The organism is Xanthomonas sp. WHRI 8932A (assembly GCF_035012785.1).
In the GTDB taxonomy this organism is placed as follows: Bacteria; Pseudomonadota; Gammaproteobacteria; order Xanthomonadales; family Xanthomonadaceae; genus Xanthomonas.
Window position 1 is genome coordinate 1 of the sequence record NZ_JAYGQQ010000001.1, and the last position, 230,686, is coordinate 230,686.

189 protein-coding genes, 2 tRNA genes, 8 other RNA genes and 5 pseudogenes (1 of these 204 cut by a window edge) are annotated in these 230,686 nt (G+C 63.1%); 100 read left to right on the forward strand and 104 right to left on the reverse strand.

Features of this window, described 5'->3' with window-relative positions:
- Positions 1-504: 504 nt before the first annotated feature.
- Positions 505-1,278, reverse strand: coding sequence for an SDR family oxidoreductase (locus VC212_RS00005; RefSeq protein WP_323513997.1), 774 nt, complete (start codon positions 1,276-1,278; stop codon positions 505-507).
- 198 nt (positions 1,279-1,476) lie between these two features.
- Here VC212_RS00005 and gcvA point away from each other — a divergent pair, with 198 nt between their 5' ends.
- Both gcvA and VC212_RS00015 read left to right on the forward strand, forming a co-directional pair.
- Positions 1,477-2,406 (forward strand): transcriptional regulator GcvA, encoded by a 930-nt coding sequence (gene gcvA / locus VC212_RS00010; RefSeq protein ID WP_323513999.1) that lies wholly within the window; start codon positions 1,477-1,479, stop codon positions 2,404-2,406.
- A 429-nt stretch (positions 2,407-2,835) separates the two neighbouring features.
- Positions 2,836-4,947 (forward strand): methyl-accepting chemotaxis protein, encoded by a 2,112-nt coding sequence (locus VC212_RS00015; RefSeq protein ID WP_323514001.1) that lies wholly within the window; start codon positions 2,836-2,838, stop codon positions 4,945-4,947.
- Between the two features lie 351 nt (positions 4,948-5,298).
- Here VC212_RS00015 and VC212_RS00020 read toward each other — a convergent pair whose 3' ends face one another.
- From VC212_RS00020 to VC212_RS00045, 6 genes are all read right to left on the reverse strand, one after another.
- Entirely contained in the window at positions 5,299-9,072 is a 3,774-nt protein-coding gene (locus VC212_RS00020; protein WP_323514002.1) for a zeta toxin family protein, read from the reverse strand.
- Positions 9,069-9,422, reverse strand: a complete 354-nt coding sequence (locus VC212_RS00025; protein WP_153066758.1) for a hypothetical protein — start codon at positions 9,420-9,422, stop codon at positions 9,069-9,071. The genes VC212_RS00020 and VC212_RS00025 overlap by 4 nt, the downstream gene beginning before the upstream one ends.
- 508 nt (positions 9,423-9,930) lie before the next feature.
- The gene (locus tag VC212_RS00030) at positions 9,931-10,392 is read right to left on the reverse strand and encodes a hypothetical protein (protein WP_323514003.1); all 462 of its coding nucleotides are present in this window, start codon (positions 10,390-10,392) and stop codon (positions 9,931-9,933) included.
- A 26-nt stretch (positions 10,393-10,418) separates the two neighbouring features.
- Entirely contained in the window at positions 10,419-10,886 is a 468-nt protein-coding gene (locus tag VC212_RS00035) for a hypothetical protein (protein ID WP_323514257.1), read from the reverse strand.
- 38 nt (positions 10,887-10,924) lie between these two features.
- Complete coding sequence (locus VC212_RS00040) at positions 10,925-12,628, reverse strand: type IV secretory system conjugative DNA transfer family protein (protein ID WP_323514004.1); 1,704 nt, start codon at positions 12,626-12,628, stop codon at positions 10,925-10,927.
- Between the two features lie 399 nt (positions 12,629-13,027).
- Positions 13,028-13,252: a hypothetical protein gene (locus tag VC212_RS00045; RefSeq protein WP_115553536.1), complete on the reverse strand. Its 225-nt coding sequence runs from the start codon at positions 13,250-13,252 to the stop codon at positions 13,028-13,030.
- A gap of 524 nt (positions 13,253-13,776) precedes the next feature.
- Here VC212_RS00045 and VC212_RS00050 point away from each other — a divergent pair.
- The 8 genes from VC212_RS00050 to VC212_RS00085 all read left to right on the forward strand — a co-directional run bounded on the left by VC212_RS00050 (position 13,777) and on the right by VC212_RS00085 (position 25,114).
- On the forward strand, positions 13,777-16,128 hold the full coding sequence (locus VC212_RS00050; protein WP_323514006.1) for a ferritin-like domain-containing protein: 2,352 nt from the start codon (positions 13,777-13,779) through the stop codon (positions 16,126-16,128).
- Positions 16,129-16,143: 15 nt separating this feature from the next.
- Complete coding sequence (locus tag VC212_RS00055) at positions 16,144-17,112, forward strand: DUF692 domain-containing protein (protein ID WP_323514007.1); 969 nt, start codon at positions 16,144-16,146, stop codon at positions 17,110-17,112.
- Positions 17,105-17,974 (forward strand): DNA-binding domain-containing protein, encoded by an 870-nt coding sequence (locus VC212_RS00060; RefSeq protein ID WP_323514008.1) that lies wholly within the window; start codon positions 17,105-17,107, stop codon positions 17,972-17,974. Before VC212_RS00055 ends, VC212_RS00060 begins: the two co-directional genes overlap by 8 nt.
- A gap of 53 nt (positions 17,975-18,027) precedes the next feature.
- Positions 18,028-19,302 carry a phophatidylserine decarboxylase associated domain-containing protein gene (locus VC212_RS00065; protein WP_323514009.1) on the forward strand — a complete coding sequence of 425 codons (1,275 nt, stop codon included), beginning with the start codon at positions 18,028-18,030 and terminating at the stop codon, positions 19,300-19,302.
- Between the two features lie 324 nt (positions 19,303-19,626).
- Complete coding sequence (locus VC212_RS00070; protein WP_323514010.1) at positions 19,627-20,727, forward strand: hypothetical protein; 1,101 nt, start codon at positions 19,627-19,629, stop codon at positions 20,725-20,727.
- 46 nt (positions 20,728-20,773) lie between these two features.
- Positions 20,774-22,750 carry a choline BCCT transporter BetT gene (gene betT / locus VC212_RS00075; RefSeq protein WP_323514011.1) on the forward strand — a complete coding sequence of 659 codons (1,977 nt, stop codon included), beginning with the start codon at positions 20,774-20,776 and terminating at the stop codon, positions 22,748-22,750.
- Between the two features lie 995 nt (positions 22,751-23,745).
- On the forward strand, positions 23,746-24,543 hold the full coding sequence (locus VC212_RS00080) for an NYN domain-containing protein (RefSeq protein ID WP_184577938.1): 798 nt from the start codon (positions 23,746-23,748) through the stop codon (positions 24,541-24,543).
- Between the two features lie 208 nt (positions 24,544-24,751).
- A complete protein-coding gene (locus VC212_RS00085) occupies positions 24,752-25,114 on the forward strand; it encodes a hypothetical protein (RefSeq protein ID WP_229015290.1) in 363 nt (120 codons plus the stop codon).
- A gap of 46 nt (positions 25,115-25,160) precedes the next feature.
- On the opposite strand, the gene VC212_RS00090 is transcribed toward VC212_RS00085, so the two are convergent.
- The gene (locus VC212_RS00090) at positions 25,161-26,753 is read right to left on the reverse strand and encodes a MobA/MobL family protein (protein ID WP_323514012.1); all 1,593 of its coding nucleotides are present in this window, start codon (positions 26,751-26,753) and stop codon (positions 25,161-25,163) included.
- Positions 26,754-26,853: 100 nt separating this feature from the next.
- Here VC212_RS00090 and VC212_RS00095 point away from each other — a divergent pair, with 100 nt between their 5' ends.
- Positions 26,854-27,318, forward strand: coding sequence for a hypothetical protein (locus VC212_RS00095; RefSeq protein ID WP_235452845.1), 465 nt, complete (start codon positions 26,854-26,856; stop codon positions 27,316-27,318).
- 95 nt (positions 27,319-27,413) lie between these two features.
- Here VC212_RS00095 and VC212_RS00100 read toward each other — a convergent pair whose 3' ends face one another.
- Together VC212_RS00100 and VC212_RS00105 are read right to left on the reverse strand one after the other, a co-directional pair.
- The gene (locus tag VC212_RS00100; protein ID WP_055828826.1) at positions 27,414-28,406 is read right to left on the reverse strand and encodes a beta-propeller fold lactonase family protein; all 993 of its coding nucleotides are present in this window, start codon (positions 28,404-28,406) and stop codon (positions 27,414-27,416) included.
- A gap of 121 nt (positions 28,407-28,527) precedes the next feature.
- The gene (locus VC212_RS00105) at positions 28,528-29,445 is read right to left on the reverse strand and encodes a LysR family transcriptional regulator (protein WP_055828830.1); all 918 of its coding nucleotides are present in this window, start codon (positions 29,443-29,445) and stop codon (positions 28,528-28,530) included.
- A gap of 107 nt (positions 29,446-29,552) precedes the next feature.
- Here VC212_RS00105 and VC212_RS00110 point away from each other — a divergent pair, with 107 nt between their 5' ends.
- The gene (locus tag VC212_RS00110) at positions 29,553-30,716 is read left to right on the forward strand and encodes a TDT family transporter (protein ID WP_075287973.1); all 1,164 of its coding nucleotides are present in this window, start codon (positions 29,553-29,555) and stop codon (positions 30,714-30,716) included.
- A gap of 1 nt (position 30,717) precedes the next feature.
- Here the strand turns inward: VC212_RS00110 and VC212_RS00115 are convergent, their stop codons facing one another.
- The 5 genes from VC212_RS00115 to radC form a co-directional block, all read right to left on the reverse strand.
- Positions 30,718-31,320 (reverse strand): uracil-DNA glycosylase, encoded by a 603-nt coding sequence (locus VC212_RS00115; RefSeq protein WP_055828832.1) that lies wholly within the window; start codon positions 31,318-31,320, stop codon positions 30,718-30,720.
- Positions 31,321-31,415: 95 nt separating this feature from the next.
- The gene (locus VC212_RS00120) at positions 31,416-34,010 is read right to left on the reverse strand and encodes an XVIPCD domain-containing protein (protein WP_323514013.1); all 2,595 of its coding nucleotides are present in this window, start codon (positions 34,008-34,010) and stop codon (positions 31,416-31,418) included.
- Positions 34,011-34,045: 35 nt separating this feature from the next.
- A complete protein-coding gene (locus VC212_RS00125; RefSeq protein WP_274497646.1) occupies positions 34,046-34,687 on the reverse strand; it encodes a DUF1629 domain-containing protein in 642 nt (213 codons plus the stop codon).
- An 828-nt stretch (positions 34,688-35,515) separates the two neighbouring features.
- On the reverse strand, positions 35,516-35,716 hold the full coding sequence (locus VC212_RS00130; protein WP_068574169.1) for a hypothetical protein: 201 nt from the start codon (positions 35,714-35,716) through the stop codon (positions 35,516-35,518).
- 68 nt (positions 35,717-35,784) lie between these two features.
- A complete protein-coding gene (gene radC / locus VC212_RS00135; protein ID WP_274497647.1) occupies positions 35,785-36,264 on the reverse strand; it encodes a DNA repair protein RadC in 480 nt (159 codons plus the stop codon).
- 498 nt (positions 36,265-36,762) lie between these two features.
- Here radC and VC212_RS00140 point away from each other — a divergent pair, with 498 nt between their 5' ends.
- Both VC212_RS00140 and VC212_RS00145 read left to right on the forward strand, forming a co-directional pair.
- Positions 36,763-37,041 carry a hypothetical protein gene (locus VC212_RS00140; RefSeq protein ID WP_076037883.1) on the forward strand — a complete coding sequence of 93 codons (279 nt, stop codon included), beginning with the start codon at positions 36,763-36,765 and terminating at the stop codon, positions 37,039-37,041.
- Entirely contained in the window at positions 37,038-37,454 is a 417-nt protein-coding gene (locus tag VC212_RS00145) for a hypothetical protein (protein WP_274497649.1), read from the forward strand. The genes VC212_RS00140 and VC212_RS00145 overlap by 4 nt, the downstream gene beginning before the upstream one ends.
- Before the next feature lie 41 nt (positions 37,455-37,495).
- On the opposite strand, the gene VC212_RS00150 is transcribed toward VC212_RS00145, so the two are convergent.
- From VC212_RS00150 to VC212_RS00165, 4 genes are all read right to left on the reverse strand, one after another.
- Positions 37,496-37,720, reverse strand: coding sequence for a hypothetical protein (locus VC212_RS00150; RefSeq protein WP_323514014.1), 225 nt, complete (start codon positions 37,718-37,720; stop codon positions 37,496-37,498).
- An 830-nt stretch (positions 37,721-38,550) separates the two neighbouring features.
- The gene (locus VC212_RS00155; RefSeq protein ID WP_323514015.1) at positions 38,551-41,559 is read right to left on the reverse strand and encodes an NACHT domain-containing protein; all 3,009 of its coding nucleotides are present in this window, start codon (positions 41,557-41,559) and stop codon (positions 38,551-38,553) included.
- Between the two features lie 865 nt (positions 41,560-42,424).
- A complete protein-coding gene (locus tag VC212_RS00160) occupies positions 42,425-42,892 on the reverse strand; it encodes a hypothetical protein (protein WP_323514016.1) in 468 nt (155 codons plus the stop codon).
- Positions 42,889-43,347 (reverse strand): hypothetical protein, encoded by a 459-nt coding sequence (locus VC212_RS00165; RefSeq protein ID WP_323514017.1) that lies wholly within the window; start codon positions 43,345-43,347, stop codon positions 42,889-42,891. The genes VC212_RS00160 and VC212_RS00165 overlap by 4 nt, the downstream gene beginning before the upstream one ends.
- 360 nt (positions 43,348-43,707) lie before the next feature.
- On the opposite strand from VC212_RS00165, the gene VC212_RS00170 reads away from it, so the two are divergent.
- The 4 genes from VC212_RS00170 (at position 43,708) to VC212_RS00185 (ending at position 47,320) form a co-directional block, all read left to right on the forward strand.
- On the forward strand, positions 43,708-45,099 hold the full coding sequence (locus VC212_RS00170) for a site-specific integrase (protein WP_323514018.1): 1,392 nt from the start codon (positions 43,708-43,710) through the stop codon (positions 45,097-45,099).
- 181 nt (positions 45,100-45,280) lie between these two features.
- Entirely contained in the window at positions 45,281-46,120 is an 840-nt protein-coding gene (locus VC212_RS00175) for a site-specific integrase (protein WP_323514019.1), read from the forward strand.
- Positions 46,121-46,246: 126 nt separating this feature from the next.
- On the forward strand, positions 46,247-46,855 hold the full coding sequence (locus VC212_RS00180; protein WP_323514020.1) for a hypothetical protein: 609 nt from the start codon (positions 46,247-46,249) through the stop codon (positions 46,853-46,855).
- 54 nt (positions 46,856-46,909) lie between these two features.
- Positions 46,910-47,320: a hypothetical protein gene (locus VC212_RS00185; RefSeq protein WP_323514021.1), complete on the forward strand. Its 411-nt coding sequence runs from the start codon at positions 46,910-46,912 to the stop codon at positions 47,318-47,320.
- A gap of 16 nt (positions 47,321-47,336) precedes the next feature.
- On the opposite strand, the gene VC212_RS00190 is transcribed toward VC212_RS00185, so the two are convergent.
- From VC212_RS00190 to VC212_RS00200, 3 genes are all read right to left on the reverse strand, one after another.
- Positions 47,337-47,837, reverse strand: a complete 501-nt coding sequence (locus tag VC212_RS00190) for a hypothetical protein (protein WP_323514022.1) — start codon at positions 47,835-47,837, stop codon at positions 47,337-47,339.
- Positions 47,838-47,907: 70 nt separating this feature from the next.
- Complete coding sequence (locus tag VC212_RS00195) at positions 47,908-48,297, reverse strand: hypothetical protein (protein WP_323514023.1); 390 nt, start codon at positions 48,295-48,297, stop codon at positions 47,908-47,910.
- Complete coding sequence (locus VC212_RS00200) at positions 48,297-49,157, reverse strand: hypothetical protein (protein ID WP_323514024.1); 861 nt, start codon at positions 49,155-49,157, stop codon at positions 48,297-48,299. Before VC212_RS00200 ends, VC212_RS00195 begins: the two co-directional genes overlap by 1 nt.
- 144 nt (positions 49,158-49,301) lie before the next feature.
- Here VC212_RS00200 and VC212_RS00205 point away from each other — a divergent pair, with 144 nt between their 5' ends.
- From VC212_RS00205 to VC212_RS00215, 3 genes and pseudogenes are all read left to right on the forward strand, one after another.
- Positions 49,302-49,655 (forward strand): helix-turn-helix transcriptional regulator, encoded by a 354-nt coding sequence (locus VC212_RS00205; RefSeq protein ID WP_323514258.1) that lies wholly within the window; start codon positions 49,302-49,304, stop codon positions 49,653-49,655.
- Between the two features lie 89 nt (positions 49,656-49,744).
- Positions 49,745-49,891: pseudogene (locus VC212_RS00210) on the forward strand (DUF4236 domain-containing protein); the annotation flags it as partial.
- A gap of 144 nt (positions 49,892-50,035) precedes the next feature.
- The gene (locus tag VC212_RS00215; protein ID WP_323514259.1) at positions 50,036-50,878 is read left to right on the forward strand and encodes a hypothetical protein; all 843 of its coding nucleotides are present in this window, start codon (positions 50,036-50,038) and stop codon (positions 50,876-50,878) included.
- 25 nt (positions 50,879-50,903) lie between these two features.
- Here VC212_RS00215 and VC212_RS00220 read toward each other — a convergent pair whose 3' ends face one another.
- Genes VC212_RS00220 through VC212_RS00230 form a run of 3 tightly spaced genes read right to left on the reverse strand, consistent with a single transcriptional unit; the run spans position 50,904 to position 54,322 of the window.
- The gene (locus VC212_RS00220) at positions 50,904-52,838 is read right to left on the reverse strand and encodes a hypothetical protein (protein ID WP_323514025.1); all 1,935 of its coding nucleotides are present in this window, start codon (positions 52,836-52,838) and stop codon (positions 50,904-50,906) included.
- Positions 52,839-53,648, reverse strand: coding sequence for a PP2C family serine/threonine-protein phosphatase (locus VC212_RS00225; RefSeq protein ID WP_323514026.1), 810 nt, complete (start codon positions 53,646-53,648; stop codon positions 52,839-52,841).
- Positions 53,648-54,322 carry a VWA domain-containing protein gene (locus VC212_RS00230; protein WP_311238487.1) on the reverse strand — a complete coding sequence of 225 codons (675 nt, stop codon included), beginning with the start codon at positions 54,320-54,322 and terminating at the stop codon, positions 53,648-53,650. The genes VC212_RS00225 and VC212_RS00230 overlap by 1 nt, the downstream gene beginning before the upstream one ends.
- Positions 54,323-54,582: 260 nt before the next feature.
- Here VC212_RS00230 and VC212_RS00235 point away from each other — a divergent pair, with 260 nt between their 5' ends.
- Entirely contained in the window at positions 54,583-55,071 is a 489-nt protein-coding gene (locus VC212_RS00235) for a hypothetical protein (protein WP_323514027.1), read from the forward strand.
- A gap of 574 nt (positions 55,072-55,645) precedes the next feature.
- Here the strand turns inward: VC212_RS00235 and VC212_RS00240 are convergent.
- From VC212_RS00240 to VC212_RS00255, 4 genes are all read right to left on the reverse strand, one after another.
- Positions 55,646-56,578, reverse strand: coding sequence for a hypothetical protein (locus VC212_RS00240; protein WP_323514028.1), 933 nt, complete (start codon positions 56,576-56,578; stop codon positions 55,646-55,648).
- A 69-nt stretch (positions 56,579-56,647) separates the two neighbouring features.
- Entirely contained in the window at positions 56,648-58,111 is a 1,464-nt protein-coding gene (locus VC212_RS00245; RefSeq protein ID WP_323514029.1) for a site-specific integrase, read from the reverse strand.
- Between the two features lie 83 nt (positions 58,112-58,194).
- Positions 58,195-58,284, reverse strand: a tRNA-Ser gene (locus VC212_RS00250).
- A gap of 284 nt (positions 58,285-58,568) precedes the next feature.
- Complete coding sequence (locus VC212_RS00255) at positions 58,569-59,588, reverse strand: LysR family transcriptional regulator (protein ID WP_115512009.1); 1,020 nt, start codon at positions 59,586-59,588, stop codon at positions 58,569-58,571.
- 100 nt (positions 59,589-59,688) lie between these two features.
- Here VC212_RS00255 and VC212_RS00260 point away from each other — a divergent pair, with 100 nt between their 5' ends.
- Positions 59,689-60,267 carry an NAD(P)H-dependent oxidoreductase gene (locus VC212_RS00260; RefSeq protein ID WP_323514030.1) on the forward strand — a complete coding sequence of 193 codons (579 nt, stop codon included), beginning with the start codon at positions 59,689-59,691 and terminating at the stop codon, positions 60,265-60,267.
- Positions 60,268-60,711: 444 nt separating this feature from the next.
- Here the strand turns inward: VC212_RS00260 and serS are convergent, their stop codons facing one another.
- Positions 60,712-61,992, reverse strand: a complete 1,281-nt coding sequence (gene serS, locus VC212_RS00265) for a serine--tRNA ligase (protein ID WP_323514031.1) — start codon at positions 61,990-61,992, stop codon at positions 60,712-60,714.
- Between the two features lie 111 nt (positions 61,993-62,103).
- On the opposite strand from serS, the gene VC212_RS00270 reads away from it, so the two are divergent.
- From VC212_RS00270 to VC212_RS00280, 3 genes are all read left to right on the forward strand, one after another.
- Complete coding sequence (locus VC212_RS00270) at positions 62,104-62,769, forward strand: TonB family protein (protein ID WP_323514032.1); 666 nt, start codon at positions 62,104-62,106, stop codon at positions 62,767-62,769.
- Positions 62,770-63,124: 355 nt separating this feature from the next.
- Positions 63,125-63,592 (forward strand): energy transducer TonB, encoded by a 468-nt coding sequence (locus tag VC212_RS00275; RefSeq protein ID WP_323514260.1) that lies wholly within the window; start codon positions 63,125-63,127, stop codon positions 63,590-63,592.
- A 62-nt stretch (positions 63,593-63,654) separates the two neighbouring features.
- Positions 63,655-63,730: non-coding RNA, sX9 sRNA (locus VC212_RS00280), on the forward strand.
- Positions 63,731-63,753: 23 nt separating this feature from the next.
- Here the strand turns inward: VC212_RS00280 and aroA are convergent.
- From aroA to serC, 3 genes and pseudogenes are all read right to left on the reverse strand, one after another.
- Positions 63,754-65,037 (reverse strand): annotated as a pseudogene (aroA, locus tag VC212_RS00285) (3-phosphoshikimate 1-carboxyvinyltransferase); the annotation flags it as partial.
- A gap of 113 nt (positions 65,038-65,150) precedes the next feature.
- Positions 65,151-66,374, reverse strand: coding sequence for a prephenate dehydratase (gene pheA, locus VC212_RS00290; protein WP_323514033.1), 1,224 nt, complete (start codon positions 66,372-66,374; stop codon positions 65,151-65,153).
- A gap of 66 nt (positions 66,375-66,440) precedes the next feature.
- Positions 66,441-67,526 carry a 3-phosphoserine/phosphohydroxythreonine transaminase gene (gene serC, locus VC212_RS00295; protein WP_115527553.1) on the reverse strand — a complete coding sequence of 362 codons (1,086 nt, stop codon included), beginning with the start codon at positions 67,524-67,526 and terminating at the stop codon, positions 66,441-66,443.
- Positions 67,527-67,702: 176 nt separating this feature from the next.
- Here serC and msrP point away from each other — a divergent pair, with 176 nt between their 5' ends.
- Both msrP and msrQ read left to right on the forward strand, forming a co-directional pair.
- Positions 67,703-68,671 (forward strand): protein-methionine-sulfoxide reductase catalytic subunit MsrP, encoded by a 969-nt coding sequence (gene msrP / locus VC212_RS00300; RefSeq protein WP_055844587.1) that lies wholly within the window; start codon positions 67,703-67,705, stop codon positions 68,669-68,671.
- 131 nt (positions 68,672-68,802) lie between these two features.
- Entirely contained in the window at positions 68,803-69,459 is a 657-nt protein-coding gene (msrQ, locus tag VC212_RS00305; protein ID WP_115527551.1) for a protein-methionine-sulfoxide reductase heme-binding subunit MsrQ, read from the forward strand.
- Here msrQ and VC212_RS00310 read toward each other — a convergent pair.
- Positions 69,401-70,210 (reverse strand): FHA domain-containing protein, encoded by an 810-nt coding sequence (locus VC212_RS00310; protein ID WP_055844591.1) that lies wholly within the window; start codon positions 70,208-70,210, stop codon positions 69,401-69,403. The two genes, msrQ and VC212_RS00310, sit on opposite strands and share 59 nt — an antisense overlap.
- Positions 70,211-70,473: 263 nt before the next feature.
- On the opposite strand from VC212_RS00310, the gene VC212_RS00315 reads away from it, so the two are divergent.
- From VC212_RS00315 to VC212_RS00325, 3 genes are all read left to right on the forward strand, one after another.
- Complete coding sequence (locus tag VC212_RS00315; protein WP_055844595.1) at positions 70,474-70,749, forward strand: polyhydroxyalkanoic acid system family protein; 276 nt, start codon at positions 70,474-70,476, stop codon at positions 70,747-70,749.
- A gap of 161 nt (positions 70,750-70,910) precedes the next feature.
- Positions 70,911-71,471, forward strand: a complete 561-nt coding sequence (locus tag VC212_RS00320) for a phasin family protein (protein WP_323514034.1) — start codon at positions 70,911-70,913, stop codon at positions 71,469-71,471.
- A 503-nt stretch (positions 71,472-71,974) separates the two neighbouring features.
- The gene (locus VC212_RS00325) at positions 71,975-72,982 is read left to right on the forward strand and encodes a restriction endonuclease (protein WP_323514035.1); all 1,008 of its coding nucleotides are present in this window, start codon (positions 71,975-71,977) and stop codon (positions 72,980-72,982) included.
- Between the two features lie 502 nt (positions 72,983-73,484).
- On the opposite strand, the gene hutC is transcribed toward VC212_RS00325, so the two are convergent.
- Together hutC and VC212_RS00335 are read right to left on the reverse strand one after the other, a co-directional pair.
- Complete coding sequence (hutC, locus tag VC212_RS00330; RefSeq protein WP_055844604.1) at positions 73,485-74,222, reverse strand: histidine utilization repressor; 738 nt, start codon at positions 74,220-74,222, stop codon at positions 73,485-73,487.
- Between the two features lie 42 nt (positions 74,223-74,264).
- Positions 74,265-75,635, reverse strand: coding sequence for a formimidoylglutamate deiminase (locus VC212_RS00335; RefSeq protein ID WP_323514036.1), 1,371 nt, complete (start codon positions 75,633-75,635; stop codon positions 74,265-74,267).
- Positions 75,636-75,695: 60 nt separating this feature from the next.
- On the opposite strand from VC212_RS00335, the gene hutI reads away from it, so the two are divergent.
- From hutI to hutU, 4 genes are all read left to right on the forward strand, one after another.
- Positions 75,696-76,901 (forward strand): imidazolonepropionase, encoded by a 1,206-nt coding sequence (gene hutI / locus VC212_RS00340; protein WP_323514037.1) that lies wholly within the window; start codon positions 75,696-75,698, stop codon positions 76,899-76,901.
- Between the two features lie 17 nt (positions 76,902-76,918).
- A complete protein-coding gene (hutH, locus tag VC212_RS00345; protein WP_323514038.1) occupies positions 76,919-78,460 on the forward strand; it encodes a histidine ammonia-lyase in 1,542 nt (513 codons plus the stop codon).
- Positions 78,461-78,626: 166 nt separating this feature from the next.
- Positions 78,627-79,484 (forward strand): N-formylglutamate deformylase, encoded by an 858-nt coding sequence (gene hutG, locus VC212_RS00350; protein ID WP_323514039.1) that lies wholly within the window; start codon positions 78,627-78,629, stop codon positions 79,482-79,484.
- A 16-nt stretch (positions 79,485-79,500) separates the two neighbouring features.
- Positions 79,501-81,168: a urocanate hydratase gene (gene hutU, locus VC212_RS00355; RefSeq protein ID WP_323514040.1), complete on the forward strand. Its 1,668-nt coding sequence runs from the start codon at positions 79,501-79,503 to the stop codon at positions 81,166-81,168.
- 233 nt (positions 81,169-81,401) lie between these two features.
- Here the strand turns inward: hutU and VC212_RS00360 are convergent, their stop codons facing one another.
- Positions 81,402-82,493, reverse strand: a complete 1,092-nt coding sequence (locus VC212_RS00360) for a hypothetical protein (protein ID WP_323514041.1) — start codon at positions 82,491-82,493, stop codon at positions 81,402-81,404.
- Positions 82,494-82,721: 228 nt separating this feature from the next.
- Between VC212_RS00360 and VC212_RS00365 the strand changes: the two genes are divergently transcribed.
- Positions 82,722-83,456, forward strand: a complete 735-nt coding sequence (locus VC212_RS00365) for a hypothetical protein (protein WP_323514042.1) — start codon at positions 82,722-82,724, stop codon at positions 83,454-83,456.
- Positions 83,457-83,627: 171 nt separating this feature from the next.
- On the opposite strand, the gene VC212_RS00370 is transcribed toward VC212_RS00365, so the two are convergent.
- The 7 genes from VC212_RS00370 to ligA form a co-directional block, all read right to left on the reverse strand.
- A complete protein-coding gene (locus VC212_RS00370; protein ID WP_323514043.1) occupies positions 83,628-86,099 on the reverse strand; it encodes a membrane-bound PQQ-dependent dehydrogenase, glucose/quinate/shikimate family in 2,472 nt (823 codons plus the stop codon).
- A gap of 223 nt (positions 86,100-86,322) precedes the next feature.
- Positions 86,323-89,031 carry a DNA gyrase subunit A gene (gyrA, locus tag VC212_RS00375; RefSeq protein ID WP_311238760.1) on the reverse strand — a complete coding sequence of 903 codons (2,709 nt, stop codon included), beginning with the start codon at positions 89,029-89,031 and terminating at the stop codon, positions 86,323-86,325.
- 210 nt (positions 89,032-89,241) lie between these two features.
- Positions 89,242-90,306 carry an S-methyl-5-thioribose-1-phosphate isomerase gene (gene mtnA / locus VC212_RS00380; RefSeq protein WP_115527537.1) on the reverse strand — a complete coding sequence of 355 codons (1,065 nt, stop codon included), beginning with the start codon at positions 90,304-90,306 and terminating at the stop codon, positions 89,242-89,244.
- 597 nt (positions 90,307-90,903) lie between these two features.
- On the reverse strand, positions 90,904-91,587 hold the full coding sequence (locus tag VC212_RS00385) for a DUF3011 domain-containing protein (protein ID WP_055844638.1): 684 nt from the start codon (positions 91,585-91,587) through the stop codon (positions 90,904-90,906).
- A gap of 263 nt (positions 91,588-91,850) precedes the next feature.
- A non-coding RNA gene (locus VC212_RS00390) (sX9 sRNA) lies at positions 91,851-91,927 on the reverse strand.
- A 100-nt stretch (positions 91,928-92,027) separates the two neighbouring features.
- A complete protein-coding gene (gene epmA / locus VC212_RS00395; RefSeq protein ID WP_115527536.1) occupies positions 92,028-92,990 on the reverse strand; it encodes an EF-P lysine aminoacylase EpmA in 963 nt (320 codons plus the stop codon).
- A complete protein-coding gene (gene ligA / locus VC212_RS00400) occupies positions 92,987-95,488 on the reverse strand; it encodes an NAD-dependent DNA ligase LigA (protein ID WP_323514044.1) in 2,502 nt (833 codons plus the stop codon). Before ligA ends, epmA begins: the two co-directional genes overlap by 4 nt.
- A 345-nt stretch (positions 95,489-95,833) precedes the next feature.
- Between ligA and VC212_RS00405 the strand changes: the two genes are divergently transcribed.
- On the forward strand, positions 95,834-96,958 hold the full coding sequence (locus VC212_RS00405) for a pyridoxal phosphate-dependent aminotransferase (RefSeq protein ID WP_323514045.1): 1,125 nt from the start codon (positions 95,834-95,836) through the stop codon (positions 96,956-96,958).
- A 39-nt stretch (positions 96,959-96,997) separates the two neighbouring features.
- Here VC212_RS00405 and VC212_RS00410 read toward each other — a convergent pair whose 3' ends face one another.
- From VC212_RS00410 to VC212_RS00440, 7 genes are all read right to left on the reverse strand, one after another.
- Complete coding sequence (locus VC212_RS00410) at positions 96,998-97,381, reverse strand: hypothetical protein (protein WP_323514046.1); 384 nt, start codon at positions 97,379-97,381, stop codon at positions 96,998-97,000.
- 8 nt (positions 97,382-97,389) lie between these two features.
- Positions 97,390-98,124: a cell division protein ZipA gene (gene zipA, locus VC212_RS00415; protein WP_323514047.1), complete on the reverse strand. Its 735-nt coding sequence runs from the start codon at positions 98,122-98,124 to the stop codon at positions 97,390-97,392.
- Between the two features lie 56 nt (positions 98,125-98,180).
- A complete protein-coding gene (gene smc, locus VC212_RS00420) occupies positions 98,181-101,684 on the reverse strand; it encodes a chromosome segregation protein SMC (RefSeq protein ID WP_055844657.1) in 3,504 nt (1,167 codons plus the stop codon).
- Positions 101,685-101,894: 210 nt separating this feature from the next.
- Positions 101,895-102,344: a 50S ribosomal protein L9 gene (gene rplI, locus VC212_RS00425; RefSeq protein ID WP_055844660.1), complete on the reverse strand. Its 450-nt coding sequence runs from the start codon at positions 102,342-102,344 to the stop codon at positions 101,895-101,897.
- A gap of 263 nt (positions 102,345-102,607) precedes the next feature.
- Positions 102,608-102,838, reverse strand: a complete 231-nt coding sequence (rpsR, locus tag VC212_RS00430; RefSeq protein ID WP_005991243.1) for a 30S ribosomal protein S18 — start codon at positions 102,836-102,838, stop codon at positions 102,608-102,610.
- Positions 102,839-102,849: 11 nt separating this feature from the next.
- Complete coding sequence (rpsF, locus tag VC212_RS00435; RefSeq protein ID WP_055844662.1) at positions 102,850-103,284, reverse strand: 30S ribosomal protein S6; 435 nt, start codon at positions 103,282-103,284, stop codon at positions 102,850-102,852.
- Between the two features lie 333 nt (positions 103,285-103,617).
- Positions 103,618-103,956 carry an iron-sulfur cluster assembly accessory protein gene (locus VC212_RS00440; RefSeq protein WP_055844665.1) on the reverse strand — a complete coding sequence of 113 codons (339 nt, stop codon included), beginning with the start codon at positions 103,954-103,956 and terminating at the stop codon, positions 103,618-103,620.
- 187 nt (positions 103,957-104,143) lie between these two features.
- Between VC212_RS00440 and asnS the strand changes: the two genes are divergently transcribed.
- The 15 genes from asnS (at position 104,144) to VC212_RS00515 (ending at position 116,928) form a co-directional block, all read left to right on the forward strand.
- Positions 104,144-105,538 (forward strand): asparagine--tRNA ligase, encoded by a 1,395-nt coding sequence (asnS, locus tag VC212_RS00445; RefSeq protein ID WP_323514048.1) that lies wholly within the window; start codon positions 104,144-104,146, stop codon positions 105,536-105,538.
- A 27-nt stretch (positions 105,539-105,565) separates the two neighbouring features.
- The gene (locus VC212_RS00450; RefSeq protein ID WP_323514261.1) at positions 105,566-105,916 is read left to right on the forward strand and encodes a hypothetical protein; all 351 of its coding nucleotides are present in this window, start codon (positions 105,566-105,568) and stop codon (positions 105,914-105,916) included.
- Entirely contained in the window at positions 105,913-106,218 is a 306-nt protein-coding gene (locus VC212_RS00455; RefSeq protein ID WP_323514049.1) for a hypothetical protein, read from the forward strand. Before VC212_RS00450 ends, VC212_RS00455 begins: the two co-directional genes overlap by 4 nt.
- On the forward strand, positions 106,215-106,550 hold the full coding sequence (locus VC212_RS00460; RefSeq protein WP_323514050.1) for a hypothetical protein: 336 nt from the start codon (positions 106,215-106,217) through the stop codon (positions 106,548-106,550). Before VC212_RS00455 ends, VC212_RS00460 begins: the two co-directional genes overlap by 4 nt.
- A 1-nt stretch (position 106,551) precedes the next feature.
- Positions 106,552-107,184 (forward strand): FMN-binding negative transcriptional regulator, encoded by a 633-nt coding sequence (locus VC212_RS00465; RefSeq protein ID WP_323514051.1) that lies wholly within the window; start codon positions 106,552-106,554, stop codon positions 107,182-107,184.
- A gap of 93 nt (positions 107,185-107,277) precedes the next feature.
- Positions 107,278-107,940: a carbonate dehydratase gene (can, locus tag VC212_RS00470; RefSeq protein ID WP_055844683.1), complete on the forward strand. Its 663-nt coding sequence runs from the start codon at positions 107,278-107,280 to the stop codon at positions 107,938-107,940.
- Positions 107,941-108,025: 85 nt separating this feature from the next.
- The gene (locus VC212_RS00475; protein ID WP_323514052.1) at positions 108,026-108,556 is read left to right on the forward strand and encodes a 3-hydroxyanthranilate 3,4-dioxygenase; all 531 of its coding nucleotides are present in this window, start codon (positions 108,026-108,028) and stop codon (positions 108,554-108,556) included.
- A gap of 60 nt (positions 108,557-108,616) precedes the next feature.
- Complete coding sequence (locus VC212_RS00480; RefSeq protein WP_323514053.1) at positions 108,617-110,746, forward strand: FUSC family protein; 2,130 nt, start codon at positions 108,617-108,619, stop codon at positions 110,744-110,746.
- A gap of 32 nt (positions 110,747-110,778) precedes the next feature.
- Complete coding sequence (gene kynU, locus VC212_RS00485; RefSeq protein WP_323514054.1) at positions 110,779-112,053, forward strand: kynureninase; 1,275 nt, start codon at positions 110,779-110,781, stop codon at positions 112,051-112,053.
- A 169-nt stretch (positions 112,054-112,222) separates the two neighbouring features.
- Positions 112,223-113,590 (forward strand): NAD(P)/FAD-dependent oxidoreductase, encoded by a 1,368-nt coding sequence (locus tag VC212_RS00490; protein WP_323514055.1) that lies wholly within the window; start codon positions 112,223-112,225, stop codon positions 113,588-113,590.
- Between the two features lie 65 nt (positions 113,591-113,655).
- Positions 113,656-113,728: non-coding RNA, sX9 sRNA (locus VC212_RS00495), on the forward strand.
- 202 nt (positions 113,729-113,930) lie between these two features.
- Positions 113,931-115,376, forward strand: a complete 1,446-nt coding sequence (gene sbcB, locus VC212_RS00500; protein WP_323514056.1) for an exodeoxyribonuclease I — start codon at positions 113,931-113,933, stop codon at positions 115,374-115,376.
- Positions 115,373-116,059 (forward strand): DUF2461 domain-containing protein, encoded by a 687-nt coding sequence (locus VC212_RS00505; protein ID WP_323514057.1) that lies wholly within the window; start codon positions 115,373-115,375, stop codon positions 116,057-116,059. The genes sbcB and VC212_RS00505 overlap by 4 nt, the downstream gene beginning before the upstream one ends.
- 121 nt (positions 116,060-116,180) lie before the next feature.
- Positions 116,181-116,747: a DUF2939 domain-containing protein gene (locus tag VC212_RS00510; RefSeq protein ID WP_323514058.1), complete on the forward strand. Its 567-nt coding sequence runs from the start codon at positions 116,181-116,183 to the stop codon at positions 116,745-116,747.
- 104 nt (positions 116,748-116,851) lie between these two features.
- Positions 116,852-116,928, forward strand: a non-coding RNA gene (locus tag VC212_RS00515) — sX9 sRNA.
- A 31-nt stretch (positions 116,929-116,959) separates the two neighbouring features.
- Here the strand turns inward: VC212_RS00515 and VC212_RS00520 are convergent.
- From VC212_RS00520 to VC212_RS00565, 10 genes are all read right to left on the reverse strand, one after another.
- Entirely contained in the window at positions 116,960-117,703 is a 744-nt protein-coding gene (locus VC212_RS00520) for a transferase (protein WP_323514059.1), read from the reverse strand.
- A complete protein-coding gene (locus VC212_RS00525) occupies positions 117,700-118,665 on the reverse strand; it encodes a 5'-nucleotidase (RefSeq protein ID WP_115512039.1) in 966 nt (321 codons plus the stop codon). Before VC212_RS00525 ends, VC212_RS00520 begins: the two co-directional genes overlap by 4 nt.
- A gap of 156 nt (positions 118,666-118,821) precedes the next feature.
- A complete protein-coding gene (locus VC212_RS00530; protein ID WP_115527524.1) occupies positions 118,822-119,598 on the reverse strand; it encodes an NAD kinase in 777 nt (258 codons plus the stop codon).
- Between the two features lie 157 nt (positions 119,599-119,755).
- Positions 119,756-121,891 (reverse strand): bifunctional 23S rRNA (guanine(2069)-N(7))-methyltransferase RlmK/23S rRNA (guanine(2445)-N(2))-methyltransferase RlmL, encoded by a 2,136-nt coding sequence (rlmKL, locus tag VC212_RS00535; protein ID WP_323514262.1) that lies wholly within the window; start codon positions 121,889-121,891, stop codon positions 119,756-119,758.
- Positions 121,892-122,056: 165 nt separating this feature from the next.
- Positions 122,057-123,670, reverse strand: coding sequence for an ABC-F family ATP-binding cassette domain-containing protein (locus VC212_RS00540; protein ID WP_323514263.1), 1,614 nt, complete (start codon positions 123,668-123,670; stop codon positions 122,057-122,059).
- 255 nt (positions 123,671-123,925) lie between these two features.
- Positions 123,926-124,002, reverse strand: a non-coding RNA gene (locus VC212_RS00545) — sX9 sRNA.
- A gap of 180 nt (positions 124,003-124,182) precedes the next feature.
- Positions 124,183-125,142, reverse strand: a complete 960-nt coding sequence (locus VC212_RS00550) for a class I SAM-dependent methyltransferase (RefSeq protein ID WP_323514060.1) — start codon at positions 125,140-125,142, stop codon at positions 124,183-124,185.
- 167 nt (positions 125,143-125,309) lie between these two features.
- Positions 125,310-125,816, reverse strand: coding sequence for an N-acetyltransferase (locus tag VC212_RS00555; protein WP_323514264.1), 507 nt, complete (start codon positions 125,814-125,816; stop codon positions 125,310-125,312).
- A gap of 44 nt (positions 125,817-125,860) precedes the next feature.
- Positions 125,861-126,388, reverse strand: a complete 528-nt coding sequence (locus VC212_RS00560) for an alpha/beta fold hydrolase (protein ID WP_055844717.1) — start codon at positions 126,386-126,388, stop codon at positions 125,861-125,863.
- The gene (locus VC212_RS00565; RefSeq protein WP_055844720.1) at positions 126,385-126,876 is read right to left on the reverse strand and encodes an MOSC domain-containing protein; all 492 of its coding nucleotides are present in this window, start codon (positions 126,874-126,876) and stop codon (positions 126,385-126,387) included. Before VC212_RS00565 ends, VC212_RS00560 begins: the two co-directional genes overlap by 4 nt.
- A 23-nt stretch (positions 126,877-126,899) precedes the next feature.
- On the opposite strand from VC212_RS00565, the gene VC212_RS00570 reads away from it, so the two are divergent.
- The gene (locus VC212_RS00570) at positions 126,900-127,475 is read left to right on the forward strand and encodes an N-acetylmuramoyl-L-alanine amidase (protein ID WP_055844723.1); all 576 of its coding nucleotides are present in this window, start codon (positions 126,900-126,902) and stop codon (positions 127,473-127,475) included.
- A 43-nt stretch (positions 127,476-127,518) separates the two neighbouring features.
- Here the strand turns inward: VC212_RS00570 and VC212_RS00575 are convergent, their stop codons facing one another.
- From VC212_RS00575 to VC212_RS00590, 4 genes are all read right to left on the reverse strand, one after another.
- Positions 127,519-128,469, reverse strand: coding sequence for a DUF1684 domain-containing protein (locus VC212_RS00575; protein WP_323514062.1), 951 nt, complete (start codon positions 128,467-128,469; stop codon positions 127,519-127,521).
- A gap of 88 nt (positions 128,470-128,557) precedes the next feature.
- Complete coding sequence (locus VC212_RS00580; protein WP_323514063.1) at positions 128,558-129,430, reverse strand: sulfurtransferase; 873 nt, start codon at positions 129,428-129,430, stop codon at positions 128,558-128,560.
- Positions 129,427-130,224 carry a CoA pyrophosphatase gene (locus VC212_RS00585; RefSeq protein WP_055844732.1) on the reverse strand — a complete coding sequence of 266 codons (798 nt, stop codon included), beginning with the start codon at positions 130,222-130,224 and terminating at the stop codon, positions 129,427-129,429. Before VC212_RS00585 ends, VC212_RS00580 begins: the two co-directional genes overlap by 4 nt.
- Before the next feature lie 116 nt (positions 130,225-130,340).
- Entirely contained in the window at positions 130,341-131,039 is a 699-nt protein-coding gene (locus VC212_RS00590; protein ID WP_104613852.1) for an FKBP-type peptidyl-prolyl cis-trans isomerase, read from the reverse strand.
- A 164-nt stretch (positions 131,040-131,203) separates the two neighbouring features.
- On the opposite strand from VC212_RS00590, the gene VC212_RS00595 reads away from it, so the two are divergent.
- The 4 genes from VC212_RS00595 (at position 131,204) to VC212_RS00610 (ending at position 133,221) form a co-directional block, all read left to right on the forward strand.
- A complete protein-coding gene (locus tag VC212_RS00595) occupies positions 131,204-131,986 on the forward strand; it encodes an enoyl-CoA hydratase-related protein (protein WP_323514064.1) in 783 nt (260 codons plus the stop codon).
- Positions 131,987-131,994: 8 nt separating this feature from the next.
- Positions 131,995-132,366, forward strand: coding sequence for a hypothetical protein (locus VC212_RS00600; RefSeq protein WP_323514065.1), 372 nt, complete (start codon positions 131,995-131,997; stop codon positions 132,364-132,366).
- Positions 132,367-132,407: 41 nt separating this feature from the next.
- Positions 132,408-133,073, forward strand: a complete 666-nt coding sequence (nth, locus tag VC212_RS00605) for an endonuclease III (protein WP_311238739.1) — start codon at positions 132,408-132,410, stop codon at positions 133,071-133,073.
- Between the two features lie 71 nt (positions 133,074-133,144).
- A non-coding RNA gene (locus VC212_RS00610) (sX9 sRNA) lies at positions 133,145-133,221 on the forward strand.
- Positions 133,222-133,525: 304 nt separating this feature from the next.
- On the opposite strand, the gene VC212_RS00615 is transcribed toward VC212_RS00610, so the two are convergent.
- The 3 genes from VC212_RS00615 to VC212_RS00625 form a co-directional block, all read right to left on the reverse strand.
- Positions 133,526-135,085, reverse strand: a complete 1,560-nt coding sequence (locus VC212_RS00615; RefSeq protein WP_323514066.1) for a SulP family inorganic anion transporter — start codon at positions 135,083-135,085, stop codon at positions 133,526-133,528.
- A gap of 11 nt (positions 135,086-135,096) precedes the next feature.
- Entirely contained in the window at positions 135,097-135,777 is a 681-nt protein-coding gene (locus VC212_RS00620) for a carbonic anhydrase (RefSeq protein WP_055844743.1), read from the reverse strand.
- Between the two features lie 115 nt (positions 135,778-135,892).
- On the reverse strand, positions 135,893-136,213 hold the full coding sequence (locus VC212_RS00625) for a hypothetical protein (RefSeq protein WP_193552544.1): 321 nt from the start codon (positions 136,211-136,213) through the stop codon (positions 135,893-135,895).
- Between the two features lie 337 nt (positions 136,214-136,550).
- On the opposite strand from VC212_RS00625, the gene VC212_RS00630 reads away from it, so the two are divergent.
- The 9 genes from VC212_RS00630 to rnt all read left to right on the forward strand — a co-directional run bounded on the left by VC212_RS00630 (position 136,551) and on the right by rnt (position 145,787).
- Positions 136,551-137,801, forward strand: coding sequence for an OprO/OprP family phosphate-selective porin (locus VC212_RS00630; RefSeq protein WP_323514067.1), 1,251 nt, complete (start codon positions 136,551-136,553; stop codon positions 137,799-137,801).
- A 203-nt stretch (positions 137,802-138,004) separates the two neighbouring features.
- A complete protein-coding gene (gene pstS / locus VC212_RS00635) occupies positions 138,005-139,024 on the forward strand; it encodes a phosphate ABC transporter substrate-binding protein PstS (RefSeq protein WP_323514069.1) in 1,020 nt (339 codons plus the stop codon).
- A 336-nt stretch (positions 139,025-139,360) separates the two neighbouring features.
- A complete protein-coding gene (gene pstS / locus VC212_RS00640) occupies positions 139,361-140,452 on the forward strand; it encodes a phosphate ABC transporter substrate-binding protein PstS (RefSeq protein ID WP_055844755.1) in 1,092 nt (363 codons plus the stop codon).
- Between the two features lie 112 nt (positions 140,453-140,564).
- Positions 140,565-141,539, forward strand: a complete 975-nt coding sequence (gene pstC, locus VC212_RS00645; RefSeq protein ID WP_039420811.1) for a phosphate ABC transporter permease subunit PstC — start codon at positions 140,565-140,567, stop codon at positions 141,537-141,539.
- Entirely contained in the window at positions 141,539-142,408 is an 870-nt protein-coding gene (gene pstA / locus VC212_RS00650) for a phosphate ABC transporter permease PstA (RefSeq protein WP_115512051.1), read from the forward strand. The genes pstC and pstA overlap by 1 nt, the downstream gene beginning before the upstream one ends.
- 22 nt (positions 142,409-142,430) lie before the next feature.
- On the forward strand, positions 142,431-143,261 hold the full coding sequence (gene pstB, locus VC212_RS00655) for a phosphate ABC transporter ATP-binding protein PstB (RefSeq protein ID WP_039420807.1): 831 nt from the start codon (positions 142,431-142,433) through the stop codon (positions 143,259-143,261).
- Between the two features lie 110 nt (positions 143,262-143,371).
- Positions 143,372-144,082: a phosphate signaling complex protein PhoU gene (phoU, locus tag VC212_RS00660; RefSeq protein WP_055844762.1), complete on the forward strand. Its 711-nt coding sequence runs from the start codon at positions 143,372-143,374 to the stop codon at positions 144,080-144,082.
- Positions 144,083-144,207: 125 nt separating this feature from the next.
- Positions 144,208-144,603, forward strand: a complete 396-nt coding sequence (locus VC212_RS00665; protein WP_323514070.1) for an RcnB family protein — start codon at positions 144,208-144,210, stop codon at positions 144,601-144,603.
- A 542-nt stretch (positions 144,604-145,145) separates the two neighbouring features.
- Positions 145,146-145,787 (forward strand): ribonuclease T, encoded by a 642-nt coding sequence (gene rnt, locus VC212_RS00670; RefSeq protein ID WP_115559786.1) that lies wholly within the window; start codon positions 145,146-145,148, stop codon positions 145,785-145,787.
- Between the two features lie 227 nt (positions 145,788-146,014).
- Here rnt and VC212_RS00675 read toward each other — a convergent pair whose 3' ends face one another.
- The 4 genes from VC212_RS00675 to rnr all read right to left on the reverse strand — a co-directional run bounded on the left by VC212_RS00675 (position 146,015) and on the right by rnr (position 153,502).
- Entirely contained in the window at positions 146,015-149,047 is a 3,033-nt protein-coding gene (locus VC212_RS00675) for a diguanylate cyclase (protein ID WP_323514265.1), read from the reverse strand.
- Positions 149,048-149,285: 238 nt separating this feature from the next.
- The gene (gene rlmB, locus VC212_RS00680) at positions 149,286-150,035 is read right to left on the reverse strand and encodes a 23S rRNA (guanosine(2251)-2'-O)-methyltransferase RlmB (RefSeq protein WP_055844774.1); all 750 of its coding nucleotides are present in this window, start codon (positions 150,033-150,035) and stop codon (positions 149,286-149,288) included.
- Between the two features lie 315 nt (positions 150,036-150,350).
- Positions 150,351-150,824, reverse strand: coding sequence for a GFA family protein (locus VC212_RS00685; protein WP_323514071.1), 474 nt, complete (start codon positions 150,822-150,824; stop codon positions 150,351-150,353).
- 134 nt (positions 150,825-150,958) lie between these two features.
- On the reverse strand, positions 150,959-153,502 hold the full coding sequence (gene rnr / locus VC212_RS00690; protein WP_115561767.1) for a ribonuclease R: 2,544 nt from the start codon (positions 153,500-153,502) through the stop codon (positions 150,959-150,961).
- Between the two features lie 121 nt (positions 153,503-153,623).
- Here rnr and VC212_RS00695 point away from each other — a divergent pair.
- Positions 153,624-153,710, forward strand: a tRNA-Leu gene (locus VC212_RS00695).
- 464 nt (positions 153,711-154,174) lie between these two features.
- Here VC212_RS00695 and VC212_RS00700 read toward each other — a convergent pair.
- A complete protein-coding gene (locus tag VC212_RS00700; RefSeq protein ID WP_323514266.1) occupies positions 154,175-155,629 on the reverse strand; it encodes a platelet-activating factor acetylhydrolase IB subunit in 1,455 nt (484 codons plus the stop codon).
- 559 nt (positions 155,630-156,188) lie between these two features.
- A complete protein-coding gene (locus VC212_RS00705) occupies positions 156,189-157,337 on the reverse strand; it encodes an acyl-CoA dehydrogenase family protein (RefSeq protein ID WP_115553455.1) in 1,149 nt (382 codons plus the stop codon).
- Positions 157,338-157,460: 123 nt separating this feature from the next.
- On the opposite strand from VC212_RS00705, the gene VC212_RS00710 reads away from it, so the two are divergent.
- Both VC212_RS00710 and VC212_RS00715 read left to right on the forward strand, forming a co-directional pair.
- Complete coding sequence (locus VC212_RS00710) at positions 157,461-158,453, forward strand: metalloregulator ArsR/SmtB family transcription factor (RefSeq protein WP_311238731.1); 993 nt, start codon at positions 157,461-157,463, stop codon at positions 158,451-158,453.
- Positions 158,453-159,592, forward strand: a complete 1,140-nt coding sequence (locus tag VC212_RS00715) for a homocysteine S-methyltransferase family protein (RefSeq protein WP_055844791.1) — start codon at positions 158,453-158,455, stop codon at positions 159,590-159,592. The genes VC212_RS00710 and VC212_RS00715 overlap by 1 nt, the downstream gene beginning before the upstream one ends.
- Before the next feature lie 16 nt (positions 159,593-159,608).
- On the opposite strand, the gene VC212_RS00720 is transcribed toward VC212_RS00715, so the two are convergent.
- Positions 159,609-160,019, reverse strand: coding sequence for a hypothetical protein (locus tag VC212_RS00720; RefSeq protein WP_323514284.1), 411 nt, complete (start codon positions 160,017-160,019; stop codon positions 159,609-159,611).
- Between VC212_RS00720 and metH the strand changes: the two genes are divergently transcribed.
- The gene (gene metH, locus VC212_RS00725; protein WP_323514072.1) at positions 159,957-162,854 is read left to right on the forward strand and encodes a methionine synthase; all 2,898 of its coding nucleotides are present in this window, start codon (positions 159,957-159,959) and stop codon (positions 162,852-162,854) included. The genes VC212_RS00720 and metH overlap by 63 nt on opposite strands.
- Before the next feature lie 373 nt (positions 162,855-163,227).
- Here metH and VC212_RS00730 read toward each other — a convergent pair whose 3' ends face one another.
- From VC212_RS00730 to VC212_RS00780, 11 genes and pseudogenes are all read right to left on the reverse strand, one after another.
- The gene (locus VC212_RS00730; RefSeq protein WP_115561764.1) at positions 163,228-164,433 is read right to left on the reverse strand and encodes an AGE family epimerase/isomerase; all 1,206 of its coding nucleotides are present in this window, start codon (positions 164,431-164,433) and stop codon (positions 163,228-163,230) included.
- Positions 164,430-165,416, reverse strand: coding sequence for a carbohydrate kinase (locus VC212_RS00735; RefSeq protein WP_323514073.1), 987 nt, complete (start codon positions 165,414-165,416; stop codon positions 164,430-164,432). The genes VC212_RS00730 and VC212_RS00735 overlap by 4 nt, the downstream gene beginning before the upstream one ends.
- On the reverse strand, positions 165,413-166,723 hold the full coding sequence (fucP, locus tag VC212_RS00740; protein ID WP_323514074.1) for an L-fucose:H+ symporter permease: 1,311 nt from the start codon (positions 166,721-166,723) through the stop codon (positions 165,413-165,415). The genes VC212_RS00735 and fucP overlap by 4 nt, the downstream gene beginning before the upstream one ends.
- Positions 166,724-166,736: 13 nt before the next feature.
- A pseudogene (locus tag VC212_RS00745) lies at positions 166,737-167,822 on the reverse strand (LacI family DNA-binding transcriptional regulator); the annotation flags it as partial.
- 503 nt (positions 167,823-168,325) lie between these two features.
- The gene (locus VC212_RS00750) at positions 168,326-169,177 is read right to left on the reverse strand and encodes a transporter (RefSeq protein WP_323514267.1); all 852 of its coding nucleotides are present in this window, start codon (positions 169,175-169,177) and stop codon (positions 168,326-168,328) included.
- Between the two features lie 114 nt (positions 169,178-169,291).
- A complete protein-coding gene (locus tag VC212_RS00755) occupies positions 169,292-171,382 on the reverse strand; it encodes an acyltransferase family protein (protein ID WP_323514075.1) in 2,091 nt (696 codons plus the stop codon).
- 240 nt (positions 171,383-171,622) lie between these two features.
- A complete protein-coding gene (locus VC212_RS00760; RefSeq protein ID WP_323514076.1) occupies positions 171,623-172,360 on the reverse strand; it encodes a DUF2058 family protein in 738 nt (245 codons plus the stop codon).
- An 18-nt stretch (positions 172,361-172,378) separates the two neighbouring features.
- Positions 172,379-172,615 (reverse strand): SlyX family protein, encoded by a 237-nt coding sequence (locus VC212_RS00765; RefSeq protein WP_024939344.1) that lies wholly within the window; start codon positions 172,613-172,615, stop codon positions 172,379-172,381.
- A complete protein-coding gene (locus VC212_RS00770; RefSeq protein ID WP_323514077.1) occupies positions 172,608-173,954 on the reverse strand; it encodes a UDP-glucose/GDP-mannose dehydrogenase family protein in 1,347 nt (448 codons plus the stop codon). Before VC212_RS00770 ends, VC212_RS00765 begins: the two co-directional genes overlap by 8 nt.
- A 24-nt stretch (positions 173,955-173,978) precedes the next feature.
- Positions 173,979-174,950 (reverse strand): FKBP-type peptidyl-prolyl cis-trans isomerase, encoded by a 972-nt coding sequence (locus tag VC212_RS00775; RefSeq protein WP_323514078.1) that lies wholly within the window; start codon positions 174,948-174,950, stop codon positions 173,979-173,981.
- Between the two features lie 90 nt (positions 174,951-175,040).
- Entirely contained in the window at positions 175,041-175,598 is a 558-nt protein-coding gene (locus VC212_RS00780; RefSeq protein ID WP_115512068.1) for a glutathione peroxidase, read from the reverse strand.
- Between the two features lie 135 nt (positions 175,599-175,733).
- Here VC212_RS00780 and VC212_RS00785 point away from each other — a divergent pair, with 135 nt between their 5' ends.
- The 7 genes from VC212_RS00785 (at position 175,734) to VC212_RS00815 (ending at position 180,232) form a co-directional block, all read left to right on the forward strand.
- Positions 175,734-175,982 (forward strand): hypothetical protein, encoded by a 249-nt coding sequence (locus VC212_RS00785; protein ID WP_055844822.1) that lies wholly within the window; start codon positions 175,734-175,736, stop codon positions 175,980-175,982.
- A gap of 2 nt (positions 175,983-175,984) precedes the next feature.
- Positions 175,985-176,347 carry a GntR family transcriptional regulator gene (locus VC212_RS00790; RefSeq protein WP_005988451.1) on the forward strand — a complete coding sequence of 121 codons (363 nt, stop codon included), beginning with the start codon at positions 175,985-175,987 and terminating at the stop codon, positions 176,345-176,347.
- Positions 176,344-177,219, forward strand: coding sequence for an ABC transporter ATP-binding protein (locus VC212_RS00795; protein WP_115527501.1), 876 nt, complete (start codon positions 176,344-176,346; stop codon positions 177,217-177,219). The genes VC212_RS00790 and VC212_RS00795 overlap by 4 nt, the downstream gene beginning before the upstream one ends.
- Positions 177,216-178,202 carry an ABC transporter permease gene (locus VC212_RS00800; RefSeq protein WP_055844829.1) on the forward strand — a complete coding sequence of 329 codons (987 nt, stop codon included), beginning with the start codon at positions 177,216-177,218 and terminating at the stop codon, positions 178,200-178,202. Before VC212_RS00795 ends, VC212_RS00800 begins: the two co-directional genes overlap by 4 nt.
- A gap of 10 nt (positions 178,203-178,212) precedes the next feature.
- Complete coding sequence (locus VC212_RS00805; protein WP_323514079.1) at positions 178,213-179,037, forward strand: hypothetical protein; 825 nt, start codon at positions 178,213-178,215, stop codon at positions 179,035-179,037.
- A 32-nt stretch (positions 179,038-179,069) separates the two neighbouring features.
- Positions 179,070-179,603 (forward strand): DUF2884 family protein, encoded by a 534-nt coding sequence (locus VC212_RS00810; RefSeq protein WP_115553444.1) that lies wholly within the window; start codon positions 179,070-179,072, stop codon positions 179,601-179,603.
- A gap of 206 nt (positions 179,604-179,809) precedes the next feature.
- Positions 179,810-180,232 (forward strand): hypothetical protein, encoded by a 423-nt coding sequence (locus VC212_RS00815; protein WP_055844838.1) that lies wholly within the window; start codon positions 179,810-179,812, stop codon positions 180,230-180,232.
- Positions 180,233-180,379: 147 nt separating this feature from the next.
- On the opposite strand, the gene VC212_RS00820 is transcribed toward VC212_RS00815, so the two are convergent.
- Positions 180,380-181,786: a class II fumarate hydratase gene (locus tag VC212_RS00820; RefSeq protein WP_323514080.1), complete on the reverse strand. Its 1,407-nt coding sequence runs from the start codon at positions 181,784-181,786 to the stop codon at positions 180,380-180,382.
- Positions 181,787-182,073: 287 nt separating this feature from the next.
- Between VC212_RS00820 and VC212_RS00825 the strand changes: the two genes are divergently transcribed.
- The 16 genes and pseudogenes from VC212_RS00825 (at position 182,074) to VC212_RS00900 (ending at position 203,905) form a co-directional block, all read left to right on the forward strand.
- Complete coding sequence (locus tag VC212_RS00825; protein ID WP_323514081.1) at positions 182,074-183,396, forward strand: hemolysin family protein; 1,323 nt, start codon at positions 182,074-182,076, stop codon at positions 183,394-183,396.
- A gap of 35 nt (positions 183,397-183,431) precedes the next feature.
- The gene (gene purB, locus VC212_RS00830; protein ID WP_323514082.1) at positions 183,432-184,799 is read left to right on the forward strand and encodes an adenylosuccinate lyase; all 1,368 of its coding nucleotides are present in this window, start codon (positions 183,432-183,434) and stop codon (positions 184,797-184,799) included.
- Positions 184,800-185,171: 372 nt separating this feature from the next.
- Positions 185,172-185,672 (forward strand): DUF3060 domain-containing protein, encoded by a 501-nt coding sequence (locus VC212_RS00835; RefSeq protein ID WP_055844852.1) that lies wholly within the window; start codon positions 185,172-185,174, stop codon positions 185,670-185,672.
- 712 nt (positions 185,673-186,384) lie between these two features.
- A pseudogene (locus tag VC212_RS00840) lies at positions 186,385-187,749 on the forward strand (cupin domain-containing protein); the annotation flags it as partial.
- A 92-nt stretch (positions 187,750-187,841) separates the two neighbouring features.
- A complete protein-coding gene (locus VC212_RS00845) occupies positions 187,842-188,774 on the forward strand; it encodes a GNAT family N-acetyltransferase (RefSeq protein WP_323514083.1) in 933 nt (310 codons plus the stop codon).
- A gap of 105 nt (positions 188,775-188,879) precedes the next feature.
- The gene (locus VC212_RS00850; protein ID WP_193552568.1) at positions 188,880-191,783 is read left to right on the forward strand and encodes a 2-oxoglutarate dehydrogenase E1 component; all 2,904 of its coding nucleotides are present in this window, start codon (positions 188,880-188,882) and stop codon (positions 191,781-191,783) included.
- A 42-nt stretch (positions 191,784-191,825) separates the two neighbouring features.
- Positions 191,826-193,037: a dihydrolipoyllysine-residue succinyltransferase gene (gene sucB, locus VC212_RS00855; RefSeq protein ID WP_055844863.1), complete on the forward strand. Its 1,212-nt coding sequence runs from the start codon at positions 191,826-191,828 to the stop codon at positions 193,035-193,037.
- Between the two features lie 144 nt (positions 193,038-193,181).
- Positions 193,182-194,618 carry a dihydrolipoyl dehydrogenase gene (gene lpdA, locus VC212_RS00860; RefSeq protein WP_323514084.1) on the forward strand — a complete coding sequence of 479 codons (1,437 nt, stop codon included), beginning with the start codon at positions 193,182-193,184 and terminating at the stop codon, positions 194,616-194,618.
- Positions 194,619-194,776: 158 nt separating this feature from the next.
- Positions 194,777-195,370, forward strand: a complete 594-nt coding sequence (locus tag VC212_RS00865) for a TIGR00730 family Rossman fold protein (RefSeq protein WP_055844869.1) — start codon at positions 194,777-194,779, stop codon at positions 195,368-195,370.
- 275 nt (positions 195,371-195,645) lie between these two features.
- Positions 195,646-196,248 carry a YigZ family protein gene (locus VC212_RS00870; RefSeq protein WP_323514085.1) on the forward strand — a complete coding sequence of 201 codons (603 nt, stop codon included), beginning with the start codon at positions 195,646-195,648 and terminating at the stop codon, positions 196,246-196,248.
- Positions 196,245-198,014 carry an ABC transporter transmembrane domain-containing protein gene (locus tag VC212_RS00875; protein WP_323514087.1) on the forward strand — a complete coding sequence of 590 codons (1,770 nt, stop codon included), beginning with the start codon at positions 196,245-196,247 and terminating at the stop codon, positions 198,012-198,014. The genes VC212_RS00870 and VC212_RS00875 overlap by 4 nt, the downstream gene beginning before the upstream one ends.
- Positions 198,015-198,104: 90 nt before the next feature.
- Positions 198,105-199,004, forward strand: a complete 900-nt coding sequence (locus VC212_RS00880; protein ID WP_115584409.1) for a hydrogen peroxide-inducible genes activator — start codon at positions 198,105-198,107, stop codon at positions 199,002-199,004.
- 88 nt (positions 199,005-199,092) lie between these two features.
- Positions 199,093-200,781: an ABC transporter ATP-binding protein gene (locus VC212_RS00885; protein WP_323514088.1), complete on the forward strand. Its 1,689-nt coding sequence runs from the start codon at positions 199,093-199,095 to the stop codon at positions 200,779-200,781.
- Positions 200,765-201,850 carry an HlyD family efflux transporter periplasmic adaptor subunit gene (locus tag VC212_RS00890; protein ID WP_115527489.1) on the forward strand — a complete coding sequence of 362 codons (1,086 nt, stop codon included), beginning with the start codon at positions 200,765-200,767 and terminating at the stop codon, positions 201,848-201,850. The genes VC212_RS00885 and VC212_RS00890 overlap by 17 nt, the downstream gene beginning before the upstream one ends.
- Entirely contained in the window at positions 201,847-203,250 is a 1,404-nt protein-coding gene (locus VC212_RS00895; protein ID WP_323514090.1) for a TolC family protein, read from the forward strand. The genes VC212_RS00890 and VC212_RS00895 overlap by 4 nt, the downstream gene beginning before the upstream one ends.
- A gap of 460 nt (positions 203,251-203,710) precedes the next feature.
- The gene (locus tag VC212_RS00900; RefSeq protein WP_323514268.1) at positions 203,711-203,905 is read left to right on the forward strand and encodes a hypothetical protein; all 195 of its coding nucleotides are present in this window, start codon (positions 203,711-203,713) and stop codon (positions 203,903-203,905) included.
- A gap of 309 nt (positions 203,906-204,214) precedes the next feature.
- Here VC212_RS00900 and VC212_RS00905 read toward each other — a convergent pair whose 3' ends face one another.
- From VC212_RS00905 to hrcA, 8 genes are all read right to left on the reverse strand, one after another.
- Positions 204,215-204,613, reverse strand: coding sequence for an Imm10 family immunity protein (locus VC212_RS00905; RefSeq protein WP_323514091.1), 399 nt, complete (start codon positions 204,611-204,613; stop codon positions 204,215-204,217).
- A 148-nt stretch (positions 204,614-204,761) separates the two neighbouring features.
- A complete protein-coding gene (locus VC212_RS00910; protein WP_323514092.1) occupies positions 204,762-205,013 on the reverse strand; it encodes a hypothetical protein in 252 nt (83 codons plus the stop codon).
- 413 nt (positions 205,014-205,426) lie between these two features.
- On the reverse strand, positions 205,427-206,554 hold the full coding sequence (locus tag VC212_RS00915) for a prephenate dehydrogenase (protein WP_323514093.1): 1,128 nt from the start codon (positions 206,552-206,554) through the stop codon (positions 205,427-205,429).
- The gene (gene pdxY, locus VC212_RS00920; protein WP_323514094.1) at positions 206,551-207,459 is read right to left on the reverse strand and encodes a pyridoxal kinase; all 909 of its coding nucleotides are present in this window, start codon (positions 207,457-207,459) and stop codon (positions 206,551-206,553) included. The genes VC212_RS00915 and pdxY overlap by 4 nt, the downstream gene beginning before the upstream one ends.
- 815 nt (positions 207,460-208,274) lie before the next feature.
- A complete protein-coding gene (gene dnaJ / locus VC212_RS00925) occupies positions 208,275-209,408 on the reverse strand; it encodes a molecular chaperone DnaJ (protein ID WP_055844906.1) in 1,134 nt (377 codons plus the stop codon).
- A 162-nt stretch (positions 209,409-209,570) separates the two neighbouring features.
- Positions 209,571-211,496: a molecular chaperone DnaK gene (dnaK, locus tag VC212_RS00930; RefSeq protein ID WP_055844909.1), complete on the reverse strand. Its 1,926-nt coding sequence runs from the start codon at positions 211,494-211,496 to the stop codon at positions 209,571-209,573.
- Positions 211,497-211,638: 142 nt separating this feature from the next.
- The gene (gene grpE / locus VC212_RS00935) at positions 211,639-212,157 is read right to left on the reverse strand and encodes a nucleotide exchange factor GrpE (protein ID WP_055844911.1); all 519 of its coding nucleotides are present in this window, start codon (positions 212,155-212,157) and stop codon (positions 211,639-211,641) included.
- A 99-nt stretch (positions 212,158-212,256) separates the two neighbouring features.
- Positions 212,257-213,288: a heat-inducible transcriptional repressor HrcA gene (hrcA, locus tag VC212_RS00940; protein WP_161961808.1), complete on the reverse strand. Its 1,032-nt coding sequence runs from the start codon at positions 213,286-213,288 to the stop codon at positions 212,257-212,259.
- A gap of 139 nt (positions 213,289-213,427) precedes the next feature.
- On the opposite strand from hrcA, the gene recN reads away from it, so the two are divergent.
- Positions 213,428-215,092 (forward strand): DNA repair protein RecN, encoded by a 1,665-nt coding sequence (gene recN, locus VC212_RS00945; RefSeq protein WP_323514095.1) that lies wholly within the window; start codon positions 213,428-213,430, stop codon positions 215,090-215,092.
- 200 nt (positions 215,093-215,292) lie between these two features.
- A non-coding RNA gene (locus VC212_RS00950) (sX9 sRNA) lies at positions 215,293-215,360 on the forward strand.
- 197 nt (positions 215,361-215,557) lie between these two features.
- Here the strand turns inward: VC212_RS00950 and fur are convergent.
- A complete protein-coding gene (fur, locus tag VC212_RS00955; RefSeq protein WP_055844918.1) occupies positions 215,558-215,968 on the reverse strand; it encodes a ferric iron uptake transcriptional regulator in 411 nt (136 codons plus the stop codon).
- A gap of 104 nt (positions 215,969-216,072) precedes the next feature.
- Here fur and bamE point away from each other — a divergent pair, with 104 nt between their 5' ends.
- On the forward strand, positions 216,073-216,468 hold the full coding sequence (bamE, locus tag VC212_RS00960; protein ID WP_055844921.1) for an outer membrane protein assembly factor BamE: 396 nt from the start codon (positions 216,073-216,075) through the stop codon (positions 216,466-216,468).
- Between the two features lie 456 nt (positions 216,469-216,924).
- On the opposite strand, the gene VC212_RS00965 is transcribed toward bamE, so the two are convergent.
- Positions 216,925-217,200 (reverse strand): RnfH family protein, encoded by a 276-nt coding sequence (locus VC212_RS00965; RefSeq protein WP_323514271.1) that lies wholly within the window; start codon positions 217,198-217,200, stop codon positions 216,925-216,927.
- Between the two features lie 2 nt (positions 217,201-217,202).
- Positions 217,203-217,634 (reverse strand): type II toxin-antitoxin system RatA family toxin, encoded by a 432-nt coding sequence (locus VC212_RS00970; protein WP_055844927.1) that lies wholly within the window; start codon positions 217,632-217,634, stop codon positions 217,203-217,205.
- Positions 217,635-217,694: 60 nt separating this feature from the next.
- Here VC212_RS00970 and smpB point away from each other — a divergent pair, with 60 nt between their 5' ends.
- Positions 217,695-218,198 carry an SsrA-binding protein SmpB gene (gene smpB, locus VC212_RS00975; RefSeq protein WP_055844930.1) on the forward strand — a complete coding sequence of 168 codons (504 nt, stop codon included), beginning with the start codon at positions 217,695-217,697 and terminating at the stop codon, positions 218,196-218,198.
- Between the two features lie 127 nt (positions 218,199-218,325).
- On the opposite strand, the gene VC212_RS00980 is transcribed toward smpB, so the two are convergent.
- Positions 218,326-220,773, reverse strand: coding sequence for a S8 family serine peptidase (locus VC212_RS00980; RefSeq protein WP_323514096.1), 2,448 nt, complete (start codon positions 220,771-220,773; stop codon positions 218,326-218,328).
- Positions 220,774-220,905: 132 nt separating this feature from the next.
- Between VC212_RS00980 and ssrA the strand changes: the two genes are divergently transcribed.
- Positions 220,906-221,302: a transfer-messenger RNA gene (gene ssrA, locus VC212_RS00985) on the forward strand.
- A 485-nt stretch (positions 221,303-221,787) separates the two neighbouring features.
- Here the strand turns inward: ssrA and VC212_RS00990 are convergent.
- Positions 221,788-222,069 carry a hypothetical protein gene (locus VC212_RS00990; protein WP_323514272.1) on the reverse strand — a complete coding sequence of 94 codons (282 nt, stop codon included), beginning with the start codon at positions 222,067-222,069 and terminating at the stop codon, positions 221,788-221,790.
- A gap of 143 nt (positions 222,070-222,212) precedes the next feature.
- Here VC212_RS00990 and VC212_RS00995 point away from each other — a divergent pair, with 143 nt between their 5' ends.
- On the forward strand, positions 222,213-223,928 hold the full coding sequence (locus VC212_RS00995; RefSeq protein ID WP_323514097.1) for a diguanylate cyclase: 1,716 nt from the start codon (positions 222,213-222,215) through the stop codon (positions 223,926-223,928).
- Positions 223,929-224,191: 263 nt separating this feature from the next.
- On the opposite strand, the pseudogene VC212_RS01000 reads toward VC212_RS00995, so the two are convergent.
- Positions 224,192-224,495, reverse strand: a pseudogene (locus tag VC212_RS01000) (hypothetical protein).
- A gap of 94 nt (positions 224,496-224,589) precedes the next feature.
- Between VC212_RS01000 and VC212_RS01005 the strand changes: the two are divergent.
- Complete coding sequence (locus VC212_RS01005) at positions 224,590-225,564, forward strand: GGDEF domain-containing protein (protein ID WP_323514273.1); 975 nt, start codon at positions 224,590-224,592, stop codon at positions 225,562-225,564.
- 94 nt (positions 225,565-225,658) lie between these two features.
- On the opposite strand, the gene VC212_RS01010 is transcribed toward VC212_RS01005, so the two are convergent.
- The 3 genes in view from VC212_RS01010 to VC212_RS01020 are tightly spaced (at most 36 nt apart) and all read right to left on the reverse strand, a layout consistent with a single transcriptional unit that may run on beyond the window.
- A complete protein-coding gene (locus VC212_RS01010) occupies positions 225,659-227,083 on the reverse strand; it encodes an efflux transporter outer membrane subunit (RefSeq protein WP_055844938.1) in 1,425 nt (474 codons plus the stop codon).
- Positions 227,077-227,808 carry an SDR family oxidoreductase gene (locus tag VC212_RS01015; RefSeq protein WP_323514098.1) on the reverse strand — a complete coding sequence of 244 codons (732 nt, stop codon included), beginning with the start codon at positions 227,806-227,808 and terminating at the stop codon, positions 227,077-227,079. The genes VC212_RS01010 and VC212_RS01015 overlap by 7 nt, the downstream gene beginning before the upstream one ends.
- Before the next feature lie 36 nt (positions 227,809-227,844).
- Positions 227,845-230,686, reverse strand: partial view of an efflux RND transporter permease subunit gene (locus VC212_RS01020; RefSeq protein WP_115553422.1) — the 3' portion only. 329 nt of this gene lie beyond the right edge of the window; 2,842 of the gene's 3,171 nt are visible here — the last part of the coding sequence; the start codon falls outside the window, past its right edge — the gene reads right to left on this strand; the stop codon is at positions 227,845-227,847.

Consider the following 230,686-nt stretch of genomic DNA (forward strand, 5'->3'; position numbering starts at 1 on the left):
GCTGAGATCCAGGCTCTGACGGCAGCCCACGCCGGCTCTCGACACCTAAACTGCCAGATTCCGAACAGATAAGGCTCTCATTCGGTTGTTTTCGGTGTGTTTGGCTGCTTTGCATTTGCTAGTGGAGAGCCGCAGATCTGCGCGCCGGCTGCATGGCCCTTGCCCGCCTACCGCCGCGGGACACGCCGTGAATCCGTGTATGGAGGCTCTTATGCGGCATCCATGCCACATAAGGTCCCGCGGCGGTAGGCGGGCAAGGACCAGTCGTGATGGTCGGTGGGCGCGGTTTTCAAGCAAGCCGCTTACAAACCCATGTGGTGCGGTGGACTGGCCACGCGGCATACCGACGTTCTCAGCTCAACGCGCACACGGAACATCGCTGTCACGCGGTTGGCGCCATCGAACAAGGCACCGGACCCACTGCGCAAGGATTGGCAGCTGACGCCACGCATGGCCGCGATGCAGCAGCGTGCGGGCGACGCCGATTGCAAGGCGTTGTCGATGTCAGTTGCGGCCAGCCATCACACCGCCATCGACGTCCCACACGGCACCGGTGACCCAAGCGGCCTTGTCCGACAGCAGGAATGCGATCACCTCGGCCACGTCCTGCGCAGTGCCGACACGACCGATGGGGTGGAACCCATTGAAGCCTTGCAGTGCTGCGGGCACGTCCGACTTCGGAATGAATCCCTCGTAGATCGGCGTGTCCACCACCGCCGGGGAGACGGCGTTGACGCGGATGCCCTTCGGCGCCAGTTCCATCGCCAGATGCTGGGTCAACGCATGCAGACCGGCCTTGGCCATCGAGTAGGCCGATGACGGCGTGGCCGCAATCGCCTGCTTGCCCCACATCGAACCGATATTGACGATCGCACCGCTGCGGCCGTGCGCGACCAGATTGGCGGCGACCTTCTGCGTGATGAAGAAAAACGCCTTGTTGAGCGCCATGTAGCGGTCATAGTCGTCCTGCTGGTGCTCCAGAAACGGCTTGGGGAAAAACACGCCCGCTGCATTGACCAGCAGATCGATCTGCTGATGCGACTGATCGATCGCCGCCAGCAACTCGGCAATGCCTTGCTGGCTGGTCAGATCGGCATTCAATGCCTCGACCGATCCGAGTGCGGCCAGCGCCTGGCGGGCTGCTTCGGTCTTCTCGGCGCGCTGGCCAACGATCACCGCATGCCCGCCACCAAGCAGGATGTGCCGGGCCACTGCATACCCCATGCCGCTGGTGCCACCGACGACCAATAGCTTCTTACCGTTGAATTGCGTGTCCATGATCAAACCTCGACGTGCCTGCCTTCAGGCAGGTCAGAAAGACAGCCGGCGAACTGGTCGCCGGGATGAGCCAACACCACCCGCTGCATCGCCAACGAAGGCGCGGCGGGCAGGCCGTGGGGTGGCGGCCATTGTTCGACTGGGGCGGCATGGCCACAAACCAGTTAATGTGTCCCGACCTGAAAGAAAATCTTTATCGTGAAAAAGTCGCCCGTCCATCTCAATGCACTGCGTGCCTTCGAAGCCAGCGCTCGCCATCAGAGTTTTTCGGCGGCTGCGGCCGAACTGCATGTCACACCGGCGGCGGTCGGCCAGCTGGTACGAACACTGGAAGACTGGGTGGGCACCCCTTTGTTTCATCGCAGCCAGGCTGGCCGTGCCCGTTTGCTGCCCACGTCCGCCGCCGAGCAGGCGCTGCCCGATGTGCGTGCAGGGCTGGATCGCCTGACCCTTGGGCTGGAACGGCTGAAGGAACAGTCCGGCGGCACCATGCTGACCATGACCGTCAGCCCGGCCTTTGCAGCCAAGTGGCTGCTCCCGCGCATCGATCGCTTCCAGACAGCGCACCCCGACATCGACATCCGGCTTGAGACCAGCCTCAAACCTGTGGATTTCCTGACGCAACGGATCGACATCGGCGTGCGCTATGGCGCTGGCCAGTGGCCGGGCCTGGTGGCCCTCAAGCTGATGGACGAGGAGGTCTATCCGGTCTGCTCGCCAGCGTTGATCGGCCGGCTACGCGCGCCGGCGCAGCTGACAGGCGAGACGCTGATCCACGACCTTTCGATGGAGACGCATCCCAACTTCCCTTCATGGACCGCGTGGCTCGATAAGGCAGGCGTCGTCGGCGTGGATGCGATCCGGGGCCTGAAGATCAACAATGCGGCCGCCGTACTGCAGGCCGCCATCGAGGGACACGGCATCGCGCTGGCGCGCAGCGTGATGGCGCATGACGACATCGCCACAGGCCGGCTGATCCGTTTGTTCCCGGAGCTGCAGTTCCTCTCGCCCCTGGCCTATTACCTCGTCAACCGCCAAGAGAGCTCTCACCTGCCGCGGATTGCCGCTTTCCGGCAGTGGATCTGCGAAGAAGCCAGCGCAAACAGCGCACTCGCGGCTACGCGCTAGACCCGCGACGATCGCACCACCGTATCGGTGCGTGCCGACCAACGCACACCACGTCGCTGCATCGGAAAATCAAAGTACGCATATCAAATATGCGCGCGCCGCATGCAGCAGCTACTCGCGCAAGCACTGCCTGCGTCGCTGACCACACCGCATCGGCACTCTGCAGCAAGCCCATCGCCATCTCGCGGCTGCGCGGAATCCAACATCGCCGGTTCGATCGTCCGCATCGCCGATGCAGCGCGATCCAACCGCGCCTGAATATCGGATGCGCGATGCGTACAGTTCCAATAGTTGAGGTCGCTAACGAACGAGGCGAGACACGATCGGGGTAGCAACGCCGCCCTCTCGAGGATCTGCTCCTGCCCCCGCATCCCTGCCCATGCCGGGATTCCCCAGCGCTCCGTTTCTCCGGATCACCGATCTCCCCCTATGCACACCCTCTCCGATCTCCGCATTGGTCAACGCCTGTCCCTCGGCTTTCTCGCGATCATCGTCCTGATGGTGATCCTCACCGTGGTGGGCATCCAGCGCGTACGCAGCATCGATCGGCAATTGACTGCGATCAATGAAGTCAACAGCGTCAAGCAACGGTATGCGATCAACTTCCGCGGCAGTGTGCATGACCGCGCAATCGCCTTGCGCGATGTCGTGCTGATGGACGCGCCGGCCGACCGCCACGCTGCGGAGCAATTGATCGACAAACTCACCGCCGACTATGCGCGCTCCGCGCAGCCGCTCGACACCATGATTGCCGCCTCGACCGACGCGCGGGAAAAAACGATTCTGCAGCAGATCAAATCCATCGAGCAGCGCACCCTGCCATTGATCGCACAGGTGCGCGCGTTCCGCGACGCATCGGACCGGTCGCATGCCGAGCAACGCCTGCTGCAGGAAGCACGCCCGGCCTTCATCGATTGGCTGGCCAGCATCAATGCCTTCATCGATCTGCAAGAGCAGAAGAACCGCCAAGCCGCCCAGCAGGCCGTCGCCACCGCACGTGGCTTTGCCATGCTGATGGTGATCTCCACCGTGATCGCGCTACTGCTGGGCGCAACGATTGCTTTGCTGCTCACTCGCAGCGTGGTGCTGCCCCTGCGTCTGTCGCTGCAACTGGCCGAGCGCATCAGCGCAGGCGACCTCGGCACCCCCGATACCGCGGCAAGCAAGGACGAATCCGGCCAGCTCCTGCGAGCCATGCAGCAGATGCAACGCCGCCTGCGCGATGTCATCTCGGCGCAGCGCACCATGGCAGCGCGTCACGACGCCGGCCAGATCAGCTATCGCACCGACGCGCAGCAGTTTCCTGGCGAATACGCGCACATGGTGCAGGACACCAACGCGTTGGTGCACGCACACGTACAGACCCAGTTGCGTATGACCGAGGTCATGGGACGCTATGCAATCGGCGACCTCGCCCCTGAAATCGAGCACTACCCCGGCGAAAAAGCCGCCATCACCACCACCATGCAGCAGGTCAAGCAAAACCTGCGCGCCATCAACGCACAGATCCACGCACTGACCCAGGCCGCCTGCGCGGGCGACTTCGCGCTGCGCGGCCAACCGGAAAAGTTCGAGCACGACTTCCGCCTGATGGTGGAAAACCTCAACACCATGATGGCCACCGCAGACAGCAACCTGGCCAAGTTCTCGCAGCTGCTACGCGCCATCGCCGACGGCGACCTGACCGTGCGCATGTCGGGTAACTTCCACGGTGTGTTCGCTGCCATGCGCGACGATGCCAACAGCACCGTGCATCGCCTCACCGACATCGTCAGCCAGATACAAACAACCTCCAACAGTATTGGTTTTGCCGCCGAAGACATCGCCAGCGGTAATCAGGAACTGGCACGCCGCAGCGAACAACAAGCCGCCAATCTCGAAGAAACCGCAGCCTCGATGGAAGAGCTGACCTCCACCGTCAAGCAAAACGCCGAGCACGCCGGCCGCGCCAACCAGCTCGCACGCGGCGCCGCCACTATCGCCTCGGAAGGACGCGATGTGGTCGGCCAGGTGATCGACACCATGTCCGGCATCGAAGCGTCATCAAGGCGCATCGCCGACATCATTTCGGTCATCGACGGCATCGCCTTCCAGACCAATATTCTTGCGCTCAATGCTGCCGTCGAAGCCGCACGCGCAGGCGAGCAAGGCCGCGGCTTTGCCGTCGTCGCCTCGGAGGTACGTACGCTCTCGCACCGCTCATCCGATGCCGCCAAGGAAATCAAACGCCTGATCGACGACTCGGTACAGCGCGTGGCCGATGGCTCGGCCTTGGTGCACAAGGCCGGCACCACCATGGGCGAAGTCGTTACCAGCGTGCAGCACGTCACCGACATCATGGGCCACATCTCCGCCGCCTCGCAGGAACAGGCTGGCGGCATCGAACAGGTCAATCACACCATCGCCCAGATGGACGAAACCACCCAGCAGAACGTCCGCCTGGTCGAAGCCGCCAGCACCGCCGCGCGTGCGCTGGAGGACCATTCCGTGCAGCTGATCCGTGCTGTGGAAGTGTTTAAGGTCAAGGCTGCGGTGATCTGAGCCTTTGATGTGCCGTGATGGTCAGCTATTTTTTGGCGGCGCTATCGCTCGCAGAAAGACTGCTTGCTGCCCTGACCTACTCGACAACAAAAACGCCAGCGTTGTTTCGGCAGGTAGATGAGGCCGCGCCCATCGCAGACGCTTACAACGGCGTCTGAGGTAATTTTGCCGATGCACTGCCAAGAATGCGGCAACCGGCGACTGCGAGGCGGTGGCAGACCGCAATGAGCAATGGCTGGCTTCGCGATCTTCTTTGTATGAGGCTGGGTTTGCGGGGCGTAACTTTTCTGCAAGCACGTAACAAACTACCTACTGCACCCTTAGCGAAAAAAGCGTTTTAAACCTTGAACTTCAACCGCCTCCGTCGCCACCGGACGCGTCCGACATCACGTGCTGCTGAGAGCGCGCAGCAAGCGTCATCACTGGGCCCGTTGGGTTCTTGTCGATCTCTTCGCGCTCGCGCTGGAATTGCACCATTTCCTGCACCCGCTGTTGATCCAATGTCTCTGTTTTCTGCAAAGTCTCATTGATGCCAGGCGATGGCGTGTTGAGTGCGACTTCCGAATGGAACCCCGGCGTTTTGCCAAAGACAAAAGCAACATCTTCGTGGATGGTCACTTTCCGCAGTTCATCCGCGCGCTCAATCCCTGACTCTTTGACGGCATGCAGCACTTCGACCGTTTTTTCATCAGACGTGCCCTTTGGGAGCTGCGCCTGGATGGCAGAGAACAGCGCGTAATCCCGATGATTAAAAGGAACCGCCTGTTGAGCGACATCTTGCGAGGGCCTCGCTTGCTCGACGCGACCCTCTTCTTGTTCACCTGCGCTTGAACGCGCGGTTGTCCCACCAAAGCCAGGCGATGACGCATAGGAGGAGGACGTGCGCTCAGGCAAGACGGTCTGTGCCGGCACTTCGCTCTGGGTTGGGATTGCCGGCGACGAGGTTCGCATGGCCTCTTGCTGATCCGCCTGCAATGGAACAGCCGATGGCGCATCGTTCTGTGTCGTGGCTACTCGGGCTTGCTGCTCACCGCCCTGCTCCACCGCCGCATTCACCGATGTTGGCTCTGTGGGCTTCAAAGCTTCTCGGCGCGTGTGTTGTGCCTGGGACAACGCTGCATCCATGTCTTGGCCGGCAATGCCCGTTGCCGGCAAACCTTGGTCTTGCTGGAACTGCCTTACCGCGTGTTCGGTCTCCGGACCGTAGTGCCCGTCTTGCGGCACGGCCTGACCATTGGGACCGCGCGCATCAACTTGCTGCAATCGATACTGCAAGAACTCGACCTCTTGCCCCCGATCGCCGAGGCGAAGCCCTTCCACGTCACTTGATGCCGGCTGCGTCGGTGCATTGGCCTGAGTAGACGTTTGAACGGGAGAGGTCGAAGCGAATGATGCTGATCCCACGCTCGGCGCAGACGCGCTCGCCATCGTTGGAGCCAATGCCTCCGCCTTAGGCTGGACCGGGAATGGCGTAGAGGGTGCAGCAACAACAGGTGTGTGGGTCTCTTGGGGTTCGCGTTGTGGGACAGGTTCGGGCTTCGGCTCAGCAGGCTTGGCGACCGGGCGCGGCTCTTCCTGCGCTTGCGCATTGACGGGTGCAGTCATCACGGCCGGGGCCGGCGTTGCCGTCTCCGCAACAGCAGGCTGCTCAGCAGCGCGTGCAACGTCTCGATCCCGCTGCGCATCAATGGCTGCCTGAGGCGCTTGGGTTTCATCCACACGGGGAGCGGTAACGGTCGTAGCCGCAAAGCTTGCGACCTGTTGCGCTTCTTGCGTGGACACACCTTGCCGATTGGCATCGCGTTCTTGGGGCGATTGCGCATCAATGCGCAGCTCTGGTGCACTGGCCGAAGGCGGTTGTTCCTGCCGAAGCGACTGCACCTGGCCAAGCGCCTGATGGATATCGGCGGCGCTGGTGGTTGCTGCAACGCGCACCACACCGTCAGCGCCACGGCTCAGATGCTGGATGGGGCTGTCCACCGAGTATTGCCCGGTCGCATCATGCTCCAATGCCAGAGAACTGGTCGCTGCATCAATCCCGTTTGCCTCGCGCGTCTTCTGCACCGCGAGCTGGATCGCCCCTGCGGTCTGGGCATTCGGCGCAACGCCATAGGCAGCATAGGTCGCCTCGGTATTGGCCTGATCTTGCTGCTGCGCCGTTGGCGTTTGCCTTGCGGGCATCTGTGCCATTGCCTGCGTGTGCTGCTCCAATGTCGGCTGCAGGCGTTCGCGCGTCGCGTTGAGTTCCAACGAAACATTGCCTTCGGCAGCAACGCCGTCATGCCGCCACTGGCCCTGCGTATCGCGCTGATACTGCTTGCCGTCCGATGCTTGCAGCGAATCCGGATTCAAGGCTGCTTGCACCGAAGCTGGCACGGGACCGAAATCGTCCCAGCCATTGCGCTGATGGGCAGCTTGATAGGTTGCCGCAATTGCAGCTGGGCCACGGCCGATGTTGGCGTCTACCACCTGAGCTGCCTGCTGATCCAACGCAGCATTGCGCTCAGGACTTGCTGGATCAACCGTCCAGACAGGCCCATCGTTCCGATCGATATCGTCGGCGATCATCCGTGACCACTGGCCACTTGCCGGATCATGCCGCCAATCCCGTGCGTAAAGATGCGCAGCATCTGCCTCAATGGATGGCTGCTCATAGGGATTACTGGGTTGCACCTTGCCCAGCGCCTGCTCGGTCGCTTCGCCACTGGCGTGATAGTTCAGCTCGCGCGCTTTTTCTGGCAGTGCGAACATGGCCTCCTTCTGCGGCGCATCGACGCCATCGTTGGGCAGATCGGCTTTTTCTTGGCGAAGCCACTGGTTGCCGTTGAACTCCCAGCTCACACCCTGCTTGTCGGTCTGTGCATAGATCTGACGGTTGTCCCACAGGGTCGCGGCCTTGTCAGCAGCGGCACCGAACAGATAACCATCGGCCACCACCAGCGCGACCGGACCGGCGCCGGTCGTGCCAACAACGGCAGCGGCAGCAGCACCTCCGGCCCAGCCGCCAGCGCCTCGGGCAGCAAAATGCAACGCTTCTGAGCGCGCAGCGGTGAAGTTGTCTTGTGCCAACAGCGTACTCACGCGCTCGCCGGTCTGCACCGCATCGAAGGCACCTGCCGCAACTCCCACACCCGCCAGGCCGGCCGTCATGCCGGCACGACGCAGCCCCGGAATCTCCGGCTCCGGCACGGGTGCGCGCGCAGGCGGAGCACCTGGACGCACCAGTTCGTCGATGGTGGCGATGCCTTCCAGACGACTAGCGACTCCATCGCTTACCTTGAGCTCGGCGTGCTCTGCGAGCAATTGCTCCTGAATCGCAGCGTTGGAATTCGGGATTTCTCGCGCATGCTCCGGCAAATCACGGTGCCAATTAGCTTGTTGCTGCCAGCGCTCGCGTAGCTGCTGTGTAAAAGCAGGATCCTTGAACCACGCATTACGTGCCTGCTCCAGGACCTGTCCTGGTGGTCGTGCATCGGTGCGGCTGTCGTAGAGCTCTGCACCCTGGCGGTTGAAGATGCGGATTGGCGCGCTGGTCTGCGCGTGCACGGTGTCCAGACTGACCGGTAGCTTGGTGTAAATGTCCTCACGCGTACCTTCAGGCACATAGCGGCCGTAACCTTCTTGATCCAGTTGCCGAGAAAATCTGGCGTCAACACCATGCTCGCTTTCCAGCTTGTGCGCGGCCATGACGCGCACCTCGACGTCGTAGCCTCTGGATTGCAAATCTTTGATCAGGCTCGCGCTTGAGTCGCCCTTGCTGAGCGTGGTGTCGAAGATCAGGTTCTTCTTGCCTTCGATAGTGGTCTGCAGCAGTTCCTTGGCCCAGCGACTGGCATCGGGGTGGGTATAGTCGGACCAGGTATAAGGGTGGGCGTTGCGAAGGATTTCTACCTGGGGATGTGATTTACGCAATTCATCGGCATCAATCGAAACGGCATCCCTGCCCAGCTCATTATCTGCGATTCTTGCAAGGCCTCCCTTCCCAGAGCCAGGCTGACCCGCGAGGATGATTGCCTTTGGTTTTTCAAAAGATGACTTTGTCTCCAGCGCCGCATCATCGAGAATTTTCTGCTCAAATACTTTGCGATGCTCGGCGTCACTGAGGCGAGATTCCTCTTCATTCATATCAGAGACTCCTTATGGGCTTCCATGTAGTCCCAGATCTCATTTAAGTCTGACATGCCGCGATTTTTTGAACTCGCATGACGCGTAGCGCGCTCTTTTTCTTCCGCGTATCTTATCGCGTCAGGATCACCACTAGCTTGTGCTTTCTCGAGCTCCTCGCGGGTCTCGGATATAAAAGATTCCAACCTACCCTCAAGAGCCCAAATAGCGCCCTCAAACGGCATTAAATTATATGGCTTCTCGACATAAGCATCCAATACTTCCTGAACGCGCTCAATTAGATCCGGATAGTCCTTTAGTATTTCGCGCATCCTCTGCGGCACCGGAGGAGGAGGCAGGGAAATTTTCATGGATGGATTTTTGATTTTTACCATGTCAGCGGTTTCCCTATTAGAAGCGGATTACTGAGACGCAATAGGCACATCAGTATCCAGCGTAAGCGCATCCTGCACAGGTTGCTCCCACGGCGTACGCCTAGGCTTATGCTTGACCTGCCGGGAAGCCCATTGCCTGACGGGATTCGGGAGCATCGCTCATCTACGGATCGTCCCATCATCCATGAGAATGATAGTGATTGAATATAGCGACACGCATTGTTCCATCTTCGCTGCGCCTGGTGAGTGATGCCAAGCTTAAGGCAGCAGTTGATGATTCTAACGTCTTCGCATATCTCAACCATCGCGGCGATGACATCCGTTGACCAGCTTCCCTTCGCCGCCGGACCGCTATAAAGAACCGTCACACGGCCTCGTGCATCTGCATCTACCTGTGCTGCAAGTGTGCGCAGATCCTCGCCTGAACGATACGCATCGGGTCGCTCCTTCAGTAAAGTAATAGCTTCTTCCGCACTCAATGAATTTACCATATCGCACAGCCTTCCGATATCTCAATTTCGGCGTTGTAATCGATATAATTTGAGTGAACTCCTCCAAATCCTTTATGTGCCGTCAGCGCCACGCCTAAGTCTTCAATAATTTGTGATGCTTCTGACTTGAGATGAGCCGGGAGGCCTTTCCCGCCATTGATCCAAATTAACATCCAACGAGACCAACCAGCCCCTTTTCTTTCTCCTCCACTTTCAAGCATATCAAGTCGCAGCGTCAGCAATTCGCCGCGCCAATAAAATGTCCAGTGCGTTTGATTACAAATTTCAGGCTCACTCCCCCCGCCATGCGCCACGTTTCGCAAATAGATTTCACGCTCACGATCAATGACCCAATCCCTGGCGTTGGTTCCTCCAATCAGAAATTTACGATCAATCGATAAAATATCGTATCTAGCGACATCATCTGGGGAAATAAACTCGCTTACGAATACCATGGTGACACCCTACTTTATGACAAGAATTATATCTTGGAAAATAAGTTATCATTGACTTCAAGAACGATGTGATAGTCCGTGTTCCTGGAATGGACGCCAAAATCCTTGTATGTGAGCAAGGCCTCTTTGAGGCCAGCTATGAATTGGTCTTTGTCAGCCTTGAGATGCTCAGGCAGCCCATCCCCACCATTGATCCACATCAGTCTCCAATGAGACCAACCAGGCTGACCTCGCGCACCTCCACCGTCGACCAAATCCAGTCTCAGCGTCAGGAGCTCGCCATGCCAATAAAATGAAAACTTCGTCTTGTTTCTGACTTCAATTTCGGTGCCGCCACCGTTTGCGACATTGCGCAAATACATGTCGCGATCACGATCAATTGTCCAGTCTCTTGCGTTGGTGCCACCGACTACGAAGTCTCTATCGATTACCTCTAAGTCGTATTTCACAACATCCAGCTCAGGAATGAATTCATTTATAAATGGTATATCAATTTCCCAGCAATATTTCGAAATTTTTTCAGGTGCTAATTTCATGAGCCCGAGACGGCAGCAACTAGCCTCTTCACTTCGGCTTTGGGTAGTAGTCGTTTGATGAAGTAGGCATCTTCGTAATACTTGATCTTCTCGCAGAGCACCGGGCTTGGGATGCCTTCATAGAGGAAGACTTCCTTGTCAAAGCCCATCGCCTTCAACTCTTGCGGCAGCATCAATGCGCGGCGTTGCTCGGCCTCAGAGTAGGACACACTGCTTTGCTTGCCGCTGGTGTGCGATTTGTTCTTCTTGCGCACCGTGGTGTAGCCGAGCATGTCCGAGTAGTCGTTGGCGTCTTGCTGCTCCCGTGGGGCGTAGACGATTTGCAAGGCATGGTTGGTGATGATGGTGCGCGAGACATCCTTGCCATAAGTCGCGTCGAGCTGCGCCATGCTCTGGATGATCGGTAGCAGGCGGATGTTGTAGCCGGCCATGTAGCTCACTGCACTTGCAATGATGTCTACCCGGCCGATGGACGTGAACTCGTCCATCAGTAGCAAGCACTGGTGTTTGAGCGCCGGGTTGTTCTGCGGCAGCTCTTTGGTGTTAAGGTTGATGAGCTGGCTAAACAGCAGATTGATCAACAGGCGGCTTTCGGCCAGCTTGTTCGGCTGGATGCCGATGTAGATACTCATCTTCTTCTTGCGCACATCGGTCAGCAAAAAATCGTTGTCGCTGGTTGATGCATCCAGGATCGGGTTAATGAACTGGTTGAGCGGCTCTTTGAACGTGCCCATGATCGACGCAAAGGTTTCTTCGGCTTGCGAGAGCAAATTGTCGAACGCCGTCTTGGCGTCGCGGCCCAGGAAGTCCCGCTGCGAAAGCTTCTTGAGGTAGCCCTTTAAGTCGCTTCCATCGCCCGATGACACGCGATAGAGCATCCCAAGGGTTGGGAACATCCAGGTCTCTTTCGGATGCTTGCGCTTGATCTGATCGTCCAGGCTATCGAACAGATAGAGCGTAAACGCCATGAAGGCGTTGCGGGCCTGGCTCACCCAGAACTTCTGCGCGTCGGAGCCATCCGGGTAGAGCATCGCCGCCACACTCATCAGGTCAGAGACGCGAAACGCGGGATCCGGTGAAATGTAGCTGAGCGGGTTCCAGCGGTGGGTCCGCCCATCTTCGGCAAAGGGATTGAACAAGAAAACCTCTTGGCCCTGACTCTTGCGCCAGCCGGACGTAAGGTCGAAATTCTCCTGCTTGATATCCAGGACCACTACGGAGGCTTGGTAGTCGAGCAAATTGGGAATGACGATACCCACCCCCTTGCCCGAGCGCGTCGGCGCGGCCAGGATCACAAACTGCTGACCAGACAGACGCACCAACTTGCCACCGTGCTTGCCAACCACAATGCCGATTGGCGACGGTTTGAGCATGTCCTTCTTGGCCAGATCACTGCCGGAAGCAAAGCGTGCGTCGCCATGCAAGGCAGCGGCTTTCGGTTTGAATAGCGGGATCAGCAGTGCGATCCAGGCCAGGAGCGGCACCCCGAAGCCGAGGAAGCCAGCCAGCTTGATCTTGCTGGCATAGGGCGCGAACTGCGGGAGGTCGAGCGCTTTGAAATATGACCAGTAGGTGCCGACGTTAAGCGGCCCAGCCACCTTCAACAGCATCAAAATCAACTGACCGGAAAGGTAGACCCCTGCGATAAGGGCAAGGAGCAAGAGCGCGATGGCGACGCTAAGCTTGATCTTGCCGGTCATGACGCGCTGCCTTCCATCTGTGATCCCTGGCTTGTTTGAGACGACCGTCCGCTCGCAAGATTACAGGATCAGGCCAACTGCTCAGATCGGATGGGCATTGGCATCTGTGTAGGAATTGTCTGATCTGCAGGCACGCTAAGAATGAGATCTCCGACTCTCCTTGCCTGTTACTTTATCAGCAACATGGTTCCGCTCGCCAATCAACCGGGATTGCTGACCCACCCCCACAAAGCTTGCGGACTAAACAGCGTTCGGGTGGAAGGGACAGAGGTATGTCTGCTGCGATTGCTGGGCTCTGTGACCTGTAATGCGGCGTTTTCGGACAAGTGCTTGCCTAACGCTCGCGTGGAAAGCACACAGCCATCGGGATGGCTGAGCTATGACAACACATTGCTCGACTCAGGTCTGGCCTTCGGCTTCTTTCAATCCGTGCCAAGCCAAAATCTCGTCGATGCGCCGTGCAACGAACTCAGCGTCCTTTGATGTGAGTGCTCTCGCTTCAATGAGCTGCGCCATACCCGCGAACGCGCGCAAGAAATGGCTTCGATCAGGACTCGATGCTCGCAGTGCTGGCACTGCATCGTCCAGATGATTGAGGTGGATGCGCAACTCGGCTCTGTCCATTGCATTGAGTATCGACAGCACTGTCGCATCGCATGAGACGTCCCTCACCGGACGGGTGAAGAAGCTCCATGTTGGCGGGCCAATAACACAAGGAGCTAGATGCCTGTCGAGTCGCGACTGCGGCTGGACTCACCTGCAACATTCGGCACAGCGACCGCCAGCCGTCGAGACGCAGGCACCTGTCGTATCCAAGGTGTGTGCCGGTAAGACGCTGCTCACGCCTCCCGCAGAGTGAGCAACCTTCGGTCTTGCGTCCAGCAGAGTCGGATTAGGCCTCAGCAGACTCAAACGCCGTAAGCATCACGTCTCCCGTGCTGTCAGGAGGTGATGAAACAGCCGTTATCCGAGCCGAGGGAAACTGTCCTGCACCCTTGTTCGACAAGCGCATGGAACCTGATTTCCCTGTGCTGAGCTAGCCCTTCATGAGCGCTTAGGCCTAAGTCGGCGCGACCCATCGTGCAAACAGCCGGCCGCAGGCTTAGTGCCACACTCGGCATGCTCAACGAAGCCCAATGGTGCCACTGATGCGCTGGGTCACGGAATCCCAGTCGGCTTGGTCACGCATTGCCATTCCCGGGCGCACTGAGCAATTGACTCGCCTCAGGGCCAGGCATATACGTCGATGCTATCGCCTACATCTTCAAAGGGTCTCAGGAAACCAAAAGAGCGCCCTTGATCTCCAGGTGTGCCTAGACGCAAGGACTGCGCGAACGGCTGCGGTTCTCGTCGCCACTGGGACGGATGGATGCGCTTCACACGCATGCAATCTCGCCACCCAGCCGAATGCTAGGACATCCATGGAGAAGGTTTGTATGAGCGCGACCGAAACGCACGCCGTCTTAGGCAGCATCCCCAGAGCACCCCGTCAGATCGTCAATCAGCCGATCGCCAATCTCGCCGCCGACAAGGCCGCGTTGCAGGCGTTAGTCCAAGCGGCGGTCAATGTAGAGCTGTTCACCGTCCCGCTCTATATGTGCACGATGAAGTCGATACAAGGTACGCATGCGATCAATGCCAATGGCATTTCCTACTACAAGGGCCGCCGCTGGCCGGGCATGGCCACCGGGACACTGCCACTGGGCGCTCCACCGGAGAAGACCGCACCGCAACGCGCCTACAACCTGCTGTTCTCGGTCTTCATCGACGAGATGCTGCATCTTCAAATGGCTGCCAACCTGTGTGGCGCAGTCGGTGTCACCCCGAGCTTCAACAGCCCGCTGCTGCAGGACGCCAACTACAACTGGATCTGCTACGGCCCTACACAAACCGTCATTCCGCACATCATCGATCTGCAAGACCTGGAAGAAGGCACGGTGGGCAGCGGGTTGACGGTCGACCTTGCAGGACTGACAGACGCGCAAGTGGCGCTGTTCACGGTGATCGAGGAAAACCACGACACCGCACGTGCCAAGATCAAGCCATCGGTGCTAGAAACAGCCTACTTCCCGACCGTGCCGTTCAACGGCTGGACTGCGACAGATACGGAAGTGGATCTGCCAAAATTCGGAACCATTGGCTGGATGTATTTTTGCATCTTCCAATACATCACGCTCAAATACGAAGACAACCAGACCTTGTGGGAAAAGGTGTTTGCCGGCCCCACAGGTCAACGCGATTTGTTCAATGGCGTCACCGACAAGATCCAAAAAGAATACCCGCAGCTCAACACCCAGATCACCGAAACCCATCCCCTGGCTGCGGCAGCGCAGGCCATCTACATGATGTATGCCATCTGCGATCAAGGCGAAGGCGGGATCGACTGGCAGACCACCAGCGCGTTCCTGGGCATGATCCATGAGCGCGCACTGGAAACGGGAGCCACGCTTGTGACCCTCAACGGCGTGATCGTGCAGTTCCAGCCCGACGAGGCGGCGTTGGCCAACAACTATCCGTCCTACACCGACGCGGGCGACCCCGCGCCCTCGGCAGATGCAGCCGCGCGATCGAGCAATGGCGGACAGGATCATTACGAACGCTTCGAGCAGCTGCTTGGTCTGGTCGATCAGGTGGAGACGTGGAGTGAATGGCACGCAGTCTCCGGCAACGTCTGGACAGAGGCGTTGCTCACCAGTGCCGATTTCGACCCTGCCACGGCACCGACCAGCATTCCCAAGCCGTCCGAAGTAGCGACTGCGCTCAACAACTTGAAGCTGGTCGATCCGGTCGGATTGGACAACGTCGCACAAGGCTCACTGGCCGGCATCACCACCGTGCTGACCAAATCCTGGGGCGATCTATCCGTGCAGTTCCCGTTCCCCTCCATGGTTGGCTCGGGTGATCGCATGGGGTTGTATTGGGCGGTCTACGGCAGCGCCCCGACCTTGCGGCAAGGAGTTGCGCCAGAACCCACGAGCGCCTTGCAACACGCCTGCCAGGGTCTGGCACTGGATGCATCCGGCGGCAACTGTGCGGCACCCGCCATCTATCACAGCTGCAAAGGCTCCAACACCTGCGCCACCCAAGGAGGCTGCGGCTTTGCTCATGGGGTGAGTGGAGGCGGCAATTGTTCGCAGTCGCTCGGAGGACGCGGCGGGTGTGGCCAATCTGCGCCGCGTGCTTCGGCGGTAGGTGGCACCTGCGGCCTGCCGGACTTCTTCAGCGCGCCCGCAGACAACAAATGCGGAGGATTGGGTGGATGCGCCGTGCCCATTTCCGCCTCGCAGTTGTATCCCACCGCCGGCACGATGGAGCTGTTCGATTTCACCGGTTCGGACAACACGCCCACGCCGATAGCGAAACTGCCCTTCGCTGTGGGCGACTCGGTCTACGACATCGCATGGCAAGCGTTCGAACAAGTGATGGCGAACCGCAAATTGCCGCCTGGCACCAAGCCCAATCCAACCGATCTGCGTATCGCCCTGCCTCCGTCCACCTGACGGGCTGCCAAGGTGATGCACTCAGGCCTTACCCAAGCACGACCTGCCCACGACGCAGCGGAAGAAGGTGCTCCGCTGCCACGCCTGGGGCTGCCCAATCTTGGATTCGGTGTCGGGCTCCGTCCGCAGCATCTCCCGGCCATCCTGGCCGGGGGAGCGCTGGTGGATTGGTTCGAAATCATTTCCGAGAACTATCTCGATGACGCCGGCTACCAGCGCGCCATGTTGAGCAAGCTGGCGGCCGAGATTCCCATCGTCATGCATGGTGTCAGCTTGTCGATCGGCTCGGACACACCGCCCGACACCGCTTACCTGCACAAGCTCAAACGGTTGGCGGAAGACATCAACGCCGTCTGGGTGTCCGATCATCTGTGCTGGACCGGACTCGGTTCGCACAACTCGCACGACCTCCTCCCCCTGCCCTTCAATGCAGAGTCGCTCGCTCACGTGCGCGATCGCGTCCTGCGTGTGCAGGACGTGCTGGGCAGAGCGCTGGTGCTGGAAAATCCGTCTAGCTACCTGCAGTTTCAGACATCGACGATGCCGGAGTGGGAATTCCTGGCGCGCCTGGCCGAAAGCACCGGCTGCGGCATCTTGCTGGACGTCAACAACGTCTATGTGAGTGCACACAACCACCGTTTTGACCCCGAAGTGTATTTGCGAGCCTTGCCGCATCGGCAAGTGGTGCAGCTCCATCTGGCAGGGCCGACGCAATATGGCGACTGTCTGGTCGACACGCATGACCAACCCGTGCCTGGCCGCGTCTGGGAGTTGTATGCACTGGCGCAACAATTGACCGGTGGCGTGTCGACGTTGCTGGAATGGGATGCCAATCTCCCTGACTACGCCGACCTCCTGGACGAATTGAACAAGGCGCGCCAAGTGATGGCGGGCAACATGCCTGCCACGTCGCCTCTCGTCGTGGCAGAGCATGCGCTTTCCACGCCCCTCCACCATCCGCAGGCGGAACCTCTGGATGTTTAGCTCCTCAACAGGCGCTCCCGTCGAGACACCACTTGGCGACGTGCAGCGCTGGATGCTGACGGCAACCACGCATCCAGCGGGGCTAAGAGAAGGCCTCAGGGCTGCGCATGCCGGTCAGGGCCTGGATATCCACACACTCGTTGCCTCGCCCGCTGGTGTCGACCCACACGCGCGCCTGGCGATTTATGCCAACGGGTATTGGCTCAGGCTGATCGAATGCCTGCAGGCCGAGTATCCAGCACTGTCACGTCTGCTCGGCCCGGACCTGTTTGCATTCTTTGCCCGTGCGTATCTGAGTGAGCACCCGTCAAGGTCGCCCACCTTGCATGCACTGGGCGCACGCTTCCCCCGCTTTCTCCGCATCTCGCAACGGGCTCGCCTTGGACAACACCGCCAGCGCTTCCCTCTCGAGCTGGCGTGGGTCGAGCGCGCACTGTCCGAGGCCAGTCGCGCAAAGGGCCTGGAAGAGGCAGTCATCGATCCACGAATGGATGCAGCCGCGCTGGCGCTTGGGTGGCCCTGCATCGTGCAACTTCCCGCAACCACCAGGTTGTCCATTGGGTCGCACACCTCGGAGAGTTTTCGCGACTGGCTGTCGGGCGCAAGCCCGAGTGAGCCCCCGACTGCTGGCCGGACGTTCCTGGTAGTTCGGCGACACCGCTACCGGGTGAGGATTGAGCCGTTAGCCGACTGGCAATTCTTCGCCTTGCGCCACGCCGCGCGTCGACCACGCACGCTTCTCTCATGCGCGCAGGCGGCGGCACGTCGCACCGGACGAGCAGCAGGCGAGCTGCAGGCGCTCCTCACCTTGTGGCTACCCACCGCCCAGGCATCAAGCATGGCCTTGCTGGCGTCTCCATAGCCACCCGCGCCTCCACAGAAACGCACGCCCACCAACCGACCAGGATCACCACCGTGACTGACATCACCACACCAGTGTTGGACGCGCACTACCGACGCAGCTTTGGCACGATGGCCGGATACCTTCCGCAGGACCGCAGTGGGCTGGCCACATGGCATGCCGCCATTCGGGAGAAAGCCGCAACCTTGAGCAACGCGCAGGGGCCTGGCTACGCCAACCAGGCGGTGCAGGATCTGGCCAACCTGATCGACACCAACGGCATCGTGCGCATGTATGTCACCGAGGCCATCGACCAAACTAGCGCTTTTACAAAAAACATTGCCTCCATCCAGGACATGCTGGCCCAGCTCGATGTCATCTGCACCACGGCGCCCGAATACAACGTCGACAAGAACGCTCGGGTGCTGTTCCCGATGTCCGCGCTGTTTGTCGACATGATGGCAACGCCGGCGGGCAAGGCCCTTTTCCGCCTCGATGCGTTCAATGAGGCGCTCAGGGCCATTTTGAAAACATGGTCCAACTATCTCGACAGCCCGGCCAGCTGCTGGGTGCTGAACCGGGACGCCGACAAAGGCTGGCTAGGCACCGCCGCCATCCACGAATTCAAACTCGCCGACTTTGTTATCGACTGGGACGCCGAACACGGCGGCTTCCAGTCCTACAACGCATTCTTTCATCGCGAAATTCAGGCCAGCTGTCGCCCACTTGCAGGAGAAGGCGACGCCAACATCATCACCTCGCCCAATGATGGCACGGTCTATCGCATCGCCACCAATGTGCAGCAAAGCGCGGTGTTCTGGATCAAGGAGCAGAACTACTCGCTGCAAGACATGCTCGCCAACCCAGGCCAAGACGTGTTGCAGCGTTTTGTGGGAGGCACGGTGGTGCAAATCTTCCTGAGCGGCGCGGACTATCACCGCTGGCACGCGCCCGTGGACGGCGTGGTCACCTATGAGGATGTCGACGGACTGCTTTTCAGCGAGAACGAAGACAACAGCTTCGATCCCGATGCAGGTGTGACATCGCAGGTCTATGGAGCGGCGGTCAACAACCGCGGCATCGTCTCCATTGCTGCCGACGATGCGCGCCTTGGCACCGTATTCGTGATGCCGATCGGCATCACGGAAATTTCTTCGCTGACACAGACCGCGGCTAATGGCCAACACGTCAGCAAAGGCGATGAGCTGGGCTATTTCAACTACGGCGGATCAACGCTGTGCTTAGTGTTCGAGAAAGATGTGCAGCTGGATTTCGGCACCCTGCAAAGCGGTCAAACCATTGAGGTCAACGCGCAGCTTGCCAAATTGAACACGCCTGGCGGACGGTGAATTTAAGAGCCCAGTGCATGCCGACGCCCGCCTCACGCAACCACATTCCGTTTCCGTCGCGGTCGTAAAACCGCGCTCGATTAGGCACATTCTTCTCATTCAATTGGCCGCACAGGCAACGTCTCACTGCTTCCGACAGTCGCCCGCCACGCCCTTCCGTCGTTTGCACGGACATCATGGCTCTATACCGCCCCAATGCGTCCCAGTTGCGGCTTAATCACGCCCCGCAGACCTTGCGAAAGGTTCCCCTCGCTTGGGTGGCCCATGCTAACGCGCTAGACTTGGACGCTTTCATTCGCAATATGGAGGCCACGAGACACTATCGTGAAGGTATTCCCCCTGATTCTTTTCTGTGGTGCGGCAACGGCCACAGACACAATCCATGCTCAAAAAGCACCTAACACCCAGGTTGAACCGTTTGTCGATGTGGGTGGCGCCGTCCGGTTCAACTATGGCTGGCTGGACTACGGCCCCACAAGCCGCTTGCAACTTGAACTGCTCCGCGCAGATGTCAAAGCCGGAGCTGGACCCCTGTTCTTCTCGGCCCAGTATCGTTGGTATGACGGTTTCGATGCTGTCCACCATGCCTATGCCGGATGGAATTTCAACGACGCAACGCAGCTTAAAGCAGGCATCCAGCAGGTCCCTTTCGGACTCTTGCCTACCGTCTCTCAGAGCTTTTGGTTTGGCTCAGGCTACTACCTTGGCATTGAAGACGATTACGATCCGGGTGTGACGTTTAGCCATAAAAGTGGCGACCATCACTGGATAGCCGGCTGGTTCTCAGGGGATGAATACGGAAGCGGATCTCGCTACGACCGCTACTCCTTTGATGTGGCACAGACCGCTGATTTGCCATACAAGGAACGGGAGCGTGTTCATTTCCGATACGAACATACGAGCTTCTTGAATGCCGGTGAGCTGCTGCTCGGGGCCTCTGCATTCAGCGGTCAGGTTCAGAACACCACCACCCGCCGTCACTATGGTCACCAGGGTGCGGCGCTGCATGCCCAGTGGAAACGGGATGGCTGGACGACTCAGCTGCAATGGGCTCGCTACCGTTACAGCGTGCCGGGCGAACGAATTGCGATGTCAGCGTTCCTTGCCCCGTTCGAGATTGCGTCAGAAGCCGATGTGCCCAGTGTCAACGTGGCTTACTCCTTCGGCGAAAAGCATTGGCTCGATGACATCACCTGCTACAACAACCTCAGCATGACCCTCCCGGCCGGGCGCAGTCAGGGCGTGAGGGAGTCATGGCAAAACGTCACCGGATGCAGCCTACAAAAGGGGATCATGTTGACCTACGTGGACTGGATTGCCGGCAAGAACATGTGGTTTGCAGGCGGCGACGGCATCGGAATCAACGACGGTGGTCCATCCCGCTGGCATAGCCGGCTGAACCTCAACATCGGGTTCTATTTCTAAGCGCAAGCCGCATTTTCGCTTCAACGATCATCAACCGGAGGAACTTATGCAGAGCTCAGCTCCGCCATCCACTCCTGTTCGCCAGCGCATCTTGCCGCAGGTGTTCATTCCTACTGCGGCCATCGTGCTTTTACTGTTGGCGCTATCCATCTTCGTTCCAGAAAAAGCAACGACTTGGTTCACAGCAGCCAAAAACTGGACCGCCAATGACGCAGGCTGGTTCACCATCCTATCGGTCGCAGGCTTTCTGGTCTTTGTCGTCGGTGTCGCAATCAGTGGTTACGGGCGGATCAAGCTCGGCCCAGACCACAGCCGCCCTGATTACAGCTATGCCTCGTGGTTTGCCATGCTCTTTGCCGCAGGCATGGGCATTGGCCTGATGTTCTTCGGCGTAGCTGAGCCAATCATGCACTACGCCACCCCGCCGACAGGCACGCCCGAGTCTGCCGAGGCGGCTCGTCAGGCGATGCGCATCACCTTCTTCCATTGGGGCGTGCACGCCTGGGCCATCTACGCGGTTGTTGCGTTGGCGCTGGCCTACTTTGCCTATCGCCACAACCTGCCCCTGCGGGTGCGATCGGCTCTCTATCCGCTCATTGGAGAACGCATCCACGGACCTATCGGTCACGCGGTCGATACGTTTGCTGCCCTTGGCACCATCTTTGGCCTGGCCACCTCGCTTGGCCTCGGGGTCATGCAGATCAACTCCGGACTGAATTACCTGTTCGGCCTGGAAGTGAGCACCCTCGTGCAGGTGTCGTTGATCGGCATCATCATCCTGGTGGCGACAGGGTCTGTGGTCGCGGGGCTCGACAGCGGTGTCCGTCGCCTGTCTGAGATCAACATGATCATGGCCGTCGCACTCCTTGCATTCGTGCTTGTTTGTGGCCCCACCGTCCACTTGATGCAGGCATTTGTGCAGAACACCGGCATGTATGCCTCTCAGCTTTTCTCAATGACATTCAACTTGTATGCCTATGAGCCAAGCGGCTGGCTTGGCGGCTGGACCTTGTTCTATTGGGGCTGGTGGATTGCGTGGTCGCCCTTCGTTGGCATGTTCATCGCCCGTATTTCGCGAGGCCGCACGGTGCGTGAATTTGTGGTTGGCGTCTTGCTCGTGCCGATCGGGTTTACGTTTCTTTGGATGACGATCTATGGCAACTCCGCCTTGTTCATGGTGCGCTCCGAAGGTGTTCAAGAGCTCGTGAAGGCAGTTTCGGATGACAGCTCGATGGCGTTGTTTGAGTTCCTGCGCCACCTCCCGCTGACGATGTTCACCTCCTCGCTTGCGGTTGTGCTCGTCGCGCTGTTCTTTGTCACATCCGCTGACTCCGGCGCGTTGGTGATCGACATGCTGACTTCCAAGGGTGAGGAGGAATCGCCGGTCTGGCAACGCATTTTCTGGGCGCTTCTGGTCGGCGGCATTGCCGTTGCCCTGCTCATTGCAGGCGGCCTTGAATCACTCCAAGCTGCGACCATCGCTAGCGCCCTTCCCTTCACGATCGTCATGATCTTGATGTGTTGGGGACTACTCAAAGCCATGCATCTGGACGCAACGAAGCGCTCAATCTCTCGTGATGCACGATTGCTTCCAGGCACCAGCGAAGACTGGCGCGCCAGGCTCAAGCTGCTCGCGCACAACCCCGTCAAGATAGAGGTGGTTGCCTTTATCAAAGATCAGGTGCTGCCCGCACTCCAAGAGGTTGCGGTGGAGCTGCGCAAGCAGGATCTTCCGGTTGAAGTCACCGAGGGAGAAGATGGGCGCGCTTGGCTTCGCGTAGGCCATGGCGAAGAAATGGACTTCTTCTACTCCGTGCGTCCTCAGCCTTACGAACCGCCCACCTTCGCGCTGCAAGATCCACGCCGCCCAGTGAGCGAGGGCACCCGTCACTATCGGGCTGAAGTCTACCTGCGCGAGGGCGGACAGGACTACGACGTCATGGGTTGGCCCAAAGTGCAAGTGATCCATGATGTGCTCGACCAATACGAGCGCCACCGCCAGTTCCTGGATCACGTTCGCTGATTAATGTCCCGGCCAACCGAAACCGGTTGGTCGGGACTTCGGCCAAAATGCCTTGCACCCAGCCAAGCAGCCTGCTTTAGGTTCTGGACGCCAACTTCAATACGACCGCTTCCAGCCACGCAGGAAGTAGCGATCCCGGCAAGATGCCGACCTTGGCATTCTCAACGAGCACAGGATCCAAAGGGAACGCGAGCGAGCTGATGAAAAAGCGCATCTTGAAGCAAATGCCGCAGAGCAAACTCACGTCGTAGATTTGCAGCCACGATGCGCCGGACGTCGTCTCCGCGGTCGATCTGCCAGCGCTCGGTGATCATGCCGCCTGCCGCCTGCGTCCGAGGAAGACGTGAGATGGCGCCGACCTGCACGCTGCTTAGGCGATCAACGAGCGCTTCCAGATCCTTCTTGCTAAACCGATCTACCCATCGATCCCTTAACACGTCATACGCGTGAGCCTAGCCTGATGCCAAGACAAACGCTCGCAACCTGGCTGAGACGACGTTCGCAGTCAGACGTGTTTGTTTGATGATCTTGCAGCCGATGATGACCTGCAAATCGCTGGGCACACACTCGCTCGCAACCTGGCTGAGGCGACGTTCGCAGTCCGACGTGTTTATTTGATGACCTTGCGGCCGATGATGACCTGCAAGTCGCTGGTCACACACCTACGAAAAGCGTAGTTGCCGGCGAGGGTGCGAACAAGATGATGGGGCATGCGCACTCGGGAGATGTTTCCCGATCTACATTTCGCTGGCAGACTCAGCTATCCACAATAAGTTCAACCAAATAAATGACTTAGATGGATATTGGCGGAGAGAGTGGGATCGGATCACCTTCGACCTAAGCCCTTCTAACCGTTGCAGAAAGCCTGCCAAGCAGGTTTCCTTTCAATGTTTCCTCGATCATAGCCCCGGTCTTGGCTCGATTGCTAGCGCCCGCTTGCCATCGGCAAGTTGCTGACGCCATTGTCCGTCTGCATAAACTCGGACCTCACAGACATGAGCAACTCAAACAGCCCGCTTGAAGCAGGTGTCGCCGTGTTGGTCGATTGCGACAACGTCCCGACCGACATCGTCGAGCACGCGTTGCTCATGGTGGCCCAGTTCGGCCGGGTCGTGCTGCGCCGTGGGTATGGCAACCACAACACCCTCGCCAACAAATGGCAGGAAGTCCTGGTCCGCCAGGCGTTCACTCCGTGCCTTCAATACCAATACGCCTCCGGCAAGAACACGGCCGACATCGCTTTGGCGCTCGACGCCTTGGAGGCGTTGTTCGATCACCGAGCCGATACCTTTTGCCTAGTGACGAGCGACTCGGACTTTTCTTACCTTTGCCGCAAGCTCCGGGAGCGTGGAGCGACGGTCTTCATCGTGGGCGAGCCCAAGACCCCGGATGCTTTGCGCAACGCCTGCGACCAGTTCTTCGAATGGGACCGGAAGGCCAAGGAAGCGGCAGCACCCGAAGTCCAGGGCAATGAACTTCCTGTCCTGAAATCGGAGGCGGCGAAAGAAGAAGCGCCCCGCGCTGAAGCCAAGCCGCTACCCAAGCGCCGCCCTCGGTTCTTGGTTGAAGCCGTAACCCTGCTGACGGGAGACACCTCTGAAGGCAAGGTTGGACTGGGAGCACTGGGCCAATACCTCAAACGCACTGACCCGTCCTTCTCACCCAACCTCTATGGCCATTCGGGGTTGCTCAATATGGTCAAAACCTACGACCTGCTGACCACGCAACGGGAGGAGACCGGCGGCTGGTCGGTCAGCATCGCGCACAAGCCAGAACCCCCCGATACGGCGTGATTGCTCCCATTGCCTCAGCGGTCCATGTGCTTCTACAAACGACGAATCGGGGATGCCGACCTAGTTGAAATCTTTTCTATTCGTCAAATGGCATAACTGCCATCGAATTTCTTCGCGTATTCAAATTTGTGAAATGCAGCCACAAGCGAGCTCTTGCGTAAGCACCGTTTCTTGGTTGGATGAGGGCTTACCCAACACAGGAGCACCCATGCACCAACAAACACAGATTCACATCGCTAGCCGCCTGCTCGGCCACCTCCTCCAGCAGCGCACGACCCGTCTTCCCCCTCACGAAGTGGAAGACATCCAATACGCCCTCGACTTGGCAGCCGAGCTATTGAGGCTCGGCGGGCCGGGGCCGGCCGGTCAAACCCAGGCGTCGGCCATGGCGCCTGCTCAACCCATCCTCGTCAAACGAGCGGTCGTGGATCGCAACGTCGTGCCGACCATGCCTACCTCCATTGAGGAGTGGCGAGAGGCACGCAAGAAGAAGAACAAGGACAATGTCCCCCGTCCCAAGGAGTCCACTGGAGTCGAGCACATAGATTTGCGTCCTCGGCCCCGGCACTGAGGGCCAAGAAAAAAAAGCCCCGCAGATGCGGGGCTTTTGACATTCATTATGGCCGCGGGCGCCGACTTGTTGGCCGTGGCGCTGGCGTCGGCAATGGGGAGGGCTTGGGCAAAGCAGGAGCAGCGTCAATAGATCCAACAGAGCCATGGACGATTTCAGGCTCTGGACTTGCGAGCATCGCTTCGCTCCACTGTTCCACTTGAGCCGCGCGGGTCTCAATCTCGTTCTCGCAATCGTTCCACTGCTGCTCTGAGACGGCCGCCTGGGTTGCGCCCAGTTCAGCTGTGCGCTTCTCCAAGACGGCCAACCGCCTTCCCCGCCGCTTTTCCCATTCTTGAGAGGCCCACTCGCCATCGGGACGAGGGTGGTCGCCGTTGAACTGCTCCCACGCCTGTTCGGCCAAGTGGAAGAGCTTCTCGGCACGCCCCAAGGAGCTGGTCCGCTGGGCGAACTTGAGCACGCTCCGTTTCAGACGGCCGAGTCGTTCAACCAGCCCGTTAAGCCACTTGCGCAAATCGACACTATCGACAAGGGCAGCTGCACGCGCGGTCCACTGCTCCACCACGCGCTGCGTAGCGCTCAACGCCAGGTCTGGCCGGGTCGAGAATATCTCCGCCAGGTCCCGAGCTGCCTCTGCTACCAGCTCAGTGATAGAGCGCAGCGGTCGCACTCGCGCATCTTCCGCAGGCCGACCCAGGGCATCCGAGAGGCGCATGCCGCGGAACCCGTGGATTTCCAACCCGGGCACAGAGGCTTGAAGGTCGTTCGTGGAGCCAGCTCGGCGTCGACGGTCACGCTGCGCCTGGTTATGGCTATGACCACTGGAGCCTGGAACTGCCCTGCCCTCCTGCTCGGCTTGAGCAAGCAATTGTTCAAAGGCTTCCTCGTTCTCTCGAACGATGCGCGCGTTCTCAGCCGCACGGTCGGTCATCACCCCCTTACTAGCCAATGCCGTGACTGTCTTGCCCACGTGTTTCGTGGGCTGCCGAGACAGCACCATGGCTTCGGCCCAGTCCCCGCGAGCCAGAGCCTCCTCTGCTTGGACCTCCAGGCGGCGGTGGTCCACCCGAGCATCGATGCCGGCAGCGGCCAAGTGCTCGTTGATCGTGGAAGCCATGGTGTGGCGAACCCATTCGATCTCGATCTTCCCAGACGCGCCGCCATCCAACTCCCGCGTCTTCTCGGCAAAGCCGTCGCTGGTCAACCGCCGCGTGGTGGCGAGGAGGTGGACGTGATGGTTCAGGCCGTCACGGGAGCCCGGCGAGTGGATGCTGGCTTGCACAGCAAACCCGTAGCGGGCGACCAGCGCTTGGCCAATGGCCGTGGCGAGCACGGACCGCTGCTCGTCGTTGAGCTCGTGGGGCAAGGCGACCTCGAACTCGCGGGCCACCACCGAGTTCTTGCGGTTCTCCGCCGCCTCGGCTTTCGGCCAGAGCTCCCCAGGGATCAACGCCCAGTCGGGCGCGTCCTGGGGGACCAGGCAGATGGTCTCCACGACACCGCCGCGACGGCGGTAATCGTGACGCTGACCGGTGAGGTGATCGATGAGAAGTAGACCAGCCCGGTAGGCAGCGGCTGCGACAGCGGAATCGCCTCGGGAACGACTAAAAACTTTGACGCGAGAGTGGTAGATGGCCATGCAGAGCTCCAGATAAGGTTGCTCTCTTTATGCCGTGGCTTTTGATTTGCGCAAGCGCGGAGCGCTTGGGGGTCCGGGGGCGTAGCACCTGGCGCGCGCTATGTCGAAGACATTGCATCAGTGCGCTCTTGCTTCTTTCTTTTACGCACTGTTTTTCAGCATCGAACAACTTTTGAGTGCTGGAAATTTTCGAACCCGCATAAACTTGACTAGGTGCTTTTCCGTGATTGACTCAAAGACGGGATCATTGGAGAAACGCATGACTGCCACAAGCCACTACCACGACCGCATTGCCCGAGCCACAAAGCAGTTAGCCCAACTGCAAGCGAAGGAGCTTTTAGCCAACCAGCGCATTGAGTTGAAGGCCAGGCAAACCGCGAGGCGAGAAAAAGCGAAGCGGCGGCAGAATGTGGCCGACTTGGTCTTCTCAGTTGACGCCCATGTGCTGGACGACGACGAGTTAGCAGGAGCGTTGCTTCAACACTTGGACGCCCGCAAAGAACTCAGCGTCAGGCAAGCCGCTCGTTTGCGAGGCGCCGCGCGAGCCGCATTACCAAGCACTTAAAGGGCTCACGATCTGGCAATTCAAGAAGCGGGAGACGACGTTTGGAAAAAGGAGGACGGCACAGCGCCGCCCTCTTCCCGCAAACGCTGTGCTCCTCAATCGGCTATCAGTGTTTTGCTCACCTTGTTCGTTGCCAAGTCGACGGCCGAAAGGCTCAGATCCTCGTTAAGGACATACGCCTTCTTGAGGTCCTTGCTGAAGACAATGGCCTGCCTTGGGGCTTTGAAGCCCGAAATCGTTCCAGTCACTTTCAGCGTCTGCGTGTCGATGACCGACAAGGTATTGTCCGCCATGTTCCCCGAATACACGTGCTTGCCATCGGGCGTGAGCGCTGCGCCGTAAGGGTCCTTCCCCACGGCAATAGTGGTGGTGATCGAACGCTTGGCCGTGTCGACCACAGCCACGGTGTTGCTGCCGCTGTTGGCGGCATACAGCGTTTTGCCGTCCGACGAGATGGAAATCGCCCGCAGTTTGTTGAAGCCGGTGATTTCGCCTTGAATCGTATTGGTCTTTGTGTCCAGCAAGCTGATCTTGTCGCCCTTGAAATTGGTGACGTAAGCCGTCGCACCATCTGGGCTGATACGGATGCCCTGGCGAGGCTGCGAGAAGCCAGTCACTACCGCCACCGGGCGATCGCTGTTCAAGTCGAACACCGAGACCGTGCTGGCCGCTTCGTTGTTGACATACAAAAAGCGTCCGTCCTTGCTGAGCGTAGTGCCGAAGGCCCCGGCACCCAACGGAAGGTCGGCAACCGTTTTGAGCGTCTGACTATCGATTTTGCGCACCACGCCCAAGCTGCTATCGGAGACGTAAAAGAACGCGCCGTTCGGTGAGAACACGATATTTCGGGGCGTGACGTAACCCGATAAAACCCGCTTGGACTTGCCCGCCTTGAGGTCATAGACCACGATTTCCGGGCGCCGACTGTCGGACACCACGGCCGTCGCCTCATCCGGGCTGACAGCAAGCGAGTTGTTGCGGATATCGCCGTCAAAGGTCCACCGTTCCTCGGCCGCTTGAGTGCCCAGCGATACAGCCATCGCGCCGCCGAAAACCAAGCCGGCAATCGTTTTTTGTAACAGGTTCATCGCATCCTCCGGTTCTGCGCGACTGCGCGGGTGATCGTTCTCATCGCAGCAATCTGCTGGACCTCACTACTCTGGCCCATGGCAACGAAGAAGGAAAACAAATTATCCCTGTTTCACCGACCTATTTTTTAGGTATCTTCTTTTTGGGGTCTCGCCCCATTTCCAGGCACTGTTCCCAAGCCCCGGCCAACCCCTGAGAGATGAACTTGTCGCGGTGCTTGACCAAGTAGAACTGACGGGCCAACGGGGGAAGCACGCGCTCAAGGGCCACCAGTCGCCCGGAAGACAGCAAGTCGCTCACCACCCAACGGGAGAGGCAACTGACGCCGATTCCCTGGACTAGCGTGTTTTTGATGGCCTCGGAACTGCCGATCTGCTGCGTGTTGGCTAGGTCGCTTAGATGGCGCAACAGAAGCGCCTCGACTTCTTCCCGGGTGCCAGACCCTTGCTCTCGGAGCAGCCAGTCGGCCCGGCGCAGGTCCGCCTTGGTGACTTTCGAGGCCTTGGCCAGCGGATGTTGGCCCCCCACGACGATCAGCAGTTCGTCCGTCAACCAGGGCTCGGCATGAAGTTCCGGAAGATGAGAAGGGCCTTCCAGGAGCCCCATGTCGAGTTGGAAGTCAGCGACCTTTCGCGCAATCGCGGCGTTGTTGGCCACGTCGGCGTCCACGTGAATGTGGGGGGACGACTTGCGCAAGTCGGCAAGCAAACGGGGCAAGACGTAGTTGCCGATGGTCGTGCTGCAGCCGATCCGCAGGCGAACCGGACGATCGGAAGCGCCGGGGCGGTAGCTGGTTTCAATCTGGCGTGCGCCGTCGAGCAGTTGCCGTGCCTGCGGCAGCAGGCGTTCGCCTTCGGCGTTGAGCAGCAACCGCTTGCCGACTCGGTCGAACAACCGCGTTTCCAGCACGCTCTCCAACTCGTTGAGCGCAGCGCTCGTGGCCGATTGCGAAAGCGCCACCGCGGCGCCGCCGCCAGTGGTGCTGCCATGCTCGGCCACGGCGCAAAAGATTTGGAGCTGACGGAGGCTGACCTTCATTTCAATCCACCAAACAGGTAACTCTTACCAAGATTACCCGTTTTACAGATATTAGAAGCCGCCCTAGACTCTGCTCGTTCCCAACGCCCCGCTGCGAGGCTGCTGCAATGAGCGAAAGCAAACTGATGGCCATCATGGGCGGGCACCGGCCCCTGGCCGCTCTTTCCAACCCTCGCGAGGCCATTCGGCAGTTCACGCCGAACTGGTTTGCCGCGACCATGGGCACCGGCATCCTGGCGCTGGCCTTGGGCCAACTTCCCTTCCCGTCCCCGTGGGCCAAGGCCCTTGGCGAAGCATTGTGGTGCTTCAACATCGGGCTCTTCATTTTGTTCAGCACGCTCTACGCCAGCCGTTGGCTGCTGTTTTTCAACGAGGCCAAGCAGATCTTTGGCCATTCCACCGTTTCCATGTTCTTTGGGACCATTCCCATGGGGCTGGCCACCATCATCAATGGCTTGCTTCTTTACGGCCTGCCTAGGTGGGGAGCGGATGTGCTTCCGTTGGCGGAGACGCTCTGGTGGGTCGATGTGGCCATGTCGTTGGCCTGCGGGGTGCTGATCCCCTTCATGATGTTCACGCGCCAACAGCACAGCATCGACCAGATGACCGCCGTTTGGCTGTTGCCGGTGGTGGCGGCCGAGGTCGCGGCCGCAAGTGGTGGGCTGCTGGCTCCCCACCTCACGGACGCCGCAAGCCAATACCATGTGCTGATCACCAGCTACGTGCTGTGGGCATATTCGGTGCCGGTGGCCTTGAGCATCTTGGTCATCTTGCTGCTGCGCATGGCGTTGCATAAGTTGCCGCACGAAAGCATGGCGGCGTCCAGTTGGTTGTCGCTGGGCCCCATCGGAACCGGCGCGCTGGGGATGCTGGTGCTGGGCACGGATGCCCCTGCCATCCTGGCTGCCCAAGGCCTCGAGTCGGCAGGAAGCATGGCGGCGGGATTTGGCCTCATCAGCGGGTTGTTGTTTTGGGGATTGGGATTGTGGTGGATGGTGCTGGCCATGCTCATCACCGTGCGCTACCTCCGAAACGGCATCCCGTTCAACCTCGGCTGGTGGGGGTTCACCTTCCCGCTGGGCGTGTATGCGGTGACGACATTGCGCCTCGGGGCCACGCTTCACCTGAGCTTCTTCGAAGTTCTGGGCACGGCGCTGGTCGTGTTGTTGGCCGTCATGTGGGCCATCGTCTTTGCCAAGACACTGGCCGGCGCTTACCGGGGAAACCTGTTCGTTTCTCCCTGCATCGCTTCGCTCAATAAGGGGAGTTGATTCACCCTTCGCGTGGGGCAGCGGGAGCGGTCTGAAGCGAGCGCTTGGCTTCGCTCAGGACGGACAAGATGCGCTTGGTAACCTCGGGGCTGGTGCAGACCGACAGCGGGCTTGGGTGAGGCATGCCGAAGAGGGCCAACAGAGGGAAGCTCTCCCTGACACTGGGCATGCACTGCTGGGCGATTCGCCCCGCAAAAACAATGGTGTGAAGCCTGGGAAGGCGGGAAAGCACGTCCAGGAGCATCACCACCCCTTCCTGTAGATCTGCCTTCCTAAGTGGTTTCTTGGTCTCACCTGCCGATGGCAGCCATGGCACCGCGTTCCAAAGGATGGTCTCGTTGCGCGGCAATGCCACCTGTTCGAGGAAGTGTTTCAAGTTTTTCTGCGCAGGAACCGGGTTGTCTCGCGACACAAAGCGCGGCGTGGCGGCATGGCGAGCGGGGCTTTCCAGCAACACCATCACCCGAGCCCTTTCACCCCCATCCAGCGGGTCGAAAAACGGCAGCGCTAGACCACGCTGGCATTGGCCTCGGACCCACTGGTTGAGGCTTCGGACGTGAGCACTGTCGACCAGCGTGGCACGGTATGAGGTGGAATCAGGCATACAAAAGTGGAGTGACCGATTTCATAGCGCCGTTTTGGTATCGCTCAAATGCACTTCTACATTTTCCATCGGACATGCCATGCCGAAAAATGACATCAAGGCCCACCCATGGTCATTCGTGGCCCCTGTTCCTGCTGAGCCGTCTGTTGCTGCGTTTGTTCCATCTGCTGCTGACGCACTTGGTCCTGCTTGATAACCTCTGCTTGCTGGAGGTTTTGCTGGGCCGGCTCCTGGGACGCATCGCGTCCATCGACATGGGCATGAAACACGGGCGCGACTCCCATCCCATGCGGCGCGTAGACCGCAAAGACATTGTGTGCCCCATCTCGGCCTAGCCCCCCGGTGACCTGGTCCACTCGCTTAAGCAACGGGTCTTCGGTCTGCTGCTTGTAGAGCGAAGCTGTGACGTTCTTGCTTTCTTCTTCGTTCCAGTTGCCCGTGCCCCGCACCCAGGAATGGATCTGCTGGTAAGTGGAGTGGTCTGGGTGCGCGGGGTTGTCCGCCAATAGCGGACCAGCCGCCGCCTTCTCCAGCGCCGGTTCGGCCTCTTGCTCCTTGCTGCGCCCTGGCCCGGTCACCGACACCGCGCCCAGCGTCGGCACGTGCGCCATGGCCGGCTGGCCCAGCTCGGCCTTGGCCTGGCGTAGCTCCTCAGCGGTCGTCAACGCGACCTGGTGGGCAACCCCGTCTTGGCCAACTTGGTAATGGGCAATGGGACTGTCGTAGCCGTATTGCCCGTGCTCGTTCGGCTTCAGCTGCTGCATCGTCGGGCCAGCAAGGCCTTCGGTCTGCTTGGTGCGCTGGGTGGCCAGCTCCACCGCTTGAAGATTGTTCTCTTGGGCGTTGAGGTCGACGCCGGCGGCCCGGTAGCGATGCAGGAGCTCGTTGTGCTCCATCTGCGCGGGCGTGGGCGCTGGCCGCGATTGGATGGCCGCCAAGTGCTCCTGAGCACGCTCCAGGGACGGCTGGCGCATCTGGTTGGTGAGCTCCAGTTCCACTGCCAGGTTGCCGGTGGCAACCCCGTCCCTGCTGGTCCACTGCCCAGCCTCATTGCGCTGGTAGGTCTGACCATCGTGGCCTTGCACCCGGCCCTGCTGGGCACGAGCACTTTCCACTGCCGCCGGCACCACCACCCCGTAATCCTGTGACCGCTGAGCGGCATGGTTTTCAAGGTAGGCCTGGGCGATGGCCTCACGACCATTAGCGATGTTGCTCTCGATCCGCGACAGGGCTTCTTGGTTCAAGCGCTGCGCCTGCGCCGGGGTAGCGGCCTGAGGCTCGTAAACACCCTGGTCGCTTGCACCCGTCACGCCGGTCTTGACCTGGCGCTCCCAGGACTCGGTGGCCGGATTGCGCTGCCAATTCTGGTTGTCCAGACCCGTCCGATCGCCAGGCTGGGCCGGGAGGTTGAATGGGTCCTGCGGCGGCGGTGCTTTGCCCAGCGCGAACTCGGCAGCTCTGGCATTCGCCACCGCACCCAGTTCCTGGGACTTGGCGTAGCTGGCCCCCACTGGGGCCTGACTAGGAGTGTCTCGTCCATCGGCCCCGCGCTCGAAAGCGCCTTGGCGCTGCCAATCCCGGCCGTTGAATTGCCAATCCACACCGGCTTTGTCGGTCTGGTGGTAGATGGCGCGGTTGTCCAGCAAATCGGCGCCTTTGTCGAAGGCCTTGCTCATCAGGACCGCGTCGCCAACCACCAAGGCCGCAGGCACAAAGCCTCCGCTGCTGCCCAGCGCCGCTGCCGTGGACGCACCACCAGCCCAACCGCCCGCGTTGCGGGCAATGGCGTGCTGAACCTCCGACTGTGCCGCCGTGGTGTTTCCCTGCTCCATCAGCGCGGACGCCGTGCGCGCGGTCATGACCGCATCCGCGCCAGTGGTCAAAAGTCCGCCAGCACGGGTCAGGCCCCGAGCAGAGGCCTCGCCCATCAACAGCTGCATGGCGACATCACCGCGCTGCCCGCGCGGGACACGGAGGTTCTGGGCGGCTTCCTCTCCCAGGGTTTGCTCGACCACCAGGATGCCCCGCTCGGACATCACCACGCGTCCATCTTGGTGCGCATTAGCGATCGCTTGCGACAGACCGTGCCGCTGAAGGTCCATATTGCCGCCGCGCGTCAGCGCTTGCGTGGACCCTTGGAGGTGTTGGAGAGTTGCAAGCACACGCGGCTCACTCTGCGTCACCACACCCCATTGGCGGTTTAGCGGACTGACTTGGCCATGGGCATCTACCTGCCCAGCGTGCAGCTTGTCGTAGCCGTTTGGGTCTTGGAAAAACGCCTGGGTCTGGGCCCGCGCCTGATCGATCGTCTGCCCCAACCCGGCGTTGGTGCGAAGGTCACCATTGATAAGAGCCACCTGCACGCTGTCGCCGAGCCGATGGACCTTCGCCGCTACCCTATCCAGCGCTTCGGGATCGCCGGCCAACGCAGCACGTCCGTCCTTGGATCGTTCCAACCGGGTGAGGCTGTCCTCCAGGCCCTGGCGGTAGTCACGGATAGGGCCGCCGCTGTGAGGAGAAACACCAAGGGCATGAGCCAGCGCCTTGTCGTTCGGCATGTTGATCAGATTCGAACCCGCGTCCATCTCAAAGCGCCCAGTGTCCGCCAGCGCTTTCAACAGGCGGCTATGCCCCAGGGTTTGTTGCTCGATGCCGTGGTGCCCTTGGAAAAGGGGACTGTTGTTGGGCATGGTGCAGATTCCTTCCTTGTCGCGCCTGAGGGCAGTCAGATGTCCGATGCGTCGATGAAAGAGATGCCACTCGCCGCAGGGTCTTCAGGTATTCCAGCGCTGTGAACAGCTTCCTTGAAAGATCGGTCGCAAACGACAAAGGAATTGAACGGCGTCAGAAACACGTGCGCACCACTCAAGACCTCTCGTCTGAAAGCCAAGCTGGCTCCTCCACCGAGGGAATAGAACTTCCCGTTGACGAAGTCCTCATCAATCTCAATCTTCAACCTTGAGGCTTCTTCGTCCAAAGCATCTACCTCGCGAACAACGTCGCAGAGGAAGTGTCTCGGCCCTCTAGTGCCGTCCGCAAGACGGGTCTCGCACTCAACGAATGCGAAGGCGCCAGGGTCAACCGCGGCCATGACTTGTTGGAGCCGTTCCGAGACCAGCCAATACCCGCTGAAGCCTCCTTCCAAGTCCCTTGGCGTGGGTCCCTGGGCAGGATCAAACAAGAGCCGTGGTGCTTCACTCAACGGAGGGAATCCGCCGTCCTCAGGGCGCAGGATGAGACGTGGTGGAGTGAGCAACGCTTGTACATTTTCGAAGACTGCGCCACGGAACGGCCTGTCGCTTTCAAGGTCGGGCTCAAATAAAAAAAACTCTCCAGCTTTTGGCTGATTGACCATCGTCGACTCCACGCGTTGCGCTCCATCTTTTTTACAAGTATTGGCAGGCTGGCGGCTTCTTACTACTGCCTCAACGTTCGCAGCAACACTTCCAAGTCGGCTCCTTCGGGAGACGCGAGAAGTGAGTCCTTCTCCTGGGCACTGATTGCAAAATAAGTCATACGACCAGTAGGGGATTTCTTAAAGAGATAGAACCCTGCAAGCTTGGACTGGTTAGTGATCTCATACACACCGTCATCCTCGATGACTAAGTGAATTTGTTTTGGCTTAGCTCTCTCATCAGGCTTACTTTTCGTATGCCACATCTTCACGTCGCCTCGAACCAACGCATTACCTCCTCTTGGGTGGAGACGAAACACCTGAGACACAGCATCTGATTTATTACACTGCAGGAAGATACCTCGCTTCCCACCGATGGTCTCGAATGTTAGGACGTTTCTGTAATCAGCCACTTGACTTCCCTTTTCCTTGCCGTATTAAGAGGAACCTTCTTTGTAGCAGATCGTCCATGTATTGGTTAGAAGTGTTCAATCACGACGAACTATTCCGCCGTATCGAAAACTTAAACACCGAGCAGCTCCAGTCATTGACCTGCCTATTCTTGTCCACCGAGCTTGCCTGGCAATATGGCAGGATGAGCGATGAGCACATTCTAGGCGGCTGCTTGCTAAAAAGCCGAGAGATAGACGACGGGCACATTTTAGCATTGGACCACCTAGATCCTGGGTCAGCCTCCACACTGTTGAACTGATTGAAGAACATGATGAACTAAGCCATACGACTGCCATTCCTTACTAGCCCGGCCCGTCATTGCTCTCACATCTGAATCACTCGCTCCCATCAGCTCTGCCCCGATTCATCGAGATCGCTGGCCTGACGCTCCTCTACGACAACGAAAGTGCTCATTAGCCAGCCATATTTATCGCTGAGCACATTGGCAATATCGCCTTCGCTCTCGCATTCGACGGTGGCTTCAGCGGGCAATACGGGACGCTTGCCGTCGGTCTCCCACACAATACCCCGCACGCGAAACGCTTTCATTCCTGCTCCCTGGAGTGCATCTACCGTAGCAGTCTAGCTTCGATAGACCACATAGGTGAAGAGGCGGGCTATGCCCACCCCCTTGCCGCCAAGCTGACGCTCTTCTGGCCACCGATGACCAAGTGGTCCAGCACTCGGATGTCCAGGAGGCCCAAGGCTTCCTGCAGGCGCTGGGTGACCTTGCGGTCCGCTTCGCTCGGCTCTGGATTGCCGCTCGGATGGTTGTGGAAAAGGATGACAGCCACCGCGTTGAGCTCAAGAGCACGCTGTGCCACGACTCGGGGATGAATCTCGCAGCCGTCGACCGTGCCGAAGAAGAGATGTTCGGTTGCCAGGATGTGATGCTTGGTGTCGAGGAAGACGACCCCGAAGACTTCGTGCGGCAGGTGGGCGCAGCGGGCGACCAGGTAGTCACCGGCTTGGTCAGGGCTGTGGATGCGGCCTTGGCGTTGAAGGCGTTGCTCCAGGATGGTGGCTGCTGCGAGCAAGATGCCCTCCTCGTCCATCTGGAGTTGGTATTGAGCCTTCAGGTCTTGGGTGCGCTTCATCGGTTCTTCTCCACCAGCGCGTTGTGCGCCTCGTGGGAACCGACAGGCGAAGCGTTCGGCCCTACCGCACCCGGGAGTGAGCACCGCGCAAGCGGCGCACAGCGAAGGGCCGCAACAAAGCGCCAGCGACGAGAAGGAGGCCTGTCCTTGCGGTCGGGACAGCGAAGCTAAGGTCCCTTTCAGAGGCCCAGCGCTGGTGGAAAGTGGTGATGCGCGACTCCCATGCCGGTGGTTGAACAGCCAAGGGTGGACTCCATGCTGCTCGCGTGCCATTGCCATCTGCTGCACTCGCCCTGTCGCCGCCTGCCCGAACCACGCCGCTTGCAATCAGCTGCCAGCTGCCAGCTGCCAGCTGCCAGCGCCAGCAGCCTTGGGCGTCGACCCACGAAAAACACTCATGCTCAACGCATTTCGGGCGCAGTAGGCTGAGGCACCCATCTCAGCGAAATGCCGCCTAGCTGTGGGACACTCGATGCATATTCGGACTGGCACCGAGCCATGGGAAATGAACGACTAAAGGCCGCCCTGGACCCGTGGATGCGCGTGGAAACGTGGCACACCTTTCATCCGCTTGACGAACAGCGCTTCCATCTAGCCCTAGCTGCCGCCTTCGAGGTGGTTGGCCTGCCCGCTGAAGCCTTGGAGTTTGAGACTGCGATGCTGGCGCTCGCGCGCAAGCACCACGGTGAAGTGATGCTCCATCACATTGACGCGATCGAGGCCTATGCGCAGCTCGCCGAGAACATCAGCTTCTATCTTCACAACACAAGAGCATGACCGCCGCCATAAAGCGTTTCCGCCACTTGCGCAGCCTGGTGCTTGCAATGCTTTGGGTCGTCTCACTTGTCGGGTGCGCAGCGACTGGCCACGTCACTAGCCCGCCCATCGAAGGCCCCGTGCGTCTGGGCGAGATTGCGGCGGTCGACGGGCCCAAGGTGCGTCCCGACAACGTGATTGAGGACAGCCGTTGCCCGGCCGACGTTCAATGCGTCGTGGCAGGCCGGTTGATCGTCAGGACGACCGTGATGGGCGGCGGCTGGTCTAAGCAGATCGATCTCACGTTGGGTATGCCGGTCCCTGTTGCCGATGGCATGTTGACGCTGGTGGACGCCACACCCGTGCCCCTCAGTGGGGAGGCCGTCCCAGCATCTGCCGCTCGTTTCACGTTCAAGTTTCAGGGCGGGCGGTAGCCAAGCCTGTTCAACACGCAGCGCCTTGGCCATTTGCGCTTTTAGCTTGGTTCGTCAGTGCTGGAGAGCCCGTGCCAGGACAAAATTTCCTGGGCCCGACGGCCAACGAATTGGGCGTCCTCGCTCGTCGCTGCCTTGCTCTCGATGGCGGCGGCCATGACTGTAAAAGCTCGCCAGAAGTGGCGACGATCGGGACTTGAGGCCCGCAGTGTGGGCACCGCTGCATCCAAGCGTTCGAGGTGGAGGCGCAATTCAGCTCGGTCCATGCCTCAAGTATCGGCAGCGCTGTCGCATCGCCTGAGACCGTGGCCACGCCCCTCTGAAGGCAAAAGTTGAAGTAGGTGACAGCTTTGCACACCGCCGTGCCCAGGCCAAATCCGGATGGAGCTATGCCGCTGGCATGTGCGGACTCGATCTCCACCACGGAGGCTATTTGTGCCGGCAAGACGCTGCTCAAGCGGCGCGCGGGGTGAGCGACCATCGGTCCCGCGTCCGGCAAAGTCAGGTTGCGCCGCAGGCGTTCCGTAGCCTATAGGTCTCACACCCCTTGGACTGTCAGGAAGTTCTGAGGCGGGCGTCCCTGTCGCCTTACGAAATTGAAACCAGGCTTAGCCAAGGCCGAGCGACTCATTAGTTCCGCCGGATCTTCGTAAGCCCCACGATTCCAAGACCGGTTGCGCCAAGGCACCACGTCCTCCAAGAATGTGATTCGCGGACTCGGTAGTGTGCCTAGCGATGCCAAGTTGCTCTTCAGCCGCTCTGTGTGCGCCTGCGGCACGAACAGCCAGGGCCTGATGGACCATCGTCGTTGAGCTGTATGTAGCACTAGCTGCTGACGAACAGCGCGTGGGCGGCGCGGAGATAGTCCAATACCACGCCTACGAAGCGATCCATGTTAGTCAATTCCCTTAATCACCCTCAGCATCTCAAAATAATACTGACAAATATTTACGGGAGTTTAAGAATGGTACATATTAAAAGCTAACAGACCAGAACCTCTGGCTCGCCCATAAAAATTAAACATTATGATCGCTGGGATTGGTTGGAATTCCTGCAAGGCACGGCTGGCATATCATGCCTGCCGTGCCGGCAGGTCTCAGCCGCCCCCCCCGTACCGCGCCCAGAACTGAGTCGCTTCTGAGCTCAGCGGAGTGTCAAATAGAGCCGTTAGCGGCTTATTGTAGGCGAGACGCACTTTTGCTGGTCCGGAAGCCGGCATTGCCTCTAGTCGGGCCATTCCTGAGTGCTCCAGCGCATCTACGAACTTCACCCACTCCCCTTGATCTGCATGGCCGATCCAAGAGAGCCGCTGGTCTTCAGCGCTGTAGTCATCTCGATCTAATACAACCGGCATCTCAGATCGACGTGTTAGACGACCGATAAAGTTGCTTGCCTGTTCGCGCGACGCATCGTTCTGCAATACCTTTGACCTACTGACCAAGCCCAGATCTTCGAGAGCAGCACGAATATCAGTCAGATTGTCCGCAAACCGATCTCCGACGTAAAGACTTCGGATATCTGAAGACTCTACGCCTGTCAACGCCCGCGACAGTAGGTCTGGAGACTTTGCATTAAGGAACTCTATCGTTGAATTTGTCACGTTGACTACGGCTGTCAGTCCCGGAGGAATAGAAAGCTCCCCAACATTACTTCGGCTAATGTCTAGAGAACTCCATCCAGACTTCGCTAGCTGGATTTTCTCCAGCTGTAGTCCGATCGCGCGCAATGTAGGTGGGACGCCTTGATTTGCGCCTAGCATCTCTTCCCATAGGGCGCCGAGGTTCGAGGCCAGTACAGTTCCCTCATTTCCCGCCGGCACCATGAACTCAACACTCTGCGCCAGAATTTTCGAAGCAGCAGGCATCTTTTCCACGAGCCACTCAAAGGCGACGGGGTTAATCTTACTCGCGCTGAATAGCCTCAGAATCGACGCCGTGCTCACGACCCCGGTGAGCTTGCGTTGCAGAGCAAGAGATAGGAAACAGTCAAATAGGACTTCATGCGAAAATCCGAACTGGCTATGTCCTGAAGCATCAAAAGCGACGCCAAGTCCACAGAGTGATGATAGTCTTCGAGTCAAACCAGGACGGGCTCGATCAAGCGCATCGGTGCCTACGACAGCCTCCGCGCAAGCTACAAGATCGCTCTGTTCAATCTCACGACTCGTAGTGGACTGCATGATTTCAGCGATGTCCGAAAAAAGCTCACGTAATTCATCTGAGCTGAGAAGCTCGCCAGCGTTCGGATCGCGTAGCTTTAGCGCTTCTCGCTCGAGGTACTGTTCAATAACAATTTCGTAAACCGAAGGAATAGCCTGCGCCGAGTCACTCTGGAGCTCAAGCCAAGCTGCGAAGGCCTTGGCAAAGAATGGCACACTCAGAACGGGCCACTCGCGTTCCTTCACCGATCTCAACACGCTTTCATCAGCGCCCATTGCAGTCAAGTACTTCTTGGAATCAGCCTTGGTCCATGCTTGCAATTCCAGCAATGTGTGGTCAACATTGAGATGCGTGGCGAGCGCTAGGGATTTTCGATATTGTGTTAGATAGTATGATGAGCGAGCGGAAGCGACAAGAACGCCTCGGCCTCTGAGTTCGTTGAACCAAGGCTCGAGAGAGCCCAATGCGTTTTCGTATCCGCTGCTACCTAGAAGCTCGTCGAAGCCATCCACAAGAAGTACGAGCAGTCCATTTCTGCAAAGCGCCTTAGCACTGTGACTAGAGAGCACTTTCGTAATGGTTAGCGCACTGTTTACCGCATCTTCCAGGCTAGATAGCGTTCGCCCTGATGAGGATATGAATAAATATAGAGGAAGTGGAGAGCTAGGTTTCTTTTCAATGGCACGCGCTCTTTCAATGGCAGCATTGACCATCAGCTCCGTTTTTCCAAGGCCAGCCTGCCCGATCAAGAAGAACGCGGAGGTCGATGGCTTCACGTTTTGGCAGGAATCGTCAATGCGCGCAACAAGATCAAATTCCTTCTCGTTGTCAGATACTCCAAAATCTTTCCTTTCTCTGATCAGCGTTGGCCCTCTAACGCCCGTGCTTTTCGGGAAACCGAGTCGAGATATTTCTTCCTGCTCTCGTTCATTGGCATAGGTTTCCAGCCCAATCGCCAGCCTTCGCGCGAGAAAATCCCAGTTCGATATGTGCTTCAAAAATGCGATATAGCTTACCCACTCACCCCCTTTTACTCTCCATTCCCTTTGATCGGCTATTCCAATTCGAAATGCATCGAGCCTTGGCACGTTGCTCTCACTCGTCGATCTTGTCCAGGGTACAAACAGGATTCCCGCATGTTCGCCGTCTCCAAAGAAATAACTCGGCCTTGAGTAGTCCTCGGTATAAGCACCCACATCGGCGAGGACATCTTTAACAAGTCGGCCCAAACCACCCTGTTGAGCGAAGCCATCTCCGATAAATGTCTTTCTAAAACGAGTGACGATGGGGTCTGAGCTTTCTGAGAAAATATCGCCGTCAGGGGCAATGTAGTGGATGCCGTCGCCTGATAGGTGTGAATAGACCTGAATTGCGTTAAACGCTTCAGACCACATCCACAAAGGAGATACCTCGAAGAGGGATTTCTCCTTGCGCTTTTGAATAATTAACCTATCTTCTCGGGCCGTCACATATGTATCAAGGAGATTTCTCTTCAAGATTACATCGAGCTGATCTAGTAGCCTGCTCAGCTCAGCGCTAATTAATTCAATAACTTCCGAGTCACTAGGAAGTGGCTGCCCGTGCGAAAGCCTATCCCTCAAGGACTTTAGGGAGCTATATCTCGGAACTTTGAACTTTTCGAAAGCAACAGTGATCTCATTGCCCCAGTTGCCGACCATGGATGATATCCATGTGGAAGCTTCCGCTGCATAACTTTCTCCCTTTCGCAATGGTGCGAGCATTGTTCCAAAGCCCGGAACCGGAGACATACGAATTGGCATGCCTTCGGGGCGCTTTCCGAGACAGACAGCAAGCGTATACACAAGTCGAGTATGGAAATCAATTAAGGCCAGTGACTCCCTAATATCTAGTCTACTAGACGAATTCTTCGGCCTGAATTGTGACAGCACTGGTGTCAATGCATCGATAGTGGCAAGCTCTTCCATTGAATCGTACCGTCCTTACTTTTGGCAATTGAGGCGGTTCCCGCGAATTACTGCTGCCCCTCACGTTTCGGCGTTTGGTCGCCATCGAAGGAACATGCTGGATCCATAGAATGCCTAGCATATTAAGAATTACAGCGTAGTAAAAGGGGGTATCCCTATCGAATCTGTTAGGGATACAGCTTTTTAGAGCAACGTTGGGTGATACTGTCCTGAGGAAAAATGCCCAACTCGTTGTTCGCAAGCTCCAGGCATTATCATGCGTCTAATGGGAATCGAGAGAAGAAGTGTTAGGTTCGACTGCACCCGGGCACCGCAGCATCCAGACGCTCAAGGTGACGGCGGAGCTCGGCTCTGTCCATGGGCTCGAGTATCGGCGGCGCTGTCGCACTGCTTGAGACGCGCCCTCTCCCTGATACGGCAGAAGCCCCACGATCGTGCGCTGACAGCGCATGGCACTGACTAGATGCCTCGCACCTATCGGCGTCTGGCTCTAATCGGAGGTAGCACGAAGGGCGGCTATGCCGCCAGACCGTATGAACGCAACCTCAAACAGACATCCTTGCGGGTTGCCGGCACGACGCTGCTCAAGCGTCTCGCGGGGTGAGCGACCATCGGTCCCGCGTCCGGCAGAATCAGATTGCGCCTCTGGCATTCCTGAAACCATAGGCCTCAAGCCCTGCGGGATGTCAGGAAGTTCTTAGCCAGCCGTCGTCGAATGACGCCAATTTCCCCCAGGCATCTCCGACGCGACCAAGTCACGGCCGCACAGAATTGACGGGACATCCAACCGGGCTGCTGCCCCGCCGTCAGAGCCACTTGACCTAAATTTTTAGCGCAACCATTGCGGGGCGTGGCTGGGCCGACTTCAGGCCAAACGTTTCGCCACCAGGTCCATCCACCCGGACTGGGATGCGGAAGCTTGTGCGCTCAACGGGCCGCGGCCTGGGATGACCTGGAGCGCGTCCACGCCAGCCTGATCCTGGGGAAAGAACGGCCCGTCGACGCCCCTGACGAAATGATCGCCTTGAATGGCCCCGCATGCCTTGCAATGGTTGGCCCAATAGGTCGCGTTCGCGGTCTCCGATCGTCCTGGCTTGAGCCATGGTGCGACCGCTTGGATGTGCGCCGCTGTGCCTGAGTCCAGCGCCTCGATGTAGCCCAGCGTGGCCGTGCCACCCACCTCGGGCTCGTCGTCTGGCTCTTCCACATCCTCGTTGTCGATGAAGGACGGCACCCACACCGTGGTGACAGGAATGGCCTTTGCGCACTTCCAGCACTGAGTGGTCGCTTGCAGGAGGGCGTAACTTGGAGCGCTAAAGGTCAGCGGGGTCATGGGGTCGTATCGGTGTATGCACCGCGATTCCAGGAACGATAGCGCCAAGGCACCACGTCCTCCAAAAACGTGATGCGGGGGCTAGGAAGGTTGCCAAATCCTGCGATGCTGGTGCGCAGCCGCTCGGCCTGAGCCTCAGGGACAAAAAGCCAAGGCCTCACCGTCCAGTCCAGCGGCACACCGCTGTCTCGCTCAAGGGCGTTCCTGACACCGGTCCAATGCTCGTTCCATCCCTTCAGGCGAGCAATCAACGACGGGGCCCGAGCTGCGTAGCTGATTTCGCAAAGGTAGGCCGCCTGTTCCTTGAAGCTCACGGCCACCGCATCGCAATACCAATGCGGGCCGCTGGTGTCCGGATTGGCACCCTCGTTGAGCTGGATGCAGCACTGGCTGTTGACGAACAGCGCGCGGTCCGCTCGGAGGTAATCGAGCACTACGCCCTCGAAGTGGTCCATGTTAGTTAACTCCTGTTTTCGTCTTCTTTATCTACCGAGATAATACTAACATCCGAGCAAGCCGTTTAGGAACGGTACACATTAAAAACTAACATAAAGGCTGTTTTAGTTAGCCTATTTGCATTAAACAGTACAATAATGACAGGGCAAACCACTCGAAATTGTTCCCCGACGCGCCGCTAAACCATTGAATTATATAGGGCCACCGCACTTAAACCAGACATAATAATTTTGGCAGAAGTTCAGGCTAGGCCTTTACGGTAGAGTTTGCTTCAGGAAAAGTAAAAAATTGCCCGTTTTGATTGACGAATTTCCGGGCTGTTTTATCACTACTTCCATTGAAAACAATGGAAGCAAGCAATGTCCTCTATCGTCCAGCAACAGCTTCGCGATTACATCACCTCCCCGTTTGGGCTCCTGCAAATCAAGGATGTCCATGTTGGCAACGTCCGGGCTTCCGAGATCAACATCACGGGCCGTGAAGCCGCGATCCACGCATTAGAACTCTTTGACCGCGCGGATGAGCGCTCTCGGCGGGTGCGCCTCAGCAAGAACCGAACGCTCTACCCCGAGCCCCTGCCCCTCGGCTCGCCGGCGCGCTTGCTCTCGGTCGAGATCGCGGATTACCTCGGGCACCGCGAGCGGTGCGGCCTGGCAAAGGAAACCGTCGACGACACGGCTCGCACGCTGAAGCTCCTACGGATTGCCTGTGGTGACGTTCCTGTCTCGCGCATCGACCACGCTCACATCTACAAGCTTTGGGACCTGATGCGTTGGGCACCCCCGCTTTTGCTTTCCGACCTTAAGTATCGGGACTACACGCTCGAGCAGGCGGTTGCCCTTGGCAAAGAACTTGGCGTGACGCCGCCCGCTCCCGCCACGCTGGAGAAGCACCGGCGGTTCCTGGTGACCTTCTTCAGCAATCTAGTAAAAGCCAAGGCGATTCCCATGTCGCCGATGGATGCGTTCCCGAAAATCAAGAAAGACCTGGTCGTGGACCCGAACAAGCCCGAGCGCTTGTTCGACGAGGAAGAGCTTCAGCGTATCTTTTCACCCAAGACGTTCCCGGCTTGGGCCAAGAAGTATCCCCACCGGTGGTGGCTGCCCATGATCTCGCTCTACACGGGGGCGCGCATCAACGAGCTCGCTCAGTTGAAGGTGGCCGACATCGTTGAAGAGGCTAAGGTGTGGTGCATTCGCATTCAAAAGACCGTCGACGCCGATCTCAGGCATAAGGATCGAGACAGGAGCCGTCAAAGCCTGAAAGGCAAAGCAGCAGTTCGCACTCTGCCCATCCCCAAACCATTGCTGGATGCTGGTTTCCTGGATTTCATTGAGGACATCAAGGCTACTGGCCATCCCAGACTCTTTCCGCATCTGTCTGCGGGCGTGAACCGGGAGACCGGAGAGACCAATGCCCGATACAGCCAAGGCGCGGTGAACCAGTTCAGCAGCTACATGAAGACCTTGGGCTTCGGAAATGGCATTGGCGCTCACGCGTTTCGCCACACGCTTGCCACAGAGCTTCACCACAAGAACGTGGCGGACCAGGATATCGCGCTCATCACCGGCCACTCGTTGCGGAAGAACGTCCCGGTCTTGCACGACGCGTATTTCCACAAGAAGCCCAAGCTCGCTAGGGCCACGCAGATCAGGATCCTGGCGAAATACAAGCCGCCGGTCGAGTTGCCCAAGTATGAGCGTGGCCAGTTTTCGGAGTGTTTGGCGGACCCGAGCAAGTTTTACCCCTGACCGTGCCCTGCCCTGATGTCCGGTTTTGCAACCTTGTTGCGGTGCTGTCGCCACCGCTATGTCGCCTGCTTCGCCCCCCGTTGTTGGGCAACTGAAGACGGAGGCCAAACGACTGACGCAGCCGGCTCAAACCTCAACGCCCTTCTCCACCCTTCCTTCTCCACCCTTTCGGAATTCAATCATGAGCATCACCAGCACGCCTACTGCCGAACATCTGTCCTCTCTCCTCAATCAACACCTACCTGGCAAAGTAATCTTTCGAACACTTCGCAGCACCGCAAGCACCGCATTTGTTATGAATGCCGAATCTCACCACCAACGCCCGCAGCGTCTTGCTGAGAGCGACCTAGCGAAGATTTTCGCATCTCCGGCCTACGATCAATGGGCAGCCAACGAACCGCTGCTTTTTTGGGCACCCTTGCTCGGACTCTACATGGGTGTCCGGGCATCGGAGGCGGCTGCGCTGTCTATCGACGACATCATCGAGCCCGCCGGACTGATGTGCATCGTGCTCAAGAATCGAGCTGCGCCGGAATCGGAAGGCGCCACTGCCTCCAAATACCGAACTCGACAGAGGCATAGCGCAGGGTCAATTCCGGTGCCGAAAGTGTTGCTTGATGCCGGGTTTCCGGACTACGTCGCAGCCATCAAAAGCAAGGACAGGCGGGAACTCTTTCCCACTAGCCAGAGGGAGCGAACAGCCGACACAGCTGCATGGCTTAGGAGCAAGTTTGCTCGACATTTGCGCTCTCATGGCATCAAAAAAAGCGGATTCTCAGCGCTACGCCAGACCTTCGGGGAGCGCTTGATGGATGCTGACATCAGCTGGGCTGATAAAAGGGAGTTGGCCCGAGCGTCAGAGCGCCACTTCCCGGCTTTTACGTGGTTCTTTTACCCAAGTTGTCGGATGAGTAGCCTAAAAGAATCGCTGAATAAGATCTCCTGTGATGGGCTGACCTTGCCACGCTTTATGGGCGACCAGGTGCTTGTGCGCACGCATGGGGCTGCCCGTTACGGGTGACTCTTCCAGCTTCAGAAAAAGCGAAGCAGATCTCAAAAGAGCGGAACCCCAGCTTGTGCTACCTAATTCGTTTTGCACTAATGGCGAACATAGGATTTCTCCCTGCGACCAAAAGGAGTTTGATACATGTCGAAAATCACCCTGATCAACCAGACCAACGAGACCGTTCGCCTCGCACTGTTTCAGAAGCCCATCAGGAACCCAACTCTGGCAACCATTGCTTGGCAAGTCGTTGCACCGCCCCCGGGTGGCAGCTCGATAGTAGACATCCCGCCTGACTTCAGCGTGCAGGCCCGCTACTCCAACGATCCCACGAACCCGAGCAATCTGGATACCTCGACCAAGCCAGTGAGCTTTTCGGAGACCTCGGCTTCGTTCTCGATCGACGGCGTGGTGTCACAGGACCGCCGCGCGAATGGCGCTGTAATCAACCATAGCCCAGACGATCTAGTCCTCAACGAAGTTCGTGTCGTCAACAACTTCAGCATCGGCGCTGAAACCACGCTCTACCGTGGTGGCGATGCGATCTATGAAGCGCAGGTCATCTGGCCAGGGGGCCTATTCCTGGAAGACCTCCGCACCAGCATGTATGTGGCCGTCATTTCCCAGTTCACCTACAAGGGCCAGCGATTGGTGCAAGAAGAGCTGAGCCTCACCGAAACCGAGGTCCCGGAAGGCGGCTCGCTGATCGTGACTGGCTCGATGTGGACGGGCTATTCGCTCACGGCGGCCTAAGCCAACGCTGCGTAACGGAATCTCCTCCGTCCCGCTTTATTTGAGGAAGAAGACATGACATATCCAGATTTCCCTGGCGCTTCAGACACCAGCGAGAACCCCGGCCGGGACTTGCCAGCCAACATATGGGCCCCAGCTGACGGCGGTAGTCTCCAGATCTACTGGGAGCTCGTGAACGAAGGCTATGGCTATGAAGTCGCTGTCCAACTCGTTGATGTGGCGTTGCTTGAGCAAGGTGACCCGGGAATCATTGTCTGGGCGATTGTCGATGTCACTCATCAAGCCTTGCCCTTCTCCTTGTATGACGAAGAAACCGGGCAAGAACTGATACTTGGCGGGAGAATCGAGTGGGTGGAAGTTACGAGTTTAAGTGGGGGAGTGACCAACAAAGTTCCCCCTCAGCTCTGGATCAAAGACGCTTACTATCCGGGTGGCGGAACTACGCTAGCAGCACGTATTGCGTGAGAAGTGAGATTAAACGTCAACCTGGTGGAACCGCGGAGCGATCCCACGCCCGCTTCGCCCAGCCCACGATGAGAGTGGGCACCACGATGACAGGGAGTCCCCAGAGGAACGCGAGGTAAAAGGCCCCGATAGCGAGCTCACCATAGACAGGGTGTTCCGCAAACTTCCAGCCAAGCACGGCACAGCCGAAGACGATAGCAAGCCCCAATCCGCCGCCCACGAGCGCCCCCTTCAGGAATCCGCCTTTGCGAAAGTAGGGAATGCGACCGGTCCTGACATGCCAAGCCCAGACCTGCTGGGCGCGGATGTGCAGCATCAGGCAGAACGCCAGGAAGCCGGCGATAAGCAGCCCACCTGCGCAGTAAACCAAGCCCATCAGCTGTTGGGTCTTGAAGACAGCGTCGAGGCCTGCTCCAAACAACAGCATGCCCAAGGGCCCGAGGATGACGCAGGGCAGGATCATGGCAGCCGGCCCGGTCGGCGCATAAAGCCGCGGGTAGTTCGCTTGGTGGTTCATTTCTTTTCCTCTGTTAGGAGCAAGACCAAACGGCGTCACGGCAACCGCATGGCAACTGGTTGGTCGAGGGTCAGCCCGCAGATGTTCCGTTATCGGTCACGTCGACCAGTTCCCAACCTTCGCCCGCCGGCCGGAACTTCATCGTCATCTTTAAGCGCATTTCCTTGGCCTTCGGCGTCGTGGGCTGATCGCCAATGAAGCCCAGTCCATCGACGGTCCCGGAGACCCGGCAGTCCTGATCACCGTTGGGCAGTTTTGTGCAGGCGATCTCCAGCCCGCTCGCTTCCTTGACTTCGAACCGCCAAGTCCGCTGAAGCGTTGCCTGCCTCCCCTGCTCAGTAAAGAATCGCTCTACTGCTTTGACAGCGTCCTCCTTGTTCGGCGCATGCTCTGCACCACAGGCCGACAAGCCCAACGCCAAGAAGCACGCCGAAATCCAAACACGTTGAATGGTCCGCATCACGACTCTCCCTTCTTCTGTTTGGTCAGGTCCACGCCGATGACCTCGTTTCGGTAACCCACCTGGACGCGTTCGACATCCACCTCGGCGCGCGGGCCTCCGTTCTCCAACCAAACGCGTTTCACCTTAAAGACGACCAGATCGTCTTTTGCGTCCCTGCCCTGCTTAAACAATCCGGTTGCCTCGCTTTCGCTCATGCGGATTGGAAGATGGAAGTGCCCGGCATGTTCGGGCGTCCAAACAGATCGCTCACTGCGAGCACTGGTCGGGACAAAGCCTTCGCCCGTGATACCGGCTACCTGAAACCCGGTTATCCAGGGAATCGGCACGTAGATGTCCAAGATGCCGCGTTGCCGGTCATAGGACGGTTGGTCCACGATGTTGGGGCGAACGGCAAAACGCTGGATGCCACGGAAGCGCTCGGCCCGCGCATCAAAAGCCGCGCCATACTTGCGCTCAATGGCTTCCGGCTCCTGAGCGGTGATGCCATTGGGCCCGTTCCGCTTCGTATCGATCAGCCATTCGCCATACAAACACTGCTCGCGCTCGGCCTTGCTCAACCGGTAGCTGGACCGCGTCGACGCAATCAGCCTCGCGTCGCACGTGTGGTAGCCCGCCGAGGCCGTGGACGCCAACCCAGCGCGGATGTGTTGCGCGCCTGCCAGTTCGTCCTGGTCGAGGTCCCAGTAGGTGCCCGCCGGGTCGAGATAAGGGCTCTTGCCTCTGTCCGTTGATGCCTGCGGAGCCCCCGTGATCGCCCGCCCAATCTGCTGAAGAAGATTTCCCCTGTCCTGCGCTTGCACCGCCATGCTTGCTGCCAGGACGCACGCGCCCGTGACTGCAGCCCACTGCTTCTTCATGCCCTGCTCCTTGCGCCAAGTTGCGACAAACTTACGTGTCACGTAGAGTCTACCCGTGGCGTAAGGCTTCCGTCATGCTCTTTCCATGCCTGCACTGCATCGATTCAGCCTGTGAAGCCCGCCACTCCCACCCCTCGGGAGATCGTGGCCGCGCGCCTGCGCCAAGCTCGCGAACAACGGGGCTTGAGTCAGCGCGAGGTAGGGATGCGAATGGGCCTGGACAAAGACACAGCGTCAGCGCGGATATCCAGATATGAATCCGGAGCCATGTCTATCAGCCTCGAGGCATTGTTCGAGATGGCAGAAGCGCTAGAAGTGCCGCCTGCTTTCTTACTGGCTAGCACCCCTGGCATGGCCGACGCGATCATGGCATTGGGGGAGCAGAGCCATACTCAGCAAGACCAACTGGCAAAGGTCTTGGTGGCGCTATCTAAGCTGGAGCCCAAGGTGCGTGCTGCGCGCGTCCAAAAGCTATTGATGCCGAACGCTGACGAATAGCGGAACCATCGAGGCGCCCCGAACCCGCTACTGCAGTGGAGTCACATGCTATACAAGCATCTGGCACGGAGGCCTAGGGGGGCCTGAGCATGGGACTTTATCTGCGCAAAAGCGTGAGGGTTGGACCTCTGCGGTTCAACTTGTCGAAGGGCGGGATTGGCGTCTCGGCCGGAATCAAGGGGCTCCGGGTCGGAACTGGTCCGCGGGGTAATTACGTGCATATGGGCGCACGCGGCATTTACTACCGCGCAACCATCCCTTCGGGAGCCACACGTCCTCGCCCGGTGACACCACGCGGCTCCGTTCGCCCCGTCTCTGGCGCCCAGCCCTCCCCGCCTTCAAACCCACAATCGCCTGAGATTTCGCGCACCCATGGCCCGATGGTCGACATAGATTCGGCCGACGCGACCACGATTGTGGACTCGTCCTCCCAAGCATTGCTGGAAGAGCTCAATGCAAAGAAAAAGAGATGGCGTATCTGGCCAGGCGTCGCCGTGGTTTCGGCACTGGTGCTTTTGATTGCGACTGGCAACGAAGCCCCGGACTGGGCGCTGGTTATGCTGGCTCTCTTGAGCGTGGGAGGCATTATCGCAGCGCATTTGAAGGACCAACTCCGGAAGACGGTAGTTCTGATGTATGAGCTGGACGAGCCGATGGAGAAGGCGTTGGAAGCACTCCACGCAGGAGCCCAAACCATGGCCTCCGCTTATGCCACGTGGCACGTGTCCTCCCACGCCAAGGTCTTCGACCGGAAATACCACGCTGGGGCTGGAACCCTTGTTAAGCGCAAGCCGACGCGCTTTGCTTCAGCACCGCCCCCATTTGTCAAAACGAACATCAAGACCATCGCCGTCAATGTCGGAACCCAGGCACTCCATTTTTTCCCGGACCGTGTTCTGATCTACGACGCGAATGGCGTTGGCGCGGTGGGCTACAAAGAGCTACAGGTGCTGGTGTCATCCACTCGCTTTATTGAGGATGGCAGCGTTCCGCGTGATGCAACGGTTGTGGATAGGACATGGCGTTACGTCAATAAGAAAGGAGGCCCTGACCGCCGCTTCAAGGACAATCGGGAGCTGCCGGTATGCCAATACGAAGAGGTCGCCCTGCGCAGCGACACCGGCCTCAACGAGCTACTACAGATTTCTCGTCTGGGATCAGCCGCTGGGTTCGCCTCAGCCATTGAGGGCCTATCCCGAGTCATGCCTAGAGAGCTGCCCTAGCGATCGCCTCTGTCAGCAATGACTTTTAAAGAACCCCGGCAGCCCTAGCGTCTGCTGTCCTCTGTGAGAAATCTTCCACCGCGGCACTCATGGCTTCCTCTAAAGACCTGCGACGAGCCATCGCGGCCTGTCGCATCTGGAGAATGGCACTGCGGCCGGCCACCAGGTCTGCCTCGATTTGGGCCCTTCTTGCTTGAATGGTTCGATCTAGATCCGCGACCTGCCTGGGATCGATTGCTGAGTTCGGGTTGAAGTGGAATCGTGCTTCTTTTTCCTGCCGCCACTTCATAAGGCGGTCGGTCAGCGCTGGCCCAAACCCTGGAACGTTTAGAACCGCATTGCGATTCACATCTGCTGCCGTCTCGATGCCAAACGATTCCAGCATGACTTTCTTCGCCGCCCCGATGCCCGGAATAGTGGCTCGCTCAATCTCGAACTGGTCCAAGAACTGTTTGCGTGCGATCTGTTCGCGATTGTTGGACAGCGCTCGATAGCGCCTTTCTCGTTCCGCCTGCAGACCGGCATGCTCATCTCGCAGAGGGCGAAGCTGATTCTGCTTCGCTTGAAGCTGAGTGTCCGCTTGCTCTTGCTTCCATCGAGCGACGAGCCCGTCGTATTGGGCTTTCGCTTGCTTATAGCCGGACGCCAGTGGTGCCAAGTCCGAACGGCCACGGCTGTTGACCCACGCGCCCATCGCCCAGCCCAGACACGCCCACACGGGGGCTAGCACCGCAGAAAGCGCGATGCCAAGCACCACAATAAGCAGCCCCACCAGCCACCCGGTCGTTTTCCAGAAGGTGTGCCGGCTGCCCAAGGCTTGAATCTGGGGATTGGCAGGCACTGCCTTCACCTGAGGCAGCGCATGCATGGGTGGCAACACTGCTGTCGTGATATCTCGCCAAATCGCACCCAGGTTGAAGGGACCGGAGGCCAGCTTGGGGATGACGACCGCTGCACCGCCAAAGAGCGAAATCCCGGCGCGTTCAATTGGACACCATGGGCACTCAGACAGTCCATCAAAATAGAAGTGGGACGGCCTGGAAGAACACCGCTTGAAATGCTGCTCCAGCCTGGTCAGCGCTTGAACCCAATCCTCTGCCTTGGGACGCCCAGCCGGCTTAGCTCCCTCGGTGCCGAACGCCCTTTCCCACAGATCTGCAACCCAAGGCGACGCTGCGGCCGGCGACGCACTCAGCGGCGGAGGGCTCATACGTGTCCGAGCAGTGTCTTTGCCGTAGGCGTAACGGAACTCCGGGATCGCCTTTTCGATGGGCATATCGCCCGGCCCACTGTATCGGCCAGCAAAGGGATGCCGACCATTCATGAGCATCTGAAAAATCAGGACGGCCAGGCCGAAGTTGTCGTGGTTGGCGGTTCGTGTGACTTGTTTGAAGGCCTTTCCGTGGAGCTCGGGCGGTGTGAAGTCCTGGACGCCGACCTCACAGAGGAAGGTGCGCCCTTGATGCGAAATCTGGAAGCTGTCCGTGTCGATCAGCTTCACGGTCGCATCCGGTGACACCCGCACACCGCCGTGATTGACGTCCCCAACCAAGTGACCTGCTTGGTGGATAACCGAGAATGCTCGCGCAGTGTTCAAGGCGGCACGAACCACTAGCCTCCAGTCTGCCTGGGGAAAGTCCGCCAAGCGGCTTTTGGGGCTGTAAAGCTTATGAATGTCCTTCGATGCGCGAAGGTTGGCCATGACAAAGCCACAGACCTTGCCATCGGATTGCCGCAGCACGTCAGTAGGCCAGGCAGTGAGCTGATCCAGCGCAGCGGTCCGAAGAGCAGCCATGGCCACCAGCTTGTCGGCTCTCTCACTGCTTACCGCAGCCAAATAGATTTTGGCAGCCGAGTCCGGCCTCCCCTCGACTTCGAAGACCGTTCCCTCTCCCCCTTTGCCCAGTTGCTTTCCCAGCCGAACCGGTCCGGATTTACCAACCAGAGCAGCTGAGACCACTTAGGCGTCCTCTACTGACGCCGGTGCGTCTGGTAGCTTCGCCAGCCGACTGGCAAGCAGGAGCGTCTTGTCGTCGTCCGTCCGCTCGCAGATCACCGGCGAGGCAAGATAAGCTTCCAGCTTGGAGGACAATTCTTCGCTGTAGCCCAGGCTTTCCAACGCGCGAACGGGAGCAAATATTTTGTCGAAGAAAGGCGAATGAACGCTTTGCGTGGCCTGGTGGAGCACCAATGCTTCGATGCCATCGGTGAACACCGCGACCTCATCCACCGCGCCCACATTGCAGGAGAACTCCGCGTTCAACACGGCAGCCGGATCGGTGACGAAGACGGTCGTGTTGATGTATTCCCCGTGCTGGGGCCAAAACACATAGGCCCAATCATCGCCGCGAGGGCGAATAACAATGGCCCCGTCGCCCACCTGGAAGAAGCATGCATGCGTCGGGGAGACGATGGCCGCCACCAACGTGCAGGCATACTCTCTGACCTCCAACCCGTCGGCCACAGCCCTGTGCGCAATACGGGTCGTAACGCCGGCGAGCCAGTTCAAGACCACGTCCCGCGTTATCTCTTCAACGCCATGGCCGTCTTCAAAGTGGTGGCGCACACAGTCCCGAACCTCCGCCGTCGCCAGCTTCGCACCGGTTTCTGATTGAGATGCACTTCCCGCGCCATCGGACGCCACCAAGAGCACAGTGCCGCTCTCTGGAAAGAACTCCTGTTCATAGGCGTCCTGGCAGTCCGTTCCAAACTTGATGTGGGATGTGCCAATGGATGAGGCTGCAACGACGCGCCAATCCTGGAGATCCATTACACGCTGGCCCAGCCGTCCGGGGCAGCGGGGTTGACCAGAGGCACATTATCTCCAGGGGTCGAACGGGACACCGCGCTCATAGAGTTGGACAGCCACTTGAAGAGTTCCTTGAACTGGAGCCCCTTCAGATGCAGCGGTGCGCGCGTCGAGATTTGGCCGAGGATGTCCATGTCTGCCCCCTGCACGCCAACCGCGAAAAACTGGAAGTTCTTCGTTGCTTCCCCTTCCCGAACCAAAGCTGCAGCGCGTTGCCATGCGTCGGTCGGCGAACCATCGGTGAGGAGAAACACCCAAGGTCGGTAGTAGGAAACGCCATTGGCTTTGTAGATCTCCTTGCGTTGCCGAACCATCTCCAAGCCTTGCTCGATCGCTGCGCCCATCGGGGTGTCCCCAGTGCACGACAGCACGGGAGGATAAAAGCTGTCTGCCGTGACAAAGTCCGTCACGGTCTGGACCGGACCGAAGGTGACAATGGCGACCTCCACCCGCTTGGCGGCGAGCGAGTCCGAGTTCAGTTCTTCCTGGAACTGCAGAAGGCCCGCGTTGAGCTGCTCGATGGGCTTGCCGCCCATGGAACCTGAGGTGTCCAGCAGCAGCAGGCAGGCGCATCGGTTCTCAGGGTTCTCCGCAAAATCGCTGGCGCCAAAAGGCACCTGTTCAAAATCGTTCATTACGCTGGATCTCCCTGTCCATTGGCTTGAAGCGCCATCATAGCTCCGCCAATCAACCCAATCTATGATGGGCCATGGTTAATCGCCCTACCCCGACCTCATTACCAGCTTGGGCACCGCAAAAAGTTGCGGATTGGGCTCCCTTAGCTGTTTCTGCGGTGATTATCTTGACTATGACGGTAGCGCTAGCGCTTCGCACTGCTGACGTAGAGCGCGCACCAGATAAGACGACAGTAGAAACAGCAGCGAACTCATCAGTAATGCCTCCATTGAATGCAGGAACCCCTGCTTTTTCAACCGAGCGCGTCGGTTCCATAAGACTGGTGCCCACCACTCAGCTGCCGCCGGTAAAGCAACCCCTGCAGGCCGACGAGCGATGCCCTCTGTCATCACTGCCTAACCCATCCCCTGAGGCCAAGGCGGCTATCAAAGCGGGCTGGCACGTCAGTGCGGACATGACGTTCAAAGGATTTCGCTTCGTCATGGTGGACGCCGGTGCGAAGAAGGCTTCCGCTGGCTGCGTGGCTATTGGAGCCAGCGCTCTGGTGTTCAACGCCCACGGCCTCATCGCCATTGCCTACGACCGAAATGCCAAGCAGTCGTCCAGGATGAGTTCGTTAGCCATCGCGGAATCTGGTGCCTTACAGCTCGATTCATTGAAAGGACCACTTGCCGAGCTCAGGGTCAGTGACCAGCAGATCGCTCTCAAGCGGCTAGTCACGAACAAGCGGAAACCAGCTTCCCGGTGATGCAAGACATGCCCGATATCTCGCCATAGCGCTCATCGCAGCAGCATGCCCCCAAACCGGCAGCCCTGCCTGCTCTTCCTGGGTCCGCTCAGATTCATCGTCGGGCTGTTGATGGCTCGGCGAGGATTGTGAAAAGCGAAGCGGCTCTATGCTGATGAGGCTTCGGCAGCAAGGCTGCGCGACTAAGGGTTTACCGCTGCCCATTGGTGGGTTATGACCCCGCTGACCGAGATGGCGGCTTTCTAGGTCACCTCGGTGCTGAGCGGGCAGCCTATGGTTCTTCTCGTCCTTCTTACGCAGCTGATTCAACAATTGAAGAAGACCAATGGGTTTAACCTCAGAGGAAATACTCAATTACCTCAGCACCCGCTATTGACATTCATCAGATCTGCGCTAAAACACGCCCTATCAGACCTTACAATCAGCCTACGAATAAATTTCAGAAGCAACACAATTCACAGTCATCAAGCAAGGATAAAAACCGTGAAAAAATCAGCCCCGAATGCTCGTGAGGAAGTTGAAGCACCTAACTTTAGCTTCACAGAAGGCCCCTTCATTCCACTATCTAAAGTCGTTAAGGCTTCGGACCTGAGCGAGGAGCAGATTGCTGCACTAACATGGCCAAAAACTCCTCCTCTTTTACGGGATTAATCTTCGAACAATTGTCATTTTTCACCTCCAAATTTACTCTTGCCACCACCCCCTCAGTGGGCGAACTACTCATCATTGTATCAAGCAAAAGAATTAGTTCAGATATATGCGACACGTGCCTGCACACCGTGCCAGCATTATTAGCAAGAAGCACATTAATTGGAAGATCGGCTTCGCTCTGCTCTTCAAGGAGCCAATGAAGATATAAACTTATTTCTTTCGGACTTGCGCCCAGACCGTAGCTAACGAGGCACGAATTTTTTCCTATTTCTCTCTTTGAGACCAAGCTGACTCTATCGTCAAACAGGCGACTCACGAAAGCGCTATTGACCGCTTTAAGTGCCTCATGTCCATCAGGCACCGCTAAAGTAGATTCACCTATTAGATCAGTGAGCTGCATTGGACCGATCTGGAGCTTATCCGCCACCCCCATTAAGTATGGACTAAACGAGAGCGCTCCAGGCCATAGATCAGGGCCGAAGTTACTGGCATCTTCGCTCCAGTATAAGAAATGATGAATCCGCATAGATAAATGTAAAAAATCTTTATTACCTTCACTCTCACCCGCTGCAGTCTTTGCGACCTTCCGCCGCAAAGATCGAAATGCGAGCTTACCATCCCTCCATTCGTCCTTTATTTTTTCTTTTGTTGACTTCATTTCAAACAAGAATAATTTATCATTGAGTAGCGCTACTGAATCCCCGAAAGCACGCTCGATATTCCCATCAAGATCTATATTGCTTGGCGGATAAAAATTTTGTCGCGGACGGTGTGCCCACTGCATGTCTCTGAAGGCTGTTACGATCGTCTTCTCCCAAAGATCAGCCTTCTTTTTTCGGATGTCGTTCGCCCTCATTAAATTACTGCCTCTGACTAGATTTACTCATGTGCCAATCGTCTCTGCCCGTTCTTCTAGCGTGGATAATCATCGATAACTAAGGATTTCTAGCCCAGGACTGCGCTCACCAAGACCATGCAGCTTTTCGCCAATGGTGAAATCGCGACTGTAGGTTGAGTGATGCTCATCATCGAGTTCGTGACCGACGAGTTGTGCCCTTAGTTCTGAGACTACACCTGCCCCCTGCAACCCTTGGATGAACGTCTTCCTGAGCGAGTGGAAGCCGCGCTTGGCTGGCTCCCAGTCCTTGCCCACCTCGGCCAGATGCCGGCTAAAGGCTTTGGTGATCCAGTTGCCCTGTCCGTTCACGGCGGTGGCCTTGGCAGCCGGGAATAGCCTCGTTTCACTTGCCTTGCGCTTTGCATCTACCCAACCCAGGAAGCCCATCTTGAGGAGCTCGGGATGGAGGGGCACCGTGCGGAGGCTCACTTCGGTCTTGACCTTCTGGTGCTCGCCGTCGTCCGAAATACGGATGCAAAGAATGCCGTCCTCTTCTAACACATCCTTGACCAGAAGCTGCCCCACTTCCGAGGCCCTGGCCCCCGTATAAAGTCCAATGAGCGAGGCCCAGCGAGCCGATTCCGGCAGTTTGGCCAGCGCCTCAGGAGCGAAAAGCGCCTGGATCTGCGCCCGATCGTAGGCCTTGAAGCCAAGCTTCTTCCTCGCACGCTTCTCGCGCTGGGAGTAGCTCACGTGACCGCTTGCCGGGTTGTCGCCACGGGGGTAGTGCCCCGACGCCATGGCCCATTCGAAAAATCCTCCCTTGCCTCCGATGTAGCTCTGCTTGTTGGTGAGCGTCGGAGTGGAAGCTCCCTTTCCCCGCATGTCTTGATACCACCGTGCCAAATCCGACCGGGTAATGGCATGGACCTTCATTGTCGGCCCCAGAAACGACACCAACGCCTCAATGGCGGTCTTCTTGATCGTGTAGGTCTTGGGCAGCGTCGAGCCCTTGAGTGTCGCCAGAAAGGCGTCACGGGCTTTGCCCAGCGTCATCGTCTCGATGGCCGGCGCAGATGACTGCCTACTTGGGCCAGCGTGCGTTGAGCCAAACATGGTTGGCACGGCAACCGGGTGGGCCCGAGCCTGCAAGGCAGCGCCGGCCATCGCTTCCAACTCCATGAGCTGCCGATACAGCTTCAAGTCTTTCGGGCTGTCGATCTGCCACCGCTCCGTCACCGTCCCATCCGGCTGGCGTGTGCGGTTGAGCGTCAGTTCCTGAAGGTTCTCAGCGCTCGTCAGGCGCGCAATGAGCAGATCCGCGTCCGACTTGCTGAGCTTGGCCACGCGTTGATCCTTCAACTGTGCGAAGAGCCGAGCATATCCCGCGCCCAGCACGACCGCACGCACGTGGGCCTGTGCCAGGTCCTTCGTTTGCAGGGTGCGTTTGATAAGTCTGCAGCCCATCACGGTTTGCAAATCGACGGGCACACGTTGGACGAACGACCAGCGGCCGGTGGACGACCGGCTCAAATGATGAGGGATGCGCATGCGAGTTTTTCCTCTGCATGCTTCCTGCCTCCAATCAATTCGCCTAAAAAATTAGTGACTAAAATCAATAACTTAGACGTGACTGGCGGAGAGAGTGGGATTCGAACCCACGGAAGGTTTGACCCTTCGCCGGTTTTCAAGACCGGTGCCTTAAACCGCTCGGCCATCTCTCCGATGCTGCTGCGCGTGATCGCCGAAAGTATCGATTGTCACGTGGGCGATCCGCATTGCGCGGGTGGCGCCCGACAGGGCCGCACGGTCATCGAGTGCGGTTCTGCTAATCCCGGGATCGCTCCCGGGCGCGCATTCTCGCATGCCCGGGCGTGCTTTGCTAAGCGCCATCGCTAGCCTTACGCGCCCGGCTTGCCGGGCGGCGCGTCAATCTGTGAGCTCCCCTACGCAGCGAAAGGTACCGACTCGCCAGTGAGGGGCACCGACGCAATCAGCAGTGCGTCGCTCAGCCTGCTTCAGCCACCAGGCGCGGTGCGCTGGCAGTGCCTGCTGCACGCTTGAGCTTTTCGGCCAGTTCGGCGCAATTGCCGCCGCAATCCAGGCGCGAGCGTTCGATTTCCTGCGGCAGGTGTTCGGCCAGGAAGTCGATGAACACCCGCACCGCCGGCAGCAGGCCGCGGCGCGAGGCGAACACGGCGTGGCAGATGCCCTGCGGCAGCGACCAGTGCGGCAGCACCACTTCCAGTTCGCCGCTGCGCACCGCTTCGGCGCAGACGGTTTCCGGCAGCATGGTGATGCCGAAGCCGTCGCGCGCCATCGATTGCAGCAGCGGGAAATCGAAACCGGCCAGACGCGGCTGCAGGTCCACGCGGCGCATTTCGCCGTTGGGGCCGTGCAATTCCCAGCGCTGATGCGCTTCGTCTTCGCTGGTGCTCATGGTGGTGTGGTTGGCCAGCTCGCTCGGGTCTTTCGGACGGCCGGCGCGGTCCAGATACTTGGGGCTGGCGACCAGCAATTCCTGCACCTGGCCGAAGCTGCGCATCACCAGGCTGCCGTCGTCATCCAGGCGCGAACGCACGCGCAGCGCGATGTCGTAACCCTCGTTGATGACGTCGACGCGGCGGTTGCTGATGTTGAGCTGCAGCCGCACCTTGGGGTACTTGGCCAGAAATTCGGGTAGCAGCTTGGGCAATTGAATTTGCGCGAGCGAGACAGGAACGCTCACACGTACAAGACCGCGTGGCTCCGCACTGAGACGATCCACCACCTCGCGCGCGGCCTGGGCCTCGGCCAGCATGGTCTGGGCGTGCCGGTGCACGCTGGTACCGACGTCAGTGACGGCGAAGCGCCGCGTAGAGCGTTGCAGCAAGCGCACGCCCAGGTCGGTTTCGAGTTGGCTGATACGGCGGCTCAGGCGCGACTTGGGAATCCCCAGCGCACGCTCGGCAGCAGCGAAGCCGCCGTGGTCCACCACCATCGCAAAGTAGTACAGGTCATTCAGGTCGTGCATGGCGCAGGTATCCATGGATAGAACGATAAGTGATATTTAACCACCTTTATCCCAACAGAGCAACGACCTAATCTGCGCACCTCCGCGGCATTGCCGCTTGCAATAGGTCTTCGCCATGAAGCTGCTCCATCTCGATTCCAGCGCCCTGGGCGCCAACTCCATCAGCCGCGAACTCAGTGCCGCCGCCGTCGCCCAGCAGCGCCTGCTGCACCCGCAGCTGCAGGTGACCTATCGCGATCTGGACCTGGAGCCGCTTCCGCACCTGACCGGGCAGTCGCTGGCACAGGCCGACCCAGCCGAGGCTGCGGCAGCCGAACAGGCGATGCAGCAGTTTCTGGAGGCCGACGTCATCGTGATCGGCGCACCGATGTACAACTTCGCGATCCCCTCCACGCTCAAGGCGTGGATCGATCGCATTGCGGTTGCCGGGCGCACTTTCCGCTACACCGCAACGGGGCCGGAAGGACTGGCCGGCGGCAAGCGCATCATCATCGCCAGCGCACGCGGCGGCATCTATGCCGACCCGACCAACGATTTTCAGGAGCCGTACCTGCGCCAGTTGTTCGGCTTTCTGGGCATCGACGACATCACCTTCGTGCGCGCCGAAGGCGTGGCGTATTCGCCAGAGCATCGCAGCAATGCGCTTGCGCAGGCGCTGGCCGAGTTGCAGCAACCGGCAGAAGCCGTGGCCTGAGCACGCAGGCTTTGTGCGGTTGGGATTGGGGAGTCGGGGTGGGGATTGGTAATAGCCAATTCCCGATAAACCATCGGATCCGTTGTGACGCATCTTCCAGCACTGCACGTCGCGCTGAGTGTCATCCTGCTACTGGGCGGTGATGGCGTGCGTGTTCGGGCACCACGCTGGCATTGTGCCCTTGCACGCGCCGCGCGCTGTGCGCCTTAGCCGGTGCGGGCTGCTTGTGGGGATAGTGCCACCTGCATAAAAAAACGGGACCATCGCTGGTCCCGTTTTTTGTGCTTATGTATTGCCTGCGGCGGCGAAATGAGGCGCTACTCGCGCGGCAGGGTCAAGAAACCAGACTCCGCCTGAGAGCGCAGCGCTGGTGCCCAAAACCATGCGACACATGACGCATGTTCTTCGGCTGACGCCGACCGCTGCAAACCCAATGCAAACGTTTCAGCCGATGCGTTCCAGCCCGCCCATGTACGGGCGTAGCACCTGCGGCACGTCGATCGAGCCATCGGCGTTCTGGTAGTTTTCCATCACCGCGATCATCGCGCGGCCCACCGCAGTGCCGGAGCCATTAAGCGTGTGCAGCAGTTCCGGCTTGCCGCTGGTCGGGTTGCGCCAGCGCGCCTGCATGCGGCGGGCCTGGAAATCGCCGCAATTGGAGCAGGACGAAATCTCGCGGTAGGTATCCTGCGACGGCAGCCAGACTTCCAGATCGTAGGTCTTGATCGCGGAAAAACCCATATCTCCGGTGCACAACAGCACCTTGCGGTACGGCAGGCCGAGTTGTTCCAGCACCACCTCAGCGCAGCGCGTCATGCGCTGATGCTCGGCATCGCTGTCTTCCGGCGCGCAGGCAGTGACCAGCTCCACTTTCTCAAACTGATGCTGGCGGATCATGCCGCGTGTATCGCGCCCGCCGCTGCCAGCTTCGGCACGAAAGCACATCGAATGGGCGGTCATGCGCAGCGGCAGCCGCTCGGCATCGACGATGTCGTCGCGCACGATATTGGTGAGCGGCACTTCGGAGGTCGGGATCAGATAGCGGCGCGATTCGCCCACTTCGGTCTGGAACAAATCGTCTTCGAACTTCGGCAGCTGGCCGGTGCCGCGCATCGACTCGGCATTGACCAGCAGCGGCACATTGGTTTCTTCGTAGCCGTGCGCGCCGACATGCAGGTCGAGCATGAACTGCGCCAGCGCGCGATGCAGGCGCGCGATCGGCCCGCGTAGCACGGTGAAACGGGCGCCCGACAACTTGGCGGCGGTTTCGCCATCCAGCCAACCGTGCGGCGCGCCGAGTTCCACATGGTCCTTGACCGCGAAATCGAAACTGCGCAGCGTGCCCCAGCGCGACTGCTCGACATTTTCACTCTCGTCCTTGCCCAGCGGCACATCTTCGGCCGGCAGATTGGGCAGCCCGAGTGCGATGGTTTCGAGCTTGGCGCGGATCACGTCCAGCGCGTCTTCCGAGGCCTTGAGCTCATCGCCGAAACCGGCCACTTCAGCCATCAGCACGGCGACGTCTTCGCCCTTGGCCTTGGCCTGCCCGATTGCTTTGGACTTGGAATTGCGCATGCTCTGCAATTCCTGCGTGCGCACCTGAATCCGCTTGCGCTCGCTCTCCAGCGACTCCAGTTCCGCAGTGTCCAGGGAGAAACTGCGCGTGCTGCGCAGGCGCTCGGCAAGGTCGGCGGGATGTTGGCGAAGCAGGGCCGGATCTAGCATCGGAAGTCTGTGTGTCGGTAGGAAGCACAAGATTATCGCCTGTTCCGCCATCTGCTGCGATCGATTCACCGGGGCTATGCCAGAATTACCGTGATCCTTCAGGTGAGCCCTATGCCCGCGCCCCGCCCTGCGTCCGATCGCCAGATCGTCCTGCGTCTGCCCCGCCACACCCTGAAAATTGCCGGTATCGCCTTCGGCGCCGGCCTGCTGCTGTTCCTGCTGGTGTGGGCAACTGGCCGCAAGGACGACTTTTACAAAGCCTCCCCGGCACAGCCGACGGCCGGCACGCCGGCCGCAGACGACACCATTCAACCGCTGCCGGCCCCGCTGCCTGCCCAGGACGGCGCCAGCGACATGCCGCAGGCTAAGCCGCCGGAAGAAACGCCGACTCTGGTGGAGACCGCACCACCGGCCCCACCCGCGCCGGCTCCGTTGCCGGAAAACGCCACGCCCGGTGCGCCCGGTACTGCAGCGCCCTCCAACGCGCCTGTGGCAGGCGGCAACCGCCCGGTCCCCATGCAGGGCCAGATGCCGCCGCCGCGCTATCCGTCGGCAGCACTACGCCGTGGCGATGCCGGCGATGTAGTGGTGCGTGTGGATGTGGACGCGGCCGGCAATCCCGGCGGTGTGACCCTGGTCCAGCGCAGCGGCTCGCGCGATCTGGACCGTGCGGCAATGGAGGCGGTACGCCATTGGCGCTTTCACCCGGCGCAGCAAAACGGCCAGCCGGTGGCCGGCAACCTGGATATCCCCTTCGAGTTCAAGCCGGCGCAATAAGCGCGGCTAACGCGCTGGATGACGACCCAGACGCACGCAACCGCCGGCACGTGCAATTGATTGTGATGTAAGGGAATGCATGGCACTGCTTGCGCAATGGCGGCAGCGCAACAGCGCTGTCGTCGTCGCAAAGCTGAACACCCACAGCGCAGCGACCGCTTGGCAGACTCCCGCCTTAGCTGCGCCTCAGGCAGCGCCGACCAGACTGATTGCGTCATCCCAAAGATGCGCCAGGAGGCCGGCCATGTCCTTCATCTCCAATCCCTCTTCACACCACACGCCGTCGTTGTCTCGCCGCACCGCTGCCGCGGCCGGACGCGGGCAGGACGTGGAGCATGACGGCGCCTCGCCCTGGCTGTGGGCGACGCTGATCGCCTTGTTGGTGGTCGTCCCTACGTGGTGGTGGGCTCGCCATGGCGACGAGTCGTTCGCCACCGATACCCGCGTCGCGCCTGTCACCAGCCGGCAAATTCTGCCCAGCACCGATGGCCCACGCGCGATGACCATGATTCCGCATGAGCCGGTGCGCGCGGCGGTCAGCAGCGTGGATGCGAAGCCGCTGCCGGGCAACGCGATGCCCAGCTACCCGGCGGCAATTGCACGCGCCGGCATTCAGGGCAGTCGCACCGCCCGCATGCAGCTCGACATCCAGGGTGAGGTGCGCGCGGTAACCATCGTCGACCGCAGCGGCAGCAACGACCCGCGACTGGACGCAGCGGTGACCGACAGCCTGCGCCAGTGGCGCTTCGAACCGGCCACGCGCGACGGCCACGCGGTGGTCAGCAGCGTGCAGGTGCCGGTCGAGTTCAGCCCAGAGCGCTAAGAGCAGCGAACAAAAACGACGGTGCTCAGCGCCAGACGGGCGCGGCCGGTGATCGGTTCGGCATGCGCCGTTCGTCCACTGCGGTTCCTCCGCGCCGTCCACACCCAGCTGACAACTGCTCGCTACGTTTTGTTTTCAGCGCTAAGCGCAAAACCGGCGCCCTGCGCCAGGGTGTCGAAATCCGGGAACGAGGTGGCGACGTTGGCGATGTCGTTCACCTGCACGGTGCCGGTCGAACGCTGCCCGGCGATGGCGAACGCCATCGCAATGCGGTGATCGCCGTGGCTTTCGATCACGCCACTGCCAATCGCGCCGCCGTGAATCGTGGCGCCATCCGGGGTTTCATCGACCTGCACGCCGAGCGTGCGCAGGCCGGTCGCCATGGCGGCCAGGCGATCCGACTCCTTGACCCGCAGTTCTGCCGCGCCGGTAACCACGGTCTTGCCGTTTGCAGCCGCAGCGGCGACGAACAAGGCAGGGAACTCATCGATCATGTCCGGCACCAGCGCTTCGGGGATCTGCGCACCGTGTAATGGCGCATAGCGCACGCGCAGATCGGCCACCGGTTCACCACCGTGTTCGGCATGGTTTTCCTCGGTGATGTCCGCGCCCATCAAGCGCAGCGCGGCCAGCAGCCCGGTACGACGCGGATTCAAGCCCACTGCGCGCAGCACGACTTCCGAATCGGGAATGATGCTGGCAGCCACGATGAAAAACGCTGCCGACGAAAAATCCGCAGGCACTGCGATGTCGGTCGCACGCAAGCGCTGGCCGCCGCGCAGGCGCGCCTTTCCCGGCGAGAACGCGATCTCCACGCCAAACGCAGACAACATGCGCTCGGTGTAGTCACGCGTGGGGTGCGGCTCGGTCACCGAGGTCTCGCCCTGCGCATACAGGCCTGCCAGCAGCACGGCCGACTTGACCTGCGCACTGGCGACCGGCGACACAAAGTCGATGCCGTGCAATGCCTGACCGCCGTGCACGTGCAAGGGCGGCGTGCCATCGTCCTGCGTCTCGATCTTCGCGCCCATCTGCGCCAACGGGCCGGTCACGCGCCGCATCGGCCGCTTGGACAAGGACGCATCGCCGACCAGCACACTGTCGAAGCGCTGCGCGGCCAGCAGGCCGGCGAGCAGGCGCATACCGGTGCCGGCGTTGCCGCAATCCAGTGCCTCGGTGGGCGGCTGCAAGCCGTCCACGCCAACGCCATGCACGATGCGCTGCGATGCCGACGGCGTTTCGATCCGCACGCCCAGCGTGGCGAAAATGGCTGCTGTGGAGCGCGTGTCTTCGCCTTCGAGAAACCCGTCGATCTGCGAGATGCCATCGGCCAGTGCGGCAAACATCACCGCACGATGCGACACCGACTTGTCGCCGGGAATGGCCAACGTACCGCGCAATGCGCTGCCCTGCTTCGCGATCCAGTATTGCGTGCTGCTGCTCATGCGAATGATCCGATTGCTGCGCCGCCGCCATGCAGGCGATGCGCTTGGTATAGAGATGGCAGCGCCGTCATCGCCAGAGCGGCGGCGCGCCAGTTGGGCAGGTGATCGAGCGCTTAGGGAATCGCCACCGGATACGAGCCCAGCACCTTGATCTGCGCCGAATGCGCTTCCAGCTCGGCCAGTGCCTGCTTCATCGCATCGTCTTCCACATGGCCGACCAGATCGATGAAGAACCCATATTCCCACTTGGCCTGGTGCGAGGGTCGCGACTCGATGCGATTCATGCTGATTCCGTGCCGCGCGAACGGGCTGAGCACATCGAATAGCGCGCCCGGCTTGTCGTGGATGAACACCAGCACCGACGTGCGGTCGTGCCCGGACGAAGGGAAGATCTGCCGGCCAATCACCAAAAAGCGCGTGGTGTTGTCGTCGTCGTCTTCGATCGACTTCATGATGACTTTCTTCAAGCCATACACATGCGCCGCACTCTCGCCGCCGATGGCTGCAGCATCTTCAGCATTGCGTGCGCGCCGCGCGCCTTCGGCATTGCTGGAGACCGCAAGCTTCTCGACCTTGGGCAGGTGCGAGCGCAGCCAACCGGCGGTCTGCGCGAAGGATTGCGAATGCGCGTAGATGCGCTCGATGTCTTCCAGCCGGCCGTTGCGCGAGAGCAGATACTGATGCACGCGCAGCTCGACTTCGCCGCAGATTTTCAGGTTGGAAGTCAGAAACATATCCAGCGTGACCTGGATGGTGCCCTGCCCCGAATTCTCTACCGGCACCACGCCGAAATCGGCGTTGCCGGCTTCCACTTCCTGGAACACTTCTTCGATGGTCGCCATCGGCAAGCCCACCGCCGAGCGACCGAAATGCTTGAGCACGGCTTGCTGGCTGAAGGTCCCTTCCGGGCCGAGGTAACCGATCTTCAACGGCTCCTGCTGGGCCAGACACGCGGACATGATTTCGCGATACACGTGCACCAGCACTTCATCGCTGAGCGGGCCTTCGTTGCGGTCCACCACCATGCGCAGCACCTGCGCTTCGCGCTCGGGGCGGTAGTAATCCACCGCTGCGGCGAGCTTGCCCTTGGCCTTGCCGACCTGATGGGCAAAGTTGGCGCGCTCGGCGATCAATTCCTGGATGTTGCGGTCGATCGCGTCGATCTTGGCGCGCACATCGGCCAGCACCGGTGCGGCGGCGGCCGGCTTGCCGATGGCCTTGTCCGGCTTGGTCGCGGGCTTGGCCACCTGTTTGGTCGCCGATGTGTCCGCAGACGTGCGCGCTGCTTTGGTCTTGCTGCCCTTGGCAGCAGTGGGTTTATTGGACTTGGGAGCCATCGCTGGGCATTCCTTGAGAAACGGCGCAAGCGCCTGCGCGGCCTGCGCCGCGGTCGAAGTTGGAACTCAGCCGTGACGCTGCTGAAAATCGTGCATGAAAGCCGCCAGCGCTTGCGCGCCGGCCACCGGCATGGCGTTGTAAAGCGAGGCGCGGATGCCGCCGACGGCTTTGTGCCCCTTCAGTGCCAACAGACCGGCGGCCTTGGATTCGCTGACGAACAACGCGTCCAGTTGCTCGTTCGGCAGAAAGAACGGGATGTTCATGCGCGAGCGCACCGCCGGCTTGATCAGGTTGCGATAGAAGCCGCCCGAACCATCGATGGCGCCGTACACCAACGCGGCTTTCTCGGCATTGCGACGCGCGAACTCTTCCACCCCGCCCTGTTCCAGCATCCACTTCACGGTGAGCCCGAGCAGGTACCAGTTCCAGGTCGGCGGGGTGTTGAGCATCGAATCGCGCGCGGCATGCGAGGCGTAGTTGAAGATGTCCGCACGCGATTGGCCGGCGCGCTCCAGCAGATCGCGGCGCACGATCAGCACCGAAATGCCGACCGGGCCCAGATTCTTTTGCGCACCGGCGTAGATCAGCCCATAACGCGAAATGTCCAGCGGCTCGGACGCAATCGACGAGCTGAAATCGGCGAACAGCGGCAAGGTGCCGACATCCGGCGTGTCGCGAAACTCCACGCCGTGGATAGTCTCGTTGGCGGTGATGTGCACGTAGGCCGAGTGCGGCGACAAGGTCCAGCTGGCCACCGGCGGGATGTCGATAAACCCATCTGCCTGCGCGTCTGCGGCAATGCGCGCATCCACGTACGGCGCCGCCTGCTTGATCGCGGTCTTGCCCCAGTGCCCGGTGATCACATAATCGGCGGCCTGTCCGGGCGCGGCGAAATTCAACGGCAACAGTGCCTGGATGGTGGTGGCGCCACCGGCGGTAAACAGCACCGCGTAGTCGTCGGGAATCGACAACAAACTGCGCAGATCAGCTTCGGCCGCGGCCGCTACCGCCATGAAATCGGCGCTGCGGTGGCTGATTTCCACGATCGAGGCGCCAACGCCGTTCCACTCGACCATCTCCGCCTGCGCCTGCCGCAGGACCGATTCCGGCAATGTCGCAGGGCCGGCACTGAAATTGAACGCGCGTGTCATGGCACACCTTGTCGAGCTAGCCTTCTAGTATGCCGCAGCGCATCCGGCTTGGCAGCGGGCAAAAAAGTTGCAGCTGCATCCTTTTGGCTGAGCATCACGTAACGTGGTAACTGCCACGGGACGAACTTCCGCCCCGGTGGGCTACTCTCACGCTGCAGCCACTGCCGGAGCCTGCCATGTCGTTTCGCGATGCTTTCAAACTGCCGTCCAGCGAGATCACCGATGAGTCCGTCTACCGCGATCGGCGCCGGCTGCTGCAGCTGTTTGCGCTGACCCCGGCACTGGGCATTGCCGGATGCGCCGAGGCCGACCCGCCGCCACCGCCCAAGACGGTGGTGACGCCGGCGCAGGCGCGTAGCGGCTTCCGCACCACCGAAGAATTGACCAAGCTGGAAGACGTCACCAGCTACAACAATTTCTATGAGTTCGGCACCGACAAGACCGATCCGTCGAAGGCCGCCAAGACGCTCAAGCTGTCGCCGTGGTCGGTGAAGGTGAGCGGCGAATGCGAAAAACCCGGCAGCCTGTCGCTGGACGAAGTGCTCAAGGGCATCACGCCGGAAGAGCGCATCTACCGGCTGCGCTGCGTGGAAGGCTGGTCGATGGTGATTCCGTGGACCGGCGTGCCGCTGGGCGAGGTGCTCAAGCGTTTTGCGCCGACCTCCAAAGCCAAGTATGTGTCCTTCACCACCCTGGCCGACCCGCAGCAGATGCCAGGCGTGCGCTATCGCTCGATCGACTGGCCTTATCGCGAAGGGCTGCGCATCGATGAAGCGATGCATCCGCTGACCTTGCTGGCCACTGGCCTGTACGGCAAGCCGTTGCCACAGCAGAACGGCGCGCCGTTGCGCCTGGTGGTGCCGTGGAAGTACGGCTTCAAGAGCATCAAGTCGATCGTGGAAATTCGCTTCGTCGAAAAGATGCCCGAGACCGCCTGGCACGATCTGCAGCCGTCGGAATACGGCTTCTTTTCCAACGTCAACCCGGCGGTGGATCATCCGCGCTGGAGCCAGAAGACCGAGCGCCGCATCGCCGGTACCGCCAGCAAGCTGTTTGCCGAACGTATCGCGACCAAGCCGTTCAACGGCTATGCCGATCAGGTGGCATCACTGTATGCGGGCATGGACCTGAAGAAGTGGTTCTAAGGTAGTGATGTCCACCGCGTAGGAGCGCACCCGTGCGCGACGGGCATGACCAGCAAAGCCCATCGCGCACGGGTGCGCTCCTACGATGCATGTTAATGCCCGCGCGGCATCGCTTCCCTCTTCGAGATCGCATGGCCAAGACCTCTGCTTCCCTGATTGCCGCCAAGGTGGCGGTGCATGCCGCCGCACTGACGCCGATCGCCTTGCTGGCCTGGCAGTTCTGGCAGGTGTGGCAGACCGGCAGCGATGCGCTGGGCGCCGACCCGGTGGCCGAGATCGAGCACCGCACCGGGTTGTGGGCGCTGCGCTTTCTGTTGATTACGCTGGCGATCACGCCGCTACGCCAGCTCACCGGCCAGGCCGTGCTGATCCGCTTCCGCCGCATGCTGGGGCTGTACGCCTTTTTCTACGCCAGCGTGCACCTGACGGTGTACCTGAGCCTGGACCTGCGCGGCTTCTGGACGCAGATCTTCGAAGAGATTCTCAAGCGCCCCTACATCACCGTGGGCTTTGCGGCGTGGTTGCTGTTGCTGCCGCTGGCGATCACCTCGACCCAGGGCTGGATGCGTCGACTCAAGCGCAACTGGGGCCGCCTGCATCAGCTGATCTATCCGATCGGCGTGCTGGCCGTGCTGCACTTCTGGTGGCTGGTGAAGTCCGATATCCGCGAGCCGGCGCTGTATGCCGGCATCCTCGCAGTCCTGCTGGGCTGGCGGATCTGGAAGAAACTCAGCGCGCGCCAAACCACAGCAAGGCGCTCAGCGCCGCCGCCAGCAACACCGCGCTGAGCAGCAACCACGGCCAACGCGCCACCTTCATTGGCGCGCGTGCCGGCTCGCTGATGGCACGCGGTGGCAGCGGCGGTTCGGAATCGGGGATGTCCCAGGTGGTGCCGTGATGGATGCGCGGCACTTCCACCACGAAGCGGTGGCGGGCATCGAACACGACCTGGTCGCCGGCTTGCAGCCAGCCATCGCGCACCTGCACGCCGTTGATCCAGCTGCCCTCTTCCGAACCCAGATCGCGGATCAGCACACGGTCGCCGTGACGCTCGAGGCGCGCGTGCTGCGCGGCAAAGGCAGGGTCGTCGATGACGATGTCCGACGCCGGGTCGCTGCCGACCAGGCGCGAGCGGTCCAGGGTGAAGCTGCGCCCGTGGTGGCGGCCGCCCAGCCCACGCAATAGCAAGCAGACTTCGCTCAGGCCGGCATCGTCTTCCGGCACATCGTTGGCCGGTGCGCTGGAGGGCGCACTGCGCAACAGCATCTCTACGCCGTCGGCATAGATCGCATCGCCGGGGCGCAGCAACGCCATGCGCCGCACCGGGCGCCCGTTGACGTGGATGCCGCGGATCCCGTTGGCCACCTGCAACCACAGCCCGCGCTGGTCCAGGCAGAACTGCGCCAACAGCAGCGCCCCCTGGGCGTCAGCCACCACCCGCACGCTGCCGGAGGCATGACGGACGATCCGGTGGACGCCGGGCTTGAGGGAATGATCCGGCTGCTGCCGGTGAGTGAAATGAACTTGCAGGTCGCGCACCCGCCGCAGCCTAGCAGGTTTGCTCGCGCCAGCGGCCAACAACCGCGGCCTCATTCGTTGGATGCCAGCACGGTGCGCCGTCGAAGCCCGGCTTATAGAGATCCCTTGCCCAAGCGTTCGAGGCGCAGGCATCGCCGCTCACCGCGCCTCGCCGCGCAATCGGTTTGGTCGCCAATGTGGCTTCGTTGCGCACCGCCGCACTTGGAGCCAGGCGCGCGCATGCGCACAATGCGCGACTCCTTATCGTCTTACCCAGGCAACTCATGTCCAGCATCGATATCCGCCACGACCATTCCCTGCCGCCGGCACAGGCCCGCGCGGCGATCGACGAGGCGGCGCGCAAGCTGACCGATCGCTACGGAGTTGCCTCGCACTGGGAAGGCGACACCTTGCGCATCTCCCGCGCCGGCGTGGATGGTGCGATCGCGCTGCTGCCGCAGCAGGTGCATGTGACGGCCGAGCTTGGCTTCCTGCTGTCGGCCGTGCAGCCGATGGTGGAATCGGAAATCCGTCGCCTGCTCTCCGAAAAGCTCGCCTGAGCGAGCGCGGTTGCGGTTGCTGCTTCAGCGCCAAGTCACCCGCCCCGCACGCGATGGGCGGATGCTTGGGCCAGGCCGGCCGGGCGTCGCTTCACCTGCCCGATGCAGGGCCGGCACTAGGGTGAACGCAACGTCACTTTGGCAATCGACAGGAGCATCGCATGACGACCGGATACGATCAGAACGGTAACCGCGACACCACCGCGTCGGGCTTCCAGGCCCAGGCAGAGCAGATTTCGCGGCGGCTTGGCGAGTCGGCGCAGACTGTGTGGCTAGCCGGACTCGGCGCACTGGGCCGCGTGCAGAGCGAAGGCGGCAAGTTGTTCGACTCGCTGGTGCGCGAAGGCGCCGCCTATGAGCGCACCGGGCAGCGCAAGGCCGCCGACAGCGTGGACGAGCTGCGCGAGGAAGTGGAAACCCAGTTCGAGCAGGCCCGCGATACCGCCGTGCGCGGCTGGGACAAGCTGGGCAAGGCGTTCGACGACCGCGTCAAAGGCGTGCTGCGTACGCTCAACATTCCCGAGCAGGACGAACTGGAAAACCTGCGTCGCGAAGTCGAATCGTTGAAGGCACAGGTACGGGCCAACACCGCCGCCGCCAAGCGGGCCAACCGCACCGCCAATCAGGCAGCGCAAGCCGCCAGCAGCGACGCGAGCGGTCAAGGCACATCGACAGGCCACACGTCAGCGATCGGCAATCCCGCTGCGTTCGACGGGGAATAAGCCCCACCGCCGCAGGTGGTAGCGAAATCTGACGCGTCCCAGCGGCGGATGTATCCCGGTCGCAATCGGGTCTGCACGTGGGTTGCCCGTGCAGACCTTCAGATGTGGACCGTCTGTGGGCCGTTAGCACTACTGAGACCCCTTCACGCATTCTTAGGGCGCACGTTGACGGGCTCAAAAACGGGCTGCCCCATTGCACACGATGTTGCGCGAGCAGTGTCAGTTCGACGACGTTAGACACGCTTGCACGCGATTGGTTGGTCAATCGCCACACCCAGGCCCGATGTTGCAAAGCAACATTATTTTTCAGACAATCGGGATGGACCCGCCAGTCCTGTACCACGAAGTCCGTTTGCTCCCCTCCCCTCACGGCTTCGGACTGGCGGGTCTTTCGTTGTCTGGGTCACGCCTCGCGACATCCCCGCCTGCGATCCATTGACGAAACCTGCGCGAAGGATTCTTCTAGGCGTACCGATTCGTTATACGCGCCATACCTTCGCTTGATGCTTATGCCTTCCTGGATCTTGGCGCTCCTGGCTGCACTGCTGCTTTGGCTTGCGGTGTCCGCCTACTTCTGGCTGGTGCGACGCCGCGCCAACGAAACCGACGCTGGCATACGCGCCCTCGCGGCCATGCATTGGCGCGACTTTTCCGCCGTGGTGCTGCGGGTTCTGCAGGACCAGCGTGGCTGGCAACCAACCCAGCTGCCGCAGGATGGCTTGCCTACCGCCGACTTCATGATGCAGACGGATCAAGGCACCCGCCTGGTGGCCTGCAAGCATGGCCGCGGCTATCGCATCGGCGTGGCGGCGGTCAACGAATTGGGGGCGATGGCGCGGCTGGCCGGTGCGGGCGGCGGCATGATGGTGACCGAGGGCCGCATGGAGCGCGAAGGCTTGGCGGCCGCAGAAAAACAGTCTATCGAAGTCCTGGATGGCACGCGGCTATGGCCCTTGCTCAAGCCGTATCTGCCCGGCGATGTGGAAACCGGCGTGGTCAACACGGCACGGCGACGGGCGATCCGCCACAGCATCATTGCCGGCGCGGCACTAGCCACACTGGCGCTGCTAGCGGTGCTCGCGTTGCGCCCGCCCGAGCCGGCACCGGCACCGGCGCAGACCGTTGCTGCTCCGCGTGCAGGTGCTGCTGCGGAACCGCGTACTCCACCGGCAGCCACCTCGCCAGGGAGCGCGTCGCAGCAGACGCCAGCTGCAGCGCCGACTGCCGCCACAACACCGTCTGCAAATACGGCAGAGCCGGACGACGCAACGCTGCAAGGCTATCGACGCGAGGTGTCCAAAACATTGGCGCAAACACCGGGCTTGGTACGTGGCATCTGGATCACCCAGGCAACGCTGGCGGTGGATCGCACTGTGGAAGACAGCGCGGCGTGGCCATTGATCTGCAAAGAGCTTGAGCGCTACCCCTACCTGCGCACGGTCCGCGTGCAGCTCAATCCCCGCCCGGGTGTGGATGAGCCGGTGCGCTGGCGGCAATGCACCACGATCTGATGCGTTGCGCCTGATGGTGGGTGACGACGAGCGAACTGAGTCGCGCAATTGAACACAGCGGTTTGCTGCGGGCTCAACTGGGTCGAGACGACACTCGTGTTCACGATCAACTGCAAGCTCGCGCAGTCATAAGCACGATCAGCTGCAAGCGCGCGATGGCTGCCGCAGATGTGCCGGCTGACTACCTGCAGCCGTTAAAGGCGCGACTCTTAACTAGCCGATCAAGCCAAAACAGCAATCGTACGCACGATGAGCCGCAAGTCTGCGGTGTCCTGAAGCAGAGGTACCGGCCGACTGCGTGCAGCCATCGCAGTCACGATCTTCCATAAGCCCGATGGTGCGATACACGGATTCCCCGGCCGACGACGCGCAGTATTTCGCGTCCGATTTGCCGGCGTGATGGCAGCCGGTAACCATGCCTGCTATACGTCGCTATCGATCTCGCCACCATCAGCAACAGCGCCGTTACCGACGTCCAACTAAACCGTTCTAGCGCCAGCTCTCAACGCATTCCAGGCGCGAACCGCGCCACCAGATCGTACGAGCCACCCAGAAACAACTGGCGAACGTAGGTCACTGGTTGATCTCCACGCCAGGTGTGGCGGTCGATCACCAGGCACGCTGCACCTTCGTTGACCTGTAGGCACTTGGCTTGCGCTGCGTCGACGCTGACCGCGCTGATGCGGTGCTCGGCACGCGTCCACGGCACGTTGCGCAATAGCCAGCTTCCGGGCGCCACATCGGTGAACGTCTGCGCCAACGCATCGGGCACGGTGGTCACATCGATCACGCGCTGTTCCAACGCGAACGGGCTGCCGTCGGCCAGATGCACGCTATCGAGCGCCAGCAGCTTGCCGGTGCTGCCCAACGCGCGCTCCTGCGGCACGCGCTGGCGCACGTTGCGCAGCCGGCGCGATAACAGCGAAAACGTGTAGAGATGACCGCGCGTGGTCATTTCCACTTCGATATCCGGGATCGAGAGCGCCACCTGCTCCAGATGCGGATGCGGCCGGGCGACGAACGAGCCAGTGCGGCGGCGGCGCTCGATCATGCCGGCATCGGCGAGCAGGCCGAGCACTTTGTTGACGGTCATACGCGAGCAGCCGTACTGCGTCATCAACTCGTGTTCGGGCGGGATGCGATGGCCGGGCGGCCAGTCGCCGCTATGAATCCGTTGTTCGATATCCTGCCGGATGCGGTGATGCAAGGTACCGGGCGCGGCGATGGGGGTAGCGGTCAAAGCTGCGGTCTCCGGTCAGACCTGCATTGTGCGCGCATCGGCTCAATTGCCGAGCACTGTTCGCAAGACTCCGGCAAAACGCGAGGCAATCCGTGCGCGATCGACATGCTGCCCATCGCGCACCACATGGCGCCCGCCACGCCAGACGTGCCGCACCGCAGTGGCGCGTGCGGCAAACAGCCAGCTGTCCAGCACTGCGTTGTCGCTGCGTGCGAGCAAGGCCGGATGGCTGGTGTCCAGTTCCACCAGATCGGCCACGGCGCCAACCCGGATCCCGTGCTGCGCGACACCCAGCGCCTGCGCCGCGCCGTCGCTTGCCTTTTCGTACAACCAGCGCCCGCTCGAAACGTCGGCAGGCGCCAGCACATTGCGCGCCTGCAGGCGCAGCCGCTGGCCGTATTCGAGCAGGCGCAGTTCTTCGGCCGCATCGATCAGCACGTTCGAATCCGAACCCACGCCAAAGCGCCCGCCAGCCGCAGCGAATGCCTGCATCGGGAACAGCCCGTCGCCCAGATTGGCCTCGGTGATCGGGCACAACCCGACCACCGCGCCACTGTCGGCGATCGCCCGCAGCTCGCTGGCATCCACATGCGTGGCGTGCACCAGACACCAGCGCGCCGCCACCGGCGCGTTGGCCAGCAGCCATTGCACCGGACGCTGGCCCGACCAGGCCAGGCAGGCGTCGACTTCGCGCTGCTGCTCGGCGATATGGATGTGGATCGGGCCATCGGTGAGTGGCACCAGTGCCGCCAGTTGCTGCGGCGTGACCGCGCGCAAACTGTGCGGTGCCAGCCCGAGCACGGCATCCGGCAACGTCTTGAGGCTGTGCCTGCAGTCGTCGAGCAGGCGCGCAAACCCATCGATGTCGTGGATCAGGCGCTTTTGCGCGGCGCTCGGTGCAGCCCCGCCGAAATCCGAGTGCGCGTAGAACACCGGCAACAAGGTCAACCCGATGCCGGTACTGGCGGCCGCAGCGGCGATGCGCTCGGACATCTCACCGGCATGCGCGTACGGCGCACCGCTGACGGTGTGGTGCAGATAATGAAATTCGCCAACGCGGGTGAAGCCGCTCTCCAGCATTTCCACATATGCCTGCTCGGCGATTGCCTGCAGGCTGTCCGGGTCCAGCCGGTCGACGAAGCGGTACATCAGTTCGCGCCAGCTCCAGAAACTGTCGCCGCTGCGTCCGCCCACTTCGGTCAGGCCGGCCATACCGCGCTGAAACGCATGGCTGTGCAGGTTGCCCAGGCCAGGCACCAGCACCTCGGCACGCGTATCGGTGGCGGCCGCGGCCGCATCGGTCTGCACCGTGGCAATGCGCCCCTGCTCCAGCGTGATCCGCACACCGCCCGCCCAGCCACTCGGCAACAGGGCCCGCGCTGCCCACAACGCTTGTACCGGTTGATCTGCCACTGGACACCCTCGATTGACGAATCTATTGTATATACATATCAGACACCACGAGCCTGCGCCATGCATTGCGACGTTCTCTGGCACAACGCGCAGCTGATGACCCTGGACGCTGCCGACGGCGGGCTGGGCATCGTCACCGATGGCATGATCGCCTGTCGGGACGGCCGCATCGTGTATGCCGGCCCGGCAGCGCAGGCACCGGCGTTCGAAGCCGACAGTACTTACGATTGCCAGCGGCGCTGGATCAGCCCGGGCCTGATCGATTGCCACACCCATCTGGTGTATGCCGGCAATCGCGCCAACGAATTCGAACAACGCCTGCGCGGCGCCAGCTATGCGCAGATCGCCGCGGCCGGTGGCGGCATTGTGGCGACCGTGCGCGCCACCCGCGCCGCAGACGATGCCGCGTTGCTCGCCGCCAGCCTGCCGCGCCTGGATGCCATGCTCGCCGAGGGCGTGACTACGCTGGAAATCAAATCCGGCTACGGGCTCACGCTGGAGGACGAGACCAAGCAACTGCGCGTGGCGCGCCAGCTCGCAACCCTGCGGCAGGTGGAAGTGGTGCCGACATTTCTCGGCGCGCACGCGGTGCCGCCGGGGAGCGATGCGCAGCAGTACATCGACGCCGTCTGCACGCAGATGATTCCGGCGATTGCCGCGCAAGGGCTTGCCGAAGCGGTCGACGTCTTCTGCGAACACCTGGCGTTTTCGCCGGCGCAGGCCGAACAGGTGTTCGTCGCCGCGCAGGCACAGGGCTTGCGCGTCAAGATCCATGCCGAGCAATTGAGCAACCAGCACGGCGCGGCACTGGCGGCACGCCATGGTGCGTTGTCGGCCGACCATATCGAGTACCTGGACCAGGCCGGCGTCGATGCGATGGCCAGCGCCGGCACCGTGGCGGTCTTGCTGCCAGGCGCGTTCTATTTCACCCGCGATACCCAACTGCCGCCGATCGATGCGCTGCGCGCGGCCGGTGTGCCGCTGGCGTTGGCCACCGACTGCAACCCGGGCACTTCACCGCTGACCAGCCCGTTGCTGGCGATGAACATGGCGGCCACGTTGTTCCGCATGACGGTGGACGAATGCATCGCCGGGTTCACCCGCGAAGCGGCGCGTGCGCTGGGCCGCAGTGCGCGACTTGGCCGGCTGCGCACCGGCATGGACTGCGACCTGGCGATCTGGGACATCGACGCGCCGGCCGACCTGGTCTATCGCATGGGCTTCAACCCTCTTCATGCCCGCATCTGGCGCGGGCATTCGACCTGATCGACTCTGGAGTTGTCATGAGTGCTTCTGTTGTCTTGCAACCCGGCCAGGTAACGCTGGCGCAATGGCGTGCGCTGTATCGCGGCGCCGATATGGCGCTGGACGCCGCCTGTGCGGCCGCAGTACTGCGCAGCGCGCAGACGGTGGAGGCGATCGTCGCGCGCGGCGAGCCGGTCTATGGGGTCAACACCGGCTTCGGCAAGCTGGCCAGCGTGCGCATCGAGCGCGAAGACCTGCAGACCCTGCAGCGCAATATCGTGTTGTCGCATGCGGCCGGCGTCGGCGAGCCCACGCCGGTGCCGGTGGTGCGGCTGATGATGGCGCTCAAGCTCACCAGCCTTGCCCAGGGCGCTTCCGGCGTACAACCGGGCACGCTGGCGTTGCTGGAAGCGATGCTGCGTGCGGGCATCACGCCGGTGGTGCCTTGCCAGGGATCGGTCGGCGCCTCCGGCGATCTGGCACCGCTGTCGCATCTGGCCGCGGTGATGATCGGCGTTGGCGAAGCCTTCGTCGGCGAGCTCCGTTTACCCACCGCGCAAGCGCTAGCGCAGGCGCAGTTGCAGCCGCGCGTGCTCGGCGCAAAAGAAGGGCTGGCGCTGCTCAACGGCACGCAATTTTCCACTGCCTGCGCGCTGGCCGGCTTGTTCGAGATCGAAACCGTATTGCAGGCCGCCCTGGTGACCGGCGCGCTGTCGGTGGAAGCGGCAAAAGGCTCCGATACGCCGTTCGATGCGCGCATCCATGCCTTGCGCGGGCAACCGGGGCAGATTGCAACCGCTGCGGCGCTGCGGGCGTTGATGGCCGACTCGGCGATTCGCGAATCGCATCGCCTCGGCGATGTGCGCATACAGGATCCGTACTGCCTGCGTTGCCAACCGCAGGTGATGGGCGCGGCGCTGGACATCATGCGGCAGGCCGCGCGCACGCTGGACATCGAAGCCAATGGCGTCACCGATAATCCGTTGGTCTTCAGCGATACCGGCGAGGCCTTGTCTGGCGGCAATTTCCACGCCGAGCCGGTGGCGTTCGCTGCCGATATGCTGGCGATGGCGGTATGCGAAATCGGCTCGATCAGCGAACGCCGCACCGCGATGCTGGTCGACCCGGCGTTGTCTGGTCTGCCAGCGTTTCTCACCCCTCGCCCGGGCCTGAATTCCGGCTTCATGATTCCGCAGGTCACCGCTGCGGCGTTGGTGTCGGAAAACAAGCAGCGCGCGTATCCGGCCAGCGTCGATTCGATTCCGACCTCGGCCAATCAGGAAGATCATGTGTCGATGGCGGCGCACGGCGCGCGACGTCTGCTGGCCATGGCAGAAAATGCCGCGCACGTAATCGGCATCGAGTTGTTGGCAGCGGTGCAAGGCTGCGATTTCCATGCACCGCTGCGCTCCAGCACTGCGCTGGAAGCGGCACGCGCGCTGTTGCGTGCGCAGGTCGCAACGCTACAGGACGACCGCTACTTTCATCCCGACATGCTGGCTGCAAGCGCGCTGGTACGGTCAGGCGCATTGGCCAACGCAGTGGCGATCGCACTGCCGGGTGTGGAGCAGGACGCATGACGCGGCGGGTTGCACATCACCTGCGCAGCGTCCTAGCACCACGCTTTGCATTGTGTGGTATCGCCGCACCGGCAACGGCTGCATGATGCGCTCAACACGATGATGGCGTTTATGCGTATCGCCAACACGACGTGCTCGCCACCGTGCACGTAACCGGAGCGCAGCCATGAACACCCTGCCCGATTGGTTGGAAGTGCATCGCGGCGACGCGCCGTTGCTTGTCAGCTTCCCGCACACTGGCACCGAGCTGCCCGACACGGTGGCCGACCAGTTCGTGTCGCCGTGGCTTGCGCGCCGCGACGCCGATTGGTGGGTGCACCAGGTCTACGACTTCGCACAGTCGCTGGGTGCCACCACGGTGCGCACCGCCATCTCGCGCTCGGTCATCGACGTCAACCGCGACCCGAGCGGCGTATCGCTGTATCCGGGCCAGAACACCACCGGCCTGTGTCCGCTGACCACCTTCGACAATCAGCCGCTGTATGCCGATGGGCAGGCGCCGGATCAGGCGCAGATCGATCTGCGTCGCACGCACTGGTTCGACCCGTATCACGCCGCACTCGCCGACGAGATCGCGCGCCTGCGTCAGCAACACGCAAACATCGTGGTGTACGACGCGCATTCGATCCGCTCCTTCATCCCGCACCTGTTCGACGGTGAGTTGCCGCAATTCAACATCGGCAGCAACGACGATCGCAGCTGCGCTCCGGCCCTGGCCGACGCCATCGAACAGCTGTGCCGTAGCAGTGGCTCCAGCACCGTGCGCAACGGGCGCTTCAAGGGCGGCTGGATCACCCGCCACTACGCGCAACCCGACCAGGGCGTGCACACCCTGCAGATGGAACTGGCCTGCCGCGGCTACATGCGCGAGCCGGACACCATCACCCCCGACAACTGGCCTACGCCGTGGCAGCCGGTGCACGCCGCCGCGTTACGCGCAGTGCTGCGGCATGTGCTGCTGGCCTGCCTGCAGTTCGCCACTGCGCCCTTATCCGACACCGCGCCGCATGCGGCCAACCGTTGATTGCAAGGAACCCGGCATGACCCGTCACGATGCAACCCGCGTCATCCGCGCCGCCACCGGCACCACGCTCACCGCCAAGAGCTGGCTCACCGAAGCGCCGCTGCGCATGTTGATGAACAACCTGGACCCGGATGTAGCCGAGCGCCCGCAGGAACTGGTGGTGTACGGCGGCATCGGCCGCGCCGCGCGCGACTGGGAATCCTTCGATGCGATCGTGGCTGCACTCACACGCCTGGATGACGACCAAACCTTGCTGGTGCAATCGGGCAAGCCGGTCGGCGTGTTCCGCACCCATGTCGACGCACCGCGCGTACTGATCGCCAATTCCAATCTTGTGCCGCGCTGGGCCACCTGGGACCACTTCAACGAACTCGATAAAAAGGGTCTGGCGATGTATGGCCAGATGACCGCCGGCAGCTGGATCTACATCGGCGCGCAAGGCATCGTGCAAGGCACCTACGAAACCTTCGTGGAGATGGGCCGCCAGCATTACGGCGGCAGCCTGGCCGGCAAGTGGCTATTCACCGGCGGCCTTGGCGGCATGGGTGGCGCGCAGCCGCTGGCCGCGGTGATGGCCGGCGCCTCGTGCCTGGCGGTGGAGTGCCGCCGTTCCAGCATCGACATGCGCCTGCGCACCGGCTATCTGGACACCTGGACCGACTCGCTGGACGACGCGCTGCGCCTGATCGAGGAATCCTGCACGGCGAAGAAGCCGCTGTCGGTCGGCCTGCTCGGCAATGTCGCCGACGTGCTGGACGAACTGCTGCTACGTGGGATCAAGCCGGACCTGCTGACCGACCAGACCTCCGCGCACGACCCGGTCAACGGCTACCTGCCGCAAGGCTGGAGCGTGGAAGAGTGGGACGCAAAGCGCGTGAGTGCGCCCAAGGAGGTGGAAGCCGCCGCGCGCGAGGCAATGGCCAACCACATCCGCGCCATGCTCACCTTCCACGCGCTCGGCGTGCCCACCGTGGACTACGGCAATAACCTGCGCCAGATGGCGCTGGAGCAAGGCGTGTCCGACGCGTTCGACTTCCCCGGCTTCGTGCCCGCCTACATCCGCCCGCTGTTCTGTCGCGGCATCGGCCCGTTCCGCTGGGTCGCGCTCAGCGGCGACCCGGAAGACATCGCCAAGACCGATGCCAAGGTCAAGGAATTGATTCCCGACGATGCGCATCTGCATCGCTGGCTGGACATGGCCGCCGAAAAGATCGCCTTCCAGGGCCTGCCCGCGCGCATCTGCTGGGTCGGTCTGGGCGACCGCCATCGGCTCGGCCTGGCCTTCAACGCGATGGTCCGTAGCGGCGAGTTGAAAGCCCCGGTAGTGATCGGCCGCGACCATCTGGATTCGGGCAGCGTCGCCTCGCCGAACCGCGAGACCGAAGCGATGGCCGACGGCTCCGATGCGGTGTCCGACTGGCCGTTGCTCAATGCCCTGCTCAATACCGCCAGCGGCGCCACCTGGGTCTCGCTGCACCACGGCGGCGGCGTCGGCATGGGCTTCTCGCAACACGCCGGCATGGTCATCGTCTGCGACGGCAGCGACGCAGCCGACAAGCGCATCGAACGCGTGCTCTGGAACGACCCCGCCACCGGCGTGATGCGCCACGCCGATGCCGGGTATGCGATCGCAACCGAGTGCGCGAAGGAAAAAGGGCTGGATTTACCGGGGATTCTTGCCTGAGTTCGCTCGCCGACAGCGCGCGGTAGACCACTTTATGCGGCATGGATGCCGCAGAAGAGGCTACAGAGACGTACTTGCGGCGTGTCCTGCGATGGTGGGCAGGCAAGGACACCACAGCCAAGCCACAGATTAATCGCTCTACCCTAGCTTTATTAGCCGCTCTAGGTGGACTCGACGTCCACAAACCACTCTCCAGATGAGCGAGCCAGATACTCTGCGGGAGATGCATCGCCTCAGTCGGCTTTGGTTTCCATCTGTGTCTGCTTGCAGGCAGATGCAGCAGCCGCCAGCAATGCGCTGTCATCGAGCAGCGGCGCGGCCTCACTTGCAGGGTATGCGGCTGCGATCGCCTTTGCCCCGCGATCTGCATCCGCCTGGATATACCACTGCAATGAGCGCGGCAACGCACGTCCACGCACCGCGTGTTCGAATCGATACTGTCCCCAGTAAATCGCCAATGGCTCTTCCAGCGCGTTGAGCGGGTTGCGCAAATTGGCTGCACTTGGGCACAGCCGCAAGAAGTTGGCAGCAAGCATGCGTTTACGCGCGGCTGGCTGCCCCGCAGACAAATAGTGATTCAACTCGTGCAACAGGATTGGCGTCCAGTCCATCGATGCCGTGCCGGTGGGCGCATCGTGTTGGGAATAGAGCAGCATGGTGCGCCCACGTACTTTGGCTTGAGTGGTATCCATCTCTGGCCACCACACGAATCGTGCCTCAAATGCCGGAGGGTCCGGCACCGCAAAGAAATCACGCATCTGCGATGCCAAGCGGGAAACGGCAGGGTTGGATAGCTCCTCTCTCAGCACGCGCATCTGGTGCTCGAAACGTGGTGCAACTGCGATCAAACGGCTGGCACGCGGAACGAACCGCGCAAAATACGCGCGCAACAGTTTCTGGTCATCTGCCGACTGCTCTGCAATTGCGGCATTCGCCGATGCCTCAAAGCCTGCATCCCCCAGGAAATGCCGTGAGAACGGATCCGCCTCACGGGTGGCGTCTGGCGCGAAAACACGGTCGACCACCTCCAGAGTGTCGTCTTTTGCAAGCCCCGAGGTGCGGCGGCGGAATTCCGCATAGGCGGCCAGCGCGGCAAGATCCGCCTGATCCAGCCCTCCATGGGCTTCCATGTAGCTACGGTAGACAGGCACCGTAAAACCCGGCAACCAGTCCGACAGGTTATCCAGCAGGTTGAAAAGATCCGTCGCTTCGCTGTAGCCCACCTGGACTTGCGTCGATGGCGGTGTGGGTGGTGCGGCATGCGCAGTGGCGCACAGCAACATCCAGATCAGTGCGACTGCGCGGATGCTGCGCAGCTTGGTCATCCAGCAATCACTCCATCTGCGCATGCAGGACTCCGGGCTAGCGAGTGAGTTGATTCGAGCATGCAGGCATGCAGCTCGCAACGTGTCTTTCGTCAGGGTCCGCAAGATCTGCCGGCTGCAGCCTGCTTGGACGGCAAAAAATCATCTTGGCCCGTCACATTCTCGAGGATTGCCCTAAAGACTGCGGGCAGCAGGCCGACAAGGTATGCAACGTTTCGAGGAATCCTCATGGGCATCCTGATCTACCTGGTGCCTGCCTTCGCACTCTGGGCGCTCATCGCCACGGGTCTGGCGTTCGTGCGTGGGCGCCAGCTCAATGCCGAGTACGGGCAGCACGCCAGTACCCAGGACAGTCTTGCGCGCTATCAGGCTGCGCTGTCGCAGCTCAAGGCGCGCGCCGCAGCTACTACGCTGGAGCTGGAATCGCTGCAGCGCAGCTACACCGTGCTCAAGCAGTCGTTGGAGCAGCATGAACAAAACGCCGTAGAACAGCAGCGCCCAGAGGTCCCCGAGCAAGTGATTCCGATGGTCATGGTGCAGCGCCTGGATATCGCCAACGAGATCGGCACGCTGTTTGCCCATGTCGCCCGTGTGGCACGCAGCCTGCGCCGCTACAGCGCCTATAGCCGCGGGCACAATGCGCCCGAGCCCAGCACGGCACGCTACGACCTGCATTGGCTGGCCGACTGCCTGCACAGCTTCGACCAGGTGGGTGACGCGTTGGTGCGCGGCAATATCGCGGCATTGATCACCGCCTGCCAGGATCTGCTGTCGATGTACGAGCACTATCTGAAGGACGGCTCCGGCTATAACAGCCGCGACACCTTCCAGCGCCTGAGCAGCGATGTGCCGCTGTCGGAGGCTACCGATGCCATCCGCTCGATCATCGTCAAGGCGACGCTGGTGCAGGATGTGCAGGACGCGGTGCAGGACGATGCGGTGGCGGTGGCAGCGGAGCAGTGATTCGGGAATCGGGAATCGAGAATCGGGAATCGAGAATCGAGAATCGCAAAAGCGTGTGATCGGGGAACTGTTGGGTCAACGCGTCTGCATGCAGTCAAAGCATTGAAACTGCGCTTCGCTAGCGCAAAAAAACGCGCCGTTATCGGCGCGTTTTTGTTTCCACTTCCAGCACTAATGCTGCGGTAATGCGTAGGCGATCAACGCATCGCCGGCCGGGGTTTCCATGAAGTGGTGGCCGCCGGCCATGATCACCAGGTACTCGCGGCCGCCGTAGGAATACACCATCGGGTTGGCCTGCCCGCCGGCTGGCAACTTGGCGTGCCAGAGTTCCTTGCCGGTGGCCAGGTCGATGGCGCGGATCAGGTCGTCGGTGGCTGCAGCGATGAAGATCAAACCACCGGCTGTCACCACCGAACCACCGTTGTTCGGTGTGCCGATCTCGATCGGCAGGCCGGAGCGGATGCCGAACGGGCCATTGCCGCGCGCACTGCCGAACGGCCGGTCCCACAGCGTCTTGCCGCTGGCCAGGTCGATGGCGCGGATGCCGCCATACGGCGGTTCCTTGCACAACAGCTTGGTAAACGGCAGCCGCCAGCCGGCATTGACGTTGATCGCATACGGCGTGCCGGCTTGCGGGTCGCCCGCGCCTTCTGCGCCGCCTGCATCGCCGCGCACTTGATCGCGCGGCGCCCAGCCAAGCTTGTCGGCCTTGGCACGCGGTACCAACAGGTTGTAGTTCGGCATGTCGTTGTAATTGGCCACGATCACGCCGTGCTGCGGATCCACCGCCACGCTGCCCCAATCCGAGCCGCCGTTGTAACCGGGATACTCGATCGAATGCCGATCGGCTTCCGGTGGCGTGTAAATGCCCTTGTAGCTGGCCTTGCGGAACTGGAGACGACACACCAATTGGTCGATCGGGGTCATGCCCCACATATCGCGCTCGGTCAGATCCGGCTTGCGCAACGTGTGATACAGCGAAAACGGCTGGGTCTTGGCGCGCATCTGCGGCTCCACGCCACCACCGGGCACCGCACGTTCTTCCACGCCAACCAGCGGCTTGCCGGTGCGCCGATCCAGCACATACAACTCGCCCTGCTTGCTCGGCAGCAACACCGCCGGCACCTTGACGCCATCCTTGGGGAAGTCGATCAGGCTCGGCTGCGAACCCAGGTCGTAATCCCACGCGTCGATATGCGTGGTCTGGAAATTCCACACCGGCTTGCCGGTTGTGACATCCAGCGCCACCAGCGAGGTGGCGTAGCGATTCTCTGGAGGCGTGCGCGAGCTGCTCCAGTAATCGGCAGTGGAATTACCCATCGGCAGGTACACATACCCCAGTTGCTCGTCCGCAGCGGCAGTGGTCCACATATTGGGCGTGCCAGGCGTCCAGTTTTGGCCCGGCGGCGGTGCGCCATCCCAGTCCGGATGCGTCATGTCCCAGGCCCAGCGCAATTTACCGGTCACCGCATCGAAGCCTTCGATCACACCGGACGGCTCGTACCGCTTCTGACCATCGAGCACCTGATGCCCAGTGACGACCACCCCGCGCACGATCGCTGGCGGTGAATTGATCGACACATAGCCGGGCGGCGTCTCGCCCATGCCGGCCGTGATATCGACCTGCCCATTGCTGCCGAAGTCCGGGCATAGCTGACCGCTGCGTGCGTCCAGCGCAATCAGGCGCCCATCCAGCGTGCCCTCGATCACCCGCGTGCGGCACAGCGCAGAGCCATTGGATGCCACTTCGGCAGCGCCAGCGCTGGCTGCCGCCGGCACCTCGTAATACGACACGCCACGGCACGCGGCGGTATACGGAATCGCCTCATCCTTGACCTTGGGGTCGTAGCGCCAACGCTGCTTGCCGCTGGACGCATCCAGCGCAATCACCTGGTTGCGCGCAGTGCACAGGTACAAACTGTCGCCCACCTTCAACGGTGTGGTTTCCGCGCCCCAGCGCTTGCTCGGCAGATCGCCGGTATGGAAAACCCAGGCCTGCTGCAGCTGTGCGACGTTGTCGCGGTTGATCTGTTGCAGCGGCGAATAGCGCTGACCTGCCTGGCTACGCCCGTACGCCGCCCAATCGCCATCGGCCGGCGCGTTGGCCGGTTGCACATCGGTCGTTGCAGATGCTGCCGGTGCACTGCGATTGACCAGACCACCGGCCATCCCGGCGGCATGCGCCAGCGCGCCATCGGCCTCGGTCACGCCTTGAGGAATGAACGCCAGCACGAACGCGACCACAAACACTGCCGCCAATACACCCGCCACGCTGCGCGACAGCGCGCGCGATACCGGGCGTTGCAGTTTTGGCAACAGCAGCGCAAGCACGAACGCCAGGCCCACGATCAGGCCCAGGCGCGGCACCCAACGCCAGTAATCGCTGCCCGACTCCCACCACGTCCACAGCACCGAGCCGGCCACCACGGCTGCAAACCACCACGCACCCGCGTTGCGGCCACGGAACAGCAACACGCCAGCAATCAGCATCGCCGCACCGGCTGGTGCGTAATACCAGGAGCCATCCAGCGCGGCCAACCACACGCCACCGGCCAGCAACACCGCACCCAGCACGGCAATCACGCCTCCCAAGATCGCAAGCGCCCAATGGCCGCGACCGGAAGGACGATCCACATTCGTCATCAGTTGTTCCTCTTCGACTCAGCGGCGACGCAACGCCGCCGCACCGCCAATCACCTTCGACCTGCGCCGGTGAAAGCACCGCGTTTTTCGCAGTGGGGGCGCTTAAACACTGCGTTGCACATGTCATCGCCTGCAATAAAACGAGCGCGCAATAAACAAAATGCAATAAAAAACGCCGGCATTGCCGGCGTTTTCGTTCAACTGCAGCGATGACGCTAGCCGATCATTCTTCGGTTGCCGGCGGCAGCGCGACGGACTCGACGGTTGCGCTCGCTTCTTCCACCACGTCGTCCACTTCATCCAGCGATGCGTCCAGGCGTTCGACCGCCTGCAACTTCTCGCCCTTGGACAGACGGATCAACGTCACACCCTGCGTGTTGCGGCCCACGCGCGAAATTTCCGAACCGCGTGTGCGCACCAGGGTGCCGCCATCGGAGATCAACAGCACTTCGTCGGTGGCGCCCAGCAGTACCGCACGCACCAGCTTGCCGTTGCGCTCGCTGGTCTGGATACCGATCACGCCCTGCGTGCCGCGTCCCTTGCGTGGGTATTCGGACAGCGGAGTGCGCTTGCCGTAGCCCTTCTCGGTGGCGGTGAGGATGTAGGCCATATCGTCGCTCTCGGCGACGTCAATCACCGCCGCCTCGGCGCCGTCTGCGCTATCGACGACGTCATCAGCACCTTCTTCATCGGACTCGATCTCGATCCCCCCCGCCGGGTCGGACACGATCAGGCTGACCACTTCCTCGCCCTTGGGCATGCGGATACCACGCACGCCGGTGGCGGTACGGCCCATCGAACGCACGGTGGATTCGCCAAAGCGCACGGTCTTGCCGTTGGAGGCGAACAACAATACGTCGCGATCGCCATCGGTCAGCGCAACGCCGACCAGCGCGTCGCCATCGTCCAGATTGATCGCGATCTTGCCGCGCGCCAGACGGAAGGCGAATTCGCTGAGCGGGGTCTTCTTGACGGTACCGTTGCGGGTGGCGAAGAACACATAGCGGTTGTCGGCGTATTCGCGCACCGGCAACACCGCTTGCACCCGCTCGCCGGATTCCAGCGGAATCCAGTTGATGATCGGGCGGCCACGCGCATTGGAGCCGGCTTCCGGCAACTGATGTACCGGCAGCCAGAACACCTTGCCGCTGCTGGTGAAGGTCAGCAACGTGTCGTGCGTGTTGACCAGCCACAGCTGATCGATGAAATCTTCTTCCTTGGTCGCTGCGGCAGAACGGCCACGCCCGCCACGCCGCTGCGCGCGATACGCGCTCACCGGCTGACGCTTGGCATAACCGGCGTGCGACAAGGTCACCACCACGTCTTCCGGCGCGATCAGATCGAGAATATCCAGATCTTCTTCGCTGTGACGGATCTCGGTGCGGCGCTCGTCGCCGTACTCTTCGCGGATGTTGATCAGCTCGTCGCGGATCACCTGCAGCAGCACATCGGGGTTTTCCAGGATGCGGATCAGGCCCTGGATGACCTCGAGCAACTGCTTGTACTCGTCGGTCAGCTTTTCCTGTTCCAACCCGGTCAGGCGATGCAGACGCATTTCCAGGATCTGCGAGGCCTGCACTTCGCTGAGCTGATAGAAGCCATTGGCCAGGCCAACGCCCGGCGCCAGGTCTTCCGGCTTGGACGCTTCGGCACCGGCGGCACCCAGCAGCGCACCGACCAGACCCGGTTCCCAGGTCTTGGCCAGCATGCGCTCGCGCGCTTCCTGCGGGTTGGCCGAGGTCTTGATCAACTCGATCATTTCATCGATGTTGGCCAACGCAACGGTCAGGCCTTCCAACACGTGCGCACGCGCACGCGCCTTGCGCAGTTCGTAGATGGTGCGGCGGGTAACCACTTCGCGGCGGTGGCGGATGAACGCCTGCAGCATCTGCTTGAGGTTCATCAACTGCGGGCGGCCGTCGATCAGCGCCACCATGTTGATGCCGAACACCGACTCCATCTGGGTCTGCTGGTACAGGTTGTTGAGCACAACCTCGGCCGACTCGCCGCGCTTGATTTCGATGTAGATGCGCATGCCGTCCTTGTCGGACTCATCGCGCAGCTCGCTGATGCCTTCGAGCTTCTTTTCCTTGACCAGCTCGGCGATCTTTTCGATCAACCGCGCCTTGTTGACTTGGTACGGGATCTCGGTGACGACAATCGCCTCGCGGCCGTTGTCGGCCACTTCCACATCGGCCTTGGCGCGGATGCGCACGCGGCCACGGCCGGTGCGGTAGCCCGCGGCAATGCCGGCGGTGCCGTTGATGATGCCGGCAGTGGGGAAATCCGGGCCCGGGATGTACTCCATCAAGCCCTCGACATCCAGCTCGGGCGTATCGATCAACGCGATGCAGGCGTTGATCGCCTCGGTCAGATTGTGCGGCGGGATGTTGGTGGCCATGCCCACCGCGATACCGGCAGAACCGTTGACCAACAGGCTCGGGAACCGGGTCGGCATGACCGTCGGTTCCAGTTCCTTTTCATCGTAATTGGGCTGGAAATCGACGGTTTCCTTGTCGATATCGGCCATCAGCTCATGCGCCAGTCGCGACATGCGCGACTCGGTGTAACGCATCGCCGCGGCGGAGTCGCCGTCGACCGAACCGAAGTTACCCTGGCCGTCCACCATCATGTAGCGCAGCGAGAACGGCTGCGCCATGCGCACCAGCGTGTCGTACACCGACTGGTCGCCGTGCGGATGGTATTTACCGATGACGTCGCCGACGATACGCGCCGACTTGAAATAGGCCTTGTTGCTGTGGGCGCCCAGCTCGTGCATCGCGAACAGCACGCGGCGGTGCACAGGCTTGAGGCCGTCACGGGCATCGGGGAGTGCGCGGCCAACGATCACGCTCATGGCGTAATCGAGATAGCTCTTGCGCATCTCGTCTTCCAGGTTGACCTGGATGATTTCCTTGGCGGTTTCTGCCATTCGGGTTCCGTAAGTGAGGTGGCGGGCGAGCCGGAAAGCCGCGTCGGGGGCGCCTCAGTCACAGGCTGCCGACCCCACGCTCCCGCCGATCGATTCAAGCCCCAGATTGTACCACGAAGGGGCTTCCCGATACTGTCGCTTTACGGCCAGAAACAAGCACTTGCGGGGATTTTGGCGGGACGTTGGCGGCAATCTTGCCGCCGGTCCGGCTCAGGCGCCGAAGGCGGCCTGCATTCGCGCCGGATCGGGCTGCTCGATCACCCCACGTTCGGTGACGATGGCATCGATCAACGCACCGGGGGTGACGTCGAACACCGGGTTCCAGGCATGGATACCCTCGGCCACCGTCCGCACCCCGCCCACGCCGAACAACTCGCCTGGATCGCGCTGCTCGATCTCGATCTGATCGCCATCGCTGGTGGCCATGTCCACCGTCGACGACGGCGCCACCACCATGAACTTGACCCCGTGGTGGCGTGCGGCAATGGCCAGCTGGTAGGTGCCGATCTTGTTGGCGGTGTCGCCGTTGGCGCAAATGCGGTCGGCGCCGACGATCACCCACTGCACCAGGCCGGATTTCATCAGATGCGCCGCGGCCGAGTCGGCGATCAGGGTCGCATCGATGCCGTCCTGCTGCAGCTCCCACACGGTCAGGCGCGCGCCCTGCAGCCACGGCCGGGTTTCGCCAGCGAACACCTTGGCGATGCGTTGCTGCGCCATGCCGGCACGGATCACGCCCAGCGCGGTGCCGAAGCCGGCGGTGGCCAGCGAGCCGGTATTGCAGTGGGTGAGCACGCCGCTGCCCGGGGCGATCAGCCCGGCACCCAGCGCGCCCATGTGACGATTGGCGGCCAGATCCTCATCGGCGATGGCCTGCGCCTCGCGCGCAATCACCTCGCGCCAGTCTGCACCTGCCGCGCCCAGCACCCGGCGCATGCGCATCAACGCCCAGGCAAGATTCACCGCGGTCGGACGCGCCGCATTGAGCCGCAACAGCGCCGGTTCGAGTTTCTGCAGGGCCGCACTGCCATCGTCGGCAGCGATGTCGCGCGCAGCCAGCACCACGCCCCAGCCGGCCGCGATACCGATCGCCGGCGCACCACGCACGGCCAGCGAATGGATGGCCTCGGCCACCGCATCGCTGCTCTCGCAGCGCACATGCTCCACCACGAAAGGCAACTTGCGTTGGTCTAGCAATTCCAGGGCATCGCCGGTCCACAGCAGGGGGCGGATGTGGTCGTAGCGGGCGTAATCGATATGGGCGCTGTCGTTCATTGCCCTATTGTAAGGCGCGCGCGCAGCCCAGTCAGTGAGCGGCGATGCTCAGCCCGTCGTGCTAGCGCAGCAGTGCCTCAAGCGCAAAAGCCTGGTTGGTCGAGGGCGCGGTGCCCTCGCCGCTCGCGGGACACGGCGCAAGTACGTCCCTGTAGGCTCGGTAGCGGCATCCATGCCGCCACATGGTCCCGCAATCGGCGAGGACACCGCACCAGACGGTTTGCTGATTGCTTTGGAAGGAAGTTTGCCGATTGCGTTGTTGAAGCCTGCCTGTCAATCGCGCTGCGCTGCGAAGCTGATCCGACCCGGCGTTATCCGGACAACACACCACGCCTTGCTTGCAACCGTGCACACCGACCATCGCGACTGGTCCTTGCCCGCCCACCCTCGCGGGACCTTACGCGGCATGGATGCCGCGTAAGAGCTTACAAGGACGTACTTGCAGCGTGTCCCGCGAGGGTGGGCAGGCAAAGGGCCCTGCAGCCAAACCGCAGATCAGCCACCCTGTGCAGCGAAAGCACGTGCGCAGCAGCTGGCGATGTACGTGGCCAAGATTCTTCGCCCGGCAATACACCACGCGGCAGGTTAGTCAGCCGCTCAGTCGACGATGAATTCCGCGCGGCAACCGTCGTTGACCCATACCCCGTCGCGGCTCCAGCCCCAGGTCTGGCCTTCCACGCACGCCGTCCTGGACAGTTGCCGGCCCAGGCGCACCTTGCGCTCCACCGAGACTCCGCACGTGCGACGCGCGCTCTTTTTCGATTCGCACGTGACCATGCGCGGCACCGCCACGAAACCGGACCCATCTTCGGCGCCGACTTCGAACTCGCCATCGCAACCACGCGAAACCCAGATTTCGTTACGGCGCGTTCCCCAGGTACGGTTTTCCTTGCATGGCCACATCGAGCGTTGCCGCAACAGGCGTACCGGCGCGCCGCGCAAGACCACCGGGCACACCACCTTGCCGCCGTTGGAATCGCAACGCACCACACGCCGCATCAGCGGTGTGGCCGGCACGGTGGCGGCGAATTCGGCACGACAGCCTTGCTCGACCCAGACACCGTCACGGTCGACATCCCATTCGCTACCGCGGATACAGCTGGTTTCGGAGAGCTGGCGTACCAGTTGCACGCCGCTGGCGACATCCATCGCGCAATGCACGCGCGCCATGTCCTTGGATTCGCAACGCACCACGCCAGAGCCGCGCTCAGCGGCGCGCGCGTCGGCGAGCATCAGCAGCGGCAGGCACCACAAACCGCATAAGCTGATCAGCCACTTCATGCCAGCAATCCTCACCCCGAAACGATAAACGTCGCGCCCCCGTGGACGTGAAGATGAGAGCATCATCGATGTGAAGATAGCAATACGGCGGCGATGACAACGGCATGGCAACGCAACCCACGCTTGCTTGCCGCACGACCAAATGCGTGCGGCATCGCCTACAGGCATTGGGCTGCGCGGGTCCGGATCTGCGCTGTGATCAACTCCAGCCCACCACGGCCAATCGCGATGCGGGGACCGCACTCGGGTATCGCATCGAGCGCAGCTGAGAAAACCGAGCGCGCAGTCGTCATGTGAGTGCGGATGGCGCGCTGAGAACCGACGTGCACACGTAGTCCATGGCGCACCGCGCACCAGCGACGCAGGACCGGCGATGAGCGCAGCAGGGTTGTTGGCCGCTGCCAGTGCCTGGCGCATCGCCCGATCCCGCTGGTCGCAACTCAGGCGCGGGAGAAGTCGAACGCCAGCACGTCGGCAATCTGCGCGGTGCCGCGCAAGGCCATCAATAGCCGATCCACACCCACAGCCACGCCTGCGCAATCGGGCAGCTGCGACAGCACCGCCAGCAGGTGCTCATCCAGCGGCAGCTGCGGCAATCCGCGCGCCGCACGCACGGCGTTGTCGCGGGTGAAGCGTGCCCGTTGCTCCTGCGCATCGTTCAATTCGTGGTAGCCGTTGGCCACTTCATAGCCGCCCAGATACAGCTCGAAGCGCTCGGCGACCGGCGGGCTGTCGTGACGGATACGCGCCAGCGCGCATTGGCTGGCTGGCCAGTCGTGCACCACGGTCAGCGTCTCGCTGGCAAAGCCGGGCTGGATGCGATGGGTCATCAGCAGGTCCAGCCAATCGTCGCGTGTCAGTCCCTGCGGATCGATGGCAACGTCATGCAGTGCTGCACGCAGCGTGTCGACCGGGTCCAGCAACGGGTCGATGCCCAGGCGTTGCACGAACAGCTCGCGATACGTGAGCACCTGCACGCTCGCCTCGCGCTGCACCAGTGCAAGCGCGCGCTGCACCAGTGCGACAGTTTCCTGCGCCAACTTACGGTCGTCCCAACCCACCCGATACCACTCGAGCATGCTGAATTCCGGATTGTGCCGGCCGCCGGCTTCGCCGTTGCGGAACACGCGCCCCAGTTCGTAGCAATCGCCCAGGCCGGCGGCGAGCAGGCGTTTGAGCGGATATTCCGGCGAGGTGCGCAGCCAGCGCAGCGGCGCACCAGCATCCACATGTCCGCTGAAGCGGGTGCTGAAACTTTCGATATTCGGCTCGGTGTTGCCGGCCTGCGACAGCACCGGCGTTTCCACTTCCAGCACGCTGCGCTCGGCAAAAAAAGCGCGAATCGCGGCATTGAGCTGAGCGCGCAACCGCAGCCCGGCCAGATCGAGTTGCGCTGCGGTCATGGCTGTTGGCCGTGCTCGCCCAGGAAGGCCAGCAGCCGCGCTTCGTCCCAGATGTCCACACCCAGCGACTGCGCCTTGTCGAGCTTGGAGCCGGCCTCCTCGCCGGCCACCAGGAACGCGGTTTTCTTGGAGACGCTGCCGGCCACCTTGGCGCCTAATGCTTCGAGCCGCTGTTTAGCGGCATCGCGCGTCAAGGCGGCCAAGGTGCCGGTGATCACGACCGTCTGGCCGTCCAAGGGGCCGGCCTGCACGGCCTCAGCGTCCGGCAGGCGCGCCAGCACCGCTTCCATCGCCTGTTGTGCTGCCGTGGCGAGTGCCGCATTTTCCGGGCGATCCAGCCATTGCAGCAGCGCGGCGACCACCGGTGCGGGCACGCCGGCCTGCAATAACGCGTCGCTGCCGGCAGTGCGCAGCGCATCGAACGACGGTACCGCCGCCGCCAGTTGCTGCGCGCGCACCGGCGTCACCTTGGGAATGTCCATGTCTTCCAGCACGCTGGCAAAACTCAAGGCATCGCGCAGCTTGGGCGATGGCGGGTGTGCATCGCCGATGCGCACGCCACGTTGCAGCAAATCGTCGATGGCCTGCTGATTGCCCGGCTGATCGAGGAAGTGCCCGAGCGAACGCGCCACCTCGCCACCGATATCGGGCACGCGCTTGAACAGCGGCCACGGCAGATGGCGGATCAGCTCCAGATCGCCGAACCACGCCGCCAAGGCCTTGGCCGTGCTCTCGCCCACATGCTCGATGCCTAGCGCGAACAGGAAGCGCTCCAGCGTGGTATCGCGCGATGTTTCAATCGCCTCGATCAGGTTCTCCGCCCATTTGGTGGCGATCTTGCGGCGGTTCCAATCGAAGCTCGGCAGCCCTGCACGCAGCAGATCGGCCTGCCAGGTCTGCGGCGCCTCATGTTCGCCGGCCAGATCCACACCGATGCTCGCCACGGTGGTTTCGAGCTGCGCATACGCACCGGTTGCCAAATGCTCGCGCGCCTCGCGCAAGAACGCATGCGGGCTGTCGGCGGTGCTGATCAGGCGCAGTTGCAGCAGTTGATCGACGGTGAGCAGATAGAGATCGGCCACACCTTGCACCAGTCCGCTATCGACCAGCACTTCGATGAATTTCTCGCCCAGGCCGTCGACATCCATCGCACGCCGCGACACGAAATGCCGAAACGCCTCCTTACGCTGCGCCGGGCAGGTCAACTCGCCCGAGCACCGCCACACCGCCTGGCCTTCTTCGCGCACGATCTCCGACCCGCACACCGGGCACTGGGTAGGCATGCGCCATTCCTGCGTGCCCGGCGGGCGCTGGTCGGCGACCACGCCAGCCACTTCCGGAATCACATCGCCGGCACGGCGCACGATCACCGTGTCGCCAACGCGCACATCCAGCCGCGCGATCTGGTCGGCGTTATGCAGCGTGGCATTGGTGACGATCACGCCAGCCACATGTACCGGCTTCAGTCGCGCCACTGGCGTCGCCGCACCGGTACGCCCGATTTGGATCTCGATCGCCTCCACCGTGGTGGATTGCTCCTGCGCCGGGAATTTGTGCGCAATCGCCCAGCGCGGCGCGCGTGAAACAAACCCCATCTCCCGCTGGCCGGCCAGATCGTCGAGCTTGTACACCACGCCATCGATATCGAAGGCCAGCCCGTCGCGCGCCGCGCCAATGCGTTGGTAGTACGCCAGCAGGCCCTCGCTGCCCTGCACCACTTCGACCAGCTGGCTGACCGGAAACCCCCAGTCGCGCAATTGCGCCAGGATGGCCGAATGCGTCTGCGGCAAGGCGCCGTCGCGTACTTCGCCCACACCGTACGCAAAAAAACTGAGTGGGCGCTGCGCGGTGATGCGCGCGTCCAGCTGCCGCAGCGAGCCGGCCGCACCATTGCGCGGATTGGCCAGCACCTTGCCACCCTGCGCACGCATCTGCGCGTTGTATGCCTCGAACGCGGCGCGCGGCATGTAGACCTCGCCGCGCACTTCCAGCACCTTTGGCCAACCCTGCCCACGCAAACGCAGCGGAATCGCCTTGACCGTGCGCAGATTGGCGCTGACATCCTCGCCCGCGGCGCCGTCGCCACGGGTCGCACCTTGCACGAACTCGCCATCTTCGTAGCGCAGGCTGATCGCCAGGCCATCGAGTTTGGGTTCGGCCGAGAACACCGGTTGTTTGAGCTCCAGCCGCTCGCTGATGCGACGGACGAACTCGCTCACTTCCTCATCGCTGAAGGCATTGCCCAGCGACAACATCGGCAAGGCGTGCCGCACTTCGGCAAAGCGCGACGCGGCCAGATACCCCACCCGCTGCGTCGGCGAATCGGCACTGGCCAGTGCCGGGTGCTCGGCTTCCAGCGCCTCCAGCTCACGCATCAGGCGGTCGTAATCGACGTCGGCCATCTGCGGCTCGTCGAGCACGTGATAGCGGTAGTTCGCGTCTTCGATTCGGCGACGCAGGGCATCGATGCGCTGAGCGGGATCCGGGCTGACAGTCATACGATCGCTGGGCTGGCACTGGGCCGCCCATTCTAACGGGCCATGCCGATGCGCAAGCGATGACGCGCCAGACGTCGATCCCTAATCCGATGTCGCTGACCGCATCGACAGCGGCAGGCAAGCGCGCAAGGCCAAACGTAATGATGCCGGCAGCGCCTCGCTCGCACCCCGGCAGCACGCCCGGCAGGGTTTGCCGTCACGCGGACAGGCGCGACTGGCTTCCTGGACCGCCGGATCTGCCCGCTGACGGCCGACAGCTTGCCGCCCGGGGATTTCCCGATAGGCAGACCGGCACAAACCCGCTAGCGTGGCGACCTCTTTGTCCTGCTCGTCTGGAGCTCACCCGTGTCGTTGCCCGTTTCGCGCCGTTCGTTTCTCAGCCTTGCCACCACTGGCGTGGCAGTTTCCGCATTGGGGCTGGCACCCGCGGCTGAGGCGGCCCGCAAGCGCGCAGCTGCGGCCGCAGCGCCGGGCGTCGCACCGGCAGCAGGCACGGTGCTGCTCAACCTCAACGAACATCCGCTTGGCCCCGCTCCGGCAGCGCTCGATGCCGCAACGCGGTCGCTGGCGCGTTCGGGCCGTTATCTGCAGGAGATGGAGCAGGACCTGCGCAATCTGATGACCGGCGAGTTGCAGCTGCCCAACGACCATCTGGCATTGTTTCCCGGGTCCAGGGACGCACTGAATCGCGCCAGCAACCTGTTCACCTCGGCGCGTGCCAGCCTGGTGGTGGCAGACCCGAGCTTCGACCCGGTCATCGACAGCGCCACTGCCCGCGGCGTGCAGGTGCGCAAGGTGCCGCTACGTGCCGATGGCGCGCACGACGTCAAGGCGATGGCCAAGGCCGACCCGACCGCCGGCCTGATCTATCTGTGCAATCCCGGCAATGCCACCGGCAGCATCACCCCGCGCAGCGACATCGAATGGCTGCTGGCCAACAAGCCGGCCAGCGCGGTTCTGGTGGTCGACGAGGCGTACATCCACTACAGCAACGAGCCGTCGATGGTCGACCTGGTGCGTCAGCGCCAGGACCTGATCGTGCTGCGCAGTTTCTCCAAACTCTACGGCATGGCCGGCCTGCGCCTGGGCGCAGCGCTTGCCCCGCCGGGCCTGCAGACCAAGCTCGCCAGCTTCGGCAGCAACCCGTTGCCGGTCCCGGCCATGGCGGCCGGCATTGCCAGCCTGCGCGACCCGCAACTGGTGCAGACCCGGCGCGCGGACAACGCACGCGTGCGCGATGAGACCGTCGCCTGGCTCAAGAGCAAGGGTTACACCTGCCTGCCCACGCAAGCGAACTGCTTCATGCTGGACGTCAAGCGCGAGGCCGGCGTGTTTGCCGATTCGATGCAGAAGCAGGGCGTGATCGTCGGCCGCAGCTGGCCGATCTGGCCCAAGCGCGTGCGCGTGACTGTTGGCACCGAGGCGGAGATGATGCGGTTCCGCGAGGCGTTTACCAAAGCCAAGCGCTGAGGGCCGACGCCTGCCACGCGCCCTGCCCGACCAGCGGATCTAGGGGTCCAGTTCCGCTGTGGAGGGTGTGCGCAAGCTGCGCCGGATCCACAGATAGCTGATGACAAAGGTCAGCACCATCGAGCCTGCATTCCACAGCAGCAGCTCGCGCAACATCGGTGGGCCTTGCAGAATGTGCGCGTAGTAACGGCGATCGAACAGCGCGATCGCATGCGGCAGGAACACGCTGATGAAGGGCGTCGGCACCGGCGCCACCAACAAGGTGATGGCAGCGGCGAAACTGCCCACCACCCACGGCGAATTTCGCGGGCGTTTGCGCAGGCGCGCGGTGATCAACGAAAAGATCCACAACAGCGGCATTGCCAGAATCGCCCACAGCACCAGCAGCAAGGCCACTGCCAACACGCCCTGCAGACTCAACATCGCTCAACTCACCAGCGCGGGGACTTGGTCAGCGGCGGTGCCTGGTGCTGACGATCGTAGGCACGTAGTTCGTCGCGGATATGCGCCACACGCTGGCGGCCCAGCGCATTGCGGCTGTCGTCCAGCACCACGCCGTCCAGCAACTCGGCCATGCGTTGCACGGTCGGCAGCATTTTTTCCCAGGCATCCAGCGCGGTCATCGGCGCCGGCAAGGTCAGGAAGAACGCAATCGCCGGCGTCTGCATCTCGCGGATGTTAGCCATGTCGAAACTGCCCGGCTTGAGGATGCTGGCCATGCTGAAGATCGGCCCACGCTCCGGATGCCCTTCCACCAGGCGGTGGAACACATTCATATGGCCGAACACCAGGCCGGTCTTTTCTGCGGCAACCACCACATCTTCGCCACGCAGGATCTGGCCGGCCTTGGCCGCCACGAACAACGACACGATCTTGTCGAAATCCTGGTTGGGGCGCTTGCCGACATCGTTACCGCCGGCACCATCCTGGTCGTCCAGGTTGAGCTCGCTCTGTTCGGCATTGCCTTCGCTGCGCTCGAACGTTTCGCCATCGGCACCCGCATCGCCGGAGATCACCGGCTCGCGGCGTTCGTGCGGTTGACCGTCGTCCTTGTCGACGCGACGCCCCTGTGGCGATTTCTTCGGACGGCCGAACAGAAAAATTGCAGCGACCAGCAGCAATCCCGCGATCAGGATCCCGATCCGGATCATGGCCATGTCGGACATTCAGCGTGCCTCCGCATAAGAGTGACAGGTGTCATCATTCCAGCAAGCATGGCACGTCATGCCGCACCCGCCAAACGTGCCGCCTCTTCCAGGTCCACGCTGACCAGACGGCTGACGCCCGGCTCGCGCATGGTCACACCGGACAACTGGCGCGCCGCTTCCATGGTCGCCTTGTTATGGCTGACGAACAGGAACTGCACCTTCTCGCTCATCTCGCGCACCATGTTGGCCAGGCGGCCGACATTGGCTTCGTCCAGAGGCGCGTCCACCTCGTCCAGCAGGCAGAACGGCGCAGGATTGAGCTGGAAGATCGCAAACACCAGCGCCACCGCGGTCATCGCCTTTTCGCCACCGGACAGCAGCGAAATGCTGGACACACGCTTGCCCGGCGGGCGCGCCATGATGGTCACGCCGGTGTCGAGCAGGTCTTCGCCGGTGAGTTCCAGATACGCGTGCCCACCGCCGAAAAGACGCGGATACAGCGCCTGCACGCCGGAGTTGACGCGATCGAAGGTGTCCTTGAAACGGCCGCGGGTTTCGCGGTCGATCTTGCGGATGGCTTCTTCCAGCGTTTCCAGTGCGGTATTGAGGTCCAGGTTCTGCGCCTCCAGATATTCCGAGCGCTGCGCAGCCTCGCCGTATTCCTGGATCGCAGCCAGATTCACCGGCTCCAGGCGCCGCATGCGCCCGTCGATCTGGTTCACCGCCGCTTCCCATTCGGGCGCGTTGGCAGACTCGGACAGGCCGTTGACCACGTCTTCCAGCACGAAGCCGGCTTTGACCACCGCGGCAGACAACTGCTCGGCGTTGAGCACCAGCGCCTGTTGATCGAGCTTGCGCTGGCTGATGCGCTCGCGCTGCGCCAGCGCCTGTTCGTCGCGCTGCTGACGGGTCTGCTCGAAGCTGCGCAACTCACCGTCGATGCTGTCGAGCAACGTCCGCGTTTCGCTGAGCACGCGCTCGGTGCGGACACGTTCGCTCAGTGCGGCCTGATGTTCGTGCTCGAGCGTTTCCACCGGCGAATCGCCGTCGCTGAGCTGGGAGACCAGATCTTCCAGGCGCGTATCGAGCTGGCCGCGCTGGCTGTCCATGCGCTCCAGGGTCTGGCTGAGCGAGGTGATCTGGGTGCGCTGCGATTCCAGCGTCAGCGCCAGGGCATGCATCGCATCGCGCACGCCACGCGCGGCATCGCGCGCCTGGTCGCGCGCATCGGTGAGCTGGCGGCGTTCGTTTTCCAGCGCCTGCCGCGTGCCTTGCAGATCGCCCATCAGGGTGACCGCGTCTTCGAGTTTCGCGCGGGCCTCGCGGGCCTGTTCGCGGCTGGTATCCAGCGTTTCCAGCAACTGCGACAACTCGTTTTCGATGCGCTCGATGCGCGTGCGCGCTGCATCGACCTTGCCCTGCTGGCTCTGCAACTGGCCAGCCAGTTCGGACACGCTGCGGTGCGCCATGTATAGCTGACGCTGCGCATCTTCGCGCTGCTGTTCGGCGGCCAGCGATTGCTCGCGGAAGCTGGTGAGCCGCTGTTCGAGCTCGGCTTCGCGCTCCTGCAGGGTGTCGATCTGCGTGCGCAGTTCCTGGATGTCGCGCTCGCGCAGCAAGGCGCCCTGCTTGGCCGCGCCAGAGCGCGATACGCGCACCCAGCCCTCGCCCAAGCGCTCGCCATTGCGGGTGATGACCGAGTCGCCTTCCGGCAACGCGGCTTGCAACGCGCGTGCGGCCTGCAGATCGTCGGCCGCATGCAGCCGCGCCAGCAGACGACGAATCGCGATCGGCCCCTGCACTTTGGCTGCCAATGAGGTCGGTGCAAAGGTGGCGGCATCGGTGGCGTTTGACACCAGCGCAATGCGGCCTTCGCCCAACTCGCCCAGCGCGTCGACCAGCTGTTCGGGCGCCTCCACCAGCACGCCTTCGATCAACTGCCCCAGCGCGCTTTCGACGGTGTTTTCCCAGCCGCTTTCCACCGTAATGCGCTCGCCAACACGCGCTGCCGAATCCAGCCCGCGCGACTTCAGCCACGCCACCGCCGCGCCCTGCTCCTGGCCGAGGGCGGCCTGCTGCAGGGTTTCCAGCGACGACAGTCGACCGCGCGCGGCCTGCGCCTGCTTGCGCACCTCGGCCAGCTCGCCCTGGCTGGCCCGCTGCTGTTCCTGCAGACCGCCCAACGCGTGCTTGCGCGCTTCGACTTGCTCGGTCAGCCCGTCCAGCGACGCCTTTTGGGTTTCATGGCGCAGCTCGACCTGCTCGAACGCCTCGGCCAGCGCATCCAGATCCAGCCCGGCCCGTTCGTTGACCAGCGCTTCGCGGCGGCGGTCGGCCTCCAGCGATTGGCGGTCCAGATAATCGACACGCGTGCGCTCCACTTCGCCGGCGCGCGAGGCTTCGCCGGTGTCGCGGTTATGGGTTTCCCAACGCTGCTGCCAGTCGGCCAGCCGCGCCTCGGCTTCGCGCAGCGATTCCTGGCGGAACTCATGGTCCTCGCGCAGCTGTTCCAGCTGCGGTTCGGCCGCATCCACCGCTTCGCGCAGCACGGCCAGTTTTGAGGAGTCGCCACTGATGTGCTGGGTCAATTCCTGCAGCTGGCTCTGCGCCTCATCGCGCGCCTTGTGCAAGCGATGCGAGAGTTCGCGCTGGTGCTGGATCTGCTGTTCGATGCGCGCCAGCGCGCTGCCCACTTGGTAGACGTCGGCCTGCGCCTTGGCCACCGCTTCGGCCGCCTCTTCGCGGCGCACGCGCCCGGTTTCGATCCGCGCCTCGGCATCGCGCTGGTCGGCGATCAGCTGCTGCAGGCGGGTTTCTTCCTGATTCAACTTTTCGCGCAGGCCCTGCAATTGCCCATCCAGGCCGCGGTACTCCAGCGCCTTCCACTCGGCATCCTTGATCCGGCGCTCTTCCTGCAAGGCCTGGTATTGCTCGGCCTGACGCGCCTGGCGCTGCAGATGCGCCAGCTGCTTGGTGATCTCTTCGCGCAGGTCGCCCAGGCGGTCGAGGTTTTCGCGGGTATGGCGGATGCGGGTTTCGGTTTCCTTGCGGCGTTCCTTGTACTTGGAAATGCCGGCGGCCTCTTCCAGATACACGCGCAGGTCTTCCGGGCGCGCCTCGATGATCTGGCTGATCATGCCCTGCTCGATGATCGAGTAGCTGCGCGGCCCCAGGCCTGTGCCCAGGAACAGGTCGGTGATGTCGCGACGCCGGCACTTGGTGCCATTGAGGTAATAGGCGCTGTTGCCGTCGCGGCTGACCAGGCGCTTGACCGAGATCTCGTTGAACGAGGCGAACTCACCGGTGATGGTGTGATCGGAGTTGTCGAAGATCAGTTCCACCGTCGCCTGCGACACCGGCTTGCGCGCCGAGGAGCCGGAAAAGATCACGTCGGTCAGCGAGTCGCCACGCAGCCGGCTGGCCGAGCTTTCGCCCATCACCCAGCGCACCGCATCGATGATGTTGGACTTGCCGCAACCATTGGGGCCGACGATGCCGGTCATGTTGGTGGGCAGGTGCAACGTGGTCGGGTCGACGAACGACTTGAAACCGGACAGCTTGATCGTGGACAGGCGCATGGGACGGACGGGTTCCGGGCACCGCGCGGACACAGCCGGCAGGCGCTTTTCCTGTGGAGCCGGCACCTAAGCCCTTGATCGGCAAGATCTGCAGGCCGTGGAACCGACAATGGGGCATGAGTATAACGGTGCCGTCGCTACGCTGCGGCTGGCCGTAAAAGACGAAGGGCGCCTAACAAGGCGCCCTTCGGTTCACACATGCAGCAAGGATCAGGCGTCGGATTCGACGATGACCTTGACCGAGGTTTCCACATCGGCGTGCAGGTGCAGCACAACGTCGTACTCGCCGACATTGCGGAATGCGCCTTCGCCCAGGATCACTTCGCTCTTTTCCAGCGGCAGGCCGGCGGCGGTGAACGCCTCGGCGATGTCGCGCGGGCCAACCGAGCCGTACAGCTTGCCTTCGGTGGACGCGTGCGCGCCGATGGTGACGCTGGCGCCTTCGAACTTGGTGGCGCGAGTCTGCGCATCGGCCAGGATGGTGTTGGCCTTGGCTTCGTAATCGGCGCGCTTGGTTTCGAACGCTTCGACGTTGGCAGCGGTGGCCGGAACGGCCTTACCCTGCGGCACGAGGAAGTTACGGCCGTAGCCCGGCTTGACGCTGACCTTGTCGCCCAGGTTGCCCAGGTTGGTCACTTTCTGCAGAAGAATCAGATCCATGGTGGTGCTCCGTTATTCGTTAGCGCTGGCACTTTGGCCGACGCAACGGGTGCTGTCCGAAAAGACGGGATTCGGGAATCGGGATTTGGGAATCGCAAGAGCACGATCAACACCGCATCTCGAATAACCGGCCTCTATCAATTTGATAACCCGCACAGGGACGTGCGGGCTGTTGTGAGAACTCGCATGCAGCCGCATGGGCTCTTGCGAGGACTCACTGCATTCGTGCGGGCCGCTTTGAGCGCCCCGCAACGAACGACCGATCAAACGTCGTGGTTATCCGTGTACGGGATCAGCGCCAGGAAACGCGAGCGCTTGACGGCCGTCGCCAGCTGACGCTGGTACTTGGACTTGGTACCGGTCACGCGGCTCGGCACGATCTTGCCGTTCTCGGTGAGGTACTGACGCAGGGTGTTGAGATCCTTGTAATCGATCTCTTTGACGCCCTCGGCGGTGAACTTGCAGAACTTGCGACGACGGAAGAACTTGGACATGACAGCGCTCCTTAAGCGGCTTCGGCGTTGTCGCCGTCGGTATCGGTGGCGGCAGGTGCAGCATCGCCTTCCTCGTCGTCACGACGACGACGCTCGCTACGCTCGGGCTTGTCGCCCTTCTCGTCCTTGCTCTTCATGATCAGCGACTGCTCGGTGTCCGGGCCGTCGCGCTTGACGACCAGGTGACGCAGCACCGCATCGTTGAAGCGGAAGCTTTCCACCAGCTCGCTCAGCACGGCCTGGTCGACTTCGATGTTGAGCAGCACGTAATGCGCCTTCACCAGGTTCTGGATCGGGTAGGCCAGCTGACGACGGCCCCAGTCTTCCAGACGGTGGATGGTGCCGTTACCGCCCTCGATCAGCGACTTGTAGCGCTCGATCATGGCCGGGACCTGCTCGCTCTGGTCCGGATGGACCAGGAACACGACTTCGTAATGACGACTCATGTTGTTTTACCTTTCGGATGTGGCCACGTGGGCCGGACAGCTCCCCGGTGGTCCGCGCAAGGCGGCCGGTGGAGCAAGGGTTCCCACCCAGAACCGGGCAGGAAGCCGGAAAGTATGGCAGTTCAAGCGCTTAGCCGCAACCAGCCAGCCTGGGAGCGGAACTCTAAAGCCCCTCTCCCGCCGGGAGAGGGGTTGGGGTGAGGGTACGGAGGCGATGCCCTAGCGACTTTCAACCGCGCTTGGCTTCGCCCCGTACCCTCATCCGCCCCTTCGGGGCACCTTCTCCCGAGGGGAGAAGGAAACACTCCGGCGCTGCTTGTCTCACTCTTTAGCTCAGCGGTGCTCAGCTTCGGTGGTAAAGCTTTCACCGCAACCGCACTCGGCGGTGGCGTTGGGGTTGCTGAAGGTAAACGTCTCGCTCAGCCCGTGCTTGCCGAAGTCGATGCAGGTGCCGTCCACCAGCGGCAGGCTGGTCGGGTCGACGAAGATGCACACCCCGCCCTGCTCGAACACCGCATCGTCGTCGCGCTTCTCGCGCGCCAGGTCGGTGATGTGACCCCAGCCGGAGCAACCGGTCTTGGTCACGCCAAAGCGCAGGCCCAATGCACCCGGGGTCTGCTGCACGAAACGCTGCACGCGCTCCAGCGCGGCGGGGGTGAGGCTGATGGTCATGCGGGCACTCCAACACAATGGCGTCAAGTATAGGGGCCGACCGGTGGATCGGCATGCAGTCCAGATGGGGCCGGCCACGCGGGCACGCAAGCCGCTGCGCCGCCACGCCTGTTCAGGTGCTCGCGCCAGCGCGGTCGCAGCCAGTAAACTCGCAGACCATTCAAGGTCGCTACGGCGAGGAACAGTCATGACGGTGGTCAGCGTTGAACATGCGCTTGCGGGCAAGCTCCCCGACGGCGGCGAAGTCACGGTACGGGGGTGGGTGCGCACGCTGCGCGGATCTGCCGGACTGGCCTTCATCAACGTGACCGATGGCTCGTGCTTCGCTCCGATCCAGGTGGTGGCCAACGACACGCTGCCCAATTTCGACGAGATCAAGCGTCTGACCAGCGGCTGCTCGCTGATCGCCAAGGGTGTGCTGGTGAAGTCGCAGGGCAAGGGCCAGTCGTTCGAGATCCAGGCCAGCGCTGTCGAAATCGTAGGTTGGGTCGAAGACCCGCTCACCTACCCGATTCAGCCCAAGCCGATGACGCCGGAATTCCTGCGTGAAGTGGCGCACCTGCGCCCGCGTACCAATCTGTTCGGCGCGGTGACACGCATCCGCAACTGCCTGGCGCAGGCGGTGCACCGCTTCTTCCACCAGAACGGCTTCAACTGGATCAGCACGCCGATCATCACCACCTCCGATGCCGAAGGCGCCGGGCAGATGTTCCGCGTTTCCACGCTGGACATGGTCAACCTGCCGCGCGATGCCACGGGCAACGTGGATTTCAGCCGCGACTTCTTCGGCAAGGAAACCTTCCTCACCGTGTCCGGCCAGCTCAACGTGGAGGCGTATTGCCTGGCGCTGAGCAAGGTCTACACCTTCGGGCCGACGTTCCGCGCAGAAAACAGCCACACCACGCGCCACCTGGCCGAGTTCTGGATGATCGAGCCGGAAATCGCCTTTGCCGACCTGGCCGAAGATGCGCGGCTGGCCGAGCAGTTCCTGAAGTACCTGTTCCGCGCGGTGCTGGACGAGCGCGGCGACGATCTGGCCTTCCTGGCCGAGCGCGTGGACAAGAACGCGATCAGCAAGCTGGAAGCCTTCATCAATGCGCCGTTCGAGCAGATCGATTACACCGAGGCGGTGAAGCTGTTGCAGAACTCCGGCAAGAAGTTCGACTTCCCGGTCGAATGGGGCCTGGACCTGCAGACCGAGCACGAACGCTGGTTGACCGAAGAGCACATCGGCCGCCCGGTGGTGGTGACCAATTATCCCGAGCACATCAAGGCGTTCTACATGCGCCTGAACGACGACGGCAAGACCGTGGCGGCAATGGACGTGCTGGCGCCGGGCATCGGCGAAATCATTGGCGGCAGCCAGCGCGAAGAACGCCTGGATGTGCTGGATGCGCGCATGGCGCAGTTCGGCCTGGATAAGGAGCACTACAGCTGGTATCGCGATTTCCGTCGCTACGGTTCGGTGCCGCATGCCGGTTTTGGCCTCGGGTTCGAGCGCCTGGTGGTGTACGTGTGCGGGCTGAGCAACATCCGCGACGCCATCCCCTACCCGCGCGCGCCGGGCAGCGCGGAGTTCTGAGTGAGCACGGAGGCGGCCACCGTCACGATGTATCGCCCGTTGGGGCCGGAGGAATACGCCCTGGTGCGTGACTCCGGCTTCCGACGCTGGCCACCGCGATTGCCGGAGCAGCCGATCTTCTATCCGGTCACCAATCAGCGCTATGCCGAAGAAATCGCATCACGCTGGAACGTCAAGGACAGCGGCGTGGGCTATGTGGCGCAGTTCGATGTGCTCGCCGCGGTCGTCGACCAGTACGCCATTCAAAAAGTCGGCGGCGCCCATCACACCGAGTGGTGGATTCCGGCCGAAGACCTGGACACATTCAACGAGGCGATCGTCGGCCTCATCGCGATCATTGCCCGCTTCGATGCTCCGCCTGCCGAGTCCCGCACATGACCCTGTTCTTCGCGCTGTGTTTTGTCGGTGTCGCCGTTGCCGGGCTGACCGCATTGCTGATCTTCTGGCCGCTGACCCTGGTGCACCTGCGCGACCGACACTCTGATGTGTTGGCCAGCTTCGGCGACCCGGCCTTCATCAGCCCGACCGCGTGGCGCTGGTTGTTGGCGCGCCGCTACCGCAGCTACCGCGACAATGCGCTGTCCGGTCTGGCCACACCCGCCTGGCTGTCGCTGCTGACCATTTTTTTCGGCCTGGGCATGGCGGCCCTGCTCGGGCTGCTTTCCAAGGTAATGGCATGAACATCATCGACATCGACGCAGTACACAGCTCCGACGGCCGCGATCAGTGGTGGCTGGCCACCATCGGCCGTACGCTGATCTGGGCGCGTCTGCGCATCAAGGAAGCCGGCACTGCCGAAGTGCTGGACAGCGATGGCAAGACGTTGGCCTACGACAGCGAAGACACCGCACGTGCGGCCTTGTTCGATGCAGAATTTGTGGCATTGGACGGGCTGGACGAAGAAGATGCGCTGATCCGCGGCTTTTCGCTGCATGAGGTGTCGCCACCGCGCGGCGATAACGATGCCGACCTGCGCGAGCGCATGGTGGTGACCATGGGCGGCCGCGCCTGAGATGTACGCACCGCGCGCGTTCGCACAGACTGATCTGGCGCTGCTGGACTGGCTGCTGGCGCGTGACCCGTTCGTCACCCTGATCAGTCAGAGCGACGACGGACAACCAGCCATCTCGCACCTACCGGTGCTGTATCGACGCGACGACCAGCAGGTCCTCATCGAGGGCCACTGGGCACGCCCCAATCCGCAAGCGCACCATGTGGGCGATGCAGTGATCGTCGTGCAGGGGCCGCACGCCTATGTGTCGCCGGGCTGGTATCTGGACAAGGAAGCGGCCGCGCGCGTGCCGACCTGGAATTACGCCATCGCGCATCTGCATGGGCAATGCACCGAGCTTGCCGATGAAGACGCGATGGGCGAGTTGATCGGCCGGATGAGCACGCACTTCGAGCAACGCGTCGGCAGCGACTGGCAGTTCGAGATGGAGCGCGACAGCCATCGTCGGCAATTGCGTGGGCTGATCGGCTTCCGCTTCGTGCCAAGCCGCATCGAACTCACCTTCAAGCTCAGCCAGAACCATCCGGCCGGCAATGTTGCAGCGGTGGCCGATGCGCTGGAGCAGCAACGTTCAAGCGATGCGCAGGACGTGGCCGCACTGATGCGCAATGCGTTGCGTGCGCGCAAGAGCTGATCGCCTTGTCATTGCGTTCGCGTTCCTGCACCACCGCTTTATGGCCCGCCTCTGGCTTGTTTCCTCCCCGTTGTCATCTGGAATACTGCGCGCATGAACGAGCTCAACCATTTACTTGAAAACAACCGTGCCTGGTCCGAGCGTATCCGTCGCGAAGACCCGGAATTCTTCTCCAAACTGTCGACGCAGCAGACCCCGGAATATCTGTGGATCGGCTGCTCAGACTCGCGCGTGCCGGCCAATCAGATCATCGACATGGCACCGGGCGAAGTGTTCGTGCACCGCAATATCGCCAATGTGGTGGTGCATAGCGATTTGAACTGCCTGTCGGTGATCCAGTTCGCCGTCGACGTGCTCAAGGTCAAGCACATTCTGGTGGTGGGCCATTACGGGTGCGGCGGTGTGTTCGCCAGCCTGACCCAGAAGCGCATGGGCCTGGTCGACAACTGGATCCGCCACGTCACCGATGTGGCCGACAAGCACGAAGCCTGCCTGCACGATGCCGGCGATCTGCCGGTGCAGCATGCGCGCCTGTGCGAGCTCAACGTGCTGGAACAGGTGGTCAACGTTTGCCGCACCACCATCGTGCGCGATGCGTGGGAGCGTGGGCAGGAGTTGTGCGTGCATGGCTGGGTCTACAGCCTGCGCGACGGCCATGCGCACGATCTGGGCATGTCCATCGACCGCGCCGACCTGCTCCAGGAACGTTACGACGCGGCACTGACGAAAATTCAGGCCGATCACGCCGAACGCTGAGTCGGCGCTGCATGTTTGACCGACCGCGGCGCCCATCGGCGTCGCGGTTGGCTATGCTGGAGGCCTTCTTCGCCGAGGAATGTCGATGCTGGTCCCGCCGATCAACCTGCATGCCTGGATCGAGCAATACAGACACCTGCTCAAACCGCCGGTCGGCAACAAGTGCATCCAGCAGGATGGCTTCATCATCATGATTGTCGGCGGGCCCAACGCGCGCACCGACTATCACTACGACGAAGGCCCGGAGTGGTTTTTCCAGCTCGAAGGCAAGATGGTGCTGAAGGTGCAGGATGCGGGCGTGCAACGCGACATCCCGATCCGCGCCGGCGAGATCTTTCTGCTGCCGCCGAAGGTGCCGCATTCGCCGCAGCGCGCCGCCGGTTCGGTCGGCCTGGTCATTGAGCGCGAACGCCTGCCGCACGAACAGGACGGGCTGCAGTGGTACTGCCCGCAGTGCAATCACAAGCTGTATGAGGCGATGTTTCCGCTAGGCAATATCGAAACCGACTTCCCGCCGGTGTTCGATCACTTCTATCGCTCGCTGGCACTGCGGACCTGCACGCAGTGCGGGCACCTGCATCCTGCGCCGGAGCGCTATGTTGCAGTCGATGCCTGAGTTGCGCTGGCGCCAGCGCATGCAATGCACACGCCGGTCGCACCCACACGAGCACGCAGCATGCTGCGCGCACTGATCGACCTCAAGCCGCGCGATGTGCCGCTACGCGTGGCCTTGCGCAACACCGCAGCGGTCGTACTGCCGCTGGCAATTGGCGTGGCCACCGGGCATGTCGCCGCAGGCTTGGCGGTGTGCAGCGGCGCGCTGAACACGATGTTTTCCGATCAACCCGGGCCCTACCGCGCGCGCTTGCAACGCATGTTGATGGCGGCCCTGGCCGCTGGCCTGGCGGCCTTATTGGGCGTGTGGGTCGGCCACAACACGCCTGCCCTGGTGATCGCCGGGCTACTGCTCGGCCTGGGTGGTGGCCTGCTGGTGGCGCTGGGCCCGGTTGCGGCGCGGGTCGGCCTGACCAGCATGATCCTGCTGGTAGTGAGTGCGGACATGCGGCTGCCGGTGGAACAGGCGCCCGGCGTGGCCGCCCTCATCTTTGCCGGTGGCCTGTTGCAGGTGTTGCTGGCCTTGGCGGCCTGGCCCTTGCAACGGTATCGCCCGGAACGCTTTGCGCTCGCCGACCTGATGCGCCAGCTGGCAGCAATCGCACGGCAACGCCCGGAAGCCAGCGCAGCACCGCCCGCAACGCAGGAAGTGCTGGATGCCATGGTGATGCTGCACGGCGAACACCGCTCGCGCGCGATCGCGGTGCAGAGCTTTCGCATCATTGCCGAGCTCTGCGACCGCGTGCGGCTGGAGCTGCTGTCGTTGGCCGATGCGGACACCCGCCTGACCGACTCGCAGGCACGCCCGGCGATCGAGCGCGTGCTCGAACGCAGTGCCATCGTGCTGGAGCAGCTGGCCCACACCATGACGGTAGGCGAGGATCCGGTGGCGGCCAACGCGTCGATGACCGGTTTCGACGATCTGGTCGGCGCGCTGGCACAGTTTCAGCACGACAACGCCGATACTCGCGAGCGCCGGCTGGTGCGGGTGGCGGTGGCCCGCGCGCAGGGATTGGGCGGGCAGTTGCGCGCGTTGATCCGCAACGCGCACTGGGCCAGCAGCCGCGGCGAAATCCAGGCGCAATTGGCCGAAGCACGGCTACCGGCGGCGCTGCGGCCGGCCGCGACCTGGGCGACGTTGCGGGCAAACCTAGATCTGTCGTCGGTGGCGTTCCGGCATGCGCTGCGTTGCGGCGTGTGTCTGGCACTGGCCATCGCCTTCCAACGCTGGCAACAGATTCCGCACGGCTTCTGGATTCCGATGACCACCGCCATCGTGCTCAAACCGGATTTCGGCGGCACGTTCAGCTTTGGCGCCTTACGCGTGGCCGGCACCTTCATCGGTTTGTTGGTGGCCACACTGCTGGCCCATTTTGCGATGGATGGCGCCGGTATCCGCATGGCCTTGCTGGCGCTGTTCTGCCTGGGCTTTCGCTTGCTGACTCAAGTGAACTACGGCATCGGCGTGGCGTTTCTCACCGGCATGCTGGTGCTGCTGCTGTCCTTCGAAGGCATGACGCCCGGTGAGGCGGTCGGTGCGCGGCTGCAGGCCACCGTGGCCGGCAGCGCACTGGCACTGATCGCCTACGCGCTATGGCCGACGCGCGAGCGCCGGCATATCCGCGCCTCGTTGGCGCAGTTGCTCACGGCCTATCGCGAGCATCTGCACAACCTGTTGCTGGGCCAGATGGATCGGCTGAGCGACAGCCGCGCCGCCGCACGCGTGGCGCGCACCAATGCGCAGGCCTCGATCGAACGCCTGCGCGGCGAGCCGCGCAGCCGCCGCAATCTGCACGAGCTCAAGCTGGCCGAATCGCTGCTGGCCAATGGCAACCGGCTGATCCGCGCCACGCTGCTGTTGGAGGCGGTGCTGCGCGATGGTCACCCGTTGCCGTCGCTAGACGCACTGCCCGCCTTCGCCGATGACGCCGACCGGGCGTTGGCCGAGCTGATCGCGTGCCTGAGCAACGGCGGCACGCCGGCTGCGGCCACGCTACGCAGCGCCGAGCGCAAACTCTCCGACGCGTTGGCCACGCTGCCGGATGGCTCGCCAACCACCGCCGCGCTTGCCGACACCATCGACCGCGTCACCGACAGCATCGGCACGCTCACCCATCTGCTGCGCCCTGCCCGACCGGCCTCGACCGAGACGCCTGCGGTGCATGACGGCGCGCAAGGTGCCGGAAGGTAAACTGCGGCATCGATCCAAAGCACGCGAGCCCGATGACCACCGACCCGCTGTCCCGTTCCCACGCCGTGGCGCTGGATGCCGCCGACCCGCTGCGCAGCCTGCGCGACGCTTTTGTGTTCCCGCAGCACGATGGCCGGGATCAGACCTATTTCGTCGGCAATTCGCTGGGCCTGCAACCGCGTCAGGCACGCGCGATGGTGAGCGAAGTGCTCGATCACTGGGGCGCGCTTGCGGTGGAAGGCCACTTCACCGGCCCCACCCAATGGCTGACCTATCACCAACTGGTGCGCGACGGCCTGGCGCGCGTGGTCGGCGCGCAACCGGGCGAAGTGGTGGCGATGAACACCCTCAGCGTCAATCTGCATCTGATGATGGCGAGCTTTTATCGCCCCACGCCCGAGCGCGGCGCGATCCTGATCGAAGCCGGCGCATTTCCGTCCGACCGCCATGCGGTGGAATCGCAGTTGCGCCTGCACGGGCTGGATCCGGCCACGCAGTTGATCGAAGTGGACGCCGATGAGCCCAACGGCACGTTGTCGATGGCCACCATTGCCGATGCCATCGCCACGCACGGTTCGCGTCTGGCATTGGTGCTGTGGCCCGGCATCCAGTACCGCACCGGCCAGGCCTTCGATCTAGGCGAAATTGCGCGACTGGCACGCGCGCAAGGCGCAGCGGTGGGCTTCGATCTGGCGCATGCGGTGGGCAACATCCCGCTGACCCTGCACGACGATGGCGTCGACTTCGCAGTGTGGTGCCATTACAAATATCTCAATGCCGGCCCCGGCGCGGTGGGCGGCTGTTTCGTGCACGCACGCCACGCCAATAGCGATCTGCCGCGCATGGCCGGCTGGTGGGGACACGAGCAGCAGACCCGCTTCCGCATGGACCCGCAGTTCGTGCCCTCACCGGGCGCCGAAGGCTGGCAGCTGAGCAACCCACCGGTACTGGCATTGGCACCGCTGCGTGCATCGCTGGACCTGTTCGACCAAGCCGGCATGGCTGCGCTGCGCGCAAAGTCCGAACAGCTCACCGGACATCTGGAACAGCTGATCCACGCACGCGTGCCGCAGGTGCTGCAGATCGTCACCCCGGCCGAGCCGGCGCAGCGCGGCTGCCAGCTGTCGTTGCGGGTGGCCGGCGGACGCGCGCAAGGGCGCGCGCTGTTCGAGCATCTGCATGCGGCCGGCGTGCTTGGCGACTGGCGCGAACCGGACGTGATCCGCATCGCGCCGGTGCCGCTATACAACCGTTTCAGCGATCTGCACACCTTTGTGGAACAGGTGGAAGCCTGGGCCGCCGGTTGAACGCCGCACGCTGACTGCATCGCTACCGGTAACGTAGCAGGCACACGCGAAACCCGCAGACGCCCACGTACACTCCGAGCGCGCCTTCGGCAACGCAGGCGCGCTATAGCCAACTGCTTCTTTCCTCACTTTTGCCGGCTCCCGCGTCCGGCCGCTGCCGGACATTGCATTGAGCCCCGTCTCCCCTCGCTCCCTGACCCTGATCGGCGCCGGCCTGGCCGGTTGCCTGCTGGCCATCCTGCTGTCGCGTCGCGGCTGGCAAGTCACCGTGTACGAACGGCGTGGCGACCCGCGCATCAAGGGCTACGAGTCCGGCCGCTCGATCAACCTGGCGCTAGCCGAACGCGGACGCCACGCGTTGCGTCAGGCCGGTGCGGAAGAAGCGGTGATGGCCAAGGCGGTGATGATGCGCGGCCGCATGGTGCACCCGATCGAGGGCGAACCGCAGCTGCAGCGCTACGGCCGCGACGACAGCGAAGTGATTTGGTCCATCCACCGTGCCGCGTTGAATATCGCCTTGCTGGAGCTGGCCGAACAGGCCGGCGCATCGGTGCATTTCTATCGCCGGCTGCACACGGTCGATTTCGACGCCGGCTACGCGCGCTTTATCGATGACCGCGACGATCAGCCGCACGAGATCCACTTCCAGAGCCTGATCGGCAGCGACGGTGCCGGCTCGGCACTGCGCGCGGCCATGCAGCGCAAATCGCCGTTGGGCGAGCGCACCGAATTCCTGGATCACTCGTACAAGGAACTGGAAATCCCGCCATTGCCCGGCGGTGGCTTCCGTATCGAGCGCAATGCGCTGCACATCTGGCCGCGTGGGCGCTACATGTGCATCGCGCTGCCCAACGATGGCGGCACCTTCACCGTCACCCTGTTCCTGCCCAACGCAGGCAACCCGAGCTTTGCCACCACCCGCACCGGCGAAGAAGCGCATGCGTTGTTCGCACGCGATTTTCCGGATGCGCTGCCACTGATTCCGCAACTCGAAGAACACTGGGAAGAACATCCGCCCGGCCTGCTCGGCACCCTCACCCTGGAGCGCTGGCATCTGGATAACCGCGCCTTGCTGATCGGCGATGCCGCACACGCGATGGTGCCGTTCCACGGCCAGGGCATGAATTGCGCCTTCGAAGATTGCGTGGCGTTGGCCGAGCAGATGGACGCGCACGATGACATCGGCAGCGCGTTCGCTGCGTTCGAAGCTGCACGACGCGACGATGCCGCCGCGATCCAGCAGATGGCGCTGGAAAACTATCTGGAAATGCGCGACCGCGTCGGCGATGCCGACTTCCTGCTGCAGCGCGAACTCGAGCAGCAATTGCAGGCGCGCTGGCCTACCCGCTTCGTGCCGCATTACACGATGGTGACCTTTCTGCGCACGCGCTATTCGATTGCGTTGGCGCGCAGCGACATCCAGCGCGAAATTCTGGTCGAGGCCACGCGCGGGCACAGCGATCTGTCGCGTATCGATTGGGCAGCGCTGGAAGCGGTGGTGCACGCACGTCTGGAGCCGCTGGAAGGCGCGCACTGAGAGCGGCGAAGACAACGGCTGCGCTCACCGCCAGGCGGGCGCGGCAAACGCTCGGTGCGTTATCGACCATTCGTATCCGTTGGTCCTGAGCGCGCCGCCCACATCCACCTGACGACTGCTCGCCCTGTGGTGTTGACCGCACCAAGATCATGCTCAGGTTTGCGCACTGTGCGCAGACGCTCACGCCGCGCTCGCAACACACGCCAAACGCGGGCCCCACACAGCAAGCGCCTACCCCAGCGCACATCCGCACCTCAGCGCGCCGGCGCTGCGATGAGAGATACTAGCGGCCACTGGCGGCGCATACGCCGTGCGCCGCGGATCTGGATCTCGCACCCGCATGCCTGACAGCTTTCTCTTTTACGACCTGGAAACCTTCGGCCAGGACCCGCGCCGCACCCGCATCGCGCAGTTCGCCGCCGTGCGCACCGACGCGCAACTGCGCGTGATCGACGAGCCGATCAGTTTCTTCGTGCAACCGGCCGACGACCTGCTGCCCTCGCCGTACGCCACCATGGTCACCGGCATCACCCCGCAGCACGCGCTGCGCGAAGGCGTGACCGAAGCCGAAGCGTTTGCGCGCATCGCCGAGCAGATGAGTCGCCCGCAGACCTGCACGCTGGGCTACAACTCGATCCGCTTCGACGACGAGTTCGTGCGCTGCGGGCTGTTCCGCAATTTCTACGACCCCTACGAGCGCGAGTGGCGCGGCGGCAATTCGCGCTGGGATCTGCTCGATGTGCTGCGGCTGGTGCACGCATTGCGCCCGGACGGCATCACCTGGCCGCAGCGCGAAGACGGCGCCACCTCGTTCAAGCTCGAACATCTGGCCGATGCCAACGCAGTGCGCGAAGGCGATGCGCACGAAGCCTTGTCCGACGTGTACGCCACCATCGGCATGGCGCGCAAATTTCAGCAGCATCAACCCAAGCTGTGGGAGTACGCGTTGCGCCTGCGCGACAAGCGCTTTGCCGCCACCTTGCTCGATGTGATTGCGATGGAACCGGTGCTGCACATTTCGCAGCGCTACCCTGCCTCGCGCATGTGCGCCGCGGCCGTGCTGCCGCTGACGCGGCATCCGCGCATCGACAGCCGCGTGATCGTGTTCGATCTGGACGGCGACCCGGAGGTGCTGTTGCGGCTGAGCCCGGACGAGATCGCCGACCGGCTGTATATTCGCGCCGCCGATCTACCCGAAGGTGAGCAGCGCATCCCGCTCAAGGAAGTACATCTGAACAAGTCGCCGGCGCTGGTGGCCTGGCAGCATCTGCGCGCGCCGGATTTCCAGCGCCTGGGCGTGGACCCCGATGCGGTGCTGGCCAAGGCCGCACGGCTGCGCGAACTGGGCCCGCAGCTGGCGGAAAAGGTGCGCCAGGTCTACGGCAACGAACGTGCCGCGGCCGCTGCGATCAACGATGCCGATGCCTCGCTCTACGACGGTTTTCTGGCCGAAGGCGACAAGCGCCTGCTTGCACAGGTGCGCGCCAGCGCGCCGGACGAACTGGGCGCGCTGGAAACGCGGTTTCGCGACTCACGTCTGATCGAGCTGCTGTTTCGCTATCGCGCACGCAACTGGCCGCAGACGCTGTCGTTCGACGAGCAGGAACGCTGGAACCAGTACCGTCGCAAGCGCCTGCTCGAAGACCATGGGTTGGGCGAAGTCACCCTGGACCAGTACAACGCGCAGATTGCGGATTTACGGCTCGCTCACCCCGACGATGCTACCAAGCAAGACCTGCTCGACCAGCTCGCCGCCTGGGGTTCGGACCTCCAACGCACGCTATGACCACCTATTTTTCAGACGCCAGCTTCAAGTTCCTGCGCGCCCTGGCCCGCCACAACGACAAGACCTGGTTCGCCGATCATCGCCACCAGTACGAGGCGCATGTGCGTCAGCCGTTTCTGCAGCTGATCACCGATCTGCAGCCGGCGGTTGCCGAGGTCAGCGAACACTATCGTGCCGACCCCAAGACCCAGGGCGGCTCGCTGTTTCGCATCTATCGCGATGCGCGCTTTTCCAACGACAAATCGCCCTACAAGAACTGGCAGGGCGCGCGCCTGTTCCATGAGCGCCGCCGGCAGATGCCGGCACCGTCGTTCTACATCCATCTGCAACCGGGCGAGAGCTTTGTCGGTGCAGGCCTGTGGCACCCGGAGCCGGACACGCAACGCAAGCTGCGGCAGTTCATCTTCGAAAATCCGGGCAGCTGGAAGACGGCCGCATACGATCCCAAATTGCGGCGCAAGTTCGCCCTGGACGACAGCGAAAAACTGGTGCGCGCACCGCGCGGGTTTCCCAACGATTTCGAGTTCATCGACGATCTCAAGCACCGCAACTGGGCGTACCTGCGTCATCTGGACGACGCCATCATGACCGGGCCGCGTCTACGCCAGACCATCGAGGCAGACCTGGTGACACTGGCGCCGTTTGTGGATTATCTATGCGCCGCCCTGGATCTGGAATTTTGAGGCGAGCTGCGGCGCAGGCATATCGCGCCACGGCGTTGCCGCACCATCGGCGGCCTGGTGCTACCGTCTGGATGCAGTCGAACACCCTCCCCTCACCGCGCATGGCAACGGAGTGCGAACGATGAAAAAGCGCTGGTGGATCGTGCCGCTGCTGGCCGTGGTGCTGCTGGCGAGCTATGTGGTAGCGGGGCCGTATCTGGCCATCCGCGGCATCAGTCAGGCCGTTGCCGATCGCGATGCCGCGCAGCTGGAAAGCTACGTGGATTTCCCCAGCCTGCGCGTCAACCTCAAGGCGCAACTGGACGATTATCTGATCCGTCAGGCCGGCAGCAGCATGCAATCGAGCCTGCTCGGCGGCTTTGCGTTGCAACTGGCCAGCGGCATCAGCGGCGCCGGCGTGGATACCTTGGTCACCCCGCTAGGCATCGGTGCCCTGCTGCAAGGCCACAGCGTGTGGAACCGCGTCATCGGCGACACCGTCAGCGCCGATACCTATGCGGCACCGGCACCGGCGCGCCCGCTGCAAGGCGCGACGCGGCGCTTCGAATCCACCCGCCGCTTCACCGCCACCACGCAGACCGCCAACGGTACACCGGTGACCTTCGTGCTGACCCGCCAGGGCCTGCGCTGGCGACTGACCGATATCCAATTGCCGTTGCCGACCGCACCGAGCGAGCAAACGCCGTAATCGCGTAGCGTAAAGGCCCAGATGCGGCGATGCCAATGTGCGCATCCCTGATGCGGTCAATCAAACGACTGCGCAGGCGGATGCGGCCGGTGGACGACATTGGTATGCCGCACGCGTGCACTCCGGTTCTGAGCGCGCCGTCCACATCCAGCTGACGGCTGCTCGCGACGTTGCGTTAGCCGCTGTTGGCCGGACCTGCAGGACGCAATGCCTCAGGAAAACCGCCAGGCCCGTTCCTGCCACGCCGCCTGCAAGCGCAGCATCGACGGCCGCAACTGACGGCGTGCCGACCATGCCAACCCGGCCAGCGCGGCGTCCGGCGTCCCCGGTGTGCGTCGGTTGTTCCAGGCGAACACCACCTGGTTGCGCAGATCCGGTTCGGGCAGCAGCAGCACCAACCCATCGAACAGCTCTCGCAACTGCGCCAGATGCTCGGCCATCGGCACCTGAAACAGATTCAGCGCCAACACCCCGCCCTCGCGCAAGGCCGCGCGACAATCGGCGTAGAACTGAGGCGTGCACAAAGCCGGCGGAATGCCATCGGCGTCGTAGGCATCCAGCAACAACAGGTCGTAGCGTCCGGCGCGGTGGCCGATCCAGTCGGCGCCATCCCCCAGCGTGATCTCCAGCCGCGCGTCGTCGCGCGGGATTGCGAATGCATCGCGCAACGCCAGCACCTGCGGGTCGGCTTCCACCGCTTCCAGACGCGTGCTGCGCAGGTAGCGATGACAGAACTTCACCTGCGCACCGCCACCCACGCCGATCAGCCCAATGCATTCCGGGCGCGGTTGCAGCCACAGCGCAGCCAGCATGCTGCGCGTATACGGCAGCATCAGCCGATGCGGCGCCCAGCGCGACATGCGGGTCTGCACCGTGTCGTCGGTGAAGGTCAGTTCCAGCGTGCGCCAGGTCCGCAGCAACCCAGCACGCGCTGGCGACTGCGGCGACTCGCTCATCGGCTCGGCGGATCGTTGGCCACGCCGTGCGGCACGTGGCCGGCCGCCACATGCTGATGCTGGCGTGCGCTGTCGATGTTGTGCTGCGAGTCGTCGAAGAAGATATCTGCGCCAAACGCTTCCAGAAACGGCCCCTTGTGCCGGCCGCCGAGAAACAGCGCTTCGTCCAGGCGCACGCCCCACTCGCGCAAGGTCCGGATCACCCGCTCATGCGCAGGCGCCGAACGCGCGGTGACCAGCGCCGTGCGGATCGGCGACGCTTCGCCGGGAGGAAACGCCGCCTGCAGCGCATGCAACGCCGACAAAAAATTGCGGAACGGCCCAACCGACAGCGGTTCGCGTGCGCGCTCGCGCTCATGGCGCCCGAACGCTTCCACACCCTGCTCGCGCGAGATGCGCTCGCTCTCGTCGCCGAAGATCACCGCGTCCCCGTCGAAGGCGATGCGCAGCTGGGTGGGCAGGCGGCTCTCATCGTTGTCCACGATCGCTGCGGCCGCTTCGGCACGTTCGCCCGGCGCACGCGGCATGATGGTGGCCGCGGCAATGCCGTGAGTGAGCGCACGCCGTACCGATTCCGGATTGGCCGACAGGAACAGATCGGTACCAAACGGTTTCACGTACGGCCAGGTCGGCTGACCAGACGTGAAAGTCGCGCGCACGATGCCCAGGTTGTAGTGCTGGATCGAATTGAAGATGCGCAACCCGGTATCGGCAGAATTGCGCGACAGCAGAATCACCTCCACGCGCGGGGTTTCTTCGGGCACATCGTGGTTGAGCGCCAACAGCTTGCGCACCACCGGAAACGCGACCCCCGGCTGCAGGATGTCGTCTTCGTGCTCGCGCTGGAACGCCGAATACGCCTCCACCCCGTTCGCCTCGAACAGCGCATGGCCTTCTTCAAGATCGAACAGCGCGCGCGAGGTCACCGCGATGGTCAATAACCTGGGGGAGTTGTCAGCCATTTGGGTGCCGGGAATAAGGAGTGGGGGGTGGGGAATCGGTAGAAGCAGGAACGGGAGAGCGGAATTGCATCGGGCATCCGTGCAGCATCGTAGCGTGTGCGGACACGTTTAAAGCGCTCTTGCGGCGCCCTTGCCGTTGCCAATCCCGAATGCCCCTCACACCGCAAACTGTTCGCTGAAGATGCGCTCTTCCAGATTGTGTTCCGGATCGAACAGCAACGTGACGCGGCGCTCGGTGGATTCGCGGATGGTGACTTCCACCACGTCGCGAATCTCGTGCGAGTCGGCGGTGACGCTGACCGGGCGCTTGTACGGGTCGAGCACGCGAAAGCGCACTTCGGTATCGGCCTTGAGAATGGCGCCACGCCAACGGCGCGGGCGGTACGGCGCAATCGGCGTCAGTGCCAGCGTGTGCGAGCCCAGCGGCAGAATCGGCCCGTGCGCCGAATAGTTGTAAGCGGTACTGCCGGCCGGCGTTGCGACCATGACGCCGTCGCCGATCAGTTCGGCGATGCGGGTCTGGCCATTGAGATCCACGCTCAGATGCGCGGCCTGGCGGGTCTGCCGCAACAGCGAGACTTCGTTGTACGCCAGCGAGCCGGCACTGGTGCCGGATTCGGTCTGCACCAGCATTTCCAGCGGCCGCAGATGCGCAGGTTCGGCACGTTGCAGGCGGACCAGCAAGTCGTCTTCGTCGTCGCGGTACTGGTTCATCAAAAACCCGACCGAGCCCAGCTTCATGCCGAACACCGGCTTGTCGGCGGCACCATGGCGATGCAGGGTCTGCAGCATGAAGCCATCCCCACCCAGGGCACAGACGATCTCGGCGGTCTCCAGCGGATGATCGCCGTAACGCTGCACCAGACGCGCCCGCGCGTTCACGGCGGGCTCGGTGTGACTGGCCACAAAGGCAATGCGGGGTGATGCGGTCATCGTTGACTCCAAAGCATGCGAATCAGCATACCGCAGCGCTGTGGTGGGCTTGTTGGCGACGCGCCCTGCCCTCGCACGCGCGGCCGCCGCTGCGCAGTGGCCGCCGCGACGCACGCAGCGGGCGCCACGGCACACCGCCACATCGGCCGGCCTCGGCTCAGGCCGTCAACCGCCAGGCGCGATGGATGCGCGCATGGCGTTCGAAATCCGGGTCGATGGTGCGCGGGCTGATTTCCTCGCATTGCGCGAACTCGGCCACCGCTTCTTCATCCAGCTTGAAACGGCGGAAGTTGTTGGAGAAATACAGCACGCCGCCCGGCGCCAGGCGCGCCACCGCCGCGCGCAGCAAGCGCACATGCTCGCGCTGGATATCGAAATCCTCGGCGCGCGCGGAGTTGGAGAAGGTCGGCGGGTCGCAGAAGATCACGTCGAAGTGCGCGCGCTCGGCCTCCAGCCAGGCCAGCGCATCGGCCTGCACCAGCTTGTGCTTGCTGCCGGCCTGGCCGTTCAAGGCCAGGTTGTCGGCGCACCACTGCAGATAGGTGCCGGACAGATCCACGCTGGTCGTGGCGCTGGCGCCAGCCACCGCCGCCTGCACACTGGCCACGCCGGTGTAGCAGAACAGGTTGAGGAAGCGCCGCCCCTTGGACTGCTGCGCCATGGTGCCGCGCAACGGGCGGTGATCCAGGAACAGGCCGGTATCGAGGTAATCGAACAGGTTCACCCGCAGCAGCGCGCCGTGCTCGCGAACATTGACGATTTCGTTGCGCTGCTCGAAGCGGCCGTACTTGCTGCCGCCCTTGCCACGCTCGCGCGACTTCAGTGCAACGCGCTCGGCCGGCACCTCGAACACCTCGCGCGCAGCGGCCAACAACTCGCCCAGACGCCGGCGTACATCCGCCTCGGGAATGGTCGCCGGCGCGGCATATTCCTGCACATGCAGGAAGCTGCGCCGGTCGCCATCGGCTTGCTGATACACGTCGATGGCAGCGGAGTATTCCGGCAGGTCGGCATCGTAGACGCGGAAGCACTCGATGCCTTCGCGGGCACGCCACTTCTTGAATTTCTGCAGGTTCTTGCGCAGGCGGTTGGCCACCATCTGCGCGCCTTCGCTGAGCGCGGTGGGCGCTGCCAACGGGGTACGGCGCGGCACTGCAATCGGGTCGCAGACGATCAACGCGCACTCGATCGCGCCATTGAACAACTGGTATTTCTTGCCCGCGCGCAAGCCGGTGGCGTAGGCCAGCTCGGCATTGCCGCACAGCAGGCTCGCACGCCACTGCGGCACCACGCGCTGCAGGGTATCGCCCAGTTTGCGATACAAGGCCGCATCGGCAGCCAAACGCTCGTCGTACGGCGGATTGCAGACCACCACGCCGGTGGCCTGCGGCGGGGTCTGCAGGTCGCCGACCTCGCGCACGCCGAACCAGATCGCCTCGGCCACACCGGCCACCTGTGCGTTCTCCTTGGCGGCGCGGATCGCATGCGGGTCCATGTCGCTGCCGTGGATCACCTGCTTCAGCGCGGCACGGCCGGCGCTGTCGCGTTCGCGCGCTTCGTCGACCAGCTGCTGCCAGACCGCACGGTCGAACCCGCGCCAACGGCTGGGCACATCGCTGCCGTAGCGCTGCAGGCCGGGCGCGACGTCGGCGGCCATCAAGGCGCCTTCGATCAACAGCGTGCCGCTGCCGCACATCGGGTCCAGCAAGCCGCCGCCGTCGGCATATGCGCGCGGCCAGCCGGCGCGCAGCAGGACGGCAGCAGCCAGGTTTTCCTTCAGCGGCGCTTCGTTCTGCGCCATGCGCCAACCACGCCGGTGCAACGGGCCGCCGCCCAGGTCGATCGAGATGGTGGCACGGCCCTTGCGCAGCGACAGGTTCAACCGCAGGTCGGGGCTTTCCACATCCACCGACGGGCGTTCCAGCCCCTGCCGGCGCATGGTGTCGACCACCGCATCCTTGATGCGCTGTGCGGCATAGCGCGCGTGCGTGATCGAGGTGCCGGAGACGTGCGCATCCACCGACAAGGTGTGGCCCACCGACAGGTGCTCGTCCCACGGCAGCTCGGACACACCGGCATACAGCGCGTCCTCGTCCGGGCAGTCGAACTCGGTGAGCGGCCACAGCACCCGGCTGGCCAGGCGCGACCACATGACGGCGCGCAGCGCGTCGCGCGGTTCACCCTCGACATTGACGCCGGAGATGGTAGCGGTGGCCTTGCTGGCACCGAGCGCAAGCAGCTCGTCGGCAAGCAGGTATTCCAGGCCTTTGGCACAGGATGCGAAGAATTTCACGTAGGCAGGTATCGATAAGACGCTGGCGCGGCGGCGAGCGTGGGAGCAGGACAGCGGGCCGGCGCCCGGGTGGGCAGTGCCGTGGACGCCGTGGATGGGCCGCAAATGGTCGGCCATCGCGGCCGGCATTACCACCCCCGCCGGCTGCAGGGCCCGCCGCACGGTTCACCAGGGCGCCAGCCGCCACTGCGCCTGCCCGGTGTCCAGCCGCTGCTGCAGGCCCAAGCGGTCCAGGAAGGCGGCATCGTGCGAGGCCACCAGCAGCGCCCCGGTGTAGCTGCGCAGCAGCGTCTCGATCGCCTCGACGGAGGCCAAATCCAGATGATTGGTGGGTTCGTCCAGCAACAGCAGCTGCGCCGGCTGGGCCCGATACAGCGCGCAGGCCAGCGCTGCCTTGAGCCGCTGGCCGCCGCTGAGCTGGCCGGTGGGCAGGTCGGCACGCTGGCGGTCCAGCCCCAGCAACGCCAGGCGCAGCCGCTGGGCGTGCTCGGCGGCGGCGGGGTCGGCATCGCACAGCTGTGCGGCGGCCGAGCGCGCCGGGTCGAGCATGCCCAGATCCTGATCCAGATAGGCCACCGGCACATGCACCTCGCACTTGCCCGCCTGTGCCGCCAGGCGCCCGCCCAACAGCTGTAGCAGCGAGGATTTACCGCTGCCGTTCGGGCCGACCAGCCCGACGCGGGGCTGGCCGTGCAGCAGCAGATCTACGCGTCGCCCACCCAGCCGCCCATCCGCCAGCTCCACCTGCTGCAGGGTCGCCAGGCGTTGCGACGCGCCTGCCGCCGTCGCTGGTGCCAGCAACGCAATGGCCAGTGGGACCTCCACCTGGGCTGCGGCCTGCGTCACCGCCTCCGACAAGCGCGTTTGTTCGGCCTGACGGTGCTGCTGCAGCCGTCCGGCGCTGACCTCGCTGCGCTGCCGCTGGCCCCCGAGCAGGATCGGCGCCTGATTGGCCTGCGCCGCCGCGCGCGCGCCACGCGCCTGGCGTTGCTGCTGGCGCATGTGCTGCTCGCGCAATGCCTGTTCGCCGTGCGCACGTGCCTGTTTGCGCTGCGCAAGCAGCTCGCCGGCCGCCTGCTGCTCGCGTGCGTGCTGCTGCGCGTAGTGGGTGTAGTTGCCGCCATAACTGCGCACCCCGTGCGCGGACAGCGCCAGGATGCGCTGCATGCCATCCAGCAGCAGCCGGTCATGGCTGATGATCAGCAACCCACCCTTCCAAGCCTGCAACTGCGCCAGCAGCCGCTGTCGCTGCGGGCCGTCCAGATGGTTGCTGGGCTCATCCAGGATCAGCAGGTCCGGTTGCGTCAGCCAGGCGCCGGCGAGCGCCACCCGCATGGCTTCGCCGCCACTCAGATGCGCGGCGGGGGCCTGTGGATCGCGGCCACCCAGCCCTTGCTGCTCGAGCGCTGCGGCGAACTCGGCGTGGGCATTCCAGCGCTCGCCCACCCGCTCGAAATCGGCGGGCGCCACGCTCCCGGCGGCGATCCGGTCCAGCGCGTCCAGCAACGGCGCCACACCTGCCAGATCGGCGATGCGCTGCCCCGCCATCGCGCTCACGCGCTGCGGCAGGTAATGCACGCTGCCATGGCGTACGCAGCGGCCGCTGCTGGGTGCCAGCTGCCCGGCCAGCAGACGGCCGAGCACACTCTTGCCCACCCCATTACGACCGACCAGGCCGGTGCGGCGCTGATCGATGTGCAGGGTGAGATCGGAAAACAGCGTGCTGCCATCGGGCAGCACGAACGCGACGCTTTCCAGCGTCAACGACGGACAGGTCATCAGTACCTCCATTGCATGCCAGGACACGTCGCGTTCCAGACGGAACGGCAACGGGTATGGCCGTCATCACGACGGCGGCATCAATGGCGCATTGGACCAATCCTCGAACAGTGGGTGCAGCACAAGTGTAGGCCGGTCTGCGGCTGCACCGAAACCCCTGAACATCACTGCGCCGAACAATCCGCTCAACGACTGCGAGATATCCGCAGGAAAACGCACGCCTGCACGCTTTTAGCCCGCCCTGCCCCTTGGAGCGGCTAACAAGACATAGCGTGCAGTCGTCAGGTGGATACGGACCGCGCGCTCAGAACCGCAGTGCACGCGTGGCACATGCCGCACCGAGCACCGGCCGTGTCCGCCTGGCGGTGAGTGCAGTCGTTTTGTTAGCTGCTCTTCGCCGACGCGCGCGCCTGGCGTTATCGGTATCCGCAATCGCGCGCCAACGCAGCGGACACTCGCCGGCACGCACCGACACTCCATGCCGCGAGAGAGTCGCTGCGTCGTCGCTACCCTCAGGCATGCATCGGCTTTTGCGCGATCACAGTGGGAAAGATGCTGGCGCGATCGTCGATGAAACGCACGCTTGCAAAGCCGGCACTCTCCAGCTGTGCGCGCGTTTGCGCATGGGTGCGGAACGATGCCCAGCGCGCCTGGACGATATCGATGAAGACCTGGCTCTGCAGCACCAGCGATGCCTGGTCGATCAGGGCCAGTTTCCACGTGGATTCCGCGCACAGGCTGGGCGGTGGCGTCAGGAAACTTGCCACCAGCGTGCCGCCCGGCCGCAGCCTGTGGAAGAACGCGCGATAGAGCGCGACCACCCGCGCATCGTCCGGCTCGTAGAGATTGAGGCCGTTGCTGGTCACCACGTCCGCACTGTCTGCATCGCCCTGCGCCCAGGCATCTTCCAGCCGCAGCGACAGCTGCTGCTCCAGCCCGTAGCGACGTGCCAGCTGCAGCGCACCGTCCAGCGCTTGCGGGTCCAGATCGATCCCGATCAAGCGCACATCCGGGCACTGCCGGTAATCCAGGCTCAACACATCGCCCATCCATCCGCACGGCACCGACGCGATCGTCATGCCGGGCCGCAACAAGGCCTGCAATTGCGCACGGAAGATGCCGAACCGCTCGCGGGTTGCGAGCACGGCCGGCGTCTTCTCGAAAATTTCGTACTCCAGTGCCGGCGTAGTGCTTTGCGGCAGCGTTCCCGCCTCATAGGTGACCAACCGATGCGTCCACTCCGCATTGAGCCCACGATTGCGCAGCAGGAACCGCCCCAACTCCATTGCCCACAGCGCATCGACCAGTTGCAGCAAACGCTCCACTTCGGCAGCAGAACGGCTGGCGTCCTGCCGCAGTCGCGACCGGATCGATGCAAGCAAGGTCGCATCATCCTGCAAGGTATCGCCCGCATGCGAAATCAGGCCGGCACGCGGTTCACTGGGCGGCATCGGTCGCACGTCACATTGCATCTTTTTTCACCTCGGCAAGCGTCAATCGCTGTTGCCGACCATGGTGACGAACGCGGCAATGCGCTGCGGCCGAAAGCGCGATGCAGGGTGCCGGTGAACGAACGGGCGTCACCTGTGCGCAGGATCACGACTGCATCCGTTCACGCATGTGCAGCGCTGCGCGCGACTCAGCCCAGACCGAATGCCGGGTGATAGGCCACATCGGCCAGTGGCAACAGCCGGTCGCCGAACGCCAGCGCCTGCAATTCCGATACGGGTGCATCGGGCACGCTCAGCCCCGACTCGACGGCGAACCCAAACCGCCGGAAAAAACCGGGTTCACCAAAGGCAACGCATCCCGCCGCGCCGCGTTCGCGCAAGGTCGCCAGGGCTGCGTGCACCAGACGACTGCCCAGGCCCTGGCGTTGGTGGCCCGGGCCCACCGCCAACGGCCCCAGCGCAAACCAGCCCGACGACCCGTCGGACAAGCTCACCGGCGACACTGCCAGATGGCCGACCACATACCCGTCGTGGTCGGCGACCAATGACAGTGCCAGCGCATCGTCATGACGCAGCGCGGCGATCACATGCTGTTCGTCATGGCGGCTGTGCTCGGCGCGCATGAACGCCACCATGGTCAATATCTCGATGGCGGCGGCGTCACCATCGCTGGCCTCGCGAATCAGCACCGCCATCGCCGGCTCGGCCGGTGTGGGCGACATGTCGTCAGCCTCGTGCATCACAGGCGCTGCAACAGTTCGGCGAACGCGTTCGCTGCCGTGTCCACATGCGCGGCGAGATCGTGCTCATCGTCGACCAGCAACAGCCGCGCCCGACGCGCCTGCGCCCAGGCGATCACGTCTGCGGCGGGAATCAGCGCATCGCGCCAGGCATGCACCACCGAGATCGGCACCGGCGCAGCATCCAGCGCCGGCAGCGGGCCCATCGTGGTTGGCGGCACCATCAAAAACAGCCCGCGCGTCGGCACCTGCAGCGACACTTGCGCCGCGATATAGGCGCCCAGACTGGAACCCACCAGCACTAGCGGCCCCTTGCCTGCGGCGTCGCGTGCGATCTGCAGCAATCGCTGCAGGCGTCCGCGCACGTCACCGAGCGGGCTGACATCGCGCTGCGCATCAAGATCGGTGAAATCCGGGCGTTCATGGGTCCACCCCAGGCGGTCGGCAACCTCGGCCAAGGCGCTGACCTTGCGTGCCGCAGGGCCGCTTTCGAACCCATGCGCCAGAATGCAATGGCCGCGGCTCATAGCGCCTGTACCGTATCGCCAATACGCAGCACGCCGCCCCGCAGCACGCGCGCGCACAGCCCACCGTGTCCACGCATCGCGTTGTAGCCGCCCGCGCCCAGCGCGTCTTCCATGCGCGAGCATGGGTCGCACGGGTCGGTGCCTTCCAGCTCGACATCGCCAATGCGGAAGCGCCGCCCTTTCAACGCGATCAGCGGAATGCCGGCGATCACCAGATTGCGGCGCAGCGTGGCCGGCGCGATCGTCGCATGCCCTGCCAGCGCCGCGATCACCGGCAGATGCTCGGCCTGGATCAAGGTGATCCCACGCTTGCCGCTGCCGCCCTTGTAGCGATCGCCCACCAGCCCGATGCCGGTGGTGGCCTGCGCGGCGTCCACCTCCAGCATCTCCACATCACGCGCCGGACGCACGCCGATCCAGGTCACCTGACCGGTCTGCGGCAGCGTCGCCATCAATTTGCCCAAAGGGCTGTCGGGATTCAAAGCCATCGGCGAATGCTAGCATTCGCTTCATGTCCGATGCCGTCCTGCCGTCGCCACCGATCACCTACGCGCCGTTGTCTTACGAATCGCGACTGGCACGCCGCCGGCTCGAGCACATCGACATGGTGGTCATTCACTGCACCGAATTGCCCGACATGGCCATGGCGCGCGACTACGGCGAGCGCGTGCTCTACGACAGCGGCACCGGCAACAGCGGGCATTACTACATCGATCGCAACGGCAGCATCCAGCAGTACGTGGCGCTGGACCGCGTCGCGCATCACGTGCGCGGCCACAATCCGCATACCTTGGGCATCGAGCTGGTCAACAGCGGCCGCTATCCGCACTGGCTCGACTCGCGCCATCAAGCGATGCGCGAAGCGTATCCGGACGTGCAGATCGCCACGCTAATCACCTTGCTGCAATGGCTGCAGCAGCAGCTGCCATCGGTGCGCCGCATCGCCGGTCATCAGGAACTGGACACCACCCAGGAAGCGGCCAGCGACGATCCGGCACGCAAGATCCAGCGCAAGCTCGATCCCGGCCCGCTGTTTCCATGGCCCCGTATCGAAGCGGCGGTCGGCTGGGCGCACGCATTGCGTTGAGCGCACCGGGCACGCGCAGGCAACGCACGCAGAACCCGCGCGATCAAGGATCCACGGCGCGATAGGTTTTTTCGCCCGCATTCACCGCCACCGCCAGCCGGTTTTCCGGCGGAGCGATCGGACAGACCACATGCGGGGTGAACGCGCAGGGCGGATTTTCGGCGAGATTGAAATCGAGCAGCACACGGCCATCGCGCGGCATCGCGGTGAACAGATAGCGCGCGCCGCCATAGCTTTCCTTGCCACTGGTGCGATCGGTGAACAGAAAAAACAGACCGCTGCCATCGTCCTGCGCGAGCGGCTGCAGATGGTATTCCCGACCATCGCGGGTAAACACCGCCTCACCCGGAACCTCCGCCGTCAATGGCGTGCCGATCGAGGTCAGCAAGGTCACCGTCCGCGGTACGGCATACGGCTGCCAGCGTGCATCGACCCGCCATTGCGGGTCGATCGGGAAATACTCAAAGCCCTGAAATGCGGTCAACGCCGGCGCTGCCGGGTCGCGAAAACGCCAGCCAAACAACGTGCCGGTCTGCACCAGATAGAACTGCCGGTTGTCCACATCGAGCCGGTCGCCACGCCGCTCAGCCCGCTCCGGCTCCAGGCTGACGTCATCGACAGCCTGTCCGTTCAAGCTCACCGCCGCACCGGCAGCCGCCTTGAAGCGCACGTGGCCCTCGGCATCCAGGCTGAGCTGGCCCAGCTGTGCAGGGCCGGCAGGCAACACGACATCGCTGTGCGGATCGCTGCCGACCTGATACCGACCTGGACGCACGCGACCGGAGGCGGTATAGCTCAACCAGCCATCGGGCGCGCGCACGTGTGCCAGCCGTTGCGCGCGAACACGTTCCAGCGCGACCTGATACACCTGCTGCTCATTGGCATTCGAACGATTGGCCGCGCGCACAGCGCCGGCACCGCCAGACTCAGCCGAACACGCAACCATCGCCATCACCGCGACGCACAAGGCGCCCACCCGCAACTGCAACCGCATGCATCCACCCACCACTGCAAGAAACTGCGCTCCGCGCAGTGAGCCTGCGTCCCCACAGACCACCCTTCCTGCGGCTATTGTGCATGCATCAGGCAGCAGTCGCGACCGGACGCGACGGATCCTGCAACCAGCCGCTCCAGGAACCAGCATAGACGCGCGCGCCGGACAGACCGGCCACTTCCAGCGCCAACAGCAGATGGCAGGCGGTCACGCCCGATCCGCACATCACCACGGCCTGCTCGGGCCGATACGTGCCCAGCACTGCAGATAGCTCGGAACGCAATTCATCGGCCGGCTTGAAGCGGCCATCGCGGAGGCTCAGACCCAGCGGACGACTCACCGCACCCGGCACATGCCCGGCGATCGGATCGATCGGCTCCACCTCACCGCGAAACCGCTCGCCGGCGCGCGCATCCAGCAGCCAACCCGGGGCCTGCTCCAGCCGCGTCAGGATCTGTTCGGCGTCCACCACGGCATCGGTGTCGAAACTGCCGGGATACGCGGCGCCATCTCGCACTGCCGGCAGCTCGGTGGTCTCGGCCAAGCCGGCACCGCGCCACGCGGCCAGCCCGCCATCCAGCACCGCCACGCGGCGATGCCCCATCAACCGCAGCATCCACCACGCGCGTGCGGCGGCCATGCTGCCATCGCCCGCGTCGTAGACCACCACCTGGCTGTGCGGATCGATGCCCCACGCGCCCAGGCGCCTGGCAAAGTCGGCGCTCTGCGGCAACGGATGCCGCCCTTGATCGGCACGCGACAGGTCGGCCAGGTCACGATCGAGATCGACGTAATGCGCGCCGGGCAGATGTCCCTGCGCGTATGCCTTGCGTGCCGCCTGCGGATCAGGTGCGGTTGGTGGCGTGGCACGCGCATCCAATAGCCGCAGCTGTGGGTGCGGCAATGCCGCCGCCAAGGTGGCGCTATCGACCAGCGTGGTCCAGTTCGGATCGGCACTCATGCAACCTGCTCCAGGCGACGACGAAGATTGAGGAGAATGGCCGCAGTGGCGCCCCAGATGCGCTGCCCTGGCCAATCGTATTCGAGCACGCGCCGCTGGCGGCCGCGAAATTCCAGCTCCACGCTGCGCAGATTGTCCGGGTCCATCAGATAGGCCAGCGGCACTTCGAAGACCTCGGCCACCTCTTCCGGCTGCGGCACCGCCACGAACGCGGGGTCGATCACCGCCACCACCGGCGTGACCCGAAACCCGCTCACGGTCAAAAACGGATCCAGATACCCCAACGCATGCACCTGCTGCGCACCCAGCGCGATCTCCTCGCAGCTCTCGCGCAAGGCCGCCGCTGCCGCATCAGCATCGGCAGGTTCCATCCGCCCGCCCGGGAAACTGACCTGCCCGGCATGGTGGCGCAGGCTGTCGGTGCGCCGGGTCAGCAGCACCATGGTGCCCTGCTCGCGCGGCACCAGGCCGCATAGCACCGCCGCTTCGGCGGACGCACCGCCCTCGCTCAGATCGATCAGTTCGGCATGGTTCCAGCCCGGCCCGTCGGGTGCGGTGTCCAGCGAATACAGCGCCCGGCGCAACTGCGCGTACTCGGGCAGCGCCGCCATGAGCCCACGTGCAGGCAACACGGTGTGCAACAACTCCTGGCGTTCGGCGTCACTCATGCTCATCCACCGTGCAATTTCATCCAGGCTGCGCAGGCAGCCGACACAGTGCGACTGCGCGTCCAACGAACATACACCGATACACGGGCTGGGCAGATCCCCGCGATTGGAATCGGTGTCGCTCATCGCGCGTTTCCGCAGCCGCGGCGTGGGTGTTTCATCGCTCTCTTCAGCAAGGTTGGGACGCCAAAACGACAACGCCGGCCTGGTGGCCGGCGTTGTCAGTGCAACAGCACAAGCTATTACTTGACGCTGACCAGCTTGATCTCGAACTGCACGGCCACGTTCGGCGGGAACGGCGTACGCGGGTCGGCGCCGTAGGCCTGATCCGACGGCAACGTCACTTCCCACTTGGAGCCGGCCGGCATCTGCAGCAGGGTCTCGCGCATGGCCTTCATTTCGACTTCGCTGACCTTGATGGCCGGGATCTGCTGCGCCGGACGCGCCTTCTCACGGTCGCCGAAGGGGAACGGACCGGCCACTTCCAGCTGCACGGTGCTGGCCTGGGTCGGCTTGGCGCCCTTGCCCGCTTCGATCACGCGGTACTGCACGCCGCTTGGCAGCGTCTGCACGCCAGCGGTGCCCTTGTTCTTGGCCAGGAACGCTTCGCTTTTGGTCTTGTTGGCAGCAGCGGCCTTGTCGTACTCGGCCTTGGCCTGCTGGGCACGGCCCTGCTCACGCTTCTGGAACGCTTCGACCGCCGGCTTCAGCTGGTCGGCGGTGATCGCCGGCTGCTTCTTGGCATAGGCGTCCTGCAGACCCTTTACCACCGCGTTGATGTCGAGCTGCTCGCCGCGACCGGTGAGTTCGGCAAGGTTATTGCCGTAGTCGTAACCGAAGTAATAGCTCAACTTGCCCTTTTCGGACGTCGTGTCCTGGGCCAGTGCATTGCCCGTCAGGGCCAGGGCCGCCACAGCGACCGCGATAGAACGCAACTTCATCAAACAATTCTCCAGGGTGGTGGCACAGGACGGGTCTGCCGCCTGAGATGACGCGCTAGGATAGCGGCCGCGATACCGAACCGCTACTTATCACGAAAGCTATGACCAGCAAGGCTTTCGGAAGTTCCGTATTTACTATTTTTTTACGTTCGCAAGGGTTTGCCATGTCCAATGACGTCATTCTGATCGCCGATCACGCCAGTGTCCGGACCATTACGGTCAATCGGCCGGACAAACTGAACGCATTGAACCGCGACACCATGCTGGCGCTGGACCAGGCGTTCGTGGACGCGGCAAGCGCCGACGACGTGCGCGTGGTGGTCCTCACTGGCGCCGGGCCCAAATCCTTCGTGGCCGGCGCGGACATCGCCGAAATGAGCGCGTTGTCGGCGATGGACGGCCGGGAATTTTCGCTGGTCGGGCAGCACTTGATGCGCCGGATCGAACGCATGCCCAAGCCGGTGATCGGCATGATCAACGGATTTGCGCTCGGCGGCGGGCTGGAGCTGGCAATGGCCTGCCATCTGCGCATCGCCGCATCCACCGCACGGCTGGGGCAGCCAGAAATCAATCTCGGCCTGATTCCCGGCTTCGGTGGCACCCAGCGCTTGTTGCGCCTGACCGGCCGTGCCGCAGCACTGGAACTGTGCCTGCTCGGCATGCCGATCGATGCAGCGCGCGCACTGCAACTGGGCTTGGTCAATCGCGTGGTCGAGCCCGACGCCTTGCAGGAAGAAACCCAGACCCTGGCCCAACGCCTGGCGAGCGCCGCGCCGCTGGCATTGCGCGGCATTCTGGATGCGGTCGTGTTCGGCGGCGAATGCGGCATCGAAGAAGGCCTGCAGCTGGAAACCGCACAATTTGCGCTGCTGTTCGCCAGCGAGGACATGCGCGAAGGCACCCGCGCGTTCCTCGACAAGCGCCCCGCACAGTTCCACAACCGCTGAGCACCGTGATGCCGCACGCCACCCTACCGGCACCGCGCGCACTGGCCATGCGCTTGTTCGACTGCGTGCAAGCGGACGATCTCGATCGTGCACTGCAACTTGGCCTGATGGACTACCAGCCCGACCCGCACCTCGATGCAGCGGATGCACCGGTCGTGGCGGCCCTGCTCGCCGCACAACAGCGCCTGCGCGCTGCCTGGGTCGCGCGCGAACGCTATCGCGCACGTGCCGCTCGGCTGCAACGCCGCGCCGCCGAACGCGACGCGCGGCGCACGCCCGCACCAGCACCCAGCCAGCCGGCAGCGGCCGCGTTGCCGCCGTTGGCCGCGGCGATCCTGGCGCGTGCCAAAGCCAAGGCAGCGGGAGGAACGCCGTCTTGAACGCTGCACGCCCTGCACCGCCAGCGCGCCGCAGCAGCGGCATGCGCAAGCCTGAAATACAGGAAATGTTCGAGCGTCTGCGCGAACTCAATCCACACCCGACCACCGAGCTGGAATACACCACGCCATTCGAGCTGTTGATCGCAGTGTTGCTGTCCGCGCAGGCCACCGATGTCGGCGTCAACAAGGCCACCCGTAAGTTGTATCCGGTCGCCAATACCCCGCGCGACATTCTCGATCTTGGCGAAGAAGGACTGAAGCGCTACATCGCCACCATCGGCCTGTTCAACGCCAAGGCCAAGAACGTCATCGCCACCTGCCGCATTCTGCTCGAGCAATACGGCGGCGAGGTGCCGCACGATCGTGCAGCACTGGAAGCCTTACCCGGCGTCGGCCGCAAGACCGCCAACGTGGTGCTCAACACCGCATTCGGCGAACCGACGATGGCCGTGGACACGCATATCTTTCGCGTCTCCAACCGCACCGGCCTTGCACCGGGCAAGGACGTGCGCGCGGTCGAAGACAAACTGGTCAAGGTCATCCCTGCAGAATTCCTGCACGACGCACACCACTGGCTGATCCTGCACGGGCGCTACGTCTGCAAGGCCCGCAAACCCGATTGCCCGGGCTGCGTGATTCATGACCTGTGCCGCTACCGCGACAAGACCCCGGCGGCAGCCGAACGGCCGGCAGCGCCGAAGCGTTGACCGGGCCTAGCGGAAGCTAAAGAAACAACTGCGCTCACCGCCCGGCGGGCGCGGCCGCTGCTCGGTGCGGCATGGACCACGCATACACGCCGGTTCTAAGCGTGCCGTCCACACCTACCTGACGACTGCTCGCTGCGTTTTGTGAGCCTCTCCAAGGCGATATGGCTGACACGCACTAGCCATCAGACCCGGACCGGGCCAGCTGCATGCCGCCACCGCTGCTCAACGCAATCGCGTTGCCGGCAATCGCACCGCTGGTTGAGAGATGGCCGCCATCAGTAGGTTGGCGTTAGGCGCCTCGTGTCATCAGCCCACACACAAGCGGTCACGCATCCCCAATCCCAATCCCGGCGCAAAAAAAATCGCGACTGGATGATGCGTCTTTCGGCGCCATGCATCATCCGGTCACGACAGATGTCACCCGGCGCGAACGCCGGGCGTTTGTCACTGACTTATGCCGCTTTGCGCGGTTCGCCCACCAACGTTCTTTCCACGGTCGGCTGACCTTCGACGCGGCGGTCCAGCTCCTTCCAATCCACTACCAGCTCGCATCCGCGCGAAGCCGCATTCCGGCTCCAATCACGCAGCAACTCGATGCAGGCATGGTCGACGTGATGCAGCTTGGCCACGTCCAGATGCAGCGCGGTGTTCGGCGGCACGCTTTCCAGCGTCCGCGCCATTGCCGGCACTTTCAGGAACGTTGCCGACCCCTGCAGGGTCAGATGCATTTCGTCCTTCTTGTCGGCGTGCTCGCGCACCTCGACCTTCAGACGCGACGAATGCAGGGCCAGACGGAACAGCGACAGACCAAAGCCGATCAACACGCCGGTCAGCAGGTCGGTCGCCACGATCGCGAAGGTGGTCGCCAGGTAGATGGCCGCAGTTCCACGACCGTAGGTCGCCAACTCCTTCACCTGCCCGATCTTGATCATCTTCACGCCCGTATAGACCAGGATGCCGGCCAGACATGCCACCGGCGTCATCCGCAACAACCACGGCAGCAGCATTGCGAAGACCAGCAACCAACCGCCATGCAGGATGGTCGAGGTCCGCGTGGCTGCACCGGCCTGGACATTGGCCGCACTACGCACGATCACGCCAGTCATCGGCAATGCGCCCAGGAAGCCGCACAGCATATTGCCAACGCCCTGCGCCGCCAGCTCACGGTCGTACTGCGTCCGTGCGCCTTGGTGCATGCGATCTACCGCCGCCGCCGACAGCAACGTTTCGGCGCTGGCGATAAAGGCAAAGGTCACCGCCGATACCAGCAAGGTGTGGTTGAACACGCCAAAGATGTCGGAGAAGCTGGGGATGGTGATCGCCGAGAACAGGTTGGTCGGAACGTCGACACGATTGACGTCCAGCCCCTGCAGCTGCGCCGTCGCGGTCACCGCGACCACCGCGATCAACGCACCCGGCAGGAAGCGCAGACGCGTCGGACGCAGCTTGTCCCAGGCCAGGATGATGCCGATCGTCGCCAGACCCACGAGCAATGCGGTGCGGCCGGTGCCTGCGCTGATCGCCTGCCACAACACGGCAGGCAATGCAGCGAAGTTTTCCAGACCACGCGCCTTGGGCGCGGCATCCATCAGCACATGCGCCTGCGATGCCACGATCAAGATGCCGATGCCCGACAACATGCCGGCCACCACGGCCGGCGATGTCATGCGGAACCACACACCCGCGCGGCACAGACCGGCAACCAGCTGAATCGCACCAGCCACCAGAATCACCGGACCAAGCGCGGCAACGCCGTGCTCACGCACCAGTTCGAACACCAACACAGCCAGGCCGGCGGCCGGACCGCTCACCTGCAAAGGAGAGCCTGCCAGAAAGCCAACGACCAGCCCGCCGATGATGCCGGTGATCAGACCTGTGGCCGGAGGCATTCCGGACGCGATCGCAATACCCATGCACAACGGCAGCGCAACAAGAAAGACCACGACAGACGACAACAAATCACGCCCGAACAGTCCCTGACGGAAATATCCGCCGATACCTGATGTGTTCATGATCGACTCCGTCAGACGAGTTCAGCGCGGACGACTTGCTGCAGTCGCGGACGCGGAGTGGCTTCTGGAGTGCTTTCGGCCAGCAACGGGCGGAAGCCGCCCTTCTCGGCATCGAAGGCGCGGATCTCCCCGTGGGCGATATCGTAGATCCAGCCATGGATCCGCAAGGTGCCAGCCGCCAGACGGGCTGCAACCACCGGCTGCGTGCGCAGGTGATCGAGCTGCGAGACCACGTTCTCTTCGGTCATGCAGGTCAACGCGTCCTGGCTATGCGGATCGTGGCCGTGATGCGCGGTGACGTGACGTGCCGCATCGGTGTGCTTGAGCCACGCCGCCACGGACGGAACATCTTCCAGCGATTCCGGCTTGAGCACTGCCTTCATCGCGCCGCAGTCGGTATGACCGCAGATCACGATGTGACGCACGCCCAGAACGGCGATGGCGTACTCGATCGCCGCAACCACGCCGCTGACGTGCTGGGAGTAAGGCGGCACCACGTTGCCGATGTTGCGATAGACGAACAATTCACCGGGCTGCGCGGAGAAGATCAGCTCCGGCATAACGCGCGAGTCGGCGCAAGTGATGAACAGCGTATGCGGGCTTTGGCCGCCGGCCAGTTCCTGAAAGCGCGCACTCTGGCGCGGATACACTTCTTTACGGAAATGACGAAAACCTTCTAGCAAACTTTCCATGGGAGATTCCTCTAGGCAACGAATAGCCGTCCGCGGCGCAAACCGCGAATTGCAAAGACAAACAAATCAATAAGAAATCCGGCGCGCAGTGCACCGGGTACAGCGACAGCGGGGATCAGCCAAGCAGCGCGTTTGGAGGACGCAGTTGCGGGATCAGGTCGCGTTTTTGATTTGCCGGCGCATGATGCGCGTGCCAAGAAGGGGAATACCGCGCCAGCATCGGCCAAGCTTGGGAGAGCAAGGGGATATCGTCTGCAGGCTGTGTGTCGACTTGGCTTTGTGTATCGCCATCGTCCTGCGGATCTTCTGCTGCATCGCGTTCTTCGCCAGCTTCCACCATCACCGCAACGCCGTCGCCCACCAACGCATCGTAGATGCGCGTGTGTGCATTGGCTGCCGACCACGCGGTGAGCGCGAGCAGGCAGACCAACAGCAGTTGGAGGAATCGAGGAAACATGGCCTCGAAACTAACAATTTAGAACCTGCCTGCGCAAGTGGTGCGTTGCACAACCTGACATATATGTTCAGTTGGTAAGGGTTCCGGTTCAGGTCGCCTGATCAGACAGCCTCTAGTGCCGCCGGCCCAGCGTGATGCAGTGCACTGTCACATGGCCAGCACGTTCAGATTTTTGACACACGATGACACAGTACAAACCATCGTAAATCCTTGTCTTTATTGGCAAAAATCATTTATTACGTTTCAGTGTTTTTGTCACATTAACGCAACTTTCACGCCATAGCCTGCGCCCACTTTCTCAGGTCGCAAGGCATCTATGAAACTCGCTCCCACCCTGCTTGGCGCAGCACTACTCCTGGCACTTTCCGCACCGGCCGCGCATGCCGAAATCGCCATCGATGTGATCGGCGGTTCCGAAGTCTCGCTGGAAGGCCTGGTCCAAGCCGACGGCAACTGGTTCCACAACGATGTGCAGGACCTCAATGGTCCGATCGGTGCCAATGGCGACAATTCCGAATTCAGCATCCGTCGCGCCGAATTGGTGCTCAAGGGCAAGGGCCCGGGCAACATCGAATGGGTGGCCGGCTACGACCCGAGCGTGCTGAAGGAAGTGACCATCCGCGGTACCACCATCCGCAGCACCGGGCGTTTTCTGGACAACAACGTCAAGTACAAGTTTGGCGGCAACGCCAATAACTACCTGCAGATCGGTCAGTTCAAGCAGCCCAACAGCCTGGAAGAACTGTCCAGCACCAAGAACAACGACTTCGTGTCCAAGGCGTCGGTGACCAATACCTACGGCATCTCGCGCCGGCTGGGCGTGGCGTACGGCATGGGTGACAACAACTGGAGCGTGACTGCCAGCGCATTCGGCCGCGAACTGACCCGCAACCAGGCCCATGGCAGCGGCTATGGCGCGCGTGGCACCTGGGCGCCGATCAACGAAAGCGGCAACGTGCTGCATTTCGGCCTGAGCTACCTGGGTTACGACACCGACGACGACACCCTGCGTCTGCGCGCACGTCCGGACGCCGACCTCACCACCATCCGTCTGATCGACAGCGGCGCCATCACCAATGTGGATCGCGTGGGCGTGGCCGGTGCCGAAGCGATGTGGGTCACCGGGCCGTTCAAGCTGCAGAGCGAATATTTCCAGGAGACCGCCAAGCGCATCGGCAACAACGCGCAGGATTACAAGAGCGACGGTTGGTACGTCAGCGGCGTGTGGAACATCACTGGCGAAACCTGGGGCTACAAGGCCGGCGTGCCGACCACCCCGCTGCCGAACGAACCGGCATCGGGCCTGTGGCAGCTGGCCGCGCGCTACGACACGCTGGACCTCAACGATGGCCACCTGATCGCCAACGGCAACACTCCATTCGTGGACGGCGTGCTGGGCGGCAAAATGAACGTGTGGACCATCGGTGCCAACTGGTACTGGCGCTCCAACTTCAAGTTCGCACTCGACTACGCGAAGGTGGAAAGCACCCGTTACAGCAGCGCCACGCGTGGTCTGGTCGACGACAACCCATCGATCATCGAAGCACGCGCGCAGTTCTATTGGTAAGTGTCCGCACCGTTGGCCACCGTGCACGCGCTTGAGCGGATGCGGTGGCCAAGTGCACCTCAGCGTGACCCGGCATTCCCCGGCGTGCGTTGGATAACGCCATCTTCTTTCTGTCATCTCTTCGACACCTCACGGTCATGCCGCTGCCCTGCAATGGCGCGACTGCGGGACGTCGTGATCCCTACCCTCTCTGGAGCTGTTCCGTGACCCACTCCTTCAAGACCCGTCTGGCCGTCGGCGTGCTCGCCGCCTCGCTGGCACTGTGCGCCCAGGCTGCCGATGTCACCGGCGCCGGTGCGTCCTTTATCTACCCGGTGATGTCCAAATGGTCGGCCGATTACAACGCCGCCACCAAGAAGCAGGTCAACTATCAATCGATCGGCTCGGGCGGCGGCATTGCCCAGATCAAGGCGGCCAGTGTGGACTTCGGTTCCTCCGACGCCCCGCTGAAGCCGGAAGAACTGGCCGCTGCCGGTCTGGCCCAGTTTCCGTCGGTGATCGGCGGCGTGGTGCCGGTGGTCAACGTGGCCGGTATCGCACCGGGCGCGCTTAAGCTCGACGGCAAGACCCTGGGCGACATCTTCCTGGGCAAGATCAGCACCTGGAACGATCCGGCCATTGCCGCGCTCAACCCGGGCGTGAAGCTCCCCGAAGGCAAGATCACCGTAGTGCATCGCTCCGATGGCTCGGGCACCAGCTTCAACTTCACCAACTACCTGTCCAAGGTCAATCCGGACTGGAAGAGCAAGGTGGGCGAAGGCACCGCCGTGCAGTGGCCGAGCGGCATCGGCGGCAAGGGCAACGAAGGCGTGGCTGCCTATGTGAAGCAGATCAAGGGCGGCATCGGCTATGTCGAGCTGTCGTATGCGCTGCAGAACAAGATGTCCTACACCGCGATGAAGAACGCTGCCGGCAAGTTCGTGCAGCCGTCCGATGAAACCTTTGCCGCCGCGGCCAACAGCGCCGACTGGGGCAATAGCAAGGACTTCTACCTGGTGATGACCAATGCCGCAGGCGACAACGCCTGGCCGATCACTGCCACCAACTTCATCCTGGTGCAGAAGAAGCCCAAGAACGCCGCTGGCCTCAAGAACACGCTGGAGTTCTTCCGTTGGGTCTACAGCAAGGGCGATGCCCAGGCCAAGCAGCTGGACTATGTGCCGCTGCCGGAAAGCCTGGTGACGCAGATCGAAGCGTATTGGGCCAAGAACCTGCCGCGCTAAACGCCTGCATCGACGCAGTTGCGCGCATCGTCAGGTGTGCGCAACTGCCGTTGACGACAGCGGTGACGCGCGAGCACGGGCTTGGCGCGCACTGGCCGGGCCTGCCTGACACCTGCATGTCACGTTGACTGGTCACTCTCGACAGAACAGGAACGACGCCGTCTCTCTCCCCGGCGTCGGGACCGGGACGCGGATCCCGGGGGGTGCGATGCCCTCCGCGGTCCGCGTCTTTTTTTGTGATGCCTCTCCCGAAGGCGCTGTCATGAGCGTGTAACAAAAACATCATTTCATAGCGTGGTCTGCCGGACACCCGGCCAATCCAGCCTCGGAGCTTCCATGAAATTGCAGTCGGCCAGTCTGACCGCCCTGTCCCTCACCATCGCCCTTGCCCTGGCTGCGTGTTCGCCCGGCAAGGACGCGCAGTCCGGCGATGCCGCCAAGGGCGCTCCCAGCGCAGGCGCCACCGCAAGCGACAGCAAGGTTGCGGAAATCTCCGGTGCCGGTGCGTCCTTCATCTATCCGCTGGTGTCCAAGTGGTCGGCCGACTACAACGCCGCCACCGGCAACAAGGTCAACTACCAGTCGATCGGTTCCGGCGGCGGCATTGCGCAGATCAAGGCCGGCACGGTGGATTTCGGCTCGACCGACAAGCCGCTCGATAGCGCCGAGCTGCAACAGGCCGGCCTGGGCCAGTTCCCGTCCGCCATCGGCGGCGTGGTGCCGGTGGTCAATCTGGAAGGCATCGCCCCGGGCAAGCTGCGCCTGACCGGCGCGCTGCTGGGCGATATCTTCCTGGGCAAGGTCAGCATGTGGAACGACGCGGCGATTGTCGCGGCCAATCCCGGCGTGACCCTGCCGGCGACCAAGATCAATCTGGTGCACCGCTCCGATGGGTCGGGTACCACCTTCAACTTCTCCAACTACCTGTCCAAGGTCAGCCCGGAGTGGAAGAGCAAGGTCGGCGAAGGCACCTCCGTGCAGTGGCCCGGTGGCGTCGGCGGCAAGGGTAACGAAGGCGTGGCCTCGTACGTGCAGCAGATCAAGGGGTCGATCGGCTACGTCGAGCTGGCCTATGCGCTGCAGAACAAGATGCCGTACACCTCGCTGCAGAATGCCGCCGGCCAGTGGGTCGAGCCGAATGCAGACAGCTTTGCCGCCGCTGCCGCCAGCGCCGACTGGGCCAATGCCAAGGACTTCAACCTGGTGATCACCAATGCGCCGGGCGAGAAGGCCTGGCCGATCACCGCCACCAACTTCATGCTGATGCACAAGCAGGCCAAGGATGCCGAGCGCAGCAAGGCGACACTGGACTTCTTCAAGTGGGCATTGGAAAACGGCCAGGCCCAGGCCAGCGAGCTGCATTACGTGCCGCTGCCGCCGGAGCTGGTGAAGCAGATCCAAGCCTATTGGGGCAGCGAGTTCAAGTAATGCCTGCATCCCGCCTGCATGGCGGGCTGCGCGGCGGTGAGGTGCCTGCGGGCGCCTCACCGTTCCTGATGTCTCACGCTCCCGCCGATGTGCGGGTGACGAGTTCAATCGAATGAATGCCACCGCCCTTCCCGAAGCGATGACCGCCCCCCGCGGCCGCGACCTGCGCGATGCGCGCGCCGACCGCCTGTTCAAGCTTGCGCTGGCCGCCACCGTGGTGTTTGTGCTGTTGGCGCTAGGCAGCGCAGCGCTGTCGATGTTGTGGGGCGGACGCCACGCACTGCAGATGCAGGGCCTGAGCTTTTTCTATTCCGCCGACTGGAATCCGGTCGAAAACAAGTACGGCGCACTGGCGCCGATATACGGCACCTTGGTCACCGCCTTGATCGCGATGGTGATTGCGGTACCGGTGAGTTTTGGCATCGCGTTCTTTCTCACCGAGGTGGCGCCGCGCTGGTTGCGCGGGCCGGTAGGCACCGCAATCGAATTGCTGGCCGGCATTCCGTCGATCATCTACGGCATGTGGGGCCTGTTCGTGCTGGTGCCGGTGATGACCGAACACGTGACGCCGTGGCTCAACGATCACCTGGGCACATTGCCGGTGATCGGCCCGTTGTTTCAGGGTCCACCGCTGGGCATCGGCCTGCTCACCGCAGGATTCGTGTTGGCGATCATGGTGATCCCGTTTATCTCCTCGGTGATGCGCGAAGTGTTTCTGACGGTGCCGACGCGCCTGAAGGAATCGGCGTACGCGCTGGGCTCGACCAAGTGGGAAGTCAGCTGGGACATCGTGCTGCCGTACACGCGCTCTGCGGTGATCGGCGGCGTGTTTCTGGGGCTGGGACGCGCGTTGGGCGAAACCATGGCGGTGGCCTTTGTGGTTGGCAACACGGTGCGTCTGTCGCCGTCGCTGCTTGAGCCCGGCACCACCATCGCCGCATTGATCGCCAATGACTTCGGCGAGGCCACCGAAACCTATCGCTCGGCCTTGTTGCTGCTGGGCTTTGTGCTGTTCATCGTGACCTTCATCGTGCTGGCGATCGCGCGCTTCATGCTGATGCAGCTGTCGCGTCGGGAGGGCAACTGATGTCCGCTTCCTCTGTCTCGCAATCGCTGTACAACCGGCGCCGCGTCACCAATGTGGTGGCACTGTTGTTGTCATGCGTCACTGCATTGTTCGGGTTGTTCTTCCTGGCCTGGATTCTGTGGACGCTGCTGTCCAAGGGCGTGCCCGGCATCGACCTCAATCTGTTCACCAAAATGACACCGCCGCCGATGCAGGAAGGCGGCCTGCTCAACGCCTTCTTCGGCAGTGCGGTGATGTGCGGGCTGGCGCTGGCGATCGGCACGCCGTTGGGCGTGGCGGCTGGTACCTGGCTGGCCGAGTATGGCAATGCGCGCAAGGCGGGCATCGTGGTGCGCTTCGTCAACGACATCCTGTTGTCTGCGCCGTCGATCGTGCTCGGCCTGTTCGTCTACACCTTGTACGTGATGCAGACCGGCGGGCGGTTCTCTGCGTTTGCCGGCGCACTCTCGCTGGCCTTCATCGTGCTGCCGGTGGTGGTGCGTACCACCGACGAGATGCTGCGGCTGGTGCCGGCGCAGATGCGCGAAGCGGCCTTGTCGCTGGGCATTCCGCAGTGGAAGGTCACCGTGCAGGTGCTGTACCGCGCGGCATCGGCCGGCATTCTCACCGGCGTGCTGCTGGCGCTGGCACGCATCAGCGGCGAAACCGCACCGCTGCTGTTCACTGCATTCGGCAATCAATACTGGAACAGCAACATTTTCCAACCGATGGCCAGCGTGCCGGTGATCATGAACCAGTTTGCAGGCAGCCCGTACGAATCCTGGCAGACCCTGGCCTGGTCCGGCGCACTGGTGCTGACCGTGTTTGTGTTGTTGGTGAGCCTGGGCGCACGTGCGCTGCTGTTGCGTAACAAGATTTCCAATGACTGACCTTTCTTTCCGGACACCCGACATGAACGATCTCCAAAACGCCAAGCCGATGCATCGCATCGCTGTTCCGGCCGCCAAGGGGGCGCCGACGGCGCAGGCGCCAGTGAAGGTGGCCGCACGCAATCTGGATTTCTATTACGACAAGTACCACGCGCTCAAAAGCATCGATATCGAGATCCCGGAAAAGCGCGTCACCGCGCTGATCGGCCCCTCCGGCTGCGGCAAATCGACCCTGCTGCGCATCTTCAACCGCATCTACGCGCTATACCCGAAGATGGAAGCGCGCGGCGAAGTACTGCTGGATGGCGAAAACATCCTGTCGCCGAAGTACCCGATGAATCGCCTGCGCAGCAAGGTGGGCATGGTGTTTCAGAAGCCGGTGCCGTTTCCGATGACCATCTTCGAAAACGTTGCCTACGGCATCCGACACCACGAAAAACTGTCAAAGCCCGACATGCAGAACCGCGTGGAACAGGCCTTGCGCCAGGGCGCGTTGTGGGACGAGGTCAAGGACAAGCTGGGGCAAAGCGCGCTGGGCCTGTCTGGCGGTCAGCAGCAACGCCTGTGCATTGCGCGCGCAGTGGCGCTGCGGCCGGACGTATTGCTGCTGGACGAACCCACCTCGGCGCTGGATCCGATTTCCACCAGCCGTATCGAACAGTTGGTGGAAGAACTCAAGCGCGACTACACCATCGTGATCGTGACCCACAACATGCAGCAGGCCGCGCGCGTCTCCGATTACACCGCCTTCATGTATCTGGGCGACCTGATCGAGCACGACCGCACCGAAACGATTTTTTCCCAGCCGTCCAAGCAGCAGACCGAGGACTACATCACCGGCCGTTTCGGTTGATGTAAGGCGACGCACCGCAACGCCCGCACTGAAGCAGCTCCGTCGCCCTGCCCTGCACGTCATTCGGCGCGGCTGACGGACATCCACTACTGCCACGAATCGAGATCACGATGAACCAGCACCTCAACGACCATATCGTCAAAAGCTACGACGAGGAGCAGCACCGTCTTGTCGCCGAGATCGTGCGCATGGGCGACACGGCAGTGGCGCAGCTGGAAGCGGCGCTGGATGTGGTGGAGCGTCGCGACGACAACGCCGCGCATCGCATCGTGGTCAACGACGAAGCGATCGACGCACTGGAACACGCGATCAGCCACGACGTGATGCGCCTAGCCTTGCGCGGCCCGATGGCGCGCGATCTGCGCGAGATTCTGGCCGGCCTGCGAATTCCTGCGGATATCGAACGCATCGGCGATTACGCGGCGAACGTGGCCAAGCGCTCGATCGCACTCAACTCCGCGCCGCCGCTGCCGCAGACGGTGGGCCTGCGTGCGCTGGGTCAGATGGCCGCCGATGCGGTCCGCGAGGCGGTGCAGGCGTACCGCGACAAGGATGCCGATGCGGCGATCCGCGTGCGCGACGAAGATGCACGCCTGGATGCGCAGTACACCGCGCTATTCCGCGAGCTACTGACCTACATGATGGAAGACCCGCGCAACATTACGCCGTGCACGCACTTGCTGTTCATGGCCAAGAACCTGGAACGCATCGGCGACCATGCGACCAACATCGCCGAGAACGTGTGGTTCCTGGTGCATGGCGAACAGCCGCTGCCGCCGCGCCTGAAGCGCGACGACACCAGCACCACCGGCGTGATCTGATCGTCGTAGGGTGTCGGCACGCGCTGCCGACAAACAGCGGAAAGCTTTATTTCATTACGTATTCAGCTAAAAATCCCTACGGTGGGATTGCACACAGGCCGTTCCTGTGACGCAGGAGTACGCAGATGAAACGTCTCATCGGATCTTTCATGGTTGTATCGCTGCTGACCTCGGGAGCCGCGTTCGCCGCGCCCCAGCAGCACGACGATCGCGATCGCGACCGCATCGCACAGCAGCGTCACGACGATCGCGGCCCGGACCGGCATGACGAGCATCGCAACGACAAACACGATAATCGGCGCAGCGCACATCACGACGATCACCGCAACGATCGCCATGGCCCGCCCTTCCGGCGCGGCGAGCGCCTGGCACCGGACCATCGCGGTAACCGTGTCGCCGATTACCGCAAGCATCACTTGAAGCAACCGCCGCGCGGACATGAGTGGCGTCGCGTGGATAACCAATACGTGCTGATTGCCATCGCGACCGGCCTGATCGCCAGCGTGGTCGGCGGGGGTTGATCCCGACGCATCCGTGTCATTAAGAAGGCCCGGTCCGTGACAACGCGGATCGGGCCTTCTTTTGCGTGACGTCGTGGCCGGTAGACAGCGGAGTACAGCCGGAGCGGCCCGTGGCGCCCCGCACGAAAGCTTTGTGCATGCGCTTGATCGATGCTGGCTTACTGGCGGGAACGCGTGCGGATGGGGTTCTGACAGGCGACTCTCTGGTGAGGACGCGGCTTGCTCTTGGATCAACTACGCTCCGCCGGGTGGGCGCGGCATGTGCTCAGTGAGGCGCAGACCACGCGTGCACTCCGGGTCTGTGCAGCCCCTCCCCTCCTGCTGACGACTGCTCACCCGGTCTTGTTCGCCGTTCTGAGCTACACCGCTGGCCGTCATCGACCCGCTGCTTTGCGGTCCATTCGCACGCCCAAGCCCGCCGTCTCGGCAGCGCCGTGGCGATCACAAGTAGCGCTTTGCCTGCCGACCAGATGCGCCAGACCAAAGGCGGATACACCGAGGGCGGGTGCACCGGTCGGGCCCAGGGTGCGACCTGCTAGGCTATGCGGATGAACGAACCGGTCGACCCGCAGCCTGCCCCCTCCTTTCTGCCCATGTCGCGGCGTTTCCGCGGCTATCTGCCCGTGGTGGTGGATGTGGAAACCGGCGGGTTCGACTGGAACAAGCACGCATTGCTGGAAATCGCCTGCGTGCCGATCGAAATGGGTGCCGACGGGCGCTTTTTCCCCGGAGAAACCGCCAGCGCGCATCTGGTCCCGGCCCCAGGACTGGAGATCGATCCCAAGTCGCTGGAGATTACCGGCATCGTGCTCGATCACCCGTTCCGTTTTGCCAAACAGGAAAAGGACGCGCTGGACCATGTGTTCGCACCGGTGCGCGCCGCGGTGAAGAAATATGGGTGCCAGCGCGCCATCCTGGTTGGCCACAACGCGCATTTTGATTTGAACTTCCTCAACGCCGCCGTTGCGCGCGTGGAGCACAAGCGCAATCCGTTTCATCCCTTCAGCGTGTTCGACACGGTGACCCTGGCTGGCGTGGCGTACGGGCAGACCGTGTTGGCGCGTGCCGCGCAGGCGGCCGGTCTGGACTGGAACACCGCCGATGCGCACAGCGCGGTCTACGACACCGAACAGACCGCACGGCTGTTCTGCACCATCCTCAATGCCTGGCCCGGGCCTGTTTAGGGCTGGGATTGGGGATTGGGGATTGGGGATTGGCAAAAGCGGGGCGTTTGCGCGGCTGAAAGATCAGCCGGGTGCGGCAGCAACAGAGCAGCTGCTGCTCACTGCATGCAGCGTTGCCGGAGCGTGCGGTTAGAGCCTTCGTACTTCCCAGCCGCCCTGCAGGAGCAGCAAAGCGCCAGCCACCGCGCTTTTCCGATTCCCGATTCCCGATTCCCGACTCCCAGCCTTTAACCAGCACAGATCCGGTCGCGCCCTGCGCTCTTGGCTTCGTACAACGCGTGGTCGGCGCGCTGCATCAACGATGAGCCGGTGTCCTCGTCGCGCAACTCCGACACGCCGGCGCTGAAGGTCACCTGCAACCCTTCCACATCGCCCCAGTCGGCGCGCGCATGGAACAGCATGCGAATGCGCTCGCAGAGCGCCTGTGCATCGTCCAGTGTGGTGTCGGCCAACAGCAGGGCGAACTCTTCGCCGCCAAGACGCGCAGGCAGATCCGAGGCACGTGCGGCTGCGGTCAGCAGCTCGCCGACATCGTGCAGCACCGCGTCGCCAATGGCGTGCGAGTAACGGTCGTTGATGCGCTTGAAATGATCGATATCCAGGATCGCCAGCACCAGCGGCCGGCCACTGCGACGTGCGCGGCTGATGTCGCGCGCCAGCGCTTCGTCGAAGTGGCGACGGTTGGGCAAGCCGGTCAGTGCGTCCTCGTGCGCCTGGCGCTCGAACACGTCGGACTTGATGCGCAGGCGCGTCAACAACTCGCTCTTTTCCTGATTGGCCTGCAGCAGGCGCTGCGCCTGCAACTGCAGATCCTGTGTGCGCTTGCGCACCAGTTCGGCCAGGCGGGCGCTGTGGGTCCTGTAGCGATGCAGCAGCGCCCGATACAGCAAGGCCAGGGCAAGAATCGCGCCCAGCACCGCAGCAAACCGCACATCGTGGCGTTGCCACCACAGCGGCAGCACGTCGAAGGTCCAGCGCGCCTCCTGCGGGCTCCAGGCACCGCCCGGATGACGGGCCGCCACCCGCAGGGTGTAATGCCCCGGCGGCAGGCCGATGAACTCCACGCTGCGCTGCCGGCCACGTGCAATCCACACGTTGTCCAGGCCGTCCAGACGGGTGCGGTATTCGATACGTTCGGACAGCAGAAAACTCATGCCCACATACGAGACATTGAGCCGGTCGCCGCCGGGTAGTTGCGCTTGTTGGCGCCAGGCCAGCGGGCGGCCGTCCTGTTGCACGCTTTCGATCAGCGGCGGCGGTGGGCGTCGCTCGCGAAACCGCTGCAGGCGCGCCGGGTCCACCGTGCTCACACCACCGGCGGTGACCACCCAAACCGAGCCATCGGCACGCGCGATCATGCTGGGGCCGGAGCTGCCGTTGGCCTGCGCGTTGCCCATGCCGTCGATCTCGCCGTAGCGCTCGATGTCCAGCGTGCCGCGTCCATCGGCCACCGCATCGAGCGCAGCGAACGCAGTGCGCAGCACGCCGCGATTGCTGCTGATCCATGCGTTGCCCCGCCGATCGTCGACGAGCTGGAACACCGTATCCACCGGCATGCCCTGCTCCAGACCCACGCGTGCAAGCGTGCCGCCGCGCATGCGATACAGACCGCGATCGGTGGAGATCCACACCGCATCGCCAATCGACTGGAAGCCGAATACGCTGCGTGCACCACCCAAGCGTTCCAGGTCCAGTTGCTGCACCGTGCCGTCGCGCAACACCGCCGCGCCATCGACCGAGCCGATCCACAGCGCGCCGTCGATGCTGGCCAAGGCAGTCACCACGCCACCGGGCAGGCCATCGATCGCCACCGGCACGCGCTTGCCGTCCACTAGCTGCACCACGCCGCGCTGAGTGGCCAGCCACACCGCAGCGTGCGCATCGATCACGATGGCGCGGATATGGCCACTGGGGATGCCATCCGCCTCGCCGTAGTGCTGCAGCACGCGGCCATCGCGCAGCACGAACACACCGTCGGCATAGGTGCCCACCCACAGGTCGCCCTGCCGATCCAGCGCCAGACTGAGCACCGACAGCCGACGTCCCGACGGGGTGGCGACAGGAACCGGCATGATCCGGCCGTCCGGCAACATGCGGTCCAGACCGGCGGTGCTGGCGATCCACAGACTGCCATCGCGATCTTCGAGTACTGCGCGGGCATAGTCGCCGCTCAACCCGTCGCGCTGGCTGTAGCTGCTGAACAAGGTCTCGCGCAATCGGAACAGGCCACCGTTGGCGCCGACCCAGATGCTGCCTTCCGCATCTTCGCGCAGGCTGACGATGCGCCCGGTGGGCAGGCTGCGGCCTGCCGGCAAATGCTCTACCCCGTGGCTGCCGATCCGTAACAGCCCCTGGTTTTCGCTACCCAGCCACAGATCGCCATTGCGATCCTGCAGCATCGCAGTGAAGTGGCCCTGCCCCGGCAGCCGATGCACCAGCTCGGCGCGCTCGTCGTGCAAGCGATACAGCTGCTCGCCTGCGACCACCCACACCATGCCGTCCGGGGCGCGATACGGCCACGCCAGGCCCGGCGGCAGGCCGAATGACGCTGGCGCACGATGCATGCGCCCATCCGGTTCGCGATAGATCAGCCCGTCCAGCGTACCGATCAGCAAGCGGCCCTGGCCGTCGAACAACATGCGCGGAAAACTGCTCTGCAGCGGCACGCCATCGCGCGGCGGAAAATATTCGAAACGTCCATCCGGCCACAGGCACCCCAGCCCATGGCCTTCGAACAGCAGCCACATCCGGCCGTCCGCATCCATGGTCATCGCGTGGATCAACGCCTGCGGCCACTGGCCCTTGCGTTGCCACTGCCGCCACTGCCCATCGGCGCCGTGACGCACCAGATTGCCGCGCGCATCGCTCAGCCACAGCGCGCCATCGCGATCCACGTACAGGGCGCCGACGCCGTTATCGGGCAGACCCGGTCGTGTGCTGCGATCGATGACGTTGAATTCCAGGCCGTTGTAGCGGACCAGGCCTTCCCAGGTGGCGAACCACAGGTAGCCGTCGCGGGTCTGGGCGATATCGCGCAGCGAGTTGTGCGGCAGGCCGCTGCGCGAACTCCAGCTGTCGATGGCGTAGTCGCGTAATCGCGCGGTCCCGATAGGTGCGGCGATCGCCGTCAGCGAACACAACGCCAACAGCATGCAGACGCCAGCGCCGAGCCAGCGCCGCCACTGTCCATGCCATCGTGCCGACGCCTTGCCGGCGTCTCTGTTCTCGCCCGTACCGCAGGCGCCCACCCCAAGTTTCATCAGACACGACACGCCGTTTGCTGGCGATATGGTAGGCAAAAAGTGACGCGGGCGCTGAGCGTTCGCGCTGGCTGACGCCGAAAGCCTTGCAGCTGCGGCGTCGTACGCGCCATCGGCAGCACCTCGTTGCCAAGCGCAGCGTCGCAATCTGCGCAGATTGCGCTATGCCTGCATGTGCGCAACGTGCCTATTGCATGCTGGAGGCAGCGCGTGATCGCGCGCCTCCGTACCGCATCGCTCAGGCACCCAGGCGCTGGCGCACGACCTCGAACAGGGTCACGCCGGTTGCGACCGACACATTGAGGCTTTCGATATCGCCCGGCATCGGAATCTTGACCAGACCATCGCAATGCTCGCGGGTCAGACGACGCAGACCGTCGGCCTCACCGCCCAGCACCAGCCCGACATTGCCGCGCAGGTCGACGCTGTACAACGACGCCTCGGCCTCTCCTGCCAGGCCGTACAACCACACACCTTGCTTCTGCAGGTCGCGCAGGCAGCGTGCCAGATTGGTCACCGCTACCACCGGGATGCGGTCGGCGGCGCCGGCCGAGGTCTTGCGCACGGTCGCATTCACCGTGGCCGACTTGTCCTTGGGGATGACCACCGCAGTGGCGCCTGCGGCCGCGGCGCTGCGCAGACACGCACCGAGGTTGTGCGGGTCCTGCACGCCGTCGAGCACCAGCACCAGCGCGCGACCTTGCGCAGCCTCGACCAGGCCTTCCAGTTCGTTCTCCGCCCACAACCGTGCGGCGGCGTAGCGTGCGGCAACACCTTGGTGGCGTACCTGCCCGCCCACACCGTCCAGTGCCTGGGTGTTGACCCGGCGCACGTCGATCCCCTTGCGGCGCGCCTGTTCTTCGATCTCGGTCAGACGCGGGTTCTTGCTACCGGCCTCGATCAAGACCTCGCGCACGTTGTCGGCGTCGTTCTCGACGGACGAGGCGACAGCGTTGACGCCGACGATCCACTGGTTTTGCTTGCTCATTGCGCGGGCATACGAAGAAATGAGGGGGAATGGTAGGGCCTGCGGCCTGCTACGTCACGGCCGGGGCAAGGATCGCCCGAGAAATCGGGCCAAGGTCATGCCGCAATGCCACGGGCAGCTGGCGGAGTCATGCGCCGCTGGCTGAAGTGGGCAGGCCGCAAATATATCGGTACGCCGGATGTCTTCGCGCCGCGTGAACCGCTATGGGCAGGTCCTTGAACGCGTATCGCGCCGACGTCGGCAACACGCCGCAACGCATCGACATCAGCATGATTGAAGACAGCAATGACCTGCATTGCCAAGCAACATCGCTACTTACGCCGGCCACCGCTCGGTGTCGTGGTCCGGATGCTGATGCGAGACGAGCGCGGCCTGAAACGCCAATGCAGCAGCGTCATTCTCGCTCGGGCGTGTCGGCAGCTGCACCAGGGTATCGACGAACGGCAACTTGCGCTCCACCGCGTACTGAATGTGCGGAGGCAACCGCTCCGGCGTGTCGAATGCACCTGCCGCAATTGCCACGCCGTCAGGCGCTTCATAGGTCAATGGCGTCCCGCACTCGGCGCAAAAGCCGCGCTGTACCACTGACGAGGAGGCAAAGCGCTTGGGCTCGCCACGGGTCCAGCGGAACTCGGTGCCACGCACCGACACCAGCGGCGCGTAATACGCCCCGAAGGCTTTCTGACACATGCGGCAATGACAGATCGATGCGTCGTCCAGCACGCCGCGCACATGAAAGCGCACGGCGCCGCATTGGCAGCCACCGCTGTATTCGGAAGATGCGTGCATGGTTTGCCTCGCAGATCAGCGTGTTATGCAAGCCACCGCGTCATCACGGTATGCAGCGGCACTCACGACGCACTTGCCGACGCAATGTATTGCGGGCAGCCATCCCGGCCGCCCGCAACACCATGCATCCAGTATCAATACGACTTTTTCTTGCGCTTGGTCGGCTTCTCGCGCGGCGGCAGCGGTGCTTCGGCAGGCGCACCATCCTCTGCCAAACGGAAATCGATCTTGCGTTCTTCCATGCTGGCCTTGAGCACCAGCACGCGTACCGGGTCGCCCAGACGGAACTCGCGACCACGGCGCTCGCCGCTAAGCGTCTTGCGGATCGGGTCGAACTGGTAATAGTCCTGCGGCAACTGGGTGACATGCACCAGGCCATTGACCTTGGACTGGGTCAGCTCCACGAACAGGCCGAAGCCGGTCACGCCACTGATCACGCCATCGAACTGGCCGCCGACATGCTTTTCCATCCAGGCGGCGCGATAACGCTCGTCCACTTCGCGCTCGGCTTCATCGGCACGGCGTCCACGCTCGGAGCATTGCAGCGACAAGGCCGACATCTGCCGCGGCGTGTAGATGAATTTCTCCGGGCTGGCGCCGGTCAGGGCGTGCTTGATCGCGCGATGCACCAACAGATCCGGGTAGCGGCGGATCGGCGAAGTGAAGTGCGCATACGCCTCCAACGCCAGACCGAAGTGACCGTTGTTATCGGGCGAATACACCGCCAGGCTCTGGCTGCGCAGCAGCACCGATTCCAGCAGCGCGGCATCCGGGCGCGCACGCACCTTCTTCAGCAGCTTGGTGTAATCGCCCGGGCGCACCTTGCTCCACGCCGGCAGGCTGAGCTGGAATTCCTTGAGGAACTCCAGCAGGTCTTCGTACTTGCTCTCCGGCGGCCGCTCGTGCACGCGATACGGCGCAGGCACATGCACACCCAGCAGATAGCGCGCGGCTTCCACGTTGGCGGCGATCATGCATTCTTCGATCAGCTTGTGTGCGTCGTTCCGCACCAGCATGCCGGCCTGGGTGACCTCACCGGTGTTGTCGAGCACAAAGCGTACTTCGGAGGTTTCGAACTCGATCGCACCGCGATGCGTCCGCGCCTTCGACAACACGTTGTACAGCTGATGCAGACGCTGCACCTGCGGTAACAACGGGCCGATGAATGCCTTGGTATCGGCATCGTCTTCGCCAACCGCCTTCCAGACCTGGTTGTAGGTCAGGCGCGCATGCGAGTTCATCACCGCTTCGTAAAAACGCGAGCCGGTCACTTCGCCATCGCGGCCCACCTGCATGTCGCAGACAAAGCACATGCGGTCGACCTTGGGCATCAGCGAGCAGATGCCGTTAGACAGAGTCTCCGGCAGCATCGGCACCACAAATCCCGGGAAATACACCGAGGTGGCGCGCTTTTGCGCTTCGTCGTCCAGCGGCGTGCCGGGACGCACATAGTTGGACACGTCGGCGATCGCCACCACCAGACGGAAACCGTCGGCATTGGGTTCGCAATACACCGCGTCGTCGAAATCCTTGGCGTCTTCGCCATCGATGGTGACCAGCGGCATCTGCCGCAGATCCACACGCCCACCGATCATCTGCGGTTCGACCACCAACGGCACGGCGGCCGCTTGGTCCAGCACTTCCTGCGGGAATTCGTGCGGCAATTCATGGCCATGGATGGCCATTTCCACCACCAGCGACGGCGTCAGCTTGTCGCCCAGCACCGCGATGATCTTGCCGATGGCCGGGCGGCGGGCGTCCGGCGGTGCGATCAGTTCGCACACCACCAACTGCCCCTCGCGTGCCTCACCAATGCCGTCCGGCGCAATCTGCACGTTGCGTTGCACGCGCTTGTCGTCCGGGTCGACGTAGGCCACGCCGTGCTCGTAGAAAAAGCGCCCGATCATGCGCGACATGCGCCGTTCGAGCACGCGTGCGATGGCGCCTTCGCGGCGGCCACGGCGGTCGATGCCGGTGACGTTGGCCAATGCACGGTCGCCGTGCATCACCTTGCGCATTTCGAACGGCGGCAGGAACAGGTCGTCACCGCCCTCGTCCGGCTTGAGGAAACCGAAGCCTTCCGGATTGGCGATCACCACGCCGGCGATCAGGCTGGTCTGCTGCACCGGCGCGTAGCCGCCGCGGCGGTTCTGCACCAACTGCGCTTCGCGCACCATCGCCGCCAGGCGCTTGCCCAGCGCGTCGATGCGGTCGCTCAGGCCGAGCTGCTCGGCGATCTCTTCGGCGGTCTGCGGGCCGTCGCAGGCTTCCAGCAGCTGCAGGATGGCTTCGCGGCTGGCGATCGGCTCGGCGTAACGCAATGCCTCGCGGTCGGCATGCGGATCCTTGAATCCGGTGTCGGCGACGGCAACGGTGTCGGCGACGGCCTGGACGGTGTCTTTCTGGAAACGTTCCGGCGGCGGCGCGGGCGGACCGCTCTTGCGTGGATGCGGCGCGCGGGGCGCAGCAGGCTCGACCGGAGGTGCCGGCTGATCGGACGACGCCTTTGCCGCAGCGCGCTTGTTGGCGGATTTGGTGGACGCACCTGCCGCAGCGCGGACCAGGAAGTCCGGCATCCAGCCCGGCAGTTTCTGTTGCTCGGCGGTCGTGGACTCGCCCGGGCTGGCGGATTTGCGGCGGCTGGGCCGGTCGGAATCGGGGGTATTTTTCTTTGTCATTACCCTAATGGTAACCCCTGCGGTCCTGACATGGGCGGCAAGGCCAGCCAGGCCGTTGGCGATTGCTACACATCACCCGTTGACAACCTCGCCAGGAGTCTGCAAAATTCGCGGCTCACCTGCCCAGGTGGCGGAATTGGTAGACGCACTAGCTTCAGGTGCTAGCGGGGGCAACTTCGTGGAGGTTCGAGTCCTCTTCTGGGCACCAGTTTAAAAAGACCTCCGAGCGATCGGGGGTCTTCTGGTTTCTGGGGTTTGAAAATGCGGGCGCTGCGGTTGAGCGCCGATGCCGATCAGCGCCTGAGTGCCGATGAGGTGATTCAGAGCCGCTAAGAAAACTTAGCGAGCAGTCCTCGGCCGGATGTGGATGGAGCGCTCAAAATCGCAATGGACGATTGGCAAGTGCCAGCTCCGGGCACCGGCCGCGCCCGCCGGGTGGTGAGCGCAGTCGTTTGATTAGCTGCTCTCTGCCGATTGATCCATCGACGTGATCGGATGATCGCGACGCCTACGCGGCCTTGCGCTCCACTCCATCACGACCGCCGATCAGCGCTACGACCAACTCGTCTCTGCCCAGACCTACGGCGCACGCTGCACCACGGTCGAATACCAAGACTTCGAAACGACACGACAGCGCCCACCTGCCTGGCGGGCGCCGCCGTGGTGGCCGTCCTACGGAGCGGCCGTTATTCCAGCATCGCGCAGTGCCTGCGCCCAGATCCTGTAACCGGCCTCGCTGGGATGCGTACCGTCGGGCATCAGCGCCTCCGGCAGGCTGCCATCGGGCTGCAGCAGCTGCTTGCCGATATCGACCAGACGCACCAATGGGTCGGCCGCATAGCGTGCGCGCAGCAGGCGATTGGTTTCGGCAATCGGGCCGCGCTGTGGATCGCTAGCAGTGCGGCCGCGCGGCATGATCGCCATCAAAATCAACTTGCTGTTGGGCATGCGTATGCGTACTTCGCGCACGATGGCATCGACGCCCTGCGCGGTTTCGGCCGGCGTGCTCGCACGCGATTGCGCGGTGCCGGTGAGGTTGTTGGTGCCGATGTGCAGCACCACCCAACGCGGCTCCAGGCCATCGAGCTCGCCCTGGCGGATGCGCCACAACACGTTCTGCGTGCGGTCCCAACCAAAGCCCAGATTCAACACCGGCCGCTGGCCGTACAGCCACTGCCAGGACTGCGGCCCACTGACGCGCGTGGCATGCGGCGGGCCCGACCAGAAGTGGGTGATCGAATCGCCAATCATCACCACCTCCGGCTTCAAACTGCGCGCGGCAGCAAGCGCGGCATGATGGCGTGCGTACCAATCGTAGGAATCCTGCTCCAGCCAATCGACCGGCATCAACGCGGTGGTCACGTCGCGGCCGAGTTGGGCCACCGGCTTGACCGGCGCTTCACCCAGCAGCCGCGCCAGGGTCGGCTCGATCGCCTCGGCCAGCATGCGCTGGCCCTGCGTATCCGGATGCAATGCACCGGCCGCCGGACGAAAGCGCGTGTCGTAGAACAACTCGGTGCGTAGCTTGCCGTCGCGCTGGAACACCGAGCCAACATCCAGATAGGTCACACGCGGGTTGTCGCCGTAGCGCACTGCCAGACCCTGGTTGATCTGCGCATCGCGACGCGATTTTTCGCCGGAAATCGCGCTGGGCAGCACACTCAACAGCAGGATGTGCGTGCGCGGCAGCTTTTGTTCGATCGCCGCGACTACCGCGTCGATGCCGAGCTGGGTCTGCTCCGCGGTCTGGCCGAGGTGGCCGGTGTTATTGGTGCCAATCAGCACCAGCGCAACCTTGGGCTGCAGGCCATCCACTTCGCCATTGGCCAGCCGCCACAGCACGTTTTCGGTGCCATCGCCGCTGAAGCCCAGATTGAGCGCGCCGCGGCTGCCGTAGAAGGTCTGCCAGGTGGGCTGGAAGTCTTCGTCGGGCGCCTTGGCTTTTTCGTAGTTCTGCGTGATGGAATCACCGATCAACAGCAGCTTCGTCTCAGGATGCTGTTTGACCTGCTCCAGCACCTGCGCGTGACGCTGAGACCACCAGGGCTCCTGCAGGCGGTCGGTGGGCACGATTGAGGGAGATGGCGTTTGCGCAAGCGCAGGCAGCATCAGCAGGCACCACGACATGCCAAGGCCGATCGCGGCAAGCGGCCGGATACGACCGCGAAACAGGGAGGGAAACGTGAGCATGCGTGACAGGAAGGATCGGAGGAATTCCGATTGTGGGCTGCGCCGTTGGCACCTCACAAGCTAATCCGACAAGCGCGCTCCGTTTCCGCCCCACTGTCGAGGCAGGACTAACGATGCAACGACTAGACGAGGCACCGATGCACCGACACGACACTCCCTTCTCCCGCCTGCGGGAGAAGGTGGCGCGCAGCGCCGGATGAGGGTCCTATGCGGGCCCATCCGCCCACGAGGCCCGTCTCCCCGCAAGCAAGCGAAGGCAGATGGATCTGCCTGTCGCCTGGATAGATCTTGCTGCTCTCGATAGCGCGCAGAGTCCCATCGCGCAGCGCGCACTAGTCGCACTCGTCCGCGCCGACTTCAGCGCAGCCCGGTTTCGCCGCGCGCGATCAACAGGCGCTGGATTTCCGACGTGCCTTCGTAGATCTCGGTGATCTTGGCATCGCGGAGAGCGTTCCAGCGTTACCGCAGCTGCGGCAGCGCTGGAGTGCGGACGACCTCAGCGCAGCCCGGTTTCCCCGCGCGCGATCACCAGGCGTTGAATTTCAGACGTTCCTTCGTAGATTTCCGTGATCTTGGCATCGCGAAAGTAGCGCTCCAACGGCATCTCTTTCGAGTAACCCATGCCGCCGTGGATCTGCACCGCCTGGTGGGTGATCCACATTGCCGCTTCCGAGGCGGTGAGCTTGGCGACCGCCGCTTCGGTGCCGAACTTCTTGCCCTGCCCCTTGAGCCAGGCCGCGCGCAGCGTCAACAACAACGCCGCATCCAACTTGCACTTCATGTCGGCGATCTTGGCCTGGGTCATCTGGAAGGTGCCGATGGCCGCGCCGAAGGCCTTGCGCTCCTTGACGTACGTAAGCGTGGCTTCATACGCGGCGCGCGCAATGCCGACCGCTTGCGAGGCAATCCCGATGCGCCCGGCATCGAGCACGCTCATCGCCGTCTTGAAGCCTTCGCCTTCCACGCCCAGCACCTCGTCCGGCTGCGCCACATAGTCGGCGAACTCGATCTCGCAAGTGGCCGAGGCGCGAATGCCCAGCTTGGGCTCGGTCTTGCCGCGATGAAAGCCCGGTTTGTCGGTGTCGACCATAAAGGCAGTAATGCCGCGCGAGCCCTTGTCAGGCTCGGTCACCGCAAACAACACGATGTACTTGGCCACCGGGCCGGAGGTGATCCAGCTCTTCTTGCCGTTGATGACAAAGCTGCCATCGGCCTGCTTGACCGCGCGGCAGCGCATCGCCGATGCATCCGAGCCGGACTGCGGTTCGGTCAGCGCAAATGCGCCGATATGCGTGCCTTCGGCAATCGCGCGCACGTACAGCTGCTTCTGCGCCTCGCTGCCGTTCTTCAGGATGCCGGTGCAGAACAGCGAGTTGTTGACCGACATGATGGTGGAGTGCGCGCCGTCGCCGGCCGCGATCTCGATCATCGCCAGTGCGTAGCTGATCGGGTCCATGCCGGCACCGCCGTACTCGGCCGGCACTTCGATGCCCATCAGGCCGTTTTCGCCCAGCAGCCGGATGTTTTCCAGCGGGAACTCGCCACTGCGATCGAACTGCTCGGCGCTGGGGGCGATCTTTTCCTGGGCGATCCGGCGGGCCACGTCCTGGATCATCAGTTGCTCTTCGGTAAAGCTGAAATCCACGTTCGACCCCTTCCGGTTATTGACTGAGCGGCCATTGTAGCCACAACCATTCGCATGCGTATGTAGTTGACCCCACACCCCGCCGGGCCGAAAATATCTCCATATCGCGATATAGAGATATTCATGGATCTGGAAGACTGGTCGGCGCGCCTGAAAGTGTTTGCCGACGCCACCCGGGTACGCCTGCTGGCGCTGCTGGAACAGGAAGAACTCACCGTGGCCGAGCTGTCGGCCATCACCCGTCTGGCCCAGCCGCGCGTGTCCACCCATCTGGCCAAGCTCAAGGAAGCCGGGCTGGTGCGCGACCGACGCGCCGGCGTGTCGGCGTATTACCGCTTCGACGAAGTGTCGCTGGACCCGGCCCAGCGTGCGCTGTGGCTGGCGCTGAGCACGGGCAGCGACGACCCGCTGCTGCGCCAGGATGCCGAGCGCGTGGCGGCCGTGTTGGCCAACCGCGCCGCCGACCAGAACTGGGCCGATTCGGTGGCCGGCGACATGGAGCGGCACTACTCGCCCGGTCGCACCTGGGAAGCGCTGGCGCGTACCGCCCTGCCCTTGCTGGAAACCGGCGACGTGCTCGACATCGCCTCCGGCGACGGCGTGCTGGCTGAACTGGTCGCCCCGCACGCCACCCGCTACATCTGTATCGACACCAGCGCACGCGTGGTCGCCGCTGCCAGCGAGCGCCTGCGCAAACTGCGCAACGTGGAAGTGCGCGAAGGCGACATGCATGCGCTGCCCTTCCCCGATGCCAGCTTCGACCTGGTGGTTCTGATGCACGCGCTGACCTATGCCGCAAAACCGGCGCAAGCGGTGGCCGAGTCCGCACGCGTGTTGCGCCCCGGCGGGCGCTTGCTGCTGTGCAGCCTGGCCAAACACGAACACCGCGCGGCCGTGCACGCCTATGGCCACGTCAATCTCGGGTTTGCCGCCAAGGAACTGCGCAAGTTCGTCGAAAAAGCCGGGCTGGATGTGTCCAGCCTGGAGACGGTGACGCGCGAAAAACGCCCGCCCCATTTCGAAGTGATCTCGTTGATTGCGATGAAGCCGGGAGTCGGAAGTCGGGAATCGGGATTGGTTGAAAACAACAACACGAGTGCGCGGAGAACTGGCTGATGACATCCCTGCCAATCGCAAATTCCGAACCGCTAATCCCGTTCTCGTTGCCGTGGCTGCGCCCGGACCGTGCAGCCAAGCTCACTGCCGCGCTGCGCGAACGCATCCTCATCATCGATGGCGCGATGGGCACCATGATCCAGCGCCACGATCTGCAGGAAACCGATTATCGCGGCACACGGTTTGCCGAGGGCTACGACAGCGCGCATGTGCATGGCCCGGGCTGCGATCACGCCCACACGCAGGAAGGTCACGATCTGAAAGGCAACAACGATCTGCTGTTGCTGACCCGCCCCGAGATCATCGCCGGCATCCACCGCGCCTATCTGGATGCCGGTGCCGACCTGCTGGAAACCAACACGTTCAACGCCACCTCGGTCAGCCAGGCCGACTATCACCTGGAACACGTGGTGTACGAATTGAACAAGGCCGGCGCGCAAGTGGCGCGCGAATGCTGCGATGCCGTCGAAGCGCTCACGCCGCACAAACCGCGCTTTGTGATCGGCGTGCTCGGCCCCACCAGCCGCACGGCGTCGATCAGCCCGGACGTCAACGATCCCGGCTACCGCAACACCAGTTTCGATGCATTGCGCGAGACCTACCGCGAGGCTGTCGAAGGCTTGATCGACGGCGGCGCCGACACGCTGATGGTGGAGACCATCTTCGACACGCTCAATGCCAAGGCCGCGCTGTACGCGATCGAAGAAGTCTTCGAAGCACGCGGCGGGCGCTTGCCGGTGATGGTCTCCGGCACCATTACCGATGCGTCCGGTCGCACGCTGTCCGGGCAGACTGCCGAAGCGTTCTACGCCTCGGTTGCGCACGGGCGGCCGCTGTCGGTGGGCCTGAATTGCGCGCTGGGCGCCAAGGATCTGCGCCCACATGTGGAAACGCTGGCGCAGATCGCCGACGCCTATGTCAGCGCGCATCCGAACGCCGGGTTGCCGAATGCATTCGGCGAATACGACGAAACGCCCGAGGAAATGGCCGAGACGCTGCGCGAATTTGCCCAGTCCGGCTTGCTGAATCTGGTTGGCGGTTGCTGCGGTACATCGCCGGACCACATCCGCGCAATTGCCGAAGCGGTAGCGGATCTGCCGCCGCGGCAGTTGCCGGGTGCGCAGGAGCTGGCAGCGTGATGCAGCACGTGGGCCCTCATCCGGCGCTGCGCGCCACCTTCTCCCGCACGCGGGAGAAGGACAGCACATCGCTCCGCACGTGGACGAAAGCTCCCTTCTCCCGCACGCGGGAGAAGCACGGCACATTGCTCTGCACATGGACGAAAGCTCCCTTCTCCCGCGCGCCGGAGAAGCACGGCACATTACTCCGCACGTGGACAAAAGCTCCCTTCTCCCGCACGCCGGAGAAGCACGACACATTGCTCCGCACGTGGATGAAAGCTCCCTTCTCCCGCACGCGGGAGAAGCACGGCACATTACTCGGCACATGGACGAAAGCCCCCTTCTCCCGCACGCGGGAGAAGGACAGCACATTACTCAGCACATGGACGAAAGCCCCCTTCTCCCGCGCGCGGGAGAAGGTGCCCGAAGGGCGGATGAGGGCCATCTCGGTCCGCGCCCTGCCGACCGCCAACTATCATCGCCTCGACTGGACATTCGCCACGTCCGACGCCCGCCAGAGCATCGCATGAGCACTCCCCGCTACACCCGCCTGTCGGGCCTGGAACCGCTGGTCATCACGCCGGACCTATTGTTCGTCAACGTCGGCGAGCGCACCAACGTCACCGGCAGCGCGCAATTCCGCAAGCTGATCAAGGAAGAGCGTTACGAAGAAGCCGTGGACGTGGCGCGCCAGCAGGTTGCCAATGGCGCGCAGATCCTCGACGTCAACATGGACGAGGGCCTGATCGATTCCGAAAAAGCGATGACGCGCTTTCTCAATCTGATCATGTCCGAGCCGGATATCGCGCGTATTCCGGTGATGGTGGATTCGTCCAAATGGACGGTGATCGAAGCTGGCTTGAAGTGCCTGCAAGGCAAGAGCGTGGTCAACTCGATTTCGTTGAAAGAAGGCGAAGCGCTCTTTATCGAACAGGCACGCAAGGTGCTGCGGTATGGCGCCGCCGCCGTGGTCATGGCCTTCGATGAAGTAGGCCAGGCCGACACCTGCGCACGCAAGGTGGAAATCTGCACGCGCGCCTACAAGGTGCTGACCGAGCAAGTGGGTTTTCCACCGGAAGACATCATCTTCGACCCGAACATCTTTGCCGTGGCCACCGGCATCGAGGAGCACGACAACTACGCAGTGGACTTCATCGAGGCGACCCGCGAAATCAAACGCACGCTGCCGCATTGCCACATCTCCGGCGGCGTATCGAATGTGTCGTTCTCCTTCCGCGGCAACGAGATGGTGCGTCAGGCGATTCACTCGGTGTTTCTGTTCCATGCGATCAAGGCCGGCATGGACATGGGCATCGTCAATGCCGGTGGCATGCCGATCTACGACGAGCTGGACCCGGACCTGCGCGAGCGCGTGGAAGACGTCATCCTCAATCGCCGCAAGGATGGTACCGAGCGGCTGCTAGAAATCGCCGAACGCTACAAAGGCAGCAAGGGTGCGGCCAAGGTCGAGGACCTTGCCTGGCGCGACAAACCGGTGCGTGCACGCCTGGCGCATGCGCTGGTGCATGGCATCGATGCCTATGTGGAAACCGACACCGAAGAAGCGCGCCAGCAATCGACACGCCCGCTGGATGTGATCGAAGGCCCGCTGATGGACGGCATGAACGTGGTCGGTGACCTGTTCGGTGCCGGCAAGATGTTCCTGCCGCAGGTGGTCAAATCCGCGCGCGTGATGAAAAAGGCCGTGGCCTATCTGCTGCCGTACATCGAAGCGGAAAAACTGCGCACCGGCGACGTTGGCAAGTCCAACGGCAAGATCATCATGGCCACCGTGAAAGGCGATGTGCACGACATCGGCAAGAACATCGTCGGCGTGGTGTTGGCGTGCAACAACTTCGACGTAGTGGACCTGGGCGTGATGGTGTCTGCGCAGGTGATCCTGGACCGTGCGCGCGAAGAAAATGCGGATCTGATCGGGTTGTCCGGCTTGATTACGCCCTCGCTGGAAGAAATGTCGCATGTGGCGCGCGAAATGCAGCGACAAGGTTTTGAGATTCCGTTGTTGATCGGTGGCGCCACCACCTCGCGCGCGCACACCGCGCTGAAGATCGACCCGCATTACGCCGCACCCACGGTCTGGGTGAAGGATGCCTCGCGTGCGGTAGGCGTTGCGCAATCGCTGATTTCGCGCGACCTGCGTCAGGCCTTCGTCGCTGCCAACGAGGCCGACTACGCCGAGATCCGCGCACGCCATCGCAACCGTGGCGATGCAAAACGGCTGGTGTCGTTGGAAAAGGCACGCGCCCAGCGTTTCGATGGCGATTGGGCTAACTACACACCGCCCACTCCGCGTCAGCCTGGCCTGCACGTCTTCGACGATTACCCGTTGCAAGAGTTGATCGAGCTGATCGACTGGACGCCGTTCTTCCAGGCCTGGGAGCTGGCCGGTAAATTTCCGGCCATCCTCAGCGACGAGATCGTCGGCACCCAGGCCAGCGAGCTGTATCGCGACGCGCGACGTATGCTCAAGCAAATCGTCGACGAAAAATGGCTCACCGCCAAGGCGGTGTTTGGGCTGTGGCCGGCCAATGCAGTAGGCGATGATGTTGTTATGCTGACCGAGCCTGCGGAATCGGGAATCGGGAATCGGGAATCGCAAGGCGATGCATCGGCGCCCGACCATTCCCGATTCTCCATTCCCCATTCCCTGCATTTTTTGCGTCAGCAAGTCGACAAACCCGTCGACCGTCCCGACTTCTGCCTGGCCGATTTCATCGCGCCCAAGAGCAGCGGCAAGCAGGACTGGATCGGCGGGTTTGCGGTCACTGCCGGCATCGGCATCGACCCGCATGTTGCGCGCTTTGAAGCGGCGCACGACGACTACAACTCAATCCTGCTCAAGGCATTGGCCGATCGCCTGGCCGAGGCACTGGCCGAGCGCCTGCATCAGCGTGTGCGCACCGAGTTCTGGGGATACATCGACAACGAAGAGCTCGACAACGAGGCCTTGATTGCCGAACGCTATCGCGGCATTCGCCCGGCACCCGGTTACCCCGCATGCCCGGAACACAGCGAAAAACGCACGCTGTTCGATCTACTCAATGCCGAACGCAACACGGACATGTCGCTCACCGAGAGCTTTGCGATGCTGCCCACTGCGGCGGTGTCCGGGTATTACTTCAGCCATCCCAAGAGCCAGTACTTCGTGGTCGGGCGGCTGGGCAAGGAACAGGTCGCCGACTACGCCAAACGCAAGGGCATCACGCTGGCATTGGCCGAACGCTGGCTGGCATCGAATCTGGATTACGACCCGGAGTAACACCGGGCCGGCATCGCCATAAGCAGCCAACCCAACAACGTAGGAGCGCACCCGGGCGCGACAAGGCTTTAACGATAAAACCCCATCGCGCCCAGGTGCGCTCCTACATCACGGCGCAGCCGCACATAGACGGCCGCGCCCTGTCACACCGGCATCAAACTGCTGGGCGCAACACATTCAACACGCTGTAGGACGCACACATGGTGCGGCACCCGAATAACACCGGGCCAGCATCACCGCAAGCAGCGACCAACCAACGTAGGAGCGCACCCGGGCGCGACAAGGCTTTACCGATAAAGCCCCATCGCGCCCGGGTGCGCTCCTACATCACGGCGCGGCCGCACATAGACGGCCGCGCCCTGCTACACCCGCATCAAACTGCTGGACGCAACACGTTCAACACTTCGTAGCACGCGCCCATGGTGTGGTAATCGGTCTTGCCGGCCGGGCTCTTCTCGTCGCTGTACTTGCGGTTATCCGCATCCAGAATGCGATACCACGCGCCGTAGCGGTGGTCGACCATGTGGGTCCAGGAGTACTCCCACAGCTTGTCGTACCACTGCCAGTAGCGCGCATCGCCACTGCGCTGCGCCAACAAGGCCGCTGCAGCCAACGACTCGGCCTGCACCCAGAAATACTTGTCGTCATCGCACACCTGCCCGTCGGGTGCGAAGCCGTAATACAGCCCGCCGCGCTGCGCATCCCAGGAGCGATCCACCGCAACATCGAACAGATGCTGCGCAGTCGGCAACAACCAGTCTGTCGGCGCGTAGCGATCCAGCAGCATCAGCAGCTTGGCCCACTCGGTCTGGTGACCCGGCTGGAAGCCCCAGGGGCGGAACAAATGCTTGGGGTTATCGCGGTTGTAGTCCCAGTCGATGTTCCATTGCGGGTCATAGTGCTCCCACACCAACCCATCGGCCTTGGCCGCCTGGCGCCGGGTCATGGTGTCGGCCAGTTGCAGCGCACGATCCAGATAGCGCTGCTCGCCGCTGGCCTCGTAGGCGGCGATCATCGCCTCGCACATGTGCATGTTGGCGTTCTGGCCGCGGTAGCGGGTGAAGTTGAACTGCGCATCGGCCTCATCGCGATACAGGCCGAATTCCGCTTCCCAGAAGTACTTTTCCAGCAGCTGCCAGGTTTCGTCCATCCATTCGCGCGCTTCGGCAATACCGGCTTTCAGGCCGCACGAATACGCCAGCAGCACGAACGCCACGCCGTAGCAGTGGTTCATGTCGTCTTCGACCACGCCATCGCGCAGCGTCCACGCATACCCGCCAGTGGCAGCATTGCGGTGCACGTTGCGCAGATACTCCAGGCCGTGACGCACCGCTTGCAGATACTCGGCATTGCCGAATTCGCGGTACGCCATCGCGTAGTTAAAGACGAAGCGCGTGCTGCTCACCAGATGCCGGTGGCCGGCATCGTAGATGCTGCCGTCATCCTTGAAATACTGGAAGAAGCCACCGGCCGGGTCGATCGCGCGCGGGTGATAGAACGCCATGGTGTCGGCAATATGCTGGCGCAACACATCGGCCGAGCGGAAATCGGGAGCGGGAGATGCGGGCAACGGGCTCATGCTTGTTCCTGGATCAGAGAATGGACTTCATCGATGCTGGGCATCGCGGCGAACGCGCCTTTGCGCGTCACTGCAAGTGCACCGACAGCGGCGGCGAAACGAATCACCTGCGTCATCGCCGCAGCATCGCCGCACAGGTGTTCAAGCGTGCTCGCACGTGCGGCCAGCTGATACAGCAGACCACCGACGAACGCATCGCCAGCCGCGGTGCTGTCGCGCACCTGCACAGTGAACGCCGGCACCTGGCCGGAATCCACCCGTGTCTGCCAATGCACCGGGCCACCGCCGTCGGTAATCAGCAGCCAGCGCGCGTTGCCCTGCCACAGCTTCTGCGTCACCGCGCTGGCGTCGCTATGCAAGGTGCCGGCCAGATACTCCAGTTCTTCGCGCGAGAGCTTGACCACGTCGGCCAGCGCCAACGCTTCCCACAGCAGCGCAGCCGGGTCCACATCCTGCGGCCACAGCATCGGGCGCAGATTGAGGTCCAGGCTGACGATGGCGCCGTCGGCACGCGCGCGGCGCATGCCGTCCAGCGTGCATTGCGCGATCGCATCCTCGGTCATGCTGTTGGAGCACACGTGCAGCACCGCTGCCTGCGCAAACCCATCGGCGGCAAAGTGCTCCGGACGGAACAGCAGGTCCGCTGCCGGTGGCCGGTAGAAGCTAAAACTGCGCTCGCCGGCGTCGTCCAGCGCCACAAACGCCAGCGCGGTCTTGGCTTCATCGGTGCGCACGATGCCATCGGTGACAACGCCGGCCTGCTGCAGACTCTGCAACAGGAAATCGCCAAACATGTCGCGCCCGAGCATGCCCACAAAATGCGCAGCGCCGCCGAGCTTTGCCACCGCAACCGCCACGTTGGCCGGCGCACCGCCGGCATATTGCGCGAAGGTGCGCGCGTCATCGGTGCTGGCCTGCGGCAAGGCCAACATGTCGATCAAGGCTTCGCCGAAGCAAACCACCTGGTTCTTGGCGGCACTCATGCGCGCGCCTCCGCCAGTGCGCCGCGCAAACGCGAGCCCCAGATGCCGTAAAACACGATGTACAGGTAGCACACCAGCGGCAGCACGAACGACTCATGCAGGCCGATGCGATCCGCCAGCAGGCCCTGCAGATACGGCACGATCGCGCCACCCACAATGGCCATGATCAACAGGCTGGATGCGCGCCCGGTCAGCGGACCGAGCCGCTCGATGCCCAGGGTAAAGATGGTCGGGAACATGATCGAGTTGAACAGCCCGATCGCCACCAGCGCATACACCGCCAGCATGCCGCCACTGACCATGGTCAGGCCCAGCAGCAAGGCGTTGATCCCCGCAAATACCGACAGCAGCACGCGTGGCGACAGCTTGGCCAACAACGCCGAACCGATGAAGCGGCCGATCATCGCCAAGGTCCAGTACGCCGACACATAGGTGGTCGCCTCGCGCTCGGTGAACCCGCCGATCTCAGGCAACGAGAAGTAATTGACCATCAGGCTGCCGATCGCCACTTCTGCGCCGACATAGAAGAAGATCGCCAGCACACCGAAACGCACATGCGGGTGACGCAGCGCATCCAATAGCGAATGCTTGCTCTCTTCCTTCTGCGCGCCGGCATCGGTCAACGTGGGCAGACGGAACAGAAACACGAAGATCGCCAGCAAAAACAGCACCACGCCCAGCCCGATGTAGGGGCCTTGCACGGCCTGCGCTTCCTGCACGCGATAGGCCAGCTGCTCGGCCTCCGGCAACGCCTTGAGCTGATCGCCACTCATCACGGTGTTGGAGAGGATCAACCAGCCGCCCAGCAGCGGCGCAATCGCGGTCCCCAGCGAATTGAGCGCCTGCGCCAGGGTCAGCCGGCTGGAGGCACTGCGCTCCGGACCCAGCAACGCGACATACGGGTTTGCCGCCACTTGCAGGATGGTGATGCCGGTGGCAAGCACGAACAACGCCCCCAGAAATGCGCCATACACGCGTAGTTCCGCCGCAGGCCAGAAACCCAGCGCACCGACCGCCGCCACCGCCAGCCCAGCGACGATGCCCTGCTTGTAGCCCAGGCGATTGACCAGCCAACCGGCCGGCAACGACATCAGGAAGTACGCACCGAAGAAGGTGAACTGCACCAGCATCGCCTGCGCAAAGTTCAGCTCGAACACCGCCTTCAGATGCGGAATCAGGATGTCGTTGAGGCAGGTGAGAAAGCCCCACATGAAAAAGATCGTGGTGACCACCGACAACGCGACGCCGTTGTTGACGGGCGCCTTGTTGCCGCTTGGCACAGTGGATTGCGTGGAAAGGGAAACCATAGGAGTTGCCTGGTCAGCGGCCTGAGGCCTTGGTGGGGGAATGGGCGGGAGAATCGCTTACGGGATGTTGCGAAGACACAGAGAAGTGTGAGGGCGCGCAGGCGCTACTCGCGCGGACCTTCAGCGCCACTGCAGCGGTCAGCCGCTGCGACGCCAGGTCCGGGCTGCCGATGCGCTGCAGCACCAGCTGCGCCGCTTGCCGGCCGCGCGCACGCGGATCGGCCGCCAGCGTGGTCAACGGCGGGGTAAACAAGGCGGCTTCGGCAATATCGTCGAAGCCGGTCACCGCGAAGTCGCGGCCCGGAACGATCCCATGCATCGCCAGCGCGGCCATCAGGCCAAGCGCAACGCTGTCGTTGTAGCAAACCGCCGCGGTCACGGCCTGGTCGGCGTTGTCGAGCATGCGCGTGCCACACAGTGCGGCGTCCTGACGATTGGGTGCCGACTCGACGCACTGCACCGCCAGACCCGCACCGGACATCGCACGCGTATAGCCGGCACGACGCTGCCGGCACGAGCTGGATTCGGCATGACCGCCGAAAAAAACGATGTGCCGATGACCTTGTTCAATCAGATGCATGCAGGCCAGAAACGCGCCCTGTTCGTTGTCCAGCGCCAACAGGTCCCAGCCGGCGCCTTCCACTTCGCGATTGAACAACACCACGTTGCGCTGGCGGCCCAGCACCTGCGCCAAGGCCTGCGCCTGGCTGCCCTCGGCGGGCGACAGGATGATCCCGGCCGGCGTGTGCTCCATCAACGAGGTCAGCACCGCCTGCTGACGCTGCGTGGACTCGCCGGTACTACCCAGCAGCGTCACATAGCCGGCCGCGCCCAATGCTTCGTCGACCCCTGCTGCAAACTCCGCGAAAAACGGGTTGGACAGATCATTGATGACCAGCGCGATGCTGGACGAGGTGCGCTGGCGCAGATTGGCCGCGGCCCGGTTGTAGACGTAGTTTTGCCGATCCAGCTCGGCTTCCACCCGCGCGCGCGTGCTGGCATGCACCAGCGGGCTGCCGCGCAGCACCAGCGACACGGTTGCGCGCGAGACGCCGATTGCGCCTGCGATGTCGCGCAGCGTCACCGCGCCACGCCGTGCCGGGCGTACTTCGCCAGCCTCCGGCGCAGCCGAGGCCTGTTTGGGACGCGTCAAGCGCTGGGACCCGCTGAGTGAAAAACGCGCATGTAATGGACTGGAATTGGATCGATCCAATTAAGCCTTTTCCCGCCATTCAATGCATGCGGCAGTGCAGCATGAGCAGAACAAAATCCAGCGGCGCAACTGTGGCGGTCATTGGCACAGAGCCGCATCGGTCGAGATAAAAAGCTTACTGCAGCTTCTGGCAACCGCGGCGTGCCGTTGCGATGTGTGGATGGAACGCGCGTCGCTCCGTGCGCCCCGCCCCGCTCCACGCGCGTCGATTGATCACCCACACGTCTAACCGACCGCAGTGACGTGCAGTCAAGCGATCTGCTGCGGTCACGCAAGCGTTTGAAATCCAAGCGACCGCGCCGTTACCCCAGCAACGCCAATATGGGGGCGCCGCAACGCCAGGACTCGCGCCTCGCTGTTGCACGCGTGCCTGGGCTGCTATTGACCCGTTACTGAAACGCGATCGACAAGCCGATCCCGCCCTGCCAATCCGGGCTTTCCGAGGTCAGCCCGCGCAGCACCGAAACATCCAGCTGCATTGCGTGCGGCAGTTGCCAGGCACCGCCGGCGCCCGCCACACGCGAATGCTCGCTGCCGGTATCCAGGCCAGCTTCCACATAACTGCTGAAATGCTCGCCCGAAAAGAACGTGTAGTTGGGCGAAAACGTCCAGGTGTGCCCGTCGTTATCGCGTGCGTAATTGACGTACAACGCCAGCGCGCGCTGCTGCGAAAGATCCCACGATGCAGTCACCCCGAGCTCGCGCGAATAGCCATCGCTGAAGGCAGGGCTGCCGGTCGGCACGTGATAGGTGCCCAGTGCCGCCCAATGGAAACTCTCCGAACGCGACGGCAAGGCGACCTTCAACCCGACCTGGCTGTCGCCACCGCCGTGTGTGCGCGCACCACCGTGCTGCCAGTTGTAACTGTCGCTGCCCAGTTGCAGCTCCACATGCTCGGATACTCCCAGACGCAACACCGTGTCGGCGGTATACAGCGTCGTGCGCTGACCATCGGCACGGTCGGTACTCGCATCCGGCAAGCCCTGCTCCCAGGCGAATGCGCCAGGCCGCAGCACCTCGGCAGCGAACGGGATACCGGGACGGTCGAACGCCGGGGCGTCTTCCGACTGCGCAAATGCCTGCGGACTGGCCAGGCATAGCGCCAACACCGCTCCGGCCAATGCCAGGTGTCGACCTGCCTGTAGCCGCAGAACGTTGAACGCAGCAGCGTGCATCAAAGACGCCTGCAAAATGGCATGAGCTTGCGTGGAGTTTGAAGACATGGACATATGCGGCACCATCGGCAGGAAGTGAGCGACAACGCAGCTGACCTTATGCCCGACTGCGTCGACCGGCAACGGCGTGCATGGTGCCGTGCCTGCCGTGACCGGCCTGTCTATCGCTGCCTGATCCGGTTAGTGCGTTGGCGCCTGCGCCGGTAAGCCACGCAGATGCGCAGCGAAGCTGGGCAGCAGCACACGATTGCCGTAGCCGCTCAGGTGGTCTGCATCGAAGAACAGCGGTCGGCCATGCCGGGTCGGCGCGCACGTCTGCGCATCGCACAGCAGTGGCAGCGGGTCCCAGACACTGGCGCCGCCCAGCGCTGCGGCAATGCGATGCACACCGTCCAGTGCCGGCGCGCGGTACCGCTCCATGACGGCTCGCTCAATCTGCATGCCGTTGGCGCATACCGCGTTGTGGCGATTGAACCAATCCGAGCATCGGTACGGCGGTGCCCTGAGCACAGGCTTGGGCGCCTCGAACACGATCCGCACGCCCCGCGCCTGCACCGGCGCCAGCAGAGCGATGGTTGCGGCAACACTCGCATCACGCTCGCGTTGCGCCTGTTCGCTCTGCAACGTAGCGACATTGGCATCCAGATCGAACAGGGCGTCCTGCTCGGCCAGACGCGGCACACGCAACCCTGGCAGAAACAGCACATCGCCAGGATGTACGTTGGCGATCACATCTTCCAGCGCGGCGTGCACGAACTCCTCGCACCCGGGCACTTTCACGCCAGGTTGCATCGAAGCGACCGAACAACCGGCGACCCCGTATATGCGGACGCTGCCACCTTCGACCACTGGAAAGCGTCGCAGCATTTCGTTGTAGGCCAGCGCATGCGAATCGCCTATCACAAAGACCTGCCGTCCCGTCTTAGCCGGTCGCGTGCACTGCCCGCGCGCGAAAATCCGCACCGGCTGCCCGTTGACCAATGCATTGCTCGCCAGCAGGCGGCAGTCCGGAAATTCCTTGCGCAGGCCACGGGCATAGGCATACCAATCCTGCGGATGCCTGCTGACCACACTCCACGAGGCGTACGGCGCGGACTTGATCAGCAGCGATTGCACGCCAGCGGCCAGCACCAGCGCGCCGATGCCGATCGCCACAACGCGCATGTTCGAGCGACCGCTCAGGCGACGTGTGCGCCACGGCAACTCCACCCAACGATACGACGCCACCGCACATGCGAACGTCAAGGCTAGCGCCGCAAGTTTGGCGCTGGCCGATTCCAACCCGACGGTCCACCGCAACAGCACCAGAACCGGCCAGTGCCACAGATACAGCGAATACGAGATGCGGCCGATCGCCACCATTGGCCTGGCGGACAGGACGCGCCCCGCCCAGCCGTCGGCGTGTCGATGCAACAACGCCAGCAAGGCCAGCGTGCCCAGCACCGGCCAAAGCCCGTCGCTCCACGGCGAATGGCCGGGGCGCGCATTCCACAAGCCATTTCCGATGCTGGCCAACGCCAGCACCAACAGCAGCGTGCGCAGTTCAGCCGGCATCGCGATGCCGGTGGCAAACAGATGGCGTCCTTCGCGGCGCCCGAGAAGTGTCATGCCTTGATACAACAGCACGCCCGCACCCAGTTGCCAGAAACGCGTAGTCGTCAGATAAAACGATGTGACTTCATGCCCCGGCACATGCGTGCGCTGCCACGCGTACCCGAGCGAGGCCGCACTGGCGAGCGCGAACACGCCCAGCGACCAGAAGCGCCCTGCACCGCCGCGCATCCACGCCAGAAACATCCACGGAAACAGCAGATAGAACTGCTCTTCGACGCCGAGCGACCATGTTTGCGTGTACGGATTGAACTCTGCGCGCGGCGAAAAATAATCCTGCCCCACGCTGGCAAGCACCCAGTTGCTCAAACCGAACAGGGCCATGATCCCGGTCTTGGTGCTGGATTCGCTTAGCCACGACTCGGGGATGAACACCATCGAGAACAGCGCAGTGGCCACCAGACATGCCAGCAGCGCGGGCGCGATACGCCGCAAGCGACGCGCATAGAAGCGGACAAGTTCTGCCGCAACCGACACGCGAGGCAGCCGATCGACCGAGGCGCTGACCACAAACCCGGAGATAACGAAGAAGATGTCGACACCGGTGAAGCCACCGGGCAACCAGCTCGCGTCTAGGTGGTAGGCGATGACCGACAGCACGGCCAGCGCACGCAAGCCGTCGATATGTGCGAAATAACCGTTCCCTATCTGCGCGCGCATCATCCTGATTCCTGAAAAGCGGTGCCAGGCCATATTGCCGGGCAAATTTATGAGCGACCGCCCCGTGGGAACGCAGCCGCAGGCAGATCGGTGACCGCGCCATGCGTCGCGACGACGATGTCGTGCATGCGATCAGATATCAGCTGTGCTCATTTCGTCACACTGCAGCAACTTGGTCGCACTCAATACAGGGGCACCCGAAAGGTGTCCGATTTTTCAAATCACCAGTGGATTGCGGTGTTACCAGACCAGATCGTCGGGCACCTGATATTGGGGATCGGCGTACGGGTCGTCGCCTGCCGGCGCATTCGGGTCCACCTTCAGGGCCACCGACGGTGCGAACACGGATTCGGCTTCGGCGAGCACCTGCGCGGTCACCAGCAGATAGCGCCCATTGAGTTGCAGCACGCCCAGCTCGCCGGCATTGAGTGCCTTGAGCTGATCGGCGGTGACATAGATGCGCTTGATCTTGCCGCCATACGGGAAATGCCGGGCGATGTCGGCATCGGCATGGTTCAAGCCCTTGTCCTTGAGCAGCTCCTCGAGCTTAGCCTTGGCTTCGCGACGCAGGCGTGCTTCTTCCTGCTTTAGGCGCTCGGCTTCGATGCGCTCGTCTTTTTCGCGCTGCGCACGGATCGCATAGGCCTTGGCCAGGTCGATGTCCTCGCGCGTACGCGCCGGCCTGGGGCCACGCCGGTCGGCATTGGACTGTTGGGGGCGTGGCGACGCTGCCGGCTTGCCATCGTGGCGCCGGTCGGGCCTGCCATCGCTTTTGCGTTCGCTGGTTGCATCGGTCGCCGCAGCGGCGTGTGGCCGCTGCGGTCCCCTGCCCTGGCCACCCGGCCTGTTGCCGCCGGGTGCGGGCTTGCCACCGTTGCCATGGTGACGCGCGGCAGGCCGTGCGTCGGGTTTGCGTTCGGGCTTGGGGGCGGACTTGAAGCCCAGGCCAAGCAACTGGTCACGTAAGGTATCGCTCATGGCGGTGGCAATCTGCAATCAATAGTGCGGAGGCGGCGGTTCGTCCGCTGCATCGGCAAACAACGTGGAGCGCACCTTGCCCAGATCCTCGAGCAGGTGGCGGATCAGCTCGGCATTGCGGGCACCCGTCAAACGGGCGTCCGCAAGTGCTTCACTCAGTTCGTTGAGCGCCTGCTCCTGGAAGGAGAGGCGCGTTTCCAGTTCCACCAACCGCGCGTCCAGTTCCTGGTCGCGCGGCGAGAGTTGCTCATGCATGCAACGAACGGCCTCGTCCGATGGCGTAGTAAGCAAGACCGGCGGCTTCAATTTCCTGCGGGTCATACAGGTTGCGGCCGTCGAACACGACGTCGTCCTTCAATGCCTGCTTGATCTTGCCGAAATCCGGACTACGGAACTGCTTCCACTCGGTGACAACAACCAGTGCGTCGGCACCTTCCAGTGCAGTAAAGGCTTCGTCGCAGAAGGTCAGGTCGTCGCGCTCGCCGAAGATGCGCTTCGCCTCGTGCGTGGCTTCCGGGTCGTAGGCGCGCACGGTGGCACCGGCTTCCCACAACTGCGCCATCAGACGACGGCTGGAGGCCGCACGCATGTCGTCGGTATTGGGCTTGAACGCCAGGCCCCACACCGCGAAGGTCTTGCCGGCGATGCTGCCGCCTTCGCCACCGTAATGACGCTGCACCAGTTCGAACAGGTGACCCTTCTGCGCGTTGTTGACGCTTTCCACCGCGTTGAGCAGGGTCGGCTGCATCCCGTACTGCTCTGCGGTCTTGGCAAGCGCCTGCACGTCCTTCGGGAAGCACGAGCCGCCGTAACCAGCACCGGGATAGATGAAGTGCCAGCCAATGCGCGGATCAGAGCCGATCCCGTTACGCACGTGCTCGACGTCCGCACCGACACGCTCGGCGATATTGGCGATCTCGTTCATGAAACTGATCTTGGTCGCCAGCATCGCGTTGGCCGCGTACTTGGTGAGCTCGGCCGAGCGCACGTCCATTTCCACGATGCGATCGCGGTTGCGATTGAACGGGGCATACAGACGACGCATGCGTGCGATCGCAGCCGGCTTCTTGGCGCCGATCACGATCCGGTCCGGACGCATGCAGTCGGCCACCGCATCGCCTTCCTTCAGGAACTCGGGGTTGGAGACGACATCGAATTCGTGGTCCACGCCACGTGCGTCCAGCTCTTCCTGGATCGCCGCGCGCACCTTGTCGGCGGTCCCGACCGGCACCGTTGACTTGTTGACCACGACCGACGGGCCATCGATATGGCGACCGACAGTGCGTGCAACCGCCAGCACGTACTGCAGGTCGGCACTGCCATCTTCGTCCGGCGGCGTGCCCACAGCGATAAAGGTGATTTCGCCGTGCGCAATCGCCTCGGCGGCGTCGCTGGTGAAGCGCAACCGGCCAGAGGCATGGTTGGCTTTCACCATCGGCTCCAAGCCGGGTTCGTAGATGGGAATCACCCCACGATTGAGACCATCAACTTTCGCCTGGTCGATATCCACGCAGATAACGTGATGACCTACTTCCGCCAGACAGGTACCGGTGACAAGACCAACATAGCCGGTACCAAAGATCGCAACTCGCATGGGTGGGGGTACTCCTGTGGGGGATCAGGGAAGGATACCCATCAGTTCGACATCGAACGTCAACGTTGCGTCCGGTCCGATCGGCCCCCCTTGCGTGCCGTTCGGGCCATAGGCCAAGTTGGATGGAATCCAGAAACGATATTTCGAACCGACCGGCATCAATGCGACGCCCTCGGTCCAACCGGGAATGACTTGATCCAGACCGAACTCGGCCGGCTGGCCGCGCTGGTACGAACTGTCGAAGACCTGCCCGTCGAGCAGCTTGCCTTCGTAGTTCACACGGACCTTGTTGGTCCGCATCGGGCGCTCGCCGCTGCCCTGGCGCAGCACCATGTACTGCAGGCCGGACGCGGTGGTGATCACGCCTTTCTCGGTTTTATTCTTGGCGAGGAAGGCATTGCCGTCTTCGCGATTCTTGGCGCCGGCAGCGCCCTGCTTGGCAGAGGCAAAGGCCTGCATGGTGGCGGCCGCTTCCTGCTGGGTCAGACGCGTGGTGCCCTTGGAGAACACGGTACGCACCGCTTCCATCAGGGTCGACAGATCGATCTCGTCCTTGATGCCGGCCAGCGACGGACCAACCGCACGGTCGCCCAGCATCAAGCCGACATTTTCCTTGGACGGGGTGGCCGGCGCGGAGCCTGGCGCCATGCCCGGCACCTGCTGACCATTGCGGGCAGCCAGCGCGGTGCGCAATGCGGTATCGGTCGCCTGAGTCTGCTCATCGGACAACAGCGGCTTGCCACCCTTGAATGCATTTTCGATGGCGCGTTGCATCGCGCTCAGATCGATGTCCTGGGCAATCGGCTCGAACGAGCGCGCTACATCCATACCGATGGCGTAGCTGACGTTGTCGCGCGTGCTTTTCTCAGACGATGCATTCAAAACTGGCTTCTCCTTGGTGGCCGCTGCGGCCGGTTGCTGCGACATCGCCGGCATCGAAGCCGTCATTGCCACCATCAGTAGCGACGCCGCCGCGCCGCGCTTTCCCATCTTCATTCGATGCACTTCCCGAAAGTGAAAAGACACGCCACCGACGGCGCTGAACACGCATTGTCGCATGCGCACGCGGCGTTGCGAGAGCCGCGCTCAGCGCGACGGCGCAGTGAGCTCGCGTTCGATCGCTGCCAGCACGCTCGGATCGTCCGGTTTGATCTTGCTGGGGAACTGCGCTACCACGCGCCCGTCGCGTGCAATCAAATACTTGTGGAAGTTCCAACCCGGCGCCACGCCCGTTGCCTGCGTCAAGCGCTGATACAGCGGCGTCGCTTCTTTGCCCAGCACATGCACCTTCTCAAACATCGGGAACTTGACGCCATAGGTCAGCGTGCAGAATTCCTGGATCTGCTTCTCAGATCCGGGTTCCTGTCCCTGGAAATCGTTGGATGGAAAGCCCAGCACCGCAAACCCGCGGCTGGCAAAGCGCTGGTTGAGCGCTTCCAGACCTTCGTACTGCGGTGTGTAGCCGCATTTGCTGGCGGTATTGACCACCATCACTACCTTGCCGCCGTAACTCCGGTTCAGGTTGATTGGCGCTTTGCCGGCCAACGGGCGGTAGTCCAGATCCAGCAGCGGCGCCCCGGCGGCCATCGCCGAGCTTGCAAAAAAGCCAGCGAATACAACGACCAATAGACGTTTCAGCAGCATTGGAAGTTCCTCGAAGGTGATTTGGCACCCCGGTCTGCGTGGGGTGCCATCAGTTGGGTATGACAGACAGTTGACTGCCTGCGTGTCGGTGTTATAGTTGAATACAACACCAGTCATCCAACGCAGGGGGAAAGCATGAACAGCACACGTGTCACGCGACCAGTTCCGCTGTTGCTGTTCGGCAGCACCCTGTTTGCCATTGGTTGGCTGGGAGCCGCTTCCAGTCAGGTCACGGAGTCCGGCGCCGATTATGGCGTGTCGGAGGCGGTTACGGAAAACGCGACAACTCCCCCCGAGGAGCGCACCCGGCCTGGCCGGCACCTGCGCGCTTCGCTGTCGATGCCCTATTTCTCCTTCGCGCAGGTTCTGCGCCCACGGAGCTGATCATGAACGACATCCAATGGAGCGACGGCGCTCCCATCTACCGCCAACTCAAGGAACGGGTCATTGCCATGATGCTCGATGGAATCCTCAAACCTGGCGACGCACTGCCTTCGGTGCGCCAGGTCGCGGCGGACTATCAACTCAATCCCATCACCGTCTCGCGCGCCTACCAGGAGTTGGCCGACGAGAACCTGGTGGAAAAACGCCGCGGCCTGGGCATGTTCATGACCCCGGAAGCTGCACAGAAGCTGCGCGGAAGCGAACGCGACCGCTTCTTGAATGAAGAATGGCCGGCGGTGCTGGAACGCATCCAGCGCCTGGGCCTGTCCATCGACGATCTGTTGCCACAGGGGAAAACACCATGACCGCCGTCTCCACCGACCATGTCGTCGACGCACGTGGGCTACGCAAGACCTACAAACATCGGCTGGCGCTGGACAACACCAGCTTCACCATCGCCGCCGGCCGCATCGTCGGATTGATCGGCCCCAACGGCGCCGGCAAGACCACCGCGCTCAAGGCCGTGCTAGGGCTGACCGACTTCGACGGCGACTTGAAGGTGCTGGGCATGGACCCGCGCACCGAGCGCAACGCGCTGATGAACGAAGTCTGCTTTATCGCCGACGTGGCGGTGTTGCCGCGCTGGCTGCGGGTGGGCGAAGCGATCGACTTCGTGGCGGGGGTGCATCCGCGCTTCGATCGCGCCAAGTGCGAGCGTTTTTTGGCCAATACCCAGCTCAATCGCAAATCGCGGGTCCGCGAATTGTCCAAGGGCATGATCGTGCAGCTGCATCTGGCGCTGGTGATGGCCATCGACGCGCGCATTCTGGTGCTGGACGAGCCCACGCTGGGCCTGGACATCCTGTATCGCAAGCAGTTCTACCAGCGTTTGCTGGAGGATTACTTCGACGAGCAGAAGACCATCATCGTCACCACCCACCAGGTCGAAGAGATCGAACACATCCTCACCGATGTGATGTTCATCCGCGACGGCCGCATCGTGCTCACTGCCGACATGGAAGACGTGGCACAGCGCTACACCGAAGTGCTGGTCGGTGCCGAACACCTGGAGACTGCGCGCGCCCTGACCCCGATCGACGAACGCGCCCTGCCCTTCGGCAAGACCGTGATGCTGTTCGATGGCGTGCCCAAGGATCAGCTCGCCCGCTTCGGCGAAACCCGCAATCCCGGCCTGGCCGACCTGTTTGTTGCCGTCATGAAGGGGACCTACGCATGAATGCCATGACCAACCACGCATCGCCTGCCCGTACCTTCGGCTGGCTACTCAAACGCGAATACTGGGAACACCGTGGCGGCTTCGTCTGGGCGCAGGTGATCACCGGCGGCATCGCGGTGTTCTTTGCGCTGCTGGGCGCGGTGATCGGCGCGATCAGCGCGCGTCGCAACATGACCGGCGACAGCATCCGGATGGACGATCTGGCCGAATACACGCGCACGCTGGGTCAGGTCGGCGACGGGCTGCTGCTTGGCGGCATCGGCATCGCCTCGGTGGTCCTGGCGTTCGTGGTGTTCTTCTACGCGCTTGGCAGCCTGTACGACGATCGCCGCGACCGCAGCGTGCTGTTCTGGAAGTCGTTGCCGGTCTCCGACGTACAGACCGTGCTGTCCAAGGCCGCCTGGGCCTTGCTGCTGGCGCCGCTGATTTCCATCGTGATCGGTACGGTGGTCGGCCTGGCGTTATGGTTGATCGCCATCGTTGGCGCCTCGATCGCAGGCGTGCCCAGCCCCTGGGCGTTGGCTACTCACTCGCACCCGTTCGCATTGTTGTGGCTGCTGTTGAAGACCGTGCCGATGAGCCTGCTGTGGTCGCTGCCGACCGTCGGCTGGCTGATGTTCTGCTCGGCGTGGGCCGGCAGCAAGCCGTTCCTGTGGGCGGTGCTGTTCCCACTGCTGGCCTGCGTGATGTTGAGCATCCTGTCGGCGATGCCGGGCGTGTCGCTGCCGATCGGCGGGATCTGGTACGTGGTCGGCTATCGCGGCCTGCTCAGCGCCTTGCCTGGTACGTGGTCGCCGCTTGCCGTCAGCGGCAACCTGGACAGCAGTGCGCTGCAAAACCCCAGCGACCTGGTGCAATGGGCCTTGCAGCACACCGACAGTTCGCGTGTCTACGGCGACCCGGACATCTGGATCGGTGCCGCCATCGGCATCGCGCTGATCGCCGCCTCCATCTACCTGCGCCGTCGGCGCTCCGAAGCCTGAAGGACATCCCATGCGTCTGCCTTTGACCCTGGCCATCCTGTTCGCATTGCCCGGCGCCGCAGTGGCCGAGGAGCAGTGCAAATTCTCCGAGCCACGCAGCCTGGAACTGCAGCTGGCGGGAGTGAAATCGGTGTTGTTCGAGGTCGGTTCCAGCGACCTGCATCTGGAAGCATCGCCCGGCAATGGCGGTCGTCTGCACGGCCGCGCCTGTGCAGCCAAGGCCGACGTGCTCAAGGGCCTGACGGTCACCCAGAAGCGGGTGGGCGATCGGCTGGTGGTGACGCTGACGGACGACCGCCTGCTGCGCATGTCCGTCGGCGAAAACTATTCGTATCTGGACCTGCGCGGCAGCGTGCCGAGTAACTTACTGGTGCAGTTGGATGTGGGCTCCGGCGATGCCGACATCACCGGCGCCGCTGCGGTGAGTGCCGATGTCGGTTCCGGCGATGTGGCAATTCGCAAGAGCAAGGGACGTGTCACCGTCAAGGTGGGCTCCGGCTATGTCGAACTGGAAGACATCGGCACGCTCCGCGTGCTGGCCGTGGGTTCGGGCGATCTGAAGGCCAAGCAGATCCACGGGGCCGCAGAGATCGGCAAGGTGGGCTCGGGCGACGTCACGCTGCGCGACGTGGCCGGCAGCATCAAGGTCGGCACGATCGGGTCTGGCGATATGGAGCTCAACGACGTGCGGGGAAACATCACCGTCGAGGCGATCAATTCCGGCGCGCTCAACGTGCGCAAGGTAAGCGGCGATGTGAGCGTTGCGCGCAAGGGCAGCGGCGATATCAATTTCAAGGATATCGCCGGCACCACGCGCGTGCCGGCCGAGCGCTGATCACTTCATCCACGATTCGAAGGGGACTGCTGATGAAATCATTTCTCTCTGCGGTGTTGGTCGGTGCGCTGCTGGTTGGCTGCGGCAAGCCAGAGGTCGCCGTCGACGGCTCCGCGCACATCCAGGGCAGCGGCGTGACGTTCGATGGCAAGAGCCTGACCCTCAAACGCGACACCTTGCCTGCTGCCACCATCGGCATGGATGGCACACTCAGCATCGGGGGCAAGCCGGTGGCCCTAAACGATGCACAGCGCCAGGCAATGCGCGGTTATTACGCGCAGGTGCAGGCGGTGGCCAACAAGGGTATCGATATCGGCACGCAGGGCGCGGCATTCGGCGCCCATGCGGCCGGCGAAGCGCTCAAGGGTGTGCTCAGCGGCAACGTGGAGAAGATGGGCGACAAGATCCAGGCCGACGGCGAAGCCTTCAAGCAAAACGCCCTGCGCATCTGCGACCAGTTGGGCAAGCTACGCACCGCCCAGGACGCCGCCGTGCAGCTGGTGCCGGCGTTTGCGCCTTACTCCACCCTCACCCAGCACGACGTCGACGATTGCCGTAAAGAATGACGGGGGCCACAGCAGCTGCGTCTTCGCCGACAAGCGCAGCGGCTGTCAGCAACCCAAAGGCGCGCGGGACCATGCGGTTTTTGGGCGCACGCCATGGCGCGGAGGCGGGACCTGCGACATTTTGTCAGCCGGTCCGGCTGGCCGCCGCGCTGATCGACAGCGTGGGCGCGGATTACACTAGACGCTTCCCACGACAGATTGACCCCATGAACAAGTTCGTGATGCTCTGCATGGCGCTGCTGCTGTGCACCCTTGCCGCCTGTGGCGACCAGTCGTCCCGTCGTGCCGAACGCGGTAAGCCGCGCGTTGCCATCACCACCCAATCGGTGATGATCCGTCGCCCACCGGCTGCCAATGCGGAAATCACGCCCGACGGCACGCTCAAGATCGATGACATCGCGCTACCGCAGAAGGAGCCGACCCGCGCCAAGTTGCAGTTGCTGTTCGGGCATCTGCAGATGCTGCGCCAGCAGGCCGTCAACGCCGCTGGCGCGGACGCGGAGTACAAGTCGATCAAGCTGACCGCCACGCCGGAGATTCAAACGCTCAGCGGCGAATTGCTGGATGAAATCCCGTCGTTGCAGCCGTATCGCGAGAGCTTCGGCAACGTGCAGGCCGAGCGGCACTGAGTATTAGCGAAGCCGCGCGAAAACGCTGATTCGCGAGAACAGAAGGCTAGAACCCAGGTAGGAGCGCGCCCGAGCGCGACGGGGCTTTATCGACAACGCCCCATCGCGCCCAAGTGCGCTCATACGCACACACGCAGATTGTGGTGATCAGCCACCGCCGCCACTGCTGCCGGCCTGGATGCCACCACGCGTCAGTGCAGCAGGATCCAGCAAACGGCGCAGGTCCGCTTCGCTGAGCCCGCTGTCTTCCAGGGCCACCTCCAGCACCGGGCGCTGTTCCTTGTAGGCGCGCTTGGCGATCGCTGCGGCTTTCTCGTAACCGATGATCGGGTTGAGTGCGGTCACCAGAATCGGATTGCGGTCCAGCGCCTCGCGCACGCGGTCCTGGCGCACCTTCAATCCGGCAATGGCGGCATCGGCCAACAGACGCGACACATTGCCCAGCAAGGTGATCGAATCCAGCAGGTTGTAGGCGATCAACGGCAGCGTCACGTTCAATTGGAAGTTGCCGGTCTGCCCCGCCACGGTGATCGCAGTGTGGTGGCCGATGACCTGCGCGCAGGCCATCACGGTCGCCTCGGGAATCACCGGGTTGACCTTGCCCGGCATGATCGAGCTGCCCGGCTGCAGCGCCGGCAATTCAATCTCGCCCAGGCCCGCCAACGGGCCGGCGTTCATCCAGCGCAGATCATTGGCGATCTTGATCAGCGCCACCGCCAGCGCGTTGAGCTGGCCGGACAACTCCACCGCATCGTCCTGCGCAGCCAGGCCTTCGAACTTGTTTTCCGCGCTCTCGAACTTGGCGCCACTCAGGCTCGACAAAGCCTTGGCCACCTTGCCGCCGAAGCGTGGGTCGGCGTTGATGCCGGTCCCGATCGCGGTACCGCCCAGCGGCAAACGGCGCAGCCGCTTGAGCGCATCGTCGAGCCGGTCTTGCGCCGAACTCAATTGCGCAGACCAAGCCCCGAATTCCTGCCCGAACGTCAGCGGCATCGCATCCATCAAATGCGTGCGACCGGTCTTGACGATCTTGTCCAGCGACCTGGCGCGCTTGTCGATGGTCTTGCGCAGATGCTTGAGCGCCGGCTGCAGGTGTTCCTGCACCGCAAGCAACGCCGACACACGGATCGCGGTGGGCACCACATCGTTGGAACTCTGCCCGAGATTGACGTGATCGTTGGGATGCACCGCGTCCTTGCCGGCGCGCGTTGCCAGCGTGGCAATCACCTCGTTGGCATTCATGTTGGACGAGGTGCCCGAGCCGGTCTGGTACACATCGATCGGAAACTGCGCGTCATGGGTGCCGTCGGCCACCTGCAATGCCGCGGCCTGCACGGTCTTGCTGATCGACTTCGGCAACAGCCCGAGCTCGGCATTGACACCGGCGGCGGCGGCCTTGATCAAGCCCAGCGCGCGAATGAAGCCGCGTGGCATCGGCTGGCCGGATATCGGAAAATTCTGCACGGCACGCTGGGTCTGCGCGCCCCACAATGCATCGGCGGGCACCTGCAATTCGCCCATGCTGTCGTGTTCGGTCCTGAAACGTTCGCTCATCTGCCTTCTCCGCACAGTGTTGGATTGTGGTGACGCAATGGCTGGCAGCGGGCGCACCCACGCTGGCGAGGGTCATTACGATACTCGCTGGCGGCGTTGCAACGATGTCATCGCAGCGCGTGAACTAGACTCAGCATTGATCCATACGAGGTACCACGCCGCCATGGGCGACGACCCTGACTGTAGAAACGCACTGCCCGCGTTCTGCTTCGATGCACCCCGCACCACTACGCACACGCCTGCGTTGATGCATCCATCCGCCGCCCCTGCACCGCGCGGAGGCGAACATGCTCGGTAATGTGATGCTGTTGATCGTCGCGCTGTTGCTGGTGCTGTTGAACGGCTTTTTCGTTGCTGCCGAATTCGCCCTGGTCAAACTGCGGCACACCCAGGCGGTGGGGCTGGCCCAGACCCATGGCTGGCGCGGGCGTCTGCTGCTGGGGGTGCACGCGCATCTGGATGCGTATCTGTCGGCATGCCAGCTCGGCATCACCCTGGCATCGCTGGGATTGGGCTGGGTCGGCGAACCTGCATTCGCGCATCTGCTGCAGCCGTTGTTCGATGTGCTGGGCATGTCCGAGGACGCCGCGCAGTTCACTGCCTTGGCAATCGCCTTCAGCCTGATTTCGTTCCTGCACATCGTGCTGGGCGAACTGGCCCCCAAAACCATGGCGATCCGGCGCCCGGAGCGCATGTCGTTGTGGACGGCTGCGCCGTTGTACGTTTTTTACTGGGCGATGTACCCGGCAATCTGGGTGCTCAATACCAGCGCCAACCGGCTGCTGCGCGTGCTGGGCTGGGGCGATGTGGAGCACCAGTCGCACCGCTATTCGCGCGAAGAACTCAAGCTGATCGTCGGCCGCCAGGACCCCAACGCGCCTACCGCCGATCATGGGCTGGCGCTGATGAGCCATGCGCTGGAACTGCCGGATCTGGTGGCCGGCGACCTGATGCGCCCCCGCGAGCATATGCGCAGCCTGCGCGAGGGCATGAACCTGGAAGCGGTGCTGGCCGAATTCAGCGAGTCGCGCTACAGCCGCTACCCCTGGTTCGACGTCGATGGCGAACAGGTGCTGGGCATCCTGCATACCAAGGATCTACTGGTGGCGATGGCGCGCGGCCAGGACCTGGACGACCTGCGTCCGTTGCTGCGCCCACCCACCCGGCTGTCTCTGGAAACCCCCATTCCCAGCGCGCTGGAACAGTTCCGCAGCGGCACCACCCATCTGGCGCTGTGCGTGGAGGACGAAGGCCGCATCCTGGGCTTCTTCACCCTGGAGGACCTGCTGGAAGTGGTGGTCGGCGAGATCGAGGACGAGCACCGTCACGTGGTGCGCGACGCCCCGGTACGCAGCCAGGACGGCTCGTTGCTGGTGGCCGGCAGCACCTCGATCTTCCGGCTGGAACGCTTGCTGGGCCAGGATCTGAGCGCCCCGGACCATGTCAATTCGGTCGGCGGGCTGATCGTGCATCAGCTGCAGCGGCTGCCCGAGGAAGGCGAAACCCTGGAACTGGACGGCCACGCGCTGACCGTTCGGCGCATGGCCGGCCACCGCATCCAGGCGGTGACGGTGCGGCCGGTGGGCGAAGCGGGCGTCGGGGCGGCGTAGAATACCTGCCCCGCCAGCTTCCCAGTGCCCTCCCCATGTCGGATTCCGCCCTGCTCGCCCTGTCCCCGCTCGACGGCCGCTACGCCTCCAAGGTGGATGCGCTGCGCCCGATCTTTTCCGAATACGGCCTGATCAGGGCACGGGTCAAGGTCGAGATCGAATGGCTGCTGGCCCTGGCCGCCGAGCCGGGCATCGCCGAACTGGCGCCGTTTTCGGCCGCCGCCAGCCAGCGTCTGCGTGCGCTGGCCGACGACTTCAGCGTGATCCATGCCGGGCGGGTGAAGGAGATCGAACGCACCACCAACCATGACGTCAAGGCGGTGGAGTACTTCATCAAGGAACAGCTCAAGGACGATGCCGAGCTGGGTCCGGCACTGGAGTTCGTGCACTTCGCCTGCACCAGCGAAGACATCAACAACCTCAGCTACGGCTTGATGCTGGAGCAGGCGCGCCGCGACGTGCTGCTGCCCACGCTGGACGGCATCACCGCCTCGCTGCGCACACTGGCGCATGCGCAGGCCGCGCAACCGATGCTGTCGCGCACGCACGGCCAGACTGCCTCGCCCACCACGCTGGGCAAGGAAATCGCCAACGTGGTCGCGCGCCTGGAGCGCCAGCGCAAGCAAATCGCCGCAGTGGAACTCACCGGCAAGATCAACGGCGCGGTGGGCAACTACAACGCGCATCTGGTGTCGTACCCGCAGCTGGACTGGGCCGCGTTTGCGCAGCGGTTTGTGGAGAGCCTGGGCCTGGTGTTCAACCCCTACACCACCCAGATCGAGCCGCATGACAACGTGGCCGAAATCGGCGACGCCACGCGCCGCGCCAACACCATCCTGATCGACCTGTCGCGCGATATCTGGGGTTACATCTCGCTGGGGTATTTCAAGCAAAAGTTGAAGGAAGGCGAAGTCGGCTCGTCCACGATGCCGCACAAGGTCAACCCGATCGACTTTGAAAATGCCGAAGGCAATTTCGGCGTGGCCAATGCGTTGTTCGAGCACTTCTCCGCCAAGCTGCCGATCAGCCGCTGGCAGCGCGACCTCACCGATTCCACCGTCCTGCGTGCGCTGGGCACCGCGTTCGGTCACACCCAGGTGGCGCTGGATTCGCTGGCCAAGGGCCTGGGCAAGCTGACCGTCAATCCGCAGCGCCTGGATGCCGATCTGGACGCCGCCTGGGAAGTACTGGCCGAAGCCGTGCAGACCGTGATGCGCCGCCACGGCCTGCCCAACCCGTACGAACAATTGAAGGCACTGACGCGCGGCCACGGCATCACCGCCGCCTCGATGCAGGCCTTCGTGGAAAGCCTGGAGCTGCCCGAAGAAGACAAGCAGCGCCTGCGTACGCTCACCCCGGGCGGCTACACCGGCCTGGCCGAGCAGCTGGCGCGCGCGATCTAAGAAAGCGCTCAACAACGCCAGGCGTGACGAGTGAACCCGGGATTTCGCCCACATGCGGCGGCCTCCCACGCTGAAGATCAAGCACGTGCGCGTAGTGAAGAGTGCTTCGGTTGTTGATCGACAGCACGTGGAAAAGGTGTTCAACGCTGGCCTAAGCGGGAACACCATCGGCCGCGCCGCGCCAAGCGGGCGCGGCCATTGTCCGGGTGCGGTAGGTCCTGGAGGGGGCGTTAGGTCCCGGCGTGTCGACCGACGTGACGGAACGGCTGCTTCGCCGGGTATGTCGGCAACGCCCAAGCGTCGAGCCGGCGTCAACGGCGCTCCCCGATGCGGCTGCTATGGTGCCGGCCTCATCCAAGCGAGGGATCACCCATGCATGCAGCCCGGACTATCGCGTCGCTGTTCGCCCTGTCCAGCATCGCCGCACTGAGCGGATGCGGCGCCGACGGCCCTGCGGCCCAGGCGCTATCGGCCGTCTCGTCCACAGTGACCGACCCGGCCAGCGGCGCCGATTGCGACGGCAAGGATGTACGCCTGACCCGCGACGACAGCGAGTGGATCCTGCATGGCAACTGCGGCACGGTGACCATCACCGCCTCACGCGGCGCGATGAATCTGGACAACGCACGCAGCATCCGCGTGGAAGGCAGCAACTTCACCGTGCTCAACAAACAGCTCGGCCAGCTCAGCGTCTCCGGCCACGACAACACGCTCAATCTGACCAATGTCGACAGCGTGGATATCCAGGGCAACAAGAATCTGGTGCTGGCGCGCGAGGTCAAGCAAGTCCGTTTTTCCGGCAACGACAACACGGTCAACCCGTCCAGCAAGCCCACGCTGGACGACCGCGGGAGCGGCAACAAGGTGATGTAAGTCGGTGGCCGCGACGGCGCGCTGGCGCAGCCTTCGCCCAGCAAGGCAGCAAGATTGCGAATGACGTACGCATGCTGCGCCGTGCGTGCCGAGCACTCGGCTTTCTTGCCAGCCAGCGTGGGCCGCGAATGCTCCCACCCCGGATTCCATTCGCGGCCCGATGCCAATCTCGGCCCTGGGCTGCAGCACTTGCGGCCGCCGTGCCGCCAACAGCACTACGTCGCGTGGCCTGGCGGTGCCAGATACGATCGCAAAACGCAGCGCGTCGCCCGCGCAAACGTGATGCGGGCCGCACAGCCAGAGCGCACGTCGATGACAGTATCGCCAGCAACAGCGGCCTGTGGGGCCGCGCACAGCAAGCTATGAACGTGGCGAGACCCGCAACGTGTAGCTTTCACCACCAATGGCTCAGGGCGCCCTGCTCTTGTCAGCGCGCCCTGCTTTTGTAGGAGCGGCCCTGGCCGCGAAGCCGTCCACGCACCCCATCAGGCTTCACGGCAAGCACGCTGTACCGCCCGAACACCACTGCAGCACGTCTTGACGTGATCGCCAGTCGCCGGCACCGCGCAGACCGAACCACCACGTCCCTGAAGCATTGCCTGTTGCCAGCCCCGCGCGCAGGTGCAGATCCGGCGCAGGCATCGGACAATAAGACATCTGCGCCGGCCCTGCCCGCGCCCCAGTATTCCATCGACACCTGCAAGGACTCCCCATGGCTGCACGCAAGGCAAACCCTCCCGTCATCGAAGTCCAGGCCCGTCCAGGCCAGCCGCTGGGCATGCCGGTGGAGCGCTTTCTGCGCACTTACTGGCACAAGCATCCGCTGCTGATCCGCAATGCCTTCGCAGATTTCGCCTCGCCGCTGCAGCCGGAAGATCTGGCTGGCCTGGCCTGCGAAGACGGCGTGCTGGCACGCCTGATCAGCCACGACCGCGCCACCGACGGCTGGAGCGTGCGTACCGGCCCGTTCCAGGAAACCGACTTCCCCGGCCTGCCCGATCACGATTGGACGCTGCTGGTGCAGGACGTGGACAAGTGGGACGCCGACGTGCGCGCACTGCTGGAGCAGTTCCGCTTTCTGCCGCGCTGGCGCATCGACGACATCATGATCAGTTTTGCCGCCACCGGCGGCTCGGTCGGCGCGCATGTCGACCATTACGACGTGTTCCTGCTGCAGGGCCAGGGCCATCGCCGCTGGCAGATCGACGCACGCACCTCGCAAGGCCGCAAGCCCACGCCGCTGGCGTTCCGTGACGACGTCGACATCAAGCTGCTGCGCGAGTTCAAGCCAACCCACGACTGGGTGCTGGGTCCGGGCGACATGTTGTATCTGCCGCCGCTGGTGCCGCATCACGGCGTGGCCGAAGACGCCTGCCTGACCTTCTCGATCGGCACCCGCGCACCGTCCTCGGCCGAGTTGATCGGCGATTACCTGGATACCCTGATCGCCGATGCCGACGAGTCGGTGCGCTATCACGACGAAGACCTCAAGGTGCCGGCCGACCCGTACGAGATCGACGTCACCGCGATGAACCGCGTGGTCGAAGCGCTCAATGCGCTGCGCATGAACGACCCGGATCGCCTGGGGGACTGGTTCGGCCGGTTCATGACCACCTATCGCGCCTCCGGCGACGTGGTGCCGGCGCCCGAGCCGATCCCGCGCGAAGCGGTCGAACAGGCGCTGGAAGAAGGCGTGGTGCTGTATCGCCACCCCTGGTCGCGGCTGGCCTGGCGGCGTGCCAAGCGCGGCGCTACGCTGTTTTGCAGCGGCCTGGAATTTGCGTTGTCGGCCAAGGACGCGGCGCGTCTGGCGGCGGCCGAAGAAATCGATGGCGGGCTTTACGCGCAGCTGAGCGCACGCGGCCGCGAGGTGGTGCTGGAGCTGCTGGCGCAAGGCCATTACCAGCGCGCCCATGACGACGCGCACGAAGACATCGACGACGACCAAGCGCATGTGCTCACCGTGTCGGCAGACCACGACGACACTCAGGACGACGCCGACAGCGCGGACGCAGACGACGCCATCGATACCGATGCCGATGTCGAGGCGGTGGCGGACGACGCAGACAGCCCGGCCGACATCGCCGACACCGCGCAGAACGAAGATGGCAGCACAGACGCTTCGGACATCGGCGAAGACGGCAACGACGACGAGACCCCGGAGCGCGCATGAGCCCGCACGGCAGGCCGCAAATCGTGTCGCTGGACCCGGCATCCGATGCCGCGGCCCTGCGTGCGCTGCGGCAGGCCTGCACGACCGACATCGCGGGCAACGCCCACGATGCCGAGTGGGATGCGCTGGACCCGCTCAGCCTGCACTTGGCCGCGCGCACCGATGACGGCCAACTGGTCGGCTCGGTGCGCGTGACGCCGGATCGCCGCATCGACCGGCTCGGCCTGCTGCCGGACTGGCGGCGTCGCGGGCTGTCGGACCAGCTGCTCGCCGCAGCGGTGGATGCCGCAACTCAACGTGGCTGGCCCAGTCTGCACGCCCGCGTCACCGCAAACGCCGAGGCCGTGTTCGCACGGCTCGGCTTTTTACCCGAACTCCCCCCGTATTCTCCTCACGAGCGCACCACCGATGCCGGTGCTGCGCCCGGCACGCCCCTGCATCGCCGGCTCGACGGCCCGATGGCAGTGGACGACCTCGCCGCGGCCCTGGCTGCCACCACCGGCCTGCTGTGCAGCGCACGTCGGCAGGTGCTGATCTATACCCGCGCGCTGGATCCGCAATTGTTCGACAACGCTGCGGTGCTCGAGGCACTGCGCCGCTTCGCCACCGCCCGCCACGACAAACGCGTGCAGGTGCTGGTGCAGGACACTGCCAGCGCCGCCGCCAGCAGCAGTGCGATGTTGCGCCTGGCCCAGCGCCTGCCCAGTGTGTTCCGGTTCCGCGCGGTCAGCGATCCGGTAGATACCAGCTATGCGTCGGCCTATGTGATCGGCGACGACGCCTACTACTTTCGTCCAACGGGTCACCGCTTCGACGATGGCGAAACCTGGCTGTCCGGTGCGGCGCGCAGCCGCCAGCTAACGCGCGAATTCGCGCAGATATGGGAGCGCAGCGCGCTCTGGAACGAACCACGCGCGCTTGGCATCTGACACCGTAGCGCCCCTCGCACGTAGGCGCCCGACCAATTGGTCTACCCCGCCGGTCAGCTCGCAGACGCCCCCTCACAAGCGCAAGGGGGTATAATTTTTCGAGATTTGAGACCGACCGATAGGGCAACTCGCCCTGCCGCTTCCGCACAATCATCCCCACAGCAGACCCGACTTACCATCGTGGATAATCTCCTAAAGCAGTTCGCGCAGTCATCGCAGCTCGCCGGCGGCAACGCCGCCTATATCGAGGATCTGTACGAGCAGTACCTCGTCGCCCCGGACAGTGTCGATCCGAAGTGGAAGAGTTATTTCGACGGCTTCCAAGGTCGCGATGCCGGTGATGTACCGCATTCGGCGGCCATTGCCCACATTCTCAGCGCGTCCAAACAGGCCGCCAATGCCGGTACCGGCGCGGGCGCCAGCGACGAGCGCGAGCGCAATGTCGGCCGTCTGATCACCGCCTACCGTGCACGCGGCCACCTCGGTGCGCAGCTCGACCCGCTGGGGCTTACCCCGCCGGTCAACCCGCCCGATCTGGACCTGCCCTTCCACAGCCTGTCGCAGGCTGACATGGACAGCGAGTTCAGCACCGGCGGTGTCGGTGGTCAGCCGCGGATGAAGCTGAAAGATCTGCTGGCCCGCCTGAAGGCGACCTACGCCAGCAGCATCGGCGCAGAGTTCATGCACATCCAGGAATTTGACCAGCGCCAGTGGATCTACAAGCGCCTGGAAGATGCCGGCGGCAAGATCGCAGGCGATGCGGCCAGCCGTAAGCGCACGCTGGAGCGGCTCACCGCCGCCGAAGGCCTGGAGCGCTACCTGCACACCAAGTACGTCGGCCAGAAGCGCTTCTCGCTGGAAGGCGGCGATGCGCTGATTCCGATGATGGACGCGATCATCCACCAGTCCGGCAAGGACCAGGTCAAGGACATCGTGATCGGCATGGCTCACCGCGGCCGCCTCAACGTGTTGGTCAATACGTTGGGCAAGAACCCGCGCAAGCTGTTCGACGAGTTCGAAGGCAAGTTCGAGCATGCCCACGACGACCGCGCGCACACCGGCGACGTCAAGTACCACATGGGCTTCTCGGCAGATATCGCGGTGGGCGACAGCAACCAGGTGCATCTGGCGCTGGCGTTCAACCCCTCGCACCTGGAAATCGTCGACCCGGTCGTGGTCGGCAGCGTGCGTTCGCGTCAGGAACGCTTCGGCGATGCCGAACGCAAGACCGTGCTGCCGATCCTGATCCACGGCGATGCCGCATTCGCCGGCCAGGGCGTGGTGATGGAGCTGTTCCAGATGTCGCAGGCGCGCGGTTTCGCGGTCGGCGGCACGGTGCATATCGTCATCAACAACCAGATCGGCTTCACCACCAGTACGCGTGACGATGCCCGTTCCACGCTCTACTGCACGGACGTGGCCAAGATGATCGGCGCGCCGGTCTTCCACGTGAATGGCGACGACCCGGACGCGGTGATGTTTGTGTCCAAGCTGGCCTACGAATTCCGTCAGCAGTTCAAGAAAGACGTGGTCATCGACCTGGTCTGCTACCGCCGTTGGGGCCATAACGAAGCCGACGAACCGGCAGCGACCCAGCCGGTGATGTACCAGACCATCCGCAAGCACAAGACCACCCGCGAGCTGTATGCGACCAAGCTGGAAAGCGATGGTGTGCTGAGCGCCGACGAGGCCAAGGCGCTGGTGGACGGCTACCGCAACAAGCTGGATTCGGGCGAATACACCACCGAACTGGCTACGCGCAAGCCGGACGAATTCGCCATCGATTGGTCCAAGTACCTGGTCGGTACTGCTGCCGATCCGGTGGATACGCGCGTCAAGCGCGATCAGCTGGATCGTCTGGCCAAGTTGATCACCACCATTCCCGAAGGCGTGGAGCTGCATGCCCGCGTCGCCAAGATCTACGACGACCGCGTCAAGATGGCCGCCGGCAATCAGCTAGGCGACTGGGGCTTTGCCGAAAACCTGGCGTACGCCACGCTGCTGGCCGAAGGCCACAAGCTGCGTCTGGTCGGCCAGGACGCCGGTCGCGGTACGTTCTTCCACCGTCACGCGATCCTGCATGACCAGAAGAACGACAACTACTACCTGCCGCTGCGGCAGCTGGTCGAGAACCCCGAAGACGCCACCATCATCGATTCGCTGCTCAGCGAAGAAGCGGTGATGGGCTTCGAATACGGCTACTCCACCACCGACCCGAACGCGCTGTGCGTGTGGGAAGCGCAGTTCGGCGACTTTGCCAACGGCGCGCAGGTGGTGATCGACCAGTTCATCGCTGCCGGTGAAGCCAAGTGGGGCCGCATCGCGGGCCTGTCGCTGTTCCTGCCGCATGGTTACGAAGGTCAGGGCCCGGAGCACAGCTCCGCGCGTCTGGAGCGCTTCCTGCAGCTGTGCGCGCTGGAGAACATGTTGGTGTGCGTGCCGACCACACCGGCGCAGTGCTTCCACATGATCCGTCGCCAGATGCGCATGACCACCCGCAAGCCGCTGGTGGTGATGACGCCCAAGTCGCTGCTACGTCACAAGCTGGCGGTGTCGAGCCTGGAAGAACTGGCCGATGGCGAGTTCCAGCATCTGATTCCCGATGCCAAGGCCGATGCCGGCAAGGTCAAGCGCGTGGTGCTGTGCTCGGGCAAGGTCTATTACGACCTGCTCGAAGACCAGACCAAGCGCGGCCAGGACGACGTTGCAATCCTGCGCGTGGAGCAGCTGTATCCGTTCCCGCGTGCGCAGCTGGCCGCCGAACTCAAGGCCTATGCCAACGCCACCGACGTGGTGTGGTGTCAGGAAGAGCCGCAGAACCAGGGTGCGTGGTACCAGATCCGCCATCACCTCAATTTCTGCCTGGCCGGCGGTCAAAGCCTGCATTACGCCGGCCGTGTCCGTTCGCCCTCGCCTGCCGCCGGCCACATGGCCGACCACATCGTCGAACAGCAAACGCTGGTCGCCGATGCGCTCCTCAATCCGTTCAACGACCAAGTCGCTGAATAACTCCTCTTCCCCAAAGAACGAAAACCCTAGGACGCTCCCCGAATGGCCACCGAAGTCAAAGTTCCGGTACTGCCCGAATCCGTTTCCGACGCCACCATCGCCAGCTGGCACAAGAAGGCCGGTGAAGCGGTCAAGCGCGACGAGAATCTGGTCGACCTGGAAACCGACAAGGTCGTGTTGGAAGTTCCTTCGCCTGTCGACGGCGTGTTGAAGGAAATCAAGTTCGAAGCCGGCAGCACGGTCACCAGCAACCAGCTTCTGGCGATCATCGAAGAAGGCGCCGTTGCTGCCGCGGCTCCGGCCGAAGAGAAGAAGGCCGACGCACCGGCCGCCGCTGCAGCAGCTCCCGCAGCCGCCCCGGCACCGGCTGCTGCCGCTGCGCCGAGTGCGTCGAAGTCCGCTGCCGATTCGCTTCCCCCGGGTGCGCGTTTTTCCGCGATCACCCAGGGCGTGGATCCGTCGCAGGTCGACGGTACCGGCCGCCGCGGCGCGGTGACCAAGGAAGACATCGTCAACTTCGCCAAAGCCGGTGGCGTGGGCAAGGCCTCTGGCGCCCGTCCGGAAGAGCGCGTGGCGATGACCCGCGTGCGCAAGACCATCGCCAAGCGTCTGATGGAGTCCAAGAACTCCACCGCGATGCTGACCACCTTCAACGAAGTGAACCTGGCCAAGGTGTCGGCCGCGCGCAAGGAACTGCAGGACGAGTTCCAGAAGGCGCACGGCATCAAGCTCGGTTTCATGAGCTTCTTCGTCAAGGCCGCCGCCAACGCGCTGCAGCGCTTCCCGCTGGTCAATGCCTCGATCGATGGCGACGACATCATCTATCACGGCTACAGCGATATCTCGATCGCCGTCTCCACCGAGAAGGGCCTGGTCACGCCGGTGCTGCGTAACGTCGAGCGCCAGTCGTTCGCTGAAGTCGAACAGGGCATCGCCGACTACGCCGCCAAGGCGCGCGCCGGCAAGCTGGGCCTGGACGATCTACAAGGCGGTACGTTCACCATCACCAACGGCGGCACCTTCGGCTCGCTGCTGTCCACCCCGATCATCAACCCGCCGCAGAGCGCAATCCTGGGCATGCACGCGATCAAGGAACGTCCGATCGCCGAGAACGGCCAGGTCGTGATCGCGCCGATGATGTACCTGGCGCTGTCTTACGACCACCGCATCATCGACGGCAAGGATTCGGTGCAGTTCCTGGTCGACATCAAGAATCAGCTGGAAAACCCGGGCCGGATGCTGTTCGGCCTGTGAGCCATCGCTCCCTCTCCCGTCTGCGGGAGAGGGTTGGGGTGAGGGCCGCGCCATCGTCGGCCGCTGCCGCCCTCCCTCATCCGGCGCTTCGCGCCACCTTCTCCCGCCTCCGGGAGAAGGAGAACGAATCAAGGAATTGCTAAAATGGCTGAAAACTACGACGTCGTCGTCATCGGTGCCGGCCCGGCCGGCTATCACGCGGCGATTCGCGCGGCCCAGCTGGGCATGAAGGTCGCCTGCATCGACGCGGCACTCGGCAAGGACGGCAAGCCCGCCCTGGGCGGTACCTGCCTGCGCGTGGGCTGCATTCCGTCCAAGGCGCTGCTGGATTCCTCGCGCCAGTTCTGGAACATGGGTCACCTGTTCGGCGACCACGGCATCAGCTTCAACGATGCCAAGATGGACGTGCCCACCATGATCGGTCGCAAAGACAAGATCGTGAAGCAGTTCACCGGCGGCATCGCGATGCTGTTCAAGGCCAACAAGATCACCCCGTACTACGGCTTCGGCCAGTTGCTGCCGGGCAATATCGTCAAGGTCGCCCAGCACGAAGGCGGCGAGATCGAGCTCAAGGGCACCAACGTCATCCTCGCGGCCGGTTCGGAATCGATCGAACTGCCGTTTGCCAAGTTCGACGGCGACACCATCGTCGATAACGTCGGCGGCCTGGATTTCACCTCTGTGCCCAAGCGCATGGCAGTGATCGGTGCCGGCGTGATCGGCCTGGAACTGGGCAGCGTGTGGAAGCGTCTGGGCGCCGAGGTCACCATCCTCGAAGCGCTGCCGGACTTCCTGGCACTGGCCGATGCCGAAGTGGCCAAGACCGCGCTGAAGGAATTCAAGAAGCAGGGCCTGGACATCAAGCTGGGTGCCAAGGTCGGCAAGACCGAGATCACCGGTAGCGGCGATGCCAAGCAGGTGGTGCTCAGCTACACCGACGCCGCAGGCGAGCAGACCCTCACCGTGGACAAGCTGCTGGTGGCCGTGGGCCGCAAGGCCGCGACCAAGAACCTGCTGGCCGACGGCACCGGCGTCAAGATGACCGACCGCGGCCAGATCGAGGTCGATGGTCATTGCCATACCGGCGTCGACGGCGTGTGGGCCATCGGCGACTGCGTGCGCGGGCCGATGCTGGCGCATAAGGGTTTCGAGGAAGGCATCGCGGTGGCTGAACTGATCGCCGGCCTGCCGGGTCACGTCAACTTCGACACCATTCCGTGGGTGATCTACACCGAGCCGGAGATTGCCTGGGTCGGTAAGACCGAGCAGCAGCTCAAGGCCGAGGGCGTGGCCTACAAGGCTGGCAGCTTCCCGTTCGCGGCGATCGGCCGTGCGGTGGCCATGGGCGAGCCGGCCGGCTTCGTCAAGGTGATCGCCGATGCCGAAACCGACCGCGTGCTGGGCATGCACCTGGTGGGCGTGGGCGTCTCCGAGCTGGTGCACGAAGGTGTGCTGACGATGGAATTCAACGGCTCGGCCGATGACCTGGCGCGTATCTGCCACGCGCATCCGACCTTGTCCGAAGCGATCCACGACGCCGCGATGGCGGTGAGCAAGCGCGCGATCCATAAGGCCAATTAAGCCGGGAATCGGGAGTGGGGAAATCGGGAATCGTAAAAGCGGTCCCATCACCTCACTCCTCATGCTGACGCCGGACCTAGGTCCGGCGTCATGCGTTCTGGCTTCTATATTTGCTTTGACCTATTCCCAACTCCCGATTCCCGACTCCCTGATCCCCGATGAAATCAATCTGCGTCTACTGCGGCTCCAATGCCGGCAACAAGCCTGTCTATGTCGAGCGCGCCATGGCGCTGGGCGATCGCATCGCCAAACAGGGCCTGCGTCTGGTCTATGGCGGCGGCAACGTCGGCTTGATGGGCACGGTGGCCAACGCGGTACTGGCCGCCGGCGGCGAAGTCACCGGCGTGATTCCGCAGCAGCTGGCCGATTGGGAAGTGGCGCATCGCGGGCTGACCACGCTGGAAGTGGTCGGCTCGATGCATGAGCGCAAGATGCGCATGTTCGAGCTGTCCGATGCCTTCGTCGCCCTGCCCGGCGGCTTCGGCACCATGGAAGAGATTTTCGAGATGCTCACCTGGCGCCAGCTCGGCATCGGCAACAAGCCGTGCGCCTTCCTGGATATCGCAGGGTTCTATGCGCCACTGATCGGCATGATCGATCGCATGGTGGAAGAACGTTTCCTGCATCCGGATCAACGCGCCGACCTGTGGTACGGCGACGACATGGAGCAGATGCTGGAGTGGATGCAGCACTACACCCCGGCGCAGGCATCCAAGTGGATCGACGAGAAGCGCCGCTCCACGCTGGTGTAATCGAAGACACCCCTGGCCCACGCGGCCGCAACGCGCGTCGCTTTCTACAAGCGCGCGCGGCAGTAACGCGCATCGACTCAGCGAACGCATGCTCACGCTAATACCGGGCAAACGCGTGCGCCCGAACATCTGCCAGGCGCGACGTCGGTCGCCAACGTCCGACGCACAGCAACGGTGCATCGCTACAGCACCACCACGCCCCAGTCGCCCCGATCTGCCAGCTTGCAACGGCAGTCACGCTGACTGCAGCAACCGACATCGCCGCCTCGCATAGAATGGCGACGATGCTCGATACCCTCGCCGCTGACGCGCACCACAGCCTGGACATCAAGCACAGTCGCTTTCTGGCCCATGCTGCTGCACTCGAATCTTCCGCGCAGGCGCTGGAGATCGTGCAGCGCGTGTCGGTGCCGGATGCCACGCACAACTGCTGGGCCTACCGGTTCGGGCAGGAGTACCGTTCCAGCGACGATGGCGAGCCCAGCGGCACGGCGGGGCGGCCGATTCTGGCAGCCATCGATGGCCAAGGCTTCGATCGCGTGGTGGTGGTGGTGACGCGCTGGTATGGCGGGATCAAGCTCGGTGCCGGTGGGCTGGTACGTGCTTACGGCGGCACGGCCGCCGAATGCCTGCGCCTGGCCACGCGGCGCCCGCTGGTTGCGCTGACCCTGCTCGACCTGCAATGCCAGTTCGACGATCTGGGGCTGGTGCACGCGGCGCTTGTCGCGTTCCATGTCGACAAGCTGGATGAACACTTCGACGCCCAAGGCGCAGCGTTACGCGTGCAGCTGCCTGCAGATCAGCTGGCTGGCTTGAAAACCCGCCTGTGCGACGCCACTCGCAATCGTGTCCATCTCTCAACACCGGAAGCCGCATGACTCAGCCAGCCGCCGCCAGGCCCAACCCATTGCGGAAGCTTGGCAGTCTGCGCACCTTGTGGCCGTTCGTGCAACGCCAGCGCGGCCTGTTTGCCGCCTGGCTGATCGCACTCGCGGTGTCCTCCGCGGCCACGTTGAGCCTGCCGGCAGCGGTCAAGCGCATGATCGACCACGGCTTCTCCGGCGGCACGCAGATCAACCAGGCCTTCGCATTGTTGTTTGTGGTGGCCGTGGTGCTGGCCCTGGCGACCGCAGCGCGTTTTTACTTCGTGGCGTTGCTGGGCGAGAAAGTCGTCGCAGATCTGCGCGGCCGTCTGTATGCGCACCTGATCAGCCTGGACGCCGGTTTTCATGATCGCAGCCGCAGCGGCGAGCTGGTGTCGCGGCTGTCGGCCGACAGCGAGCTGTTGCGCGGGCTGATCGCCAACACCATGTCGGTGGCGTTGCGCAGCTCGGTGACGGTGATCGGCAGCATGGTGATGTTGCTCGTCACCAGCCCGCGCCTGGCCGGATTCACGCTGATCGGCATTCCGTTGGCGGTGCTGCCGATCGTGCTGGGCGCGCGCCGGCTGCAAAAGATTTCGCGCGCCAGCCAGGATCGCGTGGCCGACGCCAATACGCTGGCGGCCGAAACGCTCGGCGCGGTCCGCACCGTGCAGGCGCATGCGCGCGAGCGCTACGAGAGTCAGCGTTTCAGCCAGGCGTTGTTTGCGGCGATCGATACTGCGCGGCTGCGCATCCGCACCCAGGCCGGCGTCACCGCCATTGCGATCATGCTGATCTTCGGTGCCATTGTTGGCGTGCTGTGGTTGGGCGCGCACGACGTGGTGTCCGGGCGCATGACGCCCGGCACGCTGGGCCAGTTCGTGCTGTATGCGTTGATCGGCGGCGGTTCGGTCGGCGCGCTGGCCGAGGTGTGGAACGAGTTGCAGCGCGCCGCCGGCGGCATGGGCCGGGTTGGCGAACTGCTCGACGAACAGTCGGCGATCGTGGCGCCGGCCACGTCCATGCGCTTGCCGCAGCCGCTACGCGGGGCGATTCATTTCGACCAGGTGATGTTTCATTATCCGCAGCGCCCCGACGCACCGGCGCTGGATGGATTCGACTTGCATGTCAGCCCCGGCGAAACCGTTGCCCTGGTCGGCCCGTCCGGCGCCGGCAAGAGCACGGTGCTGGCGATGCTGCTGCGCTTCCACGACCCCGCCAGCGGCAGCGTGCGCATCGACGAAGTGGACCTGCGCCAGACCGACCCGGTGCGCTTGCGCGAGCACATCGCACTGGTCCCGCAACAACCGACCCTGTTTGCCGCCAGTGCCGCCGACAACATCCGCTACGGCCGCCTGGAGGCCAGCGATGCCGAGGTGGAAGCGGCAGCGGCCGCAGCAGAAGCCGATGTCTTCATCCGCGCCCTGCCCCAAGGCTATGCCAGCGAGCTGGGCGAGCGTGGTACGCGCCTGTCCGGCGGCCAGCAGCAACGTGTGGCAATCGCACGTGCCTTACTCAAGGACGCGCCCATCCTGCTGCTGGACGAAGCCACCAGCGCACTGGATGCCCAGAGCGAGCGCGCCGTGCAGCAGGCACTGGACCGATTGATGCAGGGCCGCACCACCCTGGTCATCGCGCACCGCCTGGCAACCGTGCTCAAGGCCGACCGCATCGTGGTCATGGATGCCGGCCGTATCGTGGCGCAGGGCACGCATGCGCAGTTGATCGCCGAAGGTGGCCTGTACGCCGAGCTGGCGCGGCTGCAATTCATCGATCAATGACGCCCGGTTGATGCCCACTGCGGGCCACACGCTCGCTCACCGGCCTCGCCGGCAGTGCGACTCCGAGCGACCCGACGTACCGATGCGACCATGCCCCGCCCCAAGACCACTCTTCGCCAACTCAGTTACTTCGTCGCACTGGCCGATACCGGCAGCTTCACCCGTGCTGCCGAGCAGATGGGCGTGTCGCAGCCCTCGCTGTCGCAACAGATCCGCGCACTGGAAACCATCATCGGTGCGCCGTTGTTCGAGCGCGGCGTCCCGGCCATCCTGACCCCGCTCGGGCGCGACCTGCTCGACCGCGCGCGCAGCATCCTGCTCGACGTGACCGATCTGGAAGAAGTACGCACGACCTCGACCGACACGCTGATCGGCACCATCCGGCTCGGTGTCTCGCCCACGCTGGGCGCCTACCTGATGCCCAGCCTGGTCGCACGACTGCACCGCGAGCACCCGGCGCTGCGCGTGCACGTGCGCGAGGGCCTGCCGACCGTGCTCGCCCGCGACCTGGCCAACGGCGTGCACGATCTGATCCTGGCGCAATTGCCGGTGGCCGGGAGCAGCCTGCACAGCGAGCGGCTGTTCCGCGAACCGCTGCACGTGACCATGGCCGCCGATCACCCGCTGCGTAGCAAACGCTACATCACCCCTGCCGATCTGCGCGGTGCCAACCTGCTGACCTTGATGCCGGAATACCGATTGGCCGAACAGGTGGCCGCCATCGCGATGGAAGTCGGCGCCCATGTGTTGCGCGATTACGAAGGAACGAGTCTGGATGCGATCCGACAGATGGCCGGCATGGGCATGGGTCTGGCCCTGCTGCCGGAGCTGTACGTGCGTCAGGAAATCCGCGAAGGCGACGATGTAGTGGTGCGCCCGATCAAGGGCGGCCGCTATTACCGCGAGATCGGGCTGCTGTGGCGGCAAGGTGCGGGGCGCGCGCCAGCGTTCGGTTTGATCGCAGATCTGCTGCGCGCGGCAGCCGCATAGGAAAATCCTATACAACGGATAAGCGCTCCGGCCTTGTCCTATAGCGGCAACTCGTCAATGCTTCACTGAACTCATCAATGGAAGTTCAATGGCGGCAAAGCGGATCGGATGGCGGGAAGCGGTGGGCTGGCTGGCGGAAATCGTCGGGCCGGACATGCCGTATGTGCGTTTGGCCCTGGTGTACGGCGTGGCGATCAGCCTGCTGTCGCTGGCCACGCCCATCTCGGTGCAGCTGCTGATCAACAGCGTCGCCAATACCGCGCTGCCTGCGCCGCTGTGGACGTTGTCGGGCCTGCTGCTGGGGCTCCTGCTGCTGGTGGCGTGCCTGAGCGCAATGCGGGTGTGGGTGATGGCGCTGTTCGAGCGCCGCCTGTTCGCGCGCGTGGTGGCCGAGATTACGGTGCGCGCAGTGCATGCGCAGAACCCCTTCTTCGCCGACCAGAACCGTGGCGATGTGTTCAATCGCTACTTCGATCTGGTCGTGGTGCAAAAAGCGGTACCCAGCCTGGCGATCGGCGCCTTCACCATCGTGCTGCAATCGGCGGTCGGCTTGATCCTCACCAGCTTCTACCACCCGTTTTTCCTGGCCTTCAACGCCTTGCTGCTGTTGATCATCTTTGCGATCTGGATGATCTGGTCGCGCGGCTCGATCCGCACCGCGGTCGAACTCAGCCACGCCAAGCACAATGCCGCGCACTGGCTGGAAAGCGTCGGCGGCTCCAACGGCTTCTACAAATCCAGCCGCCATCTCAACTTTGCGATGGATCGCTCCGAGGCCGTGACTGCCGCCTACGTCGACCGGCACCGGCGCCATTTCCGCTACAGCTTCACCCAGACCGTGGCCTTCCTGCTGGTCTACGCGGTCGCCAGCGCGGCGTTGTTGGCCCTGGGCGGCAGCCTGATCCTGCGCGGCGAGTTGTCGATTGGCCAACTGGTGGCCGCCGAGCTGATCCTGAGCGCGGTGTTCTATGGCATCGCGCAACTCGGCGCCTATCTGGACACCTTCTACGATCTGGTTGCCAGCGCGGAAGAATTGTCGCTGCTGTACGCCATTCCGCAGGAACGCGCCGTGGTGGCGGCCGGCAAGATCCCCGGTAACAGCGCGGTGCGGCTGGATGGAGTGATGATCGAAGGGGCGCGTTTCGATTTCGCCCTGGAAGCCGGCGAGCAGCTGGTGACGCTGGCCGATGGCGGCGCCGAGCGGCTGCTGGCGATGGTGCTCAAGCGCCACGTGGTGCCGGATCGCGGCTTGGTAATGGTGGGTGGCGCGGACCTGGCTACCTTCGACATGTACCTGTTGCGCTCGGAAGTCACCGTGCTCGACCGACCGACGATTGTCGAAGTCACCATCCGCGAGTATCTGTCCATGGCCTCGGCAGACGTGAGCTCCGAAGCGATGCTGGAAGCAATCGACACGGTGGGGCTGCGCGCACGCATCGCCGCGCTGCCGCAGGGCCTAGACACGCGACTTGCCGCATCCGGCTACCCGCTGTGGATCGGCGACGTGATGGCCTTGAAGCTGGCTAACGCCTTGCTGGTGCGCCCTCGCGTGCTGATGTTGTCGCAGCTCTACGATCTGCTGCCCGCAGAACGCCTGACCCGCGTGCTGGGGCGCTTGAAGGAGGCCGGCACCACGGTGCTGCTGTGCACCGGCAGGCCGGAAGACATCGCCCTGGATGGCTGGTTCCGTCTGGAACCCGAGCTCCAGCAACGCTACGCCACGCGCGCCGAACTCATCGCATCCACCCAGGAGGCAACCAATGCAGCACGCCCCTGATCGGATCGCGCACTTCCCCACTCTGGCCTCGATGCGGCCACCGAGCATCGCCAAGGTACTGGCGTGGATGCTGTTGCTCGGCGTCACCATCGCAGGCGCCATCCTGGCGTTCGCGCCGTGGGTACAGACTGCCAGCGGCAAGGGCCAGGTGGTCTCGCTGGACCCAGGCGATCGCCAGCAGCAGGTCACCGCCTTCGTGCCCGGCCGCGTCGAGCGCTGGTATGTGCACGACGGCCAGCACGTGTCCAAGGGCGACCCGATCGCGCGTGTCGGTGACCTCGACCCGGATCTGCTGACCCGACTGGCCAGCGAGCGCGCGCAGGTCGCGGCGGAAATTACCGCCATCCAGCAATCGCGCGCGGTCGCCAGCATCGACGTGGAGCGCAGCCGGCAATTGCTTGCCGAAGGGCTGGCCGGCCGCCGCGATTACGAGCTGACCCAGATCAAGGTGGCCGAAGCAGATGCCAAGTTGGCCGAATCGCGCGCCAAGTTGACCCGCATCGACATCCAGTTGAATCGTCAGTCCGCGCAGCTGGTGCGCGCGCCGCGCGATGGCCGTGTGCAGCAACTCAACGCCGCCAGCGGCAGCGCCATGGTCTCGCCGGGCACGGTGTTGGCAGTGATCGCGCCGGAACGCGTGGAGCGTGCCGTGGAGCTGTACATCGATGGCCGCGACGTGCCGTTGATTCGTCCCGGCCGCCCGGTGCGGCTGGAGTTCGAAGGCTGGCCGGCGATCCAGTTCAGCGGCTGGCCGTCGGTGGCGCACGGCATGTTCGATGGCCGCGTGCGCGCGATCGACCCCAACGCCGCGCCGGATGGGTTGTTCCGCATCCTGGTCGAACCTGCGCCGGGCAAGCCGGCGTGGCCGGCACAGGAATTCGCCCGCCAGGGCGGCAAGGTGCGCGGCTGGGTGCTGGGCGAGACGGTGCGGGTGGGCTACGAACTGTGGCGCCAGCTCAACAATTTCCCGCTGGAATTCGGCCGGCGCCCTGCCGCGACCACGCAGGGCGATGGCAAGGCCAAGCCCGCCGGCGACAAGTCCGAAGACGACGCGACGGGCAAGAAATGATGCGCGGTCTGATTGTCCTGCTGATCGCACTGTGCCCCGGTGCGGCCTTCGCCCAAGCCGCGCCACTGAGCCTGGACGAAGTGCTGCAGTCCTCGGCCCGCTCTGCGCCGCAGATCGTCGAAGCGCTGGCGAAAGTCCGTCAGGCCGAAGGCAAGGGAATCTCGGCCGACGGCGCGTTCGACACCGTGTTCGATATCGAAGGCCGCTCGCGCGAGGCCGGCTACTACGACGGCAGCAGCATCGAAAGTGGCGTCAAGCGGCCGTTCGAGAACAACGGCGGCTATTACTACGGCGGCTACCGGTCCTCGCGAGGGTCGTTCCCGGTCTACGAAGACAAGTCGTATACCGACCGCGGTGGCGAAGTGAAGGTCGGCGCGCTGTACGCGCTGTTGCGCGACCGCGTTGTGGACGAGCGCCGTACCCGCCGCAGCGTTGCCAGCGCCGACATCAACGTGGCGCAGTACGAAGCGGAGATGGTAGCGATCGGCGTGCAGCGGCGCGCTGTGGACGCCTATCAAAACTGGGTGGCGGCCGGTTTGAAGCTACGTGCTTACAACGACCTGCTGGCGTTGGCAGAGCAGCGCCGCAACGCGATTTCGCGGCAGGTGACGCTTGGTGCGCGCCCCACCATTCTGCTGACCGAAAACGACCAGAACCTGGTGCGCCGGCGCGCGCTGGTGGTGCGTTCCGAGCAGGATTTCGCCAATGCCGCCAATGCCTTGTCGCTGTATCTGCGCGACGACGCCGGCATGCCGCTGATCGTCTCCACCGAGCGCCTGCCGGCCGACACCTCGGCGCTGGAAGGACTGGCCGGTGCCAACAAGATCACTGCGCCGGTGGAGCGGCCCGATTACCGCGCCGTGCTGACCCGCATCGATCAAGCCACTGCGCGGCTGATGCTGGCGCAGAACGACCTGAAGCCGCGGCTGGATGTGAGTTTCGAAGTCAGCAAAGACCTGGGCGACCCCGGCGTGGGCGGGCCGAACCGCTCGCCGACCGATGCAATCATCGGCTTTCGTTTTAGCGTGCCGCTGGAGAACCGTTCCGCCAAAGGCCGCGTTGCCGAGGCGCGCGCGGAGATCGAAGCACTGGATCAGCGCAGCCGCTTCCTGCGCGACCAGATTTCGGTGGAGGTGGAGTCCATCGTGATCTCGCTCAACGCTGCCGAGCGGCTGGCCAAGATGGCCGACGAAGAACGCGGCCTCGCCGACCGCCTGGCCGTCGCCGAACGGCGACGCTTCGAGCTGGGCTCGGGCGATTTCTTCCTGGTCAACCAGCGCGAAGAAACTGCCAACGATGCACGCGTGCGTTTGATCGATGCACAGGCGCGGATTGCGTCGGCGCGCGCAGAGTTGGCAGCGGCTACCGCTGACCGGGATGCGTTGCAGTTAAGTCGTTAAATCGTTGACGCGTTGCGTCTGCGCTAGTCCACGCCTGCACATGTCGGATCCTGCGCCGCAGCGAGTTGCGTCGCGTGCAGACCCAGGAGGTTTCAACTCGCATCCTTGGCGATGCCACAAGCTGGGCCGGGGCCGTTGCTGACTATTTGTTACGGGTATTCAGACCGACATCGGCAGAAACATGCACGACTTTCGGCTTGCTGCTGCGCTGCCGAGTGTGATGCTGCGTCGCTTGCGGGCATCGAGCGGCCGTGACCTTGCGAACGACTGCGCTGCATTGCGAGCGATCACTAAAATCGGAGAGTCGACGCCGCATGGCGAACTCGACCTGCGCCCTGCCCCCTCATCGCACGATGACGCCTGAGTAACATCTGCGTGCGCATGCTCGGTCTGTCAGCCAACTGCTGGCGGTGCGGGCATGATGACCCGCAAGGCAACCTTGGATCCTTCGGAGGTGCATATGTCTTTTCGGCAATTTCCCGCGATCGGCGCAGATGGCGAGCCATACGTCGTCATCGAATTCCGCGACGAGCAGTCAACTGGCCCGGGCACGCAACCTGCGCCGCGTTATGAACTCCCGGATGGCCGTCACCTGCAACGACAGGGCCAGCGCTTCGTCACCGAAGGCGGCGATCTGCGACTTTCCACGCTCTGAGCCGCACCTGGTCATTTTTTGACCACCCAGACACCAGCCCTTGCCTTGCAAGGGCTGCGCCCGGTTATCCACATGCTTGTGCAACTTTCATCCACACCCCGTGTGGATGAAATTTTCGCTTGTGTCCAAGAAGGAACAAAGGACCGCCCCCTTCGACATCAGGTGTTTTTACTGGTTGGGCGACCTCTCCCTGCAGGGCATCCTTTTGCGCGCTGTACAGCTTGAAAGAGACAGGTGAACATCGGCTATCCCCCATGGGAGACATGAGGCGCGAAGCGCGCATCGAGATGCCGCTAACTGAATAAAATTTCAGGCATCGGCCACGACGAGGCAGCCAGTTCCCTCAAAGATATGCTCTAGCGTTTGTCGCAGCTCCAAATGCTTGGAAGCTGTCAACTGGAAGAAGATGGTGAGAGCGTCCATGCCACCGAATGCCTGTACTGCATCTGGAGCAAACCTGATATCGGCATGGTTCGACTGCAGCGAAAACTTGGAGATACCGCCGTAACGGGAGTGTTCTTGGCCACACCACTCAACGTGATATGTGTCCATACCATGTACCACGTCCTGCTCATCGAAATCCAAGCCGCGCTGAAGTACGAGGTAGACCTCGGCACCTGCTTCCTGATCCGCGAAACCGACTACAAGGAACTCACCATCAAGATTTGCGGTGGTGACGATTTTTGCTTCAAATTTTAATGCGGCCATTTTGATGCTAGCGCCCGAAGTGAGTCGACCCAATGAGGGCTTGGCTTGCCATCCAGTACCAGATGCGCACGCTGCTGCAAATCCATTGAAACCTCTGTGTGTATGAACACTGATAACGGCGGCACCGCGGAGCGATTGGCCTGATGAATTACTCGGCATCCAATTGACGTTGATAGCGCACGATCAACCAATAGCCGAACAAAGCAAAAAGCATGCTGAGCACAGGGGTCAAAAGGATAGCCATGCTCAGACCCGTATAACCACCAGCATCACACGGCTCGCCGGGAGCCGGCAGGCACGAATAGGTGGCACTCACATAAGTACTCGCTATAACGACGCTAGCCATTGCCCCAGCTACAACGCTCGCTAGAACGGTAAGAATTTTCACGAATACATTCATGGCATGAGATCTGGATTCATCCGTGTCACGAGAAGGCATCGACTTGAGTGAATAGTAAGAGGGTTGTACTGAAGAACCGTAATCATCTGCTTCTGCGGCACAGTAACCCATTCCCAGGCATACGCCCTTAACACAACCACCGTGGCGGGCTTTGCCCCGGAACGCTAAGCGCAGACCAGCCAATGTCGAGGGTGATCGAGCGTAACGCGCTGGCGATGCTGGAAAGCGAATTGAAAAACGCATCGAGCAAAGCTCACACAAAGACCAGGTACCGACTGCTGCTGGGAAACCAGGCCGCCGCGGAAGATGCATTAATCAATGCGCAAGATACTTCCGCTTTACAAGCACTGCACACCGCAAGCCGCCCTAGCCTCTTGAAGCAACGGACTGCCGCAGACATCTTCCTTCCGCAATCACTTTCCCAGCTCTGGACGCTCCAGTACGCGCCCGATGCCGCTCGAATCAATCTCGTTCGCTGCTTCCGCCAATGACTGAAGATCGCTACCCTCTTCGAATCCGATCCGGAAATGCAGCTCGCCTACCGGTGTGCGCGAGGAATGGATCGAGGACAGATTTACCCCGTGCCGTTCGAAGACATGCAGCAGCGCGCGTAGCGAACCGGGCTGGTCTTCGGGCAGATACACGCTCAAGGTCAGCGGTTCGGTGAGATCGGCCAGCAAATAGCCAACGCGCTCGTAGGTGTAGTTGCCCGCGGCCAATGCGGTGTGTTGCAGGGCCTGCACGTTAGCGTCCAGGAACTGACTGCGGAACTGCGCGCGCGCCGCGTCGTCGCCTTGCGCCACCAGCGCGCGTAACTGCTGCAGCTGCGACAGCAGGCGGTCGAGCATTTCGCCGACGTAGGGGTTACCGAACTGGATGTCTTCATAGATCGATGGATTGAGCGAGAGGATTCGCGCGATCACTGCCGTGTCGAGTTCGAACGACGCGGAGCGATACGGCATCAATGCCTGCAATTCGCCCAGCAGCGGTGCGTAGTCGCGCAAGGTGCCGGCCTGCGCCAAATGAGTGGCGTGCACCATCGCCTGCACCAAGGCCATCACCCGGTCGTGGTGCTCGGGCGTGGCGTAAACGCACTCTGCCTGGAGTGCCGCGTACAAGGTCTGCACCCACGCCGACCAATGCTGCAGGCGCGCTTCGCAGACCACCATCACTCGTCCCTTCAAGGTTGGCGATTTCGGCGGCGCGGTCATCGGATGCAGGCCGACCACGTCTGCCTGCGACGCCAGCATCGCAGCGACCGGCGCCTGCTTGATCGAAGTGACGTCCATCCACAGCTGCGATGCAGCGCGTGCGCCGGTCAGTTCCACATAGCGTTGGATCAACGCGGCGGTGTGGCGAATCGGCGCAGAAAAAATCAGCACATCCGCACGCTGCGCCAGGGTGGCTTCGTCGATGTCGCCGCTGACTGCAGGATCGAAGCCGATCACCTCCAGCTGCATGCGGGTGCGCAAAAACTGCACCAGCCAGCGCCCGTAGGCGCCGGCAATGCCGACGATGCCGACGACCGGCTGCGCACTCATGCCAGGCGCTCAGCGGCAAAGCGCGGCAGTGCCGCAAGCGCGGCCGGAGCGGCGGCCAGCACATCGAACTCTTCGTAACCTGCCGCCAGCGTGGCCTCCAGCGCGCTGTGCACACCGGTGAGCGCGTGTCCCACCGCCTGCTCAAACGGCACATCACGCAGCAGAAAGCCGATCAACAGCGCCATCAACACATCGCCGGTGCCGGCCACGTCGACCGGCAGATGCGGGCTGGCCCAGCGATACACCGCATCAGTGCTGACCGCCAAGGTCACCAATTCGCCTGCTGCACCGGCAACGCTGTGCGCAAGCACCCATTGCGGGCCGCGTGCGAGCAGGACGCGTGCCGCAGCGATGGCGTCGTCCTGCTCCAGGCTGGGCATACCGGTCAAGCGTCCCAGCTCGAACGCATTGGGCGTGACCAGCCAGGCATGCGGTAGCAAGCGTTCGGCGAACACCCGCTCCAGGCCCGGCTCGACGTAGGGGCCGGTGTGCGTGTCGCCGATCACCGGATCCAGGCAATAGCGCAGCTGCGGCGCCTGCGGCAGTGTCTGCTCCAGCCAATCGGCGAATGCTTCGCCGTTGGCCAGGCTGCCGAAATAGCCGGAGACCAGCATGCGCGCCCGCTGCGGCAGGCCGCGTTCGGTGGCGCCGAGCAACAGATCGGCCAGCCAGTCGGCCGGCAAGATACGGCCGCGCAAGGTCGCGTAGAACGGCGCGTTACTGAGCACGGTGGTCGGCACTTCGGCCACACGTAATCCGAGCGCGCGCAGCGGCGGCACGGCAGCGCTATTGCCGGCATGGCCGTAGACCAGCTGCGACTGCACCGAGATCACATCGATCGGCGAAGGACCATCCGGGCGCTGGCGGCGACCGTGGACGAGATGACTGTCGGTTGCATCGCTCATGGGAGGCGCCGTCGTGAGAGGAGAGCCCCATTATCTGCCGCAATGCGTGAGCGCGTGGCGTGTTTGGAGGCGCGCGATGTGTAGTGCGACGCGCGTTGACTAGATGCGATCTGGATGGCGCTGACATTCACGCCGTTTCGGTGACGCAGACGTGAGAGCCAAACGCTTCAGCGCTGCGCATTCTCTGCAGGTTTTGCAGACGTTGCGATCTGACGAGGCGCGACCGCGCTGAGTGAGCGGGTATCGGCTCAGCGTCGGGATGGTGTCAGTGGCTCAGATGCAGTTTGCGGCATCGCGCAGCGATTCGATCAAGAGTGCTGGGCACTGCCGCGCGTGAGGTGAGTGAGGCGCGGGCCTGCACGGAGGTCAGCCCGAAGCGTTGTCACTTGGATATCTCTATTGATGGCCGGCTGCACCGGAGCAAGGCCAAGTTGCCGATCGCTTAGGCGTTGGCGATCGTTACGCCGCAGCCTCATCCGCCCTTCGGGCACCTTCTCCCGAGGGGAGAAGGATGTTGTTCTTCTGGCACTTTCTTGCGAGGGAGAGTCTGGTACTTTCCTGCGAGCAAGCTTCTGGCAGCTTGCTTCGTTCTGGCAGTTTGTTTCGAACGCTCTTGTGGCAGTTCTTCCGAGCGAGAAGGATGTCGTTCGTGTAGCGCTTCTCGCCACAAGAAAAGGATGTCGCTGCAGGAGCGCTTTCGATCGGGCGAAGGAAAGCTGTCTTTTCCTCATTCGCCTCGCTCAACGTCCACGCCTGCTCCCTGCAGGCGTAGGCGTACTTTTGTTCGACAGCTTCCCCACTGCCCATGACGTCGCTTACGACGTCATGCGATCCCAGAAGCCCTTGACGCCATCGATGAAGGTGGCCGACTTGGGCGAATGCTTGCGCGCATCCTCACCGGTGAAGGTTGCCTCGAACTGCTGCAGCAACTCACGCTGATCGGCGGTGAGGTTGACCGGCGTTTCGACCACGACGCGGCAATACAGATCACCTTCGCTGCGGCTACGCACCGAACGCACGCCCTTGCCGCGCAAACGGAACAACTTGCCCGTCTGCGTCTCGGCCGGAATGCGGATTTCCGCTTCACCGCCCAGGGTTGCAACGCGTACGGTGTCGCCCAGCGCCGCCTGCGAAATGCGGATCGGCACTTCGCAATGCAGGTCGTCGCCGTCGCGCTGGAAAATCGCATGCTCGCGCACGCGCACTTCCACATACAGATCGCCCGGCGGTGTGCCAGCCGGGCCGGCCTCGCCTTCGCCTGCCAGCCGGATGCGGTCGCCGGTATCCACACCGGCCGGCACCTTGATCGACAGCACTTTGTCTTCTTCCACGCGACCGGCGCCGTGGCAGGTCTTGCACGGGTTCTGGATCAGCGTGCCGCGGCCATCGCAGTGCGGGCAACTCTGCTGCATGGCAAAGATGCCGCGCTGGATGCGCACCTGGCCGCGCCCATGACAGGTGGCGCAGGTCTCGACCTTGCCGTCTTCCGAGCCGCTGCCGTGGCAGGGTTCGCATTCGATCAGGGTCGGAATCTCGATGCGTCGCTCGATGCCGGCGACGGCTTCTTCCAGATCCAGTTCCAGTACGTAACCGACGTCGGCGCCACGTCGCGCAGCGCGCGGACCGGCGGCGCCACCGCCAAAAATATTGCCGAAGATATCGCCAAAGATATCTCCCATGTCAGGGCCGCCCGGCCCGCCACCGCCACCACCGCCCATGCCGTGCTCGAATGCCGCGTGGCCATGCGCGTCGTAGGCGCGGCGCTTGTTGCCGTCCGACAACACTTCATAGGCTTCCTTGCACTCCTTGAACAGCGCCTCGGACGCAGCGTCGCCCGGATTACGATCCGGGTGGTGCTTCATGGCGCAACGGCGATAGGCCTTCTTCAGCTCTTCGTCGCTGGCACCGCGGGCAACGCCCAGCACTTCGTAGTAATCGCGTTTGCTCATAAGCGGGGATTCGTGGTTCGTGATTCGTGATTCGTTTGAAACGCGAAGGCGGACAGCATGCTGCTGGTCCGCCTTGGCGACGCGACGCGTAGAGGATATCGGGCGGAAGGGGCATGCGCTTTAGCGCCTGCCCCTCCCCACACCCGACTCCCAAATCACGGCTTACTTCTTGTCGTCCTTGACCTCGGTGAACTCGGCGTCCACCACGTCATCAGCAGCCTTGGAGGCCTGCGCATTGCCGCTGGCCGCATCGGCGTTGCCGCCCTGCTCTGCCGCGGCGGCCGCTGCGTACAGCGACTGGCCGGCTTCTTCCAGCGTCTTGCTGCGCGCGTCGATCTGCGCCTTGTCGTCGCCCTTCATGGCGGTCTCAAGATCCGACAGCGCCGCTTCCACCTTGCCGATCACATCGCCACCGACCTTGCTGCCATGCTCGGTGATCGCGGTGCGGGTGGCGTGGATCAGGCCATCGGCCTGGTTGCGGGTCTGCACCAGCTCCTGGAACTTCTTGTCTTCTTCGCGGTTGGCTTCCGCGTCGGCGACCATGCGCTGGATCTCTTCGTCCGACAAGCCCGAACCGGCCTTGATCTCGACCTTCTGTTCCTTGTTGGTCTTCTTGTCCTTGGCCGACACGTGCAGGATGCCGTTGGCGTCGATGTCGAAAGACACCTCCACCTGCGGCATGCCGCGCGGCGACGGCTCGATGCCGGACAGGTCGAACTTGGCCAGCGACTTGTTGAAGCGGGCCTGCTCGCGCTCACCCTGCAACACGTGCACGGTCACGGCCGACTGGTTGTCTTCGGCGGTGGAGAAGGTCTGCGAAGCCTTGGTCGGGATGGTGGTGTTCTTTTCGATGATCTTGGTGAACACGCCGCCCATGGTTTCGATACCCAGCGACAGCGGGGTCACGTCCAGCAGCAGCACGTCCTTGACGTCGCCAGCCAGCACGCCGCCCTGGATCGCAGCGCCCACGGCCACGGCTTCGTCCGGGTTGACGTCCTTGCGCGGTTCCTTGCCGAAGAAATCGGCCACCGCCTGCTGCACCTTCGGCATGCGGGTCTGACCGCCGACCAGGATCACTTCGTTGATGTCGCTGGCGCGCAGGCCGGCGTCGTTCAACGCGGTGCGGCACGGCTCGATCGACTTCTTGACCAGGTCTTCCACCAGCGCTTCGAGCTTGGCACGGGTCAACTTGATGTTGAGGTGCTTCGGGCCCGACGCATCGGCGGTGACGTAGGGCAGATTCACTTCGGTCTGCTGACTGGTCGACAGCTCGATCTTGGCGCGCTCTGCGGCATCTTTCAGGCGCTGCAGCGCCAACGGGTCCTTGCGCAGATCGATGCCCTGATCCTTGTTGAACTCGTCCACCAGGTATTCGATGACGCGGTTGTCGAAGTCTTCGCCGCCCAGGAAGGTGTCGCCGTTGGTGGCCAGCACTTCGAACTGCTTCTCGCCATCGACTTCGGCGATTTCGATGATCGACACGTCGAAGGTACCGCCGCCCAGGTCGTACACCGCAATCTTGCGATCGCCGCCGTTCTTGTCCAGGCCATAGGCCAGGGCTGCGGCGGTCGGCTCGTTGATGATGCGCTTGACGTCCAGACCGGCGATGCGGCCGGCGTCCTTGGTGGCCTGACGCTGGCTGTCGTTGAAGTACGCCGGCACGGTGATTACCGCTTCGGTGACTTTCTCGCCGAGGAAGTCTTCGGCGGTCTTCTTCATCTTTTCCAGCACGCGCGCGGAGATTTCCTGCGGCGCCATGCGCTTGGAATCGCTGGTCTGCACCCAGGCATCGCCGTTGTCGTGCGCCAGGATGCCGTACGGCACGTGCGAGATATCCTTCTGCACTTCGGCGTCGGTGAACTTGCGGCCGATCAGGCGCTTCACCGCGTAGAAGGTGTTCTTCGGGTTGGTCACCGCCTGGCGCTTGGCCGAGGCACCGACCAGCACTTCGCCGTCCTTGGTGTAGGCGACGATCGAGGGCGTGGTGCGATCGCCCTCGGAATTTTCGATGACGCGGGCCTTGCCGCCGTCCATGATCGCCACGCACGAGTTCGTGGTGCCGAGGTCAATACCAATGATCTTGCCCATGGATACGCTCCTGATGATTCTGTAGCTGTGTCCGGCGACGCCGGGTCTGGCTGAGATGTGGGGGTGGCGCGCAGGTGTTCAAGCCATCTGTGCGCATCTGTGTTCTAACGGCGCGCCCGGCAGTTCAGCCGGGCGCTGCCAATCAGTCGTGCTTGGCCACGACCACCAGGGCCGGGCGCAGCAGGCGATCGTTGAGCAGGTAGCCCTTCTGGAACACCTGCACGATGTGGCCCGGCGCAATGCCTTCGGCCTCGCCCTGGCTGATCGCCTGGTGCTGGTCGGGGTTGAACGGCTGGCCAACCGGGTCCAGCAGGGTCAGGCCGTTATCGGCGGCGACCTTGAGCAATTGCTTGTAGGTCATGTCCAGGCCATCGCGCAGCGGGCTGGGCTGGGTACCGGCGGCGGTGAGCCCGGCGTCCAGGCTGTCGAACACCGGCAGCAGCTCGCCCAGCAGCTTCTCATTGGCGAACTTGCGCGCGTTCTCGACGTCGCGCGCGATGCGCTTGCGCTGGTTTTCCAGGTCGGCGCGCTCGCGCAGGGCGTCGGCCTTGACCAGCGCGATCTCGCTGCGCAGCGACTCGATCTCGGCCTTGAGCGGATCGGTCTCGGGTGGATTCTGGGACAGGTCTTCGGAGTCGAATTCGGGGTGGTCTTGGTTCATATGCAGTTCCCGGGCAAGCGGAACGCCCGCCCCAACGTCACCCCGTATGTGGGCGCTCGGCCGCGTTTCAAGCAAAACGATGACTTCGATTGCCGCTGGTTATCGCGTGCCGGGCGGCTCCATGGCCGCGCCCAGCACCTGGGCGGCGGTCTGCACCAGCGGAATCAGGCGGTCGTAGGCCATGCGTTTGGGCCCGATCACCCCCAGCACACCCAGCACCTGGCCATTGGCGGCATACGGTGCGGTGACCAGCGAGACGTCTTCCAGCGACACCATGCCGGTCTCCTCGCCGATGAAGATCCGTACGCCCGGTGCCTGGATGGTGCGTTCGAGCAGCTGCAGGATCTCGCGCTTGCTGGCGAAGGCTTCGAACAGCTCGCGCAGCCGGTCCAGATCCGACAGGTCCTGCACGCCCATCAGCCGGGTCTGCCCGGCCATCACCATATCGTCCGCCTCGGCCGGCACCAGCGCCTCGCTGGCCAGGTCCACGCTGTGCGCCAGCAACTGCTCCATTTCGTTCTTGGCCACGCGCAGTTCGCGCAGCAGCGAGGCGCGGATGTCCGACAGCGCGCGCCCGGCGAACTGCGCATTGAGGTAGTTGGCCACCCGCTCCAGCTCGGCCGGCTCGTAGGCGCGGCGCGGTTCGATCACCCGGTTCTGCACTTCGTTGTCGGCAAACACCAGGATCGCCAGCACCCGCCGCGCATCCAGGGGCACGAAATCGATATGCCGGAACGCGAACTGCTCCCGGCGCGGGGCGCTGACCACCCCCACGAAGTGACTCATTGCCGACAGCATTTGCGAGGCGCTGCCCAGCAGCGATTGGGTACCATTGCCGCTGGCCAGCTCCGCGCGCAGGCGCCGCACCTCTTCTTCGCCGGGCGGCTGCATCTGCACCAGGCTGTCGACGAACACCCGATAGCCGTGCGCGGTGGGAATGCGCCCGGCCGAGGTGTGCGGAGAGCTGAGCAGCCCCACGTCCTCCAGATCGGCCAGAATATTGCGGATGGTCGCCGGGCTCACATCCAGCCCGGCATGCTGGGCAAGGGTTTTCGAGCCCACCGGCTCGCCATCGCGGATGTAGCGTGCGATCAAGGTGCGCAGCAACTGGCGGGCGCGGGGGTCGAGCATTGGGGACTGGGACGCGCGCATGGGATCATCCGGTGAGACTGGGCATAGATAATGTCTGGCCCCGGGGATGGCAAGCGTCCGACTCCCTGCCCGTCCCTTCCTGCCCTAAGCTTCCCCAACGCATTCACACTCGACCCCCATGCTCAGACACCTCTCGATCAAGGATTTCGCCGTTGTCCGCGCCACCGAACTGGAGTTCGGGCCGGGCATGACCGTGGTGTCGGGCGAAACCGGCGCCGGCAAGTCGCTGATGGTGGACGCGCTGGGCTTCCTGTCCGGCTTGCGCGCCGACAGCGGCGTCGTGCGCCATGGCGCCGACCGCGCCGAACTGTCGGCGGAATTCCAGCTGCCGGCCGCGCACCCGGGCCTGACCTGGCTGGCTGACAACGAGCTGGACGACGAGGCCCAATGCCAGCTGCGCCGCATCATTCGCGCCGACGGCGGCTCGCGTGCCTGGATCAACGGCCGCCCGGTGACCTCTTCGCAATTGGCCGAACTGGCGTCACGGCTGGTGGAAATCCACGGCCAGCATGAGCACCAGGCCCTGATGGCCCGCCACAGCCAGCTCGCCCTGCTCGACGCCTACGCCCGCAACAGCCCCCAGCGCGAGCAGGTACGCCAGGCCAGCCAGCGCTGGCAGGCGCTGCTGGACGAGCGCGACGCGCTGTCTGCGCAGGGCGATGTCTCCGACCGCATCGGCTTTCTCGAGCATCAACTGGGCGAACTGGAACGCGAGGACCTGGACCCGGCTGCGATCGCGGCCCTGGACGTCAATCACCGCCGTCAGGCGCATGCCACCGCGCTGATCGGCGCCTGCGATAGCGTGGCCCAGCAGCTCAACGGCGATGACGGCGCGTCGGCACTGGGCTTGTTGCAGGACAGCCGCCACGACCTGGCGCGCGTCGCCGAGCACGAGCCGCGCCTGGGCGAGGTGGACGCGCTGCTGGACAGTGCCGTGATCCAGATCGAAGAAGCACTGGCCCTGCTCGACCGCGTGCGCGACGACCTGGACGCCGACCCGGCCCAGTTCGAAGCGATGGAACGCAGTCTCGGCCGCCTGCACGACCTGGCGCGCAAACACCGTGTCGCCCCGGACGAACTGGCCGCCCACCGCGAGCGCATGAGCCTGGAAGTGGAAAGCCTGCGTGGTGCCGACGAGCGCCTGCAGCAGCTGGACAAGCACATCGAGTCCGCCACCGGCGCCTGGCGCAGCGCCGCCGGCGTGCTCAGCGACAGTCGCAAGACCGCCGCCGCGGCCTTGTCCGCGGCCACCACCACGCTGATCGGCGAATTGGGCATGGGCGGCGGGCAATTCCTGATTCAGCTGCAGCCGCAAGAGACACAGCGCCCGGATCCCAACGGCGCCGAGCGGGTGGAATTCCTGGTCGCCGCCAATGCCGGCCAGCCGCCGCGCGCGCTGCGCAAGGTGGCCTCGGGCGGTGAGCTGTCGCGGATTTCGTTGGCGATCGAAGTCGCCGCACTCGGCCTGGACAGCGTGCCGACCATGGTCTTCGACGAAGTCGATTCCGGCATTGGCGGCGCGGTGGCCGATATCGTCGGCCAGAAGCTGCGCGCCTTGGGCGAAGAGCGTCAGGTGCTGTGCGTGACCCACTTGCCGCAGGTCGCGGCCAAGGGCCACGCGCACTACCGGGTCAGCAAGGCGCCGGTAGACGGCATGACCCAGAGCGCGGTCGAGCTGCTCGGCCCGCAGGCGCGCCAGGAAGAGCTGGCCCGCATGCTCGGGGGTGTGGAAGTGAGCAAGGAAGCACGCGCGGCAGCCCGCAAGCTGTTGCAGAGCGCCTGATCGAGGCAGATTGCGGAGCCGGCAGGGGCAACGCGGTCTCGCAGCCTCTGCTTGCGGTTCCGGGCATTGCAGCAATCAACCGGCGCAGCGCCCGCCCAGCCTCGGGCTTGGAGCGGCTGGCAACCTTGACTGCGCCCACCGCCAGGCGGGCGCCGCCGGTGCTTGGTACTTGGTGCTAGACGCTCGGTGTGGCATTACCCATGCCCACTCTGGTTCTGAGCGCGCCGCCCACACCCGCCTGATCACTGCTCGCTACCTTTTGGCAGCAGCTCCCAGGCGCGAACTTTTGCTCTGCAGAACTGACAGCGAGTCCGCCCAGGAAAGCGTTCCGCCAGCGCGCTTCCCCGCATGTGCCCGAAGGGCGGATGGGAGCACCCAGACGCCAGCAAATCATCACGACCTGCACCACAAAACGCACAAAGCGGCCGAAGCCGCCTTGTCGTTGCCGTACGCGATGACGCGCGCTTAGCGCGGCCGCTTTTTACGCACGTACAGCACCAGCGAATGCTCTTCCAGCTCATAGCCGTGCTTGGCGGCAATCTGACGCTGCAGTGCCTCGATCTCTTCGCTTTCGAATTCGATGACGTGGCCGGTGTCCACATCGACCATATGGTCGTGGTGGCCGCCGCGATCCAGCTCGTACACGGCCTGCCCACCTTCGAAATTGTGCTTGAGCACCAGGCCGGCGGCCTCGAACTGGGTCAGCACGCGATACACCGTTGCCAGCCCGATCTCGTCGCCGTGATCGAGCAGCTGCCGATAAATGTCTTCTGCGCTGAGGTGATGGTGACTGCTCTTCTGCTCGAGCAATTCCAGGATCCGCATGCGCGGATGGGTCACCTTGAGCCCAACTTTGCGCAGGTCGTGGGTTTCCATATGTTCTCCGTTCATTGGCGATTTAGCGCCAGCTGCCATCAAACGGGTCGCGGCGACCGGCGGGAGTGTATCATCGGCGTGATTTCCTCAGCACTTATTCCCCGATGCGCAATCTCCTGCTGGTCGCCGCCGTTGCTCTTTCCACCGCTGGCTGCGGCATCATTTACAAGCAGCCGATCTACCAGGGCAATCTGATCAAACAGAATGCCGTGGAGCAACTGCAGGTCGGCCAGAGCAAGCAGCAGGTCAGCGCGTTGCTGGGTACTCCGTCGATTCCCGACCCGTTCCATGCGCAGCGTTGGGACTACACGTCCACGCAGCGCGTCGATCGTCTGGCGCGTACCGACGTCAAGAATTTCACCGTGTTCTTCGAGAACGACCAGGTGGCGCGCTGGGAAGGCGACTACTTCCCCTCGCAGGACGAGCAGCTGGCCAAATCGGCACCCAAGCAGTTCGGCCGCAACCTGGCGCGCGACAAGAAGAAGCAGCGCGGCCGTTGATGCGTTCGGTCGGCGATCGCGCGATCGTCTGACCACCCGCAACGCCTGAAAGCCGGCCATCGATGCCGGCTTTTTGCTCTCCCCTTGTCCGCTCGGATTGTCCGCTCGGACCATTGCACTCTTCCTGCCGACTGCCGCGTGCTTGACTGCGCCGGCAACACGCATGACTGGCGCAGTGCGCGGATGGCAGCGCTCGATGCTGTGCAGCCTCAGGCGGGCGCCACATCCGTCTGGCGACGCGCAGAGCGAAACTCGCTCGAAGCCCGTTTCTGCGCGCTCACTTCTGTATCGAAGCCGATTGCAGCCAGCACAACACCGCGCTCACTTCTGTATCGAAACCGATTGCAGCCAGCACAGCACGACGTCGAGCACCACAACGCAGCAACTGCGATGGCGCCCTTGCCGGAAGAGTTCGCTCAATGGCAGCTGCCCGGCCGATGCGGGCAGATCCGGTCATTAGCTAGCGGGATCGGCCTTCGCAGCAGACGCAGCCCGGCGGCGACGCGCTTCTTTCGGGTCCAGCAGCAGCGGCCTGAGCAGCTCGACCCGGTCGCCCGCGCGCAACACCTGATCCGGGCGCGCCACGACACCATGGATGGCGATCGCTGCGGATGCGTTCTGTTGCAGGAGACCAGATGCCGTCGCTGCCTCGGCGACCGTTGCGCCCTCCGGCAGATCCAGCAACACCGCGCTGTAGCGATCCGGCCAGGCCAGGACGACTTCAACCTGCACGGTCACACGTCGCCGCGATCGGCGACCCGCACGAAATCGTTGACCATACGATCGGCCAGACCCTGAAATCCCAGCGCCAGTGCCGGCCCCAGCAAGCGCGAGCTGGTTTCCACTTCCAGGGTCAGACTCACCTTGCACGCGTTGTCGCCCAGCGATTGAAACTCCCACAGACCTTCCAGGCGCTTGAACGGCCCATCGCGCAGATGCATCACGATGCGTTCGGGCCGCTCGAGCATGTTCTCGGTGGTGAACCAAGTGCGGAACGAGCCCAGCCCCAGATCCAGGCGCGCCACGATATGCGCATCGTCCTGCTCCAGCACATGGGCAGCGTCGCACCAGCCGAAGCGGCGCGGATAGGCGGCGACATCATTGACCAGATCGAACATGCGGGAGGTGCTGTGTTCGACCAGTGCGCTGCGACGGATGGTAGGCATTCGCTAACTTGTGAAAGACGGAAGATCGTTTGACGACGCCGAATCGGCGACAATGGCGTCATGAGCAAGCAACCATCCAAGGATAAAGCAAACGGCGCGAAGGCCACGAAAACCATCGCGCTGAACAAGCGTGCGCGCCACGAATACCACCTGGAAGAGCGCTACGAAGCCGGTCTGGCGCTGCAGGGCTGGGAGATCAAGGCGATCCGCGCCGGCCGCGCCAACATCGTCGACGGCTACGCGTATGTGCGCTCCGGCGAGATTTACCTGATCGGCGCGCAAATCACCCCGCTGATCCAGGCCTCCACCCACACCGTGCCGGTGGAACGTCGCGACCGCAAGTTGTTGCTGCACCGGAGCGAAATCGACAAGGTACTCACCCGCGTGGAGCGCGAAGGCTACACTCTGGTGCCGACCGCGCTGTACTGGAGCAGCAACAAGGTCAAGCTGGAAATCGCGCTCGCCAAGGGCAAGCAGAATCACGACAAGCGCGATGCCGCCAAGGACCGCGACTGGCAGCGCGACAAGCAGCGCGTGATGCGGCGGCATAACCGAGATGCGTGAGTAGCCGGGATTGGGAATTAGGGATTCGTTACGGCGGTGACCCGCGTCGCTGGCGTGCGATCCAATCAAGTACCAACACAAGGCATGGCCTCGCTGCTATTGCGAATCCCCAATCCCGACTTCCGAATCACGTCTTTCCAAGCATCCGCATCAAATTCGGCACTCCCCTGCCCTGCACGTAGCGATCGCGTTCCAGATCGGTGCAGGTGTCGAGCATCAATTGCTTGACCCGGTCCGGAAAGCCGATGAACTCGCGGCGTGCCGATAGAAAGCCGGCCAGTACGCCGGAGACATGCGGCGCGGCCATGCTGGTGCCGCTCATTTCCACCATCAGGCTGGCCGGATCTTTGGGGTCGAAGTCGTAATACGCCGAGACGATTTTTTCGCCCGGCGCCACCACGTCGGGCTTGCCGCGGCCGTCGGCGGTGGGCCCGCGCGAAGAAAAATACGACACGCCGTAATTGTGCGGGCTGCTCTTGTGCACCGAGCCGACCACGATGGCTTCTTCCAGATTGCCCGGGTCGCTGATCGACAGATCCATGTTGGCCGGATAGGCATCGCCATCCTTGCCCATCAACCAGGCCAGTCCTTCGTTGCCGGCAGCCACCACCACCAGCACACCCTGCCGCCATAGCCGCCGCAACTCGTTGCAGAGCGGCGTAAAACCGCAGCCATAGCTTTCCGGGTCGAAATAGCCGCCCAGGCTCAGATTCACCCCATGGATGACCAGCTCGCCTGCGCGCTCGTTGATGGCAGCCACCTGCTGTACGGCCTTGATCATCCACGAATCGCGTCCATCGCCGGCGTCGTCCAGCACCTTGAAGCCATACAGTTGCGCGTCCGGCGCCATGCCGGCAAATTCCAGCGGCGGGCCCGGCTTGCCCTGCGCATCCGGCAGCGTCGCCTGGCAGTGGCCGGCAATGATCCCGGCGATGTGGGTGCCGTGGCCGTGCCGATCGAGCCGGGCAAACGCATCGCCGTCGGCCCGCGTCAATCGCTTGGGCGCACCGCGCCGGGTGCAATCCCATTGCGCCACCACGGTATCGCGCTGGCCTTTGACGAAGAAATGCGGGTGACTGGCGGCGATGCCGGTATCCAGCACCGCCCAGCCGATCTGCTGCCCGCGCGCACGATAGGCATTGCGTGCTGCATCGGCATGCAGCACGTTGCCGGAGATGTGAATCAGCGCGCGCTTGCCGGCATCGCGCCACACCCGGCGAAACCCCAGCGCGCGGTAGCGATTCTGCAACGATTCGATTTCGAAGCGGGTCAGGCGCGCGGACACGAAGCGCTGCAACCCGTCTTCCAATTCGATCGCCTCATCCAATGCGTCGCCCTCCAGGCCGGTGCTGCGCGCAGCGACTTCGCGCAGATGGCGCACCAGCACCGCCCGCACCCCGGCCGGATCGTTGCCGGCGAGCCGCCGGTCCAGTTCGATCAGGACTTCATGCCGATGCTCTGGGCCATGCGCTTCGAGCTGCTCGCTGAGGTCCTTGATCAACACCGCATTGGAGACAGGCTGATCGAAGCCCATACCCACCGCCTGACGCACCGCTGCGCGTACCTGCGGGATCGACAAATAGCCCGAGCCCGAATGCGGGTTGTGCTGCCAGTCGGAATTGATCCGCGCCCCGGCAATGTTTTCGAAACGCCCCTTCGCGTTGGCGATGTCGTCGGTCAGATCCGGGTCCAGCGCGATCGGGTCACGCGTCTCGGCGACGTTGATCCACTGCTGCACGCACGCAGGGAACGGCAGCTTGCGGGTGCCGGTCCAGCGCTTGAACATGCTGCGCACCTGCGGTAACCCGAGCGGCGACCCCACGGTCAGGAGCAGCGTGACCTCGCAGTCGGCCGCCTCAAGCTGCCGCAGCACGTCGTAGGCGATCATCGAGCCCTGGCTATGCGCGACCACCACGAACGGCCCGCCGCCTGCACGCAGCCGCTGGGTCAGGCTGTCGCGCATCGATGCGGCGCGCTCGGGCACGAAGAACAGGTCATGCACGTCCTGCAGCAGCGCCGCAGAAATCAGCCGCAGCAGCACGCGGTTGATCGCATCGATCGGGCCCTTTGCCTGCACGCTGCCGGGTGCGCTTGCCGTCTCCAGTTCGTCAAGCAAGCGATGCAGATCGGCCCGCTCCTGCTCACTGTTGGCCAACGCATCGGCGAGCACGTGCAGATCTTGCCCGCCCGGCACCAGGCCGAGCGTACTCAATGCACGCTGCACGCTCTGGTTGAGCGCCGGCCCCACATCACGCCCATCGCAATTGCCGGGCTCTGCCACCGGATAGCGCTCGCGATTGACCCAGTACGCCAGCCGGGTGCGCTCTCCCATGGGACGCCCGAACAACGCCTTGTCCCACTGACAACGCAACACTTCGGCGGGCGGCTTGTTGCCGATGCCGTGGATGTAGATCACGGTGCGCGCCTTTCCCTGCACGCGGGCTGCCGCGGCGGCTTGTGCGCCTGACCTAGGCGCGCGCTTCTGTTGCGGCCGTGCCGGCTGTTTGGCAGTTGCAGTGGCCGGGCGCGGTGCTGCACGTGTCGAACGTGGACGTGGGGGCTTACCTGTCGCCATCGCTTCGCTCCTTCGTTTACAGACTGTTCGGTCCGGTAGGACTGAAGCCACTGTAAGCGCTGTCCATCTCACCACTTGTGACAGGGCGCGCCGATCCCTACACTGACCCCGTCAGCGTTTGATGCTTTCCCCGGGGGTGCACTGGTTTCGACGGGGGTCGCGAAGTCGCTTGGCGCATGCCGAGGGGGCAGCTTTCCTCGTTAATCCAGCAGCAAACTTTTAGTTGCCAACGACGACAACTACGGTTCGGACTTCGCTATCGCCGCTTAATTGGCTTTAGTTGTAGTTCTACAGCCGCCTAAGGCGAACCCCCGAAACTACTTGTGCCCGTGCTCGTAGATGTAGGGTCATTATCACGGAACCGCCGGTGGTGGCTGCCTGTCAGCTACCGGCTAAATCAAGCAGGCTGGTTTCCAGGTGCGCTTTGCCCGCCGTGCTGCCTGGGAATGAGATCTAACGGAGGGATAAGCATGTAGTGCCGGGGATGGAGTGCTTCCGGACGGCGGTTCGATTCCGCCCACCTCCACCACACAGCGGTCCTAAGAAGACCGACTAAGGCCGGGAATCCTCGAAAGAGGTTCCCGGCCTTTTTCATGGGCGCTGCGGCAGCCCGCCGCGTCAATTAGTGACGCGGGCTGTCGGTTCGGACGTGGTGACGATCGACCCTGCGAGAGGGCGGTCACACGCGCGGGCTAACGCAACGTCGCCGCGGAGTTGGTCAAACAGTGCGAGCAGCTCGGTCGCTTCCTGCTGCAGCAGGACCAGTGCGCTCTTGTTGGGCTCATCCATTGCATCTACCCCGACGGCGCTCGCCAGCGCTCCTGATGCACTCGAAGCAAACCGCATGCCAGCGTGCCGGTGCTGGTTGCTGCTCCGGCACTGGCTGGACCAACTAGCGCGACTCAGTGCCTGCAATGCGTGGCGCTTTCAAGCCCGGCTATGGCAATGGCCAGGTTGACGCCCTCCTCCTGGCTACACGTCGGCTCTGCACCGCTGGCGAACAAGGCGTTCAGCTCAGGCGGAGTCGAGTTGCCGTTGCGCTTCGGCGTGTATGGCCTCCATGGCATGCCCCCCCCTGCCGGCACTTCGCCCGGCGAACATGGCGCTGCGTTGATCGGGGAAGGTAGGCGCAAGCGCGGCGCCTGCGAGCTCGCGCTTCTCTACCCGTGCAGCTGTTTCGATGCGCCCAACCGCGGCCCAAGGCTCGCCGATGCCACGGCTTAGGGCGGCGCGACAAATCAGCCGACCGGTTAGAAGAAAAATACCCAAGGCACGCTTGGTTCTGCAGTGCGGCATGAGCGTACTGGCACCAGGGCATGGCACCGAGTCCTGCCTGCCCGCCTGCCAGATGGCTGATTGGCTGACTGATCGGCTGACTAACTGATTGAGGCACGGCGCTTGCATCGGCCTCAACCAGACAATCGGTGTTGGGGAACACGGTGTTGACCAAGAAAGCAAAACGCCATGCCGCTGGGGCTTTATTGCTCGGGGGAGCCATCTTCGTCCTGATCGGCATCGGCGGCTACTTCACCACGCAGCGCTCGCTGGCTGATGCGGGCTGGGTGACGCATACGCAGGAAGTGCTCGCGGGCATCGACGAAATCCAGGCCGGGCTGCTGTCGGCGGAGTCGTCGGTGCGCGGCTACGTGCTGACCGACAACGAGGCGTTCTTGGGCGTGTATGCCGATGCGATCGGGCGCCTGCCCGAGCGCATCGTACGGCTGGAGGCGCTGGTGCAGGACAACCCGGTACAGGGACGCAATGTACGTGTGCTCAGCCGATTGGTGGACACACGACTGGTGCAGATCAACGATCTGCTGCACAGCTATCGCACCCATGGCCTGGATGGCGCGCGCGGGTCGATTGCGCGCGGCGTGTTCCAGACCTCCTCGGCATTGCGGCGCCAGGTGCAAACCATGACCGAGCTGGAACGTCAGCAGCTGGTGAAGCGGACGCAGACCAATGCACTCAGTGCGCAGTGGGTGCTGCGGATGACCGTGACCGGCATCGTCAGCGGGCTGCTGGTGATGCTGCTGGCTTACCGCTTGTTGGCGCGAGAGCTGCAACGCCGCGAGCGCGCCGAGGACGAGGCCAGCCATACCAGCGAGCAGTTGGTCGAGTCGTTTGCGACGCTGGAGCGCACCTCTGCGGGACTGGAAGCCTTGTCACGCTACTCGGGATTGCTGCAAAACTGCCGCGATGCCGAAGAAGCGCTGGAAATTACCGCACGCACGATTGCGCCACTGATTCCCGGCGCGGCCGGTGCGGTGTATTTGCTGCGCGCATCGCGCGATCGCGCCGAGCAGGTGGTGGCCTGGGGCGCGATGGCCGACGACGACAGCGCAAGCATCGCGCCGGAGACATGCTGGGCGCTGCGCCGCGATCGCACGCACGTGGTGGAAGATGCCAGCCAGGGCATGCTGTGTCGCCATACCGGCGCCAATCTTCCGACGCACGCCAGCACGGTGTGTATTCCTTTGTCGGCACAAGGCACACAGCTGGGCATGCTGGCGCTGCGCAGCGACCAACCGGGCGGCCTGAGTTCACTGACCGTGGCCGAAGCGGCGGCGGAACAACTCTCGCTGGTGCTGCATAGCCTGCGTCTGCGCGAAACACTGCGTCAGCAATCGATCCGCGACCCGCTCACCGGCCTGTACAACCGCCGCTATCTGGAAGAAGCGCTTAATCACGAACTGGCGCGCTGCACGCGCCGGGTGCAGCCGTTGTCGGTGCTGATGCTGGACGTCGACCACTTCAAGCGGTTCAACGATCTGCATGGGCACAGCGGCGGCGACCGGGTGCTGGCGGCAATCGGCGAACTGCTGCTGGCGCAGACCCGTGGCGAAGATATCTGCTGCCGCTACGGTGGCGAAGAATTGACGATCATCCTGCCCGAGGTGGATCTGGCCACTGCGCGCAGGATGGCGGAAAAGTTGCGCGCCGGAATCGAGGGGTTGCAGGTGATGGCCGATGGCGTGTCGCTGCCGAAGATCACCGCATCGTTCGGTGCGGCGAGCTTTCCCGAGCACGCGGGCAATGCGGCGCAACTGCTGCGGCGCGCAGACGAAGCGCTGTACCGTGCCAAACAAGCCGGGCGCAATCAGGTCATCAGCGCGCCGGAAGCGGCCGGCACAGAGTTGGCGCAGGAGTCCTGACAGCCGACAGGCCGATCCCAGCGATCGCAGCGCGATGATTGGATACGCGATATCTGATCGTCAGCCGGTCGCCAGGTGGCGGTCCGGCGCCAAGCCACCCCAGCGCGACTATGCACAGTAACTTATATCCCCAAGCCACAGATCATGAGAGGCCGTTCGCTGCGCAAGACGGCGTCGCCGAAGCTGCGGCCTGACGCACCATGTCGACACAAGCACTCGCCGTGCCTGCCATACGTGTCGGCCGCTTCTTCAGCAGCGCTGCATCACCGACCGGCACGCCCATCCGCGTCGGTGGGAATCATCCCTGCTCCAGCCAGCATGCCGTCGACGCGGGCACGCACGTAGGCCGCATCGTCGGGCTCGGCGCTGCGCAGTACCGCTTCGGTGCGCGCCTGGAAATCCGATAGTCGAAATCCGCATCTTCATCTGCAGGCAGCTGCGGCAGTCTGTTCTGCAACGCATCGAGGCGCGTCGCTAGCTCTTCGCGTTTAGGCATAACAGGCTCCGACTCACAGCCGATACGGTTGCCACAAGGCCGTCAACAACGCACCAAGCCTTGCCATGCAACGCTTCATTTTCCTACCCGCTACAGCGGTAATTGCATGCTCAACTTTCGCGCAACCCGGCCGATAATGATGCCGACTCCGACAGAACCTTGCCTGTGATCCTTCACCTGCGGCGGGATTTCCGCCTCGGCATCGTCAAGATGCTTGGGCCAATCACCGCGCTGTTGCTTTGCCTCTATGCGGTGTACCTGGCCATGACCGGCCAGGCGATTGCGTGCCTCATCACCGCAGCGCTGGGTGTGCTGGCGATCTGGCGCGGCTGGCAGATGCGCGCGGCAGAACGCACGGGCGCCGGCGGTGTCTGGCTGGCATCGATCAATGTCGCCGGCTGCCTGGTGGCCTGCTGGACCGGGGGCGACGGCGCCCTGCCCTGGCTGTTTCCGGTGCTGGCGACCAATTATTTTCTGTGCGGACCGCAACGCGCGGTGTTGCTGAGCCTGCCGTTGATGGTGGCATTGTTGTTCTTGCCCGGCTTGATCGTCAGCCCCGGCCAGGGCGTGTCGACCGTGGTGGTGACACTGGTGACGTTGGCGGTGGGGTATTCGTTCTCGCTGCGCATGCAGGACGACCGCGTGCACCTGGAAGAGCTGGCGTCGCTGGATGCACTGACCGGCTTGCCCAACCGACGCATGCTCGAACGCGCACTGACCCATCAGATCGATCAGCGCCAACCGCAGGAGCGGCTCAACAGCCTGATCATCCTGGACCTGGACCATTTCAAAGAGGTCAACGATCTGTACGGGCATGCCGCAGGCGATGCGGCGCTGTCGGATCTGGCGACCATCTTGCGTTACGAAGTGCGCGAGCCGCATCAGGTGTTCCGTTTCGGCGGCGAAGAATTCGTTGTGTTGCTGCGCGCCGGCTCATTGGCGGAACTCGAAGCGGCCACCGAGCGCTTGCGCAAGGTGATTCGCAATGGGTTGCGTGGCCCGGGAGGACGCATCACGGTCTCGCTGGGAGCTGCGCGCCACGATGGCGAAACGCACTGGCAAGACTGGTTTTCGCGTGCAGATGCGGCACTGTATCTGGCCAAGAACAGCGGCCGCGATAGCGTACGGGTCGCCGACTGAGCACCGTCCGCTGGCTGGCTAGATCGCGACATCGAACACGACGATTACGATCTTCTACTAAACGGGGCGACCCAGCGGCCGCCCCGTCCATCGTTCAACGATCGACCACCGCCACCGGTGCGGCGGGTGCTTCACCCTGCTTCCAGCCGCCCAGCGCCTTGTACACACCGACCACACCGACATTGACTGCCGCCTCGGCCTGCGCCAACGCATCGTCTGCCGCCAATTGGGTGCGCTGTGCATCCAGCAAGGTCAGGAAGTCTTCCGACCCCTCGCGGTAACGGATCTGTGCGAGCTGTTCGGCACGTCGCGCGGCATTGGCCTGGTCCACCACGATGGCCAGACGCGCCTGCTGACGGCCGTAGCCGATCAAGGCGTTTTCAGTGTCTTCCAACGCCAGCAACACCGTTTGCTGGTATTGCGCCAATGCACCGTCGGCTTGAGCCTTGCTGGCACGCAGGCGTGCACGCACGGTGCCGAAGTCGAATGCAGCCCAGCTGATCGACGGGGTGATCGACCAGGCCTTTGCGTTGCCCTGGGTCAACCTGGCTGCATCGCCGGACAGAAAGCCGACAAAGCCGCTCACGCTGATGCGCGGGAACAGATCGGCGGTGGCCACGCCGACCTGTGCGGTGGCTGCGGCCAGACGGCGCTCGGCACTACGCACGTCCGGGCGCTGACGCAGCAATCCGGCCGTATCGCCCAGCGGCAACGGGCGCGCAAACGCCGGCATGCTGCGTGCGACCAGGGTGGCATCCAGCGCATTCGGCTGCTGGCCGAGCAACACGGCAAGACGGTGCCGGTATTGCGCCTCGGCGGTTTCCAGCAACGGAATATCCGCTTCGATGGCCTTCAAACGCGCCAGGCTGCTCTGCACATCCAGCTCGCTGCCGGCGCCCAGGTCCCAACGCGTCTGCGTCAGCTTCTGGGTATCGCGCAGATTGGTCAGGGTGCGCTTGGAGACATCGAGCTGCTTCTGGGTGCCGCGCAATTCAAAGTAATTGCGCGCCACTTCGGCTGCGACCGTGACCTGCACGTCCAGCAGGTTGGCCTGCTCGGCGTCGAGATCGGCGCGCGCCGCTTCCGAAGCGCGGCGCTGACGGCCGAACAGATCCAGCTCCCAGGCCGCATCCAGGCCCAGGGTGGTCTGTTCGGTGAGGAAGCGCTGATTGCCGGCGATCACCTGCTGCTGCTCGCGTCGATCGAAGCTGCTCTGCGCAGTGATATGCGGAGCCTGATCGAGACGACGCTCCACAAACACCGCACGTGCCTGCTTCACCCGCGACACCGCAATGCGCAGATCGTGATTGGCGAACAACGCATCGCGCACCAGTTGCTCCAGCACCGGGTCGTCGAACTGCGACCACCAGTTGCCGACCGGGGATTCAGCGCTGAAAGACGCATCCTGCGCGCCCTGCAGCGTGACCGAGGCGGGCGGGTCGGGCCGGTAATCCGGCCCGACCGCGCAACCGCTGAGCACCAGCGCAGCCAGCGCCGCGCCGAGCAATGTCCTTACCATGGCAAGGTGTCTCCCAGGTGGGTGTAGCTGCCGGTGGGGCCGTGCGCATCGATCAATGCCATCTGTACGCTGCTGTGTGCGCCCTGCTCGATGTCGATCTCGCCCTCACCACCGTTCATGTCGGTTTTGACGTAGCCCGGATGGATAGCGTTGACCTTGATCGAGGTGTCGCGCAGCTCGTAGGCCAGATGCACGGTCCAGCTGTTCAAGGCGCTCTTGGACGCGTTGTAGGCCGGCACCTTGAAGGTGTAGATCGGCGAGCTGGGGTCGCTATGCAGGGTCAGCGAGCCGAGAACGCTGGACACGTTGACGATGCGGCCGGCCAGCGAGCGCTGCAGCAGCGGCAGGAACGCCTTGGTCACGCCGACCACCGCAAACAGATTGGTGTCGAAGGTGCGCTTCCAGGTGTCCAGGCTTTGCTCGGACGGCTTGCGCTGGATGTCGTCGATCATGATGCCGGCGTTGTTGACCAGGATGTCCAGATGGCCGTGACGCTCCTTCACCGTGCCGACTGCCGCAGCGATGCTGATGTCGTCATTGACGTCCAGTTGAATCGCTTCCACCGGCAGGCCTTCGGCCTGCAGCTTGAGTGCAGCGGCCACTGCGTCGTCGCGCTTGCGACCGGCCAGCAGCGTGTGCACGCCGGCCTGTGCGAGTTGACGAACGGTTTCCAGGCCGATGCCGCGGGTAGCGCCGGTGACCAGTGCGATCTTGGTGTTGCTCATGTGGTGAATCCTCTTCAATTGGGGGAAGTGATTGGCTTACGCCTTGACCGTGTCATGCGAAACGGCGGCCGGTGCAGCGGGCCCGCGACGGGTCACCCACTTGCGCAGCGCCACGTAGAACACGGGGGTCAGGAACAGGCCGAACAAGGTCACGCCCAGCATGCCGGCGAACACGGTGATACCGGTGACCGAGCGCACTTCGGCGCCAGCGCCATGGCCGAACACCAGCGGCACAGTGCCGGCGATGAAAGCGATGGAGGTCATCACGATCGGGCGCAGACGCAGGCGGCAGGCTTCCAGCGCGGCCTCGACAATGCCCTTGCCGTGCATCTCCAGCTCGCGGGCGAATTCCACGATCAGGATCGCGTTCTTGCACGCCAGACCCATCAACACCACCAGGCCCACCTGCACGAACACGTTGTTGTCGCCGCCGGTGAGCCACACACCGAACAACGCAGACAGCAAGGTCATCGGCACGATCAGGATCACCGCCAGCGGCAGGGTCCAGCTTTCGTACAACGCGGCCAGCACCAGGAACGCCAGCAACACCGCCATCGGGAACACGATCAATGCCGAGTTGCCCTGCGTGGACTGCTGATAACTCAGGTCGGTCCATTCGATGTTCATGCCGTTGGGCAATACCTTCGGTGCCATGCCGGCCAGCGTGTGCATCGCCTCGGTGGACGACAGCACGCGCGGGTCCGCTTCACCGATCAGATCGGCAGCCGGGTAGCCGTTGTAGCGGATCACCGGATCCGGGCCGTAGGTCTGGCCCAGCGTGACCATGCTGCCGATCGGCACCATTTCGCCGTTGGCATTACGGGTACGCAGGTTGGCAATGTCTTCGACGCTGTCGCGGAACTGTCCATCGGCCTGGGCGATCACCTGATAGGTGCGACCGAAGCGATTGAAGTCGTTGATGTACGACGAGCCCAGATAGGTCTGCAGCGTGTCGAACAGATTGGTCAGCGGCACGCCCTGCGCCTTGGCCTTGTCGCGGTCGACCTTGGCATCGAGCTGCGGCACGTTGGCCTGGTAGGTACCGATCGGGAACTGCATGCCCGGCGTTTGTGCGATCGCACCGGACATCGCATTCACCGCACTCTGCAACTGGCCATAGCCCAGACCTGCACGGTCCTGGATATACAGCGAGTAACCCGAGCCCTGGCCCAGACCCAGAATCGGCGGCGGCATGAAGGCGAACGCAAAGCCCTGCTGGATCTGACTGATACGTGCGTTGATTTCCGCGTTGATCTGCGCGGCGGTACGGGTGCGCTGACTGAACGGCTTGAGCGTCAGAAACACCGTGCCGGTATTGGGCGTGTTGGTGAACTGCAGCGGATTCAAACCCGGGAACGCAATCGCATGGTCCACGCCTTCGGTCTGCAGCGCGATCTGGGTGATCTGACGGATCACCTCATTGGTGCGCTCCAGCGAAGCGCCTTCCGGCAGCTTGGTACCGGCGATCAGGTACAGCTTGTCCTGGGTCGGAATGAAGCCGCCCGGCACGATCTTGAACATGAAACCGGTGCCGACCAGCAGCAGCAGATACACCATGAACACCGCACCACGCTTGCCCAGCGCACGCGACACCGCGCCCTGATACTTGTGCGAGCTGCTGTTGAAGAAGCGGTTGAACGGGCGGAACAGCCAACCGAACAAACGATCGATCAACCGCGACGGGCCGTCCTTGGGCGCGTCGTGCGCCTTGAGTAGCATGGCTGCCAGCGCCGGCGACAAGGTCAGCGAGTTGATCGCCGAAATCACCGTGGAAATGGCGATGGTCACCGCGAACTGCTTGTAGAACTGACCGGTCACACCCGACAGGAACGCCATCGGCACGAACACTGCGCACAGCACCAGCGCGATGGCGATGATGGGCCCGGACACTTCGCGCATCGCCTGATGCGCAGCTGCCAGCGGGGTAAGACCTTCTTCGATATTACGCTCGACGTTTTCCACCACCACGATCGCATCGTCGACCACGATGCCGATCGCCAACACCAGGCCGAACAGGCTCAAGGTATTGATCGAGAACCCCAGCAGATACAGCGCTGCGAACGTGCCCACCACCGACACCGGCACCGCCAGCAACGGAATGATCGAAGCGCGCCAGGTCTGCAGGAACAGGATCACCACCAGCACCACCAGCAGCACCGCTTCCAGCAGCGTGTGCACCACCGCGCTGATCGAGTCGCGCACGAACACGGTGGGGTCATACGCTGCCGACCAGGCCATGTCCTGCGGGAACTGCTTTTCCAGCTCGGCCATCTTGGCGCGCACGGCGTCCGACAATTCGATCGCATTGGCACCAGGCGACTGGAACACGCCCATGCCCACCGCGTTCTGGTTGTCCAGCTGCGAGCGCAAGGTGTAGTTGCCGGCGCCCAGCTCCAGACGCGCCACATCGCTCAAGCGCACGATCTCGCCGCTATTGCCGCTGCGAATCACGATGTTGCCGAACTCTTCTTCAGTGGTCAGGCGGCCCTGCGCATTGATCGAGAGCAGGAAGTCGCTCTTGTTCGGCATCGGCTCGGCGCCGAGCTGGCCGGCGGAGACCTGCACGTTCTGCTCGCGGATCGCAGCGACCACGTCGCTGGCGGTGAGCCCGCGCGCGGCCACCTTGTCCGGATTCAGCCAGATACGCATGGCGTAGTCGCCCGAACCGAAGATCTGAATCTGGCCCACGCCAGGCAGACGCGACAGCTCGTCCTTGACCTTCAAGGTGGCGTAGTTGCTCAGGTACAGCGAGTTGTACTTGCCCTTGGGCGAGGTCAGATGCACCACCATGGTCAACGTCGGCGACTGCTTCTGGGTGGTCACACCCTGCCGGCGCACGTCTTCGGGCAGACGTGCCTGCGCCTGGCTGACGCGGTTC

What these genes read in the sequence shown, in the direction of transcription:
- pdxY (WP_323514094.1), bottom strand. Translation starts at nt 207,459, where the DNA reads ATGAGCGATGCAACCGACAGTCATCTCGTCCACGGTCGCCGCCAGCGC.
- VC212_RS01010 (WP_055844938.1), bottom strand. Translation starts at nt 227,083, where the DNA reads ATGGTAAGGACATTGCTCGGCGCGGCGCTGGCTGCGCTGGTGCTCAGC.
- VC212_RS00450 (WP_323514261.1), top strand. Translation starts at nt 105,566, where the DNA reads ATGTATCGCCCGTTGGGGCCGGAGGAATACGCCCTGGTGCGTGACTCC.
- VC212_RS00630 (WP_323514067.1), top strand. Translation starts at nt 136,551, where the DNA reads ATGAAACTCGCTCCCACCCTGCTTGGCGCAGCACTACTCCTGGCACTT.
- VC212_RS00575 (WP_323514062.1), bottom strand. Translation starts at nt 128,469, where the DNA reads ATGCGGTTGCAGTTGCGGGTGGGCGCCTTGTGCGTCGCGGTGATGGCG.
- VC212_RS00085 (WP_229015290.1), top strand. Translation starts at nt 24,752, where the DNA reads ATGCACCAACAAACACAGATTCACATCGCTAGCCGCCTGCTCGGCCAC.
- kynU (WP_323514054.1), top strand. Translation starts at nt 110,779, where the DNA reads ATGACCACCGACCCGCTGTCCCGTTCCCACGCCGTGGCGCTGGATGCC.
- VC212_RS00475 (WP_323514052.1), top strand. Translation starts at nt 108,026, where the DNA reads ATGCTGGTCCCGCCGATCAACCTGCATGCCTGGATCGAGCAATACAGA.
- VC212_RS00200 (WP_323514024.1), bottom strand. Translation starts at nt 49,157, where the DNA reads ATGAAGAAGCAGTGGGCTGCAGTCACGGGCGCGTGCGTCCTGGCAGCA.
- VC212_RS00235 (WP_323514027.1), top strand. Translation starts at nt 54,583, where the DNA reads ATGCCTCCATTGAATGCAGGAACCCCTGCTTTTTCAACCGAGCGCGTC.
- VC212_RS00505 (WP_323514057.1), top strand. Translation starts at nt 115,373, where the DNA reads ATGACCACCTATTTTTCAGACGCCAGCTTCAAGTTCCTGCGCGCCCTG.
- dnaK (WP_055844909.1), bottom strand. Translation starts at nt 211,496, where the DNA reads ATGGGCAAGATCATTGGTATTGACCTCGGCACCACGAACTCGTGCGTG.
- msrP (WP_055844587.1), top strand. Translation starts at nt 67,703, where the DNA reads ATGTCGTTTCGCGATGCTTTCAAACTGCCGTCCAGCGAGATCACCGAT.
- VC212_RS00895 (WP_323514090.1), top strand. Translation starts at nt 201,847, where the DNA reads ATGATGCGCGGTCTGATTGTCCTGCTGATCGCACTGTGCCCCGGTGCG.
- VC212_RS00160 (WP_323514016.1), bottom strand. Translation starts at nt 42,892, where the DNA reads ATGACCCCGCTGACCTTTAGCGCTCCAAGTTACGCCCTCCTGCAAGCG.
- VC212_RS00835 (WP_055844852.1), top strand. Translation starts at nt 185,172, where the DNA reads ATGCATGCAGCCCGGACTATCGCGTCGCTGTTCGCCCTGTCCAGCATC.
- VC212_RS00825 (WP_323514081.1), top strand. Translation starts at nt 182,074, where the DNA reads ATGCTCGGTAATGTGATGCTGTTGATCGTCGCGCTGTTGCTGGTGCTG.
- VC212_RS00150 (WP_323514014.1), bottom strand. Translation starts at nt 37,720, where the DNA reads ATGGACCGAGCTGAATTGCGCCTCCACCTCGAACGCTTGGATGCAGCG.
- VC212_RS00360 (WP_323514041.1), bottom strand. Translation starts at nt 82,493, where the DNA reads ATGACCAAGCTGCGCAGCATCCGCGCAGTCGCACTGATCTGGATGTTG.
- rplI (WP_055844660.1), bottom strand. Translation starts at nt 102,344, where the DNA reads ATGGATCTGATTCTTCTGCAGAAAGTGACCAACCTGGGCAACCTGGGC.
- sucB (WP_055844863.1), top strand. Translation starts at nt 191,826, where the DNA reads ATGGCCACCGAAGTCAAAGTTCCGGTACTGCCCGAATCCGTTTCCGAC.
- grpE (WP_055844911.1), bottom strand. Translation starts at nt 212,157, where the DNA reads ATGAACCAAGACCACCCCGAATTCGACTCCGAAGACCTGTCCCAGAAT.
- VC212_RS00005 (WP_323513997.1), bottom strand. Translation starts at nt 1,278, where the DNA reads ATGGACACGCAATTCAACGGTAAGAAGCTATTGGTCGTCGGTGGCACC.
- VC212_RS00595 (WP_323514064.1), top strand. Translation starts at nt 131,204, where the DNA reads ATGTCCAATGACGTCATTCTGATCGCCGATCACGCCAGTGTCCGGACC.
- VC212_RS00510 (WP_323514058.1), top strand. Translation starts at nt 116,181, where the DNA reads ATGAAAAAGCGCTGGTGGATCGTGCCGCTGCTGGCCGTGGTGCTGCTG.
- VC212_RS00770 (WP_323514077.1), bottom strand. Translation starts at nt 173,954, where the DNA reads ATGCGAGTTGCGATCTTTGGTACCGGCTATGTTGGTCTTGTCACCGGT.
- VC212_RS00095 (WP_235452845.1), top strand. Translation starts at nt 26,854, where the DNA reads ATGTCGAAGACATTGCATCAGTGCGCTCTTGCTTCTTTCTTTTACGCA.
- VC212_RS00735 (WP_323514073.1), bottom strand. Translation starts at nt 165,416, where the DNA reads ATGAGTGCCGCCAAGAACCAGGTGGTTTGCTTCGGCGAAGCCTTGATC.
- VC212_RS00015 (WP_323514001.1), top strand. Translation starts at nt 2,836, where the DNA reads ATGCACACCCTCTCCGATCTCCGCATTGGTCAACGCCTGTCCCTCGGC.
- hutG (WP_323514039.1), top strand. Translation starts at nt 78,627, where the DNA reads ATGAACACCCTGCCCGATTGGTTGGAAGTGCATCGCGGCGACGCGCCG.
- VC212_RS00540 (WP_323514263.1), bottom strand. Translation starts at nt 123,670, where the DNA reads ATGACCTGTCCGTCGTTGACGCTGGAAAGCGTCGCGTTCGTGCTGCCC.
- smpB (WP_055844930.1), top strand. Translation starts at nt 217,695, where the DNA reads ATGAGCAAGCAACCATCCAAGGATAAAGCAAACGGCGCGAAGGCCACG.
- VC212_RS00795 (WP_115527501.1), top strand. Translation starts at nt 176,344, where the DNA reads ATGACCGCCGTCTCCACCGACCATGTCGTCGACGCACGTGGGCTACGC.
- pstS (WP_055844755.1), top strand. Translation starts at nt 139,361, where the DNA reads ATGAAATTGCAGTCGGCCAGTCTGACCGCCCTGTCCCTCACCATCGCC.
- VC212_RS01015 (WP_323514098.1), bottom strand. Translation starts at nt 227,808, where the DNA reads ATGAGCAACACCAAGATCGCACTGGTCACCGGCGCTACCCGCGGCATC.
- VC212_RS00050 (WP_323514006.1), top strand. Translation starts at nt 13,777, where the DNA reads ATGCGCTGGGTCACGGAATCCCAGTCGGCTTGGTCACGCATTGCCATT.
- VC212_RS00565 (WP_055844720.1), bottom strand. Translation starts at nt 126,876, where the DNA reads ATGGCTTTGAATCCCGACAGCCCTTTGGGCAAATTGATGGCGACGCTG.
- VC212_RS00020 (WP_323514002.1), bottom strand. Translation starts at nt 9,072, where the DNA reads ATGAATGAAGAGGAATCTCGCCTCAGTGACGCCGAGCATCGCAAAGTA.
- betT (WP_323514011.1), top strand. Translation starts at nt 20,774, where the DNA reads ATGCAGAGCTCAGCTCCGCCATCCACTCCTGTTCGCCAGCGCATCTTG.
- VC212_RS00175 (WP_323514019.1), top strand. Translation starts at nt 45,281, where the DNA reads ATGAGCATCACCAGCACGCCTACTGCCGAACATCTGTCCTCTCTCCTC.
- rlmB (WP_055844774.1), bottom strand. Translation starts at nt 150,035, where the DNA reads ATGAGCAAGCAAAACCAGTGGATCGTCGGCGTCAACGCTGTCGCCTCG.
- radC (WP_274497647.1), bottom strand. Translation starts at nt 36,264, where the DNA reads ATGAAGCGCACCCAAGACCTGAAGGCTCAATACCAACTCCAGATGGAC.
- VC212_RS00580 (WP_323514063.1), bottom strand. Translation starts at nt 129,430, where the DNA reads ATGAGTGCCGATCCGAACTGGACCACGCTGGTCGATAGCGCCACCTTG.
- VC212_RS00875 (WP_323514087.1), top strand. Translation starts at nt 196,245, where the DNA reads ATGACTCAGCCAGCCGCCGCCAGGCCCAACCCATTGCGGAAGCTTGGC.
- smc (WP_055844657.1), bottom strand. Translation starts at nt 101,684, where the DNA reads ATGCGCCTGTCCACGATCAAGCTGTCCGGTTTCAAGTCGTTCGTCGAC.
- VC212_RS00215 (WP_323514259.1), top strand. Translation starts at nt 50,036, where the DNA reads ATGGTCGACATAGATTCGGCCGACGCGACCACGATTGTGGACTCGTCC.
- serC (WP_115527553.1), bottom strand. Translation starts at nt 67,526, where the DNA reads ATGACACGCGCGTTCAATTTCAGTGCCGGCCCTGCGACATTGCCGGAA.
- VC212_RS00585 (WP_055844732.1), bottom strand. Translation starts at nt 130,224, where the DNA reads ATGAGCGACACCGATTCCAATCGCGGGGATCTGCCCAGCCCGTGTATC.
- VC212_RS00905 (WP_323514091.1), bottom strand. Translation starts at nt 204,613, where the DNA reads ATGGCCGCATTAAAATTTGAAGCAAAAATCGTCACCACCGCAAATCTT.
- VC212_RS00080 (WP_184577938.1), top strand. Translation starts at nt 23,746, where the DNA reads ATGAGCAACTCAAACAGCCCGCTTGAAGCAGGTGTCGCCGTGTTGGTC.
- VC212_RS00775 (WP_323514078.1), bottom strand. Translation starts at nt 174,950, where the DNA reads ATGAAGATGGGAAAGCGCGGCGCGGCGGCGTCGCTACTGATGGTGGCA.
- VC212_RS00230 (WP_311238487.1), bottom strand. Translation starts at nt 54,322, where the DNA reads ATGAACGATTTTGAACAGGTGCCTTTTGGCGCCAGCGATTTTGCGGAG.
- VC212_RS00045 (WP_115553536.1), bottom strand. Translation starts at nt 13,252, where the DNA reads ATGGACAGAGCCGAGTTGCGCATCCACCTCAATCATCTGGACGATGCA.
- VC212_RS00675 (WP_323514265.1), bottom strand. Translation starts at nt 149,047, where the DNA reads ATGAAACTTGGGGTGGGCGCCTGCGGTACGGGCGAGAACAGAGACGCC.
- VC212_RS00385 (WP_055844638.1), bottom strand. Translation starts at nt 91,587, where the DNA reads ATGAAGTGGCTGATCAGCTTATGCGGTTTGTGGTGCCTGCCGCTGCTG.
- VC212_RS00110 (WP_075287973.1), top strand. Translation starts at nt 29,553, where the DNA reads ATGAGCGAAAGCAAACTGATGGCCATCATGGGCGGGCACCGGCCCCTG.
- VC212_RS00530 (WP_115527524.1), bottom strand. Translation starts at nt 119,598, where the DNA reads ATGACCGCATCACCCCGCATTGCCTTTGTGGCCAGTCACACCGAGCCC.
- VC212_RS00460 (WP_323514050.1), top strand. Translation starts at nt 106,215, where the DNA reads ATGAACATCATCGACATCGACGCAGTACACAGCTCCGACGGCCGCGAT.
- can (WP_055844683.1), top strand. Translation starts at nt 107,278, where the DNA reads ATGAACGAGCTCAACCATTTACTTGAAAACAACCGTGCCTGGTCCGAG.
- VC212_RS00100 (WP_055828826.1), bottom strand. Translation starts at nt 28,406, where the DNA reads ATGAACCTGTTACAAAAAACGATTGCCGGCTTGGTTTTCGGCGGCGCG.
- rnt (WP_115559786.1), top strand. Translation starts at nt 145,146, where the DNA reads ATGCGGATGAACGAACCGGTCGACCCGCAGCCTGCCCCCTCCTTTCTG.
- hutI (WP_323514037.1), top strand. Translation starts at nt 75,696, where the DNA reads ATGCATTGCGACGTTCTCTGGCACAACGCGCAGCTGATGACCCTGGAC.
- epmA (WP_115527536.1), bottom strand. Translation starts at nt 92,990, where the DNA reads ATGACCGCAGCGCAACTCGATCTGGCCGGGCTGCGGTTGCGCGCTCAG.
- pstA (WP_115512051.1), top strand. Translation starts at nt 141,539, where the DNA reads ATGTCCGCTTCCTCTGTCTCGCAATCGCTGTACAACCGGCGCCGCGTC.
- VC212_RS00880 (WP_115584409.1), top strand. Translation starts at nt 198,105, where the DNA reads ATGCCCCGCCCCAAGACCACTCTTCGCCAACTCAGTTACTTCGTCGCA.
- VC212_RS00315 (WP_055844595.1), top strand. Translation starts at nt 70,474, where the DNA reads ATGTCCAGCATCGATATCCGCCACGACCATTCCCTGCCGCCGGCACAG.
- hutH (WP_323514038.1), top strand. Translation starts at nt 76,919, where the DNA reads ATGAGTGCTTCTGTTGTCTTGCAACCCGGCCAGGTAACGCTGGCGCAA.
- rpsR (WP_005991243.1), bottom strand. Translation starts at nt 102,838, where the DNA reads ATGTCCAAGTTCTTCCGTCGTCGCAAGTTCTGCAAGTTCACCGCCGAG.
- VC212_RS00780 (WP_115512068.1), bottom strand. Translation starts at nt 175,598, where the DNA reads ATGCTGCTGAAACGTCTATTGGTCGTTGTATTCGCTGGCTTTTTTGCA.
- VC212_RS00865 (WP_055844869.1), top strand. Translation starts at nt 194,777, where the DNA reads ATGAAATCAATCTGCGTCTACTGCGGCTCCAATGCCGGCAACAAGCCT.
- sbcB (WP_323514056.1), top strand. Translation starts at nt 113,931, where the DNA reads ATGCCTGACAGCTTTCTCTTTTACGACCTGGAAACCTTCGGCCAGGAC.
- VC212_RS00105 (WP_055828830.1), bottom strand. Translation starts at nt 29,445, where the DNA reads ATGAAGGTCAGCCTCCGTCAGCTCCAAATCTTTTGCGCCGTGGCCGAG.
- VC212_RS00560 (WP_055844717.1), bottom strand. Translation starts at nt 126,388, where the DNA reads ATGAGCCGCGGCCATTGCATTCTGGCGCATGGGTTCGAAAGCGGCCCT.
- VC212_RS00320 (WP_323514034.1), top strand. Translation starts at nt 70,911, where the DNA reads ATGACGACCGGATACGATCAGAACGGTAACCGCGACACCACCGCGTCG.
- VC212_RS00145 (WP_274497649.1), top strand. Translation starts at nt 37,038, where the DNA reads ATGACCGCCGCCATAAAGCGTTTCCGCCACTTGCGCAGCCTGGTGCTT.
- VC212_RS00750 (WP_323514267.1), bottom strand. Translation starts at nt 169,177, where the DNA reads ATGGTGCCGCATATGTCCATGTCTTCAAACTCCACGCAAGCTCATGCC.
- VC212_RS00700 (WP_323514266.1), bottom strand. Translation starts at nt 155,629, where the DNA reads ATGTCGTGGTGCCTGCTGATGCTGCCTGCGCTTGCGCAAACGCCATCT.
- VC212_RS00130 (WP_068574169.1), bottom strand. Translation starts at nt 35,716, where the DNA reads ATGAAAGCGTTTCGCGTGCGGGGTATTGTGTGGGAGACCGACGGCAAG.
- pheA (WP_323514033.1), bottom strand. Translation starts at nt 66,374, where the DNA reads ATGGCTCCCAAGTCCAATAAACCCACTGCTGCCAAGGGCAGCAAGACC.
- VC212_RS00685 (WP_323514071.1), bottom strand. Translation starts at nt 150,824, where the DNA reads ATGCACGCATCTTCCGAATACAGCGGTGGCTGCCAATGCGGCGCCGTG.
- VC212_RS00980 (WP_323514096.1), bottom strand. Translation starts at nt 220,773, where the DNA reads ATGGCGACAGGTAAGCCCCCACGTCCACGTTCGACACGTGCAGCACCG.
- VC212_RS00555 (WP_323514264.1), bottom strand. Translation starts at nt 125,816, where the DNA reads ATGGCGGTGCTGATTCGCGAGGCCAGCGATGGTGACGCCGCCGCCATC.
- VC212_RS00140 (WP_076037883.1), top strand. Translation starts at nt 36,763, where the DNA reads ATGGGAAATGAACGACTAAAGGCCGCCCTGGACCCGTGGATGCGCGTG.
- VC212_RS00365 (WP_323514042.1), top strand. Translation starts at nt 82,722, where the DNA reads ATGGGCATCCTGATCTACCTGGTGCCTGCCTTCGCACTCTGGGCGCTC.
- VC212_RS00060 (WP_323514008.1), top strand. Translation starts at nt 17,105, where the DNA reads ATGTTTAGCTCCTCAACAGGCGCTCCCGTCGAGACACCACTTGGCGAC.
- VC212_RS00600 (WP_323514065.1), top strand. Translation starts at nt 131,995, where the DNA reads ATGCCGCACGCCACCCTACCGGCACCGCGCGCACTGGCCATGCGCTTG.
- VC212_RS00550 (WP_323514060.1), bottom strand. Translation starts at nt 125,142, where the DNA reads ATGCAATGTGACGTGCGACCGATGCCGCCCAGTGAACCGCGTGCCGGC.
- VC212_RS00370 (WP_323514043.1), bottom strand. Translation starts at nt 86,099, where the DNA reads ATGACGAATGTGGATCGTCCTTCCGGTCGCGGCCATTGGGCGCTTGCG.
- VC212_RS00570 (WP_055844723.1), top strand. Translation starts at nt 126,900, where the DNA reads ATGTCCGATGCCGTCCTGCCGTCGCCACCGATCACCTACGCGCCGTTG.
- VC212_RS00820 (WP_323514080.1), bottom strand. Translation starts at nt 181,786, where the DNA reads ATGAGCGAACGTTTCAGGACCGAACACGACAGCATGGGCGAATTGCAG.
- fucP (WP_323514074.1), bottom strand. Translation starts at nt 166,723, where the DNA reads ATGGTTTCCCTTTCCACGCAATCCACTGTGCCAAGCGGCAACAAGGCG.
- VC212_RS00040 (WP_323514004.1), bottom strand. Translation starts at nt 12,628, where the DNA reads ATGACCGGCAAGATCAAGCTTAGCGTCGCCATCGCGCTCTTGCTCCTT.
- VC212_RS00710 (WP_311238731.1), top strand. Translation starts at nt 157,461, where the DNA reads ATGGATCTGGAAGACTGGTCGGCGCGCCTGAAAGTGTTTGCCGACGCC.
- VC212_RS00620 (WP_055844743.1), bottom strand. Translation starts at nt 135,777, where the DNA reads ATGGAAAGTTTGCTAGAAGGTTTTCGTCATTTCCGTAAAGAAGTGTAT.
- VC212_RS00115 (WP_055828832.1), bottom strand. Translation starts at nt 31,320, where the DNA reads ATGCCTGATTCCACCTCATACCGTGCCACGCTGGTCGACAGTGCTCAC.
- VC212_RS00525 (WP_115512039.1), bottom strand. Translation starts at nt 118,665, where the DNA reads ATGGCTGACAACTCCCCCAGGTTATTGACCATCGCGGTGACCTCGCGC.
- VC212_RS00590 (WP_104613852.1), bottom strand. Translation starts at nt 131,039, where the DNA reads ATGAAGTTGCGTTCTATCGCGGTCGCTGTGGCGGCCCTGGCCCTGACG.
- recN (WP_323514095.1), top strand. Translation starts at nt 213,428, where the DNA reads ATGCTCAGACACCTCTCGATCAAGGATTTCGCCGTTGTCCGCGCCACC.
- metH (WP_323514072.1), top strand. Translation starts at nt 159,957, where the DNA reads ATGGACGAAAGCCCCCTTCTCCCGCGCGCGGGAGAAGGTGCCCGAAGG.
- VC212_RS00800 (WP_055844829.1), top strand. Translation starts at nt 177,216, where the DNA reads ATGAATGCCATGACCAACCACGCATCGCCTGCCCGTACCTTCGGCTGG.
- VC212_RS00785 (WP_055844822.1), top strand. Translation starts at nt 175,734, where the DNA reads ATGAACAGCACACGTGTCACGCGACCAGTTCCGCTGTTGCTGTTCGGC.
- VC212_RS00245 (WP_323514029.1), bottom strand. Translation starts at nt 58,111, where the DNA reads ATGCGCATCCCTCATCATTTGAGCCGGTCGTCCACCGGCCGCTGGTCG.
- mtnA (WP_115527537.1), bottom strand. Translation starts at nt 90,306, where the DNA reads ATGAACGACAGCGCCCATATCGATTACGCCCGCTACGACCACATCCGC.
- pstC (WP_039420811.1), top strand. Translation starts at nt 140,565, where the DNA reads ATGAATGCCACCGCCCTTCCCGAAGCGATGACCGCCCCCCGCGGCCGC.
- nth (WP_311238739.1), top strand. Translation starts at nt 132,408, where the DNA reads ATGCGCAAGCCTGAAATACAGGAAATGTTCGAGCGTCTGCGCGAACTC.
- VC212_RS00325 (WP_323514035.1), top strand. Translation starts at nt 71,975, where the DNA reads ATGCTTATGCCTTCCTGGATCTTGGCGCTCCTGGCTGCACTGCTGCTT.
- zipA (WP_323514047.1), bottom strand. Translation starts at nt 98,124, where the DNA reads ATGTCCGACATGGCCATGATCCGGATCGGGATCCTGATCGCGGGATTG.
- ligA (WP_323514044.1), bottom strand. Translation starts at nt 95,488, where the DNA reads ATGACTGTCAGCCCGGATCCCGCTCAGCGCATCGATGCCCTGCGTCGC.
- VC212_RS00410 (WP_323514046.1), bottom strand. Translation starts at nt 97,381, where the DNA reads ATGTTGAGTCTGCAGGGCGTGTTGGCAGTGGCCTTGCTGCTGGTGCTG.
- VC212_RS00225 (WP_323514026.1), bottom strand. Translation starts at nt 53,648, where the DNA reads ATGGATCTCCAGGATTGGCGCGTCGTTGCAGCCTCATCCATTGGCACA.
- VC212_RS00970 (WP_055844927.1), bottom strand. Translation starts at nt 217,634, where the DNA reads ATGCCTACCATCCGTCGCAGCGCACTGGTCGAACACAGCACCTCCCGC.
- VC212_RS00255 (WP_115512009.1), bottom strand. Translation starts at nt 59,588, where the DNA reads ATGGATACCTGCGCCATGCACGACCTGAATGACCTGTACTACTTTGCG.
- VC212_RS00765 (WP_024939344.1), bottom strand. Translation starts at nt 172,615, where the DNA reads ATGCATGAGCAACTCTCGCCGCGCGACCAGGAACTGGACGCGCGGTTG.
- rpsF (WP_055844662.1), bottom strand. Translation starts at nt 103,284, where the DNA reads ATGAGTCGTCATTACGAAGTCGTGTTCCTGGTCCATCCGGACCAGAGC.
- VC212_RS00025 (WP_153066758.1), bottom strand. Translation starts at nt 9,422, where the DNA reads ATGAAAATTTCCCTGCCTCCTCCTCCGGTGCCGCAGAGGATGCGCGAA.
- dnaJ (WP_055844906.1), bottom strand. Translation starts at nt 209,408, where the DNA reads ATGAGCAAACGCGATTACTACGAAGTGCTGGGCGTTGCCCGCGGTGCC.
- VC212_RS00810 (WP_115553444.1), top strand. Translation starts at nt 179,070, where the DNA reads ATGAAATCATTTCTCTCTGCGGTGTTGGTCGGTGCGCTGCTGGTTGGC.
- asnS (WP_323514048.1), top strand. Translation starts at nt 104,144, where the DNA reads ATGACGGTGGTCAGCGTTGAACATGCGCTTGCGGGCAAGCTCCCCGAC.
- VC212_RS00915 (WP_323514093.1), bottom strand. Translation starts at nt 206,554, where the DNA reads ATGAGTGCGCAGCCGGTCGTCGGCATCGTCGGCATTGCCGGCGCCTAC.
- fur (WP_055844918.1), bottom strand. Translation starts at nt 215,968, where the DNA reads ATGGAAACCCACGACCTGCGCAAAGTTGGGCTCAAGGTGACCCATCCG.
- VC212_RS00665 (WP_323514070.1), top strand. Translation starts at nt 144,208, where the DNA reads ATGAAACGTCTCATCGGATCTTTCATGGTTGTATCGCTGCTGACCTCG.
- VC212_RS00055 (WP_323514007.1), top strand. Translation starts at nt 16,144, where the DNA reads ATGCACTCAGGCCTTACCCAAGCACGACCTGCCCACGACGCAGCGGAA.
- VC212_RS00180 (WP_323514020.1), top strand. Translation starts at nt 46,247, where the DNA reads ATGTCGAAAATCACCCTGATCAACCAGACCAACGAGACCGTTCGCCTC.
- VC212_RS00480 (WP_323514053.1), top strand. Translation starts at nt 108,617, where the DNA reads ATGCTGCGCGCACTGATCGACCTCAAGCCGCGCGATGTGCCGCTACGC.
- VC212_RS00990 (WP_323514272.1), bottom strand. Translation starts at nt 222,069, where the DNA reads ATGCCGCACTGCAGAACCAAGCGTGCCTTGGGTATTTTTCTTCTAACC.
- VC212_RS00120 (WP_323514013.1), bottom strand. Translation starts at nt 34,010, where the DNA reads ATGCCCAACAACAGTCCCCTTTTCCAAGGGCACCACGGCATCGAGCAA.
- VC212_RS00090 (WP_323514012.1), bottom strand. Translation starts at nt 26,753, where the DNA reads ATGGCCATCTACCACTCTCGCGTCAAAGTTTTTAGTCGTTCCCGAGGC.
- lpdA (WP_323514084.1), top strand. Translation starts at nt 193,182, where the DNA reads ATGGCTGAAAACTACGACGTCGTCGTCATCGGTGCCGGCCCGGCCGGC.
- VC212_RS00190 (WP_323514022.1), bottom strand. Translation starts at nt 47,837, where the DNA reads ATGAACCACCAAGCGAACTACCCGCGGCTTTATGCGCCGACCGGGCCG.
- VC212_RS00870 (WP_323514085.1), top strand. Translation starts at nt 195,646, where the DNA reads ATGGCGACGATGCTCGATACCCTCGCCGCTGACGCGCACCACAGCCTG.
- purB (WP_323514082.1), top strand. Translation starts at nt 183,432, where the DNA reads ATGTCGGATTCCGCCCTGCTCGCCCTGTCCCCGCTCGACGGCCGCTAC.
- rnr (WP_115561767.1), bottom strand. Translation starts at nt 153,502, where the DNA reads ATGACAAAGAAAAATACCCCCGATTCCGACCGGCCCAGCCGCCGCAAA.
- VC212_RS00155 (WP_323514015.1), bottom strand. Translation starts at nt 41,559, where the DNA reads ATGGAAGAGCTTGCCACTATCGATGCATTGACACCAGTGCTGTCACAA.
- VC212_RS00440 (WP_055844665.1), bottom strand. Translation starts at nt 103,956, where the DNA reads ATGACCATCAGCCTCACCCCCGCCGCGCTGGAGCGCGTGCAGCGTTTC.
- gyrA (WP_311238760.1), bottom strand. Translation starts at nt 89,031, where the DNA reads ATGGCAGAAACCGCCAAGGAAATCATCCAGGTCAACCTGGAAGACGAG.
- VC212_RS00815 (WP_055844838.1), top strand. Translation starts at nt 179,810, where the DNA reads ATGAACAAGTTCGTGATGCTCTGCATGGCGCTGCTGCTGTGCACCCTT.
- VC212_RS00030 (WP_323514003.1), bottom strand. Translation starts at nt 10,392, where the DNA reads ATGGTATTCGTAAGCGAGTTTATTTCCCCAGATGATGTCGCTAGATAC.
- VC212_RS00730 (WP_115561764.1), bottom strand. Translation starts at nt 164,433, where the DNA reads ATGAGCCCGTTGCCCGCATCTCCCGCTCCCGATTTCCGCTCGGCCGAT.
- VC212_RS00755 (WP_323514075.1), bottom strand. Translation starts at nt 171,382, where the DNA reads ATGCGCGCGCAGATAGGGAACGGTTATTTCGCACATATCGACGGCTTG.
- VC212_RS00165 (WP_323514017.1), bottom strand. Translation starts at nt 43,347, where the DNA reads ATGGACCACTTCGAGGGCGTAGTGCTCGATTACCTCCGAGCGGACCGC.
- hutU (WP_323514040.1), top strand. Translation starts at nt 79,501, where the DNA reads ATGACCCGTCACGATGCAACCCGCGTCATCCGCGCCGCCACCGGCACC.
- bamE (WP_055844921.1), top strand. Translation starts at nt 216,073, where the DNA reads ATGCGCAATCTCCTGCTGGTCGCCGCCGTTGCTCTTTCCACCGCTGGC.
- VC212_RS00455 (WP_323514049.1), top strand. Translation starts at nt 105,913, where the DNA reads ATGACCCTGTTCTTCGCGCTGTGTTTTGTCGGTGTCGCCGTTGCCGGG.
- msrQ (WP_115527551.1), top strand. Translation starts at nt 68,803, where the DNA reads ATGGCCAAGACCTCTGCTTCCCTGATTGCCGCCAAGGTGGCGGTGCAT.
- VC212_RS00720 (WP_323514284.1), bottom strand. Translation starts at nt 160,019, where the DNA reads ATGGCCCTCATCCGCCCTTCGGGCACCTTCTCCCGCGCGCGGGAGAAG.
- serS (WP_323514031.1), bottom strand. Translation starts at nt 61,992, where the DNA reads ATGCTAGATCCGGCCCTGCTTCGCCAACATCCCGCCGACCTTGCCGAG.
- VC212_RS00910 (WP_323514092.1), bottom strand. Translation starts at nt 205,013, where the DNA reads ATGAATGTATTCGTGAAAATTCTTACCGTTCTAGCGAGCGTTGTAGCT.
- VC212_RS00715 (WP_055844791.1), top strand. Translation starts at nt 158,453, where the DNA reads ATGACATCCCTGCCAATCGCAAATTCCGAACCGCTAATCCCGTTCTCG.
- VC212_RS00900 (WP_323514268.1), top strand. Translation starts at nt 203,711, where the DNA reads ATGTCTTTTCGGCAATTTCCCGCGATCGGCGCAGATGGCGAGCCATAC.
- VC212_RS00240 (WP_323514028.1), bottom strand. Translation starts at nt 56,578, where the DNA reads ATGAGGGCGAACGACATCCGAAAAAAGAAGGCTGATCTTTGGGAGAAG.
- VC212_RS00195 (WP_323514023.1), bottom strand. Translation starts at nt 48,297, where the DNA reads ATGCGGACCATTCAACGTGTTTGGATTTCGGCGTGCTTCTTGGCGTTG.
- VC212_RS00890 (WP_115527489.1), top strand. Translation starts at nt 200,765, where the DNA reads ATGCAGCACGCCCCTGATCGGATCGCGCACTTCCCCACTCTGGCCTCG.
- VC212_RS00845 (WP_323514083.1), top strand. Translation starts at nt 187,842, where the DNA reads ATGAGCCCGCACGGCAGGCCGCAAATCGTGTCGCTGGACCCGGCATCC.
- VC212_RS00615 (WP_323514066.1), bottom strand. Translation starts at nt 135,085, where the DNA reads ATGAACACATCAGGTATCGGCGGATATTTCCGTCAGGGACTGTTCGGG.
- VC212_RS00805 (WP_323514079.1), top strand. Translation starts at nt 178,213, where the DNA reads ATGCGTCTGCCTTTGACCCTGGCCATCCTGTTCGCATTGCCCGGCGCC.
- VC212_RS00760 (WP_323514076.1), bottom strand. Translation starts at nt 172,360, where the DNA reads ATGAGCGATACCTTACGTGACCAGTTGCTTGGCCTGGGCTTCAAGTCC.
- VC212_RS00885 (WP_323514088.1), top strand. Translation starts at nt 199,093, where the DNA reads ATGGCGGCAAAGCGGATCGGATGGCGGGAAGCGGTGGGCTGGCTGGCG.
- pstB (WP_039420807.1), top strand. Translation starts at nt 142,431, where the DNA reads ATGAACGATCTCCAAAACGCCAAGCCGATGCATCGCATCGCTGTTCCG.
- VC212_RS00185 (WP_323514021.1), top strand. Translation starts at nt 46,910, where the DNA reads ATGACATATCCAGATTTCCCTGGCGCTTCAGACACCAGCGAGAACCCC.
- VC212_RS00465 (WP_323514051.1), top strand. Translation starts at nt 106,552, where the DNA reads ATGTACGCACCGCGCGCGTTCGCACAGACTGATCTGGCGCTGCTGGAC.
- phoU (WP_055844762.1), top strand. Translation starts at nt 143,372, where the DNA reads ATGAACCAGCACCTCAACGACCATATCGTCAAAAGCTACGACGAGGAG.
- VC212_RS00270 (WP_323514032.1), top strand. Translation starts at nt 62,104, where the DNA reads ATGCCCGCGCCCCGCCCTGCGTCCGATCGCCAGATCGTCCTGCGTCTG.
- VC212_RS00520 (WP_323514059.1), bottom strand. Translation starts at nt 117,703, where the DNA reads ATGAGCGAGTCGCCGCAGTCGCCAGCGCGTGCTGGGTTGCTGCGGACC.
- VC212_RS00260 (WP_323514030.1), top strand. Translation starts at nt 59,689, where the DNA reads ATGAAGCTGCTCCATCTCGATTCCAGCGCCCTGGGCGCCAACTCCATC.
- hrcA (WP_161961808.1), bottom strand. Translation starts at nt 213,288, where the DNA reads ATGCTCGACCCCCGCGCCCGCCAGTTGCTGCGCACCTTGATCGCACGC.
- VC212_RS00170 (WP_323514018.1), top strand. Translation starts at nt 43,708, where the DNA reads ATGTCCTCTATCGTCCAGCAACAGCTTCGCGATTACATCACCTCCCCG.
- VC212_RS00790 (WP_005988451.1), top strand. Translation starts at nt 175,985, where the DNA reads ATGAACGACATCCAATGGAGCGACGGCGCTCCCATCTACCGCCAACTC.